The sequence below is a fragment of the Leptospira kmetyi serovar Malaysia str. Bejo-Iso9 genome, from assembly GCF_000243735.2.
GTDB classification, from domain to species: Bacteria; Spirochaetota; Leptospiria; order Leptospirales; family Leptospiraceae; genus Leptospira; species Leptospira kmetyi.
Window position 1 is genome coordinate 2,440,001 of record NZ_AHMP02000003.1, and the last position, 230,686, is coordinate 2,670,686.

Sequence of the window (230,686 nt, forward strand, 5' to 3'; positions counted from 1 at the left end):
CACGCGCTCGGAGAAAAGGTCCAGTAATACCCGTTTACCGTTTGCGGAAACAAAGTTTCGTTGATCGGAATCGTCGAACCGCCGTTAAGCGGACATTCATCCATAGTCCCGCACAACGGACCTTTCGAATAGGAGGGGCATTGAATCAACACGTTCGTATCGTCAAAAGAACCGGGACGCATAACGTTAAACGGAATCCCCGGAGGATTTAAGGTCTGTTGCATCTCGAAGCAGGCGTTTTGAAATTCGGCTTTACCGTAAGGTCCGCAAGAACCGTCGTCCACGTCGCAAAACACGACGTCCGTTCTGGCTCCGTAGTTGTCTGCCTCGCTTCCCTTACCTTGACAATCGTTGAAACCCGGTCTCCAAACTTGTCCATAAGAACATTTCGTCCAAAGATTCGGACCGAGCAATATGGTTCCGTTGACCCAATCTTGAGATAACGCGGGTTTTACGGTAACCGTATAATTCTGAGAATTTCCATTCTCATCCGTAAACTTATACACGACCGGATTCGTGAAATCCTGAACCGATATTCCCGAACTCTGAGCGGTTCCGTTCACTTCCAATTTGGAATTTTCGGGAATCAGAAACGTAGGTTTTAAACTGGTAACGTCGGTCGCACTGGGAACCGCGATCGTAACCGTTGAATTCGGTTGATTCTCCGTAATTCCTCCGGCGCAGATTCCGGACTTACAATAAAGCGAAAACGAAGCGGAAAAATCGAAACCGAACGCTTTGATTCCGTTTGCGCGAGGTTGAAACACGGCGGCCAATGCGATGGCGCGTTGTTGATCGCAGTCCTTACAATTCTCCTGCGTGGGAAAAATCGTTTCAGTGACGAGTTGGGAAAGAGGATTTAAAAAACAGTTCGAAGCGAATCCGCAAACGATGAATAAGAGCGAAGTACAAAGGATCCTTTTCATATTATAATTTTCCAATAGGAGCAGTGTATACCGATTGGAAATAACTTTCAGCTAAAAAAGGGATTTCAACAAGCGCATAACGAAAAAAAGTTCGCCGAATCCGTTAAAGCGACATGATCGAGGTTCGTTTAGAGTTTTTGAATGCTCGAATTCGATCAAAAATCCCTCGTTCGAGTAGCGATTCGTTTTAATCCGTGGCTTCGAAACTGAAATTCTCGAAAACGTCCACGGCAGTTTTTCTGTAGATCAACGCGTCCGAGCCGTCTTCGTAATAATGTTTTCTAGTATGAATTCTTTGAAAACCGCAGGATTCGTATAATGCGATCGCGGATGAATTGTGAGAACTCACTTCGAGGAAAAAAGTTTTCTCCTTTTCTAAAGCGAAAAGACGTTCCATCAGTTCCTTTGCTTTTCCTTGTCTTCTCAAGCGGGAATGAACCGCGACCCGATAAATCTCGATCTCGCCGATCGATCGTTTGTAAAGAATGTAACATTGATCAGTCGAACCGATCCCGGAACATTCCTTAAGGTGGGAATATAACATTTCCCTTGTCCAGGCCGCGCTTCCGAAACAATTTTCTTCCAAAGCGACGAGCCAATCCAGATCGTTTTTATCGAGAATTCTTATATCCAAAATTGAAAACCATTTTCGTTTTTCGGTCAAATTCTAGTTGCCGAAGTCCAATATTCAATCAGGATTCAGCACCTGAATCAAGGAGTAACCATGAAAAAAATAGGTAAAATCGTATATGCGGTCCCTTTTGCGATCTTCGGATTGTTTCACTTTATCTCGGGTCCGGCCATGTCGGGAATCGTTCCTTCTTATATCCCCTTCCCGATCGTTTGGGTTTATTTAATCGGACTCGCATTGATCGCCGCCGCAGTTTCGATCATTACGGGAATTAAAACGCATCTCGCGACCATTCTTCTTGCGGTTTTATTGGGAATTTTCGTGGTCTTAGTTCACCTTCCCGGCGCGGCCGCAGGAAACCAAGCTTCCACGGTGGCGCTTTTAAAAGACGTTGCCCTTTTAGGCGCCGCTCTTTTGATCGCGGGCACTACAAAAGACTAATCGATTCCCTAAAAAAAGGCGGGGTTGTCCCGCTTTTTTTCTTTTTTTCCGAAAATTCATTCCGCCGATTCAATTTCCAAAACCGCATCATTTAGGGGAGAAGGGATTTTTTCTTCGAGCCGATACTCATTACGAAAGGTCGATGCCGACCGGGAAGTTCTTATGATGCAAAACATTCTCCGTTCTTTTTTTCCGTTCTTACTCTTCTTAACCCTTTTTGTTTCCTGCGAACGATCCAAAAATTTCGGCTTTCAAAATCGAGGAGATCGACCGCCCACCGTTGAGGATCTCGAGGCTTGGAAGGAAAGACTCGCGATGGAAGAAGCGGAGATCATCGAGTTGGAAAAGAAAATTTCGGCGATGGCTCAGAAGACAAGATCCGCGGGCGCTCTGAGTTGGAAGATCGCTCAGGGTTATATGAAAATCGGCGACTACGATATGGGCGTAAAGTTCTACAACCGCGCTCTGAAGGAAAACAACGAAGGCAAAAAAGTGGAGATCGTAGGCGCGGAACTTCATTTTTTCGAACCCGCGATTCCGTATTTCGAAAAAGCGCTTCTTTTAAAACCGGTCGATCAACAACTTCTTTTTGAAACCGCGCTCGCCTACGCAAACGCTTCCAAGGACCGAGGTTGGGAAACCACAAGAAGACAAATCGCGATCGATCTTTTCACACATCTTGCGATTCAGGATCCGCGCGATTCCAGATTTCCGTTTCAGCTTTCCTTGATCTATTTCGATTCTTCAATGCCGGATTCCTCTTGGGAGGGAGTTTCCGCGGGTTTTCACGATCAGGACAAGGCGTTGAGAATCATCGACGATATTATAAAAAAAGAATATAAGAACGTTCCCGCCCGTTTTGCCAAAGCGAACTTCCTCTATCGACTCGGAAAAGTCGAGGATTCCAAGGAAGAATATCTGAAGGTGAAAAAAACCATCGAGGAACTGAACGACGCGGGACTTGTGAGAGGCGGTTTGGAAAAGAACGATTCTTATCAAAACGTTTTGCAGAACCTGAAAAAAATAGAAGAAAGTTCCTCCAAGGAAGAATGAACCCGCTCGTCCTTTCGGATTCGGTCGTTTCGAAGATATGTTATAAAAATAGAATATTCGAAAATCATAACTCTTGGAACGACTTCGGCGGCGCTCTGGAACGTTCCGTTCCGGCTTCGATTTTAAAAAACGCGGAGCGTGCCGCCGAAAAAATCCGTTCGGATCTTTTCAAAACCGGATTCTCCGTTCTTTGTTTTTTCGATCTGGAATATCCCGCTTTATTAAAACGGATCTACGATCCTCCTTTGATTCTTTTTTACAAAGGCGATCCGAAAATTTTAAAAGAATCCTTAGCGGCCGTGGTCGGCACGAGAAACCCTTCTCCGGTTTCTACGTTTGCGTCCGAGTTGTTTCCTTCTTATCTGAAAAAGAACGGTTTTTCCGGAATCGTATCGGGCCTTGCCAAAGGGATCGACGCGATCACGATGAATTCCGCGTTAGACGAAACCTTGTCCGTAATCGGAGTGATGGGAACCGGACCCGAAACGGAATATCCTCGCGAAAACAAATCGCTCTATCAAAGAATGAAATCCTCCGAAAGGACCTTGATCTTAACCGAATATCCTCCGGGTCATAAGGTGTTGAAGTATTCCTTTCCGAAACGAAATCGAATCGTGACCGGTCTCGCGGAATCCGTTTTTATCGTGGAAGCTCCCGAAAAATCGGGCGCGATTTCCTCGGCGCACAACGCTCTCGAACAAAACCGCAGAATTTTTATCTTTTCCGATCCGCTTCAAACGAAGAATCAAGGCGGAGAAATTCTGATTCAAGACGGCGCCGAAGGATTGAGTTTACACGATGTCTCTTTGGGGATGCGAGAAGTGTTTCACGTAAACGATCTTTTACCCGATTCTCAATCGAAAATTCCGGGAATGCTTGCAGAACTTTCTAAGAAGCGCTTTTCTGGCGAGTGGAAACCGATCGGTTCCGGTTACTATGCGAGAAAAACTTCTTTTCAACCTATTCTCCCGGGCTTCGAACCCGGTCCCCGCTTGGTCCCTGGGCCTTTATAGAATCGTCCTAGGATTTCTTCTTTTTATATTAGCATTTCGTTATTTTGCAAACGGATGGATCGCGAGATACTTTCTCGATCCGGTTTTTCACTTTAAGTTCTACGGACTTTCGTGGATTGGAGTTCTTCCCGCTTGGATTCTGTATCCTCTTTTCGTTTCCCTTCTTTTTTTCGCGGTTTGCATCTCACTCGGAGTTTTTTACCGGATCAGCGTCCTTTGTTTTTTTCTGATATTCACGTATATCAACCTTCTCGAAGTAGCGGTGTATCTCAATCACTACTATCTCATCTGTCTGATTCTTTTTCTTTTGATCTGGATTCCGGCCGACAGAGCCTTGAATCTATTTCATATTTTTAGAATATTCAAAAACAGAGCGATTCAGGAGATCGAACCGATCCCCGCTTGGAATCTTTATATTCTCCGGTTTCAAATCGGAGTGGTTTATTTTTTCGGAGGAATCGGCAAACTCGTTCCGGATTGGCTGTTCGACGCGCAACCCGTTCGGATTTGGCTTTTGAGAAACTCGGATATGCCGATTTTCGGATCGACTCTTTCGATGTCCGCGACGGGATATTTTTTCAGCTACGCGGGTTTGATCTTCGATCTTACGGTTCCGTTTCTTCTTTTAAACAAGAATACCAGAGCGTTCGGATATTCATTAGTTCTAATATTTCATTTTTTGACCTGGAAGCTTTTTCCGATCGGAATGTTTCCCTGGGTGATGATCGTAAACGCGACTTTGTTTTTTTCGCCGACTTGGCCCGTGGATCTGTTTCAATTCCTCAAATCCAGAAGAATGCTTCCCGATCGCGAGAATATTCTACATTTCTTATGGACCCGTTTTCCGATTCATTTTAGAAAATCGGTATTCTCCTTTATCGAATCTTTTTTGGCGTATTTGGAATCCAAGTCCGCGATTTCGGAGAATCTTCTTCTTTCCAAGGTCGAAGTTCTGAAAAACAAATCCGGTTTTCTTTTATCCGATCGGATGTTGCGTTACTTCTGGATTTTTTACATTCTTTTCCAAAGTCTTTTTCCTCTCCGACATTTTCTTTATCCGGGAAATCATCTTTGGACCGAACAAGGTTTTCGTTTTTCCTGGCAGATCATGTTGGTTCAGAAAAACGGAATCGCTTCGTTTCGAGTCGTGAATCAACAAACCGGCGAAACCAACGTGGTTCTTCCCGAATCTCATTTGAACGAAATCCAAAGGATCATGATGAGTTATCAACCGGACCTAATTCTTCAGTTCGCGCATTGGGCGGGGAAGAATGAAAAGGAAAGAACCGGCCAGGAAGTTTCCGTTTACGCGGACGTTATGGTTTCGTTAAACGGAAGAAAGAGTCAGGTTCTGATCGACCCGGAGAGAGATCTGATGAAGGTTTCCAATTCCCTCGCCAACAAGGAATGGATTCTCTCCGGCGACGAAGAATGATTTTTTTAAACCGAAGTGAAGGAACGCATCGAAACCGATCGGTTTTGAAAACTCTGATGAATGAACTTCACCTTCTCTTCCGGTTTCATAGCTCCTAAAACGTAAAAGATCGGTTCGAAATGTTCCGTGGTCGGCTGGGATAGTTTCGCGATTTCTCCCTTCTTTTGAAAATCCAAAATCGCCTTATCGTTTCTGGATTCCAGCGCTTGTCTTACGAACTCGTCGAACTCGATCGCCCAATCGGAAGGGGTCGCGTTCATATTGTGAAAATCCGCTTTGTGAAGATTGTGAACGATGTTTCCGCTTCCAATGATCAGGGTTCCTTCCTCTCTCAAAGGTTGTAATTCTTTTCCGATCTCGTATTGTTTTTCAGGACTTAGGTTCGCGTCGATGCTCAACTGAACTACGGGAAGATTCGCTTTTTGAAAAAGAAAGTAAAGAACTCCCCAACTTCCGTGATCGATCCCCCATTCTTCCGTAGTCTGCACGTTTACGGTTTTGATCAGATTCTTCACTCGGTTTGCGAGCTCGGGCGATCCGGAAGGTCGATATTGCACTTCGTATAATTGCTGCGGAAATCCGTAAAAATCGTAGATCTGTTCCGGCGGATCGGAAAGACTCACGTAAGTTCCTCTCGTTTTCCAATGCGCGGAAACGACGAGTATGTTTTTTACATCCTTTAAGGTGGATCCGAATTCTTCCAAATTGCGCGTGAAGTCGGACGGGATGACTAGATTCATCGGCGATCCGTGGCCGAAAAATAAAACTGGATTCATACTGTTATTTAGACACAACCCCTCTCAAAAAGAAACATAGTTTTGACCGATTTCCGGAAATATCCTTCCTCGGTTTCCTCTTTTTTCAATTTATTTCCAACGCCTCTCATGTTTGGTTTTTGAAATCCGAGACTTTATTTACGGACCCGTTTCCGATTCGGAAGCGAATCACATTAATATTTTTGAATATACAATTTTTAGAATGGAATTTCGGAGAAAGGAAGCGTTATCTGCTCTTTCCGTTCGGGACATAGATCCGAAAAAAGGACCAAGACATGAACTCTCATTCAAAGTTATGGCAAATTAACTCAATTTTGCGTTCTTTGCACGGCGAAGACAAAGACTTAGTCTCTTATCCTTTGCACAATAATCCGTGCGGATTAAAAAATTAGACCGATTGCCGGATTTACGCATATGGAACCGTCGAAAAACACAGTAATAAAACAAGCCGATTTGATGAAGAGCCGATTTTTCGTTTTTATATTTCTATCCATTTTTTTACAGAGTTGTATGGCTTGGCCTCTGCTCACCGGCACGATCGGTTTGGCGGCGGGTAAAAAAGGCGGAGGTTCCTTATTTCTTCTTCCTCCGGGAAGTTCGGCTTCCGTTCTTTCCCGCATCGAACTTAACGCCAAAGATTCTTCCATCGCTCAAGGCACGAGCACGACCGTTCAAGTGACCGCGATTTACGATAACGGTACGAACGAAGACATTACCAATTCCGCTTCCATCGTTTCGCTTTCCCAATCCGTCGCGACGGTTCAAGGAAGCAGCGTGAGAGGATTTTCTTCCGGCGCTTCCCAAATCCAAGCGGAATATAAGGGTTTAACTTCGGAGATCCAAATCGTCGTGACCTCGGCTTCTTTAAATTCGATTCAGGTTACGACTTCCGCTTCCGGTTCTTTGCCGAAAGGTACAAATCGAAGTTTTAGCGCGGTGGGAATTTTTTCGGACGGTTCCAATCAGGATCTTACAAACGACCCGATGACCGTTTGGTCCTCAAGCGATTCTTCGGTGGCGACCGTAAATTCATCCGGTTCGGCCAAAGGAATTAATTTAGGAATTTCTAATATTCGAGCGACCTTCGGTTCCAAACAAGGTTCCGCTTCGCTTGCGGTAAGCGCGGCGATACTTTCTTCGATCGAGGTTACGCCTTCAAACCCGAGCATTCCCCTCGGCGCGAATCAACAATTAACCGCGATCGGTGTTTATTCGGACAATTCAACCCAGGACATCACGTCCTCGGTCGCTTGGGCGGTTTTGGACGCGGACGTCGCGTCCATTCGGACAAACGGTCTATTAGAAACTTCGAATACTGGGTCGACCACGATTTTTGCTTCGATCGGCTCCGTAATCGGATCGGCCGCGTTAACCGTAACATCTGCGTCCTTGGTCGGAATTTCGGTTTCTCCGGTAAATTCTTCCCGAGCAAAAGGATTGAATCAATCGTTTACCGCGATCGGAATTCTTTCCGATAACACGAGCTTGGATATTACGGATCAGGTTTCTTGGAGCTCTTCGGACACGAACGTTCTTACGATTTCCAACGCTTCGGGTAGTCACGGCTTGGGAACAACCTTCAACCAGGGCAACGTTACGGTTTCCGCGACCATCGGCGGCATAGAGGGTTTTACGGATTTTACGGTGACTCAAGCGACCTTGGTTTCCATCGGAGTATCTCCGAGTTTACCTTCGAAAGCGAAAGGTCTTACGCAACAATTTACAGCAACAGGAACGTATACGGACAACTCCACGCAGGACATCACTTCTTCCGTAACTTGGACTTCCTCTTCGAGCATCGTAAGCGTGTCTAACGTTTCCGGTTCGGAGGGTTTAGCGCAGACTTTGACGACCGGAAACACGATCATCACCGCGACGCTAGGTTCCGTTTCCGGAAACACAACGTTTACCGTGACTTCCACTATTCTTACTTCGATCCAAATCGGACCGATCCATCCTTCTCTTGCCAAAGGTTTGGTGAGAATTTTTACGGCGATCGGAATCTATTCGGATTTTTCGAACGCGGATATCAGCTCCTCGGTGACTTGGTCCTCTTCGAATCCCACCGTCGCTTCGATTTCCAACGCTTCGGGAAGCGAAGGCTCCGCGTTCGGAAACACAACCGGAACCACAAATATTAAAGCGACATTGGGAAGCGTCAACAGCCCGGATTCAACGTTATCCGTAACCGCGGCGGAACTCGTTTCGATTGGAATCACACCCGCGTCTTCTTCCAAAGCGAAAGGTCTTACGGAGAATTTTTCCGCCACGGGAGTTTTTACCGATAACTCCACGCAGGATCTCACCGAACAAGTGACTTGGAACTCCTCCGATACGACGATCGCACAAATCGAAAACGTTTCCGGCAATAAAGGGTTTACGTACGCTTTAATTGCCGGGTCGAGCGACATCTCCGCTACGTTAGGCGGAATTACGAGTCCGAGCGTTTCTTTTTCGGTAACTCCGGCTTCGCTCGTTTCGATTTCCGTTACGCCGAACAGTTCTTCCGTTGCAAAAGGTTTAACCCAACAATTCTACGCGACCGGAACGTATACGGATCATTCCACCGAGGATCTTACAACTTCCGTTTCTTGGTCCTCTTCCCTTCCTTCCAAGGCGGTGGTCAGCAACGCTTCCGGTTCGGAAGGTCTGACCAACACCTTGACTACGGGCGCTACTACGATCACAGCGACGATCGGCTCGATTTCGGGTAACGCTATATTGAACGTGACTTCGGCGATTCTCACCTCGATTTCCGTTACACCGAGCCTTCCTTCGGTGGCGAAAGGTCTTACCAAACAATTCTACGCAACCGGAATCTTTTCGGACAATTCGACTCAGGATTTGACCTCCGTTTCGACTTGGGTTTCTTCGGATTCTTCGAAGGTGAACATCGCGAATGGCGCAGGCTCGGAAGGTTTGGCGCTCGCATTCGCATTAGGAAGTTCGAATATTAGAGCAATCTACAATTCGATTCAGAGCATGCCGGTCACGATGACGGTCACCGCGGCGGAACTCGTAAACATCGTAGTCAGTCCGCCTTCTCCCTCGAAAGCGAAAGGTTTGACTCAGCAGTTCATCGCAACGGGAATTTATACGGACAGCTCCAGTCAGGATCTTACCAATCTTGTCACCTGGTATTCTTCCGATACGAGCGTCGCTCCGATCGGCAACGCGATCGGCTTTGTCGGTTTAGCAACCGGGCTTTCCACCGGTTCTTCGAACGTTTCCGCGATTTATAATTCATTGAGCAGTAACTCCGTAAATTTTACGGTCAATCCGGCCGCGTTAGTCTCCATTCAAGTCAGTCCGGTCAACGGAAGCGCGGCCAAAGGTTTAAACCGTCAGTTCACCGCTTTGGGAGTTTATTCGGACGCTTCCACTCAAGACATTACGAATTCGGTTTCTTGGTCTTCCTCCAACCCGGTTTTCGTTTCGGTTTCCAATTCGATCGGAACCGTGGGAAGAGCGAGCGCGCTTCAAATCGGAACGTCTACGATTACGGCGACATCCGGTTCCATATCGGGAACCACGGATTTAACCGTGAGCGCGGCGATTCTTACCTCGATCGCAGTGTCTCCGACCAATCCTACGATCAATGCGACTGCGACCAGACAATTCTCCGCTGTGGGAACCTATTCGGACGGAAGCACTACGGATTTGACTTCGACCGCGACTTGGTCCAGCTCTAACAATTCTTCGGCAACGGTGAGTAACGCGTCCGGCACGCAGGGATTGGCGACGGGAATTCTCGCGGGAACTCCCGCAATCACCGCGACCTACGGATCTGTTTCCGGAAACACAACCCTTACCGTAAACGCGATCGACACGACCCCTCCCACGGTGACTTCGATCGTTTCCTTATCCCCGACGACGGTTCGAGTCGTATATTCAGAATCCGTAAACAATACCGAAGCTCTTACCTTATCCAATTACAAAGTCGTCAATAGTTCTTCGTTTACCGGAAACTGTTCGGACAATACGGACTTTAACGGAAATTCTCAAACGGGAGATTTTTCGTTGAGCGGAATCAGTGGAAGCGGCAACACGTTTACGATCACACTTTCGAGTTCTCAAATCGCGGGAAAAACATATACGCTTGTTGTAAACAAAGCGGGAGTTCACGATCTTTCCTTTGCGCCGAATCTTTTGGGTTGTCCGAATAACGCCGATTTTACGGGACAAGAACAATTAAAAATTTCGGGAGCGGTTTGTAACACCGTCGGTCGCGTAATCGTTTCCTTTTCGAAACCTTTGTTCTCGGGAGCGGACGTCGCAAAATCGGCGGAATGTTCCAATCAATCACAATGCGCTTTGCGATATAAGTTCACCGGCGTTTCTTCTTTAGGGAACGTAACGAGCGCGAAAATTTTGGATGGAACGGTTTGCGGCGGCGCGCTCGCGGATTCCTCCAAAGTGTGCCTAACGCATTCTCTTTCTCAATCGGGCGGTCAATACACTGTGATCGCCGCGAACAACTTGGACGGGGACGGCTTCGACAACGTGTCCTGGGGTGCCATTCGAAATTCTTCCGATACGGAGAATCTACAATCTTCTCCGAAAGATAGAACCAGCTTTATCGGATGCGGTAGTTCTCCCGTAAACTTTGCGGACGGTCCGATCGCTACCAATCCTTTCGGAGACGATTCTTCGTTCGGTTATCTGACGGGTTATAACAATCAGATTTATATCGGGCCGAACTCGAACGGAAACCAAGCGGTTCGTTTTAATTACAACGGAACTTCCCCCGAATCCGTTTCCTTTTCCTTTACGAAGGACACAACCTCGTCTTCGGGAACGTCCAACGTTTCGTCTAACAGCGCTTCGTCGAGAGACGGAGGAATCGGCGTTCCTCCCTACGTGACGATCGGTCACACAGGTTGCACTTTGAACAACGCGAACCAAGCGACCGGATGCGGACCGGACAACGAAGACGGCAGAGGAGTTTTCGCAACGGGATTGTTAGGCGGAACGGCGCATATACTTATGGCGGGTTCAAGATCTTCCGAAAACTTCAATTATCTCTATTATTCTTCCGATACGGATTCCGGTCTCGACTTCAAGTATATCGACATGGGAACGATCACAGGAACCGTAACCGCTGGAACCTCTTCGATCACCGTTCTCAACGATCGGATCTACGCCGGTTTTGCAAAACGAAATCAAGGTTCTAATTCGCCGGACTTCGGAAAGGTCACGTTCAACACTTCCGATTCCACGAGATGTACTGTGGGAAGTAATTGTAATGCGAACGACGGATCTCGGGGAGATCGTTTTAGAATCGATAGAATGCCATACTTCGGAGGCGGTTCTCAGGAAGGAAACAACTCTTCGATCAACTGGGCTTACTACGTGGGTATCGATTCGCTCTTCGTCTTCAACGGAAGACTGTATGCGGCCAACGGAGGATTTCCGAATTCATCACATAACGGAAGTATAATACGTTCCACGAGCGGAAACCCTATTCCTTGCGACGGAACCGATAGTTGTCCGGGCTGGGCCGATGTCGCGCCGCGCACCGATGCGAAATGGCATAACGGTTCCAATAACAATTGGTTCTCTCTCGAACTTACGAAGTACTACGATATGATTCCGGGAGATAAAGCGTTCTCTCAATTCGCGGAGTTTAACGGAAGAATGTACGTCACCAGAACGGTCTGTTTGACGCCTCAAGACAACTCGGGACTCAGAGGATCGGTTCAAACGATCTCCGGTTGTACGAACGGAACTTATACGAACCGAAGACCGCAACTTTGGAAATGCGATCCCACGATCAGCGGAAACGCGACCCTCTGCGAAGCGGGAGATTGGTCCGTTGTGGGAGACGACGGAAACGGATTTACCAATTTCGGAAACGCATCCAATCACAGTATGACGATGGTTGTCGCAAACGGATCATATCTCTATGTGGGATTCGACAACGAAAGCGGAGTTCAAATCTGGAGAACGAACGTTTCCAATCCGGGAAGCGCGTCTAACGTATGGGAACAAATCGGCGGAAACGGACTGGGAGACACGACCAATCATCAGATCTATTCAGCGATTGCGGGAGCCGACGCGGGAATGAATTATATTTACGTAAGCGTAGGAAAAAACAACCAACCCGTGCGCGTATATAGACAACAGAATAATTGATATGCGAAGTCCGAAAAAAATCAAATCCAACTTGTTCGTCCGTATTACGGAGATCGTTTCGATCGTGTGGATCGTTTTTGCGGGCTCTCTATTCTGCCAAGGAAGCGATAAATCCGAGAAGCTGACCTTTCTCAACAACGAACAAAACGGAATGTTTCGTCTTCAATCTTTCGTTCACGGGAGAATGGAAGCGGCCATCCGGATTCGCGATTACGAGTTTACGATCAAACAAGCCGAGGACGTTCGAGGAGTTTTTCAAATCGATTCGACGAACCCGGACTTAAGAGTTCGTCTCGTCAAAAAAGAATTCCCTTGGGATACAAAGACGGAATGTGCAAATACGAATTCAGGAAACACGTATTCCTGCAAGATTGAAATCGGTTCCCTGGAAAAAGGACGTTATCTTCTTTCCGTTTATCGGGAACATGGAGAGAGCGAATCCAACTTCAATCTTTTTGCGGGAATATTCGGAAAAGGTTATATAGATGTCGAATCGGCAAACGATCGTTAAGATCGTATTTTTATTCTCTATTTTAAACGTTTTCGCAGCTTGTCAAAACGTAAGAGTTCGTTTTCCGCAGGAACCGCCCAAGTCCTGTTCGAATCCGGCGACACAAAGACAATGCAAAAACGCGTTGGAAGATCGCGAAAGATTGAACGCGGAACCTTCTCAGATGCACGTGATCCCTCAGTCATTTTACTTTTGGGGAATGCGTCCGAAGAATTATCCGATCAACGCGTCCGCGTATTGTCCGAACGGAGTCAAGGAAGCGCATCAATATTCCACTTTTTTCGATTCCCTTTACGAACAACTTACTCTCGGAGTTTATTCTCCGAGAACGCTCAACCTAATCTGTTACAATTAAAATGAATATAATAAAATCATTGAATACCATTCTCCCTTGGTTCGCGGTAGCGATCGTAATGACGATCGCGGCGGGTTGTCACAACACGACATTGCAGATCCACGAGAACCAGATCCAACCTTCCTTTTCCGCGGAATCCAAACCGGATCAAACGTTCAAACAGGGAGGATACTTGGTGGGTTTGATCGACGCGTTCGAAACTCCCGAAATCCGTTGCCCAGAAGGAAAACCGCAGATTCTGATTCAAAGAAACGTTTTAGACAACGTGATTCACTGGACGATCGGCGGAATTTACACTCGAAGAACCGTCCAGGTGTTTTGTCAGAAATAAATAATTTCAAAAAGGACTTCCGAACGTTTCAATGAAAGCACGTAAAGGAAAGTTCCGAAAACAGTTTAAACTGTTTTAAACTTCTTTCGGACCGGGATAGAATGCCGGGTTCCAAGCGACTTCCCAATAATAACCTTCCGGGTCCTCGAAATAACTCGAATAACCTCCCCAAAAAACGTCTTGTGGTCGCTTAACAATTTTGGCTCCCGCTTTTTCCGCCTTTGCGATCACTTGATTCACTTCTTCCTTGGATTGTCCGTTGTAAGCCAAAGTAAAACCCCTAAACCCGTTTCCTTGTGCGGGAACGCCCACGTCTTCGGCCAAAGCCTCCCAAGGATACAAAGCGAACCAGGTTCCGTTTAACGTAAAGAAGGCGATGCCGCCTTCGAACTTCATTCTTGGAAATCCGAGTCCTTCTTCGTAAAAACGTACGGCTTTATCGAAGTCTTTTACGCCGAGGGTGATGATGTTGATTCTGGGTTGCATAGGATCGGATGATTCCTTGCGAAAAAATTTTGAAAAGAAGAATTTTTCGGAAATCGAAAGAGATCGTAATTATCTTTTCAAACCGTATCGTGCTTTGACGACTTGAATCTTCTTCTCCATCTCCGCCCAAAGGGATTCTTTGTTCGGATGAAAGGAAGCGAAAACTCCCTGACGAATCAGATCCACGATCTCATCCAAGGAAAAGTCGAGGAATCTCCAAAGTTTATAATATTCGTATGTAAGATTTACGTTAAATATCTCTGGATCGTCCGTGTTGATGCTGAGAGGAAGTCCCTGGTCGTAGTAGTAACGAACCGGATGATTCTGTTCCTTACGTACGTATTTACCGGTAAACACGTTAGACGTCACACAAATCTCGATCGGGATATGATTTTCTCTGAGATACTTTACGAGTTCGGGATCTTGAATCGCGGAAGTTCCGTGGCCGATTCTTTCCGCTTTGAGAAGTTCCACCGCTTCCCAGATCGCCCAAGGTCCGTCGTCTTCTCCGGAGTGAGCGACAACACGAAGTCCCGCTTCTCTCGCTTTTTGAAAAACTTCCTGATAATCGCGGGCGGGTCCCATCAACTCCGCGCCTCCGAGTCCGATCCCGATCACTTCGGGATGCCTGAGTTTTAAAACCCGGTTGAGATTGTTCATCGCATTCTCCGGTCCGAAGGAACGGGAAACGTCGACTAACAAGCGTATGGTGATTCCGTCGTTTTCCTTTTCTTCACGGATTCGATTTACGAGAAAGTCGATCATCTCGTCGAAATCGAGACCGTTCTGAATAAACTTGGAAGGCGCAAAGAACACTTCGGTATAAACGATATTGTTCGCGCGCATGTATTCCGCGAGGCTTCCCACGAAGAAGGAAAAGTCGGCCGGTTCTTTTACGAGGGATTGAATGAAGAAAAATACCTGAATGAATCCGTTGAGATCCTTAAAGTTGAACTTGGCTTCGAACTCTTCTTCGGAAACGCTGATTCCATTCTTCGCCATCAACTGTTTCATCGTGTCCTTGTTGACGCAAGCCTCGAGGTGAAGATGGATTTCCGTTTTGGGAAGTTCCCGCAAGAAATTGATAACGTCCTGATCGTCCGGTTTTTCCTTGGAAAGATCTCCCGACGGAAAAAGTCCTTTGATCGGAACCGGAGTTTCCTGAGGAACTCCGACTGTGGGAACTCCTAAAATCCAAGAAGGAGGATCGAGAACCTCGAGTTCCATCAAACCCACTCTTTCGTTCAAGAGTTCGTTGATCTGTTTGTCGAAGGAAATCTGTAAGGACGAAGAATAAGGACGGTCTGCGGGAAGCCTGGATTTCAGGCGGTTGAGTTCGGTTACATCCCGATCGATGATCCGAATTCTATCTAAAATCTCTCCGAAAGTTAAAGCCACTAAGGCAAAATATATTTCCACGGAAAAGATTTCAATTCTGATTCAGAACCGGAAGTCGGCGTAGGAGTTCCCACGCGTCCGAGTGCGGAACATTCCGGAGAAGTTTTTGTGGTAGTTCCTACATTTTTCCGGATCACAAAACGATTTACAACTCAGGAAAAATCCGAATCTGCCGAAGCTTAAAAGAGCACCGGGGGTTATGTCCGATACTATGATAACAGCACGCAAAACCTTTCTCCCATTCGCCCTTCCTTGCATTTCCGAAAGGGCCATCGAAGAAGTTTCCTCAGTACTTCGTTCCGGCTGGATTACCTCCGGGCCGAAAGTGAAGGAGTTCGAGGAAGAATTTGCGCGTTACACCGGGGCCGAATACGCGCTCGCGCTCAACTCCGCGACGGCGGGACTTCACCTGGCTCTCGAAGCGATCGGAATGAGCCGAGAAGACGCGGCCATCTGTCCGGCGGTGACATTTACCGCGACTGCGGAAGTAATCTGTTACTTCGACGCGGAGCCGATTCTCACGGACGTCGATCCGATCTTCAATCTCATGACTCCCGAAACTCTTCGAGCCACCATCGAAAGAGAATGTATTTATCAAAACGGAACCTTGTTCCATAAAAAAACCGGAAAGACGGTAAGAGCCATTCTTCCCGTACATCTCGCGGGCGTAATCTGCGACATGGAAGGTATATTAGAAATCGCTAAAGAATATCACCTCTACGTGATCGAAGACGCGGCTCACGCGTTTCCGGCGGTTCATAAGGGAAGAAAAATCGGAACCTTCGGAGATTTCACCGTATTCAGTTTTTACGCGACCAAGGGAATTACGACCGGAGAAGGCGGAATGGTGACGACCAAACATTCTCACTTTGCGGATAGAATCAAGTTGATGCGTCTTCACGGAATCAACCGAGAAACCTACGATCGTCCGGGCTGGTATTACGAAGTCGTTTCTCCCGGTTTTAAATACAACATGACGGACGTTGCGGCCGCTCTGGGAATCGTTCAACTTTCCGAAGCGGACGATCTTTGGAAACGAAGAATCGAAATCGCGGAATTGTATAGAAAAGAATTCGCGGATCTTCCGTTTTTACATCTTCCGCTTTCCGCTCCCGACGGAGAACATTCCTGGCATCTGTTCCGCGTCGAAGTGGATCGCGCTTCCGCGAAAATGGATCGGGACATCTTTGCCGCAGAATTAAAAAAACGGAATATAGGTTCGAGCCTTCATTTTATTCCTCTGTACGAACATCCTTTTTACAGTTCCCGTTTCGGATTTAAGAAGGAACATTTTCCGAACGCGAACGCGATGTTCTCGAGATCCCTTTCGATTCCGCTCTTCCCGGGAATGAAAGACGAGGACGTTCAGGACGTCGTCAAAGCAGTGAAGGAAATTTTCGGCGCGCTTTAAGCAGGAAATCTCTTGCGAAACACATTGGAACGTTAATTGCAAGCGTTAAAGAGAAGGGATTTCATTTGTTCCGACAAACTAACGCGTTAAAATTTCGTTTGACTGTATGCGATTTTTCTGATATAAGAAATTTTGCCGAAGAATTCCCACCACCTCTCCTCCTCCACCCAAACACGGGTGGGGCCCATTTCGTATTTCGGAAAAATCGTCGGAACTACGACAAAATTCCAGCAACATCAATCCAGATAACGATTGATTTCCAAAGAAAGTTCCTCCGGTTTTTCCATATGGATCGCATGTTTCGCGCCCGGAATCAAAACCAGTTTGCTTTTTTTCAGATAAGAATGAAGTTTCTTAGTCATCACGGCGTCCGTGATCGGATCCTCTTTGCCGCCTACGATCAACGCTGGAATTTTAATCTCGCCCAATTTTTTTCCGAGAAAAATCTCCTCTTCCCGTTCCAAAGTGTTCACGGTTAAAAACTGATTCGGAAGTTCGTTCCAGGATTGGATCAGGGCCTTTCTTGCGATTCTTCCCGGAAGTTCGGGCGTTTCGTAATACAAGGCTTGGATGAGTTTTACGAGATCGTCTTCGTTTTTGGGGAAGAGAAGTTCCTTCATCTCGTCCCGTTTCGGATGAGGAATTCCCCCCGGAGCGATCAAAACCAATTTGGAAATTCTTTTTTCGCGGTCGCGAAGCGCGATATGCATCGCGATCAACGCTCCCATCGAATGGCCGCCTAACACGAGATTGGTGAGATCCAGTTTTCGAATCGCCTCGTAGATCAGATCGCCGAACACGTCCACTTGATACAAATACTTAAGAGGTGGAAGTTTGCTTTTTCCAAAACCGGGAATATCCGGAATCAACACACGATAATCCTGACGAATTTTGGGAGCGACCTTACGCAGACCCGTCGCCGAATCGAGCAGACCGTGAATCAAAAGGATCGACTTGTTCCTTTCGGAATTCTTTTCCAAAAAATAAACCGAATTGCCTCCGGTTTCCACTTCGAGATCCCGAAACCCGAGAATCTCCTTCATGTATTTTTTCTTTTTCCAGTGATAGTAGTTTAGAAATAACGAGTACAAGGATTTCATAAATGTAGATTCTCTATTCCGTTTTTGTTGTGGGCATGTCCAAGCGAAACCGAGACGTTCGAACCGGCCCGATCCGATTTCAAAAATCCCATCCCTTCTCTTACTGTAAATCTTTCCTCGATACGGAATCGGAATTAGTTCTTGCAAAGAATCGAATACGAGCCGAAATTCTAAATAGGTTTAACTGGAATCAGAATGCCCGACTCCTTACTTTCCGTGCTGAATTCCTTCTTTTATCCGGTTAAGGAAGGCATTCTCGCCTTGGACACGGAAAACGAAACGATCCTTTACGTAAATCCGACTCTCGAAAATCTACTCGGTTATACGAACGAAGAACTGCAAGGCAAAACCTTAAGTTTTATTCTTCCCAGCCCCACACATCCGCGAGAAGCTCTGACGTTCAAACGCAACGAACCTCTCAAAGTCTATTGGCAACTCCGTCATAAAAACGGGGAAAGAAAACTCGTGAACTTTACGGTCAACACTTCCAACTTTTTAGGCAAGGACGTGTTTCTGTTTTATTTTACGGACCGATCCGAAATCCAACAAACGGAACTTAGGCTTTACTATATGCAAAGTATCTTAAGAACCCTTCGGCTCTTGAGACAAAATCTGAGATATCTCACTTCGGAAAGTTCCGTATTTCAAAAACTCTGCGACACGTTGAAGGAGAATCCGCATTACTTCCTGGTCTGGGCATTCTTCTTTAAGGACGGAGAACTTCAAGTGCTCGGACAAAGGGATATGAACCCCGAGCTGAAACAGAAAATTCACGCATTCATTTCTTCTAATATTCCGTTTCCTATGCGAAACCTCATGGACACGAAGGACAACTTCATCATCCACGAATTCGGAAACGGAAATTATCCGGAATGGGAATCCATCTTCGCGGATCATAAATTCCGGAGAAGCCTCGCGATCGGAATCCGCGAAAAGGAAAATCTTCTCGGAGGGATAGAAATTCTTTCCTTGGAGGGAATGGCCTTCGATTCGGGGGAAAATTTTTTATACGAGGAAATCATCTCCGACGTTCACAGTTCCCTTCAAAACGCCAAAACGGAAAGAACCAGAATCGAAAACTCGAAAAAACTCCAGTTTCAAGGAGCGCTTCTCAACTCGATCGAAGTTCCTCTGATTTCCACGGACGACGAAGGTTACATCACATACGGGAACCGAAGCCTCGAAAGAATATTAGGAGTTTATAAAGAAGATTTCATCGATCTTCCGATCGGAGAATTTCTAAACCTGGCTCCGGAAATTTTGGACCGACTTTCCAAGGAAGAATTCAGAACCGAAATCAAGATGAAGGTTTTTCCGGACGTAGAAGCGCCGATGCTCCTCGCATCTTCCAGAATCCGGGACGAATACGGAAACTCGATCGGAACGATTCTTCTTTTGCTCGATATCACCGAACAAAAGAAAAACGAGGAACTGATCCGTTCCTCCGAAATCAAACTCAGAAACCTTTTCTCCGCGATGAACAACGGGATCGTAATTCTCACTCCGGACGGAATCATACTCGAAGTCGCGCCGATCCTTAAATTTCTTTTATTCCAAATTTTGAATGTGAATCCGGGCGAGGATTTCTTTTCGCTTTTCGTCGACCGTGTATCCGACGAGATCCGAGAAGGAATCAAAAACTGTCTTTCTTCCCAACGCGCGGTCTTTTTGGATCTTTCGATCCAGTTCATCGAGGACGAAGAAAGTTTCTTCTCGATCAAAATTCTTCCCTTAAAAAAATACAGGGAAGAAGGCGAAGCGGTTATGCTCATCTTCTCGGACGTAACACAAACGAAACTTTTGGACAAACAACTCTACGAAACCGCGCGCTTCGCTTCCATCGGAGAATTGGCCGCGGGGATCGCGCACGAAGTGAACAATCCTCTGCAAGCGAGTCTTTTGTATCTCGAAGATCTGATCGAAACGGAAGAAACGGATCCAGCGGAAAGATTAAAGATTTATAAACGAATCGAAGCCGCGAGTCTTAGAATCCGCGACTTAATCAAATCGCTTTTGGATTTGGGAAGAACCGTCGCGCGAGAAAAGGAACTCGTGTCGCCTTATTACATTCTTCTCAGAGCCTGCGAGTTGATCGAAGTTTCCTGCAAAAAAAACGGAATCGAATTGAAACGGATCGCGAGTCCCGATCTTCCGAAAATCCGGGTGGCTTGGCAGGAAATCGAACAGGTTCTGATCAATTGTATGGTCAACGCGATCAATGCCATATCCGAAATGGAAACAAAACCGGCGCTTCCTAAAATTTCGATCACGGCTCGGAAAGAATTTCATTTGAATCGGGACTCGATTCTGTTTACGATTTCAGATAACGGACCCGGTATGACCAAAGACGTGCTCGAAAAAGCCTTTCTTCCGCTTTATACGACTCGGAGAGGAAAACAAGGCACCGGTTTGGGTCTTGCGATTTCTCAACGAATTATTTCCGAGCACAACGGAACGATCTCCCTGGATTCTTCTCCGGGAAACGGAACTAGGGTTTTGATTCGCCTTCCTATATAGAAGGGATTTTTTGGTAAAATAGGGTTTCACCGAGGCATTTTAAGCCATGGAATCAAAGTCCACATCAGTACTCGTTATCGACGACGAATCCGAAATTCGCACGGCTTTGGAAAGGGTCATTTCCAAGGAAGGGTATCGCGTATTTTTAGCGAAGGACTACGATTCCGCCATCGAAATCATACGCAGTCAAAAGGTGGACGTGGTCATCTCCGATATCGTGATGAACGGTAAAAACGGAATCGAAGTCACGAAGGAAATCCGCAAGATCAACGAGAACATTCCCGTCATTCTCATGACCGGAAACCCGGATCTTACCACCGCGGAAGAAGCGGTTCGTAACAGAGCCTTCGATTATATCTCCAAACCCATCCGAAGAACGAACATACTCGAAGTCCTCGAAAAGGCGAAAACCGAAAAGGAAACCAGGGACAAACACACCGAAACCCTGATCAAATCGGAAACCGAAAACACGAAACTCGCACAAAGAGCCAAGGATCTTTATTTACAAAATTATAATATTCTCAATGCGACGAGCGATTGTGTGATCACTCTCGATCAGGATATGAAATTCTCCGGTATGAACCAAGCCGCGCTTAACGCGTTCGGTTATTCCGAAGAGGAGATCATCGGAAAACATTTTACCGCGATGATTCCTCCGGGTATGGAAAGTATCTACATGGACAAGGTGGCCCAACTTTTAAAACGAAAGGCCCGGAAACAAATCGCGAGAATCAACCGAGCCGATCTCAAAAGTAAAAACGGGGAAGTGAGAACCTACGACATCTCCGTTTGTTATTACGACATCGAAGGTCAAACCTACTACACCGGAATCGCAAGGGACATCACGAGCAAACTTCTGATCTCCGAAAAACTCATAGATGCGGAACGACGCGCATTTCTTTCCACGCTCGCATCGAGTATAGGACACGAGATCAACAATTCCTTAACCGCGATCCAAGGTCATATCGAAATCGCGAAGATGCCCGATTCCACGGAACAGATCCGTCAAAAGGCGATCTCGATCACTTGGAGTCAGTTGATTAAGTTGAAAACTCTCACGAACAATCTTCTGCAACTCGGAAAGCCGGGAGAAAGTCTGCGCAAATCCTCGGAACCGATCAACCTGAACGACTCCGTGGAAAGTGTGATCGACGTGTTTCAAAAAACGTCCAGACTCAAACACTGCGTCATCCACTTTCAACCCGAATCCACACCCGTGATGATCGAATCCAATCAGGATCAACTTTCTCTTTTACTTTCCAACATCATGTTGAATTCCGCGGACGCGACCGGCAACCGAGGAAATATTAAGATTTCTGTATATATCAGAAATCATCATCCGATCGTCGCGATTCTGGACGACGGAATCGGAATGAACGAAGAAGTGATTCAAAAAATCTATCAACCGTATTTTACCACCAAAGGAATCGGAAAAGGAACCGGACTCGGGATGTTCGTAGCCAAGGAAATCGCGGATCAATACGGAATCAGAATCGAGATCGAATCGGAACCGAACTCGGGAACCGAGTTCCGTTTGGTTTTTCCGGACAAGGTATAAAAATAAACATGAGTTCCAATTCTCCGCTGACAGAACAAGAATTGAAGTTTTTGGAATATTCCGGAAAACTTCCGCAGAAAATCGTACCGATAACGATCGAAGCGTCGGATCGAAAATACTTCCGCGTCTTTTATCCCGACGAAACCTTGATCCTTTGTAAGGACGTTCGTTTTCAACACGACTTCATCGAGATCGCCGACTTTCTCAGTCACGAACAGTTTACGGTTCCCGAAATTCTTAAGAAAGATCTGATACATTTTTTGATTTTGATGAGCGACGGAGGGGACAAGGATCTGACTTCCATAACCGACGACGTGGAATACAGAGAATGGCTCGTAAAATCCGTGGAACTCTTGGTGCGACTTCAAAAAACGAATCCGATTCCGCCGGTGAGTTCGAGGGAATTCGATCTCGAAAAACTCGGGTTTGAAAGCAAATTCACATATACGAATTATCTAAAGTTCCAAAAGGAATTCGGATTAAAAACCCAACTTCGAAGCGAGGTGAAAATCTTCATCGAGGAATGTTCCGGCTTTCTCGCGGAATATCCCGTAAAGGTTTTTTGTCACAGGGACTTTCACGGAAGAAATCTTCTCATCAATTCCGAAAACGAGATCTGTATGATCGATTTTCAGGACGCGAGAATGGGAACTCCGTTCTACGATCTTTCGAGCATTCTATACGACGCGTATCGACCGATTCCTTTCGCGATGAGACAAGGACTCTATCAGCTTTTTCTAAAGTTGAGCGAACAGAATTTTCCAAAGTCCAAGGAATGTTATTACATCCAATGCCTACAACGTTCTTACAAGGCTCTCGGTTCTTATTTTTATCTCGTCGCCGATAAGAAGATGGATAAATATCGGGAAAGCGTGTTAAGCGCCCTCGACAATCTTTTGGAAATCGTACAGGCTGGATTGTTTCCCGATCAACTCTACGTGTTCTTTCATCTATTGAAGGAAGAACTTCTGGAGAATTATACTTTCATGAAGGGAATCAAACGATGAAAGACACAAAGGCGATTCGGTGAAATTTTTTATTCCCGCCGCCGGATTCGGAACGAGGATGAAGGAACTCACCAAGGACCTTCCCAAACCCTTGTTGCCCGTAAACGGAATTCCTCTGATTTATTACGCGCTCTTTCAAGCCTGGAAACAAAACGCCGAAGGCGCCGTGATCAACACGCACTATCTCGGAGAAAAAATTCGAAAAGAACTCGAAACGTTTTCGCTCTTCCCAATAATTTTTTCGGACGAAAACAAAGAAATTCTCGGAACTGCAGGAGGAATCCGAACGGGACTCGAAAGAGCCGGTTGGATGGGAGAAACGATCGGAATCATCAATCCCGATTTTTTATATTTTCCACCCGAGAATTTTTCGCTTCCGACCGCGCTGAAAGAAAACGATTGCCTTTTGTATCTTTTACCGCAACCGGAGTCGGCGGGTTATACGGGATTGGGATTGGATCAAGGGAGAATTCTTTTCGGAAACGGAAACCTATTCTACGTCGGCATTTCCGTATTGAACAGCTCCGTCCTCAAACCGATACCGCCTGAAACATTTTTCGATCTATCCAAAACGTTCCAAGAATTATCCGCAAAACGACGATTAGGCGGAATCCGATTCGAAGGAGAGGCGATCGATCTCGGCGAAAAAGAATATTATCTTTCTCTAAAGAACCAAAACTTTTCCGAAAGACTCGGTACTCGTTGGGGAGAATTTTCGGAGCTCTGTAAACTTCCGATTCAGAGATAAGAGGAAAGACACCAAGCGCAGATTCCGTTGCCAGCGCGGATCGGCTCGGGGATCGACTTAACCGGAATATCGTCCGGGATTTTGGAAAAGAAAATTCGATCGTCCACGGTTCTACCGCAATAACTGCAACGGCTCGTTTTCCACGGAAGTTCCGCAGGAGTTTCGTGCGCTTCTTTCGGAAAAGGAAGAATCTCCTCGTCGTTCAGTATTTTTTTACGAATACTTCTGTATTCTTCCCCGAAAGGAACTTCGAGTCTCGAAGTATGAACCTCTTCCCCCGAACCGATCCGAAGCAGTTCCGGCTTTAAACCCGTTTCCCGAAGCATCAAAATCGAAAACGCAAGACCGATGTCCCTGCCCTCTCGGTCCTCGGGATAGGAATCGTAGTAGTCCATTAGATTTTTATAATCCATCGCGGAGGCCAGATATTTCCGGAGACGTTCCTCCATAAACGGAATCATTTTAGAATTGTGTAATACTTCCGCGGCCAAGCCGGTGTCGTTGTGATGGATGATAACCTTTAAAAACAGACCTTTGGTTTTCAACGCGGAACGGACGAACTTCGTATCCAACGTATTTAAGAATTTTCTAAAGTCTTCCTCGCTCGAATCGAACGCGTTTTGATCGAAGGAATCGATTCCGTTTTCGGAGGAATAATATTCCCGTAGATTGGACATGGCCGCGCGTAGAAGCATTTCCTGAATCACGGAATAAACGACGGGAGCGAGATCGCTTTTGCCGTAGTTTTCGAGACAGAGTTTGACGAACTTTTCCAAATTCAATCGAAAGGAATCGTTTAGAATATAACCGGAAAGTTCGATCCGTGTTCCGGACTCGATCGCCCTGAGAAGACGGGTCCATCTTTTAAATTCTTGGTCCATTTTTGCTTAAGGGAAAATTCCCCGAAAAACCTATCTGAGTTTTCCGAGAAAGAAAACCCATTTTTAGGCCGCTTTTGAAAAAGAGGAAAGTATACGAAAGTCGTTCGAGTTCAGGAGTTCTCGAAAGATTCTCCATCGAAAAACGAAAGACGCAATTACCAAGAGCTAAATCAAGAATCGAACTTACGAGAAAAAAAGTAAGCCAACCCCGCCCTTAAGAACGAGTAAATTCTCAAGACCGGGATTGGCAAAATTTGGAGATCCGTAAGTTGCAAACAGTAATAAGGACGATGCGATAAGATTAGAATACGATAAGGCCGTGGTCCGAAGACTTAAGAACGCCGCATTGAATATCACAAACGCAACTAGAAGCGGATTGTAAGACATATTTCCCCCGTTAAAGGACAAAAGCTAGAAGGCTTAGACTAGTTAAACGAGAGAGGGTGGAGGTAAATTCAGCAGATTTAGAGTTTGGATGTTACAGAAATGGAATTGGAACCTATCCTGGAGGGAAGTTATTTTGCCTTTGAATACGAACAGAATGTTTTTGTGGGTTAAAGAGAGGACGCTAAGAAGGAATTCGGATTCCTCCTCCAACTGAACCGGCTCTTTATATTCGGATTCAACCCCGTCTATTGTTTGTTTGTGGGGATGCAACTTCCCAGGAAGATTGCTGGAAGAGGTTACGGATATGGACAAAAACAGAAACGCCAGAACGCAGGCGGCCAGAACGGAGCTGGTTTTGTTTCCTTTCCTCTTCATCCTTTCATCGGGTTCTTAAATTTAAAAGATGTCAAGCAGGAAAATAAATTTCATCGAAAAGAGAAAGAGCGGGAAATACTTTTATTACAAATTATATAATACAATCTGATTAGGGCAAATAAACTCTTACTCTTAGTTGCCGAGAATTCTTTTGCGAAGAGATTCTCCCTCTTTTTCAAAACCGGTTTTGTTCAAAAGCGCGAACATATTTTTTTTATACGCTTCCACCCCCGGTTGATCGAAAGGATTTACACCCAAGGAATAACCCGAGATCGCGCAGGAATATTCGAAGAAATACATCACCTCGCCCAAGGAAGCGGGCGATATATCGGGGAAGATCAATTCCAAACAAGGAACGCCCCCGTCCGCGTGTGCGAGAAGCGTTCCAAGACGGGCCTGTTCGTTTACGTGAGCCAGAGTGTTCCCCGAAAGAAAATTGAGAGAATCCAGATTGTCCGGCGTGGGTTTTAAGGTCAGGTTAGAATGCGTTCGTTCGGGACTCAGTACGGTTTCAAAGAGGATTCTTTTTCCTTCCTGAACGTATTGTCCGAGAGAATGCAGATCCGTGGTAAAGTCCATGGACGCGGGAAAAATCCCCTTATTCTCCTTTCCTTCGCTTTCCCCGAAAAGTTGTTTCCACCATTCGGAAATGTATCTCAGAGAAGGATTAAAATTCGCTAATATTTCCACACAACGACCTTTCGACAAAAAGTAGTTTCTAAGCGCGGAATAATACGTCGCGGGATTAGCGATCGGATCGGACTCGGCGTGCAGGTCCTTTAGAATATTCTGAAATCCTAATATAAATTCGCGAATCGGAACCCCGGCCACGGCGAGAGGAAACAAACCAACCGGAGTCAAAACGGAATATCTTCCGCCCACGTTGTCGGGGATGGTGAACGTTTCGAATCCTTCCGCGTCCGCAAACGTCTTTAAGGCGCCTTTGGACGCGTCCGTGGTCGCGACGACTCTCGAAGCCGCGGAGGCTCCGTATTTCTTACGAAGAAGTTCCCAGAAAAGTCGGAACGCGATCGCGGGTTCGGTCGTGGTTCCCGATTTTGAAATTACGTTTATGGAAAAGTCGCGGTCTTCCAAATATTCGATCAACTCGGAAAGATATCTGGATTCGAGATGATGTCCCGCAAAGATCACTTCGGGATTTCCTTGGGAAGCTTTTTTGAAAAAAGGAAGGGTCGCTTCGAGAACGGCGCGGGAACCGAGATAAGAACCCCCGATTCCGATCACGACTACAACCTCGGAGGAAGCGCGGAGTTTTTCCGAAACTCGAATGATTCTTTCTATTTCGGAATCGTCGATCTCTTTCGGAAGATTCAACCATCCCAGATATTCCTTTCCCTTTCCTTGGAAAGAATGCAACGTACGTCGAGCCGCTTCGGCTTGCGCTAAAAAGGGTTCGAATTCCCGAGAATCAACAAAAGACGAAGCGAATCTGGTTTCCAATCGAATCATAAATTATTACGAAATCCCTTTTTGAACGTTTCGACTCCGAGAACCCTTTTCGATTCTCCCGAAATACGAGCGCTTGAACAGTTTAGAAAAATGAAATCGACGGGCAAGAAAAAACCAAGTCGTAAGCGCTTAGAAAAAACGGAGAAGGATTGACGGGAATACGAACCTGCATCAATGTTTCCGGGATTTTCAAACGTAAAACATAGAATGAATCGAGAAGACTTAGAGAAAGTCCTGAATACTCAATTTTCCCCAGGCTCGGATCCGATCCGATTTTTTTCGGCCCCGGGAAGAATCAACATCATCGGCGAACACGTGGACTACGCGGGCGGAATCGTTTTGCCCGCGGCGATCGACGTTTCGATTCGGATCGCAATCCGTAAAAACGACGTCGGCAAGTTTAGAATTTATTCCGCGTCCTCGAACGAAAAAATAGAAACCTCGAAGGCTTCGTATGATTCGAAACATTCCTGGGTGAATTACGTTTTCGGAGTCGTGGAAGAATTGAGACAACTCGATTACGTTTCCGATTTTTTCGATCTGGTCGTTTGGGGAAACATTCCGCAAGGCGCCGGGCTTTCTTCTTCGGCGGCCTTCGAGGTCGCGGTCGGGTACGCGCTTTCCGAAATTCACGATTGGAAACTTTCGAGGGAAGATATCGCCCTGCTCTGTCAAAGAGCGGAGAACCGTTTTGTAGGAGTCAACTGCGGAATCATGGATCAATTCGTGATCGCCACCGCAAAAGAAGGTTTTTGTATCGCGTTGAATACGGAAACCCTGGATTACGATTATTATGAAATGCGCTTGGACGGTTACGAATTCTATCTCATCGATTCCAAGGTGAAACATTCCCTCAAGGATAGCGCTTACAACGATCGCAGAAAAGAAGTGGAGTCGGCGTTCTTAAAAATCAAAAAAGCGAAACCGGAGCTTCTCAATCTTTATTCCGCCGAACCGGAAGACGCGGAAAATCCGGCCCTGGGTTTGAACGAAGCCGAAACGAAACGTGCGAGACATGTCACCTCGGAACGATTTAGGACCGAGCGTATGATTCATAACTTGAAAAACGGAAACGCAAAAGAGGCGGGAGAAATTCTTTTCGAATGCCACAATTCCCTTTCGACAGACTACGAAGTTTCGTGTGAAGAGACGGATTTTATAGTCGAAGAACTTAAGAAAGAAGGGGCTCTGGGCGCGAGAATGATCGGCGGCGGTTTCGGCGGCTGTGTTTTGATACTGGACAAAGTCGGTAGAAGAGATATACTGTTCGGGAAAATTAAAGACCGTTATTTTCAAAAATTTAAAAACGAACCGCAGCTTTATACGTTCCGAATTTCGGACGGAGTCGGAGAATTCTAAAAATCGAATCTAAAAATAGAACTGGGAGATAGAAACATGGGAGCAGACGATTCTCTGAACCTGGACGGCGAGGATGTGGATTTTTCGATCAACGAGTTGAACGTGAACCTTCAAAAGGAAGGTCTTCCCGGCAACTTTCCAAAGGACGCGGTCGTTCTCAAGATCAGCGGCGAGATCAATCTTTATTCCGCGCACGCACTCAAGGAAAAAATTTTCGATCTGATCGACAAAGGTTTTATATTCGTTTTTGTGAATATGGAAAACATTCGATATATAGATTCTTCCGGGCTCGCGGTTTTTATGAGCACTCACGCAAGGCTCGTCAAAAACGGAAAGGGAGGGGTCGCGATGTTCTCCCCTTCTTCCCAAGTAAACAAGATTCTGGAACTTACGAAGTTGAAGTCCTTGATCCGAGTCACTGGAACCTTGGAAGACGCGGTCAACATTCTCGTAAATTGATTCTTTCCCTCGAATGAAAAACAGAAAATCAGAATATTCAAATCATCTAAATCATCTTTTAAGTTGTAGAAAATGCCCCAAAATGGAAGGCAACCCGGTTCACGGTTGTGTGCCTTCCTCGAGAATCATCAGCCTCGGACAAGCGCCCGGCGTTCACGAAGAAAGATTCGGCAAACCGTTCGCTTATACGGCGGGCAAAACTCTTTTCGGTTGGTTTAAAAAAATCGGAATCGAAGAGGAAACGTTTCGAAACAAAGTGAACATGTCCGCGGTTTGTCGTTGTTTTCCCGGAAAAGCGAAAAGCGGGGATCGTAAACCCGACGCCGAGGAAGTGGCGAACTGTTCCGAATTTTTAGAGTTCGAGGTTCGTTTTCACAAACCGGAACTTTTGATTCCGATCGGAAAACTCGCGATCGATCAGTTGATCGAAATCAAAAAATACAAACTGGAAGACGTGATCGGTCAAAAATTCTCCAGAGATTTTTACGGAGTCAAACTCGATTGGATTCCTCTTCCGCATCCTTCCGGTCTCAACGTTTGGAATCATACCGAAATCGGAAAAAAATTGATCGTGAAAGCTCTGGAAAAAATCCAAAAACATCCGGTGATTCGGGAAGAATTCTCCCTTTGATCGATTTCGGATAACGTTTTACTTCAAAAGAGCGCGTAACGCGTCTTCCAGGTTCGGATACAGAAAAGAATATCCGTTGTCCTGCAGTTTTTTCGGAACAACCCTTTGGCCTTTTAGAAGAACCTCGGCCCCGTCTTCGAAAAGAATCTTCAGAGCCGTCGCGGGAACACGAAAAAAAGCGGGACGTCTCAAAACCTTTCCAAGGGTTTTCGTGAATTTTTCGTTGTCCACCGGATTCGGAGCGGTCAGATTCACCACGCCGGAAACATTAGAATTTTCTAATGCAAAAAGGATCGCGTTCACCGCGTCGTCGATATGAATCCAACTGAAGATCTGATCTCCGGAACCGATCGGCCCGCCCAAACCCAATCGAAACGAAGGAAGCATACTTTTTAAAGCGCCTCCGTCCTTGCTCAAAACGATTCCGGTTCGAACCCGAATCGATCGAACGGGAAGTTTTGCGATCGCTTCGATCCCGTGTTCCCAGTCGGAACAAAGGCTCGCCAGAAAATCGCTTCCTAAGGGAGAATTCTCCGAAAATTCTTCCGTGTTTTTTTCGTAGGAACCGTAGTAACCCACGGCCGAACCTTGGATAAAAACTTTGGGAGGAGTTCCCACAATTTTCAAAAAGGAAGAAACCAAATTCTCCGTATAATCCACTCGGGAAGAACGAATCTCTTCCTTTACTTTGTCGGTCCAACGCACGCCTGCGATCGGAGATCCGGCGAGATTGACAAGCGCGTCCAGTCCTTCCAGGTCTTTCGTTTTCGGAAAACTTCCTCCGACAACTTCCAAGTTTTTTTGGCCGCGCAAATTCGAAGGAATGTTGGAAGACCTACTGAAAATCCGTACGGAATGTCCGAGTTCCAACAGACGTTTCGCCAGATTGCTTCCGATCAAACCGGTTCCACCGGCAATTCCCACTTTCATCATTCTTTACCTTCGTCTTTTAAATCGTTTCGAGTAGAACCAAGTCGCGCTTCCGGACAGAATCCTGATTGCCCAAAGTAGGAGATCCTACATTTTTGATTCTGTGATTTCCAAAAGTTACCTTTCGAAAATTTTAACCTTAATTTTCCCGATCGCAATCCTTTCCGGGAATCTCTATCTCTACAACACGACAAAGAATAGAATCGAGACGTTTACGGTTCAACCCCCATTTTTGGCTTTTGACTTTACCAATTCCTATCTTGGAGATCGTAACTCGAGAATCTCTCATCTCTTGGATCAAAATCCTACGACAACTTGGACGAAACGACGTCCTTCCACGGCGCCGGAAGATTTTTTAGTGGAGTTACGACAAACACATCATCTTGCCAACGGGAAACCGGCAATCTCGAAATGGAAAACACTTCATGTTGTAGGTTGCAAACAAACCGTCGGAGAAATGAAGCTGGATTTGATTCTCAGAGAATCGATCGACATGGACAAGGAACTTCGATTGCCCAAGGATCAACTTTTGGGAGAAAGAATTCTGAACTTCTCCGAATCAAAACACTTTAGCATTCCTTTAGATTCTTACTACAAACCGGAAGCGACGGAGGAGTTCCCACAAAAGATGTTTATCTGGACGGTCAAAGGAACTTGGCCTAAAGAAAAATCCGACGCGGCAACTTCCAAAACGAATCCCAACGAACCGAACAAAAACGCGCGCGAAGAACTTTGCCTCGAAGACATTTGGTTGAGCGAGAATTGAACTCAGATCGAACGAAGTTGAAACGAAAATAAAAGTATCGAAAAGTACCGAAGCTGAAAAGTAAAATCGAATCGAATTCGAAGAGGGCTTTGAAGTGTAGCTGGAAAATTCTTTTGTAAAAGCGGCGAATGAAGGAGTTCCCACAAAAACTGGGGAGAACGACGGGAATCGAACCCGCGACGGCCAGTACCACAAACTGGAGCTCTACCAACTGAGCTACGTTCTCCGTCTCTGTTATCCTGGTGACCCGAGAGGGATTCGAACCCCCGACCCACTGCTTAGAAGGCAGTTGCTCTATCCAACTGAGCTACCGAGTCTTGGGAGGATTGAAAATCGGGATGATAGGATTTGAACCTACGACCCTCTGCTCCCAAGGCAGATGCGCTACCCCTGCGCTACATCCCGTTTCCGACTCCATGTTTTTAAAAACAGCCGCACTGTCAAGTAGAGTCTTCTACTTTTTCTATATGTCGTAAGATCTCGGGATGTGTAGGAGCTTTCGAGAGAGCTTTTTTAAAAGCCAAAATCGCTTCTTCCTTTTTACCGCTTTTGGAAAGAAGAACGCCGAACGAATCGAGATAAGCCGGATTGTCGGGCTCGTTTTTCAAAACCGTTTTCAGACAATCGGCGGCCAATTTCCATTCTTCCGGGCTCGGCTCCCTTTGGTTCAACAAAAGATAACCGAGAGAATTCAAACTGTTTTTATAATCGGGACGCAATCTGAGAATTCTCTTGTGAATTTCGATCGCATCCTGAATTCGTCCCGACTTTTCCAAAGCGAAAGCCTTCATGGAAAGAATTCTCAGATCGTCCACTTGAACCTTGAGACGCTCCTCGCATTTTTCAAGAGCCTTGGAATATTCCTTATTTTGAATCAAAGAATATACGATCATCAAAATCGAATTTTCTCTTTCACCGAATCTCGGAAATTTTTCCAAAAGTTCTTCGAGAATGGAAACACATTTTTTATGATTGTCCGTTCTCGCGCAACATATCGCAAAATTATAATATAGTTCGGGGTCTTCGTTTCCGGAGGAAATTTCCCGGTCGATCAGAGTGAGAGCGAAAAGAAAATTTTCCTTATTGATTTCCTGGAGAATCCTTTTCTTCGCGGAAGCGGATTTTTTATTCTTATCCTTATCTGCCATTCTTACTCAAAGAATTCGAGAGTTCGTTTAACAAAGAAGAATCCGTTTGATCCAAGGACAAGGGCGTTAAGGAAATTTTTCCCGAAAAGAACGCGGCGAAATCCGTTCCTTCTTCCGCGGAATGACCGAGTTCGGAACCTCCGAGATAAAAATCGGCGATTCCTCCGATAATGTTCTTTTTGGAATACGTGTCTTCGTAAGTTCTTCTGCCGAGTTTTGTGATCTTTAAATTCTCCATCGAAGAAACGAAATCGGAAGGGATGTTCATGTTGTAGACCGTTCCGACTTTCAAAAGAGAAACGTATTCGTTGATGAAGTGACGAACGAATTCAGCTTCTTGAATATAATCATATTCTTTATTTACGTTTCCGGAACTCACCGCCAAGGAAAGTTTGCTGTGAATCGCTCCGTGTCTCGCGGCGCCGACCGTTCCCGAATAATGAACGTCGTGGCCCATGTTCACGCCGCGATTGATTCCCGATAAAACGAGATCGATCTTCGGAAAGATTTCTCCGTGCAAACCGATGTTTACGCAGTCCGCGGGATAACCGTCCACAATATAATGATTGTCGTTGATCCGTTCCACGCGCATCGAATCGTAAATCGACAAGGCCATGGAAGTCGCCGATCGTTCGCGCAAGGGCGCGATCAAAAACGTATTGTGTTCTTTTTGAAGGATCGCTTCCAGGGCTTTGATTCCCGAAGAAGCGATTCCGTCGTCGTTCGTGATAAGAATATTCATAAAATCAAATGAAGAATGGAACCGGAAATGTAAAAATAAAACACGAACGGAAACGCGCCCGAAAGCGCCGCCGCGGTCACCGCGAAACGAACCGCGTCCGAAGTTTTCAAATCGTAGATGTATTGAATTCCTCTGGAAAGAATCATAACGTAATAACCGATCAGAAAAATAAGAATCAGAAAATAACCGATTCCTCCGGTCAAACCGGTTTCTCGAAGCAGAATCGCAAGCGGAGTAAAAAACGTAAAGATCGCCATCCCGAAACGGCAAAGGTTATACGAAAAATGAACGTTACCGGTTCTTTGTTTTTTCTGCGCGTGAAAATCGATCACCGCTCCCAAGATCATGGGAAGAATGGAAATCATGGAAAGGTTCGCAAGAAACGCAAGCCCGATCATTCCCATAGAACCGCTCGTATAAGGAGGGGAAAGATAAGTCGCTCCTACGGAAATGCTGAGCGCGCTCGGAATCAAAACGATCCATGAGAACAGATTCAGATTTTTTTCGGTAAGATTGGCGAGCGCAGCTTCCAAGCGGATCGGTTCGTATAAGGAGGCTTCCAATAACTCGAGAATGGAATTTAATAAATCTTTCAAGTGTTTTACCTGATCGCCTGCGGAAGGATCACAAGCACCGGAGAATTTTTGAATTCCTTAAAGAAGATTCTTTCGCTCGAAAAAGAATTCATCTTCGAACCCAACATCATAAACAATCTGTCGAAAGGAGATTCTTCCTCTTCGTATAACGGAATTTCTCCGTCGTATTGACAAAGTCTGGATAATTCTTCCAAGGCTTCTTTTCTTCCGCCGATCTCGTCCACGAGTTTGTTTCTAAACGCGTCTTGTCCGGAATAGATGCGTCCTTCCGCAAGATTTTGAACCGACTTTACGGTTTGGTTTCTTCCCTTAGCGACGTCTTGAATGAATTCGTTGTACGTATCGGACAACATCTTTTGAATCATCTCGTCTTCTTCCGAAGTCGCGTCGCGGAACAAAGAAAGAGAATCCTTATACTTTCCTTCTTTGTAGACTTTCATCTTCACTCCGTAACGATCCAAAAGTCCTTTGATGTTCGGAGCCATCGCGATCACTCCGATCGAACCCGTGATCGTTCCGGATAACGCGAAGATCTTATCCGCGGAAGCCGCGATATAATATCCGCCCGACGCCGCCATGTCTTTCATCGACACTACGATCTTTCTGGTTTTCCGAAGCCGCATCAATTCGTTGTAAACTTCCTGCGACGCGCCGACGGTTCCGCCGGGAGAATTGATTTCGATTAAGATTCCTTTAATATTCGGATTTGCTTCTATATCTCTCAGCTTCTGAAGAATACTTTCGGAACCGGTGGATTCGAAAGTGGAATGTCCGGAATGAATTTCTCCCTCGATTTTGATCAGAGCCGCGCCGATCGGAGCCGTGCTGAAAAAGGTTCCGCCCGTCGTCCGCGAATATTTGGAGGTGGTCGTCGCGAGTGAGATGTTCACGAGTCCGATCAAAACGGACAAAATGGTTAATACGAATGTAATTGCTAATGCAAGGCGGTTTCTTTCCACTCTTGAGATCAGATTCCTTCCTCTGACGGTGTCAAATGAGATTTTTTGTGGGAGTTCCCACACCGTCCATTCTCCCCAAAACGCAACATTTACGATTTTTAGGAGTTCCTACATTTTCAAGTTTGACAGCAAAACGAACCATTTGAGAAACTGACCAGTCAGTCAGAAATAAAAATCAATATGAGATCACTAATAGAATCCTTTATCCGTAATCGCCTCTTCATGTATTTGGGGATGGTTTTCATCTTTTTATCCGGACTTCTTTCCCTTTTGGGCCTTCGGAGAGACGCGTTCCCGAACGTGGATATGAAACAAATGGTCATTTCCACGAAATTCCCGGGCGCTTCTCCGGCGGACGTGGAACTTCGGGTCACTTATCCGATCGAGGAAAAACTCAAGGAAATCGACGGGATCGACGAAATTCGTTCCTTCTCCCGAAACTCGGTCTCGGACATAGACGTTCGAGTGAGTTTGGAGGAAAAAGACCCCGAAAAGGTTTTAAACGAAATCCGAAGAGCCGTGGACAACGCGATGTCGGAATTCCCGGTTCAGGTCACCGAAAAACCGAAGATGACCGAACGTAAATCCGGTTCGTTTCCGATTCTCGAGTTTTCGGTTTTCGGCGGGAAAGACGAAATCGAACTTCATACGACCGCCGAGTTTATCGAACGAGAACTCGAAAAGATTCCCGGCGTCGCAAGAGTGGACGTCTTCGGAAAACGCGACAGAGAATGGCAAATATTAGTAAATGCTAATAAACTAAAGCAGTATTCCCTCGATCTGAACGATATCACCAATACGATCCGCAACCGGAACATCAATCTTCCCGCGGGTTCGGTGGATTCTGAAACGGCTTTCGACTTGAGAATCGACGGAGAATTCAAAGAACCTTCCGAAATCGGAAGAATTCCGACTCGGACCAACGAGATTTTTTCCACCGTCAAACTGAGCGATATCGCGCGAGTGGAAGACACGTTCGAATATCCCCGTTTTCTCGCGATCGCAAACGGAAAACAAGGTTTGATTCTTTCCGTCATCAAAAAGGAAAGAGCGGACGCGATCGAAGTCGCGGCTAACGTTCATTCCAGGCTGAAGGATCTTTCCCAAACCTTTCCTTCGGGTATGAAAACCTTCGTTCTCAACGACGAAGCGAAAAGAACCAAGAACCGCCTCAACGTGGTTTCGTCTAATGCGTTGATCGGTTTCGCGATCGTGTTCGGAATTCTTTTTCTCTTTCTGGATTTTAGAACGGCGACCCTCACTTCCTTATCCCTTCCGTTTTCGATGTTGATGACGTTTTCGGTTCTTCCGTTTTTCGACGTTTCGTTCAACATGATTTCGATGATGGGTCTCATCATCTCGCTCGGGATGCTCGTCGACAACTCGATCGTGATTTCGGAAAACATCTACACGTATCTCGCGGAAAAAAACGACGCGTTCACCGCTTCGCTGCGCGGAACCGTGGAGATGATCGTTCCGATTTTCGGTTCTTACCTTACTACGGTTACCGCGTTCTTACCGATGTTGTTTATGACCGGGATCATGGGTAAGTTCATCTGGGAAATTCCTTTGGTCGTGATCGTCGCTCTTACCGCGAGTTTGATCGAATCCTTTTTGTTTCTTCCCGCGAGAATCGCTGCGTTCGCAAAAAGTCCCGATCAGATGAAGGTCAAAAGCAGATTCCGCGCCAAAATGGATTCGATCTTTCAATCGATCGAAAGCGGTTTTACGAAATTCGTTTCGTTTAACATCCGTCACAAGAAGGCTTCGTTCGGAGTGATTCTTCTTTTGGTTTTCGGTTCCTGCGGCGCGATGTCGCAGATGGACTTTATTCTTTTTCCGAAAGAGGACATCGAGATCATCATGATCAAAGCGGAGTTTCCCGCGACTTCCAGAATCTTTCAAACCAGAGAGAAGATGAAGTACATGGAAAGTATCGTTCAAAAAATTCCAAAGGAAGAATTGGTCAGTTACTCCACGAAGATCGGAGTTCAACAAACCGATCCGGACGATCCTTTGTCCCGTTTCGGCGAGAACCTCGCGGTGATCCTAATCTATCTTACCCCGGAATCGAAACGAGAACGTAAGGCTTCCGCGATTCTCCGTTCCATCGAACCCGAGTTGAGAAAAACTCCGGGAGTAAACGAAATCTTTTTGGAGGAATTCGGAAACGCTCCTCCGATCGGAGCGCCGATCACGATTTCGATCCAGGGAAAGGATTACGAAACTCTAAAGAAGATTTCGAACGAACTTCAGGCGTTTTTAAAATCGATTCCGGGCGTGTTCTCGGTTCGGGACGATTATCGTTACGGCCGGAAGCAGATGTATATTCAACTCGACGAAGGTCTCGAAAGTTTTACGGGAGTTTCTACCTTGTCCGCCGCGAACAGTCTTCGCGCCGCGTATGACGGGGAAAGAGCGGGAACCGTCCGCAAAGGAAGAACGAAAATTTATCTGAGAGTTCTTTACGATAAGGACTTCCGCAAAAATCCGAACGAGATCAAAACGATTCCTCTTCGAAACAAGGCGGGGAATATTACGAATCTTGCAAAGATTTCCAAGATGGATCTGATCGAATCTCCGGAACTTTTGGCGCATAAGGATTTCGAACGCGCGATCACAATCAACGGAGACGTAAAGTTAGACGAAATCACGGCGCACGACGCGAACCAAAGAGTGGCCAACGAATTCAAACCTTTGATCGAAAGACAATATCCGGGAGTTTCGATCAGTTTCGGCGGGGAAGAAAAGGATACGCAGAGATCCATGGCTTCTCTTGCTAAGGCGGGAATCATCGCGATCTTCGGTATTTTCGGAATTCTCGCGCTTACGATCAAAAGTTTTTGGAAACCCGTTCTGATCTTGAGTACGATTCCTTTGGGAATCATCGGCATCGTGATCGGCTTTCCTCTTTCCGGAAAATCGATCAGCTTCTTGGCGATGATCGGTATCATCGGTCTTGCGGGGGTTCTCGTAAACGCGTCGATCGTTCTCGTGGATTGTATCGATTCCATCAAAAAGGATTCGAAGGCGACCATGGACGAAATTCTGATCGAAGCGAGCCAAAGAAGATTCAGACCGATTCTTTTGACGACTCTTACCACCGTTGCCGGTTTGTTGCCGACTGCGTACAGCCTCGGAGGTTCGGATCCGGTTTTGATTCCTATGACCTTGGCGTTGGGTTGGGGATTGGGTTTCGGTACGCTCGGAAGTCTTCTGTATGTTCCGGTCACCTTATCGGTGTTCAACGATCTTACGATGAAGTTCACCGGCAAATCGAACAAGAAGAAGTGACCCATTGAGCGCAAACGCCAAAGAAGATTATCCATCGGAATCCGGGAAAAAAAATTCCTTTCCCGGTTTCGGGGCTTATTACCCCGCTTCGGGAAAAGAATCCAAAAAATCCCTGGAGACGAGAGATAAACTTTTGGAGGCGACCCTTGCCGTTTTTAGTAGCAAGGGTTTTCACGAAGCGAGAGTGGAAGACATCACCGCGCAAGCGGGTTGTGCAAAAGGAACCTTTTACGAACATTTTAAGAGCAAGGACGATCTGATCTACATTCTGATCGACTACGCGGCTCGAAAGGATTTGGAAGTGACTCAATCCCTGTTCTTAAAATGTAAAAGTTCCGAGGATATCCGGGACAAATATCTCAAACCGATTCTTTTGGACATTCATTCCAAAAAGGAACTCAACCGTGTTTGTTATCAGTTTCTAACGAACGAAATTCTCACCAAAGAAAAACTTCAGAAGAAGATCGATTACTATAACCGATTGTATCGAAGATATCATCTCAAGAACATCAAACAAGCGCAGAATCTGAACTACTTGAAAAAGGATATGGACAGAGAGGAGATTTTCGTTTTGTTTCGATACTTGGTCGACGGTTTTACGATCAACCAAGCCTATTCTTTGTTCTGTTCCCCGAGCGGGAAGGTGGAGATGGGATCGATTCTGAAATTGTTCGATCGATCCCTTCTCGTTTCTTAATTTCGCTTAACGTTAAAATTCTTTTCCGTCTTTTAGGTCCGACTCGGATCAATAATCCTGTCTGTAAATCGCTCCGCCGGAAATGTTTTCCGGAGAGGATGTTCCCGTCCAGAAGTTCGCCTGGAACTGAAGATAAACGGTTCTCGAATCTCGGTTATCCGTGGTGTTCCAAAAAAAATTCTTAGCGTTGTTCGTATGAATGACCTGATAAAAAAGCTGAACCTTATAAAGATGATAATCTCCCATCAGGTTGATTCCGGCCCAGTAGATGTAATACGCTTCTCCGGGGTCGAACATCTGATTCTGATTCCAATCGCCTTTCATAAACTCGGCCTTGAGAACCGGCATGAGGTATTTGGAATCGTATAAATGGAAGTTATAGCCGATCATTCCGTGATAACCCATCGCTTGATTTGCGGCGGAACCGGAAAATTTACTCCAAGCTCCGTTGAGATAAAAACCCTTCCAAGTGAATGTGAAGTCGTACGTATGTCCTACGATACCGAGGTTCGGACGTCCCGGAGTTGTGATCGTTCTATCCGCGAGATAATTGGACTGAAGCCCCGTCGGATCGGTTCCGTTCGTCGGAGTCGTCTGTTGAATCGCGAGTCTCGTGGTCGGGTTCAAATCCTTCAAAAGATATTCCACGGGAACCGGTTGAGAAGTTTTTAATTGGGTCGTCTGAGCCACTGCGGCGCCTAACGAGAGTTTGGCGTCGTCCTGAAAGATCTCGTCTCCTTCCACCCAGCCGATGTCCTTGTCTTTTTTGATCAAACCGCCGAATGCGTTGTATTGAACTCTTCCGTAATAAATCGGAGCGAGCAACTGAGGAAGATTTTGACGCGCCGCGGTGTTGTCCTGTCTTCTACCGTAACCGTAGTCGCCGCCGCCCCCGTGGCCGTTACCGATAAAACCGTGTAAGGATAAGTATCTCGTATATTTTTTGTCGATCGCTTCAAGAGGATGAACCGCGATCATAGCGCCCGTGTCGAACTGAGGAAGCATGTTGGTTACGAGCGATCTTTCCAAAGAAATGAAGTTCGCCGAACTTTGAATGTATTCTCTGTTGAACGGAACGTTGATTTGCCCCAGAGTAACCCGTGAGCTTAAAAAAGGAATGTTCATCCAGATCACCGCCTCGTGGATCAAACCGCGAGAATCGTTGAGAGTCACGTCCTGCACGTCGCCTGTCGCTTTATCCTTGGTCACTCTTAAGAACTGACTGTTGAGCGCGTTTTCCAGACGAAGTTGTGTCGCAAAGCCCCACCACTTCGCGCCTTGATAAAAGAATCCGAGACGAAGTCTTCGGAAGTTCGCGTCCGCGGTATGAAAGTTTTCGTTCCCGGAAAAGGAAGAATTGTGATCCCCGCTCACTCCGCGAAACTGAGTTCTGGCAGCGATCACGAGTTTCTCTTCGTTGATGTTGTCCGGTCTGTGTTTGAAATGATTCGGGAGCTGCATGTCTTTGCGCTCCGGAAAATTATTTTCCTTACCGCCGAGAGAATCGATCTTCGTGCGGTTCGGACCGGGTTTCGAATAAATCAAACCCGTATCGTTGTCTTCGTAAAATTCTTTCTTAGGTTTTTCCGCGGGTTTATCGCCGCCTGCGGGTTTTTCCTGCGCGAACAAACCGGTTTCCGCCAGCAAAACCAAACTGAAGATCTGAAAACCGATTTGTAACTTTCTACTTCTTATATTACGTTTCTCTTTCTTTTCCATTTCAAGATACCGGCCCGAAGCCGTTCCCCTTCTCTACTTGAACTTTTTGTAACTTCATCGAAATCTATATTTCATTTACGTTACAATCAGATGAGAGAAATGTTTCATTTTGATTACAAAATCCCGGATCGGAAAAAACGTATTTTCTCCGCTGCAAAAGACCGTATCGCAAACCGATGCTTCTCAAAAGGAACGCAAGATCCGAAACCTTAGGAAACGGACTTTGTATGTGGACGTTTTTCAAAATTCGAAAAACGATGGGGAGAATTCAAAGGCGAATCTTTCCGAAACGATTCGATGACCCCGAAAGAGCGCCTAAAAATACAATACGATCCGACGAAAAAAGAAAGTCTTTAAAATCGGCAAAGAATGGAATTCGGAAATTTATTTCCATACGAACAAACCTTAAACCGCGTCGCGGTTCGCGCAGTTTTTCGATCGATGTAAACCCCGAGCGAACCGACGAACAACGAGGATTGAAAGTCTAAGAATTATGGCAAATAGGCTCAAAAAGCGCGTCGAAAACCAAGAAGGCAACTTCTATGTGGATTCCACTTGTATCGATTGTGAAACCTGTAGAATTCTCGCGCCCGGCACATTCTCCGAAAAAAACGGCGCTTCTTACGTATGGAAACAGCCTGAAACAGAACTCGAAAAGATAGACGCATTGCGCGCCTCGATCGCTTGTCCCACGACTTCCATCGGAACCGAGGACAGAATGGATCTACAAGCCGCCAAAGAAACCTTTCCGACTCGAATCGAAACAAACGTATATCATAGCGGATATCATTCCAAGGATTCGTTCGGAGCGTTTTCGTATTTCATTCAAAGGGAGAATGGAAACATATTGATCGATTCTCCCCGCTACGTGCCTTCCCTTGCCGACAAGATCGAAACGCTCGGAGGAATCCGTTATCATTTCCTGACTCACCAAGACGATGTGGCCGATCACGAAAAGTTTCACGAACGATTCGGATGCGAAAGAATCATTCACGAAGCCGATCGAAGAGCGGCCCCGAATTCGGAAATCATTCTTACCGGAGAATCGGTCTTCGAGTTGGACGAAGACTTAAAAATCATACCGACGCCCGGACATACAAAAGGGCACGCGGTTCTTTTATACAAGGATCGGTTTTTATTTACGGGAGATCATCTGGCGTACGATCCTCACAAAGAAAGATTGATCGCGTTTCGAAGCGTTTGCTGGTATTCTTGGCCGGAACAGATCCGATCGATGAAACGTTTGCGGGACTATTCTTTTGAATGGGTTTTACCGGGACACGGTTATCCCTTAAACAAGGGAGCCGAGACGATGGGAAAACTTTTGAGCGCTTGTATCGACTGGATGGAAAGACGTTAGTTGCGATTGATTCTAAAAAAGAACGTAGATTTCGTTTTCTTCCTTTCGAATTCGATCTCTGAGTTTTAGGATCAGTGTTTCCGTTTCTTCGCGAAATTCTTTTTCTTCCTTGAGAATGGAAGATGGAAGTAGCCACTTACAATGATATTTCTTAAAATGATTTTTTAGATCGATGGTGCGTGCGATAAAGTCTTCCGCAAGAGTGGACGCGAATTCGTCCTTCATACTTTTGATTTTTGGATACAACAGGTTTTCTTCTATATTCAAATGAAGTCTCAATCGGGCGGAAAAACTCGCCAACTCGTGAAGGAGTTCGTCCATACCTTCCGAAATTTCGCCGAGAAGCCTTTTTTCGATGTCGTTCAGCAGTTTTTGAATTTCTACATACTGAAACTTATAGAACTCTATATTCAAAACCAATATCCTTGCTTTCGGAAAATTTATTTTTAGAACCCGTTCAAAATAAACCGAACGTAAAAACCTGATTCCAGAAAGAGGAAAACCGTTCTGAGGCCAATGATTTATTTGTTTTAACGCAAGATTCCGTATGCGAAAGAGCGAAACCGAACCATCCTCGTCCCTCCGACAAACCGATCGAGTATCACAAAGATATATTTTTTTCGTAAAAACTATCTCAAAATAAAAGCAACTTTGTATGTATACTTATAATAGCGAATATTTTGAATTATAGAACGGATTTCATTATAGCGGTTTGACGTTAGAATTTCATACATGGGAACGCAAATACAGAATCTATCGCCATCCTTGCAGAAATCCTTATTGTATTTTTCGGATCAATCTGCGGAAGGAATCGTCGTTGTCGATCGTGACTGGAAAACCGTATACGCAAATCATAAGTTTCAAAATTTTTGGTCGTTCCCCAATTTCCAAATACTTTACGAAAAGATAATACCTGTTCTCAAATCGAAAGAAAAACAGGATCTCGGAAACGATACGAACATCTCGCATCTTCTGCGGGAAACGGAAGACGCCGAAGATTCTTTCCTGAGCGAAACGAATTTTCAACTGAAACTGAGCATCCACGATTTCGAAGATTCTTATATGATCCGCTTCAAACCGCAACCGAACGCACAACCTCGAAAAGAATACGAGGCGGGGCAATGGGATAAAAGTACCAATCTTCCGAATCAAAAATATTTCTTAAATCATTTCGGAAATCAGATCGCAGAGGAAGAAACCGGGATCGACGGACATTATTCGTTTTTACTTTCGGTCTGCAACCCGGACGCGATCGTATCGAACGAGAACAATTCTTACTTCGAGTTTATCTACGGAAAAGTCACCGATCGACTCAAAAAATACGTGGATCGAAACGATCATCTTTTCCGAATCGAAAATGATAAATTTCTAATATCTTCTTCCCATGTGAATTCGGAAGCGAAAGCGGAATGGTTCGCGGAATGTATTCGTATGCTTTTCGACTTTCCGTTTACGTACGAAGGAAGGGAATTTCATCTCAACGTCAATATCGGTTATACCAAATTCGATTCCAATTCGGGAACGGATATGAACGCGCTTCGAATTCTAAAGGAAGCGCTTCATCATTCCTGTATGATCGGCCCGAATTCTCTTTTTTATTACGATCAAACCGCGATCGAATCGACTTCGGAAAAGGCGAAGATCGAAATCGATCTCCGCAAGGTTCTGCATCGTAACGAACTCGAAATCCATTTTCAACCGATTCTCGACCTAAAGGAAAACAGGATTTTTTCCATGGAAACTTTGGTGCGTTGGAATCATCCCGAAAAGGGAAAACTTCTCCCGGGAAGTTTTATTTCGATCGCGGAAAGTTCCAGTTTCATCAAAACGATCGGGGAATGGATGATCTGGGAAACGTTTCGATATTACCAAAATTCTATATTAAAATCCGAGAATATATCCTTGTCCTTGAACATTTCTCCGAAACAACTTTCGGATAAGAATATTTTTCCTCTCTTAAAGGAAGCGAGCGACTACTATAAGATTCAACCTTGTTCGATCATTTTGGAAATCGTGGAGGATTCTTTCGATTCGAGAGAATCTCAGATCAGCAAAGTGGTCGGAAAGTTGAGAGATTACGGATTTAAGTTTGCGATCGACGACTTCGGAAAGGGTTATTCTTCCCTGGGAAGATTGATTCATCTTCCGATCGATTACATCAAACTCGATAAGATGTTTCTTTTTAATTACTTTCAGACTTCGACGCGGGCCGTGATTACTTCCATGGTCAACCTGGTCCAAGCGATGGGAAAGGCGATCATCGTAGAAGGTGTGGAAAACGAAACGCAACACAAGCTCCTTCGCGAACTGAATTGCGATTTCGGTCAGGGTTATTTTTATTCTCATCCAGTGGAAATCGAACTCGCCGAAAAGTTAGTTCGGGAGAAATCGATTTCCTTTGCGATGGCTTCTACTTCGACAACTACATCCGCGGCCACGTCGATAGAATGATAGAACGAATCGGGCTTGTCGATCTTGTCAATCGCCGATCAGAAGTGAATCACGGATTTCAGACGTTCGCTGTTTCCCGAAAAGTCCCCTCGTTTTGAAAACGTATGGGAAGAATTGACCAAGTCCAAATATCCGTCCCGGAATACGCCAAGATCCTTTTGTGCGTTTGGCGCATTCTTTCCGGAAACGTCGGAAAGAGCGGCTAACGCGAACGTTTCAAAGGCCAGGTCCGAGATGTAAATCCGGTTCAGTTCCAATTCTTCCTGACTCGAATCGTTCAAAAGTCCCTGCAGAAGTTCGGATTTTTTCCGAATTGTTTCCGCCGCTTCCGAACTCGAATCCGTGATCTCTTCCACGTATTTAAAGAACGCCTTTGCGACCTTTTCCCGTTTGAACCCGCGTAAAACGTGTTCGCTTAACAAAAGATGCGTTCCTTCCCAGGTTTCGTTGATGATGGAATCGTTATGCAATCTCGGGATTGCGGAGAAGTCGCCTACGATTCCGTTTCCGCCCAACACGAGAATGGAGTTGTACGTGATTTCGGTGGAAGTCGCGGAACATTTGTATTTCAACAAAGGAGCCAAAACTTCTCCCGCGAGTTTTAAAGGTTCGGGCGTATGAAAATGCCGGAAGATCGAAGCGAGCATCGCGGTATGTTTAAGTCTTTGATCGCTGAGCTGTTTTAGCAAAGAAGAAAATTCTAATATTTTACTTCCGTATGCGGTTCTGAACTTCGCGTATTCGTACGCTTCCATCCAAGCCCTTCTTGAAATTCCAGAAGCCGCTATGGAAACGTGAAGTCTTGAAATTCCGATCACGTATTTGATTAGGTTTGCGATTCCGTGCGCGGGTCTTCCGAGCGCCTCGGCTTCCACTCCGTCGTAGATGATTTCGACGGTGAGTTTTCCCCTCGATCCGATGATGTCCTTTTTACGGAGAATATGATGTCCGTTTAACGTACCGTCGTCCTTGATGCGCGGAACCAAAAACATTCCGATCGTGTTCGTGTCTTCCACTCTCGCCGTGGTCACCCAAAGATCGCCGGGATTGGAACAGAACCATTTCTCTCCGGTGAGAATCCATTTGCCGTTCGCCTGTTTTCTCGCGATCGTTCTGTTCGCGCTTACGTTGGAACCGCCCACTCTTTCTGTGACATATTGACCCGCCATAAAATGCGATTCGCTTCCTTCCCCTGCGACAAGACGAAGATACTTTTCTTTTTGTTCGGGAGTTCCCAAGGCTTCGAGAACCTTAATCATTCCTTCGGTCATCGCGAGAGGACAAGTGACTCCGCCTTCTCCGTTTTGATTGGCGAGATACGCGAGCGAATAACGATGCAGATCGGTAAAAGGATGTTTCCAGGAAGAATGATAGTTGAGATTTACGATTCCGTAATCATAGGAGATTTTTCTGGATAGTTTTTGTTCGTTGGAATAAACGACCGCGTCGATTCTGTTTCCGGTTCGATCGTATTTTACGACCTCTCCGTATTTTCCTTCCTTGTGACAAGCTTCTGTGAGTTCGTCGAGAACCCCTCCGACCAAAGCTCCGTAACCGAGAAGATGTTCTATCATCGCCTTCTTATGAGCCGCATCGTAACCTTTGGAATATTTTTCCACGAGAGTCTGCAGAACCCGATCTTCTTCGTAAAAATTCTTTCCGCGATTGCCGCGATAATCGGAAATATCGAAGGGCGCGAGCGCCGGGTTTGCGGCTTGATTTAAAGGATACTGCATCGTTCTCTCCTAGTTCGTAAAACTTTTCCGAAACTTTACGTTCTATCTTTGGTTTTCGGAAAAGATATCTTTGGAAAGTATAAGTCCACCCGCATTTTCAAGCGAGCGAAAAAAGGAATCGAAGACGCATGTAAAACAAACTAACGTGAACGCGGATTCATAAAACGACTTCGTTTCAATTCGATCAGAACGAAATTTCTTCGAGGATCTGTTCGCCGAATTGTATGGTGAGAATTTTTTCCCTCAACTTAAAAAGAAGATCCGCGTCCTCGAGTTTGTTTCCGTCCGACGTTTGAATGTAAAAAGAATCATACGCATAATCGGCGCTTGTCGAAACTCTCAAGTAACGAACCTTCAAATCCAGATGAAGAATGATTTGTAAGATTCGATAAACCAAACCGACGACGTCCGGCATTCTCACTTCCATGATCGTCATATCGGGCAAATCGCCGTTGTAAAACATAACGGATCGATTGACGATACTTTCGGGCGTGGGTTTTCTCGGATTCCAATCGGTTCTTTGAAACGCGATACTTTCCCGTTTTAAATTTCCGGAAGAGATGGACTTCAGCTTCGCTTCGATACGATCCAGTTTTTCTTGGGAAAGATTTCCGCCGCCGGTCGTATCGGTCAACTGAACCGTGGTGATCCAATACTCGTTCAACGTATAACTTTTCATTCCCAAAAGACTTAAGCCCTCGGAAGAAACGGCGCAGGACAAATCCAAAAGAATTTCGGGTTGGTTCGCGGTAATCACGTCGATCGTTACGAAGGCCGGATCCTGTTCCGTTTCAAAGATCATCCCCAAGGAAGAATCCTGTGCAAGCGTTCCGATCGCTTTAAAGTTTCGTAATATTTTACGATTGGAAACCGCGTTGAGATACGAGGACGGAGTGACTTCGTGTGCGAATGCGGCGACCGACTTCGCGATTCCTTCTTCCAAACCTTCTTTGCCGATCAGATAATTCTTAAGATCGTCCAACTGAACGTCTCGGGAAGGTCCGGTTTCTCCGAAGTTATCCTTGGAGTCGCTCACAAGATACGGAATCGTATTCTGATAAAGCGTGTTGAGAATCGCGCTTTTCCAATGGGTAAGAACTCCGGTTCCCACCGACTTCGTATCGATCACGGTAAGAATATAAAGTTTTCTTAATCTTTCTCTGCTTCCCACGATTCTCGCGAAATCGAAGATCAGCTTCGGATCGCCGATGTCCCGTTTGGAACTGAGCTCGGACATCAAGGTATGTTTTTCCACGAGAAAACGGCAAAGATCCGTGTCCTCTTCGCTTAGACCCAATCGATCGCAAACCGAAACGACGAGTTCTCCTCCGTATTCGGAATGATCCCCTTCTTTGACCTTTCCTGCGTCGTGGAGTAAAATCGCAAGAGCCAACAATTCTATCTTGGAACATTCCTTATACGCCTTTTGAACCTCGGCGTCCTGGAATTCTCCCTGATCGAGAAGATCGAGTTCATGCAAAATCAATAATGTATGTTCGTCGACGGTGAATTCGTGATGATAACTAAACAAAGGAAAGTTCGTACAAGCTCCGAACTCGGGAAGAATCGCACCCAAAACCCCGGACTCGTGCATGAGTTTCAAAACCCTTCCTCTTTGAGAAGGGGTTCTTAGGATCTTGAGAAACTCCTCGTTCACTTCGGAAGAATATTTGAAATCGTCGTCCAAAAAGTTGGACGCGAATCTGAATTCGTTTAACAAAGTTCCCGAAATCTGAAGATTCTTTTCCTGGATCATACGAAAAGAACGCATAACGTCCCTGTAGATCGTATGCGGATTGGTGAAAAGAGTTCCGATCACGGGAGGAAACACGGTGTCCCCGATCTTGAAGAAATGAAGATCCTCGTATGGAAAACTTTCCCCTTCCGAACTTTTTCTTTTTTCGATGATGGAATCCAAATACGTGCGGATGATGAAGTAGATATTCTTCTGATGACGATACAAAACGTGCATGAACTTTTCCACCGAGGAAAGTTCCTCTTTTTTTCCGAAACCCAGTGATTCGGCGACGTCCTGTTGAAGATTGAGATCGAGACGATCGGTTTTTCTGGAAGTGATCTTATGCATCGCGATCCGCGTGCGGAGAATAAAATCGTACGCTTCCTGCAAGAGTTGAATCTCTCCTCTTTGAAATACTGGAAGAATGGACAACCCGCCGAGGGAAGGAAGATTCCGAACCGACTTCTCCATCCAAAACATATATTGAATGTCGCGAAGACCGCATAGATCCGTTTTCAGATTCGGTTCGCTTAACAAAATCGGCCTTTCTTCGTTCAAAAACCGGGAGGATAAAATCTCCTCCTTCACTTCGTTATAACGTTTCGTCCATTTGGAAGGAAGTTTTTCGAGAAAATCCGTTTTGAACTTTTCGAACAAGGCCCTCGAACCCGCGAGAAAACGCGCGTCCAAAAAAGCGTGATAAGAAGACATGTCGTCCAGATATTGAAAACATTCCTTGATCGTTCTACAGGAATGTCCGACTTCCTTTCCGGAATCGTAGAGATACGTGTTGATCTTTCCGATGACCGATTCGAGTCTTTGTTCCTTGATCCCGTTGTGTAGATACAATAAATCGATGTCGGAATGGGGAGCCATCTCCATTCTTCCGTAACCGCCCATCGCGATGATACAGAGCTCCTCCCCCGACTTGAATTCCACGCCGGATTCCTCGAATTTGGAAAGAATAAAGGAATCCACGATATGTGTAAGTTGTCTGGATACGAGACGGCCTCCCACGTTCTTACTCTTTTCCAAGAGTCTTTGAAAGCTGTATGTGATATCCAGTTGTAGAGGCATATTACTTTACGAATTTATCATATTCCCGATCGAAACGTTTCTCAAAACGGCTTGTCTACATTTTAATCCGATTTGATAAGCGAAGCGACCGAAAATCACTTCAGTTTATCGCCCGGTTTCGCGTCCTTATGAGGAACGAACAAACTTAAGGACTCCCCTTCTCCCGAAGCGAGCAACATCGCCTCGGAAACGCCGAACTTCATCTTTCTCGGTTTAAGATTGGCGACCACCACAACTTTTAGACCTTTGAGATCCTCCGGTTGATAAGCGACTTTGATTCCGGCGAAAACGTTTTTGATTCCGAGTTCTCCGAGATCGACTTTCACGTTTACGAGTTTGTCCGCGCCTTCGACCGGCCCGGCTTCCACGATCTGACCGACTCGAAGTTCGACCTTTGCAAGATCGTCGATCGAAATCTCCGTTCTTTCTTCTTGGGGAGAATCGTTCGTAATTTTTGCGGGCTCCGCTTTTTTGGAAGCGTCCACGGATTGTTTGTTTTCTTCTAACATAGCGTTGATTGCCTTTTCATCCACACGTTTTGTGATCATTTCGTACGGATTCACTTTCGTTTTTTCTAATACTTTCAATTCTTCCAAATCGTGAAACTTGGGAGTTTCCTTGAGACCGAGCAACGCGTAGATTTTCTCGGAAACTTTCGGAACGACCGGGTACAGATAAACCGCGAGAATTCTGCTCGCATTCAAAACCGTGGTCACGACTTCCCTGGTTTTTTCGGGATTCTCCTTAATCAGCTTCCAAGGAGCGTTGTCGTTTACGTAACGGTTGACCGTATCGCCGAGACGCGTGATTTCCCGCATCACACGAGCGTAGTTCTTTTGTTCGTATGCGATTTTTATAATATCCAAAATCGCGTATTCGCCGGTTCCCTGTTTGATCTTCTGATGGATCAATTCGTTTAACAATTCTTTTCCGTCCGCGGGCAAAACGCCGAGCGTGCGATCGAGCTGATCCAAAATGCTCGTGGAAATTCTGGAGACGAGATTGACCAGGTTTCCCACAAGATCGGAATTTACGCGCGCCGCGTAATCGTCAAAGGAAAGATCGAGATCGTCCATTCCGGGGCTCAACTTTCCGGCGAGATAAAAACGAAGATGTTCCGGATCGAGATGTTTGGCGTATGTGCTCGCGTTGATGAACGTTCCGCGAGACTTGGACATCTTCTCTCCGTTGACGGTGATAAATCCGTGAACGTGAACGTTCTTCGGAGTTTTGTAACCGCTTCCGTGCAACATCGCGGGCCAAAACAAAGCGTGAAAGTATAATATATCCTTACCGATAAAGTGAACGACTTCCGCATCCTCGTTCTTCCAAAAAGAATCGAACTTCTCCCAATCTCCTTTGAAAAAGTTCAAAGAGGAAGCCATGTATCCGATCGGAGCGTCCAACCAAACGTAAAAGTATTTATTCTTCTCACCCGGAATTTCAAAACCGAAGTAAGGCCCGTCTCGCGAGATGTCCCATTGTTGCAGACCGGCTTCGAACCATTCTCTCAGTTTTTTCTGAACCCCTTCCGTTACGTGATCTCCCGTTTCGATCCATTCCTTTAAGAAGGCTTGAAAGTCTTCCAACTTAAAGAAGATATGATCCGAATTCTTCAGAACCGGCGCGGTTCCGCAAAGTGCGCAGTGAGAATCGATCAAATCCTTCGGGCTATACGTTTTACCGCAGACCTCGCAGTTGTCTCCGTATTGATCCTTGGATTTACAATTCGGACAAGTCCCTTTGATAAAACGATCGGGAAGAAACATCTGATCGTGTTCGCAATAGGATTGTTCTATCCCTCTGCGCGCGATATGATCGTTTTTTTTGAGTTGTAAATAAATTTTTTCCGAAATGATTTTGTTTTCTTCGGAATTCGTAGAATAATAATTATCATACTGAACGCCGAACGCGCTCAGGTCCCGATAGTGTTCCTTTTGAACTCTTTCGATCAGTTGTTCGGGAGTGATCCCTTCCTTACGCGCCGCCAACATTACCGGAGTGCCGTGTGTATCGTCCGCGCAGAAGAAGTGACATTCGTTTCCGTTGGCTTTTTGAAAACGAACCCAGATGTCCGTTTGTATTCCTTCCAACACATGTCCTAAGTGAATCGGACCGTTCGCATAGGGAAGCGCCGACGTAACCAGTATCTTTCTTGGGATTCTTTTAAGAGAAGAGTTCACAAAAGTCAGGTTCTTAAAATTTAGGTCAAAATCAACGTCTTTCTTTTCAGATTTTCATTGCAAAATCAATGGTTAGGATAGAATTTTCTGAAAACCTGGAGGAACTCCCGATGCCAATGGAGAATCTTTCATCCCTTGCAAGTAAAGTCCTGCCGGGGCATGAATTCTATGAAAAGTTCAGAGAAGAAATGGACCCCGAACAAGAGATATTCCATCTGAAGATGAACTACGCGAAGGTTCTCGTCAGCATCTGGTCTTATTCCTGCATGGCCGACGGAATCTTTCATCAAAAGGAAGGAAGTCTCGTGGGACAAATGGTCAAAGCTCTTTTCGAAGAAGGTTGTATCTTCTTCGATCATCAAGGAGAAAAGACTTCGATCATCAGCGAGTTATCGGACGTATTCGAAAATCCGCTTCCCGTAAAAACGGTCCGCAATTTTTCGGAGGGCAATCCTATCATGGCCGCCGGATTTTACGAAGACGCTTGTGTCATCGTATCGATGGACGGATCTCTTACGAAAAAGGAAAGGGAGTTTTTGGACGATCTCGCGAAAGAACTCGAAATTTCTTCCATGGATAAGAAGAATATCGAGAACAGAATTCTCGAGAAGAAAAAGTAAACCTATCTTTTGAGAAACAACCGCCTTCTATTCTTTCATTCGCCCCGATTCAGGGAGCCTCGTCCGTGAACTGGGTTTGGGAAACGTTATTCTATCTTCTCATCGTCTACGCCGGTTTTCAGTTTCTGCTTTCCGGCCCGGTCATACAACTTCTCGTTAATTTCTTTTCGTTCCGTCATTTTAAGTTTCGTTGGGTTTCGTCCGGAATTCTCCTTCCGATTTTTTACGTGATCTCCAAAAACTGCACGATCGAGTTTCCCGGAATTCTAAAAACGGATCAGGTTTACGCGAGAATTTCCTCTCTCAACATGAAGATCGATTTTTTATCCCTCTTCAAAGGCAGGTTGAGAATTCCCTCTTCCATATTCAAAAACTTTCATATGGACTACACGAACATCGTGAGTCCTCACAAGAAAATCGGTCTGATGCCCAAACGCGGAAGAATCGTATTCCAAAATATGAAAATAGAAAACGGATCGATCTCCATCGTCGACAAAACGTTGACTCCGACGTATTCGATACAACTGCGCGATATAACGATCGACGGCGGTTATATGGATTCGGGATCGCCGCTGGAGATTCTTTTCAGAACCAAAAGCGGATCGTGCAGACTCGGTAAACGGGGAAATCTCAAGATCGGAGTTTTAGCCGGAGAAACGAGAGGATTCCTATCGTTAAGCGACATCACTTGGTCCGAGCTCGCGGGCCTACAGGTGATTCCTCTTCCGTTCTTAAAAAACCGGGTTCAGATTTACGTGGAGTTCAAACATATCAACGCGGATCAAACCGCGGTGGAAGGAACGTTGATTCACTTCGCTCCGCATTCTCAGGATAAACCCGAACAGAGTTATCCGTTTCATTTTACGATCGATTGGAAGAATTATAATCTTCCGTTCGATCTCGCGCTGAGAGAACTCGTATTGGAATTGTTCTTAAAGATCAAGTTGAAGGGAGTGATGACGAGAGCGCTTCAAACCGTAGCAAAAGGTTTGTATGCGATCATCGGAAGAAACCGCTCGCATCATCATCGATGATTTTTTCTTACTGTTGTTCGATACAAAGTGTGTAACGGTTTCCCGTAGTACACGCAACGTTCGTGGAAGCGTCTCCGGCGAGTCCCGTTCCGCTGGAACCGTTCGTCCAATCGTTGCAGTTATTTGAGTTCACGGTCCAGTTCGTATTAAAACCCGACCAAAAGTTTACGGCTCCGATCGCCGTACTTCCGTATAAAGTCGCGTATGGAATCACACCGTTGGCGTCGGACGTTGCGATCGGATTCAACGTATCGTAGTTATAATATCTCGTGTTCGGCAGAATGGGCCAGTCCGCGTTTCCGGGAACGCGGGAAGCGACCCCGACCAACGCCTTGGAAATAAATCCCGCGTCCGCGCTACACGCAGAATCCGCGCCTTGCACACCCAAAGCGGCGCCGCCGTATTGCATGTTCCCGCCGCTCATTCTTGAGATCTGACGAACCCTGCGATCGTTATCCAGAATTCGAATCGTAAAATCCAAAGAAAGATTGATCGGCGCCGCGGTCACGGTCAGCGTATAACTTTTATTTCCAAAATCTCCGCTGTTTGCCGGAGTCAAATCGGAGGCTCTCACGGAAACCGAATCCGGGTTTGCAAAGTTCGTATCGAATGTTTCGGGTCCGGGACTGAAATGATCGATCGTCGCGCTTGTGGAAAGTCCGATATGAGTCACCGGATCTCCCGGCCCGTGAGGTCCGCTGAGAGCGATGTCGAAGTTGAGAGCGGTTCCGTCTTCTTTGATGTCGATCGTATCGCCCTTGAACTTTCCGTTGATCAGAATCGTCGTGCAATAAACGACCAAATTGGAAACGTCCGCGCTCGCGATACCGGAAGGATTTTCCGTTGAATCGGCAAAAATCTTACAAGAATGTCCGCTCGGAGCGGTTGCGACTGCAAGTTGATAACTTTTGTTTTGGGTTACGGAAGTCGCAAATTGAAAACTTCCGTTTGCGGACATGGGAAGAATCTCATCGTTTAACTTGAGTTCGACGGTTCCCGTTTTGATTCCTTGTACGATTCCGCTGAAACGAAATCCGGGTAAGTTTCCACCCGAACTTGCGATTTCCGAAGTATCCTGCACATAGGCGAGTAACGCGCCGCTTTGCCCATCCAAAGCAAAACGATTTGCTTCCGCACAAGACGCGAGCGCTATCAATGTAAAAAAGAATATGATGTTTTTATAAAAAGAAACCGGCTTCATGGTTTTCGAACATTCGCTTTGTTGGAATCTATCTAAAAGACAAATCATAGACTATTTTTTGAATCAATTTTTAATAAAAACTAATTTCTTTTCGATGGTTTCAAAAGAATTTGATGGGTTGCTTGGAATCGAATTGGAATCAATTTTGAAACGAGAAATAGGGAAACGAAAGGATAGAAAAACGGAAGAATCGATTGTCCGAATTTTTGAAAACGTAGTAGTTCCTACATTTTTCAAAAGTATACGACAAGTCCATGAGCGGCGAACCCGAGAGGCCGCGAAAATAAAACTACCGACTTCCTTTTCCTCGTAAAGCCGCGCGACTAACGCGACAAAACGAGGATTCTTTATCTATTTCTTCGATTCTTAAATAGAATGGGAATATCTGGAATCTAAATCTTCCATTTCATCTTCTTTGCTTTTGTAGTTCGGAAGATTCTCCTCGCGAAACGCCTTCGGAGATTTTTTAGTCTCTTTCAAAAAGGCTCTGTGAAACGCGGATGAAGAACTAAAACCGACGGCCATTCCGATGGAAAGAATGGAACGATCCGGTTCTTCCAACAACATCGACTTGGCTTCTTTGACCCTATGATGATTGATAAAAGAATTGAAGTTCATCCCCATATGTTCGTTGAGGAATGCGGAAAGATGATGCACGGAAAGTCCCATTTCGGAAGCCAACGATGGAAGTCTAAGCTCCTCATCCAAGTGAATCTTCTCGCTTTGCATCAACTCGGTGAGTTTGCTTTCCACTTTTTCGATGTTGAGATCTTCCAACAAGGATCGTTTCTCCTGACTGGAATCCCTTTGCGCGAGATTCTTATCGCCGTCGTCTTCGCTTTCGGAATCGCTCAGAAGAAAATCGTTTTGAGTTCTTTGAAGATCGGAAATCATCGGAACAAATTCGCTCAAGATGATCGGGGAAAGAATCAGAAAGTAATAATTGATCGTGTTGAGCGGTTCGAAAAATTTCGCGCCTTCGAAATAACGAAAAACTTCGGTGAGTTTGATGATCAGAAGAACTCCGACGGAAGGGAGAATTCTCACCATCGCCGCTTTATTTTTAGAGGAACGCAATGGAATTACGATCTGAAACAAAAGATAAGCGAAAAATACAAAGGTTCCCAAGGAAATCATTTCCGAAAGATTCGGAATTTTGAATTCATCCAGCAAATCCCAAGCGACTACGATCGCCGCGGTGACCGCAAAACTTCTCAAAAGTAATTTCCGAAGCGAGGAGAATTCTTCGTAAGCGCATTGGAAAACACCGTTCTTCGCGTTGGCCGCGAGATTCATAAAAAAGAAAGCGATCGTTACCGAAAAATAGGCGTAAAAATATTGGGATAACTTCTTTACGAGAGTATTTTCCGTGATAAAAATCGTGGCCGTAAAAGACCAAAAAACACAAGCCATCAAGAAAAACAGCACCGGGGCGCCGAGATTCTTTTGCTTATTCCTTTTAAAAATCCCGAATGCGGCAATCATAAAGTATAACATTGCCGCTAAAGAATAATATTTAACCTCTTCCACATCCGAATCCTTTTGTCGTTTTGTTTGTATTTTTGCCAGACATACATCTTTTTATTTGGGGACGGAGTGCCTTTGCTGTTCGATCGTGCAAACAATTCTTTCCAAACACTCTTTGCTAAATGTTTTTGCAGATAGCGTTCCCTGCACTTTGGTAACAACGACGTTTCCGAGCATTTGCTCATTTTTTACTTTTTTAGATTTATAATTCGTAAACTCCTGAAAAAAATTTATGACAATCGGGGTTGGAAATTAATTGTTTTTAGCTAAAACAATCAAGCCCTCAAAAACGGGCTCAAAACAGGGGTTTCACGCAAGAATTTTCGACCCTCCTGAATTATAGGAAAGCCGGACTCATCTCAGCGAGTTTTTATATCGAAATCTTTTTGAAAACGGGGAGAATTTCGCAAAAAATAAAGAGCGAGTCACGTTAGCGGATGATCGAATAACGGCTTTTCGTAAAAACGGCAAAGCATTGCATTTTGAGTCGAGTTCAACATACTTTTCTCACATTTTTTGAGCATTCCTTGAAACTATTACAACAATGCGACTAACGTTACAGAGTGGTCCCATTCTTCAAAGAGCACTAAGCTCTAACTTATAATCAAAGAATTCCTTAGTTATATGCGATGAGGTATTCTTGAATAAAAAAGAGTAAATTACCTCCAAGTGAATTCAAATTTTGTGAGTGAGAATGTTGTGGAGGATCTCTTATGATCAAACAAATCAAAAGACAACATGCGAAAATAAAAAAAGAAATTCGCTTATTATATATCCTGAGTTTTTGTTGGGCGATTCTATTCTCGAATTGTTTGGTCGGAGACGGAAAGAACGGATTCAATTTTTTCTTTCTTCCGGGTTCTAACATTTCTTTTCCGGGAGAAATTCCCGGTTCGGACGCTCCGATTATTCCGACAACTCCTGTGGCTCCCGTTGGTACTTTGAACTACACCACTGCGACTACTTTTTATGTGAGTAATAATTCCGGAGCGATTCAATACTACGATATTTCTTGGTCTTCCAGTCTGAACGGTTCTTATGAACTTCGTTTAGGCGCAACGAATTGCACGGACGGCACCGTTCATACAAACTCGACCGTAACTTCTTCCACTTCCACAACCAACAGAATCAACGCAAGCGCGCTGAGCGTAGGAAGCAACGGAATCAAACTTTGTTTGAAAAGTCCGGACGGCACGACCGATTGGGATAATGTTACGATCACGGGAATCAGAGACGATTCCGCGCCTTCGATCGGTTTTTCTCCTGGGGCGGGAACCTTCGGTTCCTCGATTCCGAACATTACCTTAACTTGCAACGACACCGGTTCTTCCGGTTGTCTCGCGATGGCTTATCGCAACGACGGAACCGATCCTACGATCGCCGCGGACGGCACAGTCGGTTCCGGTTCCACCTCTTATTCGTCGGCGTTTGCGGTGGCGAATAACGCGACCACGGACGTTAAAGTGATCGCTGTAGACAGAGCGGGTAATATCAGCGCGGCCAGCACGAGTCAATACATCGTTGCCGTGGGAAATCCTACGATCACGGTTAATTCCGTTTCGAAATCGGATCTTCGCGGCGTGGACAGCAGCGTAATCAAATGGCAATCGGATATCGCCGGAACCTACGAGTTTCGTTTGGGCGGTTCCAATTGTAATTCCGGTACGAACGGAACTTCCTTATCGATTACGGGTTCCGCGGCGGCGGCTACGGAAATTACATCCACGATCAACGGAACCAATTTAAGCGTGGGCGCGAATACCGTCCGCATTTGTTTGACCACTGCGGGAAGCAACGTGGGCTACAATTCCAAAACCTTAAACCGCGACGACACGGCGCCTAACGTGACTTCTGCGACTCCTTCGAGCAACAGCTTGAGTTTGAGCGTGGATCAGAATAACTTCGTTCTTGTTTTCAACGAGGATATGGACACGAACCTAACACCTCTCCCGGAACATCACGACGGAGGCGTTTCCGGAAATCCGATCATTCCTTGGCCTACGATGACGGGAACTTGGACGGACGCGAGAACCTACAAAATATCAACGAACAGTAAATTACCGGAATGGCATACGTTTTACTTTCTGTTCAACGATACCGATTTCACGGACAAGGCGGGAAACAAGGTCGCAGGTGCGTTCGTCGTTTCGAATAAGATCAAACTCAACTATAGAACCGTCGTAGAAACGAAAGTGACTTTGATTTCCGACACGGCGCAAACGACTTGTTACGACGCTTCCGGAAACGCGACCGCTTGCGCTTCTTCCGGTCAGGATTCCGAACTGAGCGTGATGCCTTACGGTTTAGGGCTTCCTACAACGAATCCGGGTTATCCGAACGATAGAATCACAAAAGACACGGTCAACAATACGATTTGGAAAACCTGTCCTCCGACTTACGTTTGGTCCGGTGGAACCTGCGTTCAAGACACGGTCGATCCTTACAACGTCGCATTGATCGCGAGAAACACCGGCTCGGGAGTTTTGGACCTTACTTGGGGAGATTCTCTCGAATATTGTCTGCAACTCAATCTTGCAAACTCCGGCGCGGGTTTTGCGGGAGTGAAAACGTGGAGACTTCCGACCTTGAGCGAACAGATGGGAATTCTCATCTACGAAGGTTCTCTCGGTTATGAAACGGTTCCTGGTTCGAGCTTCCCCGGTTTTATCCGAAACGATTATCAAAGATATTGGACTTCCACAAACGCGGTGAGCGCTTCGACGGCAAACGGAATCGTCGGAACCGATTTAGGAAACGGCGCGAACGCTTGGGGTTCTTGGCAGATCTCCGTGTTCGGCGGTGGAACTCATATCAACAGTAAAGGAAAAGCCACTTCTTGGGATTGGCCGAATCGTTACAACGCACTCGCAATGTGTATCGCGGATTGAGGAAAGGAGAACTTTTATGAAACGGATTAGAACTTTAATTCTTCTTACGATCTTAACCGGAATCGTCGGCGGCTTGGCCGCGATCGGAGGACCATACACCGATCCGAACGACGGAACGATCAATGATACGGGCAATCGACTTCTTTGGAGAAAATGCGGAAGAGGCAGAGGAACCGTCGGTATGAATTATACGAACTGCGGCACCGTATCCGGTCCCGCCGAAACGAGCAACTGGGCGACTGCGGTCGCTTATTGCAAAGGTTTGGGCGCGACCTTGGGAGACGGAAGACAATGGAGATTGCCGAGCGTAAAAGAACTGATCTCCATCGTGGATTACAGCCAAGGCGCGATGCCGATCATCAACTCGGTTTTATTTCCGAATACGGCGACCGATCGTTATTGGACTTCCACAAATTCTTTCGCGGCCGGGAACAGTCCCGTCGTATCGGGAAGTGGAACCGCCGATCCGAAACAATACGTCGCCAGCGCCGAAAATACGATGCAGAACTATAGAATTCCCGAAAACACCGCTTACAGATCCATGGCTTACATCGTGGATTTTAGAATCGGAGGCGTCGTGGAAAAACCGAAAACGGACACGAACGGATACGTTCGTTGCGTTAGCGGACCGTATTAATCCTTCTCCCCTCTCTTTGCGTCCGCAGTGAATCCGAATCTGCGGACGCGCTTATTTCATTCTTTTTGAATATTCCAATCTAAGAATCTATTCCAAAACGAAACAAGCGTTGAGCATGAATTCTATATTCTCCTTGGAGATGGAATCGAGACGTTCGTTCCATTTCGCCAAAGGGAGAACTTTGTCCTCTTTTTCCAGATAACTCAACTGCGGAATCAAAGTATACGTTTTGTTCGCCTCGTGAAGATCGGAATCGGAAAATGAAATCAGATTATGAATGACCGGCACACAATTCGTCTGGGAAGAATCGCAGTATTCGACCTTTTGTTGAATGTGTCTAACGTGGATCTCGCCTTCCTTCCCGATCAACATCTTCTTTTTCGGAAATATTTTTTTGAGAACCAGAACGAGCTCCAAAGCCTTGGTCAGATTCTTTTCCTTGGAAGCGGGAAAATAAACCTTTTTCCAAAGTTCTCGTTGTCTTTTGTGAATGCAAGATTCTTCGTCCGAATCCGCCGCGGAAGGATCGGGCGTTTTCTCGCAGATTTCACGGATCGTCACGGGAGAAAAGGATTCGACCACTACGGTCTTCGCGGTTTGTATCTTTTCAATTTTATTCTGGTTTTCCGGTTCTTGGGTCTGCGCGGAAGCGCAAGTCATCAGCCAAAACGCCGATAAAATATAGGAAACTCTTTTTATCATATAACTCGAAACAACGAATCTCGAATTTTTTTGAATAAAAATTGAAAAACATTCATTTTTTTTTAAATAAAATGTCCGCGAAGAATAAAATAAGAATATAACTAAACCCGCGTTCACTTTCTGTTTATCCTAACTTCGATCGAGGATTCCATATTCAAAAATTATCAAATAGGCAAGCTGTTATAATGTGGGAATCCGTGAGCTTTTTATAATATCAAATATATTCTCCCTATTTGTTTAGAATGCAACAGGAGAAACGAATGAAAATTTTCGGAATGATTTTAAAGAGAACGCTTCTTACGCTTTTGCTCATCGTGATCGGAGCTTTGAGTTTTCTCTTTTTAAAGTTCCCGGACGTGGGCGAAAAACAAGAAATCAAAATCGCGCATACTCCGGAACAAGTGAAACGCGGAGAATATCTCGTAAAACATATGGCCGCGTGTATGGGATGTCATACGGGCGATCGGGACGTAACAAAACTTTATTTTCCGGTGATCAACAATGTGGGCACGGGAAATCTAAGACTCGCAGAAGACAACTTCGGTCTTCCGGGAACCTTCTATTCAAAAAACGTAACACCCGCTTCCACCGGTTTGGGTAACTGGACGGACACGGAAATTTTTTACGCGATCACTTCGGGAGTTTCCAAAGACGGAAGTCCCCTCTTTCCGATTATGCCTTACTTGAATTATTCTCAGATGGATCAGGAAGATATTCATTCGATCATCGCGTATTTGAGAACGTTAACCCCCATTGAAAACAAAGTCGAAAAATCCAGCATCAAGTTTCCGATGAACCTCATCGTAAGAACGATTCCCAAAGCTCCCGAATTTCAAAAAAGACCCGATCCGAAAGATTCCGTCGCGTATGGAAAATACGTTGTGACCTTTGCAGGTTGCGACGACTGTCATTCCCAAAGAGTGGAGGGAAAGATAGTCGAAGGTATGGAATTTGCGGGTGGAACTTCCTTTCCCATTCCGACCGGAGGAATCGTACGAAGCGCGAACCTCACTCCGGATCGTAAAACCGGAATCGGAAATTGGACCAAAGAAACCTTCATCGCAAGATTCAAAGCCAACGAACAAAGAGCTAAAGCAAAACCTAATATTGCTCCCGGAGAATTCAACAGCGTTATGCCTTGGCTGGAGTATTCGGGAATGAACGACCAGGATCTTGGAGCGATTTACGATTATCTTATGAGTTTAAAAGCCGTTTCCAATTCCGTTACGATTTTCGAAAAATAAAAAACGATTCGGGCATTTGCGATTTTGAAACGTACCGGGCCCGAGTCTTTTTATCAAGGAATCATTTAGGAAAGAATTTTCTGTATTAAAACGAAATCAAAGACGTCGATTGCCACAAAAATGAAATAAGTTCTTAACAAGAACCCGTGTGAACACTCGTTTGCGTGGTAGTGTAATTCTTTTATAATTCAAGATCATGAATTCACATTTTTGCAGACTCGTATTCCCCCTATATATTCAGCGATTGTCGTTTTATAATAAACGATGATAATACGAAATAAGTTGAGTATACTCATCTACAACCATGAAACGATCACTGCGACTTCAGATTATCTCGATCTATTCTTTACTGACAGTGATTAACCTTACCTTTGTCGCGGTGATGATTTTTGAAAATCAAACCGATTTGCTTATCGATAACTTCACTTTGGAATCGGATCAAATCGCCCGAAAGATTCTTAAGAAAATCGAAGGTATGGAATCCTTAAACTACGAGGATCCCGAGAAACTTTCCGAGATCGAAAGCAAACTACTCAGCATCGGAATCGAAAACTTTTCCGTGATTTCCGTGGAGGATCGTTCGGTTGAAAAGTTTAAGATCAATCTCGAACACGGAAATAAGATTTCGATCGATTACCTCAAGGGGAAACTCGCAACGATCATCAACGCGAAGGAAGCGATCAACAGTTCTTACGATATCGAACTGGATTCCAAAAACTTCATCGTAAACCTGATCTTCTATCTTACGGAAAAAACTTTTTTAGTTTCTCAGGTTAAGGTCAAGGAAATCCTCGACCGTCTCAATTCCTTATACATTCAGCTCGGACTTCTTCTTCTCTGGGGAGTGGTCTTTCATATTCTTTTCGGAATCTTTCTTTATAGAAAAATTTTCGTTCGTTTATTCATTCTTAAAGAAGTCAGCGAAACGATGTCCACGGGAGATCTGAGCGCGCGCGCTCAGTGGAACTTTTCCTCCAAGGACGAATTGGATCTTCTCGGAAGCACCTTCAACGGAATGGTGGAAAGAATCGCCGAACAGGTGGAAAGCCTCGAATTTAAAAATCAACAGATTCAAACGGAACTCGAGATCGGCAAGAACGTTCAGGAATGTCTTCTTCCGGGACGCAGAAGAAAATTCAATCTGATCACCGCGGACATCTACTATAAACCGATGCGCGAGGTCAGCGGAGACATCTACGATATTCTGGAAATCAACGACGATCGCACCGGATTCTTTCTCGCGGACGCGACCGGTCACGGGGTTTCCGCCGCCTTGATCACTTCCATCATCCACTTCAATATCGAAAACATCATGAAGGAAACGGTGAACCCTTCGTTTATCTTCACTCGACTCAGCGAAAAACTTTTCGACACTCTGCAAGGCTCGTTCTTTGCGACTGGAATTTTTATGTTGTTCGACAAGGAAGGCTACGCTTACTTCTGTAGCGCGGGTCACAACCCGATCTATTATTACCGCAAGAATAAAGGGAAGATCGTAACTCTCAATTCCACGGGTCATATCCTCGGAATCGGAATTCCGGAAGAATACGAAGTCCTTAAAATCAAAACCGAGCCGGGAGATAAGATTCTAATTTATACGGACGGAATTTTGGACGCAACCGCGCCCACAGGAGAACAGTTCGGCGACGATCGTCTTTTAGAAGTGTTTCAAGCCAACGTTCATCAGGAAGCCAAGCAGATCACGACCGAGATCAAAAAAGAAATGGATATTTTTGCCGATCATTTCCCGGACGACGTTACCTTTGGAATCATCGAAATTCAATAATTCTTATGAAGAAGAGCGTTTTCATAGCCGTAGTCGGATTTCTATTGATTCTTCCTCTGGGATTTATCGTACTCGAAACCAAACTTTTCGAATTGAGAATCATATTAGAAAGACGTAAAATTCTAAACTTCTCGTTTTCGAGCGAGATCCTTCGTTCCAAATTCGAAGGAATCATTTCGAACAAGGAAAACATCAAAGCCGAGATGAAACTGAATCATCTTCAGAGTTCCCTGATAGGCAACACGACTTCAGAACTTTCTCTGGAACCGACTTTTGTCCACGAAACCGGCGCGGTTCTCATCAATTCAGTCCGTTCTCTTTCGCTTAAAACAGGAATCAATCTTCATTTGAATTCCTCCAAGATCCGTCTTTTGGAACACGCGTTCGCTCTCGAACGAAATCAATTCTACAAGGAAGCGTATCGCACTTACGAGGAATCCTTCGATCAATTCGGAAAACAATCCGAAGAAGGAGGCTTTATCCAATTGCATCAGGGTTTTTGTCTCGCGGTTCAGGGAGAATTCGATTCCGCGCTTCGTCCTCTTTACGAAGTGATCGCCAATCATCCGAGCACGCTCCTTTCGAGCGACGCGGAGATTTTGATTTCGTTGATTCTCAAAGCGAAGCAGAGCGTTAAAGAAATCGAAAACAATCTCGACGATCCCGAAAAAAGAGCGAGGGCTTTTTTCGCGAAAGGAAATTACGCAAAGGCTCTCGAAGAAATCGAAAAGGCGAAGATCAACAATCCCGAAATGAATTATATCAAAGGTTATTCTCTCGAAAAAACGGGACATCAACCCGAGGCCATCAAAGAATACGCGGCTCTTGCATTTTCGGATAAGAACAAGGACATCGCGATCAAAGCCAATCGAAGACTTTTGATGTTGGGTTATTATTACAACGCCGGTTCCGAGATCGCAAGTCTTTCGGATAAAAACGCGGAACGTTTGGGCGACACATCCGAAGCGAAAGAGATCAAAACCTCTTCCGAAAAATTAAAACAACCGAAGGCTTTGTTCGATAACGGAAACTCGGATCTAAAAAACGAAGCCTTAAATCAGGAACTCTCAAAACAAAACCAAGCGCTTCTCGAAGACGTGATTCAAAAATCGAATCAGTTTTTGAAAAAGGCGGAAGCTCCGCCTCCTCCGAAACCGATGATCAAAATCACGGTCGCGGACGCCGATCCGGTTTACGCGTTCCGCATCGTGATCGAAGGCGACAAGGCGAAACTTTTTTCTTCGCACTTCCCGATCACACTTCCCACTTTTTCCATCGAATCGATCTCGATGGATAAGAACGCGACGAAAACGACGCAGTTGATCATGACAAAGGACTCAATCAAACAATCTTTTATTAAGGCTTCCGTGGATGACGATTCGATTACGCTTACCGACAAGGTTTCCAAAAAGAAGATCCAAATCAATTCTGCGATCAAAATCGAGGTAACCCAGTGAGCAGAATTCTTTTATTACTAACGATCCTTCTTTTTTCGATCGAAGTCGCGGCGCATAGGATCATTCTAAAATCGGGCGAAGAAATTTCGGGCAAGGTAACGGACAACGATCCGACCTTGGAAGAGATCACGATCCAAACCGGAGACGGCGAAAAGAAGATCAAAAAAAGCGACATCTCCGAAATGAGATTCGAAGAAGCGGGCAACCTTCTTTGTCTCGAATTGGATGATGACCCGAAGCGGATCTGCACGCATAAGATTACGAGAATCAACGCACAAACCTTGTTCTACGTCACCGAAGAGGGAGAATATCTGCGCGTCGCGATCGAACGGGTGAAATACGCGAAGATCACGGAACCGTCCGCGAGAATTCTCCAGCAACTTTCCAAAACCGAAATCAAATTCACCGTTTCCTCCGAAACGGACGACGACATTCTTTCCAAACTTTCGATCCTAAACGACGAATCGATCATGTTGACCAAAGGGGAAATCGAAACCCCAATCATAGTAGAAAATAAGAATATTACAAAAATCGTATATAAACCCGAGGAACCGGTCGTCAAAAATCCGGAACGGGGTCTTGTTCTCTGGGATTATCTGATTCCGGGTTATTATCTCAAAAGAAACGAGTACGTAAAATCCGGTTACACGATGATGGCCCTCACCGGTTTATTCGCCTTCGGCGCGGCCTACGAATACTATGCGGGGATGAACGTAAAGGAAAAACAGCCGCTTCTTTTACCGCAGGACAACGGAACCTTTCTTTTGTTCGATCAGGACAATTCCGAATATTCCAGACACAAACAACTCAATCACCTTTTTCTAATATCCTTATCATTGACTTATATTTTCAACACTGCGTTGATTTCGTTTCCGGCAATGTTTTCCATCGTAGCGACCGAAAAACCGGTCCCACAAGCGGTAGTTCCGGTTCCGCAGGCGATGATGAGGGAAAAGAACATCGAATTTAAAATGACGTATAACTTTTAGGGAGAATCAACTTATATGCAAAAAACGACATCAGGCGGACTCGCCTCCAAAGACGAACTTTCCGTTCAGGAAATCACCGATTCGCACGTGCAGGGCGTTCTTAAAAAGAACATGGCGATCCTGAAAACCACGGGAGAAATCAGCTTATTCTCTGCGAAGAAATTCAAAGAAGCGATGACGGAACGGATCGACAACGGAGTGAACATCTTTCTCGTGGACTTATCCGCGACTTCCCATATCGACTCCTCCGGTTTGGCGGCTTTTATCAGCACACAAGCCAGACTTTTTAAGGAAGCTCAGGGAAAGATCATCATCTTCTCCGTTCCGACGCATCTTCAAAAGATTTTCGAACTGACCAAACTCGACAAATTGATAGGAATCACGATCGACCTCGACGCGGCCATCGACAAGGCCATGGCCTAACGTTTAACGTTAGAATTGCGCTCCGAACGGGAACGATCGTTCCCAAAATGAGTTGCAATGGGTTGAATGCTTCCTAAGCTTTCCTGCGATGGCAGGAAAGCTGTTTTTGATCGGCTCGAACGTACTCGTGACCGGAGTTCCGATCAGCAACGAATTGCACGAACACTACAGCGCTTCCCTACTTTTGAGCAAGGGAGAACCGTTTCGTTTTAGAACGGGAGAATCGGATTGGATAGAATCCAAGGCGATCTTCGTACGTCCGAACGTGGAACAACAACTCGAAGCCCCAAACGAGGATATATTCATCATTCACTTCGATCCGGACAGCGTGCGGATCCGGGGAGCCGTGTTCGATTTTAGTCCCGAATATCTGGAATTAAAACCGGAAGTATATGCAAGAATTCTAAAATTCTTAACTCCTCCCTCAAACGGAGAAGAAGCCGTCCAACTCTGGAAAAAAATTCTGAACGAACTCGACCGAAACGAAAACGGTCGCAAGGTCCGAGATTCGAGAATCGAACAAGTCGTCAAAAAAATCGCGCAGTCCATTCCGGACAATCTTCCCTTGGAAGAATTGACCTCGTCCACGGGTTTATCCGAAAGCAGATTGATGCATCTGTTCAAGGAAGAGGTCGGAATTCCGATGAGAAAATACGTTCAATGGCTCCGAATCAAAACCTGTGTGCTTTCCCTTTCCCACGGAAACTCTTTGACGGTCGCGTCGCACGAAGCGGGCTTTGCGGATCAGGCCCATATGAGCCGGACTTTTCGGGAGATGTTCGGTCTGAAACCTTCCCTTTTTTTGAAAAATAGCAGTTCCGTTCAAGTAATCTTCTGCAAAATCGAGGATGATGTGCAGCTCTAAAGAAGCCGAAAATCCAAAGAACGGCTTTAATCTTTGATGAAGGGAGTTGATATGAAAACGATCGAACAATGGCTTACCGAGTACGCGGAAAGTCACCAGAACATAGTCAATAAAAGAATTCACTGGATCGCCGTACCGACCATTATGTTTACACTGCTCGGAATGCTTTGGTCCATCCCGTCCGGAACCATTCAAAGTTTTCTACCCGAATCCTTGGGACAGGCGAGATTGTTTTTAAACTGGGCGACGATCTTCGTTTTAATCACGGGAATTTTTTATCTCAGACTTTCCATTCCTATGTTCCTCGGAATGATGACAATGGTCGCGATCATGTTGACCGGAGTTTATTATATTTCCCTTTCCGGAATTTCCACTTTGATCAGCGTCTCCGTGGGAGTTTTCGTTGTGGCTTGGATCTTCCAGTTTATCGGCCATAAGGTGGAAGGAAAAAAACCGTCCTTCTTCAAGGATCTTCAATTCTTATTGATCGGACCCGCTTGGTGTCTGAGCTATTTCTATAAAAAAGTAGGAATCTCCTACTAAGAATCCGTAAAACGTTTCCGTCTCGATCTTGGGCGCGCTCGAGAATTCGGGACGGTGCATTTCCAAACGTTAAACCGAAGTCGCATTTCGAAACAAAACTCCGCCGAAAACGATTGACTCGCTTTAAAAGCGGAGTTAACATCCTCTTCCACTATGGAGAATCAAAATTGAAAACGATCCAAACGCAATTCTCAAGTTCTAAAAATCCGAACCGTTTATCCAGAAAAGAATTCCTTCGCGTTTCCGCAAAAACCGCAATGATCGCGGGCGTAAGCGGAACGGTTTTATCCTCCGCAACGGCCTGCAATTCCGGACCGAAAGGGATCGTCAACAAAGACCTTCGTTATTCTTCCCTTGCACAAGCGTTGACCGAACTGGAAACATTCAATAAATTGAATGTAATTCGAGGTTATGCGGATTGGGACGCGGGGAAAGTGTTTCTTCACTGCGCTCAGTCGATCGAATATTCGATCCAAGGTTATCCCGAAAACAAAAGCGCGCTCTTTCAAAACACGATCGGAAAACTCGTATTCCTAAAATTCTCCTCTTCCGGAAAAATGTCGCACGATTTGGAAGCTCCGATTCCCGGAGCGACGCCGATCAAAACGGACACGAACTGGAAGGAAAGTCTTTCGATTTTGAAGGAAACCATTCTAAAGTTTCAAGCGTACGGAGGAGAATTAAAACCTCACTTCGCATACGGAAGTTTATCCAAGGAAGAATACGATCAGGCGCATGCGATGCATCTCGCCAATCACTTCAGTTTCCTGACGTTCGAGTCTTGATTCTTTTTTGAGGTTCTGAAAAAAATAGACTTCGGAATTCCGAAGAACTCCGAAGTCCGAGAGCAAGTGTTTCGGATGGATTCGTAAGTGAAAAAAATGGAAAATGATTACAAGGTTACAAGGCCGCCAGACTCGATTCCGCCAAATCGTATCCGCCCATTTGATCGGGATGAAAACCCGGCTTAAAGTATTTTAAACAACCGTAAAATAGCGGAGGCACCGCGGTCCGCATGTGCTTGCGCGCGTAGTCGCGGTCGCTTTTGAATTTCTTCCAGGAAACTTCTGGATCCGCGATCAAAAACCAATACTGAAACAGAATCGCATACGACCAAAGAAGAACGGTTGCGATCGCAAAACCGAAAATTCTCAGGAAATAACTCGGAGCGGACGCTTGAAGCACGTCGTAAACTACGGACTTGTGTTCGATCTCTTCGCAAGCGTGCCAAACGAGAAGTTTTCTCATATCCCCGTGCGCGTCCCGGGCCAGATCGTATTTCAGAGATATTTCGCCTAACGTGGCCGTGTAGTGCTCCAGAGCGGCGGTGATCGCAAGATCGATCTTAGGACCAAAAAGAAAACGGAAAAAAGGAAAGATCACCTTAAAAGCGGTGAAGTGATAAAATCTCGCAATTCTATCCAAAGGAAGTTTGAACTTACGAACGGAATCCCAAACCCGTTCGTGCTCCTTTCCGTGTTGAACCTCCTGACCGATGAACGATTTCACTCGATTCTTCAGAGCCTCGTCCTTGATCTTATCCTGAAACGGTTTTACGCTTCGGATAAAATATCTTTCACCTTCGGGAAAGATCACGTGAAAGCTGTTCAGCGCGTGTGTCATGATTGCGTTATCGTTGAAATAGTGTCTGGGAAGATTTTCCAAACCTTCAAAGTCCATTTTGCGGACCGAAGGAGATTGTCCGTCGATCGTTTTGGTAAACGGTTTTTTCATAGTTGCCCGGCCTCTTTACTATTCGAGAAAATCATTTTTTTATTTCGGATTCGGCGAGTAGGATAACCGATCTCGAACTTTCGTTCTTTCCGAATCTCGAAACGGCTGATGGATTTTGAAATCGGCTAGGATTTTCTCCTTCTTCTTTCGGAAATTCAGGGATGAAATCCTCGGATTCCTTTCCGATCGAGTTCGAAAACGAATTCCTTGAATCAGGAATCTTCTTTACGTATTACGCGGGAGGCAAATTCTGGAAAGCGACCAGGAACGGGGGATTAGCTCAGCTGGTTAGAGCGCTACCTTGACATGGTAGAGGTCACTGGTTCGATCCCAGTATCTCCCACCACTTCCCTTCCCGAGATCCACTTTACTTCAAACGGGCAAAACTCAATCTTGCCGCATGTCGTTTCTCCAAAAGAAAATCATCACGAGAACGATTCTCGTGTTATCCTTTGTCAGTCTTTTAACGGATATCGCATCCGAGATGTTGTATCCGGTTCTTCCCATCTATTTAAAGGAAATCGGATTCTCCATTTTACTGATCGGAATTTTGGAAGGTGTGGCGGAAGCGACCGCCGGATTCAGCAAGGGTTCTTTCGGAAGAATGTCCGATCTCAGCGGCAAACGATTGCCCTTTGTGCGCTGGGGTTATCTTTTGAGTTCGATTTCCAAACCCATGATGACGTTTTTTCTTTCTCCGATTTGGGTTTTCTTTGTAAGAACGACCGATCGTTTGGGAAAGGGAATCCGAACCGCCGCAAGAGACGCGATGCTTTCCGATGAAACCGATTCGGAAAACAAGGGCAAGGTTTTCGGATTTCACAGATCCATGGACACGTTCGGCGCGGTTTTGGGTCCCGTATCCGCACTCGTATTTCTCTACTTCTATCCCGGTTCTTATAAGGAATTGTTTTTACTGGCGTTTATCCCCGGATTCTTGGCGATCGCGTTTACGTTTTTGATTCGTGAAACTCCGAAACCTCGCAAGGTCGGCGCAAGCGGGGAAGAATATTCCATTTTTCTGTTTTTCAAATATTGGAAACTGGCTCCCGCATCTTATAAGAATCTCTGTAAGGGAATTCTATTCTTTACTTTGTTCAACGGCTCGGATATATTCCTTCTTTTACGATTGAAGGAAGCGGGAATGAGCGATTCTCTTTCGATCGGAGCTTATATCTTTTACAATCTTATATACGCGCTCGCCGCTTATCCGCTCGGAGTAATCGGAGATAAGATCGGTCTCAAAAAATTATTTCTTTTCGGTTTAATCGCGTACGCGGTCGCTTATTGGAGTATGGGTTACGGAACGGCTTCTTGGATTCTTTGGGGATCGTTCGGAATCTACGGAATTTACGCCGCTTCGACCGAAGGAGTTTCCAAGGCCTGGATCACGAATCTCGTTCCCAAAACGGAAACGGCGACCGCGCTCGGAACCTTCAACGCGTTTCAAAGCGTTTGTATGATTCTCGCGAGTTCGATCACGGGTTATCTTTGGACGAATTGGAATTCTTCCGTTGCGCTCGGAGTTTCCGGAGTCGCGTCTTTACTCGCGGGATTTTTTCTTTTCTTTTCCGAAGAAGTAGAAACCTCTCGTTGATCCAAAAACGATCCAGTCGATCGATCAACGATCCGAGCGAAACTTCAACGGATCTCGAAACAACTCCGAGGATTCTCGACAAATCAAATACGCAAAAACAAAAAAGCTCCCGTGGCGCGGGAGCTTTCAGTACCGGTTTGGTTTATCTTTTTGATTTAGGAGAGAATATTAGAATTCGATAATGTTTCTTATTCGACGGACAAAACCGAAATCGTGGGAAGTTTAAACCCGAGAACGGTCGCCAAATCCTTGCGGATCTGATCGCGGACGTTTTGTTTATCCTCGACCAAAAGCGCCTGACGCAGATAAAATTCAGCGGCTTTCAAATCCACTTCGCCGAGGGCCATGGAAACTCGATAACGCACCGAAGGATTCTCGCTTTTGAGCATGTCGCAAAGATTATAAAAACTTTTATCCGCAACTCTCATGATATGAACGATCGAGTTTAGGATCGCCGCTTTCGTAAAATCGTTCTTTTCCTTTTCCAAAGTGGAAACGAGAAAGTTCACGGTTTCCTTTCGGTTCATATACTTTAAACCGTCCGCGGCGGAAGCGCGGATGTAAAAATTCGGATGACTGAGCGCGTTGACGAGAACGTCTTCGGATTCCTTCGCATACGGATAACTTCCGATCGTTCTTAAAATTTCACCCGCTGCGATGACCATCGTATAATCGTCCTTAGACGTAAAGTAAGGTTCGTCCTTTTCCTGAATGGTCGGTTCGATCTTTTTGTATTCTTCGATCGTAGGTTTGATCGCGATCTCCTGATCCATCATGGAAAGAGCCTGAGCGACCGTGAACTTTAGATAAGGATGATTTTCAAGCGACTTGGGAGTTTTCGGATTTCCACGAAGCGCGTTTAAAAGAGGGCGAACCGCGAGTTTGTTGCTGACGAATTTGAGATAATCGGCCGCGTCCACTTTCTCTTCGTAAGAACCGGATTCGAGTTTGCGGATCTGTTCGAAATACGCTCTATCCGCGTATTCTACCGCCTTATCGCCACCGGCAAATAAAGGCAAAACACAGATAGAAAACAAAATGATAGAGATCGAAATATTCTTAAACATGGAATTCCCTCTCTTGTAATATCGGTTTTCGGAATCTTCGGCTTAAAGTTTCAGGCTTCCTTTTCTTTTACACTTTCAGCAATTTTGCGGATTTTTTCGGATAGGTCTTCCAATGGTAGATCGGTTTCGGTGGATTCTTCCAGCTCTTTTCCGATTTTTTTGAGGTCTTCTTGGATGCGAAGTTTGTTTTCGGAGGCCCGGCTCGCCATGTGGGTCAAAAGATCGTCCCGGTATTCGGTCGCCATTTCGAGTTTGAGTTCGCCGAGCGAAATCATCGACTGGAGAATTTTTTCCAAACGATCCCTTGTCAGATAACTCGCGCCGATTCCGCCCAAAACCAAACGTCCGAACAAGGAACTGATGTCCTTACCGGTTTCGCGGATCAAAGCGGAAAGCATGAAGTTGGAGAATTCTTCGTTTCTTTGACCGAGAGAAACTTTCAAAAACGTTTGTCCGAGAATTTTCGGAGTGATATCGGAACCGGACATATTATCGATCACGCGGATTTCTTCTCCGTTGATGATCATCTCGGCGACGTCTTCGAGAGTAATCGTTTTACTCGTCTCCGGGTCGTAGAGTCTTCGGTTCGCGTATCGTTTCAGAAGTTTCATTTTAATTGGTTGCGTCTTTTACGCGTCGCACAATTCTAGAATCCGCCGGAAAAGCCTTCGGTCAAGCAAAATACCCATGGCAAGCCTACTGTTCGATTGTCTCTTTCTAAACGGACTTACAAAAAAGGAAGAAAAGCTGTTGTTATCTCTCTTGGATTGGAAAGAAATTTCCGTTCAAGAATGGGCCGGAGCGGGAAGATTTCCCGATGTAAGTCCCGGACAAATCGTAATTCGTAAAACGATCGAGACCGATTCGTTACAAACCGCGTTGGATTGGTCCAAACAACCCTTGCTCTTGGGAAGAATCGAACCTTCCCTTCTCAAAAATTTATTCGAACAAGGTCTGAATTATTTTTTAGACTTACAAACCTCGAACGTCGTGGACGTTCCTCTGGAGAATCTGCCGCAAAGAAAAGGATTGAACGCGCTCGTGATCGGACCCGATCCGCTTTTGTTTCAAAGAATCCGCGCGCACTTGAAAGTGATCGGATGGGAAACCTATCCTTGCAGAGAATTGTCAGCGCTCAAGGAAAAGTTCCGCGAATACGAACCCGGATTGCTCTTCGTGGATTGGGAAAGAATCAGCGTCAAGGACGCCGTGGATCAACTGAAGAATCTGCCGCAAAGGGCGATCTTTCCGCCGGTAGTCGGAATCCGCGACGTAAAAAGGGAGAATCTCTTTCAGGATTTGTCCGCGGGAATCCGCGACTTCTGCCAGGAACTATATTCAGAAAAAGAAATATTAGAAATATTGAATCATTCGATTCCAGATCTCGAAAGGGAGAATTACGGTTCTGAAAATTTCAAACGGATGATTTTCGAATTCAGAACCGACGCAAGACCGACCGCGATTCGAATCGAAAAAACGAAACCGACGCAAGTCTCCGGAACTCATCTCGAAAAGATCAAACTTCAAAAAATTCTAAGCTGGATCGGCGAATTTCTTTGATATGATGGAAACCCATTACATATCCTCTCCCGAAATCGAATCCGTGGGTTACGACGCGGATAACGGGGATTTATCGATCCGATTCCGAGACGGAAGCGCAAAAGAATTCCGGAATATCCCGAAGGAAACCTACGTCGCTCTTATGCAATCCGGTTCTAAGATGGAATTCGTTCAGAAACGGATCGAAACGACGTAACACCGAGCCGATAAACGCGAAACAAATCCGAATCGGACGAAATGGATCGGTACTTTATTGTTATTGAAGCAATGATTGTAAAAGCAACCATGGATCCACGGAGAACGACAATCCATGAACTCATCGAAAGAAACGAAAACCTCCCAACTCATCGATACTGCCTTCGCGTATTATTTTCACAGAACCGATCGTCTTTTACGCCTTCATTTTACGAAACTCATGTCCGACAACAACGAGGACATCACAGTGGAACAATGGATTCTGCTCAACCAACTCAATGCGAACGGAAGCGCGTCCCAAACGGATCTTGTAGACAAAACCTTTAAGGACAGGCCGAACGTTACACGCCTTTTGGACGGTTTGGAAAAAAAAGATCTGGTTCAAAGGGTGGACGATTCCGAGGACAGAAGAAAGTTCAAGATCGTAATGACAAAAAAGGGAAAGGCCCTGTTGGATAGAACGATTCCCATGATGTTGAAGGAACGAAAGCTGATCTACAAAGGACTCAGCTCCAACGATCTGCAAACTCTGAAAAGAATTTCCGAAACGATCGAAACAAACGTTTTGGACGGAAGAATCTAAACTTCAATTCAGATGAGCCTTTAAATCCTCCAAAGAAATATGATCGGTAACCTTCGTGGAAAATTTCGCAATTTCCACTTTTAGATCGGGGCCGATCAGAAACTCCGCAGGCATACGATCCATTTTCATACCCGGAACTTTTTTCATCTCGAATCCGAGATTCTCCGCTTCTTGAATTTCTTTTTTGGAAGTCAGGATCGTTTTAAAAACTCCGAACCAGGAAAACCCCACGTCATACAAACGATAGAGATCGTTGTTCGGATCGGGAATCAGGGAAAACGGAAGTTCGCGATTGCCCACGCTTTTTTCGATGTTTTCCTTTGTGGATTCGAAAACCGCAAGAATCTGAAGACCTTGTTTTTGCAACGCAGGGTATGCGTTTAAAAGTTGAAGCACTCTTAGATTGCACAAGGCGCATTCGGCGTTTCTAAAAAAAGCCAACAGGGTTCGTTTTCCTTTGAGATCGGCGAGACGGATCGTTTTTCCCAAATGATCGGTTACGGTAAATTCTTTAGCAGTATCTCCCGCTTTTAATTTCATAAAAATCTCCTTTATCTGATTCGGAGTTTAGACTCATTTTGTTGCCTAGGCAACAATTATTTAGGTATCATTTTTGAAAAAACGAGAATTTTCTACAAAAACCCGGGATCGTGGAACCTTGAAAACGGCGGAAACTTCTTGCATTTAATTTGGGATAAAACTATTCTTGGACCATGAAACGAATCGTGATTTCCATTCTTTCCCTTTTGGTCGTTATACTCGTCGCCCTTCCCTTTTTGGGAGACGGAGAATCGGAACAACTGAACGCGGAGATTCGTGCCAAAAGCCCCGGCTCGTTTTTGGAAACCCCGGACGGATTTGTTCATTACGAATGGGAAGGCCCGGAAAACGGACAACCGGTCGTATTGGTTCAGGGTTTTTCCAATCCTATTTTTATTTACGAACCACTCTCGAAACGGCTTCAAGAGGAAGGTTATAGGGTTCTTCGTTTCGACTTGTTCGGCCGGGGACTTTCCGATCGCCCGGACACGACTTACAATCCGGACCTGTTCGATCGACAACTGAGCAATTTATTAAATTCTTTGAATATTCAAAAAAAAATATACTTAATCGGAACTTCCATGGGCGGAGTGATCGTAACGAATTTCACACTCAAACATCCGGAACGCGTTCAAAAACTCGTGTTGATCGCTCCCGCCGGTTTTCCGATGGACATTCCTTGGATCGGAAGATTGACCCGTCTTCCTCTGATCGGAGAATATTTAACCAAATCCTTCGGTGATAGGATTCTTCTCAAGGGCGCGCAAAAGAATTTTTTCAAACCGGAACGTTTTCCCAATCTGGAAAAAGAATACGGCGAACAGATGCGTTATATCGGTTTCAAACGTTCCATTCTTTCCAGCTTACGAAACATGCGTCTCGAATCGTTTCAGGAAGAATACGAACAACTCGGTAAGAATCCGATCCCGAAACTTTTGATCTGGGGAAAACAGGATCGAGTCGTTCCTTTTTATCTGAACGAGATCGCGTTGAAAACTCTTCCGGGCATCGAGTTTTTGCCTCTGGACAACGAAGGGCACGTTCCTCACTACGAATCTACGGAAAGAATGACTCCTAAACTTTTGGAATTCTTAAAAAAATAACCGATGAAATCAGAGTCGATGATCCGATTCGACGTTCAATCCAAGGGAAGAAGATACGTCGTTTTGTGCGCGGTAAGCGGTTCATAGATTTCCATCGAAGCCCTTCCGTTTAAATCGCAGCCTTTCTCTTCGCAAGCTCGGAAAAGTTTCGGATAAACCTTATAGATTCCGAGAAAGATAGAAACGAAATTCTTCAGCGGAAATTCCGCGAAAAGATATTTTTTCGCTGGAATGGTTCTCGCTTTCAACTCGATCGAAAGTCCATCAGGAATTTTTGATATAGGTTCGGAAAGAACCACGCCCACTTCGCAGCGGAGTTTTTCTTTGGGAACGTTGTTCGGGTTGTCCAGATAAATCGCGAAAAGTTTAAAATCCCGAATTCCTTTTTCAGGAAGTTCTTTTTGAAGGGTTTCGAAAGTGATTCCCACGTTTCTGTAATCCCCTATCCTTTCGTGGGAAAGAACGGAATAAGGTCCTTTGACTTCTTCCTGAACTTGAACGCGATCGAAGGCTCCCATATAAAACAAAAATGCGAGGACCACCAACGTTAAAACCACAACGCTCAGCGCGAAAATTTTCATAAACACCTCAAAGAATTAGAATCAAAAAGAAGGGAACGATCAGACTCATATTTATATAAAACAGATAGGAATATCTTTTAAAAACGGAACGTTCCGTTTTTAAAAAAATCAAATCCCGCATCAATACGATTCCCGCCGAAACCAAAAGTGCGGGAAGAAAGAATTCCGCGGAACCGTTTCTTTCATACGGAAAATTTCGAAAGAATTTCAACCAGCCCGGTCCTCCGAGAAACAAACTCGCCAAGATTAATATTAAAAACAGATTCCACGGGATCAAAAGAACCAAACCGAGAACGGAGCGCGGTTCGTTTCTCCAGGAAAGACGAAACAATCTGAGTTCGCTCGCGATTCTTTCCTTAAATCCGGAAGCGAGAATATCAAATAAATGGAATATTCTAAAATTACCGTCCAGATAAGAATCTTCCAGATGGATTTGAAGCGCGTCCTTCATTCTTTTCGGAAAAGAGGATGGATAAGCGGTTTTGATCAGAATTTGAAAACAACGGAAGAGCATTTTAGTTTCCCAGCAAATCCAACTTCTTCGCCCGTTTCAACGTGGCCTCGAGTTTTTTCAGTTCGGAGACGAGAATTTCTTTTCCTTCGGACGTGATCTCGTAATACAATCTTCTCGGATCGTCGTTTTCGTTCGCTCTTTTCTTGGAATATCGGATCCACCCGAAACCTCGAATCGATTCCAAGGTGCGATACAAGGTTCCCGGTCCGAGTTTGAAACTTCCTTCCGAGGATTCTTCCACGGATTTTCCGATTCCGTATCCGTGTTGCGATCCTTCCGCCAAGGAAAGAAGAATATGAAACATCGCGGGTGTGATTCCTTTTGTTTCGATCGATTCTTCTTTGAGAACCATATATCCATTATGGATATATTCAGATCGGACTCAAGCCTTTTTTACAAAACGAAACCGGATTCTTCCCAAAACTCGAGAACGAACGGGTCACAAAATTGGAATTATTTTTGAACATGTTCAAATTTTATTCTTGCAAAAGAATCCGCTTCGTTGTATTTTTTGAACATGTTCAAATTTGGAGAAAAATTATGAAACCTATCTTTTTTTGGGCGGTGTTCTTTGGAATCACCGCTTCCGGCTACGCGGACGCGCAATCGGATCTGTTCGAGGAAGTCCGCAAAGGAAACTTGGAAAACGCGGAAAAAATTTATTCCGTTGCTCCCGAGTCCTTTGACAATACGGACAGCAGGGGCCGCTCCGCCGTGTTTTACGCGATCGAAAGCGGAAACCCGAATATGCTCAAGTTCGTCTTGGATCGTAACAACCGAATCGACGTTCCCGATAATTCCGGAGAATATCCGATTCACTTTGCGGCAAAATATCCGGACAGTAAGATCATCGACTTGGTTCTCAATCGAGATTCTTACCTGAACTATCTGACTCGAAACGGGGAGAATGCGCTCGACATCGCCACTTATTACGGAAACCACAGCGTCGTCGCTTATCTCGGTGCGAAAGGTATGAAACAATCCAAACCGGTCTCGGGCCCGTATACGATCGGACTTTACTTCGGTTATTTGATCATCAGCATTTTGATGACCATCTGGGTTGCGAGAACCTTGTTCAACAACGGAAGAATTTTTCTCGTTAAGATGTTCAACGGCGAAGAGAAACTCGCGGACTCGATCAATCATCTTTTGATCGTTGGATTCTATCTGATCAACATCGGTTATATAAGCCTTTCCTTGACCTCCAGCCAGAAACCTTTAGATTTGGCGGAATGTATCGAAGTGCTGACCACAAAGGTCGGAGTGGTTCTTCTGATCTTGGGCGCGATGCATTTTTTCAATCTGTTTCTGTTCGCAAAGTTCAGAAAAAAAATCTCGCATACGTTCGGAGAAGTTGAAGTCCCCGCATGATTCGCAAAAAGGCAAAATCACAAAAAGAGACCGGAAAGTCGCAACCGACCCGGTCTCTTCTTTTTGAAACGGCGATCTCCCTTTTTCAAAAAGACGGCTATGACGAAACGACGATGAGAGCCATCGCCCAGAAGGCGGGTCTCGCACTCGGCGCTTCGTATTATCATTTTAAAACGAAAGAGGATATTGTATTAGAATTTTATAAAGCGACTCAGGAAGTCGCGGACGTTCAAAACGTGGAATTCTGCAAATCCGAATCCGACCTCAAGGAAAGAATCAAAAACATCATTCGATTCAAACTCGGACAGTTTCGAGGTTACGAAAAATTCCTGCACGTTCTTGCGAGAAGCGGCGGCGATCCAAATCATCCTCTTTCCCCTTTCAGCAAAGAAACGCGACAAATCCGCGAGGATGCGATCGCGCTTTTTCAATACGCGATTTCCACCTCCAAAGATTCCATACAAGCCGATCTAAAAGAGGAACTCCCTTATTTGTTTTGGCTTTATCAACTCGGAATCATTTACGTCTGGCTTTTCGACGAATCCCCGGGCAAAAAGAAAACCGAACTGTTGATCGAAAAGGGTTTGGATCTTATATTCCAACTTTTGAAACTATCCTCCCTTCCTTTGTTTCGATCCGTTCGCAAATCGATTCTTTCCATGATCGACTTATTTAAAAAGTAATCCTTATTATTTTCTTAGGAGTTTTATTCCATGCGTCTCAAAGACATAGACACTCTTCCGCCGAAGGATAAAGACAAAGAGGAGATTCTCCAAAAAACGGAGGAATACGTTCGGGATCTTTCCTCGTTGCAGGAAAAATTATACGCGCAAAAAAAGAATTCCGTTTTGATTCTTTTGCAAGGCGTGGACACGGCGGGAAAGGACGGAACGATCAAACACGTTTTCGGGGGAATCAATCCGCAGGGTTGTTGCGTTAAATCTTGGACAAAACCGAACTCGGAAGAGGTTCAGTTCGATTTTTTATGGAGAATCCACAAATACGTTCCGCCCAAAGGAATGATCTACATTCACAATCGTTCGCATTACGAAGACGTGTTGATGCCTAAAATTCTCGGAACCCTTTCGGATAAAAGACTCGAAGAAAGAATGGAATCGATCCGAGATTTCGAAAAACATCTCGAACGAGAAAACGAAACGAGGATCATTAAGTTTTTCTTACATATCTCGAAGGAAGAACAACAGGAAAGAATCAAGGAACGACTTTCCGATCCGGATAAGAATTGGAAATACGATCCTTCCGATCAAACGACCCAAGATCGTTGGGACGATTATCAAGCCGCATACGAAATGATCTTCAAGTACAAGGATCAGGAAAAGGAATGGAATCTGATTCCTTCGGATAAGAAATGGTTCCGCAATTATCAAGTGGCCAAGATTCTCTGTAAGGAACTGGAGAATTTGGTTTAATACGAAGTCGATGTCGCAATAAAAAAGGCCGAGCTTTCGCTCGACCTTCCAACTCTAACTAAGGAGTCCGTTTGGAAACTTCAGTAATCCCGATTCATTCCTTTTTTAGAAGCGAACACGCCGAGAATTTTCAACTGAGCTTCCTTTACCTTTTCGGAACTATCGTAAGAATCGTCCGATCTCATCAGTTCCTTCATCAACCAGCGCGAGGATTCTCTATCAAGAAAATCTAATACTTGGATGACGAGTTTTTCGCGGACGCTTTTCAACGCTTCCGCGAGATCGGGAAGGCTCACCTGTCTCAACAAGTCCTTCAACTCGTTGTATGACAAAGAATGAAACGCTCTGCTCAAAAGGATGTCCGAGTCGATCTGCGGTTTTGAATTGCAGAATTCAGCGTAAAAATCGTTGAGAAGAATCGTATCGATCTCTTTTCTTTTTTGAGTCACGAAGTTCCAGAAGCTTTTCTGATACGATTCTCCGAAATAAGAAGCGACTCTTTCCAAAAAGATGGAGATATGAAGTTCGTTTTGAATGGCTTCCATTCCCTCAAGAATGATAACCCTATCCAAGAGTTCTTTTCCTTCGTAATTTCCGGAAATGATATAACCTTTCAATATATTGCGGACGTTTTCGGCATCCATTCCGATTCCCATCAGATCGAAACCCTTTCTCAACAGAAACGGATGATCTTCGGAATCAAAAGCATCGATCAAAAAATATTTTCCAAAGACGTAACACTTCTCGCTCAGCTCCAACATCATTCCCAATGTTTGTAGACTTTGCTCTCGATCCGTGTCTTTGCAGAAAAGTTGGTCGGGTCGTATATGTGCCAGCATGCTTTGATTTCTCCGAATCTTAAGTATTGATTTTTCCGAACTATCGATCGCGTAAAAACGGAACGTTCGGAATCCACGAATTCTCTTTTGATAAGATGCATCAATAGACGCGAATTTATTTTTTTTTCAAACCCTTTCCGCGCGTTTTCCGAAGCAAAAATGGGAAATCTTTCGTCGATTCTCGGCTTGTTTTCGCCTTTTAATCCTTTCGTGTTACGATGCTTGAACCAAAGGGAAGAGCGCGACCTTGATGGAATCCGAATAGTGGACCAAAGGCTCCGAACTTAAAAGCGGAATCTTATGACTTTCTAAAATCGTATTTTGACGAACGGCGTATTCCGCTTTTTGAAGCGGCCATGGTAAGTGATGCACCTCACCTCGATAGATTCTCCCTTGCGAATCGTTACTATAAAGACAATATCTTTCGGTGAGCCAATGCTCCAAGGTTCCCGGGGAAGAATGATAGACCTCCGATGCGGGTTCGTATGTCGCGTTAAATTCTCCCGGATTCGCGCGCCGATCTTTGCGAAGACATAAAAATTCCTTTCGGGTTTTGTTTGTTTTGAGTTTTATATCCGCGTTCAGATAGGGCAGATGAAAGAAATTTCTTGCGATCTCTACGACCAAACGATTGTCCGCATCCAAGCTGAAAAAATAAACTCCCGGTTTTGAATCCTTGCCTCGGCTTTTGACATAGGTACGAACGTTCAACTCGGGAAAGGTTGAGATCCACGGCAAAGGCGGAAGATACATCGGCCGAACCCCTTTCATTCGGAATGGCACCAATCCGATATAAGCTTTTCCTTGATATGTGTCGGCTTCCAATCCTTTCGGAAGAATTTCTTCCAAGAATTTTTGCGGGATCTCCCAATGTAAAAATGCCAATTCTTCCCAGTACTGGATCATAAACGGCTTTGTCGTCGGTAAAGGCCAAGGTCGATGCGCGGTTTGGCTCAAAATGTACGAGAGAGAAGCGGAATTCATGGAGTGTTAGTTTCTCTTTTGGATTCGTTTGAGGCAATTTTGTTTTGATGCTTTCGGACGGTTTTGTGGGAACTCCTATGAGTTTTGGAGAAGGTCGTGCGTATCAAGAGTTGTTTCCGGATTTTGCAGGAGTTCCTACATTTGTTTGTAAAACGAAAAAGACAGGGAGTTCTCAAAGAATACACTTTGAACCGGCCTTTGGATTCTAAGAATTCTCCAAACCGAGAATTGGATCCTTCTCAGTTGAAAAAGTAATCGCTTCCGAATTCGAAGGAGTTCCTACATTCGTTTGTAAAACGAAAAAACGTAGGAACTCCCACCAAAATTGGTGTAGATCAAATACCAAAGTTCAGAAATCTGTGCTCATGAGCCAAATTGAATCCGTTCCAATCGGAACCCTCCCACCCTTGGGGCAGGTTCCTAAAAAAATGTATGCACAGGTCGTTCGTCCCGAGCGTTACGGCGATCCGATCAAAGCAATTCAGGAAGAACTCATCGATGTTCCAGAAATAGCTCCGGACGAAGTGCTCGTCGCGGTAATGGCAGCCGGTGTAAATTATAACAACGTTTGGGCCGCACTCGGCTTTCCCGTAGACGTCATCGGCGCAAGAAACAAAAAAGGCGAACCCGAGAAGTTTCACATCGGCGGGTCCGATGCATCCGGTATCGTTTATAAAGTCGGTGCCGAAGTTAAGAACGTAAAAGTCGGCGACGAAGTCGTTCTTCACTGCGGAATCTGGGATAAAAACGATCCTTGGGTGAAAGCAGGAAAAGATCCTATGTTCGCACCTTCTCAGTTGATCTGGGCGTATGAAACCAACTGGGGATCCTTCGCGCAATTCTGCAAGGTTCAAGATCACCAATGTCTTCCAAAGCCGAAACATCTCACTTGGGAAGAAGCGGCCGCCTATATGCTCGTAGGAGCTACCGCATATAGAATGCTCCACCACTGGAAACCGAACGACGTACAAAAAGACGACGTGGTTCTGATCTGGGGAGGCGCAGGCGGACTCGGCGCGATGGCGATTCAGATCGTAAAAGCCGCGGGTGGAATTCCAATCGCCGTAGTTTCCGAAGACGATAAAATCGACTTCTGTATGAAACTCGGCGCGGCGGGCGTGATCAACCGTAAAAAGTTCAACCACTGGGGAGCTTTGACTTCCGAAATCAACAAGACGGAAAAATTCGTAGAATGGACGAAAGCCGCTCGCGAATTCGGAAAGGCGATCTGGGACATTGCCGGAAAAGGAAACAATCCTAAGATCGTTTTCGAACATCCGGGTGAAACCACTATTCCTACTTCCATGTTCGTTTGTGAAACGGGCGGGATGGTCGTTATCTGCGCGGGAACCACAGGTTACAACGCAACCGTGGATCTTCGTTATCTTTGGATGAGACAAAAACGTCTGCAAGGTTCTCACTTTGCGAACGACGAAAACTCAAAGGGATTGAACGACCTGGTCATCGACAAAAAAGTCGATCCTTGTCTTTCCAAAACCTTCACTTGGAACGAGACCGCACATTCTCACCAATTGATGAAAGAAAACAAACACCCGGCCGGAAACATGTCGATTCTCGTCGGAGCCGATAAACTGGGATTAGGAAGAAAATAATTTCTTACCGAACTCTCCGATTCTTCGGATAAAAAAAACCCCGGAAGCGAAAGCCTTCGGGGTTTTTTATTTTGATTGCGATCATCGATTCGGGATCGCGCATGGAACGGTCCTTAAACCAAAACGGGCAGTTTATTAGAAGGATGAATCCGATTCAGTTTTTGTTTCAAGAGAGAATAGGTTTTCCCCTTAATCGCATAGGAACCTATGTCCGAGGAAGAATCTCCCGAATAAAAAACCTGCGCTTGTTGCGTGTCGATCTGAACGTTGGTCAAACCCAAGTTAAGAAGCTGTTCCACTTCTTCCCTATATTCGAACGAACGATCCCCTCTTCTTCTTACGTCCGTGATCTTTCCGTTTTTGCAAAATACGTCGTCTCCCATATCGTAGAACTTTCCGATCGGAAACAAAAGATCGGGGAAATTATCTTGAACGATCAAAGGATGCCATCCGTCGACTTCCATAGGAATCTGAAACGCAAACCTTTCCTTCTGCAAAACGTAAAAGGATTCGTCCTCCGCGTTTTTAAACGTTCTTAACGCAACGGCGGGCATTTCGGTGGAACCGTATTGTTCGATCAGAAAGATACCCGGAAATCTCTGAAAGATTTTCTTAATATCTGAGAAATAAATTCTTTCCCCGCCGAGTTTGATCCCTTTCAGATTGGAAAGGGAAACGGATGAATCGTCGATCAACTCTCGAATCACGCTCGGATAACAGGAGATGACGTGCGGATTAAAACCGTCTAACTGATTCACTTCGTCGAGTTGAAACGATCTCATCGAAATCGCTCCCATCTGCAGTTTCACCGCCGCTTCCGTATGAGAAATCCCGCCGAACAAAGCGATTCTTTCGGGATACGCCTGATAGAATTCGACATAAGGTCGAATGACCCTCTTTGCTATGTCCGCAACGTCCGATTTCGACCTTGGAATCAACAAAGGTTCCGATGTGCTTCCGCTCGAAGCCTGAATGATTACGTCCTCTCCGATCGGTTTCTTTTGAAGAAACAAGTCGATCTCTTGTTCCGTAAGTTTTCCCTTCTTAAGAATTTCCAAATATTCTTTTTTTAGATAATCCTTTCCTACATACTCGTTCATTTTCACCTTCTTTTATCAAATGACATTGTTTAATTTTTGCGGCGCATTAAAATTACGATATTAGCTTATACGATATTCCTAATTTCCAATATAAAAGACTGATAAACTAATGATCGCTATGCGCATCGGCTTCTTTTCATTTCGTCCGTTCTATAATAATCAAATTTCAACGGGGAAATTAATTTACCGTTTGACTCTATTATTTCAACTCCATTTAATATCCCTTCAGAATTTTTCACGCTTTTGATTCGAAAAGGGATTTACAATGACGAATTTTCTCCAGCTCAATTATTACTCGATCGGTTACATCTCCGGAACGATTTTCTCCGCGTTCCTCTTGGTTTACCTCTTGAGCTTAAAGGGAAAGTCGAAACAAACCTGGTTGTTAGTCGGTTACTTCCTTTTTGCATTGATCCTCAACGTTGGCTTCGTAATGAGAACGTCTCTTTTTACTCAGGACGTTGCAAAACCCGCCAGCTTTCTTATCGCTCTTTATACTTGTTTCTCGAATTTGGTTCTTCTTTCGTTTATCTATTCATTTCCTAAGAATAGAAACAGAAAGGAATCCTACGTTTTCTTTTTTATTTTGGCGGCGTTGGGAATCTACGGATATCTCTATTATATATTACAAAATCTTAATTCGGAAGTTTTTTACAACTTCGACACGCAACTTTTCGAATTTCAAACGCCGCAGTCCACGGCGCCGATGGGTTTGATCCACTTCCTCACCTTTCTTTGGATTCTTACCGTTATCATCCGTAAGACGATCAGCGAAGAAAGAGAATTCAGAAGAACGGAAAACAACTCGGATACGAAATTCCTTCATCTGTTAAGTCCGAACGCGAGAATGCTCCGTTCCTTCGGTTGGGCAGTCGTTTTACACACTTGTTTTTCCGCGGTCTACGTTTTGTACGCGGCCAATAAGATTTCCTTCGCCGATTTTCAGCTCATTCTTACTTCTGCTACGAGCCTTCAGCTCTTCATCTATACGGTCATTTATCTGAACAATTCTCCCCAACCTTCCTCGTTTATGGTTAAGATCGTGGGGGTCACGTTAGTCACCACTTTGACGATTCTCAGCGTTGTTTCAAGAATCACGTTCAGAATCAACGAAACCTATTTTGACGAAGCGCGAAACATAGAAATCGAAACCATCATCAAGAACATTAGCAAATTAGATAAATCTGTTATTCCGGACAATGTTTTATACGTTTCTTCCAGGCCGAAAAGCGACGGTTTGTTCGCCACCGGCTTTCGAGTGGAACATAAAAAACTCAACGCGATCCAATCCAAACTTCTGTTTCAAAGCGAAGCGGCGGAAATGGGGAAATATCTTAAAAAGATTCAAAACAAGGTTTTGTCCTCGAAAAACGAATGGAAGGACTACTACGGGATCGAGGAGAATTCTTCCGTATCCGTTTCCAATCGCATGTACCGCTCCTTAAAACTCGCAAACGGAGAAACGATCCTTCTCGTTCGTTATCTGTTTAAAAGCGGGGATTCCATCTACGAAGTCGCTTATCCGTATTCTTCCTATATGGAAATGGTTCACTCCATCGTTTTGAAGATGGCGACATTGATCGTATTCACCGCGTTGTTGATTCTATTATTATTTCCTTATCTATTCCACGGAGGATTGATCCGTCCTTTGATGTCTCTTTTGAGCGGAGTAAAGGAAGTCAACGAAGGTCAATACGAGGTTTCGGTTCCTGTGCAAGCCGAGGATGAGATCGGTTTCTTATCCAGATCCTTCAATCACATGGTGGCTTCGATTCGTTCCGCTCAGGAAAAACTGAAGGACTACGCTGAAACCTTGGAAGAGAAAGTCGTGGAAAGAACGCACGAACTCCAACAAAGTTTGGAGAAGGTTCAGGAACTCAAAACAAAACAGGACGCGGATTATTATCTCACTTCTCTTTTGATTCAACCTCTCGGTCAGAACAAATCCACTTCGGAAAACGTGTTCGTCGAATTCTTAACCGAACAAAAAAAGAAATTCCAATTCAAACGTTGGGCTTCCGAAATCGGAGGGGATCTTTGTGTTTCGAGTAAGATCACTCTCAAAGGAAAAAGTTATTCAGTCATTCTCAACGGAGACGCGATGGGTAAGTCCATGCAAGGAGCGGGCGGCGCGTTGGTTCTCGGCTCCGTGTTCGAAGCGATCTTGGAACGTTCCAGAAATTCCTTCGACGTGATGAATCTTTTTCCCGAACGCTGGTTAAAGAACACTTTTATAGAACTTCATAATATATTCACGAGCTTTGACGGAACGATGCTCGTTTCCGTTTTCGTCTGTCTTCTCGACGAAGAATCCGGTCTTCTATATTATATGAACGCGGAACATCCGCTTCCCGCCTATTACAGAGACGGGGTCGCGAACTTTCTTCCTCATCGTTTCTTTTACAGAAAACTCGGAATGCCGATCAATATGGAAACGAGTCTTCACATCAACACGTTTCAGTTTCAACCGAACGACGTGTTATTGATCGGTTCTGACGGAAGGGACGATATTCTCATCCAAGACGAATCCGGTACGAACATGAACGAAAACGAGGAACTCTTTTTGAAATGTGTGGAAAGAGCGAACGGAAATCTTCAAGAGATCGTAAAGCAGATCAAAAACGCGGGGGAAGTGACGGACGATATTTCCCTGATCCGAGTCGAATACAGATTGAACAAAGCGGCCGAACTCGTAGAGTCCGAAGAAATCAACAAGGCTTACAAAAAAGCGCATCAGGAATTCAAACAGAAAAACTACGACGATACGATTCCCCTTCTCGAGGAGATTCTCGCAAAAGATCCGATCTATCAAAGAAGCAGAAAAATTCTCAAACTTCTCACCAACGCCTATATTCAAAAAAAGCAATATCAAAAAGCGGCGGAAATCGCCCTTCATTACAGCAACACGAGTCCGGAGGATTCAGATTGTCTCTTTATTCTTTCCAAGTGTTATAAGAATTCGGGAAACATCAAGAACGCCACAGACTTCGGAGAAAGACTCAGACTCAGAAACCCGGAACATAAGCAAAATCTAATACATTTATCCGAAATATATCAGACCGCGGGCGACGTCAGCCGCGCTACGATGTTGATCAACGAGGCCAAATATTATGAGAATAACGGAAACCACAGTGAACAGTGAAGACACCTTAATTTCGAATATTAAAAAAGTAAAACAATACGCCCCTTCCACCGAAAGAAGGGAACACGGCCGTATCGACGTTCGTATGGGCGGGGATATCATTCTTTTCGCTTCGCATCCGAACTGGAAGGAAACGAAAGAATTTAAGGTCTTGGATTATTCTTCCCTGGGTCTCGGAATCGAAAGTCTGGATCAAGATTTGAATCTTTCGAACGAAGAACTGAAGGAAAACATTTCGATCCAGGTGGACTTCAGACTTTCGCCCAAGGACACGAACCCGTATAACTTCATCTGTCGGGTCGCAAACAAATCGCAAAAGGATACCCAACCGGTTCGATTGGGATTGCATCGGATCTTAGGTTCCGAGGATATGTTCGGCGATAAGGCTGAAAGTCTTATGGAAATTTCGGATCAGATCCCGCTCTTCGGATTGATGGATCATCCGTTTCTATACGATCAGACTTCTCTGATCAAAGTAAAAAGAATCTCCAAAAAACAATTCCTGATCGAAAACTACGATCAATCTCTGGCGATCTTTCCATCCATGGAAATCGTTTTCAGCTTGAATCTATTCACGGGCAACGAACCGATCCACGCCAAAGTCGAAGCGGTTCGTCCGATCGCGGGGGGAATCAGCTTTTTGGCGAACATCGATTTTCTTTCGGAGAACACCGAAAAGGCGATCGTGCGCTATTTTCTTCGATTGATCGACATCGGTCCGTTCGCTCTTAGAAAAATCGGATTCAATACCGCTAATATAAAAAACATCATGACGTATCGCTTCGTCAAGTCCCAGCAGGAATACGTGGAAGTTTTGAAGTTAAGAAAACTTGCATATTCCGCGGTTAAAAAATTGAGCAAGGAAGCGGATCTATCGGACGTTTCCCACTGGTATGATCCGAACTGCAGAATCATCACCGCTTGGCATCACAATCGTCTGATCGGAAGCGCAAACGTATTCTTTGCGAACGGAGAAGACATTCCTTTCGAACTGCAAAGACATATCAAACCGGAAGAATTCAAAAAACTTCCCAACCCGAAGGACATGATCGAAGTCGTGGGTTTGTGTATGCACCACGATTATCGTAAAAGCGATATTCTCATGGGAATTTTCGAAAGAATCTTTCACGTTTTGATCACCACGAACAAATCGTATATCATTGCGGCTTCCGATCCTTATCTATGGAAAGTGTACGAACCATTGGGTTTCGAAAAAACGGGAATCAAATATACTCTTCATAAAACGAGAGAATTGGTTTTGGACGTAATCATGGTTCATAGAAGAGTGGGAACGTACGGAGGTCTGAAACTGGATCCGATGCGTTGGAACGAACTCTATCGAGACATGTCGCGTTATTTGGACGGTCAAGGGGCGTTGCCGAAGACGATGGGTTATAAGATTCTTTCTCCGATCTATAAAACCTATATCGAATACGCGAAGTTCTTGGACAATTCTCATCAGATGATTAAACAAACCCAACAGGGAATCATCCAATCCGGGATCGTTCAAAAAGTATTGGATTACGAAATCATAAAACGATTTATCGACAACTATCAGAGCCAACAATCCGAAAACGGAAAAAACAATTCGGATTCGGATCGGAACTCTTAACGTTCGATCAGATTGTAAAAAGGCGCGATCCTGTAACGAATGATGAAGGAGCGAATGATCCGTTCGTATTCTTTCGGATTTCTGTTCCAATTTTCGCTGTGTTTCGCATTCCACGTTGTTAGGTGAATTTCCTTTTCCTTTACGGACAACTTGGAGAAGATCCGTTCCGAATGAGAAGGCAAGGTCGCAACGTCCGCAGCCGAGTGCATCAACAAGGTCGGAGTTTTTATATCTTCCGCAAAATATTCCGGAGAAGAATCCTTTAGATCCGCACCCGATCGAACCGACGCGAGCCATATCGCGGAAGGCAACATCGTTAAGATCAAAGAAGAATATTGAACGACCGCCCTTTCTCGAAACACGACGGTGGCTTTGCTGTAAGAGGAATCCGCAAGAAGAAAGGAGAATCTTTCCCCGGACTTCGCAAGAGCAAGCAATGAAATCGCCGCTCCCATGGATTGCCCCGCAATCGCGATCTCCGAGGATTTCAATCCGGTTCTGTTTTTAAACCACTGTATGATTTCGAGAAGATCGTCCTTTTCGTAATAACCGTATGTCGAAGATTCTCCCGTACTCAAACCGTGATATCGTACGTCGTAAACCAACGACGAACATCCCAAACGATAAAAGAACTGCGCGTATTTGAGAACGGCGTAACGAGTTACCGTATAACCGTGCGTAATCACGGAGCCGCAACGGTTCTTATGTTTCGGTTCGAACAACCAAGCTTTGATCGTAACTTGTTTTAAAGGAATGGTTACTTCGGTCGGATTGTCGTATAAACCGAATTTGGCGAGAGAAGCGATGTTCTGTTCTTTTTTATCCTCTTCTAAGGTTTTCTTCTTAAAATGAATGATCTGATCCGAGAAATAAAACACTGCAAGTGCATAAGAAACGGAAATTAAACTTAAAATTAGAACAAATCGTTTCATAGATAGGCTACCATTCGAAAAATGTAATCTAAGGAAATCGAGTCGTCAGTCAATCTATTATTGCTTATGAAATGAACAAAATGACAAAAAAAAGTTTTTTATCTAACAAACGGACTAAAAAAACATATTTAAGTAGGAATCGTTAATTTGAATATTATTCTATTTTGATACGTTTTCTTTTTCAAAAGAGGAACGAACATCCGATAAAACGGATTGCTTTTTTCGTTTTTTAGATACCGTTTTTTACCCGATCTATCGATTGTTTTTAAAAACTCATGCATCTTCCCAAAGCGATTCTTTTCACCCAATGTCTTCAAAACGATTTTACCGCTCTCATTGAAAAATACGATCCGCTTCCGAACGCACTGCACGTAGGTTATCAGGAAGCCAAACGTCTTTTAGGCGAGATGGTCGAGTACGGTCCGATTCATTCTTTGATAGAATGGGCTTATTCGGTGGATAAAAAAGATCTTTGGATCGTTCATATACGAGACTGGCACGATCTTTCCGATTCTTCCCAAAAGGAACATCTCGCTCAGTTCGGTTCTCATTGTATCAAAAACACGAAAGGCGCCGAGTTTGTTTTCGAATCGTGGATCGGAAATCAAAAGGACAGACACGAAATCGTAAACGCTTCCGGTTTGAACGATTTCGTGGACACTTCCTTGGAGGAAATCCTAAAACCGTTAAAAGGACATACGATCAAGGTCGGACTTACGGGTGTTTGGACCGAAGCGAAGATTCAATTTCTTGCATACGATCTGAGAACCCGTTATCCCGAATGGGAGTTGGCGATCTGCCCCGCCCTCACCGCTTCCTCGTCGATCGGAATGCACTTTATCGCATTGGATCAGATGCGCGAAATCTTAGGAGTGAAAATTTTTCCTTCCATAGGAGCGTTCACTTCCTTTTTGAGCGGGACCGTTCCCAACTTGGAAAAAAGAATCACACATTCTAGAATTTCGACGGATCATTTTCGTTACGACGATTCATACAAGATCGGAGATACGGACGAAAAACTTCTTCTGTATCTTTTCCGCGATTGTAAAGACGTGGAGTTCCGTTGTTTGGACGGAGGATTTTCGGGCAACGTCGTATTAAAATCCAAGTCCGTGGATCATATCGGTCACAATCAGGTTCCTTCCGTGATTAAGATCGGACCGAGGGATTTGATCGCCAAAGAAAGGATCTCCTTTGAAAGAATCGAAGAAGTTTTAGGAAACAACGCGCCTTCCATCGTGGACTTCGCCGAACTGGAAGCGAGGGGCGCGATCAAATACCGCTACGCCGCGATGCTCGAAGGAAACGTAAGAACGTTTCAAAAAACGTTCGAGAACTCGGAGAACGTCTCCGAACTCAACTCCATATCGGATGTGGTATTCTTAAAACAACTCGGAAAATTATACGAAGCCGCCTCCCAAGAGAAGTTAAACTTATTAGAATATTATGATTTTCAATCAAAGTATGCGCCGGGCGTCCGCAGAAGAACCGAAGCCATTCTCGGGAAACCGGCCGAAGGCGACACGATCGAAATCGAACCCGGCGTTGTTGTCCGAAACGTCTGTAAGTTTTACGAAGAGGATTTAATCTCTCTCAAAGAATACGCGGCCGTGGCTCATTATACTTCCTATGTTCACGGGGATTTAAACGGAGCCAACATCATACTGGACGCGCAGAACAACGTATGGTTGATCGATTTTTTCCACACTCACAAAGGACATATTCTCAGGGATCTGATCAAACTCGAAAACGATATCCTGTTCATCTTCACGAAAATCCAAAACGCGGAAGAATGGAGAGAAGCGATTCTACTCAGCGACGAACTGATGAAAGTCCCCGACTTAGGAGTTCCCCTTCCCGAAACTTCCAAAAGAATTTGGAAACATCCAAAGATCGCAAAAGCGTATTCCGTGATCGCACATCTTCGTTCTTTTTATCCTTCCTTGATAAGAATGGATCGCGATCCGTATCAGTTACACGCGGGCGCGCTTCGGTACGCCATGCATACTCTTTCTTTCGACGAATCGAACGAGTGGCAAAAAAAATGGGCCTTGTATCACGGAAGTCTTTGTATAGAAGGAATCCGGGAATACATTCAAAGATCGAAAACGCTTCGGATCGATTATCTCAAAACGGAACAACACAATCGGGAACTTTCCAGGATCGGTCTCACCATTCTTCCGGGAAGAAAGGATCGGGATCGAAACTTGGAAGAGGATATAACCACGATTCAAAAAGAAGGAATCACTCATATACTTTGTCTGTTGACCGAAAACGAATTTTCGGAATACGGAGTTAAGGATCTCAAACATCAATACGAAAGACACGGATTGAACGTCTATCATTGTCCGGTCTTGGATCAAACCGCGCCCGTGTTCGATCAGGCGATCCCCGCTTTGCAATGGATGGACAAAGCCATCTCACAAAACGGAAAGGTACTCATACACTGCGTGGGAGGTTTGGGAAGATCGGGAACGCTGGCGGCCGCGTATACGATCTGGAAGGAAAAACTCGACGCAAAGGAAGCGATTTCCTTAGTGCGGGAATCCCGAAGCGAACGAGCGATCGAATCCAGGATTCAGGAAGAATTTCTGGCGGACTTCGAAATCAAAGTAAAAAATTAGAATATTCTAATTTTAGAATATTCAATCAATCGCCGAGGACCGTCACTCCCTGCCAGTTTTCGGGAACCCCGAATCTGCAGTTGTGAACGGATTTTTCCAGATAAACTCGCGCGGCTTGATCGGCACGGTTTTTTTCCAAGATCCTGTTGAAAACGACGCAGGCTTCTTCGAAATGTTTTTCCCGGAACAAAAGAATTCCTCTTTCGAATTCCTCGCGTGTGTTCATGTAAGAATCGATCAAAGATTCGGAAAGTCCGTTGAACACTTCCAAAACCGTATAAACGCTTCTTTGATCACGGATCTGAACCCGGTCCACGACGCGATAATAGTATTTCGAAGAATTTGTTAAGCGAAATAGAGTGGAGTCCGTTATCAGCAGGGAAGAATCGTACATTCTCGATAACTGACCGATCTTAAACGCGACGTTCACCGAAGAGGAGATGACCGTACTTTCCATTCTTTCCGCTTCGCCGATCGTTCCGAGTAGAATCGGCCCTGTATGAATTCCGCTTCCGGAACGAACCGGATCTTTTCCTTTTGCGATTCTTTCCCGATTGAACTCTCTCAGAATTCTTTGGATTTCAACTGCGCTTTCCAAAGCCTTTTCCGGCTCGGGCGGAAACAACGCAAGAAACGCTTCCCCGAAATACTTGTCGATAAACCCGTCGCGCTCCCGAATCGTGGGCCCGACTTTTCCGAGAAAGGAATTGATGAACTCGAAATTCTCCTTTCCGTCCATCTGTTCCGCGAATTCGGAAAAGGTGCGGATCTCGTTGTAGAGAAGACTCATCTCCTCTTCCGCGATGTCCCCGAGTTTAATATCGAGAATATCATGTTTATTTAATATTTTAAGAAGTTCCCTCGGAACGAAAAGTCCGTAAGAAGAATTCACCTTTTTTAAACTTTCTGACATATCCTCGACCGCGTCGAAGGCCAAAGAATATCGTTTCGCCAAAAGAAACGCTTCGGAAAAGATAAGCGCGATCAGACCGAACGGGGCGAGAATGAACGTCGGAATGATTCTTTTGTTGTAGAAGATGTCCTGACTGTACGCGAGAAAAATCGCTGACATACCGATCATAATAGCGATCGCACCCGGCTTTTTTCGGATTAACGCAAGCATTAATACGAAGAAACCGACGGCAAAACAAAGGAACGTAAAAACGTAATAGTATTCGATCGTTCCCGTAAATAAAACCGGATCCTGCGAAACCACGACCAAGGAAAAGATCGAAGCGATAAAAACGACCGCGTAGTGAAGTTCCTTTCTCATTTCGTCCGGGAACAAAGCGCGCAAAAACGCGGTGGTGATCGGAGGAATCAGATAAAAACTCAAATACACGATTCTCATATGAACGTGATAGGAAACGTCCGGGAAAATCACCTGAATCAGATTCTGCCCCGTGCTGATCTCCCTAAAACAAAAAACGAAACAAAGAGTTCCGAAGTATAAAAGAGCCGCGTCCTTCTTTCTCAAAAAATAAAGAGTGAAATGATACAAGGCCATCGCGACCAAGAACCCGAGAAGAAAAACGTCCACCGTCATTCTTTTTTCCCGAAGACGAATGATCTGATCTTCGTTTCCCAAAATCAATCGCGCGGTCAAACCCCCGCGTGCGTGATAAAAATTGGAGATCGGAATTCGTATTAAAAATTCTTTTTTTTGAATTTGAAACGGAAGAATCTTCACGTTCCATTCCGGAGTCGATGTGTCTGCGGTTTTTCCCGGAGCTCCGTGCGCGCCGATTTTATTTCCGTCGATCCAAACTTCGTATGCGGTTTCCGAAGTCTCCGCTAAGATCGCAAGACTCTGCGGCTTTTTATTTTCGGGAAGAATCACTTTCAAAAAATACGTTGCGATTCCGGTTCCCGGATAATTCTTTCCTTCCGATTCTTGAATTCGCGTCCAAGCCTTGGGAACGGGCATGATCCTGTTTTTTTCGGGTTCGATATCCGGGCTTTCAACAAATTCTTGCCAACGAAAAGTCCAATCGCCTTGTAAAGCGACCGGGCCGTATTCTTCGAAATTCCAAGAGGAAAGATCGATCACGCCGGAAGACGCGGAGATATGAGGACGCTCCGATTCCGACGCGCAATGATTTAAAACAAAAAAGAGTCCGAGAAGAACAAACACTCGTCTTTGAAAAAAACTTTCTGAAGTCATGGAGTCTTTCTCGATTCTCTTCCTCGAACTTCGAGTCGGTCAAGTTGAATATTCGACCCGATGAGGGGCGGGATTTTTTCTAAACGTCCAAAACCGTAATGCCGTCCCAATTATTCGGAGAACCGAATCGACAATAATGAATCGACTTTTCAAGATACCAGCGCGCGGGTTGATCCATTTTGTTTCTTTCCAAAACCCGATTGAAGATCACGCAGGCTTCCTCGAAATTTCTTTGTCTGAAGTTCGCGATCCCGCGTTCAAACTCTTCTTTCGTGTCCATAAACTGATCGAGAAGCGATTCGGATTGTCCATTAAAAACTTCTAAAATCGTTACGACCGAGTTATGACCTTTCAGTTGAATCCGATCGACGACTCGCATGGAATATTTTTCCGGATTCTCCAGACCGAATAAAACGTGATCCGTAATCAGAATGGAAGAATCGAACAATCTGCAGAGTTGTCCGACTCGAGTCGCTAAAGTAACGGACGGTGAAATCACCGCGCCTTCCATACGTTCCTTTTCTCCGATCGTCCCGAGAAGAATCGGTCCTTTGTGAAGACCCGTGCCGACTCGAACGGCTTCCTTACCTTTGCCGATCCGATTCATATTAATTTCTTTTAATATGTTTTGGATTTCGACCGCGCTTTCCAACGCGTCCTCCGCTTTTTGGGAGAATAGTGACAAAAACGCGTCTCCGAAATATTTATCGATAAATCCGTTCTTATCGCGGATCAAAGGCCCGACCTTGCCCAGATAAGAATTGATGAATTCGAAATTCTCCTTTGCGGAAGCCTGATCTCCGAGGAACTGCGCGGTCCGAATCTCGTTGTAAAGAATGGTCATTTCCTCTTCGGCGACGTCTCCGAGTTTCACGTCGATAAAACTATGTTCGTTCAGGATTTTCAAAAATTCTCTCGGAACAAAAAGCCCGTAAGAAGTGTTCGTTTTGTTAAGCGACTTCGTGAGATCCACGATCGCGCCGAACGCCTGAGAATAGCGGTTTGCAAGAAGATAAGCCTGTGAAAAGACCATCGCCAACAAACCGATGGGGGAAAAATAACCCGTGTTGACGATTCTTTTGTTGTAAAGAGTGTCTTGAAGAACGACCGCGAAGAACACGAGCAAACCGCTCAACAGAAGGACCGCGCCGCTTCTTTTTTTAAGAATGGCAGTTACAAGAATATAAAACCCGTAAAAGAAAACCACAAACGTAAAGAGATAATACGCGTCGATCGTTCCCGTAAAAAACGCGGGCGGAGTTATCGCCACGATCGCTGAGGACAAACCTCCAATCATTAGAATTCCGTAATATAAATAAGAATTGAATTCCGCGGGAAATAAAGAACGGAAAAACGCGGCAAAAACCGGAACCGTCAAGTAGAACGAAAGATAAACGATCTTAGAATGAACGGAATAATCCAGACCCGGAACCAGGATCTGAACCAGATTCTCCCCCGTACTCATGGCCCTAAAACAATAAATAAAACATAATATACCGAAATAGAGAACCGACTTCTCCTCTTGTCTCAGAAAAAACAAAGTCAGGTGATACAAGGCCATGATCGCAAGACTTCCGAAAACGAAAACCTCCAAGGTCAGTCTTTTTTCACGGATGGACTGGATCGAAGAACTTTTACCGATGAAAAATTTTCCGGTAAGACCTCCGCGTGCATGATGAAAATTGGATATTAGAATTTTAAGAACCGGTTCTTTGTCCGTATTGTAGAACGAAAAAATCTTTTTGTTCCACTCCGGTCTGGAAGTTTCCGCGTTGATTCCCACGTTTCCGACTTCGCCGAGTTTTTTCGAATTCAGATAAATTTCGTATGCGGTTTCGGAAATATCGGTTTGAAGCGCGAGCTCCTGATTCAAATAAGAATCGGGCAAACGGATCTTTAAAAAGTAAGTCGCATAACCCGTTGAAGTGTATTTTTTTTCCAGAGAATCGGGAAGTTTGATCCAAGCTTTCGGTACGGTTGCAAAGTCCGAATCGGAAGGCCAGGCTTCGGAGGAAAAATTCTTCCATAAGAATTTGAATTCTCCTTCGAGAAGAGCGGGTCCGTTTTTTTCAAAATCCCATTCGGTTAAATCCAAAACTCCGCGTTCGGCTTTCGGAAACAGAGTCGGCGACAGCCAATCGCAGGATAAAAAAAGTAAACAACATAGGCAGACGGAAAATCGCACAAAGCTCATAATCGGATACCGAAAAAGTTCTTTCGAGTTATACGAAATTATGCTTTGTTAAACGAATAGGTCAATGAATATTCAAATTTCCTTTCGCAATCCGTTCCGTCCCGTTTCCACATTCGCTTCGTTATTCGGAATCGCAGCGTTCCTCTTTTTTTCTTACGCAAATCTCGTTTTAGCCGGAGAGGAAAACGACGAACTTCTTCAGGTAAAAAAGATATTCTCGGGAGAATGGAAAAAAAGAAATATTCCGTTTTCGTTCGAGTTCGGTTCCGGTGAAGAATCCTGCAAAAACGATTTCAACTTGGACGGAATCGAAGACATAGCTCTTACGATGCGGATCAAATCCGAAGATTCGTCCAACGAATCCGCAACCGATCAAAACGGATTTTTGGCGATCGCGCTCGGATCTCAAAACGGAAAATACGTTTTCGATTCTATGATTCCGATGATCCCTTGCAATTCCTGCGGAGGAGTTTACGGAAAACCCGATGTCGGATTAAAATGTATTCGAGACAAGATACTCGTATCCTCATACGGAGGCTCCAATTGGAGATGGTCTAACGTGGAAACGATCCGCTGGAAAAAATCGGGATGGCAATGGATCGGAACGGATTCTCACAGTTATCATACGTCTTTCGGCGACGGTTTGAAACATTCCTTCAATCGGATCAACTTGGATTCAACGCGGAGTTACGAGGGAAGAATGGAATCGGAACGGGAAGTCGCATCTCCGAGGGAAGAAGTTCGGTTTAAAAAAATATTCTCCAGTCAATCGCAGAACCGATTCGAAATCGGAGAATCTTGGGATTTTTTACCCTCTCTTCCGTTTGAAATTCAGGATAAGAATCACCTAAGCGAAGGCCAATCTTCTTGGAAAGGTCCGTTGGATCTTTCGTTTCGAGTCAAGTCGGGTTGGAATACCGATTCGATCGCAGTTGCGGTTAACGTTACGGACGATCAAATCCGTTCTTGTGCATCGATGTCCTTCGATTGCGACGGAATCGATATCGTTTTGGATCCGGACTCGAGCATTTTGGATTATGATACAAATGGAGGAGTCCGCAAAAAACTCGGTCCGAAGTCGGTTTCGATTTCCCTACGTCTTCAACCAAACGAAGAAACGATCGTTCTTCTCAATGGTAAAAAAGTTTCGGGTAAGAATGTGGAAGCCCGCTCTAAAAAAACCGCGGACGGTTATACGATCCAAACAAAGATTTCTTGGAATCTTTTCGGAAAAGAAAACGAATCCAGATTTAAGGACGGATTCGAATTCTTAGCGGACGTTTCCGTCGTTGATTTCGACGATTCTTCCCGATCGCAAAAAAGAATGTCGACTTCCGAATTCAAAAACCGAGATCCGTATACTCTCGGGGAATTGAAATTGATTTCGGAAAAATATTCCCTCGGACCTTGGAAAGATTCTCCATAAAAACGGAGCGATCACGCGACCAACAAAGAATCCATCCGAATATATTTAAAAAATTGAATATAAATCATCTAAGAATCTAGGAAACGTTTCTGATTTTTTGAGGATCTTCGTTTCTCGGAGAAAAACCGTGGATTCGTTTAAACGCCTTTGAGAATGCGAACGCGGACGAATAACCCACGATCCGCGCCACCTCTTCCAAGGTCGCGTTCTGATCCTGAATGAGACTTCTTCCCTTTTCGATTCTAAGACGGGCGAGATAATCTATCGGAGTACAACCCAACACTTCTTTAAATCGATTGGCGAGCGACGCGCGGGAAATTCCAACGGTTCGAGCGAGATTCTCCAAGGTCCAAGCGTAGGCCGGTTTTTTATGAACCGCTTCCAACGCCGCCAAAATCTTTTCGTCTTTGAACGCGCTTCTCCAACCCGGTGAAAGAGCGGGATGAGTTTCCAGCCAATGGCGTATAACGTAATACAAAAGAATATCCGTCAATCTCTGAAGAATCAAATCCGAACCCAAACCGGAATCGACTTCCTGAGAAATCAAAATCAAAGTCGTGTGCAGAGGATGATGCGAAGGAATTTCTCCGGCGCGGATAAGAATATGATCGGGCAATTCGTAAAAGAAAGGATGTTGTGTCGTCTCGGGAACCTCGTAACGAACCGAAACGAACGTGGTGATCGGAGTTCCCGACTGTTCCGATTCTTGGGGAAGAATTTCCCGAAACCTTCCGATATCCATCGCCTTTTCTTTGGGAGAAGATACGAGGTCGTGATTGAATCCTCTCGCGATGAATAAGATATCCCCTTTTTCAAGCGGGATCGATTCTCCCTTGAATCTTGCAAAACAAGAACCTTGGGAAAGAATATGAAAGCCTCCGCTTCGTTCGCAGGGAAATTTTAAACCCCAGGATTTATACATCGAGGTTCTCGCGAGAATATCACTTTTCCAAGCGGCTGCGGTTAATATTTCAGAAAGAAGATCCATATTCTCATCTTACCCCGAACATATCCGAAAGTCGAGTAAATTATACGATTGGATATGCTTTTTAGATCATTGGACATAGCCAGATTTTCCGTTCCGGGTTACTCTATTTTTAGGAGAATCAATTATGAAAATTTTCGTTTATGCGGCTTCCGGTCTGGTTTCGGGGTTCGTTGTGGATAATTTATTGGCAAAAGGTCACGAGGTCTACGCGGCTTCCCGTAAGCCGGAATCGGGCAAAAAAGCGCCCAATCTTCATTGGGTGAAAGCGGACGCTTCCCAACCGACTTTGGGATTGGAAGTGTTGGATCAAGTGGACAGGGCTTTTTTTCTTTCCCCACCGGGTTATACGGATCAGTACAGCATTCTTAATCCTTGGATCGAAAAGGCGAAGTCTAAAAAATTACAAAAAATTGTACTCATGACGGCAATCGGAGTGGAACATTCTCCCGAAGATCTTCCTTTTAGAAAACTGGAAAGAGCCGTTGAAAACTCCGGGCTTGCTTACAATATCATTCGCCCGAATTGGTTTATGCAGAACTTTCAAACTTTTTGGATTTCGGGAATCTTAAAGGACAAAAAAATCTACTTCCCCGCCGGTAACGCAAAGACCAGTTTTATAGACGCGAGAGATATCGCGGCAAGCGCGACGACTTTGCTTTTGGATGATTCTCAAAACGGAAAAGAATTCACTCTTACCGGAAAAGAATCCATCACACACGACGAGGTCGCTCAAAAATTATCCAAAGCAACCGGACTTTCCATCGCATTCGCGGACATCACTCCTGAAGACTTTAAGAAAGGTTTGGTGGGCGCGGGCGTTCCCGAAGACTACGCGAACGTTCTCGTGTATATCGCGGGTAACTTAAAAGAAGGACATTCGGCTCCGATCTCGGATACGGTAAAACAAATCACCGGAAAAGATCCGATCAGTTTCGATCAGTATGCAAGCGACAACCGCAAGGTCTGGTTGAACTAAAGATTCTTCCCTTACGAAAAGCGAGCCCGAGTTCGGGCTCCTTTCGTTTTTATATTCAAAATCTCTCAATTTCCTCTTCGAATCCGCTCAGATTTTATCGTTCATTCCTATTTTTTACGAAATCTTCAAAACTAATCTTGCAATTCGTCTAAGTTGCTGATGAATTATAAATTCTAAGATTAGATAGGAGTATTTCGTTTTATGAAAATCAAAGGACTTGCAGTCGTGTTGTTTCTCAGTGCGACCTTGCTTCAAGCGGAACCGTTTCAATTGAAAAGCCCCGAGCTTACCGCGGGAAAATTAATCGCCAACGAACAAGTGTTTAACGGATTCGGTTGTTCCGGCGGAAACATTTCTCCCTCGTTGTCTTGGAGCGGATTACCCAAAGATACGAAAAGTATCGCGTTGACCGTTTATGATCCGGATGCTCCCACCGGAAGCGGATGGTGGCACTGGGTGGTTTTTAATCTTCCTGCAACGACCACTTCCCTTCCTGCAAACGCGGGTAACGTGGAAAAGAATCTTCTTCCCAAAGAAGCGGTTCAGAGCAGAACGGATTTCGGCGCTCCCGGTTACGGCGGCCCTTGTCCTCCACAAGGTCACAAACCCCATCGTTACTACTTTACCGTTTACGCTTTGAAAGATAAGATTCCTGCGGATCAGAATTCTTCCGGAGCTTTGATCGGTTTTTACATCAATTCACTGAAAATAGGCGAAGCTACTCTTCTCGCAAAATACGGAAGATAATCGATCGTCTTGCATCCGTCGAAAACACCGCGTCTTCGACGGATGCGTCTAACGTTTCAACTTACCTCGTTCGGAATCACTTCGAAAAGGCTCAAAGGTTTTTCCTTCCCTTTCACCTTTACTTCTCCCATCGAAACCGTTTTAAATCCCTGTACGAGTTCGGTTCGTTTTAACACTTCTTCGGAGATCAGAAATTCGGAATTCAATTCTTTGCAAGCGGATTCGATTCGGGACGCCGCGTTGACCGCGTCTCCGATGACGGTGAATTCCAAACGTTCTTCCGTGCCTATGTTTCCGCATACGGCGTCTCCGAAATGGATTCCGATTCCCTGTTTTAAAGGAGCTTCCCCCTTTTGAATCCTAAGTTCATTCAATTTTTTTAATGCTTTTTTCATTTCGATTCCGGCGACGATCGCGTTTCTGCAATCCGAGTCTGTGGATTCCGGAATTCCGAACGTCACCAAAATTCCGTCCCCGATGAATTTATCCACGGAACCGCCGTTTTCAAAAACGACACGAACCATCTCTCGATGATATTCCGTAAGCAGCGAAATCACTTCCGGAGGAGAAAGTTTTTCGGAGATCGAAGTGAAGTCTCGGATATCGCAGAACAATACCGCGATTTTCTGCAATCTTCCTCCTGGAGAAAAAAGATTATCCTCGGCCGTGATTCTTTGGATCACACCGGGTGAAAAATATCTTCCCAACTGAGAACTCTTTCGTTCCGAACGAACCGATTCTTTCAACAAAGAACGGGCCGTATATGCGATAAACGAAGTGACTCCTCCGTAAAGGATCAAAAGCGCAACGATCGTAAAGTAATATTGCGGATTCGCTTTGGCGGTTAAGAATGCCTCCGATAAACTTTCGGTCCATACGGTTCTCGGATCCTCGCTGACGTATTGAAAAATATAAAACGAAATCGAAAACGCGGCTAGGGCGACTAACACCGGATAGACGGGCTTCAAAGAAAGGCCGTTCAAAAGAATAAAAACGGCGGTCATCGGTATAAAGGCCGTCTTCAACAGATACGTTCTGGGAATCGAATCTCCCCCCACGGAATCATACCAGGTCCAGGGAAGAATGGAGAGAATCAAAATGTCCAAAAGAACTCCGAGCCATCCCGCGATCCGATTGTCGTCCTTGAGACAAAAACGTTCTTTGGAAAGAAACCAAAGCATCAAACACGAAACGGATATCGCGCCGACGTATAAAACCAAAATCCAAAGTCGTTCGGCGCCGCTTTGAGAAATGGAAAGACTGGGCGGTATGAAGGAAAGAGCCAAGATCGCTCTTAAAATATATCCGATTCGAAAGGCGCTTTTTTCCTTTTGTCCAAGAATGTCTTCGGTGGGTTTCATTTCGATTCACCTATATCATAAATTTATTGATTCATTAAGAATTTAGAACGTATTCTCAAACGAAACGATCCGTCCGCTTTGTAAAGAGCGAATTCCAATCAAAGTCGTTTCGATTATAATTCGAAAACCCGCAAGATCCGAAAATAAAATAATTTCTTTACAAGATCGAACGAGACGATGAAATTCCGATCCCACGAGGAATTCCATAATGAAACCGTTTCATCCGATCCTTCTTACCCTTTTCCTTTTAACGGGAAGCGTTTCAATCTTCTCTCAAACCGCCTCTCCTTCCCTTTGGCAGATCGTTTTCGGCGGAGAACAATTCAACGGACTCAAACCGAACGAATGTCCCGAAGAACTTCCTTCCGGTTTAACGCGATTGAAAGACGGAACGTATGTCGTAGTCGGTTCTTCGAACGACTGCGCGAGACAGGACACGAATTCGAAAGTGGAACAAAAACAATACGGAGCCGCTTGGTCCGCGAAGATCGACGCAAACGGAAATCCGGTCTATATCTTTTTACGAGTAAACCCGTGGATATGGAAGGTTATACGGTCAACGTTCATAACCACGACAGCGTTCGAGGGGAGAATTTGATCGCGACTCAAGACGGCGGGTTTGTCACCGCGGGTTCTATCGGAAGCGGAACCTACAATCGTAAAATCGTTTTTTCAAAATACGACACACAAGGAAATCTTACGGTCGATCAAGTCATTCAAGCCAAAGAGATTTGCGACGGCTTTTGCGGTTCCGAAGATCCGCATATCTATCATTTGCAAGAACTTTCCAATGAAAGATTCAGAGGTCTTGTTTCGGTCACCTATAAGGCGGAAATCACCGAAAAACAAGGAAACACAACCACCGTTTCAAACGTAATCAAAACGAGTTTCTTATATACTCTTTTCGGAAAGGACGGTTCCGTAAAAAGCTCCAAGTATATTCCGGATTTGGAATTTGCTCCGAGTGCGACCGTCGCTTACGAAGAAGGAATCGTATTCGCGGTAAGCACGGATAACGTGTCCGGCAAAGAGTCGCAACGTGATTTGATCGTACAACGATACGATGAAGACGGAAAACAACTTTGGAAGAAAAAATTCGGAACCCCCGGAGTGGAAGATATGGCGATTTCCATTCTGAAACTTTCGGACGGCAATCTGCTCCTTTCGGGAGGGATTTCCGGAGGCGGAAAAGACGCGGTCTGGCTTTTGAAACTTTCTCCGAAAGGCGACACGATCTGGGAAACCAAACAACGATTAGGCGGGCATAACTTTATGGGTCCGATCGTCGAATCCGACGATCAGGGATTTTTCGGAGTCCTTTCCGACGGAGAAGGTCCGATGACCTTGATTCGGTTCGACGCGACCGGCAAAAAAATCTCCGAGAAAAAACATTCTCAACGATTGTATATGGCGAACAAAATTCTGAAAAACGATAAGGGCTACGTTATTCTTTCTTATACGAAGAAAAAACCCGCGTTGTATATCGATTCGCTTTTGATTCAAACGGACCGGGACGGAAACGTTTCAAAGGAAGCAATTCGAAAAAATTTCCCGTAGCTTGTCGGAGCTACGACGGAACGGCGCGAGGATTTTACTTTACAAAAGTTGAATTTTCTGTTAGTGGAAAACTCGCCGAAGTTTTAAAACTCAGCGCCTCGCTCTCTACGGATCGCTCGTCACCTCTCCACCTCCACCCTGTGTTGCGACCCATAGGGAGCAACACATTGAGTTAGAGGGCCACCAACCTTTTACAAAAAAGTCGTCGGACGTACGACAGAGTTCTTCACTTCGGTTTTTTGACGAAACGAAAACAATCCGTCGTATGATCCATGACCATTCCGGTCGCCTGCATAAAAGCGTAACAAATCGTGGAACCCACGAATTTAAAACCTCTCTTTTTGAGAGCCTTGCTCATCGCGTCCGATTGCGAAGTGCTACTCGGCACTTCCTTTTTCGTTTTCCAAACGTTGTAAACGGTTTTATGATTCGTAAAACCCCAGATATAACGGTCGAAAGAACCGTATTCTTTTTGAATATTCAAAATTTCTTGTGCGTTTTTGACCGCGGAACGGATCTTTAACTCATTTCGAACGATTCCTTCGTCCTTTAAAAGAGCCTGAATTTTCTTTTCTTTGTAAGAAGCGACCTGATCGAGGTCGAAGTTATCGAATGCTTTTCGATAGCCGTCGCGCTTTTTAAGAATGGTGATCCAAGAAAGTCCGGCCTGCGCTCCTTCCAAAATCAAAAACTCGAACAAGGTTCGATCGTCGTGAACCGGAGTCCCCCATTCTTCGTCGTGATACTGAATGTAATTCGGATCGTCCGTCGCCCAAGCACAACGTATGATTTCTTTTTTCATCTCCGCCAAGCGCTCCTTAGAAAGAAAAACCGTTTCCATAAACATTCTTTTCAATTTTGCAAATCATTTTTCTTAAATTGGTCCGACAAACGATCGAACAAAAAAAGAATTGAATTTCAAAAATAGAACATCCGATTCCGAAACGGATTCAATCCAAAAATGAAAAGCGAAACCTTCCGTTTTCGTCGGGAGAAATTTCCAAAACTTTTTCGATCGCGTCCACGTTCAAAGGTCCGTAAATATGAGGAAATATATTCTTTCCATCCTCTTTGGAAAACTTGGAAGAACTCGAAGCCTCGAACTTCAACGGGGATTTCAATCGATCCGTGTTCACGAACAAAAGAACCAAATCCTTTCTCGCGGCGAAAATCCGATTGGCCGTGTCCTCGACCTGATTTTTTTTGGAACTGTGGATAAAACCTTCGGAACTTAATGAATCCGTAATATAGAATCCCTTTTCCAAAGCCTCTTCGTAGTCCTTTTTGGAGGCGATGTTATAGATGATGTTTTCGGAAGAACTTACCATCTCGCAATATGATCTTCGGCCCAACCCTGACCGTTGGAGATTTTATATTCGTTCTTACCGAGACGAATCACACCTTCGAACTTTCCGATCATCTGATGAACCGAAGAAACGAGAATCCCCGTATTGGTCGCGGCCTTTCTGTGAAACTCCGGAACGAACTGAAGATCGATCGCCTGAGAATCCTTCGTATAAAGTCTCCAAGGTTTCATCCAGTTTTCACGATCGATTTCAAAAACCGCGTCGGAAGGAATTTTATAAATTCTTCCGTTGATCAAGATCGCGTTTTCGGTCGTGCCCGTATCGTCCGTCCAACCCGCGCCCAAGTTCATCGCGATCCGATCCCCCGCGTTAGGCGCCACCATCGAAGCCCAATTCCATTTCGTGGAATAAGGCCAAACCCCTCTTCCATAATCCAAACAAGCAAAGGAAGAATCGGGACTGAATTTATATTCCATCGCTCCGTAACGAACGGTTCCTTCCGCGCCCACTCCGAACAATTTTTCGGTGAACTGAAATCTTCGTTTGGACCAAGGGACAACGACGTTTAACGTTTCCCAATTCTCGGGAACGGGAACAAAAATCTCCGCTTGAACGGGGATCTTATTCTTAGGTGAAAAATTGATCGAAAGACGGTAACCTTCTTCCTCTCTGAAGAATTGAAGACGCGCGTTGTTTCCGATGTACGTCGCGTTGCTTCCCACTAATTGTCCGAGACTGACTCCGGAACCGAACGGAGTGAGAATGGTTCCTTCCTCGAAGTCTCCCGTTTTTCGATTGAGCCAATATACGAAGATAACTCCGGCATAATCGACGTCCGAGATCGTAAACGAGGCCAGAAAATTCTCGTCGTAGATACACCAGTAATTCCATTTTTTCTTTCTTAGATAATGTCCGCTCAGATTACATCTGTGTAACGGCTTTTTCGCCCAGCCGACCGCGTTCAAATTTAAGTTTCCGGATTTATCGCAAAGATTCGTTTCTTGTCTGATTTCAGTCTCTAGGTTCATCTGAAGAAAAACTCTTTTTAGGGGTTCAGTACGGATACCACGGCCCACCTTGAGAAGTCGACTTCTTTACGAAACATCGCCGTAAGTTGTCGCGGGATTTCGATTTTCGAGCGAAGAATCCATAGGATAGAATCCCCTATAACGTGTTAATTTCTTTCCAAATAACGGAACTTATGCTACGAGTAACGGATAAGAAAATGAAACCTCGTCTGCGCCATACGATCTTTCCGATTCTTCTGATCTTTTTATCCGCGTGCGATCCGGCGAATCATATGAACCCGGCCAACCCCAGTACGAACGAGTATTGGTTGGCTCAAATTCTTTCCAGAATTCATCCGCCTATCTTTCGGGAAAACACAGGAAGTTTAGAATGGACCTTGTTAGTCGGAAAGTCCAGTAGCCTTGTAAACGCAAAGGGTGTGGTTCTGGATCCGTTCTTAAATCCGGTACTTTTCGGAGATACGAACACTGCGTTGTTCAACGGAACCTTATTCGGAACGCAGGACATGTTCATCGCAAAATACGATCCTCAAAAAAATCAGATCTGGGCCAAACAATTAGGCGCGCCGGGCGCATCGCTTACCGCAGTCAAAGCCGCATCGGATTCGATCGGGAACACATACGTTCTCGGTTTTACGAGTGCGGCTTTTACCGGACCTATGTCCAGCGGACAGGATATGTTTGTCGTAAAGTTCGCTCTGGACGGAACCGTGGTTTGGGCCAAACAAGCCGGACCGACGGGCGGTAGTTATTTCGTAAATCCGATAGCGATCTGCTTGGACGAGGTGGGAAATTCTTACTCTGTGGGGGATTCGAACGGACCGTTTGGAGGACCGGTTGCGACCGGGGGCAACGGGTTCGTCCTTCGTTTTGACGTCGATGGAAACCAAAGTTGGGTGAAACAGTATTCGATTTCGGGCGCAAATATCACTTCGGGAGGTTGCGTCTGGGATAAGTTTTCGGGAACTGTTTTAGTCTCCGGTTGGGGAGGAGCCGATTTTCGAAACGATACGGCTCCCGGCGTCGGTGGAAACGATACGTTTGTCATGCGATACGATCCGGATGGAACCAGACATTTTTTAATCTACGAAGCGGAAACGGCTAGAGAAATTTTATCCGGCCCGATGCTATTGGATTCTTTCGGAGACATTTACGTGACCGCAACAAGCAATGCGTCCTTCGGCTCAGGCTCAAGCGGAACCGCTTACCCGAGTACGATCTTAAAATACAATTCCGGCGGAACCAGACTTTGGGTTCGACAGGATGGAGACGGATATCCTACCGGACAAACTTCTTCCTTGGGAATCGTCTCGGATATAGTCGGTAACGTTTTTATAGCCGGATATACGAATACGAATCTGACGACCAACAACTCGGCTTCGGTCGGAACTACGGACGTATTCTTTATAAAATACAATCGACAAGGCGAAAGACAGTGGCTTCGACAGATCGGAGCCTCCGGGAAAGCGATTCAAGGAACCGGAATTGCTATCGATCGGGAAGGAACGATGTACGGAACCGGAACCACGAACTCGGATTTTAACGGCATCCCTCTTACGGGAACTCAGGATTCGTTTCTCGTTCAATATCGATAATCCCGAACCACTCGCTACGCGTTTTTCTTCGGATTTCTTTTCTGTTCAAAAAAGATCGGTTTGAGACAAAGGACTCAGGCGACATCCTCATGAATCGAAATCGAAACATCATCCACGTGGGACTCAGCGATTTGTTTTTACCGATCGTGGTTCGATCCAAATCGGAGATCTTTCAGTTCCAATCCAAATTGGAAGAACTGGGAATCGAAATCACGGGAACCAACTACGGACCGAATCAAAACGTATTAACAAGACAACTTTCCCAATCGGTTCTGACGATACAGATCATCAACGCCGGACAGAATATTACACAACTCTTAATCATATCCGAAAACCCGGACGGCACGTTGGAATCCATCGAAGAGGATTTTGAAAGGGTTCTCGAAGCGTTCGACAAAGTTTGGCAGATTCAAGGGAAGAACGTTGTAAAAAGCGATCTTACCGTTCGTCTCTTGACGGATTCTTCCACCGAACACGCGTTCGGCGAAATCTGGGAAAAAAGATTGAAACAAAGCAGAGACAGTCTGCAACAACTCGGAAGACCGATCTTAGGCGGAGGACTTCGATTCGTATTGCCTCCGCTCAATCCGCAGGACCCGGAGGATCACGGAATCGAAGTGAAAATCGAATCCTTCTTCCCCGATCCGCGTAAGGTTTTTATCGAAGCCATCTTTTTATGGGGCGCGCCTCGTATGATATCCGAAAAATGGAATGCGTCCGATCGGATACAAAAAGTCATTCAATACGCGGAACAACATCTGATCGGATTTTTGGATCAGAATTAAACTTCGTTTCACAACGAAAAAAAACGGAATTTTTTCTAAGTTTCAGAGATAGCGGAGAATTTTGTCCGGGGACAAGGATAAACTTTGACGGCAGGAAGCAGATCATGATCCGATTTTTACACACAGCAGACCTTCATCTCAGCCAAAAGGAAAAGGAATATTCCCTTTCCGTTCTTCAGGAAATCGTCTCCGCCGCGCGCGAGGAAGAATGTACGCATATTCTTTTTTGCGGGGATCTATTCGATCGCAACGGCGACATAGCCGCGCTCAAAGAGGACGTCAAAACGATTCTCAAGAAGTTTCCGGGAAAAATTCTTTATATCCCGGGAAACCACGAAGAGCTCGGACTTCCCGAAGGAATGTATCCCATTTCGGCGGATCTTTCACCGATGTCGTATCCGCAAAAGGGAGAATCCTACAAACTTTGGACCGAGGAAATCGGCGGGGTCGACGCGGAATTTTTCGGATTTCCGTTTAACAGAAATTTAGATTATTCTAATATTCAATTCAACGAAAAGAAGGTTCAATATAGGATCGCGCTTCTCCACGGAACCGAAACCAAACTCGTGGAATATCTCGGTCCCTCCCCCGAAGAAGCCGATTCGATTTTGGATTCGAAGCCGTTTCTCGAAGCGAAGTTCGACTATCTCGCGTTAGGTCATATTCATTCGGAACGTTCCGAAAGATCCGGTTCGCTTTTAAAAGCGTATCCCGGTTCACCGCGCGTAGTTTCCTCCGGAGAATTCGGTCCTCGAACGGTCAACATCGTAAGCCTCGGTAAAAACGGAGCGCCCGTAATCGCAAAAAGAATTCTTTCTTCCGCGGGAGAATACAAAGAATTCTCCCTTTCCGCGACTCTAACGGGCGAGGTCCCCGATCTTTCCAAAATCCAAGCCCTCGTTTCCGAAAAAGATTCGGTTCGAATCAAAGTCGGGGGAATCGTAGAAGACGAACATACGGTCGTCGAAATTTTGGAACGATTTTCGAAGTCCCTCGTTTGCAGAAAAGTGGAAACGAAAACGAACGACCTCCGAACCTCGTCAGCATTGATCGACAATCCGATCGCGAAGATATTTTACGAAAAGCTAATGTTCAAAAAAGAACATTGGAATTCCCCGGACGTCCCCGACTGGAACGAAATTCTGGTTTTGGGTTTGGAACAAATCGAAGAAAACGCGGGGAAGAATTAAGATGATCTCCAAAATTCTACTCGGTAAGTTCGGCAAATTCGAAAACAAGGAATTCGATCTTTCGGATTCCGTTACCGTTTTTCAGGGAAAAAACGAATCGGGAAAAACGACGATCTTCGACGCGCTTCGTCTTGCGATCGGAAGCAAATTTCTCACGGCGAGTCAGGAACCGAAAAAAAGTATTCTCGCTCGTTACGGCGAAAAAAGTCCCGAAGGTTATCGCATCGTGGGAGAAGTTCCCGATCTTTCCAAGGACGCGGCTCCACAATACGTTCATTGTATCTCTCTTCGGGAAGGAGAACTCGAATTCGCGTTTAACAACGATAAGTTTATCAAACCCGATTTTCTTCGGAGTAAACTTTTAAACAACGGAGTCAATCTCGAAGGCATCGGCGGTTCGTTTAAGAAAATCCATTCTCCCAAAACGGGGAGCAAGGACGCGAACGCGTTCGAAACCCTGAAGAAAGATATTTCGGAATATAAAATCAAACGAGTCACTCTGATCGGCGAAATCGAAAACCTTCATTCGAGAAACAAAACGAACGTCGCCAAAGAGGAAAAACATCTCAAGGATCAAAACAAGGAACTCGAGATCAAAAACAAACTCGCACAGATCGAAAAGGATTCCGCGTTCGACGCGAAGATCCGAAAGAAAATTCAACTTTTGGAATCCCTTTCCGAAATCCAAAGATTGAAGTCTTTGGAAGAATGGATCAAAAAAAACTTTCTGTATTCCAAGGACGAATCTTCCGCCTTCGAAAGTTTTCAAAAGGAAATCGACAAATCTCAAAATGTGATTTCTTCTTCCGAAACTCTGCTCAAAGACAAACAGGCCGCGATCGAATCCAAAAAAAAGGAAACGGAAGGACATCAAAATCAACTTTCGATTCTTCAAAAGATGAAACAAAAAGCGGAGGAATGGAACGAGAAAATCGACAAAACCCTTCGAGAAGAGGGCTTTAACGAGGAAGTCAGAACCGCGCAAGCGGATTCTTCCAAAAAACTTTTGGGTTATATTCTGATCGGATTCGGCTTTTTGATCCTGCTCGGAACGTTCGTAACCTTTCTTTTTTCGAAAACGTCCGCCTTAACCTTGTTAAGCGGCGCTTTGATCGGAACAGCCTTAATTATTTTCGGAATTCTCCTTTTACTTCAAAAAAAGGAATCGGTCAGCCTGCGTTACAGCTCCGAAAAGGAAAAGGATTTTGTTTCCAAAATTTCGGGCCAATGGAACTTAACGTTTCCTGAATATTTGATTCCTCTTATGGAGAAAACGGAAAACCTACGTCAATTTTTCTCGCAAAAGATCAACGGCTACGAAGTGAAAACGCATCAGATCGAAAACCTGGAAAAGGAAATTCGAAATCTCAATGGCGAACTCGATCCGATCCGCAATACGCTCAAACTCGAAAACGAAAAGATCGCCGGACTTCAATCCAAACGGAATTCTTGGCTGAACGATCGAAGAGCCGTCACGATTCAGGATTATCATAAATACGTCGCGGAGTTTCAGGCTCAAAACAAAAACTTGAAGGACGGGCTTACGAAAATTCTCACGGATCATTCCGCAAAAACCTTGGAGGAATTGGAAGTCCGTTGTAAAACCGCGATCTCCACGATGGAGGACGTTCCGACTGAGCTTCCGGTCGATCCGGAAAGACAATTCCGAGACGGTAAAAAAAAGGAACTCGAAAAGGAACTTCAATCCTTGGGCGAAGAATTAAAAAACTTGAATACTGCGATCCGTGTCGAAGACGCTCGCATCCAGGATTCTCTTCCCGAAAAGGAAAAGGATCTCATTCGTACGATTCAGGTTCTTTCGGAAAAAGAATTAGAATTTTCTAAAGCGGAATCCAGAAGAAAATCCGCGAAGATCGCCCAGGAACTGATCGAGGAGATCTCCAAAGACCAATCGATGCAGTTCGCATTTGTCGCTTCGGAAATCGGAAAGGAAATCAATCTTCTGCTTCCGAAACGGGAAGTTTCGTTCGAAGGAATCGACAAAAAAGAATCGATCAAAATGAAAGACCAAGCGGGAACCTTCCGATCGATCGATCATCTTTCCGGCGGAACCCTCGCGACGTTCTATCTGATTTTTAAATTGTTCTTAGCGCGCAAGACCGTTCCCGAAAACGGAATTCTATTACTCGACGAACCGTTCGTTCATCTCGATCAGGGAAGAATCGAATCCGCGCTCGGATATTTAAAACGATTTCAGGAAGAAACCCGTTATCAAATCTGTTTTTTTACGAAACAAGAGGAACTCGCAGAGATCATCGGAAAGTATTTTAAGAACTCGAAGAAGATCGCTCTATAAGCGTTTTCGAATTGACTCGATGAATTCCCTTTTTAAGGTTTTGTAAAATCAAAGATAGAGGTTCGTTTTGAAAAAACATATTCATAAAATCCTAATCGTTTTTCTGTTACTGCAAGTTTACAATTGTTTAATTTTCGATACGCTCGGAGTGACTCCGGGAAGAATCAAAGGTTCCGAAGCTTCGAACAATATCCGCGACGCGGCGATCGTAACCGATCTCATCAACTCCACCATTTTAACGGGACGCTCCAGCGTTTCCATCCTGAGTCTTTTGGCGGATCAACTCGCGGGAATCAAGTCCGACGGAACCTACGTAAAATCGGAAGTGGACGATTGTGTCGCGGAAATCAAGGGTTTAAGCGGTTATTTGATCGGTTCGGCTCTTACCATCGTCCTTCAATCCAAATGTTCGTTGAAAGCCGATAAGGTATTCTTGGATTCTCCGTTCCCGGAAATCTAATTCTTGAAAAACGTGCGGAACCGAAAAAAGGTTCCGCGCGATCGGATCACGCTCTCCTTTTTTCCCCGTTTTTGTTAAACGAATTGATTTAAATCGAACTCGATCGACTTAAAACCTCTTATCGCGAAAAAACGGAAACGCTTTCCAAGTGACTCGTATGCGGAAACAAATCCACCGGGGTCAACTTTTGATACTTAAAGATTTTTGAAAGTTCGATCGCATCCCTTCTCAAAGTTTCGGGATTGCAGGAAACGTAAAGAATCCGATTCACTTTAGAATTCAATAATATCTTTTTCGTTTCCGGGTCCAGACCTTCCCGTGGTGGATCGACAACGACCACGTCCGGTTTTTCGTTCAATGCGTTTTGCAAAGAATGCAGAACCTTTCCTTTGACGAAGACGGCGTTTTCGATTCCGTTCGCCTTTGCGGCTCCGATCGCGGAACGGATCGAATTCGGATTCTCCTCCAATCCGATGACCTTTTGGGATTTACGCGCGACATACAAAGAAATCGTTCCGATCCCGCAATACGCGTCGATCACCGTCGAATTTTGTGGAAGATCGTCCACGACGAGATCGTAAAGATTTTCGATCTGAAACGGGTTCACTTGAAAGAACGTGGAAAGACCGATTTGAAAATCCAGATCGCCGATCTTCTCTTTTACGAAATGTCTTCCGTACCAAGTCGTTTCCTTTTCGCCGAGAACCACCTTCGTATTTCTTTGGTTTACGTTTTGTATGATTCCGACGACTTCCGCTTCTGATTTTTCTTTACTTAAGAATTGTTTAATATACGAATGTAAACTGTTGGTCAGATTTTTTCTTCCCGGAATTTCGCTCGCGTTCGTAACGATTCCCACGAGAATTTCTTTGGACGCGTGCGCCTTTCTGAGAACGATATGTCTTAAAAGTCCGCTTCCGTTTTTTTCGTAATAAGGAGTTATGTTTTCGGTCCGCGCCCAATGTCGTATCGCGGCGGCCACGGTAGTCAGATCGGCGTCCTGAATTCTACATTCTTTCTGATCGATGATAAAAGTGTTTTCCTTGTTGTGAAGCCCCAAAGTTAGAACGGATTTTTTTCCGATCTTACGATGTCCGAACGGAAGTTGAACCTTATGACGATACATCTGATCCTTCGGACTTTTTACGATCGGACGAATCTCTAATCCTTTAAAACCGCCGAACTGCTTTTCGATTTCTTCCTGTTTGTGTTGAAGTTGTTTTTCGTAACCGATGTGCAATCGATCACAACCGGCGCATTCCGGGTAGTGTTGGCAGGATTGACTCGCGGGAGGTTTCATTCTCCTTTCAGGCTTTCGTTCCTCCGCGAACTGTCAATTGAATTCGGTTTTGGAATCCGATCACATGAGATAGATTTTTCCGTGTTTGTCCTGGATCATCGGATCGGCTCCGTGTTTTAAAAGAAGCTCCGCGAACTCGGACATTCCGTGCGAAGACTTCGCGAGATTCATACAAGTGACTCCGTCGAAATCCTGAACGTTCGGATCGGCTCCGTTCTCCAAAAGAAAACGAAACGGTTCCAGCTTTCCTTCGTTGACGCAGTGATGTAAGGGACTCATTCCGATCGAATCCTTTTGATTGAGATCCGCGCCGCCCTCGATCAAAGCGGTCGTCAATTCCAAGGGAGAATCGTCCAAAAGACAATGAATCAAAGGAGTCAAGCCGGTCGTATCGTCCGCGAGATTCACGTTTGTGTGATATTGTAAAAGAACGCGAACGACTTCCAAACGTTCGTATTTTACGGCGAGCGACAACGGAGTCACTCCGTGATAACGGTTGTAGTTCGGATCGAACCCGTTCCGCAAAAAAGATTCAATTCGTTTAACATTTCCGTTTCGAATCGCTCCGAAAAAAAGAAAACGTTTCCAGAACGAAGCGCTTCGTTTTTTTTCGAATGTTTCATTCGGAGCGGAATTCTTTTCTCGTTTCTTATCCACCGAATTGATTTTTTTATCTTCGACCATTCTTATTCTCCACGTCCTTCGAATTTCCCGTTACGGTTTCGATTCGATTGTACTAGAAAGAATCGGGTCTTGTATTGTAAAAAAGGGACAAAATGGAGTCTCTTTTTCCGTACCAAGTCAAGGGAGAATATCCAGAAAGAGACGAGAATTCGCGGGTCAAATGCGGTTGATCGTAAAATCCCGCGTCCAGGGAAAGTTCGGAAAGATTTCGTTTTCCCAACCGCATCCAGGCGGCGTTTTGAAATCGGACCAAACGGGAGAATTCTTTCGGATTACGACCGATCCGTTCCAGAAATTTTCGTTCCAGAGTTTTTTTGACCACGCCCAGGTTTTTCGCGAGTTCGGAAATCCGGATTCTCCCCTTGGAACGCGTGATTTCGACGAGGGCCTCGTTTACAAGCGGAGAATTTTGTATTTTAGAATTCAATAATTTACTAAAGTATTGATCCGCGACGGCCGCACGTTCCGTAAAACTTCCCGCGTCCCGGATTCGATCGATAAAATCGTAATATTCGAGGCGGTTTCCGATCAGTTCCAAATCGGTTACGGGAGAATCGGCCTCGTCCGCGGAAACTCCGAACAATTCGTAAAAGGCTCCCGGCAAAAGACGAACGTTAAAAAAACCCACGTTACCCGTCGTTTGGATTCGAAACGGACGAAGATGATTTCCTACGATATGTCCTTGTGAGGAAATCCATTCTTCCCCTTGTTCGCTTAACAATCCGATTCGAATCGGATCTCCGTAGGAAATATGAATCTCGTTTTCCACTGAGGGAAATACGTTCGGCAATTCTCCGAATTCCTTCGCTTGTTTCGAGGAGACTTCCCAACCCCAATAGCAGGAAATCAAACCTGCGAGAGCCGAGTTCGGTTTAGCAAAAGCGGGTTTCATTTCGATTCCCGGATCTTACGTAAAAGTTCGCGGTTGGATTCCTGACGAAGAAGCGCGTTTTTATAGCGCCGAATTTCCGCTTCGCTTTCCGGTTTGATCTGCGGAACCGGAGAAGGAACCTTGTTTTCGTCCAAAGCGACAAACGTCAAATAGGCGGTCGTCGCTCTGACGGTCGTTCCCTCGTACGGATTTTCTTTGGAAACTTGAACGCCAATCTCCAAAGAGGTTTTTCCGGTATAATTCACGCTCGCTTTTAATAGGACATGATCTCCCACCGAGATCGGCGCAATAAAATTCAATCGATCCACGCTTGCGGTCACAGCTTCCTTTCCGCAATGTCTTTGTGCGACCATCACGGCGATCATATCGATCCAACTCATCAACGTTCCGCCGAACAAGGTTCCGTAGTGATTGGCGTGATCGGGCATTACGATATGCCTGGTTTCCGCCGCGCTTTGTGAAGGAGTTTTTTCCAACATCGTCAACGTAAAGAAGCCGCTTCCATTTCCATATAATAATGATCCGGAATTTTTCCGGGCGGTCCGTTGAATTTTCTGGATTCGATCGTTTGAAACCCGAGTCCTTTGTAGAGCGCAATCGCGGCTTCGTTCTTTTGCGAAACGTCCAAAGAAAGTGTTTTGAGTTCCGGAAATTTTTTGGCCATAAAGCGGATCAATTCTTTGCCGATTCCTTTTCCTCTGTGTTTTTCGGAAACCGCGATATGTCCGAGATACAATCTTCCCGGTCTCGGAGGTTTGATCATTCCTTCGGTGGTCAATCCTCTTCCCATCACCTTGGGCGCGGAAAATCCATACACGGAAACGATTCGAAGCGCGGTGCCTCCGTTCAATAAGAGAAAAGAAGGTTGTCTATAACTCATGATCGCTCCGACGACTTCGCCGTTCGACTCCGCTACGAAATGATTGGTATAAGAGATCGTGTTCCCTTTTTTGATAAACGAAGTCCTTAAAAAATCGAAAGGGGTTTTACCGCTTTGTGTGAAAACGAAATCCCAAGCCGCGGGACCGGAAGAATAGATCAAGGGAACGATCGCTTCCACGTCTTTTGGTTCCGCGGGACGAATCTGAATCGAAGTTTTCAAAGGTTGCCTCACTCGAAGTTTTCGCTCCAGTTGAATCCGATCGCGATTCTTCTCAAGCGAGAAATTCCCTTTCGTTCACTCTGAGAATCGCCCTTAAAACGTCGCTTCGGGTGAGAATTCCGATCACTTGAAACGTTTCGTTTACGACGGGAAGACATCCGATTCTTTCCTCGAAAAGAACCTTGGAAATTTCTCCGATGCCCGCGTGAATCTGCACCGAAAGAACTCTTTCTTTCATGATTTGTCCGATCGTTTTGCCGAGTTCGTTTTCGGAAAGATGATCGAGTTTCCATCGCATCCAATCCCGATCGGAAAGAATGCCGCATAACGCGTCGTTCGTATCGAGAACCGGAACATGTCTGAATCTTTTACGGACGAAAATCTCTTCCGCTCGATCGATGGAATCGTTCTCTTCGAAACAAACCACGGAAGAAGTCATCAAGTCTTTGGCCGTAAGTGAAGAGATGGATTCTCCCTGATTGGATCGGATCCGATTTAAGGAAGAAACGTTTTTATATTCAGAGTCGATTCCTTGTCCGGTTTTTTTGGCCCGGTTTTTCGTTTCAAGATCCTGTTCCGATTCGATTTTTTTTACGGAGGAAGAAGGTGTGATCGAATGCAGAGGACGTATGATTTCGGGTTGAACCGGAGGAATATACGTTTCCGAAACTCCTCTCGTAACCCAGAAAAACAAATTAACTCATCCTCATGATCAAAAAGTTATACGAGGCTATGATTCTTTGAGTCATCTCGAGTCCGTCCTTGTTGACGTCGGGATGATATTTTTTGATCAATTCCTTGAAACGTTTTTTCAATTCTTCCAAGGTGCAAGGCGCGTCGAATCCGAGAACGTCCAAATGTCTTTGTGTTTCCGGATCCATCTCCTGAAATACGGAAACCGGTTTTTTCTTTTTCGGTTTTTTGCGGAAGGTTCCGAACAATTCGTAGTAAGCGCGGTCTCTGTATTCTCTAGTGATTTCCCGGAGATGAAAGACTTTCGTATTCAAAATCGAGAATATATGATTTTTTAGAAATACGTCGGCTCCGTAATCGTTTTGAATCGACTTCAACTCGATAAAATCCGAAATTCCGTTTTCTACGATTCTTTCGAAGTTGAATTTATCGTCGAAGTAAGAATCGAACGCGTCGTCGAAGTCCAAGGTCGCGGAGGATAAAAGCAGAAGAAGTTCTCGGTCGAGTTCGTGTCTTTCCAATCGCGTTTGGATCGTTTCCTTCAAACCGATCTGAAGTTCGGCGAGATGGTTATCGTCGAAGTATATTCCGTTTTTTGCAAATTCGTCGCCGATTCCTTCTATCTTCAGAATTTTGGACAGAAGTTGAACGAGGGAATCCGCGTGTGTTTCGTTAAAACCGGCGGCGGCTCTGGAGGAAAAATGAACGTCGTTTCTCAGATCGTAAAAAATTCTATAGTAATCTTCCTTACGAATGTTCAACGCGGATATGATCTTTTCCACGGGGATATACCACTCGCAGTTCGTACATACGGATTGGATCTCGAAAATAATATCCTCTAAAGAGGACCGAATCTGATCAAAACTTCGAGTCTGCATACTCTTCTACTTCCAGATTTTCAACCCTTGCAAATCCGTTCATCAATTCTTTTTCCGATTAGACTTCCGGATTCGAATCGGAAATCTTCCCGAGCGTAGAAAAAAGGTTTGCTCGGATCGTTTCCTAAGCCCATCCATCCTTATTATGCTTCCTTTAATCGCCGTTCTTGCTTGTTTTCTGGTTTATTTTCTCGGTTATAAATTCTACTCGGGTTATATCTCCAAATCCATCTTCGAACTGAAGGACAATCAGGAAGATACTCCGGCCCACAAGCTGAACGACGGAGTGGATTACCTTCCCACAAAACCTATCGTTTTATTTGGTCATCATTACGCGTCCATTGCGGGACTTGCTCCGGTTTTAGGACCTGCGGTCGCGGTCATCTGGGGCTGGCTTCCCGCGATGGTCTGGGTCGTATTCGGAAGCATCTTCATGGGTTGTGTGCACGACTTCGGAGCGCTCGTAGTTTCCGTCCGCAATCAGGGAAAAAGTATCGGACAAGTCGCGGAGGATCTGTTGGGTCATCGCGCGAGAAGTTTGTTTCACGCGATCATATTCTTTCTGGTCGCATTAGCAATGGGAGTGTTCGTTCTTGTTCTTGCGGAAATGTTTTCCGCGGACCCGAAGGCGCACGTAACGCCGACCGCAACCACAACAAACGCGCCGGTAGAAGAAAAGAAGATTCCTTCGACCGCGACGCCGACTTCGAAAACGTCGGACAAGGACGTTCATGATCATCCGAGCGAAATCAGAACCTCGGAAAAACCTTCCATCAAATTGAGAAGTCATTTCCCGGAAGCGGTGATCCCTTCGGCGGCGATCATGATTCTCGCGGTGATGATGGGTTATCTACATTACAAAAAAGGAATGAACCTTACTCCGCTTACGGTATTCAGCGTTCTTGCGACCCTCGCTTCGATGGTCTTGGGAATGCAGGAAAACGTTCTGACTTGGACCGGACTGAGTCACATTGAAACTTCTCCGTCCACGGGCACTTGGAAATATATCCTTCTTTTTTACGCGTTTTTGGCTTCGGTGACTCCGATCTGGTTGTTGTTACAAAGCCGGGATTATATCAATTCCTTTCTTTTGTATCTGGGAATCATTCTGATCTACGTAGGATTTTTTGCGGGCGCAGTTCTTCAGAGTTTTCCGTCCTTCAACGCGGAAGCGATCCGAACCGAATCGATCGGACTCGATCTCGTTCCGTTCGTGTTCATCACGATCGCTTGCGGCGCGGTTTCCGGATTTCACGCGTTAGTCAGCTCGGGAACCACTGCGAAACAATTGGATAAGGAAGTGGACGCGAGACCGATCGGTTACGGAGGAATGATCGGCGAATCGCTGTTAGGTTTATCGGCGGTCATCGCGTGTACGATCGGATTCGCTTCTTCGGAAGAATGGAGCGGATTCTATCGTTCCTGGTCGGGCATACAAGGATTGGCTCCGCAGGTCGGGGCTTATATCTACGGAACGGGAAGATTCTTATCTCAGATCGGAATCCCGGAGTCCTTCGGACAAGGTTTTATCGCATTGATCGTAATCAGCTTTGCGTTGACTTCTCTGGATTCCGCGACAAGACTTCTTCGTTACAACATCGAAGAGATCGCGGAATCGACCCGAATCTCCTGGATTCAAACGTTAGTTGGCAATCGTTACGTTTCCAGTCTCATCGCGTGCGCGGCGATCGGATTCTTTGCGTTTATGGAAATCGAACAGGACGGAAAGAAAAAACCGGCCGGACTCGCGCTTTGGAAACTTTTCGGAACGACGAACCAGCTTTTAGCGGGGCTTGCGCTTTTGGTCGTCACCGTTTTTCTTTTAAAATCCAAGAAAAGAATCAAAGTGTCCTTTATACCGATGTTGTTCGTTTTATCCGTGACTCTTTGGGCGATGATTCGAAACTTTTTCGATTTTTTAACCGGACCTTCTCCGAATCTTCTTCTTGCGGGAGTGGGCGGAACCTTGATCGTCCTCACCGTTTGGCTTTTGATTGAAGCGACCTTAACCTGGAATCGTATTAGAAAAGTATGAAATTCTGTAGTTCCTGCGGATCGTCCGTCACATATAAAATACCGGAAGGAGACAATCGTTCCAGACATATCTGCGACAACTGCGGAACGATCCACTATCAAAACCCGAAGGTGGTCGTGGGAAGTATTCCCGTATGGGAAGAACGCATTCTTCTTTGTAAACGTGCGATCGAACCGAGAAAAGGATATTGGACCTTACCCGCGGGATTTTTGGAAAACAGGGAAACCGTGGAAGAAGGCGCGGCCCGCGAAACCCTCGAAGAAGCGAACGCGGAAATCAAGATCGTCGGACTTCAGAGCGTCTACAGCATTCCTCATATCAGTCAGATTTATATGTTCTTTTTGGCCGATCTCGTGGACGGAAAATTCTCCGTAAGCTCCGAATCGGAAGAAGTAAAACTCTTTGCTATAAACGAAATTCCTTGGGAAGAATTGGCCTTTACCTCGGTCTACTTCGCTTTAAAGGAATACAAGGATTCTCCCGTTAAAAACTCGCTTCACATGGGAAGTACGAGAAACCGCAACTATCCTCCGAAAGAATCCTGATCGACAAGGGTTCTCCCGCATTTAAAAAAATATGGGAAAAAAAACGTACCAAATAAGAATGTACTGTATGCGGAGCGGAATTCGTTTAACAAGTACGTCCTTTTTTCTTCTTATCTTTCTGTCCGTTCCTCTCTTCGCGGATTCATTTTTAAAAACGAACACGGATACTTTTTCTCCGAACTGGGACGGAAAAAACGACGTGCTCGAATTTAAGATTTCCAAAACCGCGCTTCCCCGTCTCGCGGATTGGGAACTCGTGATTAAAAACTCGAACGACGATATCGTAAAAACTTTCCGAGCCGATCATAGACGCAAAAAGGGATTCTCTCTCGTCCCGTTTTTACAGGACGATACGAAATTATCTCCTTTGGAAATCGTAATCCCCGAATCGATCCTCTGGTCCGGAGACGATTCCAAGGGATTCTTACTTCCCGACGGAGAATACAAATACAGACTGAGGTTCGTCACCGAGAATAAGGAGAATCTTTTGTCCGAGGAGAAGAGCGTCTTCTTGGATTCAAGACCTCCGAGTTCCGAAATCGGCGCAAAGACAAGAGTTCTGTTCTCGAACGGAGATAGAAACTCTTCGAGGATCAACGTTTCCCAAAAGGTTTCGGGAGAATCTTCGGATCTATTTACCGGAGAATTCGTGGACGCAGAAGGAAGAATCGTTAAGTCCTATTCCTGGAAACTCAAGGACGTTCCTTACGTTTTGAGTTGGGATGGAACAGATTTTTCTAATAAACCTTTGTCTAATGGACTTTACACCTATCGTTTGATCGGAATCGATAAGGGAAAAAACGAATCGATCTCCGTATTAAACGATCTTACCGTTCGCAACGAAACGATCGGAGTGGATCTTTTTTCTGATTCTAAACTTTATTCTTATTCGGCGGGAAGCCTGCGAAACTTTGCGCGGTTTTCTCCGTATATTTCCCCTAAGATCAAAACCGATTCTTACGAAATCGAAATCTTTCAGAAAAAAGGCGCGGAAGAAAAAAGCGTCTATCGTTTGCGGGATACGGGAGAACCGAACGCGGAATGGAAATGGGATTTGAGAAATCAAACCGGAGATTTCGTTTCCGAAGGAATCTACTTCTATCGCCTAACGGTGCATAGTCGATACGAACGATATCAGTCCGTTCCTTCCTCGTTCGAAATCACGAAAGAATCCTTCGGTCTCGATTTGTCAGTTTCCACAAAGGAATTTTCTCCGGACAACGACGGCAAAAACGATCTATTAAAAATCTACCTGGATCATAGCGGAATTCCGCTCCAATCCTGGGAAGTAACGTTATACGAAATTCCTCCTTACACTTCGATCAAACGAAAAATCAAAACGTGGTCGGGCGAAGGCCAACCTTGTCCGGAAATTCTTTGGGAGGGTTTGGACGAGTCCGGCGTTCGAGTGGGTTCCTTGAGCGAATTTTACTTTGAATGGAAATACGCCGATACGTTCGGAAGAGAGTCTAACGGAAAAGGAGCCGAATTCAAAACCGGAATCCTAATTGTGGAGGAGGACAACTCTTTGAGAATTTCCATTCCCGAATCGCAGGTCGAAGCGAGATGGTGGAGTCTTCCCGGAAAGATCCGCTCCGTGTTAAACGAATTCCCCGGATATAAGATCGAATTACAATCTCATTCGTCCCACCAAGGGGACGAGGAAGTCAATCAGGTCGGAACCGAAGACAGGGCCAGAACCGCGTTCGAATATTTTTTTTCCAAGACTGCCCCCTTCGGAAGAATGCGTTTCCGAGGTTACGGAGAAACACTCCCTCTGGTTCCGGGTTCGGGTAAATACGAGGCGGATAAAAATCAAAGAATCGATTTTTATCTTTCTCCTTGATACGTTATGTGCACCGCAATCATCTACAGAGACCCGAGCAGAAAGATCGTAGGTTTGGGATTCAATCGGGACGAATCCGTTAAAAGAAAACCGGCGGTTTCCCCGGTGAAAATCGGAAACGGACCTACGTTCGCAATTGCCCCGTTAGACGGCGATTACGGCGGAACCTGGATCGGCGCCAATTCTTCCGGTGAAATTTTTTGCCTTTTGAATTTCTACGAGGCCACTCTGAAACTTTTAAGAAATCCCACGAGCAGAGGGCTTCTCGTACGTTCCTGTTTGTTAAGCGAAGTCAAACCGCAAGAACTGGAAGCCAAGGATCTGGAGAATTTTTATCCGTTCAAACTCGTAAAAATCACCTTGGACAAAACGGACATCTTCGTCTGGGACGGAAAAGAACTCTCCACAACTTCCTACGCAGATACGTTTCAAATTCTCGGAAGCTCGTTTACGCAAGGTCCGAAGGCTCAGGTTTCCAGAGAACAGGTCTTTCAAGCGGAGTATCTTCCGAAAATTCTTCCGGACTCGAAGGAATTTCTGGCCTTGTCCAAAAATTTTCTAACCTCTCATCTTCCCGAAAAAGGCGCACTCTCGCCTTGTATGCACAGAAGGGACGCACATACGGTTTCCAAAACGGAGATCGTTCTCCAAGAGAATGAGTTGACTCTCACATACCAGGAAGGACAACCTTGTGAATCTCCGGATCCGAAGGTTTTCAATTTGACTTTGACGGAATTTTCGGTATTCGAATAGTATAACTTATGGCTGACACGAAGTCCTTATTCAACGATTCATTTGAGTACAGAGATCCCGCTCTTCAAAAAAGAAAAAATGCTCGGGTGAAAGTGACTTTGGACGCGGAGATGTCGATCAAAGGAAAACAGGAAAGACATCCAGTCACCATTCTCGACATAGGAACTGGCGGCGTTGCGTTGGATTCAAGAATGACGATGTTCGAAGGGGACCGTATTCATCTTCACGCGAGAATCAACGGAAAGGAACTGACCCTCGAAGCGGAAATCATTCGTTCCTCCGGAAAAAAAATGAACAGCATCTTCGTAAACATCGCGGACGAACACAAGAACGAAATCCAAGAACTCATTCATAAAAAGTTTTTCGAAAAAGATAAAAAACTGAGCTGAGTCTATGGAACCGATTCGATGATTTGATAGGTAGCATTCGCGCTTCTACAAAAACTCGGCATACATACAAACTTAATTCCGGCTGGATAACCCGTCAATGTCTCCGGATACGTCTTCGTCAAATACGAACTAGCGACAGCCCCGAGCATTCTTCCTGACGCGGCCGTTGTGTCGCTGTAGACATACCAAGAGAATCCATCGACAATCTCGCGATCCGAGCATTTACAGCGTAGATCGGTCCCTACGCTTACGGTAGTTGTATTGATCAAGGCATTGGCGTTCACGTCAAAAATTTGATTTCCGGTCCCGGGAACATAACAGGTCGCAAACGAGGATTGCAATTCTCCGTTGCCGGTGCAACGAAACGGTGTAGTGGTGCGAGAATTGGAAGCAGAGCCCAACACGAGAAAAATTAAGCTGTCTTTAAGATCAAGGTCCGGTTTCGGAGGTTGAGAATACGGATTTTGAAGAGGAATATTTTCGCAATCCATCATCAACAAACAAAATATTACACAGACGATTCCGCTTTTAAATTCCATATCTCCTCCCGGTAGAAATCATATTTTAATTTTAGAATATACAATATTCATGGAATCGAATCGATCTTTTGAAACCCTCGAAAACTATATGACGCTTCAGGTACACACGCATAAGATCTTCCGGCAGGATAGTTTATCAAACGAATCGGAAAATAACTGAGAAAATCCGAAGTCACAGCCGACAAAGCTTGTTTAAGTTCGACCTTGTTTGGATCGTAATCATACCAAGATCCTGGGCCTTCGTCTTCGGAGACACATTTTAAAGGTGTACCTGCGGTGATCGTAGAATTGGAAACGGGGACCCCGCTATTACCATTCAGGATCATCTTAGTTCCCACCGGATGAAAACATTCGAGATTTCCACCGATTCGAATCGCTCCCGGAGTGTCACAAAAAGCTTGGCGTTGAATCGTATTCGCAAGCACAACAAGACTATCCGAGTCGCTTGAATCTGTTTTTGGTACACAAACTAGAACAAACCAAACCGAGATGAAAATTACAAGCGAATGGACCCTATTCATTTTTTGGATCATATCCGAACGGAGTTCGAAAGCAAACTAAAACTGAAAAATTTGAAATAAAAACGAAAAACCGAGAAAAAATTTTTTCGATTTTCTGCAGAAAATGAAACACAATGGAACTTTAATATACCAATTCTGGTCTCGGCATATCCAAACCAAAAGCAAAACCGCTTACGGAACCTCGTTTCCTTCCACAACGACCGCTTCTCCTCCAAAACACAAGATCGGAAACAAAGGAATCAAACAAAAAGGCGCTCTCATCCGAACGTCCGCGTTTCTTAAAATCGGACTTCCACTTTCCGCCTCCGCTTGTTTTAGATAAGAATGGAGCCCGACGGGTTTAAGATAAAAAATTCCGAATCTGATTTTCCAAAAGTTCGTCGGCTTGGAGATCGTCGTATCGATTTTGTCCTTCGGCTTCTCCAAAGATAGATACGAAATTTTTTTCGGCGGAGAAGAACAGCCGATCAACGTCCACACGCACAAAAAAAGTATAATGAGCGGTTTTGATTTCATTTTTCCTCCTCGGTTTTGATTTGATCGCTGTTCCAGGCGAATCCTTTGATCTTGATACAATTCAAAGGAGGAAACATTCCGGTCGTATGGGTCACTTCCGCGTTTAAGATCGTATCGTATTTCCGTTCCGTTTGAATCAAAGCGTTTTCAAACGCCTTGGCAAGACTGAAGGAGATTCCGCAATCCTTCCCTTCCGAAATTTCCCCTCTCAACGTTCGGATATCTTCCGGAATTTTCTTTCCTTTCAGATTTCCGTAAGAAAGAAGATAAACGTTTTCGGTCGTGGAACAGGCCGTGATCCACATCGATATAAGAATGAATCCGAAAAATTCTTTCGTAAAAGAATTTCGGCGATCCGTATTTTTCATCGTTCCTCGCAGTTCGTCTTTTTAAACTACAAAAAGAACGCCCGAATTTGCAAATGCATTCCGGATTTCAGGAACAATTCTTACTAAAACATTCAATTTTTAGAATATATTAAAATTCTGTTTTTATATCGGAGGCGGTCGCAAATTCGCGTTAAAAAGAATTCCGATTATAATTCCAAGAACACCGCAAACGACCTTTCAGAAATCCGCCGCGAAGGACTCTCTTCAATTTGTAAGATGACTTGCGGACATAATTTCAAAAAAAGGGAACTTTCTATTATTTCCGATCCGATTGAATTCCGAACTTGGATTTCCCGAAAATAAAGTATGAGAGCCGTGTTCGGAACCGTAATCCTTTTTGTTTTAACGATTCCATTCTCCGTTTTTGCGGATTATGCGAGCAACGGCGCCACGCACCTCGTTCGAGTCGAAAGAGGATTAAAGACGAACGAGTTTCTCATCAAGGCCTTGAACAGTTCGATTTCGAACATAGGTTCCGAAGTGGACAAGGCTCTTTATAAAAGAATCATCCAACATCACGTGGAAACCAATCAGCTGTATTTTCAGTTCGATCTCGAAAAATCCTATTCCGAACTCAAACGCACTCAGGATCTGCTCGTGATTCTTTATTCCAGTTTGATCGAAGCGAGCAAAAAAACCATTCGAGGAGAATTGAATTCCCTCGGCTACAAAGCAATTCGAGGAACGGACGCAAGACCGAAAAAACATCTCGAGATGGGCTATCGGGAATTGGCTTCCGCCGAACAAAAAAAAGTGATCGCGGACAATTCAAGACCGTATCTTCAACCGATCAAATTGGAACTGCTTTACGAATCCTTAAAGTTGCTCAAACAATCCCGTAAGTACGTCATTCTTCTTTCCATGGAATATCTTTCCGATTTTCCGCCCGATCCGGAAAGCGAGGATTTTTTCGGAATATTAAGCGAAATCAATCGGGCCATGTTCTCCCGTAAGGACGAGTTCGCGAGAATCCATTTCGACAATCATTTCCATACCTATTCCGGAGAAAATCTCTACGACACGTATTGGCAAGACCCGGCCTTGGAAGAATTGGAAAAACCGCTCGGCGACATCGACGCGGCGTATCTCCGCGCGAGAAGACAAGCCAAACGTTGAACCGAAATCCTTTTTTCGAAAATCGATTTCGAAATTCAGGTGACAAAGAATTCTTCCCTAGATACAACCGATCCTTGTGTTAGAACTGAGTTGTCCCAACTGCGGAGCGCCCGTACCGTTTCAGAGTAAGGCTTCGATTTACGGAGTCTGCCCGAATTGTAAAACTCTGACCCTCCAAAAAAATCAATCCCTCGAAAGTTTAGGCAAGGCCGGAGAGCTTGTTCCCGATCTTTCTCCGATTCAAATCGGAACCTCCGGTAAAACCAAGGACGGGATTCAGTTTCAAGTCGTGGGAAGAATTCAACAGCAGTACAGCCTCGGAACTTGGAACGAATGGCACGCGATTTCCCAAGACGGAAATTCCATTTGGCTCGCGGAAGCTCAAGGACAATTTATGATCACACAACTTCGTCCCACTTCTCAAAACGAAGTTTTTCCGGAACACGATTCGATTCAGAATACGGAAACTCCTCCGGACGTTTATTTTATCACTTCCAAAACCTCCAAACAACTCCTCCATGCGGGAGACACTCTCAAACTCGACAACGAACTCTGGATGATCCGGGAAATCGGTCTCGCGACCTGCGTCGGCGGCGAGGGAGAATTGCCCGTGGGATTTCAAACGGGAACCACTTCCGTTCTTTTGGATTTGGCGACCGATCAGGGCTGGTTTGCTACATTAGATTATTCTCATACGCCTCCCTTGTATTTCAAGGGAATGATTTACAACTTCGATCAGATCGACTTCATCAATCTGAGAGATCCGAAGGCATTTACGGGTTTTCAAAAACTGAAAGAAGCGAAGGCGATCCAGTGTTTGGGATGCGGCGCATCTTTGAGTCAAAGAAGTCCGGACTTTTCGAAGTCGATCGCCTGCGAATATTGCGGAACCGTGATGGACACGAGCAAGGACGAACTCACCATTCTTTCCAAGTTCGAAGAAGTCATGAAAGACAACGTGTATCTACAACCGGGAACCAAACTCACTCTCAAAGGAAAAGAATGCGAGGTTCTTGGAGTGGTTAAAAAATCCGTTCACGCGGATGGACAAATTTTTCCTTGGACCGAATACCTTCTTCATTTCACCGGCGGTTACTATTGGTTGAACGAAACGAACGGACATTGGACCGTTTTCGAACCGGTTCCGTTTATTCCGAGAACGGTCATCGGTTCTTATCCGCCGAAAAAGAACTTTCAAAAAGAAGAATACAAACTATTCAATTCTTCGAATGCGGGAACCGACTTCGCGTACGGAGAATTCTATTATAAGATCCACGCAGGCGACACTGCGGAACTCGCGGATTTTATCGCTCCTCCTAAAATGCTTTCTTCGGAAAAAACTCCGAACGAACTTTTTTGGTCCGTGGGAGAATACGTTCCCGTCGACGAACTCAAGAAATCCATCCAAGGCGAAGTGGAACTTCCGACTCCCGAAGGAATCGGAGCCGCACAACCGAATCCTTTTACGAAGATCCGAAAACGAAACGTAAGAATCGCGACTTGGTTATCGGCTATCATGCTCTTCGTTCAAATCGGTTTTTGTTGGACCGCGCAAGACAAGGAAGTATTCACGAAAGAATTCTCCTATGTGAGAGATCCCGCTCCGGGCGGAACGACGGATTCTTCTTTCGTAACGGAAACGTTTCTTTTGGACGGTGGAGACAGACAGAACGTTCAGATCAAAATAACCGTTCCGGATCTTTCCAATCATTACATCTATTATTCTTTGGCGTTGATCAACACGAAGACGGACATCGCATACGATACCGGTTTGGAAATCAGTTATTACCAAGGTTACGAAGACGGTGAAAGTTGGTCCGAAGGGGACAAATCCGCGGACGTCATCATCGGCGAGGTTCCCGCAGGAGAATATTATCTCAGACTCGAATCCGAATCCGATTTTCCTCAAGGAAGTGGAGCGAACGTTTCCTTGTCGATCAAAAGGGACGTGGATCAGTCCGTTTATTATTTTCTTTTTTTACTCGCGATTTGGCTGCCTGTTCCTTATTCCCTTTTTAGAAGTTATTCCTTCGAGGCTTCGAGAAACGAAAACAGCGATTTCGCTCCGACGAGTTCGAGCGACGACTCGGATTACGACGACGATTCTTCGTATAACGACGATTAAAATTAGGAGATTAGAATGAACTATATTAAACAATTATTATATCCCGCGTATGTTCTCTGGCTTACGGGTTATCTTACCTACAACAACTTTTACGGCGGAGGTTCGAGCAACGTGGACGAGATCGAAAACGTTCCTAAAACCGTCCGCGAAAACCCGGGAGTTTATCGGGCGCACTACACGAACTTTATGAGATATTCCGGGGGAAAATAAAACCGTTTGCAGACCGCGCTTTATATATCCGTTCTCATCATCTCTTCCTGCGGCCTTGTTTACGAACTTTTGGCCGGAACCATCGCCTCCTATCTTCTTGGAGAAACCGTAACTCAGTTTTCCCTCATCATCGGAACGTATCTGTTTTCGATGGGAGTCGGTTCGTGGTTGTCCAAGTACGTGGAAAAGGATCTCGTTCCCAAGTTTTTGGAAATCGAATTGGCGATCGGACTTGTGGGCGGTTTTAGCTCCGCGATTTTATATCTGAGCTTCGGGCAGATTCGGTATTTTCAAATTCCTTTGTTTTTACTCGTGGTTCTGATCGGAATATTGGTCGGTCTTGAAATTCCGGTTCTGCTTCGGATTTTAAAGAAGGAACTTCAATTCAAGGAATTGGTTTCCAGAGTGTTGAGTCTGGATTACGTGGGCGCTCTTCTCGCTTCCATTCTGTTTCCGATTTTTTTCGCTCCTAAGTTGGGTTTGATTCGGACTGGATTTATATTCGGAATTTTGAATGCGGGAGTCGCGCTTTGGGGAACCTGGGCTTTGCCTTTAAAACATTCGAGAATGATTTTGCTCCGCGCTCAATCCGTGATCGTGTTAACTTTTTTGATCTTGGGTTTTTCGTTTTCGGATCTGATCACGTATTACAGCGAAGAATCCTTATACACGGACGAGATCATTCTTTCCAAACAATCCCAGTTTCAAAGGATCATCGTAACCCGATGGAAGAACGAGATTCGTCTTTTTTTAAACGGACATCTTCAATTCTCCTCAAGGGACGAATATCGTTATCATGAAACGCTGGTGCATCCCGCATTGCTCGCGCATCCGGCTCCGAAACGAGTGTTGGTATTGGGCGGAGGAGACGGACTTGCCGTTCGCGAAATTTTAAAACACAAAGGGGTCGAATCGATCACATTGGTCGACCTCGATCCGGCGATCACGAATTTATTTACCGATCACGGAATGTTGAAGGAACTCAACGACGAAAGTTTAAAAAATTCTAAAGTGAAGGTGATCAACACGGACGCTTTTGTTTGGCTTGAGAATTCCGAGGAAGTTTTCGACGCGGTCATCATAGACTTTCCCGATCCGAGCAACTTTTCATTAGGAAAACTTTATACAACCGCGTTTTTTCAAGTCCTAAAAAGAAGAATGAACGAAACTTCCGTTTTGGAAATTCAATCCACTTCGCCTTTGTTCGCACGTTCTTCGTATTGGTGTATCGAAAGAACGATCGCTTCGCTGGGGTTACAGACGCTTCCGATTCACGTTTACGTTCCTTCCTTTGGAGAATGGGGTTTTGTTTTAGCGGGACAAAAGCCGATTCGATTCAAAAAAGAATTTCCGGATCATCTTCGTTTTTTGAATCAACAGGAGCTCGAATCGATCCAAGTTTTTCCACAGGACATGTCGAGGATTCCCGTGGAAATCAATCGCTTGGACAATCAGGCGCTGGTTCGGTATTACGACCGAGAATGGAATCGAATTTTGGATTGAGGAAATTGTAGGAGCTCCTACAGTCCGCCGTAATACGAAAAGGCGCCCCGCCCTCGTTTTGGGTGGCGGGGTGAGGAGCGATCCATAGAGAGCGACTCACTGAGTTTGGTGGTGGGAAAGTTCGGAAATTTTTCATTAACATGGAAATCGTATTCCTTCAAGGACAATTTCTCATGTTCAAGCTTGTAGGAGTTCCTACAATTCTTTCGTAAAACGTTCTTGCAAAAAGAATTCTTGAAAAAGTGGAACCATAAATGCGAAACGAAAGTCTTATAAAGGATTCTATATCTACAAACGTTATCGAAGAAACTTTTCAAGAGCCGTGTCAAAAATCGAATTCAAACAAATACTTCAAAAATTTTCACAGAGGATTTCCATGAAAAAAACAATTTCCCTTTTTGCGATCGCAGCCGTCGCGTTCGCCGTTCTTATCAGCCTTTCCGTTTCCGCACAACCGGAGCGAAAAATCGAATCTACGGTTCACGACTTTATGGAAGACTATGCAAAAGCGGCGATGAAAGCGGCAAAAAAAGGAAAACCGGAATACATCGAAAAGATATTAACCGAACTTCCGAACTTCGCACTCGACGAACAAAAAGCGAAGTGGACCGAAATCTCTCAAGAAGCGTTGAAGACGAAGGACTACGAACAATCCTGCAAATCCTGTCATAAGGAATTTAAGAAAGAATACAAAAAGACTTACAGAAAAAGACCGATCCAGGTTTCACCCGAGTTGATTGCGTATCTAAAGGATCTTAAAAAATAAGGATCTACCGGATTCAACTACCAGTTTTAGAAATTTCTTGATAGGGAGGAACGATCGTTTCTCCCAAATCCTTTTCCGTCTTACCGTTCAAATCCAAAATCAAAAGAGTGATATCGTCCTCGAACTGATCCCCTCTTCCCGACCAATTTCTCACCGTATCGAAAACGATCTGATTCAAAACCCCGCCCTGAATTTCGGAATGCGACTTTAAAAGATCGTAAAACTTCTGATAACCGAACATCTGACCGAATTTGTTTCGAGCCTCGGTGACGCCGTCCGTAAACAGAACGACCCGATCGTTCCTCTTAATCGGAATGATCAACTGACCGTTTTTAAGATTTCCGTCCAAGCCCATGATCCAACCGGGCAAAAAGATCTCTCTAAATTCTCCCTTGGTATGATTGAGAATGGCTATCGGCGGATGTCCCGCGTTCGAATACGTTATGATACCTTTGTTGATGTCGATGATCAGATAAGCGGCCGTGATAAAATGTTTTCCGTATTTTCCCATCAATGCGCGGTTAACGTTCTTTAGCAGATCCGCCGGCTCGACCGCTTTTCGAACCTCGATCGAAAACGCGAGTTTGACCATGGACGCGATGATCGCCGCGGGAATCCCGTGACCGGAAACGTCGCTGATAAAAACGCCGAGTCTTCCGTCTCCGTAATCGTGGAAATCGTAAAAGTCTCCGCCCACCGAACTAGCGCATTCCATCTTAACCGAAAGTTCGATTCCTTCCAGTTTCGGAAGTTTATCGGGGAGAATGGATTCTTGAAGTTCCCTCGCGATCTTGAGTTCCTGTTCGAGTTCGGAAAGTTTGATCTGATTTTCGTACGCGTCGATGCTCGTCCGTAAACTTTCTGCTTGTAAGGATTTGAACCGATCCGCAAGCGCAAACGACAACAAAGTCATCTCCAACAAGGAACCGATCAAAGACCCCCAGTTGGTGAAAAGATTACTCGGAAGAATCGAAAGGTTCCGCAAAACCGTGACCATGATAAAAATAACGAGTACCGACCAAGCCATTAAAAAGAATCGAGCCGGTCTATAACCCTGGCGATAACGATCGATTCCCGCGTAGATAACGATCACGGATGCGAGAATCGGAAAGTATGTCAAAGCCTGCATATTCCAAAAATAGAATATTGGAAAAAAAGAAAGAACGATTCCCACGACGCCCGGAATCATAAACAAAACGAGAATCCGATCCAGAATCTTGGTCTTCCGGTCCGTATGGAGAAAGGACCTGGTAAACTGGATCGAAAAAACGATCGCGAGATACGCAAACGAAACCAAAAAATCGTTCCAGGTTTTCAAAGCGTCCGAAAAGAGATATTGGTTTCCGACTCCGGTTACGGATAACTGCCATAAGGTGAAGGACAAAAGATAAAGGACGTAAAAAAGATAACCGGCTTCCTTAACGGTGGACAAAACGAAACCGTTGTACACGAGCATCACGAGAATCGCGCCGAAAAACAATCCGAACAATATGTTCTGAATCTGAACGTTGATTATGAATTCGTAAACGCTCCAAGCCTTGAAGTTTAGGATCAAGGATCGTCTTGTTGCGACGCGGATCAGATATTCGTCCGTCGCCGAGTTTTTGGAAACGAGACGATAAACCGGATGAAAATAACGAACGCTCTGATCTTTTTTGATTTCTTCGTAGCGGATCGGAAACCCGGAGATTTTTTTATAAACGGTAAATTCTTCCGAAGCGGGATTGGCCAATTCCAAAAACCAAGGATGAGAACCGAACTCGTGGTTTTGATAACGGGTTTTAAAACGAACCCAAAACACGGAACGGGTATAACCTTTGGAAAGACTGTCCTTTCCGAATTTTTGCCAATCCGGATTGAAATTCAGATCGGAAAAATTCTCGATCCGAATTTGAGCATTCGAATCTTCTAATATTTGAAGATTCTTCCCCAAATATTTTCCTTTCATGTCTCCCGAAAGGGAAAATACGAATTCTTCCGTTAAAGAAGGAGAAGAAGCGGAGACGGAGGGCGAAGAGGAAGCCGACGAAGAAGACGTTTTGGTATTTGTCTGGGTTTGGGTCTGCGAAAATACGTTAGTCGAAACCGAGAAGGCGATTCCGAACGTCAAAAGAAAGGTAAAAAGCGAAACTCTAAACTTCAAAGTTTCACACCCGCAAGTCCCAGAATGTACTGAAACTCTGCGGGAGAAACCGGCTGAATCGAAAGACGCGAACCTTTCTGTAAAAGAACCATATTCTTCAGCGCTTTATGTGTTTTCATTTCTTCCATCGTGACAGGTTCTGGGAATTTCTTTTTAAATTTAATATCTACCATATACCACGTAGGATTCTCAGTCTTACTCTTCGGATCGAAGTATTTGTGAGAAGGATCGAACGCAAAATGATCCGGATAACCCGGTTTGACCACTTCCGCAATTCCAACGATGGAAAGAGGGTTCGCCCTACTGTGGTAGAAGAGAACTAAATCCCCTTTTTTAATACTGTCACGCAAGAAATTGCGGGCTTGATAATTTCTTACTCCTTCCCAAGGAGCGATGTGGGAAGGAGCCTTGTGTAAGTCGTCTATGGAGAAGACGTCGGGTTCGGTCTTAAAGAGCCAGTAATTCATTCCATTCCGGCGTTGTACGCTGGGTTCGTTTTAATACCGTTTTGCTTTTTAGACTTCACGGACTTTTCCGACTTTTTTTTTGCGCCTTCCTCGTTGGCCGGATGAACGATCGTCATCAGTTCCTCGTGAGAAATGGTTTCCTTAGCCAGAAGAGCCTTTGCAAGACCTTCGAACTTGGATGCGTTCTTACGAACCAGATCGCGTCCTTTGTTCAGACAGGTTAGAATGATTTCACGGACTTCCTTGTCGATCATCGCCGCGAATTCTTCGGAATAATATTTACTACTATGACCCATATCTCTTCCGATAAACACGTTCGCTTGATCGCCGCTGTAATTTACGGTTCCGAGTTTTTCGGACATTCCCCATTCGCAGACCATCTTACGAGCGATGTTGGACGCTTGTTGAATGTCGTTGCTGGAACCGGTGGAAGTAACTCCGAACTTAAATTCTTCCGCGATAAATCCGCCCATCGCCACTACGATTTGATCGAGCCAATAGGTTTTAGGGAGAATGTGTTTGTCCTCTTTAGGAAGGGATTGTGTAAGTCCGAGCGCGCGTCCTCTCGGAATGATCGTAACCTTGTGAACAGGTTCGGTATAAGGAAGAAGGGTTCCTAAGATCGCATGACCCGCTTCGTGATACGCGATGACTTCTTTTTCCTTTTCGGAAATGAAGAATGATTTTCTTTCAGGACCCATCATCACTTTGTCGCGCGCTTCTTCGAGTTCCTCTTGAGTCACTCTTTTCTTATTCTTACGAGCGGCAAGTAACGCACCTTCGTTGATGAGGTTCGCCAAATCCGCTCCGGTAAAACCGGGGGTTCCTCTTGCGATCGAGTGAAGAGAAATATCGCTGGTCATCGGAACTTTGCGAGAATGCACTTTGAGAATTTCTTCGCGGCCTTTGATATCCGGAAGATCCACCATTACTTGGCGATCGAAACGTCCCGGTCTGAGCAATGCAGGATCCAAAACGTCTGCGCGGTTCGTAGCCGCCATCACGATCACACCTTCGTTCTTTTCGAAGCCGTCCATCTCGACGAGCATTTGGTTGAGAGTTTGTTCTCTTTCGTCGTGTCCACCGCCGAGTCCGGCTCCTCTCAAACGACCGACCGCGTCGATCTCGTCGATAAAGATGATACAAGGAGAATTCTTCTTACCTTGATCGAAGAGGTCGCGTACTCGGGAAGCTCCCACCCCTACGAACATTTCCACGAAGTCCGATCCGGAAATGGAAAAGAATGGAACTCCCGCTTCTCCCGCAACCGCTCTTGCGAGCAAGGTCTTACCGGTTCCCGGAGGACCGACTAACAGAACACCGGTGGGAATTCTCGCGCCGATCGCATGAAACTTTTTAGGATCTTTTAAGAACTCGATTATCTCGACCAATTCTTCCTTGGCTTCCTCGCAACCAGCGACGTCTTCGAAAGTGATTTTTACTTTCGGATCGACGGTCATTTTTGCTTTGGATTTACCGAAGGAGAACGCTTTGTTTCCGGTCGATTGAATTTGCCTCATCATGATGAACCAGAAGAGACCGATTAAAATAACGATAAGAAGAATGTTGCTTCCGATGACGCTCCAGAATTTTCCTTCCTCGGCGGAGCGAGCGTCGAAGGACACGTTAGCTCTTCTTAAGGAAGCGATCAGATCCTTGTCGAGAGGAGCGACCGTGGTTCTGAATTTCACCGGCTTTGCGGTTTTGGATTCGGCGTATTCGGAGGGAATATAAAAACCTTCGATCACGTCTTTTTCGATTTGGATCTTATTGTATTTGTCGACGCTGCCCTTATACAATTTACCGAGAGGTTTTTTACCTTCCACCGGTTCGAGCATATTCAAAAAATCGGAATAGGAGATATCCTTGGTCGCGCCTGCGTTGTTTTCGTAATTGTAGGCGATGATCAAAACGACCATCATAATAATCAGGACAAAGAATACGTTTTTCAAGTTCTTGTTCATGGAGTTCTCCTGTAACTTAGACGCCTGTAAGAAACAATCAACAGGCAAGAGGTTCCTTCAGATAGGATTTCACGTTTCTTCAAAAAGGCAAGGAAGAATTGGCCGATACGGCCAAAACGAAATCGTACGAAAACGGAAATCGCGAAGATTTTTTACTTCAAAGATGATATTTTTCGATCACGTCGTCGATATCTCCGAGAGAAATCGAACGAATCGCCGCTTCCGCGTCGTTGATGATCTGAATCAGACTCAGGTTTTCCATCGGTTCGAAATCTTCCTTTAAGAAAGAATCCCGAGCCTTCAAATCGAAACCGTCGTTCCAGATTCCGATCCGAATTCGGATAAAATTCGGAGAACGAAGAGATTGGATGATGGACTTCACTCCGGGGTGATCCGTTTCTTGCGTTCCCTTATCGACTACGATTCTTCCGAGAGGAAGAGACCAGTCTTCTTGAATGACCAGAATCTCTCCCACTTGGATTTTTAGAAACGAAGCGATGTATAAAACGGATTCGCCGGATAAGTCGCTGAAAGTCTGAGGCTTTAAGAGTACAACTTCTTCCCCCTCAAAATCACCGCGACCAATCAGAGATTTCTTCTTCTTGGTCTTAATTTCAACATTGATGTTATTGGCGATAACATCTAAAATTTTGAAACCGATGTTTGAACGGTTGTTGTTGTATCTGTCCCCTGGATTCCCGAGTCCGACGATCAGCTTCATGAATACCTATCTGTTTTTATCAGATTAGACCTGATTGAAGTTCCGTTTTTATTTTTTTCCTTTCTTGCCTTTAGCGTCGTCAGCGCCTTTAGCTTCCGCTCTTTCAGCGGCAAGGAGAGCTTTCGTTTTATTCACGGAAGTCACGATCGGATCTCCGTTGATCAAAATTTCCCAGCTCGCAGGAACTTTCAACTGACTGATCTTGATCGCGTCGCCCACGTCGAGATCGGTAACGTCGATCGTAAGGTTTTCGATCAAATCTTCCGGGATCGTTTTAACGCGAATCTCGTGAATGATATGTTCGAATTGACCGCCGGTCTTGGAACCTTTCGCGATTCCGGTCGTTTCGATACCGATTTTAGTAACGATTTTTTGACCCGGAACGACTTTGTAAAAGTCCACGTGACGGATTCTATCGATCTCAGGAAATCTTTGGATTTCTTTTACGAAAACTTTTTGCGCGCCTTGGCCTTCCACGTCGAGTTCGATCAGAGTGGACTGACGGATTCCGGAATGAACCATCTTTTCAAGTTCTTTCTCGTTTACCGCGCCGGAAGTCGCAACGCCTGCGCCGATGATATTCACGGGAACCATTCCGGAGGAACGAAGACGGTTGTTTTCGTTTTTACCGGTTTCCGTTCTTTTTTTAACCGCGATTTTGTGAATTGTGCTCTGGCTCATTCTTATTACCTAACCTTAATCGAATAAAGTGCTGACTGATTGATTTGTATGAATCCTCTTGATCGCGTTGGCGAAAAGAGGAGCTACGGACAATGATTTCAATTTATGAATCTTTTTGGATTCGGGAATCGCGATCGTGTTCGCGAGAACGACTTCGGTGAAGTTAGTCGCGTTGATACGATCCACAGCCTCGCCGGAAAGAACTCCGTGAGTCGCCGCGCAATAAACCGACTTTGCTCCGTGTTTTAAAAGAGCGTCCGCGGCCTTGCAGATCGTTCCCGCAGTGTCGATCATGTCGTCGAGAAGAATACAATTCTTCCCTTCGATCTCGCCGATCACGTTCATGACTTCGGAGACGTTCGCTTTCGGTCTTCGTTTATCAATAATTGCTAATGAACCGTTTACTTTTTTACCGAAGGCTCTCGCTCTTTCCGCTCCACCCGAATCGGGAGAAACGATCACGAGGTCTTCGATCTTTTTGGTGTTGATATAATCCGCTAAAACCGGAGCGAAGTGAAGATTGTCCACGGGAACACGGAAGAATCCCTGAATCTGATCCGCATGCAAGTCCATGGTAAGAATTCTGTTCAGGCCAACGACTTCGAGCAGATCCGCGACGATTCTCGCGGAAATCGGAACGCGAGGTTCCACTTTGCGATCCTGACGTCCGTAACCGTAATAAGGAATCACTACGCTGATGCTCGAAACGGAAGCTCTACGAAGCGCGTCCATGATCAGAAGCAATTCCATCAAATGATCGTTAGCCGGAGCGGAAGTGGATTGAACGATAAACACTTCTCTTCCGCGAACGTTATCTTCCACCTTAACCGAAATTTCTCCATCGGAGAATTTCTTCAGGTTAATCTTGCCGGGTTGAATGTTGAGATGAGTACAAATTTCTTCGGCGATTTGTTTATTGGAACTTCCGGCAAATACCGCGATGTCTCCGTTCATGGATGGACGGCCTCCCCTTTGATCATTGCGGAAAGCATCTGCAGGTCTTCGGGAGAATTCACTCCGTGACTTTCGAGATGATTTTTCAGTTTCATAGCGCCGAGTTTCTTTCCTGAGTTTCTGTATAATTTCACGAGATCGGGAAGATAGTATTCTCCCTGAGCGTTGGAGTTACCGATTTGTCTGAGAGAATCGAAAAGTCCATCACCGTCGAACACATAGGTTCCGGTGTTGATTTCGTTGATGAGTTTTTCTTCCGCGTTGGAATCTTTTTCTTCCACGATAGCCGTAACGTCGCCCGAAGTGTTACGGATGATTCTTCCGTAACCGGTGGGTTTTTCCACAACTGCGGAAAGAATGGTAGCGGAGAATTCGTTTTGTTTATGTTCTTTAACTATGTTTGCGAAGGTTTCGGAAGTGATCATCGGAACGTCGCCGCAAGCAACGATTACGGAACCCTGAAAACCTTTGAGTTCCGGTTCCGCACAAAGAAGAGCGTGTGCTGTTCCGAGTTGTTCGGTTTGTTCCGCGAAGCTGATTCCGGGAATTCCGGAACAAAGCGCTTGGACTAATTCTTTTTTGTAGCCTACAACGACTACGATCCGTTCCACGCCGGATCCTTTCAGGTGATCGAGTACATGGAGAAGTAGCGGCTTGCCATTCAGCTCTACCGCAACCTTAGGCTGATCCGTCTTCATACGGGTGCCCTTCCCTGCGGCTAGTACCACAGCGACCTTATCCTGAGTAGGTTTCATCGTTTAATAAATGTCAGTAATTCACTGGCTGGGCTGCTAGGATTCGAACCTAGGAAATGGCGATACCAAAAACCGCTGCCTTACCACTTGGCGACAGCCCAGTTTCTAAAAGTTGAATCGTACGAATGTGAGATTTGGGAATTCCTGCCTCAGCCTGTGCAACAGTTCTTCTTGGATCTCAAGCCCTTGAACCAGCCCGTACATACTCGAACCCGAACCGGTCAAAGAACAATAACTGGATCCAAACTCCAGGAATCTGTCCTTGAGAACTCCCAATTCCGGATGAAGTTGGAAGGCAACCGGCTCAAAATCATTCAAGAGCCTACCCTGCAGAGCGCTCCAATCTCCGTTTTTTAGGACAGAAATCAGATTTTCCGACAGCGTATTCCCATTTTTCTGGGAGCCCCCCTCTTGTAAAGGTTTTTTCAGTAAGGAGTACATTTCCGCCGTATTCATCACCTGAGGAGTTAACGCGAGAATTCCTTGCCCCGGATGAACTTCGATTTCTTCCGAAATTTCTCCGCGTCCGGTGACGAAGGCATGACCTTCTCCTAAAAAGAACGGAACATCGGATCCGATCTGAGCCGCGAGATCGTGCATCTCATCGGAAGTAAAAAAGGAAAGCCAAGAAAAAAGAAAACTTAAGAGAGAAGCCGCGTTGGTACTCCCGCCTCCGAGTCCGCCCGCGGGAGAAATTCTTTTCTTAAGATGAATCCTGACTCCCGGAAGTTCCGGAAAAAGAGAACGCGCTTTTGTAAACGTCTTATAAAGAATATTTTTCTTGAGATCTCCGATTTCCGAAACCTGATCGTATAGTTTCCGTTTTTCTAATATGATTTCGTTTTCGGAAATCAGTTCAAAAACTCCGTTGTCGGCAGGTTCGATTTCGATATCGTCGCCCCAGGAGATTCTTAGGAAGACGCTTCGGATTTCGTGAAAACCGTCCGGTCGTTTGAACGGAATTTCGAGACCGAGATTGATCTTAGCGGGAGAAAGCAATGGATTTTTCCTATCGATTCCTTGACGGTTATTTAGACCTTAAAGCGCGTTTAACGCAGTATGGATTCCATCTCGCCTACGATTCTTTTAACGAGATGTTCCGGGCTTTTTAGTATTACGTTTTTTCCGAAAGGGAGAATCGTTTCCAAAAACCAAACCTCTTCCCGGATTTTCGCCTTTGACAAATGATAAACGACATCGTGGATCGTTTTTGTTTGAGCCGTTCTTTCAAGGCCGAGCTTTCGGTTTAAGTTGTAGAAAACTTCCTTCGTATGCCAGAGTTCGGCGACGCCGGAAGAATTCTCCTGAGACTTCCGAAATTCCTCGAATTCGGAGATATAAGTCGATTTCTTTCGGCCTGCGGGTTCGGTGATCGGTTCGTCTCCGATCTTTAGGGAAAGAATATGATCGAGTCGAAAGTTCCGGGGAGCCTTTCGTTCATGACAATATCCTAATAAATAATCTTCTAATGAATGAAACAGAAACCAGGGATCCACTTTTCTTCGAGTCGTCTTTTCACCGTTTCTGGATTGATATTCGAGTTGGACGGATTTTCCGTTTCGAATGGCGTTTTGTATGTCGGTTTTATAGGTTGAGAGCGCGTCTTGTCCGGCGACAGGAACGATCGACGTGATTTTCTGAAGAATCTTTTGGATGGTTGTATCGGCCTTTGTAGGATTGTCCGTCTTGACGCGATTGTCCGTTTTCGTCTTGGGATTGACGTCGGCGCCGGGCGTGAACGACGGGTTCAATTCTTGGATATGGCTTTCCGCCGCTTCCTCTAAAATTTTTCTCAACGTGAGCCACTCTCGGATGCTGAGACGAAGGCTGGAATCAAATCGAAACGGAAGAATCAATCCGAACGTATCGGTTTCCGAATCGTAATCGACTTGAATCAAATCGGCGACGTGAGGAGTTGCGCCGAGAAAAAAAAGTTCTCCGAGCTGTTCTTTGAGATCCTTTTGATTGGAAACGCCGGTTACGCTCGAAAGTTCTTCCAGGGTCATTCTTTTTCCGTCGCGCAAATGACGAATCAGATTCAGTTTGAAATTCAGTCGGACCGTACTTGGATTCATGAAAACCTACGCCTCAAGAGTAAAAACGGCGCGCATTCTGTAAACCGGAAATGTTAGATTCTTCCCTGCGTTTGTCGCTTGTGGTGCGATTTGTAATCCAAGATCGGAAATTTTCAACGATTTGGAATCCGTTTGCAAAAGTTTTTTTGCATTCTTATCAGCATGAACTCGGAAAAGAAAATTCTTAGAAGTATTTATTATCCCCGGAAATTCTATTTGGAATTGATGGACGCGAACGGAGTTTTTATCGGAACTCCTTTGAAGTTGATCGACAATCGTATTCAACTTTCCGTCGATCGGAAATTTTCTTCGGTGGAAGGAGATAGGATTCACGGCGCGATCTACGGGGTGAAAAGCAGAGAATCTTGTACGTTTGTCGGCCGCGTCGTTTCGCGTTTGGATTCTTTGGATTCGATCGTTCATTCTCGCATGTTTGATCATTCTTGCGTTTTGGAATTGGAAACGGAAGAATTTCTTCCGCCTGGAATTCGGATGATCGAGGATTCGTTTTGATCGGTCTTGATTGATTTTGATCTGCTTGGCGGCGTAGTTCTGGTCTCGTTCCAATGTTGCTGTGTGTTGCTCGCAATCAGAGTTGAGAATGAAGTAACCTCCGTTGACGCTGATGAATTACTTCGGCCTTGTCTTGTTGTTTTATCTTTTGATGCGTTTTTAGATTTTTAGGACGTTTGATATTTTTGATACCAAGGAAAACTTGTGTCGTAGTATGTTCGGAGCGGGTTCGGTGAGAATTCTAAATGTCGACTGATCTTGTTGCTTGTTAGGTCTAGTTGCCAGATATACTTGTAATTCTCATGAAATGTGGGAACTCCTGCGTTCAAAATATCCACGATAGAATCTCGACCCTCTACCTCATCCAACGACAACAAAAAATTAAAAAGATAACACCGAGAAACCCCGTGCGCATGAGCAAGTGCGCCTAACAAAGCCCAATGTCCGGTATTCACCCTAAAATTAATCTTTTTCATTCTACCCGGACTTTGATACAAAGTCGCCCCGGCATTCTCATTCAAACGACTTCTCGCGGCCATAAACTTCGAAAATCTTCTCAAAAGATAAGGAAGTTTTTTTCCCAACTTCTTTTGATCAACCAGCGACAAACGATCGAAAGAACTTTCCGGAACAAGCAACGTAACGACCTTATCCGTTCTTTCCACCAAGGAAGAATCGATCCTTTGATCCATATTTAAAAGAATATATTCCATACCCGAAGCGGTTCCCAAAAAGGACCGCACGGATCCAAGAACGATTGAGAAAGAATAAAAAATTCTTCCCAAGTTCAAAATTCTCATCAAAACGAACAGCGACGACAACTGCTCCCTAACGGACCCCCGATCGAACTTCAAAGAACCGACAAACTAACTCCTAAGCTCAGCACCGACCCGACCACATCGCAAATTTACAAAGCGGCCGATCCTCACTTCGAACAGAACCGCCGACGTCGTGATTGACAAACCCAAAGGAAAAAAGATTCTTCCTGAGATGCGAAAAATTTCCATCATTCTGATTCTTTGTTTACCCGTGCTTTATTTCGTCGGGACGATTTTAAGCTGGGATAAAAAAAAGAAACTACCGATCACGGGCGACGAACCCCACTATCTGATGATCGCCGAAAGTATCCGAAGCGACGGGGACTTCGATCTCAAAAACAATTACGAACAAGATTACCTTTCCAAAAAAATCATAGGACCCGTCGACGTTGAAAATCACACAACGGCAAAGAATGGAAAACTCCAGAGCATCCATTCCGTCGGGGTCGCTGTCCTCGCGTTACCGGGATACATTCTTTCCGGAATCAAAGGAGCGCGAATCGATCTCGCGCTATTCGCGGGAATTCTCCCTTTTCTTTTTTATGCATTGGGGAGAATCTTTCATCTTTCCCGAAAAGCCGCCGCCATGCTTGCAATTCTTTACTCGATCAGCCTGCCGTTTCCGATGGCGGCGGGGCAAATCTTCCCAGACCTACCGACCGGAATTCTACTTCTATTTACGATAACAAGCCTGTTATTTCTCGAAACAAACAAAACATTCAAAAATAAGAATATTCTACTTTTTATATGCGCCGTTGTCGTCGGAATCCTGCCCTGGTTTCACGCGAAAAATATTCCCGTCGCCGCCGTTCTCCTTGCCTGGGGTCTGATCCAAAAAGAATGGAATCTCCGCTCCAAAACGATCTATGTAGGAACTATTACTGCCCTCGTAATCGGCCTCTTGATTTGCAATCTGATCTGGTTCGAATCCGCGTTCGGACCTTACGGCAACAGCAATGGCGACGGAATGAGTTCAAAACCCGGTTCTCCGCCGATCTTTACCTTGGATCTATCACATTGGATTACGGTTTTCTCCGGATTATTTATGGATCGCAACCAAGGACTATTTTTCCAGAACCCGTGGATCTGGATTCCGGGAAGTTTAGGATGGATTCTCCTTTTTCAAGATCGGAATTTAAGGAAAATCGGAATTCTTCTTTTGCTAATATTGATTCTGCAGTTGGGCCTCAACGCGGGACATCCTTGTTCTTACGGCTGCCTTTCCTTGCCCGGAAGATTTCAGTGGAGTTCGGCGCCGATCTTCTTTCTTCCTTTTATAGCGGGTTGGAAAATCCTCCAATCCCTATCGAAGAAGGGCGCCGGGGCCATCGCCGGACTTTGTGTCGCTTATCAAATCTGGATCGGAAAATTTTGGTTCGATCATACCGCATCGCTTTATCACACAATGGAGAAGAATCCCCTAAAAAGACCGGGCTTTTTTCCGGAAACCATTCTCCCTTATTTGCCATCTTGGACCGATCCTGATTTATCTTGGAAAGCTCCGATCAATTTGGCTTGGATCGCGATCTTTTTAACGCCGATTTTGATTTTGAGTTATCTGACGATTCGGAACAATCCAAAAGGAAAGAATGGTCTGAATCCTTTAGTTGACAGAGAAACGAAATGAGAAAGCAATATTCTAAAGCAAAAGGAAACGTAGAACCGGAATGAACGCAATCCAACTGAATCCAAAAATGAACCTTTCGAAACTGATTTTTCCTTTTTTGGGAATCTTGATTCTTTCCTTGAACGTCGGAATCGGAGCGCAAGACGCAAACCAAACCGTAAAGGAGAAAATGGTCTGTCAGAAGATAGAACTCATCGTAAACGGACAAACCTACGACGACGGTCATAAATGCGTTTCTCCGGATGCGATTTGTTATCTTGTGGAAGGACTTTCCCTGAGCTGTTTTCCGAATCCGAACCGCGATAACTCCACTTCTTACAATAAATCGAAAACGAACTAATTCAGAATTTTTCGAACGCGCAACATCGGCGACGTCGCTCATGCATTCGCGCAAACCCGTCTTCGTATAATAAAAAAGGCGCCTAACGGCGCCCTTTTTATTCAACCTAAGAAAGACAGGTTGAATGAAGAATTAAAGACTTCCAAGAACGGATTGATATCTTTGAGCTTCTTTTTCAAGCGCTTGCGCTTGTTTCAGATATTTTTGAGATTGAACGTTGCTTGCGAGGAATTTTCCACCGGTGGATCTTCTTGCAAGCTCGCGAAGCTCTTCGGCTCTCGTAGCTTTTTGTTGTGCAACGGCTTTCAGATAATTTCCAACGGCGGTTTTTTGTTCTTTAGTTACCGCGCTTTCTACGATCGCTTTTTCCAGGAGTTGATCTTCAACTTCTTCGGATACCGCGAATACGGAACTTGTTGCCAAAAGGCCAAGAAGGGAAATTACAGAAATCAGTTTGTTTGTTTTCATGATTGAAACCTCAGATGAGTTTTTATTTTCGAAGAACGAATCTTCAATACCAATCTGACTAACCACTTTAAAGAAATAAATCAAAAAATTTATTTCGGCCTTCTTTTGGCTAAAAAATCCGTTCATAACTTTATGTTTTTTGCATATTCTATTTTTATTAAATACTTTTATCTATTATTGATTCCAAAGAATGCAAACTCTGTTTGAACAGCTTAGTATTTGCAATTTTTCTTATGGACTTGATCGCAAGAAACGCAAACTCAAAGAAGATGCTTAATCGAAACGCGATTGCCTTTGTTGAGCGCAAACGTTTTCATTTTTCGAACAGTTCTATTTAAAAATGCTCGAGTCATTGGAGAATTTGTATTCAATTCAATCGACTCAGGCGGTATTTTGAGAGAAATCAGGACAAATGCTAAGTAGACTTACTTTGCTTATTAATTGAGCAGTTCGTTTTTCGAAAATCTGAAAGTATTTTAAGCAGTCTTTCCTAAAAATTAGGAAATCCAGTTACAATGAGATCAGGTTATCCAAAAAGAGATCAGTTTCGTTTTCAGCACAGAGCCTGGATTTACCGTAAATCTCCCGGAAAACGAAGGAGTTCCTACATTTTCCCGAAGAAGTACGGAGCATTTCCAAATTCTTACCAACTTTATGAGACATAATCATAAACAAAACAACATCAAACCCAGAATCGGAATTCCGACCAAATCCCCCAAAACATAGGAGTTCCTACTTTTTCAGCATTCAACCCTCAAAAACCGGAAAATAAAAACGCGAAAAAAAATTCTCCCCAAGCCGTCCGAAAAGAGGTAAAACCGGATTTCACCGTCGAAAAACTCCGAAGGAGTTCCTACAAATTTTCAAATTTTACGAATTGTCGCCCTTGAAATCGTCAGAAACCTGGAACGGGAGAAAACGGAAGAAACCATGAAATATCTTCACACCATGATACGAGTTTTGGATTTGGAAAAGGCCCTCGATTTCTTTTGCATGACCCTGGAACTTGTCGTCGTAAGAAAGAAAGAACATCCCGAAGGAAAATACACTCTCGTCTTTTTATCGACGGGAGAAACCGACGCCCCCGAAATCGAACTCACCTACAACTGGGGACAAAAAGAAGCTTATACGAGCGGAAGAAACTTCGGCCATTTAGCCTTTGAAGTCGATAACATCTACGAAACCTGCGCCAGAATCGCATCCAGAGGAATCACGATCAATCGCCCTCCCCGCGACGGAAGAATGGCGTTTATCCGTTCTCCGGATCTGATATCGGTAGAATTACTGCAAAAAGGCCACGCGCTTCCACCCGAAGAACCTTGGCTTTCTATGCCCAACACGGGAGAATGGTGAATCCCATTCTCTCCTAAATCGAACGAAGAATGAAGAGCAAAAAAACGTTCCAAGAACCGCTTGACTTTATATAGTGTATATGCACTATATAAAAAGACCCAATTCTCGCAAGAACAAGGAGAAATAAACCTATGGAAGAAGAATTTAGATTCGAATCCAGAATCCCGGTTCGATTCAGCGATACGGACGAAAACGGACACGTAAACAATCGGAACTACAATTCTTATTGCGACGAAGCGAAGATGAAAGCCTTCGTCACCTCCGGAGTCGATCTTGAAAAGATGAAACAGGAAGGAATCGGTCCCATCGTTTATAAAGCCGAATACGAATATCTAGGAGATTTAAAATATCCCGATACGGTGATCGTAAAAACCAAAGTCGAATTCATCAAAAAAACGAGAGCGATCTTTCATCAGGAACTTTACCGCGAATCGGACGAAAAACTCGTTTGCCGAGTTCGTTCTTACGGAATGTGGATCAACTTCAATACGAAAAAACCCGCGTTCTTACCGGCTCAAGTATTGGAACAAATGGGAGAATTCGTTCGCCCCTTATCAAAAAAGGAAACCGTTTCCGTTTAGGATCGTTGAAATTTTATCCGAGAACCACAATCTGGTTTTATAAACGAGGTATCGATCGTGAAACTTTCCAATCAAAATCTGAAAGTCATCGGGTTATCCTGCTTAAACGTAAGTTTAAGAAGAACCGCTCGAAAGATCACATCGTATTACGATTTTATTCTAAAGCCAGCAGGACTTAGAATCACACAATTCACGATCTTAGTAAGCGTCGCCCACGAGGAAGAATGTAGTATCACCGACCTTTCCAAACTCACGGACATCGACAGAACGACTCTTCAAAGAAGTTTGGAAATTCTGAAACGAGACGGGCTCGTTAAAATCGAAAAGAAAGAATCCGGAAACGTAAGATCCGTTTTTCTAACGAAAAAGGGAGAATCCAAACTGGAAGAAGCGGCCGAACTTTGGAAACAAGCACAATCCTCGATTACGGATTCGCTCGGAAAAACGAAATTCAAAGAAACACTTTCGATTCTTTCCGATGTACGAAAACTTCCGATCCTACAAAACGATTTCGAGGAATCCCTGTAATTTAAAAAATTCTCAATCGGAAACTCGTCTAAGAATTAGATTTATATAGTGTATATACACTAACAAAAAGGAGAAACGCAATGGTTTATTTAGTCGACGGGGCGAGAACGCCTTTCGGAAAATTCGGAGGAGGATTGAAGGATTTCAGTTCTTCCGATCTCGGAGTGATCACCGCAAAAGAAACGATTCGCAAAACAGGAGTCGATCCGAACGAAATCGAAGAGGCGATTTACGGAAACGTAATTCAAGACGATAAGGACTCCGCGTATCTCGCAAGACATATCGCCCTTAGATCGGGGCTTTCTCAAAGTTCAAGTGCGCTTACCGTCAACCGACTTTGCGGCTCGGGTTTGGAAAGCGTTTTGATCGGAGCGAGGAAAATTCTTTCCAAAGAAAACGAACTGATTCTTGCGGGAGGAACCGAATCGATGAGCAACGCCCCTTTCGTTTTAAAAAACGCGAGATGGGGAAACAAATACGGAGATACGACCGCGGAAGACAGACTCGCTCAAAGTCTTACAGATTGTTTCGTCGATCTTACGATGGGTTTAACGGCGGAAAACATCGCGAAAGAATATAAGATTTCCAGAATGGACCAGGACGAATGGGCCGGCGTTTCTCAGGTCAGAGCCGAAAAGGCTTCGAACAACGGAATTTTTTCCGATGAGATGATTCCCGTTCAGACCAAGGGAAAAAAATCGTTTCTCTTAAACAGGGACGAACAGATCCGAGGAGAAGAATGTGTTCCTCAGTTAAAGAATCTTCCCACCGCGTTCTTAAAAGACGGAACCGTAACGGCGGGAAACGCTTCGGGAATCAACGACGGTGCGGCTTCGATTCTTTTGGCTTCCGAGTCTTGGGTTAAGAATTCTCAAGCTAAACCTTTGGCGAAAATTCTCGGTTATGCGAACATTGGATGCGATCCGAAGATGATGGGATTGGGCCCGATATTCGCGGTTCCCAAGGCTCTTAAAAACGCGGGCGTTGCGATCGAAGACGTGGATCTTTTTGAGATCAACGAAGCGTATTCGTCCCAGGTTTTGGCGGTTATGAGAGAATTAAAATTGAATCCCGATAAAACGAACGTGAACGGAGGTGCGATCGCGATCGGACATCCGCTCGGCGCGAGCGGCGCAAGAGTTACGCTCGCCTTAGCTTACGAACTCAAACGAAAAAACCTGAGAATCGGCGTTGCCTCTCTTTGTATCGGCGGAGGTCAAGGAATCGCAATCGTATTAGAAAATTCTAATCTTTAGAACTCAAGAATGAGAAGCGCGGTAGTTCGAAAGGATCTGTTCCACGTTCTTCCGGAAAGAAAGAGCCAACGATTCCGGAAGAATGTTTCGGATCGAATCCCGCGCTTCGAACAACAACGGGAAAAGCCCTTCCTGATTCGTGATTTTAAACCGAAATGAGTCGCGGGAAAATTCTTCATAAGGAATTTCCGATATGGAATTTCGAACCTTGTATGAGAATTCTGGATCGCAGATCAGTTCCACTTCGATCGGTTCGTGAACCTGGAAAAGAGTGGGATGTAAAACCCAATCCTGAGAATTCTCCCTCTTTTGTCCCTGCGGTTGATAAAGGGAATTTTCCGCGATCGTTTCCACTCTCGACATTTTTGGAATGATGAATCTTCTTCTTTCTTTTTTCTTTCGATCGTATGCGAGAAGATAATAATCCTCCGAATTCTTTCGGATCAATCGGATCGGATCCACTTCAACTCGATACGTTTCTTCGGGAAAGGTTTTGTAATACAAAAACTGAACCGGCGATTTCGTTTTTAAGGATTCCAATAATTTTTTCAGAAGTTCTTCGGATTCGCTCGTTGCGGTTTGGCTCAACGTTTTTTGGGTTTTTAAATCCATTTCCAATTCGGGATAAACGTCCAACTTTCCTTCGAACAACTTTTGCGATAAGGAATACAATTCCAAAGACGGAGATTCCTGATAGGATTTCAGAATCGTTTCTGCAAGCACCTGCAATTCTTCCTTTTCGAGTTTCAATTCTCGGTTGGATACGTTTCGATCGAGAACGTAACCTTCTTGCGTGGAACGAACCAAAAATCCGAGTTCGCCCAATTCTTCCACGTCTCTGGAAAGTTTTTTCCGATCGGAATCGGGATTCTCCAGATTTTGATAATGATCCGGCAATAAGGATCGAATTTTCGTAAAACTCAAGGGAGAATGGTGACTCAATAAATTGAATAATAACGCGGAAAGTCTGGATTCCGTTTTTCCGGCTTCCTTTACGGGGATCGGAAAATCTTCTTCGTCTTCGTTCCAGTTTTCTGTTTCGAGCATAGCAGAAACTTTCCGAGAATCGAATTTCCGATCAACTCGAAAACCACTTGAATCCTTTGACTTTTCCGGCAAAATCTCCCCATTCGTAGATTTTACTTTAAGGAATAAAAATGAATACGATTTTGAATTTTGTAATTCCTCACACGGTCGGTCTCATTCTCATCGGGATCGGTTGGTATGTCAGTATTTTGAACGTGGGTCTGACTCGTTTTACGGAGAATGTTCTGATTACGAAATGGACCTTCGGCGGTTTGGTTTTGATCGTGATCGGGGCTTATCTTCCCGAAATTTGGATCGGAACGAGAAATCTTTTTAAGAAGAATTAAAATTACGAAAACCGTAAGGCCGGACGACGAGAATCCGGTTTTACGGTTTTGATCGGCTTTTACCCGTTTTTATTCGATCCTCTTGTTTGATCCGAACATTTAACCGGTCGCGCAATTCCGAAATAAATATTTAGTATATTATAATATTCAAATGTAAATCAAATCCAAAAGCCGCTTAAAAAGCCGGTGCTATGATTCTTAAAAATTCTTTTCCATAAAAAGGCAATAGTTCGTTCTTTCTGCCCTTTTGACTTCCATGGAAGGAAACAAAAACAGAATCGCGGCTTCCGTCAGCGCCGTATCTTGACAACCAAGGAATCGCGAATTTAAGCGCCTACATCGGAACTGCTTGTGTCGGAACTTCGATCTTCAGCGAGAACGAAGTTTCGGCGGCAACACCTAAAACGTTTATTCTTACCGATGTTAGAACGCGTTCGGTGAAGCAAAGCGCCGGAGAGAGCGCAGTGTGTTCGGTCCCTGTCATCGTTCTTTCCGAAAACAAAAGGTCCAGCGCTTGTTCCGTAAATTTGACAACTGCGGATTGTCTCTAAAACTTTTTGTGGTAGTTCCTACATTTGCGTTTTGATCGAACCGATTGGTGTGAAATCGCAGGAGTTCCTACAATTCTTTCCACAACAAATCATCCGGCTCTGGCAAACGAAGGAGTTCCTACATTTCCCCGAAATTACGAGAAAATCCATCCTTCCAGGATCTTCCCGAAGGAGTTCCCACAAAATTCCCTACTTGAACCGGATTTTTCTTGTACTTTTTTGAACCCTCTAGCAATCTGCGTCTAGCCATAGCCGGAAAAGGTCTTTACGGGACCGAATTCTCGTGCATAATGCGACATAATAAAATTATAAGAACCCGAGTTGGATTGGACATGAGCAACACCGAAACCGAAATTCTAGAAAAGAATCCTAAGAAAAAAACGGACATTGAATTTCACAAACCCACTCTCTCCAGAGAGGATTTAAAAACGGTTCTCGAATGCCTCGTAGAAGACCACCTCACCACCGGAAATGTAACTACACGTTTTGAAAAAGCGTTCTCCTCCACATTCCGATACAAACAAGTGATTTCCAGCAATCATCTCACATCCGCGTATCACCTTGCTTTGCTCGCACTCGACATTCAAGCGGGAGATAAGATCGCACTTTCCACGTTCGCACCCGTTTCCGCACTCGACGCGATCTTTCTTTTAAAGGCGATTCCGGTCGTAGTCGATTTGGATAAGAATTCTTTTCATATCAGCCCGGAAGGACTTACGAAGGCGCTGGAAGATTCTTCCATAAAAGCGGTGATCCTGGATCATTCTTTCGGATCGATCGCCGACGCAAAACGATACGACTTCAAAGGAATTCCGGTCATCGAAGATATTTCCGAGGTTTTAGGAGCGCAAAGCGAAACCTTCACTCCGGGTAAACAAGGAAACATCGCGGTTTGCGGACTTTCCGTAGATCAAATGATTACGACCGGAAACGGAGCGATGATCATCACCGATCAAGAACCTCTCGCAAAAAAAATCCGCGCGATGAAGGCCGGAAAAGAACCGTATCAAAGAAAAGAAGGACAGCCGAAGTTAGATTACAATCTCATCGACTATCAAGCCGCGCTCGGAATCGAACAGCTTTCCAAAATCGGAATCATCTTAGAAAGAAAAAGAAAAATCGCACAAGTTTATCTTCAATCCATCTCGGGAACTTCCGTACACACTTGGTATGGAGATCCGAACTTGGATACTTTCAATCGTTTTATAATTCTGGCACCCGGAAGTTACGAACAAGTAGAAAGATATTTCCGTTCCCTTCAAATCGGAACCCAAAAAGTGATGGAAGAACCGATTCATCATATCCTCGAACTTCCCAACACAGATTTTCCGAACGGAGAACGACTGTTTCAAAGAGGACATTGTATTCCGATCTACCCGAACCTGACGAAAGACAATATCCAAAGAATTTCCCAAGCGATTCGTAGAATCTATTGATGCGACCTAGTTCCGACCAATAAAAAATTTCCGGTCGCGAGAACGTTCTCCATCGCAGAAAGAATTAAATTCTTTCCTACGATTTCAAATAGATTGACCTTCAAACTATCCGAAGGTTGAACAAATTCTAATGGAGAATTTCAAAATTTCTTCACGGAAATTTGATATTGATTTCTTTTTTACGAAGCTCGGCGCTCACTGGTAGTTACCACTGAGGTAATCCATGAATATCGCCCAGCTTTCGATCAAACGACCTATTTTTATTTGCAGTATCGTTCTCCTGATGCTTCTCACCGGTTGGGTAGCGTTGGGAAGAATGGGAGTGGATCTTTTTCCCGACGTAAACATTCCGGTCGTTTCCGTAACGACCATTTATCCCGGAGCGGGACCGGAAGAAATCGAGGAACTCGTTTCCAAACCTCTTGAAGAAGAACTTTCTTCCATCTCCGGTTTGAAAAAAATTTCTTCCAGAAACCAGGAAGGTGTCTCCGTTGTTTTCGGTGAGTTCACACTCGACACAGACATTAAATACGCGGAACAACAATTCAGAGACAAGGTCGGTCTTGTAAAACCGAAACTTCCCACCGGAATCAAAGAACCGAAAGTGGTTCGTTTCGATCCGGCCGATCAACCGATCGTTCGTCTCGCACTCTTCGCGGAATTGGATCAGGCAAAACTCTACGACCTCGCGAAAGAAACCGTAAAAGCAAGATTGGAACAGGTGCAAGGCGTCGGTTCGGTTAAGATTGTCGGTGGAACAAGAAGAGAAATCCAAATCGAATTGGATCGAAACAAACTGATTTCCTACCAAATGCCTACGGTCGTAATTGCGAACCGATTGAAAACCGCGGGCTTAAACGTTCCCGTCGGAAAGTTCGAAGCCGGTTCCAAAGAAACTTCTTATAGAACCCTGGGTAGATACGAAACTCTTTCTCAGATCGAAAACACGATCGTTTCCTTCAGCGGAGAAGTGGGCAACGCGATTCTCATCAAACAACTCGGAACCGTAAGAGACGGAACCGAAGACGAAGAAACCATCGGTTATCTCTGGGCTTCTAAAGACGAAGGAATCGAGGAAAAAGTTTCCGTCTTCACAAAGATCGGAAATCTTTTCAAAGGCAAAAATACGAAGTCGGCGGAAGTTCTCAAAGAAACCAAACCCGCTCTTTTTATCGACGTTTACAAACAATCGGGTGCGAACACGGTTGCGGTCGCCGACGAGGTTCTGAAAAGAATCGGAAAACTCAACGAAGGAATTCAAGGCCTTGACGGTAAACCGAAAATCCGTCTGATCCGCGACGGATCAAAATGGATTCGATACAACGTCGAAGACGTAACCGAAGCGATCGTGATCGGTATGCTTCTCGCGGTTGTTACGGTTTATTTCTTTTTAGGAAACTTCCGTTCCACGGTGATCACCGGACTTGCGCTTCCGAACTCGATGCTCGGCGCGTTCGTTCTTATGTGGGCGATGGGTTTTACCATCAACGTTATGACACTCTTGGCTCTTTCCTTGGCGGTGGGATTGCTCGTCGACGACGCGATCGTGGTTCGAGAAAACATCTTCCGAAAACTCGAGGAAGGAAAAGGAGTCATCGAAGCCGCGGAAACGGGAACCACCGAGGTTGCGTTAGCCGTAATCGGAACTTCCTTAACGGTGATCGCGGTATTCTTACCCGTGGGATTTCTTTCCGGGATCGTCGGTCAGTTCTTTAAACAGTTCGGATTGACCGTCGTATTCGCGATGCTCATTTCCTTGTTCGACGGTCTTGCGGTCGCTCCTATGCTTTCCGCGTATTTCGCCGGTAAGATCGATCACAATAAAAAACCGAACAAGGCGATCCAACTTTTCGATAAATTCCAAACTTGGTTGGAAAGACAATACGGAAGAATCATGAAAGTCGCGCTCAAAAGACCGGGTATGGTTCTTTTGGCTTCTTTGGGAATTTTCATTCTCTCCATTCTTTCTTTGAAACTCGTAAAGAGTACGTTCTTACCCGCAAACGATCAGGGAGAATTTTTGGTCACCTTGGATCTTCCGCCCGGAACGAGTTTACAAGGAACCAAACAAGTTGCGGATCAAGTCCTCGACGTTTTGAAAAAAATTCCAGAGATGGACATGATCGCGGTTACGATCGGTAAACCGGACGGAGGAGAACCGAACGCCGGAACTCTCGCGGTTGCATTAGTAAATTCTAAAAAACGAAAACGTACTACGACTCAGGTCAAGGACGAGATTCGGGATCTTTTAAAACCGTTCGCGTATGCAAGACCGGCGGTATCCGATTATAGCGCGGTCGGAGGCGGGATTCAATATCCGTTCCAGCTCGTAATCAAAGGGGAAAATCTCGCCGAGATGGACGTGTATTCCAAAAAGGTCGTGGCACGATTGAAAAATCTTTCCGACCTCGCGGACATCGACACGGATTACAGAGCGGGTAAACCGGAATATCAAATTCATCTCGATAATCTGAAGATGCAACTCGTGGGAGTTCTTCCCGGTGTCGCCGGTTCGGAACTTCGTTATCAAATCGCGGGGGACGAGGTCAGTAAGTTTTACGATAAGGGAATTGAATACGAAGTGAAGATGAGACTTCGTCCGGATCAAAGAAACTTAAGAATGGCCTACGGACAAACCAAGGTTCCGAACCTCGCGAACAAACTCATTCCGTTGTCCGCGATCAGCGTGGGCAAGGAAACCGCCGGACCTTCTCGGATCAACCGGATCGACCGCGCGAGAACCATCGTAATTAATGCGAACTTGGCTCCGGGAGGAGCGGTTCAAGACGCGACTCGAATCACGGATGAAATTCTCAAAAAGGAACTTCCTCCGCCGCCGGGAATCCGTTACAATTTCCAAGGACAATCCGAGGACTTCAAAGAACTGCTCGCGAACATCGTTCTTGCGTTCGGATTGGCGTTGGTGTTTATTTATCTCGTTCTCGCTTCGTTGTATGAATCCTTCATCACGCCGGTTACGATTCTTTTCGCGATTCCTCCGGCGATTTCCGGAGCGTTCTTCGCACTCGCTCTTACCAACGAGATGCTCAACCTCTTTTCGATGATCGGTTTGATTCTTCTCATGGGCCTTGTCGCAAAGAACTCGATTCTTCTTGTGGACTACGCGATGCAGGCGATGCGTGAAAAGGGTCTTTCTCGAAACGACGCGATCTTCGAAGCGGGACTCGTCCGACTTCGACCGATTTTGATGACTTCTCTCGCGATGATTATGGGAACGGTTCCGATCGCTCTCGGACTCGGAGAAGCGGCAAAATCAAGAACCGCGATGGGAATCGCGATCATCGGAGGATTGATTCTTTCCACGGTCGTAACGCTCGTCGTAGTTCCGTCCATCTTCGGGTTTATCGATCGATTCAGAGAATGGATCGAAGCGAAATTCCGTCCCGAATACGACATGAACGCTTCCTTGGTGGAACCGAGTCATTCGTCCAACGGACAGGCCAACTACGAAAAAGAATGGGCCTTCGCACAGGAAAAAGCGGAAGTGGAACTTCCAAAAAAATCAGGTTCTAAAAAAACCAAAAAAGAACATTAAGATTTTTGAATGGAGAATTCGTTTAAAAACGGATTCTCCATTGAACTTCCCACCGATTCAAACCGTTTCCGGGCAATCCGGACTGAGGCAACATAGGAACCGATCGATCCGGCGATTCCGGTTGAGAGGGATTCGCGGGTGTTTGTTGAGAATCCGGAGTCACGTTGAGTTCTATGGATTCTTTCTTTTCCTCGGGTTGTTTTGAAAAAAAATTCCAAGGTCTTCCGAACAACCAAGCGTCGACGAGGTTGAACGTATAAATCGTAACGAATAAAATCAACGCGGAAGAAGCTTTGATACCGGCTTGATATCTTTGATTTCGAATTTCGTTCGCGTGAAAAAATGCTCCCGCGATCATTCCCGGATCGCCGGTCGCGCCCGCGACCATCGAAAGTCGGTTCGCATCCTCTAAATTCTTCCCTTCTTTTTGATATTGTTGATCGGATCGAAACCAAAGTAAAAAAGAAAGACCTGCGGCGATCGAAAAGAAATAACCTCTTTCCTTATCCTCTCTATAAAATTGTCCCCAACCCGGAAGCAGCGCGCTTCTCCAAAGAGCGCCTTTTGCAAGATCGTGACTTTTAACCGTTTCCTCTTTTTTCTTCGATTCCAAGGCTTCTTTTTCGGAAAGGGATTTTCTCAAAGAATCGATTTCTGCGTTCATCCGTTCCTTTTCCTTCAACTGAGTACGAACGTAGATTTCCTCGTCTTCGTTGAACGAAACTCTCGAGATTTTTTTCTTTTCGATATCCCAGGTTTCGCGATCGTTCGAAACGCTGATCTTATCCATGTCTTGATTGAGAACCTTGACGAAGATAACCCTTCCGTCCTTTAGATAAACTATGTCCGCAAGAATCGATTGATTCCAAAAAAGGAATATGATGGAAATGGAAATAATTTTTTTCAGCATGGACCGATCCGATCACAAAAAGAGATTCCGTTAAACCGAATTTTCAAGAAATTTCTCGATTTTCAATTTCCGAACTCGGATAAAATCTCGATGTCGCTTAATAATCAATTCCCCGGTAAATAATAGACAAAAAGATATATTTTGGAATCAAGTGTGACAAAGTCCTGGTCGGATATGTTTTTTCCTTTTAAGCGCATTTCTTCGTTACGGGCGAATTCTTGAAGATCGAACCGTTCTTCTTCGTCCAATGAACAAAGGCCTTTTAAAGGGAATTAGAATTTGAATCCGAAAATTCCAGCCATCACGGGGAACGTGTTCTCCCCGGAATCGTCCGAAATACTGGACCATCTCCCCATATTGATCTGCAAATTTCTGCCCGATACCACTTTAACTTATATCAATCAAACCTGCTGTAACACGTTCGGAAAAACGAAACAGGAACTCTACGCAGTACAATGGATTCACTTTCTTCCGGAAACACTTAAGAATTCCGTAATGGACATTCTCAAGAACGTAAAAAACACGCTGGTTCCAGAAACTAATTCTTACGAAATGAAGAATCGATCCGGCGAACCTATGATCGTCGAATGGAAGATCTATCCCGTCTTGGATACTCAAAATCAGTTCCAAGGATTTCTCGGAGTGGGAACTGATAAAACCAAGGAAGCCCAAGCGGCCCACGAGGTTAAGAAGAAGGACGAACTTCTCCGCAACGTTTTAGCCACACTGGACGACGTGATCTGGAGCGTGGACGCCAAAGAGATGAAACTTTTGTACGTCAGCGAAGGCGCCAAAAAAATCTACGGAGTCGAACCGGAGAAATTCTACGCGGACAATCATCTTTGGATCGATATGATCCATTCCGAAGACAGACATTTCGCGGATCGAAAAGTAGAAGACCTTTTTCAACTGGGAAAACCCTATTCGGAAGTCGAATACAGAATCGTTCGGCCCGACGGAGAAGTCCGGTATATTAGCGATCGCTCATGGACCGTATTCGACGAAGCCGGAAAGCCTGATCGAATCGAGGGAATCACGAGAGATATCAGCGTCGAAACCCGTTTTAAAAACGAAGTGGAAAATATAAAATCCACGATCCATTCCATCATCAACAACACGAACGACATGATCTGGTCCGTGGATAAGAATTTCAAGCTCACCTACTTCAACGAACCGATGCGTAAAAGTTACGAATTATATACGGGAAAAATCCTGAAAAACGGAATGAGTTTGGAAGAAGTGATTTCGGATTCCGAAATCAGAAAACAGTTTGAGACGGTTTATACGAAAGCCCTTCAAAACGAACATTTCACGCACTACTACAACCTTTATGGAAAAACGTACGAATTTTCTTTGAATCCGATTACGGATAATAAGGAGATAACAGGCGTCGCAATCTTTTCCCGAGACATCAGCGATAGAGTCGTATTGTCCGAAAAGTTGGAAAAATCGGAGGAGAATCTGAGAGCATTGATAGAAAACACGCAGGATTCGATCTGGTCCGTGGATAAAAGTTATAAGATCCTGACCATGAATCACCTGTTTCACGAAGCCATATTCAATATCTATAAAATAGATCTGAAGATCGGAAGCAATATTTTGGAACAATTCGAAGCCGACATATCGTCGACTTGGAAGGAAATATACGATTCTACGTTCGCAGGAAACTCCATCCGAAAGGAATGGGAAATTCCGAATCAGGACGGTACTTCCAATTATTATGAAATTCTAACGTCCCCTATTTATAGTTTTACGGAAAACATGCAGATACCGTTTCCCAAGGATCGTTCCTTCTTTTTATCGGAGAATTTATACGATCAAAAATCGAAAAACGAACAGTCGATCTCCGGCGCGACGATCTACATTCGGGATATAACCGAAAGAAAACTCTACGAACAAAAATCGATCGGAGTCATCAAAAGTAAGGATCGTCTTTTGGCCGCGGTCGCGCACGATCTCAAAAATCCGATCAGCGGTATTTTAAGTCTTACCGAATTGTTAAAGGAACAAGCGAGCGATCCGAACAACGTGGAGCTTCTCAACATGATGTCCCAAGCCGCAAACAAGTCGCTTAACATTATTCAGGATCTTCTTCAAATCGCGGAGATGGAAAACGAAAGTTATAAACTCAAATTCGAAAAGACGAATTTAAACCACCTCATTCAATCGCTCGTAAAACAGAATCTTCCCGAAGCCGAAAGCAAGAAGATCAAACTCTACGCGAGAATGGAAACGGATCCGATTCCGGTTCAAGTCGAACTTTTGAAATTTCAAAGGGTCTTGGAAAATCTAATTTCAAATTCCTTGAAGTTCACAAAAGAAGGCGGAGAGATTTCGATCCATTCTTACTCTCAAAATAAAAAAGCGATAATCATCGTTGAAGATACGGGAATCGGAATTCCTTTCGGACTTCAATCGGCGATCTTCGATCAGTTTACAAGAGCCAAACGTCAGGGTTTAAAAGGGGAACAAACGACCGGACTCGGGATGTCGATCGTAAAAGTCATCGTGGAACTTCACAAAGGTAAGATCAGTTTGGAAAGCGAAGAGGGAATCGGGACCAAATTCATCATTGAAATTCCACTGGATCTCTGAATCATTAGTTCCAAATTCAAACCAATAAATTCCTCCGTCGGAGGAAATAAGTTTGATCCAAAACTATCAAAAATCGACTTTGGAATGGAAACTATCCAAATAGACGTAAAGAAGAAGTAAAGAGTTCAGAGACACAAAGAGGAATCGAATGAAACTTTCAAAAGAAATTATCACGGCTAAAGATTCAAAAATCGGAGTTATGAAATTGGTTCCGGACGGACCGATGACGTTGACTCTTCCCTTAATGCACGAAATGGATTCTATTCTTAAAGAATTCACCGTAGACCAGGATATAAGAGCGGGGATTATCGCGGGACCCGACGGCGACTTTTGCGTCGGCCTTGATCCCGATGCGATCCTAAGTTCTTCCAAAGAGGAAATCGGAAAGATCATGGCGGGAATTTTCTCGATGTTCGGATCTTTGATGAGCTTTCCGAAACCTTTGATCGCGGAAGTCGGCGGTAACGCGGTCGGAGGCGGAGCGATCATCGCTTACACTTGCGATTATAGGTATATGGTGGAAGGCAAGGGAAGAATCGGCTTTGCGGAACCGTTAGTAGGCTTGCCGATCACAAACGCTTTGATTCTTAGAATGAGACAGGTTATGCTTCCTTCCGCGGTTTCCGAGGCCGCTATGGAAGGAACCCTTTACAAACCTGTGGAAGCGGTTCAAAACGGATTGTTAACCGAAGTGGGAGCGTCGCTTGAAGAACTGAGAAAAAAATCCATCAGCAAGATCAACGTTCTCAATCGGATTCCCGCGTCCGCAACCGTGGAAACCAAAAGATCCTTGAATAAGGCGGCGATCGAAGCGGCCAAGGCGGCTCCGGTGGAACTGGGACATCTTTTTCAATCTCAACCGAGTATGATTCCGAATCTTTTGGAAGCGATGACCGCAAACAAGGAAAGAAGAAGACCCGCGTTGACACACACGGCTAACTACGCTTAAACGAAGAATTCCCGTTTTTCGGGCGGCGTCGATCGGATCGTTTTCGTTCGCCGCCCGGTTTCAAACCAGTCTTTCCAACTTTAGAATATTATACTTTTCTTCTATAAAATTTCAAACCGGACCAGACGTCCGAGACGGCGCATACTTTTACGTCCACGATTCCGAGTTTTAATCCGATTTCACGAACGAGATTTTCGTTGATGTCCGTGGGAACCTTGGAAGAACCCTTCGGCCAGGAAATCCAAATCATTCCCTTTTCGGCCAGATGTTCCACGAGTTTCGGAAATTGTTTTTGAAGATCCTTCGATTCTTTCGTAAACACATGCAAATAATCGAATGAACCTTTGAGCGTTTCGGAAACTTCCGCGTCCTTGAGATGATCCTTAAGTTCCTTTTGAACGTCTTCGGGAAGACCTTTAAAATACGTTTTCATTCCCGATTTTAAACCGAGTTTATCGCCCAAAACCTTTCCGGAATATCCCGCCATTCTTATCGCCCTTCCCTTCTCTGAACTTCCTTTTCCATAAAATCCAAATACGTTTGCATCGTTGCGGTATGACCGAAAACGAATTTGGAAAAGAATCGAAACACGGGTGAAAACACCTTTCCGTTTTCGGTGATTTTCAATTTGGTTCCGCCTTCGACCGAAGCGATCTCGAAGGTCCAAGAGCCGCCGAAAGGTTTGTCCTCGTCCATGATTTTGGATTCGATCAACGCGTCTTTTTGATCGCGTATAAAAGAATATGTCATGATCTCTTTGTGCGAATCGGTTTCTTTCCAAGAAGCGGGAGAAATTTCGTCGATGTGTTTTAAGTTCGGTCTCCAAGTCGGATATTGTTTAAAATCCCGGATCATCGAGTAAATCGTATTCGGTGATGTTTTGAAAACCCTTTCCAAAGAGGACGAATGTTCCACGGGAAGGGACGCCCCTAGGCCGTAGACGCCGAACCCTAAAAGAATTAAAAAGCCGAGCGCATACAATAAAATCGAACCAATCATTTTTAACCTCCGATCACTTTCAAAAAATAGAATATTCCAAAAACTGCCTTTATTTTCCGCGGGACCAGGACCGAGAAAGACTTTTGTTTTTCATCTCCATCTCGGCGGCGAACGCGAGCAATCCGAGTCCCTTTACGGCGGCTTCCTGTTCTTCCTTGTTCAATCGTTTTAAAAGATTCTTTACGAGATTGGGATCCAGAACCGACTTTTTGCTTTTGATCCGTTCTCCCGATTTTGTTAAACGAATTAAGGTTCCTCGTCCGTCCTTTGGATTTTTTTCTTTTACGATATAACCCAAAACTTCCAAACGGGAAACCGTGATGGACATCGTGGAAGGCGTAACCCCCATATGCAAGGCAAGGTCGTAAAGACTTACGGGTTCGTCTCCGTCCAGATGATCCAGTACGCTTGCCTGATTCGCGGTCAAAACCTGTTTCGTTTTCGGATCTTCCACATGTCTCGTATGACAGGCGAAAAAGATTCTCGGATAAAATTCAAGGATCTGACTTACTAAATCGGCGCTCACGGAACCATTCTAAAGTAAAATACTTTGATTAGTCAAATCAAATTATCGAACAAAAAACAAAGTCGCGATCATTGGTGAATGTATCCCCAACTTTCCAAAATCTTACGGACTTCCTTGCCCATTGCGGCTTCTTCCTCGCTTTCCCTTCCGCCGGAAAAACCGGCATGGTAGTATAAAAACGGAACTTCGGAAGAAGCGTATCGATACGGCTCGCGTCCGAGAGAAACGTAATCCGGTTCGATTCTTAAAATTTCCGAAGCCGGACGGGAAAGAATTCCCCATTTTCCCAAACGATACTCTTCGGGTTTTCCGTTTTTTAAAATTTGAAGCCGAAACTCCGGCGAAGAATCCACCGTTTTCAAAACCAGAATCTGATCGGATCGATCGGAAGAATTCAACATTTTGAATGTAATGTTTTTTGAATCCTCTTGCAGAACGATCGCGTTTCCGGTAAAATCGTAGCGATAAATTCCGCCTTTGACGAACAGACGAACCTCCCGTTCACAAGCGGTTTCACATCCGGGAAGACGCAGATAAAACGAGTTTTTATCGAGTTGATTTTGTTTGAGCACGGAGCGCGCTTCGTTTAACAAAGGGGATTCCGAACCGGAAAGATTCTCCAGTTCCTTAGGATCTTTTTTCAGATCGTAGAGCTCCTCGGACATTTTATGAGAAACCCCTTCTCTGGTTCTTCGAACCGAATCGTATCCGGGGTATCTTCTTACGTATTTGAATTCGGGAGTTAGAATGGATTCAGAATAACGTCCTTCGGTGAAGATGACCGGCTCCGACTCGGGACCTTTTTTGCCGAAAACCGCAAAAGAATAATCGTTTCCCTTTAACTTTCCCTGCGGATACGAGATTCCGTTCAAACCCAACAAGGTAGGCATCAAGGACAAAAGAGAAACCTGATCTTCGAATTCTTTTTTTTGAATGCGTTTTTGATAGGACTTAGGCGGATGAACGATCCAAGGAACCCGTATTTCTTTTTCGTAATGTGTTTCCCCGTGCGCGTAAACCGTCTCGGTAATAAAATGATGATGATAGTAATGCGATTTTTCGAGAAGCTCGCCGTGATCGCTCGTCACCACGATCCAAGATTCCTCGTAAAGTCCCCGCTTTTTGAGTTCTTCGAAAATTCTTCCCAAAAGAGCGTCCGTATAACGAACCTCTCCCAAATACTTTTGTTGATATTCGTCCAATTCTTTCCAAAGCGAAGGATCGGATTTTTCCTTTAACTCCTGAAAGTATTTTGCGGGCGGCCTATATCCCCAATGCGGAGTGTTTAAGTTGAGATGTAAAAAGAATAAATCGGTTTCATGTTCCCGAAAAAAACGTTCGGCCCTCGAGACCAATTCTTCCGTATCGAGAGTATCCTTTCCCACTTGTTGGATTTTGTGAAACCCCAAGTCGACTCCAACGGAAGTGTAGTCCATTAGAAAAACGTTATTCATGATGCTTTCGGTAAAGTAGCCTTCGTCCCGAAACGCGTTGGGCATCGTAAGAGGTTTTTTGGAATAGAATATCTTTCTTTGTTGTCCGCTCGTATAAAACCACGCGTTTCCAAGTCCGAGATTGGATGCGATTTCGGATGTAAAAAAAGACAACATGGACGGCTTGGTCCAATTTCCGTTTGCGACCGTATTCTTAAATACGATCGACTCTTTGGAAAAAGAATCCAACACCGGAGTCGTTGGAAACGGAGAACCGGCGGAAGACAAAGCATCCTGACGCAGAGCGTCGATCACGATCAAAATCACATTCTTTTTTTGTGTATTTTGTTTTTCTAATAGAATCGGCGCGCCCAGAAACAAACCGGAACCGTTCTTCGAATTCCATCGGATCTTTAAAGCGGAAGAAGCCTTTTCATTTTTCGTTTTAAGATCTAAGGGAAGGGAATATTTTTTCCATTCTTCCTTTTGCGCTTTGAGTTCTTGTTCGAAGATTTTTTGTTCGTCTTGATAAATCTGCAAATCTCCGGAAGCCGCGCCTCCGTTCGACAAAACGGACGCGTAGAATTGAAACGTAGAGGCGGAAATGGGATCGTCTACAAACACATTCTTCGTCTTTAAAATACATTCTTGGTCGGATGGAATGAATAAGGAATCCTGCGATTCGTTGATATACAAAGATTCGTCCGTATACAAGGTCATCTGAACGTTCTTCCATCGATCCTTCGGACTCAGATTGGAATAACGGCCCGGATTTTTTTTCCAGTGAAATCGAAACCGATCGATTTCCCGATTCGTATCGCCCGTACATTCAAAGTCGCCGTTTTTGAGAAGACGGGTGAGATCCGCCTTCAACACATTCTTATCCGAAGTCGAAACACGATCACATCCTTGGAAAAAGGAAGTCGAAAGTACGAAGATCATTAGAATCCCGTAATCGAAAGACGTTCGGTATAAAGACATGAATCCAGGAAAATCGCTCGGCTTCATGAGACAACAGAAAAGAACCTTCTTCCCCCGGTGAATTTTTCCTAAACGAAATTTTTTTCTCTTTTCAAAGGATCGTTCGCGTTTATAACACGTTCCGCTATGTCATGGAGTAATTCTTACAATCTACAAGACGATACGTTCGTCGGAAGCGGAGGATCCAAGATCTTCTATCGCACCTACCAACCTAAGGAAGGTAGAAAAGGAAACCGGGTTCTCGTGGTTCAACACGGAATCGGAGAACACAGCGGACGTTACGAATTTTTAGTCGAAGCTCTCGCCGGAACCGGAACCGCTCTTTATCTCATCGATTCGAGAGGACACGGTCGTTCGGAAGGTAAAAGAGGGACCGTGGATTCTTTTTCGGATTTTCTTTCCGATCTGGACAAGTTGATCTCGATCGCAAAAGAGAAAGAAAAAGTTTCCACAGTGACTCTCTTAGGTCATTCGATGGGCGCCGCGATTTCGACCCTTTATGCGGAAGAAGGAACCAATCAGGGAAATCTCAATTCGCTTATCATTTCGGCGCTTCCGATCCGGGTAAAATTGGATCTGGTGATGAAAATCAAAAAAGGAATCGCTCCTGTGATCGCGGATCTTTTACCGAATCTGACGATGCCGACCGGTTTAAACATCAATCATCTCAGCCACGATAAATCGGTTGTGGAAGCGTATAGAACCGATCCACTCGTTCACGGAATGGCCTCCGCTTACCTTGGAAATATGCTTTTGAACAGCGAAGGACCGATTCTCGGAAACGCCGGAAAAATCAAGGTTCCGATTTACATCTTTCACGGAAAAGAGGATTACATCGCGGATTTCACAGGAAGCGAAGCCTTCTTCGAAGTTGTGGGCTCTTCCGATAAATCGATGAAGATCTACGAAGGTCTTTATCACGAAACGATGAACGAGCGTATAGAAGATAGAACCAAGGTTTTAACCGATCTCAAAAAATGGTTTGAGTCACATACTAATTGACAGACAGAACGTTTGTTCTGTTTGTATCTAAAAAAATCATCGACCGGATTCTTCTTTTTTGGTAAGATTGGATTCGGTCGAAAGCCCTTTTTCAAAACAAATCTCAGGAACTTTATATGTCAGCAAAAGGAATATCCAAAGACATGATCGGAACCAAACTGGATCGCTACGAATTCGACGTAGAAAGAGGAAAGATCCGCGAGTTCTGTCAGGCAATCGGGGAAACCAACCCGATCTATTTCGATGTGGAAGCCGCTAAAAAAGCCGGTTACGAAGACACCCCCGCTCCCCCGACTTATCCTACCGTGATTCAGTTTTGGGGTTATCCGAAAATCTGGCAAGATATGGAAAACATGGGAGTGGACACTTCCAGAATTCTCCACTTAAAGGAAAAATACACATACTTAAAACCGATCTATCCCGGAAGAGTTTCTTCTCAGGGAGAATGTATCAACGTTACGGTCGGCAAAATGGATACGATGACTTTCAAAACTACGGTTAAAAACGCCAAAGGCGAAGCGATCGTAGAACAAGAAATGTCTATCTTCATCAGAAAACCGGAGGCATAAGATGAGCAAAATCGAATATGATAAAGTCGAAGTAGGACACGAACTTCCTCCCTTAAAAACCGAAGTGATCACGCACGCGAATCTGGTTCGTTACGCGGGAGCTTCCGGAGATTTTAATCCGATTCACAACGATCCGGACTTTGCCCGCAAGACCGGTCTCGACGGAACGATCGCACACGGTATGTATGTGATGGCTCAAGTCGGAAGACTTTGCACTTCTTGGGCGGATCAACAACAGATCAAGGAATTCGGCGTCACGTTTAAGAACATGACCAAACCGGGTCAAAAACTTACCTGCACCGGAAAGGTAAAACGTAAGAAGGAAGAAAACGGAGAAAAACTGATTACCGTCTCCGTCGAAGCCGCGGACGATTCCGGCGAAGTAAAATGTTCCGGTGAAATGTTGGTAATCGGCTAACACCGATTAGACTTTTTTCGTAGAATAAGATTCCACTGCTATGACGGTGATATCGTCATAGCGTGGATTCTCCCCTCTGGTCAATTCCTCGATCTTAATGATCTCCTGAATCAACGCGATCAATCCGAGTTCCCTTCCTTCGTGAAGGGTTTTAGTAATCAGTTCCATATTGTATTGTTTCGTATTTAAGGAATCCTTCATACGATTTTCGATCAACCCGTCCGAGAACAGCAGAAGTCTGGAACCGGTAGGAAACGCGACCGTCTTCGATGCGATTTCCAAGGATTCGAACAAGCCGAGAATCGGTCCCGTCTTTTGCAATAAGGAAGGAAATTCTCCCGGCAACTGAAGAATCTGATCGGGATGTCCCGCCGATGCGTATGTGAATTCTTCCCTTTCCACGTCTATGTCGCCGATCATACACGGGAAAATACTTTCCAAAGAATCGAATTTTTTCAAGAACCGAAAGTTCAATTCCTTGAGAATCTGCGCGGGGTTTTCCAGATTCTTCAGTTCTTCGTATTCCGTCTTTAAGGCCATCGTCATCAAAGAAGCCTGAACCCCGTGACCGACCGCGTCCGCGATCACAACTCTCACCTTTCCGGGAAGAATTTCGGAAACGTCCAAAAAGTCGCCTCCCACTTTTTCAAGTGGCATGTATTCGTAATGAAAGCGGATGCCGGATATACTTCGATCCAGAGGCGTAAGAATTTTTCTCTGCACGTTCTGCGCGATTTCCAACTCGCGGTTGATCTGGATAATGTTATCGTTCAACACGCGGGTTCGATCTTCGATCTTTTGAACGAGTTGTTCCTTCATCTCGAAAAGTTCGAGATTGGAAGTTCTTAAGTTCAAAGCAAGCTCGCGGGTCTCCGCGAATTTTCTGGATCGTTCGGATGCGAGAAGAAGCGATTGTAGAAATACGAAAAACACGAGCGCGTAATGGGAAGTCTGAATACTTCCGGTTTTCAAAACGCGCGCATAGAATAAATCCACGAGCACCGCGATAAAAAGAATTCCCGAGCCGTAGAGAATGTAAGTGTAATTTCTTTCCTTATCGAAATCGATCTTTAGAATCGTGTAGAACAGATAAAAAATCGTCGCGAGAATAAAGTAGTGATAGATCGATATGTTCTGGTTGTTGAACTGCATATCCCCGAACAAAGTCACGATGGAGAAAAGAATCGAAAAGATCACACCCGCGTTGATGAACTTCCGATTCACGTAAGGCGCAAAAACGGAACTGAAAAACAGAAGAAAAAACGGTACGCTTATGGACAAGGTAAGATGATTGATCTTATTGATCCACGACCAGGGGATCTGCGGAAAAAATAACATTACGATTTTTGAATTTATAATCGAAGTTCTAAGACAGATTACGAGGCTGTACATTCCGAAATAAAGCGGAGAAACGCTGCTTCTTAGATAAAGATATTGGAATATATGATAGATTCCCATAATCAGAAGACTGCTGAAGGAGAATATATCGAAGAACAAAGTGATCGCTCTGGAAACTCCCGCGGAATCGGAAGGACCGATCGAAATCGGAAGAAGAACTCCGGGCATCGTGGATGAGTAATTGGAAACGAAAATTTCGACTTGGATCTCGTCCTCGTCCGCAAAGAATAAAAAATCCCTCGGTTCGATTCTCGGGATCGTCGTATCCGCGCTGATTCCGGGGATTCCGCATTCTCCGATCAATTGCCCGTTGATCTTTACTCGATACGCGGAAGCGACCGCGCCCAAGGAGACGGAAAGAATTTTCTTTTTCCAAACATCCGGAAGAAAGACCTTCAGACGATAGGTCGCGTAACCGAACTTCGGATAAGCTTGGTGGCTTTTGGATTCGTTCGTCCAAGAACCTGGAACTCCGATAAAACCTTTGGAATGATTTTCGACTCCGTCGTCCGGTTCTTGCAACCAGTTGAATTCCCATTCTCCGTTGAGTTTGGTCATTCCGAAGTCGGGATCTTGAATTCCTCGGAGATCGATTTTGCCTTGATAGGCTCTGAGACCGTCCCCCGCGTTCCAAGGGGAGGAAATCATGACTAAAATGATAAGCGCGAACGGACCGATTAAGAAAAAGAATATTTTTGAAAATTGCATCTCGAATCCGAATCCGTTCTGATTTAAAATCGTAATTCAATTGAGGGTCGTCAATTGCATATAACAACTGACGTAAGATTAAACTTAAAAAAATTACATATGACTGGATCTTTTTGGTTTTTTCAAAGAATCTTACTTAAAAAAAGGATAACGCATTGAAAAAAGATAAAAATTCTTTCCAAACCGATACAAACCGGCCGGAATCCGCGGTTTCTTTGAGGAACGAACTTATTTCCAAACCGGGTCGTAAACAAAAGAGCGTCGGTTTGGCCCTAGGAAGCGGTTCCGCAAGAGGATGGTCGCATATCGGCGTTATTCGTGTTTTGGAATCCTACGGTTGGAAACCGGATATTATCTGCGGAACCTCCATCGGTTCCCTCGTCGGTGCGTTTTACGCCGCCGATAAACTGGATCGATTGGAAGAATGGGTTCAGACCTTGGAATGGAAGGACATTCTCGGGTTTATGGACATCTCTTTTGGAGGAGGTCTTCTCGGTGGAAAGAAATTATTCGACTTCTTCGAAAAGGAATTTAAAGATCTTAACTTCGAACACCTAACGAAAAAATACGGAGCGGTTGCTACAGACATAGACAACGGTTCCGAAATCTGGCTTCGCGAAGGTTCCGTTCCGGAAGCGGTTCGCGCTTCGATTTCTTTGCCGGGAATTTTTTCTCCCGTCAAACGGGACGATCGTTGGCTCGTCGACGGAGGCCTTGTCAATCCCGTGCCTGTTTCTCTTTGTAAGGCGATGGGAGCCGAGTTCGTAATCGCCGTCGATTTAAACCAAGACTTGTTGGATCGAAAAGAATCGAACGAAGAATCCAATCCGAAAGAAAACAGTCGCAAGTCCTTTCTCTCTCATTTTTGGGGAAAGGATTTGGAGGAGAATCTCCGCAAAGAAAAGGATGAAAAACCGGGAATGATCGAAGTCATGTCCAAGAGCATCAACGTTATGCAGATTCGGATCACTCGAAGTAGAATGGCCGGCGATCCGCCGGATGTGATGATCGCTCCGAGACTGAGAAACATCGGTCTTATGGAATTTCATCGCGCCAAAGAATGTATCGAAGAAGGAAAAAGAGCGACGGAACTGATCTCCGGATATTTGGAAAAACCGTATTGAACCTTTTTCTGGATTGCGCTTATCAAAACGATTCCGGATTCTTTTCCGCATGGGGAAAATCGAATCGTCGACGATTGTCGATCTTCGCAAAGTTCCGAACCGCTCGAAAAAGAAAAACAGGACTCGAGATAAAAACATGAACAGATCCAAACGTTTCGGCATAATTCCGTTTTCTTCGCTTTTTTTGATTACGATTTCATTCTTTTTTTCGATCGCAAACTGCACGAAGAAAGAATCGATATCGATCTTGGAAATCCGGGATCTTACCGAAAAAGAAAATCTCGTGGAAGCGCTTCAAAAGGCGGAAGCCGATCTGAAACTCAAAGGAGATTCCGCCGAACTTCTTTATGTTCGAGGTTGGATTCGTTATCTTCAAAAAAATCAAAACGCGGCGATGAACGATTTCAAAAAATGTATTTCACTCGATTCCAAATCCCTGGATTGCAAAAGAGGACTCGGTCTCGTTTACGAATCGAACAAGGAATACAAAGAAGCCGAAACCACGTATCAGGAAGCGCTTCAAATCGCAAAGGAAAAGGGCCCGGATTTCGAAGCCCTTCTTCATGAAAATCTCGGAAGTCTTTATCTCAGACAAAATCTGAGAAAGGAAAGTTTAAGCGAGTTTCAAAACGCGATCACCTTATCGGACAAAGGCGACGCGTATTACGGATTCAGTTTGTGTTTGATTATGGAGGGAAATTCAGAAGGGGCGATCGCTTCGTTGGAAAAGGGAATTTCAAAACCGTTCCGAGCCAAGGCGTTTCAATCCGAATCCCATTTCTTATTATCCAAATTCTATTTTGAAAAACGAAAAGATCCCGTCAAAGCGGAAGCCGAAATCAAAAAGTCGATCTCCATATTTCCTCTTCACAAAGAATATCTGGACGCATTACAAACCTACACAAAGGAAAGAATCAAATCCGGTCTTTGATTTCACATGATAAAAGCATTTTATAGACTCGTTCATCAGCAGATCATCGTTCCGTTTCAACAATCCCACGCGCCCGTAAAAGAGGTTTGTTTGGGAACTTCCATCGGACTTTTCTGGTCCTTAACGCCTTTGATCGGAATCCAAATGTATCTGGGATTGATCACCTGGGTTCTTTTACGATTGGTCGGAATCCGTTTTTATATGCCGATCGCGATCGCGATGATCTGGATCACGAACCCGGTCACACTTCCGTTTTTCTATTATATCTTTTACGTCACGGGAATCGCCGCCTACAATCTGTTAGGTTGGGATATGTCCGCGATGAACTTCGCGAGAATTCTCGAAGTGATCGATCATTCCAGTTCTTTGGAACTCTACGAAGGATTGAAATACTGGAGCGCGTTTTTGATAAACGACATGGGCGCTCCGATGTTTTTGGGAGGATTTCTGATCGGAATTCCTTCGGCGATCGCGGGTTATCCCATCACCAAATCCCTGCTCAACGGATTTCGGGAAAGACAAGCAGAAAAAGAAGGACTCAGTCTGCAACAATGGGAAAAAAAATACGTTCGTAAGGAAACGGATAAAAATCGTTCGATTTGGAATATTCTAAAAAACTAATTTAGAGTGATCTTCATTCTTCTTGCGAGTTCCTCGGGACTTAGGTTTAAAATCTCCGGTTTCGACTCGGCCTCTTTGATCAAACGAACGATCTCCCGGTTTAAAGGCGCGGGATGGCCCATCACGTCGGCGAGTTTGATCACTTCTCCGTTCAAGGAATCGATTTCGGTCGGTCTTTTTTGAACCAAATCCTCCCACATCGAAGAACGCGCCTGCGGATCGATCTTAACCATATTCGAAGCGATTTTAAAAAATAAAAAATCGGGAAGATTCAAAATGATCGGCGCCAAACTCGGAATCATCTTTCCCGAACGAACCGGTCTGATTTCTGCGAGTCTTAAAATTTCGAGGGATTCTCTCATCAGTTTGGAAAGAATTTTGCGATAACCCGGTTTCGAAATTTCGGTCTTTAAGGTCAGACCGGAAAGCGCGTTTAAAGAATTGTTCAGGTTGAAGATCAGTTTTCCCCAGAGAATTCCGCCTATGTTCTTGTGCGTGTTGGTCGGAAGTCCGGCGCGATTGAAAATTCCCACCAAATCTTTGGAAGATTTAGAATGTTCGATCACGAGATTCCCGCTGGTTCCGCGATGAAAATGACCGCTTCCCTTGGAAACGACGTTGAACGGAACCATTCCCGCCAAAACTTCCACCGGAAGATCTTTTAAACCTTCCTTTAAAACTTCCGCGTTTCGAACTCCGTTTTGAAAACTGATCACGATCGGAATCGAACGAGAAACCGAATGGAGCTTTTGTCTTTTTTCCAGAATTCCTCTCAGTTCCTGAGCGAGATCCTTTGTGTCCTTGGACTTTACGGTGACTAAAAATACGTCCGCGCTCAAAACGTCGGAAAGCGAAGTGGAAAAAGGAATCGATCCGGGAGCAAGAAGAATCTCCTTGTTCGTAAAATCGGTGATTTTTGCTCCGAAAGTTTTGAGTTCGTTTTGAATTCTTTCCCTTCCGTACAAAAGAACCGGATTGCCTCCGGCCAAAAGCCTGCAACCGATATACGTTCCGATGCTTCCGGAACCCAAAACTGCAAAGGAAAGATTCATGGGATTCGCATCTAACCAGAATTAGAATTTTTGTTCTACAACTATACGCAGTTAGTCGGAAAAAAACAAAAAAAAGGACCCCGCGTGGAACGCGGAATCCTATCTTGCACGGTTACTGGAATTTACTAGGAAACTATATTATTGATTCGCCTTCGCGTTGGAAGCCATAGAAAGGAAGTATCCTTCCACGTCGTACCAAGTTTGGCCGGAAAGAAGAGTGTTGGATGCCTGAAGGTGATCCACACCGGTAGTAAGAATTCCGTAAGAAGGTCCGCCTTTCCAAGTTCCCCATTTTTGAGAAGTTGCAGGAACGAGTCCGTCGTTGTCTCCGCCTTGTCCGTTGAAAACCCCGCCCGCCCAGCATGCAGGATAAAGGATTCCCATCAGAGGGTGTTGAATCAGATCAGGAATGGTGATCGTAGAACCGTAAGAGAAATACTTCACCGCGGAACTGTTCGGAGTGTATCCGTTGAAGGATGCCATTCCGCTTGTAGTTAAGGAATTCAGAGCCTTAATTGCGTCTTGTTGTCCGCCGCCATAAACCAATTGAACCACAACACCCAAAACCGCGGAAACGAAAGGTTTCGCCCAGCTTGGAAGAACCGTGTTCACGATGTCGGCGATCGGAGATCCTCTGTGTGGAGAATTCAAAGAAGTCAGAGTGGAAACTTTACCGGACATTCCGAGGTTGGAAACCATGTAACGACTGTCCAATCCGCCTTGAGAGTGACCGATGATATGAACTTTAGTAAAACCGTTTGCCGCCATATAGACGTTCACTTTATCTCTGAGTTCCGCGCCTCTGGTCTCGTTGGACTGAGCCGCCGTTTTTGTAGGAGCGTAAACGTTCGCGCCTTGATTTCTCAAGTAGGTGTCCATTCCACCCCAGTAGTTTACGATGCTGATAACTCCGCTGGAATCGGTTCCCCATCCGAATAAACCGTGGGAAAGAACGATTGGATACGAACCGGATAAAGGTTTGGAAGAAGATCCTCCGCCGGAAGCCATTAGAGAGCCCGACAATAGGAAACTGATCACGATCAATAAGCTTAATTTGCGCATTTCAAATACCTCAATTCTCTTCACTATTCTTAGTTTATTTTTTTTTATTTTCGAAATTCGCTTCGGTCTTCTTCGCTTGTAGTGTTTGATACACCGAGGTAAGAATTTAAACTTAGATAATTTGCTGTCAAGAGGATTCATAGAAAAAGTTCATCTTTTAAATAACAAACGTTTGTTCATTTATTTTTAAAAATCGGCAGCGTTTTATAAATTTCAAATCCATTCTTCTCTTTCTTAAACTTGCTCAAATCGGAAATTCGAGCGAATTTATCCAAAACAAATGTTTAATAAAAAATATAAGGGACTTGTCTATAGAATGACACAGAATTAGAACGTTTGACTTGTCGCAAAAATCGCCCGAATTCTGCTCCAAACGCACACAACGTAAGTGATATAAATCAATTTCTGCCGGAGAATTTATGATTTAATTTTTTCGTTCTTAGGATGGCCTTTTAAAAATGAATTCAAAGATTCAAATTCATTTCTTGGGAGCCTCCGAAACGGTCACGGGCTCCAAATATCTGATCGATACGGGTAAGAATAAAATCCTAGTCGATTGCGGATTGTTCCAAGGGCTCAAGGAGCTCAGACTTCTTAACTGGTCCCAACTTCCGATCCGCGCATCCGAAATCGACTTCGTTCTTTTAACGCATGGACATCTCGACCACGCGGGTTATATTCCGAGATTGGTAAAACAAGGGTTTCGCGGAAAAATTTTGGGAAGCGCTCCCACTCTGGAAATCACGGAAATCATTCTCAAAGATTCCGGAAAAATTCAGGAAGAAGAAGCCGACCGAGCCAATCGAGGCGGATATTCCAAACACAATCCGGCCGTTCCTCTGTACGATCTCAAGGACGCGACCGAATCTCTTTCGTATCTACATCCGGTGGAACTGGATCAATGGAAGGATCTCGGAGAAAATCTTCGAGTTCGGTTTAAATACAACGGACATATATTAGGAGCTACTTATATAGAATTGGATGTGTTCGGGGAACGTTTCGTTTTTTCGGGGGACATCGGAAGACCGAAGGATATTCTTTTATATCCTCCGGAGCGGCCGGAACAAGCCGATTATCTTTTTGTCGAAAGCACGTATGGAAATAGAATTCACCCTTCCGATCCTGAAAATCAATTGATCGAAATTCTAAACGAAACGTTGAAGAACGACGGGACCGTTATTCTTCCCAGCTTCGCCGTGGAAAGAACACAAAGCCTCATGTATCTTCTTTGGAAATTAAAATCCATGGCGAAGATTCCGAACGTGCCCATGATCCTGGATAGCCCGATGGGTAGAAACGTATTCGAAGTTTTTCAAACTCATACGAAATGGCATAAACTTTCTCCGATGGAATGTTCTCAGATCTGGGATTCTTTTCAAAAAACGGAATCGGTGAAGGAAACATACAAACTCGCCGAAGACCGTTCTCCGAAAATCGTGATCGCGGGAAGCGGTATGGCGACCGGCGGAAGGGTTCTGACGTATCTCCAATATTATTTGGAAGATCCGAATTCAACGATTCTCTTATGCGGTTTTCAAGCGATCGGAACGAGAGGAAGACAACTTCAAGACGGGAATCACGAAATCAAAATTTACGGTAAGTTTTACGAAGTGAAAGCGAAGATTCGTTCGATCGACGGGTTATCTTCTCACGCGGATCAAAGGGAAATTCTTCATTGGCTCGGCGCCTTAAAACAAAAACCGAAAAAAGTTTTCATCGTTCACGGCGAAAAAGGTTCTTCGGACGCGCTTCGGGTCAAACTCAAAGACACTTTACAATTCGATTGTGAGATTCCGAAGTTGTTCGAAATAATCGAGTTGGAAGCGTAAGAATTCATGTCCGAAAAAAAAGAACCTCTGTATCTAAAGAACCTAGGGATCGACACCAATCAGGAATACGTGATCTTTTTAAGAAGGGATTCTCCCGTTTGTAAGTCGGAAGGATTTGTCGCTCTCAACCGAGTTCAAGTGGAAGTGGGCAACAAAAAGATCATCGCTTCGTTGAACATTTTCGAAAACGAAATTCTTCAGATGGGACAAGCCGGTTTGTCCGAAAGCGCTTGGAAGGCGGTTCACGCACAGGAAGGAGATCCGGTGTTTCTTTCGCATCTGCAACCGGTTTTATCGATGCACGACGTTCGTTCCAAAATTTACGAAAACAGACTCGGGGAAGAATCCTTTCAAAGAATCATACAAGACATTAAGGATGAGAAATATTCGAATATTGAGATATCGTCGTTTATCACAGCTTGTTCCGGGGATCACCTCAACTTAGAGGAAATCAAGGCTCTTACCAAGGCGATGATTAGAACCGGTTCCGTCTTAAAATGGAACAAACATACGGTCGTCGACAAACACTGCGTAGGCGGTCTTCCGGGAAACAGAACGACTCCGATCGTCGTTTCCATCGTCGCTTCGGCCGGTTTGATCGTTCCGAAAACCTCTTCCAGGGCCATCACTTCTCCGGCGGGAACCGCGGATACGATGGAAGCCGTTACGAAAGTAAATCTCGATCTTTCCAAAATGAAATCCGTAGTCGAACAAGAAGGCGGTTGTATCGTCTGGGGCGGTTCGATCGGTTTGAGTCCAGTGGATGATATTCTGATTCGTGTGGAACGAGCGTTGGAAGTGGACAGTGTGGGACAGATGATCGCATCGGTATTATCGAAAAAAGCGGCGGCAGGCTCTTCTCATGTTGTGATCGACATTCCGATCGGAAAGACCGCAAAGATAAGAACAGAAGAAGATGCAGAAAAGCTAAAATACTATTTTACCGTGGTCGGAAAGTCCGTGGGTTTAAAAGTTAAGGTCTTGATCTCGGACGGCTTGCAACCGATCGGAAGAGGAATCGGTCCTTCTCTTGAAATTAAGGATTGTATCGAAGTATTGAAAAACGATCCGAAAGCTCCTCAAGATTTAAAACAAAGAGCTTTGACGATCGCAGGTATGATGCTCGAGTTCGCGGAACCGCATCGATATAAGAACGGAAACGGTTTCGAAGCCGCGCTCGAAATTTTAGAATCGGGTCGCGCTTGGGACAAGTTTAAGAATATCTGCAAGGCTCAAGGAGAATGGAAAGAACCTTCCGTTGCGAAATTTCGCTCCGACGTTTTCGCAAAAACTTCCGGAATCGTTACCGAAATCGACAACCGAAAGATCGCCAAGGTCGCTCGATTGGCGGGAGCGCCTCACAGCAGTTCGGCGGGAGTTTATTTTCTCGCCCCTTTGGGCAAACGAATCGAAAGAGGAGAGATTCTTTATACGGTTCATTCGGAATCGGAAGGGGAAATGGAATATTCCTTCGAATATCTGAACTCGGAGAACGGAATCATTACGATTTCATAAAAAACGAATATGAAAAAAATATTATTTTACTTTTCCGAAAACGCATCTTTGGCAAAAACCGTTTCGGAAATTTCCGGAATTCCTTTGGGCAAAGCCGAGTTCGGAAAATTTCCCGATGGAGAATCAAAACTCAGAATCGACGAAGAATTGAAGGATTTCGAGGTTTATCTGCTTTGTTCCTTGGATCGACCGGATTCCAAAATCATTCCCTTGATCTTTTTCTGCGAAACCGCAAAGTCCTTAGGGACTAAAAAAATCCATCTTATATCGCCTTATCTATGTTACATGAGACAGGATAAATCTTTTCACACAGGAGAAGGAGTCAGCGCGAAATACTTCGCGTCCTTGATCTCTCGTTATGTGGACTCGATCGTAACGATCGATCCCCATCTTCATAGAATCAAACGTCTTGAGGAAGTGTTTTCGATTCCCTCCAAGGTTTTGCACGCCACGAGTTTGTTCGCGGAATATATTCAAAAAAACGTAAGTAATCCGGTGCTGATCGGACCGGACGACGAAAGTAGCCAATGGGTCCAGGAAGTCGCGGGAATATCCAAAAGTCCTTACACCGTTTTGGAAAAAAATCGAAAGGGAGATTGGGACGTGGAAGTCAGCGCGCCGAAGATGGAAGAGTATCTCGATCGTACTCCGGTTTTGATAGACGACATCGTTTCCACGGGAAGAACCCTCATTCAAACGATTTCACATCTAAAAAAATTAAAACTGTCCGATTCGATCTGTCTTTGTGTTCACGGAATTTTTTCGGAAAATTCTTTCCAAGAGTTATCACAAAGCGGGGTTCAGACGATCGTTACGACCAATACGATCGCACATTCGAGCAACGAAATCGACGTGGGTAAGTTGATTGCGGAGAATCTTTTTTAATCGATTCTTTTTAGCCGCTTCGATGATCCGGAATCGGAGCATCCAGTTGGATCCGAATTTTTTTCGCGTGAGAATTGCTCGGGTCCAGTTGATCCACCTTCTCCAATAACTTTACGGTCACGTCCTTCTTATGAATAAAAAGATAGGACTCGGCTAAGTGCGCTACGTTGTTTAAAAATTCAGGTTCGCGAAGAAGCACGCGTTCTCCCAATTCCACGGCTTGTCGAAACCGTTTGAATCTTTTATAGATCAAAGAAGCGATAAACATCGTTTCCACGTCTTCGGGAAACTCGGAGATCAAATCTTCGAACAAAGAAAGAGCTTCCTCATACTTTCCGGTTTTATAATATACTTTCGCGAGTTCCTTTTTGAAAACCGGAGACATATTTCCGTCTTCGATTCTACTTTTTAGATTTTCAAGATGATACAAAGCGTGTTCCCAGTTTTCCGCATCCAAATATTTCGAATAGGTTTCGTCCGGAAATTTAAAGGATAAATTCCAAGTAAGAGTTCCCAATCGAACGGGATCTTTTAGATACGTGATTTTGAGAACGCTTAAATCGTCCGTCAATTCTCCGTAATTCCGAAGTCCTTGTATGAGTAGTCCGAGATCGCCTCTGGATTCTTCCACTCGTTTTAAGAATTGGGATTCGTCCTCGTTGATAAGTCTGGTTCCGTCGGGATCGACCCCGAGCAAAAGATCGTCTCTTCCGTCCGATCCGATAAAGATTGAATCCCCTTTTTCGAGGAAAAAAGTTTTCACCTTCATCTTACTTTCCAAACCGGTGATTCCTATTTTACGAAGTTCTAATTTATCTTCGATAAAGGAAGAAACCCCGTCCCGATAAAGAACGGTCCAAGGATGTTCCGCGTTTAAAAAGAATAGAATCCCCGATTCCAAATCCACCAAACCGAGAACGACGGAAATCAACATCGAACCGTCGAAGGATTCGAATATGTTTTGAAGTTCTAAAAAACATTCCTTGAGCCAGAGTTCGGGAGGTTTGGAATGATACGAAGAAGACGTTTTCGTTCTGGACAAGAAAGAACGGAACACGACACCGAGAACCAACGCTCCTCCCGCTCCTTGAATCGACTTTCCCATCGCGTCGCCGTTGACGAATACGAGATACTTCCTATCTTTTAATACGACTTCGTCGGCGATGATGATATCTCCTCCGATTTCCTTCTTCCATTGTTTAAATTCGAAATGTTTCTTTTGACGGCTGAAACCTTCCACGAGAATCGTTTCGTTCTGAACCTTATAACGGTTCAACGGATCCAAAAGAAGCGAGGTCAAAAAATAATCCCCGTCCTGCTGGATCTTGAGTTCCTGAATCTGACTCAGAGTATCTTCCAATTGGCCGGTTCTCTCCTTAACCTTTCGGTCCAAATCCAGGTTCAATTCTTCCACTTCGTTATGAACCCTCAAAAATCGATTCGCGAGAATGAAAACGATCCCGAGTTCGAACGTGAAAAATCCGTATTTTAGCAATCCATAATTTTCTAAATAAGGAACCAACTGCATCGATCCCACGAGATCGGTGATCGCGGAAACCAAAAGAATGATAAAACCCGCGAATAAACGGATGCTGTCCTGATTTTTCCGATACAAGGCCCGAAGCATGATAAAAAGCGAATATGCCGCGAAAACAAAAACGGAGATTTGCCATATCTGCAAAAGAAGGACGCAAATCGCACGACTTGAAAAAGGGATCAAGGACGTAAGAGCCAACGCGAAGAATTGATAGAATCTGGAGATCGAACTGATCTTTGAATCGAAAAAATTATCCAGAAACAAAAGAAAGAACGCGGTAACGTTGAAGACGACCATGTATTCCAACTTCATCTGAAGAAGAGGATCCAAGTTGAGTTCGTAAACGGAGTTGCTTCTAAGATAGATATACGTCGAAAGCGATATAGAAAAAAGACCGAAGAACAGATTGTATTTTTCCTGAGGACGTTTGAAATAAAACAGGAAGTGATAAAAGCCTACGAAGAGATACAAAAAGGAAAGCATCAGAGTCGATCGTTCCGAAAGAATCAAAGCGTTGCGCGATTGAAGATCCACCACGGGCGGGGTCGAATCAAAACTCGCATAAGCGTCCAGTTCCTCTCCTGGATCGGACGAAAGAATCAATCGAATCTCGTTCTTACCGATCTTGATTTTGTTTTCGGGAATCGGAAAGATCACGTGTCTTTTAAAACCGTTCTTTACGATCTTTCCGCCAAGAATCGCGCCGCCTTCACCGATCTTTTCTCCGTTGAAATAAATTTCATAGACGTTGGTCAGCAAGGGAAAATGAATCGAAAGTCCGTCCATCGTGAGACTTTGTATGTCTTGCGAGGAAACGTCGAAGGTTTTGAGTAAGGTAAGCGTCGGGACCGCGTCTTCGGGAAAGGAAAAAGAACGAAGCAAGTCCTTGGGAATCGGAAGGGATTTGAATTCTTTCCAGGAAGAATCTTCGGCGCGAACATCGAGATTTTTTCCGGCCGCGATCCTCCAATCCTTAGTGATCTGAATCGGAAACGAGAGAATCGGCGAGGATAAAAGAAAAACGATCAGACTAAACGATCGAATGGAAATAATTTTTCGAGTTTGTGTCGGGATTTCGCTCATCGTTCGTTCCGCCGAAAAATCTTTGATAAAGGGCGATTCCGATTTTGCAAGAAATATTAAACGAAGTCCGATTTTAAACTACTCCATCACGATCGTTATATCGACGCGACGATTCTTTTGTCTGCCTTGAAGCGTGGAGTTATCCGCGATCGGTTTCGACTTTCCGTATCCTTCGTAGGACATTCTTTTTTCTTCGAGACCTTGTTTGTCGCGAAGTTCCTTTAGAACGCTTAACGCGCGCTCTCTGGAAAGTTTGCGGTTGTATTCTTCGCCGCCCGAGTTGTCCGTGTGGCCGCTGATTCTGATTTCGCGGTCTCCGTATTTTTTCAATACGGACGCGATTCTTTCCAGCTCGAGTTTCGCCTCTTCCTTTAACTCGGAACTATTGTAATCGAACAACACGGAGTTCAACGAGATGGCGATTCCTTCCTCCGTTCTTCGGATTTCAACCGGAGGACCGGACGGTTTTTCCGTTTCCGGTTTGGCTCGATTCTCCTCTTCTTCGGGCCAGGATAAAGTATCACGCGGAGGTTTTTTAGAATTTCGTTTCGGATCAGAGTTCGGTTCGATTCCGGTGGGAAGTTCTCCGCCCAAAATCTTGCGGATCTCTTCGGCGAACTTATCCTTATCGTTATCCGTAAGCTTTACGTTTTTATTATATACTCCATGGATGTCGAAGGACATCTCCTGCGCGCTTCCGTTCGCATATACGAACGTGTACGCGAGTTGAACCCTTTTGTATTGGGGAAGTCCGAGTTCGCGATCGAAAAAAACCATTCCCCGCGCGAAGCCGTAAATTTTAAACGGAACTCCTTCCCGGTTCATTTGAGAATCGTAATATAAGGAATAGTTATATTCGATACGATCGGCCCTACCCGAAAGTTTTTGAAACTCCCAGTTATCAAGACCGTGATACTTATACTTCGCAAGAACGGTGATCATAACCCTTCCGCCGGGAAACTGAAAATTCTCCGTTGCGGGTTGAGTCCATTCTTCCCCGATCGCAACCGGCGTTTCGGAAAAACTCGGAAGAGAACGAAGATTGGGCATCCCGTATTCTTGAGGAACCTTGTATTGTCCTATTTCCGTAATTTGAAATCGGCTCTTATACGTTTTGTCCTTTCTAAACGCGGGATCGACTTCGGGATAACGAGTGTATGTATCGAAAAAACCTTCGAGTAAACAAGCCTTGTTCTCGCAGGAAAGAGTTTGCAGAAGAATCCGATTCTTATCCTCTCTTTTGATTTTTCTTCCCTGACTTATCAATTGAACGCGATGATATTCGTTGAGCTCCACGTTCTCACCCGGAGTCAACTTCCATCGAAAAAGAATTTTTTCAGGTTCTTCCGAAAACAAAGAGTTAAGATGTATAAAACAAAGAATAAAAACGCAGGATAAGATTCCGAGGAAACCTTTACGTATTTTTTTCGAACGGGGATAAACTTTCAAAGACTTCCTCATAGTTTTAGTTTCGTAAGATTTCGTTAAAACATAAGAAAAGAGTAAAAAACTTTCCCAAAAAAACGGAGAATCGGACGAAAATTAAAATCAGAGTCCTGATTGTTTTGAGGAGAATCCAATGGAAGCGAGACTCGTTTACGTAACGACCAAAAATGAAAAGGAAGCCTTAAAGATCGGCAAGGCGATCGTGGAAGAAAGGCTCGCGGCCTGCGCGAATATTCTTCCCAAAATGAAATCGATCTATCATTGGGATAAGAAAGTCGTCACCGACAACGAAGTCGTTCTCATCCTAAAAACGAAAAGCGATCTTATGACGGAACTCACCCTGAGAATCAAATCTTTACACAGTTATTCGGTTCCCTGTGTGGTCAGCCTTCCCTTACTCGAAGGCAACCGGGAATATTTTTCATGGTTGTTCGGAGAACTTCTTACGGAATAGATATATTCAAAAAAGGTTATATTGTGCAAATTCACGTTAAACAAAAATTCACGGCTCTCACTTTCAATTCGGCTTTTTTCGGTTTTTACGCTCACGCGGGTTTTGCGAAAGGTCTTTCAGAAATCGGTTTCCATCCGACCAAGATCACCGGCTGTAGTTCGGGCGCTTTGATCGGTTCTCTCGTAGCCGCGGGCGTTCCGACCGATACGATGACCGACTTGATCTTAAATCTTAAGAAGAAGGATTTTTGGGAAGGAAACCTCATCACCAATTTCGTAAAACCGATCCGCAAAGGTCTTAAGAATTATTCCGGAATTCTTTCTGGTAAGAAGATCAAAGAATTATTAAAACCTCATCTGGGTCATAAAAAAATCGAAGACCTTCCCGTTCCTATGGGTGTTTCCGTTTCGAACATCACGAAACAAATCCGCGAATTAAAAACCAAAGGCGATTTGATCGATCAGATTCTCGCTTCGATGACCTTTCCCTTTCTTTTTGAAATTCAAAAATTGGGAGAAGAGGAATTTATAGACGGAGGAGTCGCCGATCAGGAACCGATCAAGGAATTGATCCTCGACAAATCGATCAAGAAGATCGTAGTTCACAGCGTCCGCACCAAAAAAGGCCATTCGGAAAAGGCGATGATCCGCGCCTTCCATTCTTCCGTTCAGATCATCGAAAACGAAACGAGGGAACTAAAGGAACTGCTCGCAAAACATTATAAAAAGCAAATATTAAGAATCGAAACCGTGACTCCTTATATCGACGCCGATCGACTCAAACACGGAAAGGAAGCGATGGAAGAAGGAAGAAAAAGCGCGCATCATTGGAAGAAAAAAATTCTCGCGTCCGCTTAAACTAGAACGTCCAACATAAGAACGACGAAATCGAGAACGATCTCGAACACGAATCGATTCCACGAACCGAATGCAACCGAAAGTTATAGAAATCACGGAGAATTACGTCAAACTGCATCGAACGCTTTCCGATCTGATGGGAGCGCCGGTCTTCAACTATAAAAGTTTCGATTTCTATTCCAATCCGGATTCACATTGGTTCACGAGAATCATTTTAAAAGGAAGCTTATCGCCTTCCGAACTCGTCAAAGAAGTAGAGGATCTGAGAAAAAAAGGATTTCATCCGGACATTTTAGATTTTTTGAATACAAGAGAACACGAGAATGCGATCCGCGAACTCGGCTACGATTCCTGCAACGAACAAGCGGGAATGTATCTCAAAGGAAACCCCGCCCCCTCGTACAAATCCAACACTTTAAAGAATTTAAATATTCAAAAGAACGCAATTACGGAAAGACTTGAGATCCGAAAAATCGAAACTCCGAACGAACTCAAGGATTGGCTGAAGATCGTAAACGAATCGTTTGAATCCGACGACCGCGAAAATTTATACCTAAAGCTCATCGATCGAAAGGAATTCCGTCTTTATGCGGGTTTTGTAAACGGAAACATGGCGACTACCGGAATGACTTTTTTCGACGGAGAATCCTACGGTTTGTATTCGATCACGACCGACCCGCGACACCGAGGTTTCGGTCATGCGTCCGTTCTCGTCGAACATATCTTAGGCGAGATTCGAAGGGACTTTTCGGGTTTTATCATTCTTCACGCGACGGAAATGGGCAAAGGAATTTACGAAAGATTCGGTTTTGAAAAATCGATTCTTCTGCGCCATTGGAGTCAAAGCAAAGTTTAAAACTTCGAAGTGAAATTTGCAAGCGCGGTTCCGATTGAATCCGGTTCGATTCGTAAAAGTCCGCGGGATCGCAAAGAAATCGATGCGGAAAAAGCGGATTCCGAAGCGAGAAAAATTCTTACTTGAGACGATTTCCGCAAAAGAATACGGCTTCGATCGAACCCGGAAATTCGAAATTTTCAAACGGGGACCAACCCGATTTACTTTTGATTTCCTCTTTGTGAAACGTCTTCGGTTTTTTTAGATTGAGCACCGTGAAGTTCGCGGAATAACCCGGTTCGATTCTTCCGAAACCCTTTCCGTATTTCGGAGGAAGATATTCGTTCACGAAGTCTCCCGGATTTTTCGAACAGATCTTTGCGACGGTTTTTAATTCCACTCCGCCTTTTAGAATCAACCATGTTACAAAAAGTGAATATGTATCGAGTTGCGAAATCCCGCTCGTTCCCTTGTGTTTTTCCTCGATACTGTGAGGAGCGTGATCGGTTGCGAGATAATCGATCCAACCTTCTTTGACTCCTTCGAGCATTCTTTCCCGATCCTCTTTGTCGCGCAACGGAGGATTCATCTGAAACCAATGACGGTTCTCGTCGGTAAGCATGGAACGATCGAAAAACAAATGTGTCGGCGTCACTTCGCAAGTGATTCGAATCCCTTTTTGTTTTGCGGCTTTGATCTTATTCAAACCGTCGCCCGTGGAATAATGACAGAGTTTACCTCGAAGATCGTATTTTTCGATCAGATACAACGCGAAGTCCGTCGCCATCGTTTCCGCTTCGGCGGGTCTTCTGTCTTCGTGCAGTTTTTCGTCCTGATGTTTTTCGAGAATTTCGGGATCTTCGCAGTGAAAGCTGATGTTCTGTCCCGCGTAATTGCGGATCGTATCTTCGAGGGTTTCGTTGTTGTGGAAAAAAAGTTCTCCGATGCTCGGGCCCATAAAAACCTTATACGGAACGGAATGCTCCAAAGGTTTCGTGTTCGGTCCTATTCCGGCGTACAACGTTATGTGGATGGGAGAACGATCGGCTAACTTGCGTTTTTTTGAATATGAATTTTCGTCCACGGGAGGAATCGGATTGTTCGGCATGTCCGCGACGTGGATCACACCTCCGTTGACCGCGGCTTCGCTCGCGGAAATAAAATCTTCCTTATACGTGTGTTTCCCGCTTTCGTCTTCTCTTGCGTGAATGTGAATATCTCCGAAGCCCGGAAAGATTACGGCTTCGTTCGGATCGAACCAGACTTCGTCCTTAGCATCTTCTTCGGAGACGTCGAACTCCAAACCTTCCCGAACGGACGTGATCCATCCGGTGGAAGGATCCCATTCCACCGTTCCGTCGAACTCGCGTTCGTGTGTGACGATTCTACCTGAGATTTTTCGAATCATGAAAGACGCAATTTCACTTAACGCAGATCACGTTAAACTTCATAGTTCCCGGATTGCTGGCTTCGGCTCCGTCCTTAAAATTTACGGAGAAATAATTTCCATTCTCCCCGTCCTGACTGGAAGACCAAAAGATCCCCGCGCTTCTCAGCTTTTGATCCGCTCTTTTGCTGAACGTTTTCAACTGATCCTTACCGGGAAGACGCTTGGCCTTTTCGTCGCAGATATCTTTCGCCTCGGCCCAAGTCGCCGATCTATGAAACGTATCGTCCCAACCGCGTTTGCCGTAAACGGGAGTTTTCGTGTGATAGTTTTCGCAGATAAAGTAACTGAAAATTCCTAAAAGAACAAGACTAAGCGCGAGAATGATCCGCGTTACGAGTTTTCCTCCGCCTTCTCGCGGAACTCTCACCTTGGGGGCAGCGCTTTTCTCCATGGCGAGTTCTTGGCTTTTGCGATGGAACTCTTGATTTCTTTGAAAATTCTTTCCTTGTTGCTGGCGTTGTTGGTGAGAATGTCTTCTGTTTCCTTCTCTTGGTTCGTTTCTCTGTTCGTTTCCGCCGCGGTTGGATTCGGAGTTTTCCCGATTCCTTTCGTTGCCTCCGCCTCCGGAACCTTTTTGATTTGAATTATGTTTCTTCCGGGGAGGCCTTCTTTTGTTTGCCATTTGGACCTGTGTTTTTGAATTTAAAAACTTCTCTTTGATTCGTACCAGAGAAATGATAAGTTGTAAATTAAAATTTCGATCCTTAAAGGAACAACGCTTTTACTTTGAAAATGAAGTGAATCTTCCCCGCAAATTTCGAAGATGGTAAACCATGGAACGCATTCGCATTGGATTGATCGGAGCTGGAACCGTCGGATCGGGCGTCATCGAGATTCTTAAAAAAGAAAGCGCCGCTTATCTCGAAAAATTCGGATTGGAACCGATTCTTTCCTCGGTCTGCACGCGAACTCCCGAAAAAATCAGAAAGGAACTTCAAAATTTTCCGAATTGTAAATTAGAATCCGATTATCAAAAGATCGTTACCGATCCCGAAATCGATATGGTTTTGGAATTGGTCGGAGGTACGGACATCGCGTATTCCATCGTAAAAGACGCGTTGAAGAACGGTAAAACGGTGATCACTGCGAACAAGGCTCTTCTCTCTCAAAGAGGGGACGAACTGTTTTCGCTCGCGCACGAAAGAGGTTTGGAGATCGGAATGGAAGCCTCGGTCGCGGGAGCGATTCCGGTGATCCGTTCCATCAAATCCGGACTCGGAAGCGATTCCTTTCTTTCCTTATACGGAATTCTCAACGGAACCACGAACTTTATTCTTTCCAAGATGGAATTGGAACATCTTAATTATTCGGAGGCACTTCGAATCGCTCAGGACTTGGGCTTTGCGGAGAAGGACCCGACCTTCGACGTGGAAGGAATCGACACCGCTCATAAGATCAGCATTTTGGGAAGTTTGGCTTTCTCCGAAAAAATTCCTTTACAGAGCGTCCAAATCGAAGGTATAACAAAGATTAGCGGATTGGATATCCAATTTGCAAGCGAACTCGGTTATAGAATTAAACTTCTCGGCTTAGTGAGAAAGTTGTCTAATAAGATCGAAGCCCGAGTTCAACCGGTGATGATCCCCGTTAAACATCCGTTTGCAAACATCATGAACGAGATGAACGCGGTGTATTATCAAACCGCTTATGCGGGACCGGGAATGTTTGTCGGAAAGGGAGCGGGATCGTTGCCTACCGCTTCTTCCGTCGTTTCCGACGTTCTCTACTACGGAGCGAGAAGAAACAAAGGAATCGCACCTGAAAAGAATTTATTTCCGCAGGCGTCGATCTCGGAAGCGAACGGTTCCTTGGTGCGTTATTATCTCCGATTTACTACCGTGGATCTGCCCGGAGTTCTTTCTGAGATTTCCAAGGTATTGGGCGATCACGGAATTTCGATCTCGTCCGTGAGACAAAATGAAGCTGAAAAAGAACCCGTTGAAGTTGTTGTAATTACGCATCCCGCAACGGAAGAAAATATAAAAAAGTCATTGAAGATCATAGACGGTTTGTCTTTAATCCGACATGCCTCCGTTGCGATCCGACTCGAGGATAAACTCTGAGAATTCCTTGAATGGAATGGAAGGATTTCACTTTGTCTTTGCATTCGGACGGGAATGAGGAACATCTGGACTTATTCCTGGATCCGGGAGCGGAGGAGAATCTTTCGACTTTCGGGACCTCGGACGGGAATCTGGACGATTTTCTGAAAGGTCGCGTTGTGGAATTTGAAAAAAAACGTTCTCATAGAAGGATATACCTGGAATTTGAAGGTGCGATCCCGGGGAAAGGTACGATCCAAATTGTTTTAAAAGGTCGGTATGATGCCGATCATTTCCAAGAAGGCGAGAAGATCCGGTTGAAATATAAAGAAGGGAAAATTTTCCCGGCGATATAAAAGGAATTTTCATGGCGAGAGTAGAATTCGATTCATTATACATTGAGACGACAAAAACAAGTCTCCCTAACAAGGAAGTTCAACTCGTTGTTTTCAACGGGAAGGTGACTAACTCCAACTCTTTCGAGATTTCACGCAAAATTCATTTCATCTTCGAGGAAGAAGTCTTCAACATCATCTTGGATCTTTCCGCGCTCGAATACATCAACAGTGTGGGAGTCGCTACGATTCTTACTTTGATCAAAACCGTGGATCAACATTCCGGCAAGATCGTGATCGGCGGGTTGAATCACTTTTTGGAAAACGTGATTCGTCTGATGGAACTTCCGAAAAAAGTGGAGATCTATCATTCCGTCGAGGAAGCCAAGAAAGCGTTCGCATAAACGCGCAAACCGAGGTTCGAAACCTTTCCCCAAAAACCGAAATTGTAGGAACTACCACGTTCACAAAGGAACGTAAAAGTCCGGAGCGGTTCAGGATTCAATTTTCTTAAAATTTTTCCACGACGGAATATTTCGATTTGGCCTGATCGTAGATTCTTTCTTCCAAAAGATCCAAAAGAATCTTTAAACCCCAACCTCGATACGCGGAAACCAAAACCGTATCGGTATGTACGTCGATTCCCAAATCCTCTTTTAAGTCCGCGATCGCTTCCAAACCCGGTCCGTGATTGATCGAAGGACGAGAGGATTTTTTGTAACCGTTGGAATCGTCGTTTTCTTTCGCCCAGGTCTTGAACTTTTCGAGATTGTCGATCTTGTTGAACACTTGGATCATCGGTATATGAGAAAGTTCTAATTCTTCCAAAATCTTTTCGACCGCTTCCATCTGAAGTTTGTAGTCGGGATTGGAAACGTCCACGACGTGCACCAAAAGATCCGAATCGCCTAACTCCTCTAAGGTGGCTTTGAACGCGTTGGAAAGTTCGGGAGGAAGATCGTGGATAAATCCTACCGTATCGGAAATGATGATTTCTCTTTCTTCGGGAAAACGGATTCTTCGAGTCGTCGGATCGAGAGTCGCAAACAATTTGTTTTCCGATAAGACTTCGCTGTTGGTCAAAGCGTTTAACAACGTGGATTTTCCGGCGTTCGTATAACCTACGATGCCCACAACGGGAAGTTCGTTTTTCTTTCTTTGTCTTCGATTGACTTCTCTTCGTTTTTTCAGGGATTTGAGTTCGGCTTCGAGTCTGGAAATTCGTTCTTCCACTCTTCGTTTTCCGATTTCCAGTTTTGTTTCCCCCGGTCCTCTTCCGCCGATTCCCCCGGTCAACCTCGACATGTTATCGTCCAACTCGGTGAGCCTTCCTTTCAGATATTTAAGCTGAGCCAACTCGACCTGCAGTTTACCGTCCCGGCTTGTCGCGTTTCTCGCAAAGATATCGAGAATGAGTTGGGTTCGATCGATCACCTTGATATCGGCGATGTCCGAAATTTTCTTCGCTTGAGAAGGAGTCAGTTCCAAATCGAATACGAGAAGTTCGACGTGTTTCTGAATCGCTTTAAGAATGATCTCTTCCAGTTTTCCCTTTCCCAAAACGGTGGAAGGATCGAGACGATTCTTTCTCTGCATAAACGTATCGACTACGTGGACCTCGGCGGTTCTACAGAGTTCCTTCAATTCTTCCATGGATAAGTTCGGATGTCTTCCGACGTTTCTTTCCGGATAAACCCCGACCAAAAAGGCGCGGTTTTCCTTTTGAGCGTCCTTTAGATTTCGTCTGGAACGGGAAAGTCTGGATTCGATGTCCAGGATCTCGTCCAAAATTCCTTCGGTAAGTTGGCCCGGATATTGTTTGGGGAGAACGGTCCAAAGCTCGTCTTCGGATTCGGGATTTACGTGCGCGGAAAAATATCCGTTCGGATTTCCGGAAGAATCCATGATAACGGCGGTTATATAATCCAGACGGAGCAAGGCCAAGTCGGTGAGGTCTTCCTGGTTGAGAGATTCTCCCTTTAAGTGGGTATGAACGAGTCTTAAACCTCGCAATCTCGCTTCGGATGTACGAAGTCGGTCCAAAAACGGAATTTCGATCGAGTTGTCGGTCCCGACTAACACGTGAGTAACGTATCCGGATCGATCGATTAGGATTCCGATTTGTTTGCTGATTTCTAAGGATAATTCGCAGAGAGTGCGTGAAATTTCTTGACTAACGATTACATCTTCCCGGATTCTTTTTTCGGAAATTTTTTTCAGTCTTTGGATTTGATTGGATTTGAGGCCGTTGAGGTTACCGCTGAGCTTGCTAATAAAGAATGTTCTCCCTTTACTAAAACGTAGCAGGTTTCCCGGTTTCCGTCAAGCATTCCGGTTCTCCGAAATCATGCTTGTCATGGAAAAAAACAGGAAAAATCTGAAAAATCGGTCGAACTTATGAATAGCATCCTTGCGAAAAATTTTACCCATCAAAGGTATCCAATGTCCTCTTATTTCAAATTGAGAAAGTTATTTCCTTACGTTATTCTTCTTTGTTCTTTTGTTTGGGTCGGTTTGAACGCGGAGTCGGTTCGATCCGGTTCGAACGATCAAAACGTTTTTACGAAAGTGGACGCGCCCGACGATTCTTCCGAAAATCCGAACTCGGGAGAATCTTCCACGAACGGAAATTCCTCCGGCGGTTTGAACGTAGACGATCCGAGAAATCTTACCGAGGAATCGGACGGGGTTTCCTCTTACGAAAGAAGAAAACGCAAGGACCTGACTCCGAAAGAAAGACAGGAAATCGAATACGATCTTTCGCTCAAGAAAGGGATTCTTACCGTGTTCCGCGCGGAAGCAGAAAAACGTTATAAGGTTTTGGATCGGATCGCTCTTACACATTCGATTCCGCGCGTGAGAGCCGCCGCGGTTTTGGCGATCGGGAGAATGGGTCGAGGCGGAGTCAAAACCCTTCATCACGTGATCGAACGCGACGGAGAAGCAGTAAGACAAGCCGCCTACAAGGCGTTAGCCGATATCGGTTCGCCCTCTTCTCTCGATTATTTTTTTAGAGGAATCAAATCCAACGATCCCGATATTCAATTTTCCTCATGGAGAGGAATGGGTAAAACCAAGGATCCTTCCGCAAGAGACGCGCTGATCCGTCAGGGAATCCGTTCTTCCAGAACCGAAATCGTAAAGGCTTCCTTGTTGGGTCTTGCGGCGTTTCAAGTAAACGACGATCTGAAACTGTTCAAAACGTATTTGGATTCGGACGATCCCGAACTTCAAAAGACCGCGATCGAGGCTTTGGGAATCCACAAAACCCGCGCTTCCTTGAGAATTCTGGAACAAACCCTGGAAACAAAGCCGGAACTCGTAAAGAATATCATCGAAGCGATCGGTCAAAACACGAGCTTATACGGAACGTATTCGTTCATTCGAATCTTGGAAAATTCCGCTTCGGACGAACTCACACAAAGGGTTTTGGCTCAACTCAATCTGAGAAAGGCTTTCTATCAATTCGGAACCGTGATCGTGGAAGGCGGTTCTTCTCAGGAGAATCCGTATCCGACCTCGCGCAAGTTACGCGCGCTTACGACCGGAGAAGTCGGAAAGATTCTCAAAAAAAGCGATCGTAGATTCATTCAAAGAGTCGGCGAGAAGTTCGTGGAAGATCATTATTACCTTCTTCTTTTGGAATCCAAAAATCCGGAAAGTTATTACGAAACCTTTCAGTCCTGGGTGTTCGGACCGTATCTGAAGATCAGAACGATCATCGCTCCTCCGAAAGAGAAAAAGGGAAAACGATACAAAAGAAAACAGAACAAGTTCACTCCGGCTTCCGATATGGAAGAGACCGATCCCGCTTCTCCGTCTAACGAGAATAATGCGGAACCGGGCTCCGAAAACGGACCGCCTCTGGAAAACTAAGAACCGTTAAAACGTAGTTAAACGACCGTTTCGAAACGGATTTTCTTTTTTAAGGAAGTGGGGAGAAATACGACCGTTCCCTGCTTCAAAGGAACCTTAGGAACCATCCAACCGATTCCCGCAAACCAAGGGAGAATGGAAGACGAGAAAAACATCACTCCCGGAAAATCGAATCCGGTGGTAGCGATGATCTTATTGCCTTGATAACCGTCCTTGTGAATCTTACGAATCATCCAAAGACCGGAAGTCTGGGTTTCCATCGTAATATCGGTCACGATGGTATGAAAACGATTCTTATCCTTGCTGTAAATTTCCCAACCTTGAGCGGCGTCGACGGCTCTTACGGTTTCAAAACCCTTCTGTTCGAACCAAACCTTTAGATTGTTCGCGTAGCGGTCGTTGTCGTCCACGATCAGAACGCTTTTCTTCATGGTAATACTCCGTTGTTGGCGGCAAATTGATTGTCCGAAAGTTTTCGATAGATTCCGTTTTGCTCATATAAGGAATTGTGATTTCCCTCTTCCACGATCTTACCGTTGTCCATCACGATGATTCTCGGGATATCCTTGATCGTGGAAAGTCTATGAGCGATTACGAATGTAGTTCTGTTGGCGTATAATCTTCGGAGAGCGTCGCTGACCAATCGCTCCGATTCCACGTCGAGCGCGGAAGTCGCTTCGTCCAAGATCATGATCTCCGGGTCGCGCAACAAAGCGCGGGCGATTACGAGTCTTTGTCTTTGACCGCCGGAAAGATTGAGCCCGCGAACCCCGAGAAGGCTATCGTATCCGTTGTCCATCTTTTTGATAAAGTCGTGCGCGTGTGCGAGTCTCGCGGCGCGGATCACGTCCTTTCGGGTCGCGCCCGGTTTTCCGTACGCGATATTGTCCGCAACCGTTCCGTGAAAAAGAAAAATGTCCTGGGTTACGATTCCGATCTTTTTACGAAGATCTCCGAGGCTGATGTCGCGGATATCGATTCCGTCGAATTCGATCGAACCGGAAGAAGGATCGAAGAATCTCGGAATCAAATCCATCAACGTTGACTTTCCACAACCGCTCGCACCGATGAGAGCGATCGTCTCGCCCTTTTTCACTTTCAGGTTGATGTCTTTTAGAACGGCGGCATTGGTTCCCGGATAAGAAAAGAATAAATTCTTAAATTCGATGCTTTGAGACAGAGGAGCCGCCGCGACCTTACTTTCTTCGCTGTGGTCTTCGGTTTCCAAGTCGATGATTTCGAAAATTCTTTTACCGGAGGCGATCGACTGCGTGATCTTTCCCACCATCTGAGAAAGTTGAGTCAGAGGCCGGAGCAAAAAGAGAAGAGTCAAAAGAAAGGCCATAAACTCGCCTTGCGTGAATCTTCCGTTGTAAATCAGACTCGCGCCCGCAGCAAAAAATCCGAGAACCACAATCGAAGAAGTCAACTCGACGAGAGAAGGAGCGATCTGAAGATAAAACTGTCCTTTGAAGTTTCTTCGATAAACGTTGTGATTGATCTTTCCGAATTTTTCCTGTTCGTATTCTTCCGAATTGAAAACTCGGATCACCTTGATTCCGGAGATCATCTCTTGGATGTTCGCGTTTAGATCGGCCATCTTTTCCTGGGATCTCGCAGTAGACTTGGTGATCTTTCTGGTAAACAAGGTTACGGGAAGAATGATGACAGGAACCGTAAGACAGGCGATCAGCAACAATTCCGTATTCAAATATAATAATACCATTAAGTGTGTCACCACGTAGAAAAAGTTGATCGTGGCGTCCCGAAAGTTGCTCGAAATCACGGCCGCGACCACTTCCACGTCGTTGATGATTCTACTCATCATCAAACCGGTTTTTTCCTTAAAGAAATAGGTCAAAGGCAGAAGCTGATTTTTTTCGAAGAGTTCCTGTCGAATGTCTCTCACGGCTTTGTAACCGGCCGTGGCGATGCAATAAACGGATAATAAATACGTAATCAACTTCAAAAGATATAAGGGCATCACGATGATACAAATCGCCCAAACGACTTCCTTCGGTTCGAGCCCTTTGGTTCTTCCGTTGACCCATTCTTTCGCGTCGATCAAAAGAAGTTTGGTTCTTTCGAGCCCGTCCAAGGATTCTTCCCCGAAAACTTTTTGTTTGAGGAGAATTCTCTGCTCGGGTAAAGTCATCTGAAGCTGAAAGCGGGTTTGTTTATCGTTACCGAGAGAATCGAAAAGAGGAATGAGAGCCGTGAGAGAAACCGCGTTTAAGATCGCGGTCAATAATGCGAATACGATTCCGAGGGAGAATCGATACTTATAACGTACGGAATAGGCGAGAAGCCTGAAAAAAAACTTCATGGTTCCTGAACGATAGAGGAAAAGTTTCTGACCAGATCCAGTCCGGCGCTGGTCATGATGGACTCAGGATGGAATTGAACTCCGTAAAGATGTTTTTTGGTTTTATGACGCACTCCCATAATCACGCCGTCGTGCGTTTTGGAAGCGACTTCCAATTCCTTCGGCATACTTTCTGGTTGAATCACCAAAGAATGATAACGAGTAGCGACGAAAGGAGAAGGAATTCCCTTATAAATATCCTTTCCGTCGTGTTCGATGAGGGAAACTTTTCCGTGCATGATCGAAGGCGCGGAAACGATCTTACCTCCGTGAACGAGACCGATGGCCTGATGTCCCAAACAAACCCCGAAGATCGGAAGTTTACCGCCGAGTTCCCGGATTACGTCCAAACAAACCTTGGAATCTTCGGGACGACCCGGACCCGGAGAAAGAATGATTCCTTTCGGTTTGAGTTCGTTGATTTCGTTTAACGTGATTCTATCGTTGCGATAAACTTCCACGTTGTTTCCGATCTGACAGAAATACTGATAAAGATTGTATGTGAAGGAATCGTAATTATCGATCAGGAGAAGCATTATTTCCATTCTCCTTTGAGCCCGTTTCTGGCGAACTCAACCGCTTTCAAAAGGGCGGCCATTTTGTTTTTTGTCTCTTCGAGTTCGGATTCCGCAACCGAATCGTAAACGACTCCGCCGCCCGCTTGTAAGAATGCCGTATCTCCGTAAAACACGATCGTACGAATGATGATCGCGAGATCGCTTTCTCCCGAAAAGGAAATATAACCCAACGCTCCCGAATAGATCGCGCGTCTTGTGGTTTCGAGTTCGTCGATGATTTCCATCGCGCGGATTTTCGGAGCGCCCGAAACGGTTCCCGCGGGAAGAGTCGCACGAATCAGATCGTAAACGGTTTTTTCCTCGTCGAGTTCGCCGGAACACTGACTTACGATGTGCATAACGTGAGAATATTTTTCGATGACTTTGAAGTCGTTTACGCGGACGCTTCCCGGTTTACAAACCCTTCCGAGATCGTTACGGCCGAGATCGACGAGCATGATATGTTCCGCGATTTCTTTCGGATCCGCCAAAAGATTCTCTTCGAGATATTGATCCTCGCTCGCGTTTTTGCCGCGGGGACGGGTTCCGGCGATCGGACGAAGATACGTCTGATTGCCCGCGTATTTCACCATAATCTCCGGAGAACTTCCGACAATGGTGATTTCTCCGAGACGGAGATAATACATATAAGGACTTGGATTTACGGTTCTTAAACCGCGATAGATCTGAAACGGAGAAACTTCCGGTTTGAACTGTAGCTTGCGGGAAGGAACGACCTGAAAAATGTCTCCGGCCTGGATGTATTCCTTGGCCTTTTCCACGTTTTTCTTATATTCTTCATCCGGAATATTCGGATTTAATTGTAGAGTTCCTTGGACAGCTTTCGGATTTCGGATTTCTTCGGGAATGACGCCGTTTCGGATTTCGTTTTCGATCGAGTTGATTTTGCCGATCACATGCTCGTAACATTCTTTCAGGGAAGAATGTTCGCCGGTTCTCGCATTAACCACGACTCTTAAAACGTGATCGATATGATCGACTACGAGAAGTTCGTCATAAACGGCGAAGTAACAATCGGGTGCGTTCTCGTCTTCCGGTTTCGTATCGGGAATATTTTCGTAATAACGAACCGCGGAAAAGGATAAGAATCCGACCGCGCCGCCCGCAAACGGAGGAAGTCTGTAGTCCTGAACGTAAACGTCGTCTCCGAGAAGATTCTCCAGAAGAACCAAAGGATCGTAAGTGATGATTTCGGTCGCGGGTTCGTTGCCGACCGTGATATAAAAAAGTCCATTCTTCCCTTGCAGAATGCGGGAAGGAGTTTTACCGAGAAAAGAATTTCGTCCGAGTTTTTCCCCGCCCTCTACGGATTCTAAAAGAAAAGAATCTTTTGCGGATTCGCATCCCCATTTTGCAAACAGGGATACCGGAGTCTCCATATCCAGAAAAATCTGTTTGAAGACGGGAATCACGTTTCCGCGCTCGGAGAGCGCGGAAAATTCCTCGAATGTAAGCGAGAATTCTTTCAGAAATTAGGTCCCTCGATTCCCTTTCCGTCCGCGAGGAAACGGGAAACGATCATTCTTTGAATTTGAGAAGTGCCTTCGTAGATTTGGAAAATCTTAGCGTCTCTCATTAATTTTTCAACCGGATATTCGGTGTTGAATCCGTATCCGCCGAGAACTTGAACCGCATCGGTACAAACTCTCATGCACATATCCGCGCAGAACATCTTTGCGATCGAAGCTTGGTACGTGTTTCTAAATCCGTTGTCGATCATCCAAGCCGCTTGGTAACAAAGAAGCCTTCCTGCTTCGATATCGCGGGCCATCTCCGCGATCATAAAGGAAATTCCCTGATTGTCCATGATCGGACGACCGAAGGTATTGCGTGTGTTCGCGTAATTGATGGAATGTTCCATCGCCGCTCTTGCGACTCCGACCGCGCCGATCGCAACGCCGGGACGAGTATGATCGAAGGCGCCCATCGCAACCTTAAATCCTTCTCCCTCGCGTCCTACCATTTGCCACGCCGGAACTTTCACGTCTTCGAATGTGATTCCGCGCGTATCGGAACATTTCTGTCCCATGTTGATTTCTTTCTTTCCCATAATGATCCCGGGAGATTTCGCATCCACGATAAACCCGGTGATTCCTTTATGGCCCGCAGCAGGATCGGTTTTGGTAAGAACAAAAAACCAATCCGCATATCCCGCGTTCGTGATCCACATCTTGGATCCGTTGATGATGTATTCGTCTCCGACTTTTTTCGCAGAAGTACGGATCGCCGCAACGTCCGAACCCGCGCCCGGCTCGGTTACCGCATAGGCGGCGAGTTTAAATTCTTCGGTCATCGGTTGAACGAATTCTTTTTTAATACGATCGTTTGCGCCGAGAAGAACGGGAGCCAACGCGAGATTGTTTGCAAGAATCGCGGTCGCCATCGCGGAACAACCCCAGAAGAGTTCTTCGCCGATGATTACGTCGTCAAGTTCCGCCATCCCCGCCCCGTTGAATTGGGGTTCGATGTGGATGTTCATCAGACCGATTTCCCAGGCCTTCTTGAGAACTTCCATGGGATATTCTCCCGTGTGATCGTGATGTTCGGCGCGAGGACGCATTTCTTCTTTCGCGAATTTCCGGGCGAGATCGCGTAATTCTTTCTGTTCACTGGAAAGGGCAAATTCCATTTTAATAGCACACCTTGTCGAAATTGAACTCTTCCGATGGTTCCGGGCATCCCGCCTGGATCGCCGATAGCCGGTGTCTCATTTCCGGTACGGCCTCGAAATCGGTATTGGAACCTGGATTTACGAGCTCTGTATGCAGGATTCGAAGAGAATCCTTTACCGTCAAGAATGTACGAAATCCAAAACCGAAGGAGACGCTTGAAAGAGGGAATTCACCGGATTCGAATGTATTCTTTCTTTCAAAGAACTGTCTCCTTTTTCCAACAGATTCTTTTGAAAACTCTAACACTTTCCAAGCCGAGAATCCAATCGTTTTTAAGACGGAAACGACTTTCGATTCTTAAAGTAGAACGGAAGATACAGAAGAATGAAAAATCCGACTCCGATCAATTGCATATGAATCAGATAGTAAGGCCATTCTCCCAGATAATCCAATGCGGAACCGGCGCTCGGTTTGGACATCATGTAACCGTAGTTTCCGTCCAAAGCATAGTCCACGGCAAACGCCGTTACGAAAAATATCTGAGAATATAAGAAGGCCCGAAGAACGGCCCAAGGACGAGGTTCCAATTTTAATCCGAAAACGATGTAAAGCGAAGCGATCACAAGACCCGAATGAGCGATAAAGAATATAAAGAAATAAATATGTGGAAACGTATTCTGAAGATCCGGCGTAATCACGCCGTTGATCGAACCGCTCAACACCCAAAAGTAGGAAAGTTCTGCAAAGGTTCGGTTGTGAGTTAAAAGAGCAATCGATGTTACAATCATCGCCCAATTACAAAATTCCATCGGTAGATCGTAACGGATTTCCCAGTGACCGGAATCGATTCGATAGATCACGTAGACGATATAATTTAAGATTAGAATCCATGCGATCCCGAAGCCGATTCGTTTGGAAAGAATTCCCTGCCGATCCTTTCTTGCGATCCAAAGCAAAAGTAAAATCGTAGATACGGTTAAAAACAGAACGAAATAGTGAAGTCCGGAGCCGATTTGAAATCTTTGTTCCATGATTTTAGAATTTTGTAATTCGATCTCCTCTGAGAATGTTTAGCTCCGTTTTAGAAATGTAGGAACTACTACCTTTTTGATTCCGCAGTGAGCCCGAGATTCAAATCGATGTAGGAACTACCACATTTTCGGTCCCACGATGAGTCCGAACTCCAAATCGATGTATGAACTCCAACGTTCAAAGCCTAAAACGGCAATTGCCTGATCGACCTACGAATTTGTAGGAACTCCTTCAACCTTTGGATTCGACCTTCTTTTCTTTGAATTTAAAAACCCAACTGGCGGGAATCAAAAAGAAAAGAATCAAAAACACGAAACCGGCCAAACTCAGCCAAACATTCACAAAAGCCAAAGCCGTCACGATCGCATAAAAAATCGGTCCTTTGATGTAATGTCCGCTGATCGCTCGGATTTCTTCCAAATCGGCATTCGGATCGCGAAGACGCGGATTCCCCACTCCGTATCTCCAAACCAAATTAAACGGAATTCCCCCGAGAGTAATCCAAGCTCCATAGATCAAAGAAGCAAGCGTCGCATTCTCACCGCCTTGCGCCGAATATTCTCCCAAAAGAGCGGAACAAAAAGGAATAAAAGAAATATTGAGCATCAGAAAACTGTTGAGCATGATCAAAGTATGATCCGTCTTTTTAACGTATTTAAAGATCGTATGATGATTGGTCCAAACCACGGAGATGATTAAAAAGCTGATCACAAAGCTCAGATAATCCGGCCATTTTGCGAGCAAAGCCTGAAGCAAACTTCCCGATCCGAGATCGTGAAGATGAGGAATTTTAATCTCCAACGCCATCAACGTCAAGGCGATCGCAAAAACCGCGTCGCTGTAAACGACCATTCTTTCCGCGTCATAGATCGTTCCTTCCTCCGTTTTCGAAGAAGAAGTAGGATGAGAAGAAGAATAAGATTCTTCGATCGACTGCGTTTGCGTTTTTTTCTTTAGGATATTTTTCTTAGCTTTTGCCATACACTCACTCCGTAAAAAAAGCCCGGGACAACCCGGGCTTTTCCAAATCAAACGGAAAGAAAGAATTCTTCCCTTACGTTATGTTCTCTTATGCTTCCGGATTTTCCAGAACGAGAGCGATTCCTTGACCGCCTCCGATACAAAGAGAAGCAACGCCGTATTTCGCCTTTCTTCTTCTGAGCTCGTACGCCAAAGTGATCGTAACTCTCGCGCCGGAAGCTCCGAGCGGATGACCGATCGCAACGGCTCCGCCGTTCACGTTGGTAATCGAAGGATCAAGACCGAGTTCTTTTTGAACCGCAAGATATTGGGCCGCAAAGGCTTCGTTCACTTCCACAAGACTCATATCGGAAAGTTTTAAACCCGCTTTTTTCAAAGCCGCAGGAATCGCGATCGCGGGACCGATTCCCATCTTAGCAGGATCACAACCCGCGTGACCGTAACCGCGAATGATCGCCAAAGGTTTTTTACCGATCTTCTTTGCGTAAGAAGCGGAAGTAACGATCGTTGCCGCCGCGCCGTCGTTCAAACCGGAAGCGTTTCCCGCGGTCACGGTTCCACCGTCGCGGAAAACCGCTTTTAGACTTCCGAGTTTTTCAACACCGGCCGCGCCTTTGATGAATTCATCCTTATCCAACGTGATCGGTTTTTTACCTCCGATCGTTACGGGAAGAATCTCTTCTTTCAGACGACCTTCGTTCGTCGCTTTTTCAGCGCGTGTTTGAGAAGTCGCCGCCCATTCATCCTGTTCTTGCCTTGAGATTTTATATTGGTCCGCGAGATTCTCCGCGGTTTGACCCATGATTAAACCGACATACTGATCGGTAAGACCTTGTTCGAGAGTATCTTCGAATTCCGCGGAACCGTAACGAACTCCCCAACGAGCGTTTCGAACCACGTAAGGAGCGTTGCTCATAGATTCCACTCCGCCCGCGAGAACCGCGTCCGCGTCTCCAAGGTAAATCTTCTTAGCCGCTTGAACGATCGCTTCCATACCGGAACCGCAAAGACGATTCAACGTCAAGGCGGGAACCGCAAGAGGAAGACCGGTTTTTAAACCGATATGACGAGCGAGATAGATCGCTTCTTTTCCGGTCGGAATTACGTTTCCGAAAATGGATTCTCCGATCGCATCGGGAGAAACTCCCGTTTTTTCCAAGATCGCCTTGGAAGCCAAAACCCCCAAATCCACCGCGCTGAGATCCTTAAGGGTTCCTCCAAAATTGCCGAACGGGGTTCTAATACCGTCCAGAATGACCGCTTCTTCCATGATTACTCCTAATAACTCTAATATTCTAAATCTTGAATGCTCTAAATTACGTTTTTATAAAGCCGAATTGAAAAGGATTCGAAACGATCTCTCAATCGATCTTATCCGCGACGGGAAAAACCAATTCGAAAGGATTCGAATGAATCCCCGTTTTAAAAACTCCGCCTTTGATCACGTCCGGGAACACGGCTTCGTCGCTCCAGATCTCTTGGATCTTTGCGATTCTTCCCTTACCTTTTCCGATAAACTGGGTTTGTAGATAACCGTAAGGCGCCTTTTGTAAAAGTGTGTAAGGGAGAATTTTTGTGGAAACCGGAAACGAAAAACCTTTGGTCGCGATTACGACGCGGAAGAATTCTTTTCCGTTTCTATAAGCGGAAATTTTTGTAAGATTTCCTTCTTTCATCCAAGTGAAGTCCGCTCTTTCTTTCGGGATCGCCCAGTTTAGAATTCCCTCTTCCACGGATTTCTGACTGGAAACGAAAATTCTCGTGATTCTTTTGTAGCTCTCGCCTTTGTATTCGAAGTTTCCGGGAATATAAAGAAGTTCGTAATAAGGTCCGACATCGCTCGTCTCGTAATTGACGAGCATGATCGATCCGAGTCCGCCCCTGTATTGTCTGGAATCCTCGTCGGAGAAAAAGCACATCTCGCGATTGTAGTCCTTTTTAGCCCAAAGAGGGAACAGAAAACCTTCTCCTTTTAAGTTCCAAGGCGCTGGAAAGTGTTTTGCGGAAACGCCGGAGTTCCGACCTAAAACGCGATCCGTAGTGAGCGTTTTGCTAAGTTTTCCCGAACTCGAGCGCCCGGTGGTTTTTACGGATTTTGCCGATTTTGACTTTCCGTTTTTGGAAGCCGAAGCCGATTTCTTCGAGGATTTGGAAGTAGGAGATCCTACAGATTTCTTTTTTACAGCCTTCTTTGCCACCACCGATGCCACCTAAAAATAGAAAAAAGCCTTCGAAATCCGGCGATTCTACTCGTTTTGTTTTCTTTCTTCCAAGTCCTCAAAAAAACCCATTTTTGGAAAGTAGGAATTCTTTTCCTTTTTCTCTTTACTTAATTAACGATGTTCGTTTATTTTGGTCATAATGAACAACGTTCACTGAAGAGAAAAAACAAGGAGGCCCGACATGGTCCCCATTTTAATTTTATTTTTTGCACACTGGTTCGGTTCGGTTTTCGCCCAAACCTTCTTCTTACACAGATACGCGGCGCACGCGATGTTTTCGATGAATCGCAGATGGGAAAAATTCTTCCATTTGTCAACGATGCTTATCCAAGGCCCTTCTTATCTGAACCCCTATGGGTATGCGGTTCTGCATAGAATGCACCATTCTTACAGCGATACGGAAGAAGATCCGCATTCTCCCCACTTTTCAAAGAATGCGTTCGATATGATGATTAAAACCAAAAAGATCTACGACGACTTCGCGTATGACCGAGTTCCCGCAAACCCCGAGTTTACGAGAGATTTTATTCCCCGCTGGAAATCCATCGACATGCTCGGTCAGAATTGGTGGTTTCGAATCGGTTTCGGTTCCCTTTATGCGTTTTATTACATGGCTTTCGTTCCCGAAGGACAGTGGGCTTGGTATCTTTTACTGCCGATTCATTGGCTGATGGGACCGATTCACGGCGCGATTGTAAACTGGGGAGGACATAAATACGGTTATAGAAATCACTTTAAAACCCAGGACGAGTCTAAGAATATGTTACCGATCGACTTTTTGACCATGGGAGAATTGTATCAGAACAATCACCACGGGCATCCGACCTCCCCAAACTTCGCATATAAATGGTGGGAAGTGGATTTTTGCTTTCAGATCATGAAGGGGTTGCATAAAGTTGGGATCATAAACATAAAACGAGACGTTTGGACGACCAAAGGGCGGGTCCCAGTTTCCAAAGCGGCTTGATCCAAGTTAAGAATCTAAAGATGACAACTGCAGTTCGACACAAAAGAAGATCCAGAAACAGTCTCAACCGTGAAAACATCGTTCAGGTTGCGATGGAGATCCTACAAGAAGAAGGAATCGACGGCCTTTCGATGAGAAAGATCGCGGAAAAGTTGGACTGCAGCGTAGCAAGCCCCTATTCTCACTTTAAAAGTCAGGAAGAAATCATTCAGGTTCTCATCGCAAAGGGTGAAACTGAACTTACGCAACTTCTCAGAAACGCTCAAAGAAACGGAAAGAATTCCTTTGAAAAACTGGCCGGAATCGCAAGAGCGTATTGGGATTTTTCTTTGAACAACAAGGAACTTCACAAAGTGATGTTCAACACAGTTCACGGTCATATGCACCGCAAGGCATTCCCGAGCCTTCCCACAAGTTACAGGGTATTTTTAGAAACGATCCGAAACGGATGCGCCAGCAAAGAATTCAAACTTCCGAAAGCGGAATATCCCGCGATCGCGAGAATGATGTGGGCATGGATGTACGGTTTGATGGTTTTGGATCTTACGAATATGCTCAAACGTCGCAGAGGCGGAAAAGACGATCCGTTGAGCGAAGGCTTTTTATATTTCCGTAAAATTCTTCTCGGCGAGTGATTGAATCGCAAATATTTCCGACTTGCAGATTCTTACGCAGATCTTTCGAAAAATTTTCACGCAAGTTCCGATTTAAAATTTAAAGTTTAGGATTTTGTTTTAGAATTTTCCAATTCTAAAATTCTCGCGGAAACGCGTAGCGTTTACATCATACCGTAAACGCTACGCGACGTTTTGCGATCTAATTTAGATTTTTTTAATATTTGGCGAGGGAAGAATCCACTTCGTCGGAATAAAGAAGAATCCCGCCCTCCACGTTATGCACCTTTGAAAACCCGGATTGTTTCAGAATTCCGCAGGCCATTCCAGAACGTCCTCCGGAACGACAATAAACGATCACGTCCTTACCGGATTCTTTCCAAGGGTTGATTTCGGAAACTCGGTTCGGAAGTTCGCCAACAGGAATCAAAAGGTCGGTTCCTTCGATGGTGCTGATTTCCACTTCGTTCGGATTTCGAACGTCGAGTAAAAAGAATGAATCCTGTCCCGCTTTTCTCTGATCCAATCTCGCTTTTAGTTCTTTCGGTGTCATACGACGGCGTTCCTCAATTTAATTATAGAATGTAAGATTCGTCCAATGTTTCGGAGTTCCGACTCGTCAGCGCTTAGAGCGGACGTTGAGTTTTGCACGCATCGAGCTCAATCTATCGCTTTCTACCGATCGCGATTTAGGAAGCGCGGCGTTGGATTATCCGAACGGCAACCGTAGATTAGACGGCGCCGGAAAGTTCTTCGAGTTCCAATTGAAGAGATTCCCATTCCGAAGTCAAACGAGTGATTTCGTTTTTTGCCTCGTTTAGATTGTCCAATTCCAATTGATAACTTCGATTCTTAAAAAAACCGGGATCGGCCAACACTTCTTCCAGATTCTTTTTGGACTTTTCCAAAAGTTCTATCTTGGCTTCGATCTGTTCCAGATCTTTTTGAATTTTTTTGATTCGATTCTTATCCGCGTTCTTCTTGGATCTCGTCTGAGTCGAATCCTCTTTTTTCTGAGGAGAATTTCCGTTCTGCGGCTTGGAAGACTCGGTCTCGTCCAGATTGTATTTGAGATAATCCGAAAACGTACAGTTATAATCCCGGATCTGGCCGTTGTCCACGGAGATCGTCCGATTGCAAAGGTCCTTTAGAAACTCCGGATCGTGAGAAATGATAAGAAGAGAACCTTCATATGCCATAAGGGCTCTTCTCAGATTGTCCCGAACGACCAAATCCAAGTGGTTTGTGGGCTCGTCCAAAAAGATCGAGTTGGCGGGAAGACGAACGAGCAACGCGAGACGAAGACGACTTTGTTCCCCCCCGGAAAGCAAACTGGTTTGCTTGTAAACGGAATCGTCCGAAAAAGAAAAGTAACCGAGAAGACTTCGAGCCTGTTGTTCCGTAAGATCCGGATAAGCGCTCATCACGGTCTGCAAAAGATTTTTGGAAGAATCCAGTTCCTCGTGATGGTTCTGAGAAAAATAACCGATCTTCGTTTTCGGTCCGTAATATATTTTACCGGAACTTAATTTATGAATTTCTAATAAACATCGTAAGAAAGTGGATTTTCCCGCGCCGTTCGGACCTACGACCGCAATCTTGTCGCCCGCCGAAATTTCGAGATTCGCGTCGCTAAAAACATAAGGAGGTTTTCCGGAATAGGAAAAGGAGCCTTCTTCGATTCTCGCGGTGATTCTCCCCGAAGAAATAAAATTGAACTTATAATCCGATTTGGAATTCCAAAACGATTCCTGCGGAGCTTCGACCTTATCCCGTTTTTCGAGTTTTTTAAGAGCGGATTGAACCTGTCTCGCTTTGGTCGCTTGCGCGCGGAAACGATCGATCCATTCCATTCTTTTTTTGAGATAAGATTCTTCCTTTTCAAACTGGGCCTGAAGTTTTTCCTGAAGTTCGTTCTTGTGTTCGAAGTATTCTTCGAGAGTTCCCCGAAATTCGATCACTCCAGAAGGAGAAAGTTCGGCGATCGTATCGCATGTGGAATTTAAGAATTCGGGATCGTGTGTTACGAGAACGAAGGATTGTCCCGTTGAATTCAAATAATCCGCAAGCCAATCCTTGGAAGCGTTGTCCAAGTGGTTCGTCGGTTCGTCTAACAAGAGTAAGTTGCCCGGATTTAAAAGCGTGATCGCAAGTCCCAAGCGGTGTTGATAGCCCGGAGAAAATTCTCGGACTTTCATTTCCATTTGAACATTCGAAAAACCTAATCCTCCTAAAACCTTGCGGGCTTTGGATTCCAACTCGTGAACTCCATAAGTAAACGCGTATTCCTCCAGAGAACTTTGTTCGTCCAAAAGCTCCGTAAACTCCTTCGAGTCGTGAGGAATGAGATCGAACTTACGATTGATTTCGTTGAGTCTTTCCGAATATTCTTTATAATGTTTATGTTTTGCTAATGCAGTATCGATCACCTTCGCTTCGGGATCGAAATCGGGGATCTGTTGAAACACGGAGATTTCCGTGTTTTTCGATTTCGCGACGCTTCCGTTGTCGGGAACGAACTTACCTTCCGCGATTCGGAACAACGTTGATTTACCGGAACCGTTCGGTCCGACCAAACAAACGCGCGCGCCCGGTTTGATATGCCAAGAAAATCCGTCGAACAAAACGGCGGAGGCATATTGATGTTTTATGTCGATGAACTGGAGCAAGGATTGAGGAGTTTAGAAAGCCGCAGGCAGGGGCCGGGACCCGTCGAATTTCGACGGACCGGAAAAAAGAATTAAATTATTTCTTACCCTTTGCCGCAAGTTCTTCCAATCGAGCATTCAAATGCAGGATGTATTTGCTAGAACCGCCGTTCATCTTCTCTTTAGAAGTCTGAATCGCCGCATTGATCTCGGCAACGGTCATTTTATTGATCTTTTTGTTTTTCTTTTCTTGTGTTTCTTCAGACATAGCTTTCCCGCCAAATAATCTTATGCCAGATTTTTAGAATTGGGGCGTTTCGACAACTGATTTTAGGTGAGAACGTTCAGATTTCACTGTGAGAGGGAAAGGTCGGAACTACGGCGAAAATTTCAACGATCATCCTTTTGAAAACGACCTAAACAAACAAGGCGCGCTTTGTGAATCGATTTAAAGTGACATAAGTAGTCACATCATCGAACACAAATCGAAAACGTCCCATCAACGAATTCTCCTGAATCAAAACAAATGTAGGAACTACTACTTTTTCAAAGATAAACCAGTAAAGCCCGAACGTCCTTTCCGAGAACCAAAGCACGAACGACAAAACCCTTCCATCCACCGACAAATTTCTTGTTTCCTTCCCCCTTTTCCAAATCCAAAACGGATGAATCCTAAGGATAGAATTCTGCGGAGCCAAACCATGATTCAAAGTTTCTTTTCCACCCGAGAATCCTTCTCCCCACTTTTTCTCAGAATCGGCCTCGCGGTTTGTATTTTCCCGCACGGAGCTCAAAAACTTTTGGGATGGTTCGGAGGAGTCGGTTACGAAGCCTCGATGGATTTTTTGGTAAACACCGTCGAGTTTCCGGCGGCGCTCGCATTCTTAGCTATCGTCTCGGAATTTTTCGGATCGATCGCATTGGTCCTCGGGCTCTTTACAAGACTTTCCGCGTTTGGAATCACGTGCACATTGGCAGTGGCCGGATGGACTCACAGAGAAATCGGATTTTTTATGAACTGGTTCGGCAATCAAGGCGGAGAAGGATTCGAATATCACATTCTCGCGGTTTGTATGGGAATCGCCTTAACGATCTTTGGCGGCGGATCTTGGTCTTTGGACTCTTGGATCGACGAACGCATTCCTTCTTAATTCAAAATTTAGAATATTCAGAATGACGTAAGTATTTACGTCGGTCGATGTGCCAGGGTGCGATGACCGCGACGTTGATGACGGGCAGCTCGCCGAACCGTTTCCCTTTGAGCGGAGCGCAACCGGTCGTCGCGAACTTCGACTTCTGGACTCAACGCACGAACGTTTTTCAGCGGTCAACTGCGCATCCAAATTCTCCCCTTCAAAAATAAAAAAGCCGCTTGAAGAAAACTTCAAACGGCTTTCAAAACCGAAGTTTCGTTTAGAATTCGATCAATATTTAATCTTATCTACCGCGTCTTCATCCAAGATGTAAGATCCTTTCAGGGTTTGAACCACGAGTTTTCCTTTCTTTTGGGAAACCACAACCCCTCTCAATTCTCTTCCGTCTTTCATGATGATATGTTCGATGCTAAGATCGTAGATCTTGCTCAACTCTTCTTCCGTTTTTGCGGTTTTCAAGTTTTGAACATCGGAAAGAAGTTCGCTATCCAGAGTTCCGAGATTCTTCTTCATATCCTTATATTCAGGAAGAGTAGAATTCAACTTGGAAAGATCCACGGATTCAACTTCACCGTCTTTGTTTACTGTGACGAGTTTAGAGGCTTCTAAGATATAAACCTTTTTAGAAGCGTTCAGAGAAGTGACTTCCACCGCACCTTCCGCTACGAAAACCACGGATTCGCTTTCGGATGCGTTCACTTCGAAGGAAGTTCCTCTCACCGCTGCAACCGCAGAAGGAGTTTCTACGTAGAAATTGCTTCCTTTTTTCTCTTTCTCAACCACGTTCAATAATCTACCTGCGGCCAAGTTCATTCTAATTTGAGAACCGTTGTTTTCTCTCAGTTCTTTCAGAATCAAACGGCTGTTTTCTTTTACGCGAATCACGCTCGAGTCGGTCAAACCGATGTCGACCGCGCCGCCCGCTTTTGTAAGAATGATATCGGATTCATTCAGAAGATCGCCTTGGTGTAACTTCGTTTCCACCTCTCTCATTACCGACGCTTCGCCTTTTACGAAAACTACCGCCGCTTTCAAAGGAGTTCCTTGAACGATTTCGGTTTCCGGTTTAGGGGTTCTAAGACTAAACCAAGCTCCTCCGATCGTAAGTAATAGAACGGCCGCCGCCGCTAACCAGGTAGTTTTTGGAAAATGAAGAATTTTTGTATCAGTCGGAACACTCATTATTTTGTCCTCCACGACGAAGCGAGGCTTCTTTCCGATCCAATTAGGATCGAAAGCCGGGAGTTGAGATACAGAGTCCTTTTCTCTAAGGAGCCGCGCGTATCCTTCAAATTCGGGAGTATTTATTTTGTTTTCCATATTCATTCGTCCCGGGTCTGCGATTCAATCCGTCCCGCTTCCTGTTTGTTAAACAAACTAAAGGAGTCAATTTGAGCTTTTTTTTTCATTTCTGAATTTTTTTTATCACCACCAGTCCGAAATCTTTATTTTTCAAAATATAAGACGGTAGGATCTAATACCCTTATATGTAATTTCCGGGTTGAAAACCAATTTTTTTGCCTTCTTGAGCTAAGGCCTTCTCCGCCCTCTCAATCAGCCTCGAAACCCCGGATATGCTCATACCGAGAATCTTCGAAATTTCATCCAATTTAAGGTCCTGCTGATATCTCAACAAGAGAGCTTCTTTATATTCCGGAGAAATCGCCTCTAAAAGAGAATCCATCGTGTTTTTCACATCGGATTGATCGATTTTTTCCATCACCGACGACTCAGGGCTTGGGGATTTAGACGCAAAATTGTTTCCAGTATCCTCACCGACCAAAGACACATTTCTTTGATAATAAGATTTTGCGTGGTTAATAATTAAATTCCTAGCGATTCTGAAAAGAATCATCCTGCAGGATGTAGGATCCGGAATGTCCTTATTTTCATAATACCGAAAAAAGTTTAGGAACGAATCGTGCAGAATATCTTGCGCGGAATTTTCGTCATAGAACGATTTTTTTATATAATGAAACAAATCATCTTTGTTGTGGTTATAGAGCTTTTCTAACTCGGAAGTATGTGCCACAGTAATAGAGGATCGCCGATTCCTACTTGTTTTTTCAAGCAAAAAGATAATTTCTTGTAGAAAAGATTAACCCGAAAATTTCATCTTAAATAACCGGATTTATAATTATATGTCTCGAATATCCACAGTTCTTACTTCTTCAGGAGCCTTCCTTCTGGCTTTTGCAATTTCTTTACCACTTTCCGCGAGTACGATTATTCTTAAGAACGGAAAAACTCTTCAAGGTAAGATTGTAAATCAATCCAGAACCGAAGTTCAAATCGAGATCAACGGGAAAGTTCAAACGATTTCAAAAACGGAAATCTCCGAAATCAATTTGAAGGATCCGAAAAAAGACGATAAGAAAGTCGTCACCAAACAAACCGAAACTCCGAAGACCGAAGAACCTCCTACTCGTTCGGCTTGGAAAGAAACGAAATGGACGATCACCGCAAGATCCGCGATTCTTCCCGGATGGGGTCAATGGAAAGTAGGTCAAAAAAAATGGGCGGCGATCAGCTTAGTGTTGTTCGTCGGCGCTGCGTTATACGCAAACAATTCTCGGGAAAAAGCCGCAACCGAAGAAAATAATTATAAAACAAGTTCGATCGCAATTACCGTTGCCGCGTTCGGAGATCCGAATTTAAACCCGGTCACTTCCGATGAAACAGTCCGCGCAACCGCCTTGGTTACGAGAATTCTTACGACTGCAACTCTTACGAATCCTTATTTCAGCGCGTATGATCGCGCCACAAGTCAATACAACCAAGCGCAATGGCTTTTGGGAGCCGTTTACGGTTTACAATTGATTCATACGTTTTTATTCGCAAGAGATTACGAGAAGATGCAGGCTCTTCTTTCGGATCCGAATCCGGAAGGTTGGAAATTTTCCGCTTCGATCGTAAGAAGTCCGATCAATGGACTTACGGAAATCACTCCGACCGCTGCGTATACGGTTAAATTCTAACTTTAACGCCGGTTCTTTTTACTGACGCACGCAGATCAAACGGGCAAGATTCGTACAACTGAAATAATAACTCGAAATCGCCGATGAACTCGTCGAGTTTTGTACTCCGTCGTAACCGTAACCGGTGGTTCCGTCCGTATAATTCGAACAAGTATATGTTCCCACAAGAGGATAGAATGTACTATTCATTCCCGTCCAAAAACTCAACGCGGAAGCATCGGTCGAATGATTGATCGACGAGTTGAGAGGAAACGAAAAGATCGCGCTTCCCGTTCCGATTCCGTTGCTTACTCCCGTTGCGATCAGCGCACCTTCCGGAGCTTGCGCGCTGTAGGAAAAATAACGAATTCCGACTTTGAGCGGCCAATCCACTTCGGAAGTTCCCGTTTTGGTCGGGTTTCTAAAACCTTCGATTCCCAGAAGCGCTTTGTATTCCGATGCGCTTCCCGGTAAAGCAGACGGTTTTTCCGCCTGACACTTTGCGTCCGCGCCCGCGATTCCTCCCAAATTTGCCGTAAAGCCGGCCCCGGTAACTCCCGGCGTGGAAGAATTGCTCGCGAGAAAAATACAACGATCCCGATCCGTAACCGGAAGTTTTAATGCGAATACTTTGGAATCGGAAATCCGAGTCGCGTTCAAGACGACCGTATCATCCAAACAATCGTTATCAAGCGCGGTCACGTTGACATTGATCGTATTGGAACCGGTGTATGTAATACTGACTTGATCGACGGTTGAACCCGCGGAAGTATCGGCCCAAGTAAGATTGTATTGTTCAACGGAAGCGGCCCTTGTCTTTAGCGTAAGTTTTAAAGAAGTGGATTGTCCTTCTAAGATGGTCGCAGGGAAAGCCGTCGAGTCAAACGGGCTGTCGTCCACCGGTAAAATCGAGGGAAGAATATTTAAAAATGCTCCGATTCCGCCCTTGGAAAGATCCATTTCGATCTTCTCCGCTTGGCTACAAGAAAGAATGAAAAATAAAATGATTCCGAAAGATTGAATCCGACCCGAAGAAAACATTGTACTCACGACCTCGTTTCGGGCGAATGTTACAAAACGCCCTTGCTATTTTACCAACAAGCGTAAGTTCAATCTATCTCAGAAAATTTTAAAAGAAAACTGAATTTTCCTTCAGCTAACAAAAATTAGCCCAAAATATAACTAGAAAAGATTTGGATTAAACGGAAATTTTTTCTTTCCCTTTGACCTTCGTGATTTCTTTGCGAAAGTTTTCATACGGATCTTCGTTGGAGGCGGACGATGCTCCGGCTTTTAAATTCTTATTCGGGACCAAATTTTGATCCGGTTTGGAAGCGAACCAAGAATCCAAATACTTCAGAGTTTTCGTGATTTTCTCCACTTGAAAATCCTCGTCCTTATTTCTCAGTTTGAATTCAAGATTCTTCTTTTTCTCGGACAAAACCTTGTGAATCTCTTTTGCTCTCACGCGAAAGGATTCGTCGTCCGGATAAATTACGATGGAATCCGTTTTATCTCCGGCCGGATCGGCGATGAGCACGAATTTTTCCCGGTCCACGATCTGATGGATCACTTCGGAAGAATAACCCGGTACTTCATAAAGAATGTCCTTTAATACGGGGGGAAGATTCTTCTCAAAATAATATTGATTCAAAGCTTCCGAAAGTTTCGACTTTTGTTCGAGCGCCTTGATTCTTTCCTCTTCTTTGAGTTTTTCCTGAATCTTAGCTTGATCCTGTTTGAGAGCGGCTTCTCTGTTTTTGGATCTGAAAACGGATTGTTCCGACCTGATCTTTTCCTTTGCGGTTTGAAAGAACATGTCCTGAAACAACTTTGCGATTCCGAAAAAATCCAAAATCGCGAAATACCATGGGAAATATTCCACGTAACCTTTGCGTAAAACCTTTCCGTAATTTTTTACGAAATCCGCGTCCTTGAACACGCTTCGAACCGCGTCTTCGTTCAATTCTATCAAATTACGAATGCTCAATACCTTCCAGGCTTCCACGTTAGGCACAACAGCCAAGGATTTGATCACGGATTTGACCGTTTCCACGTCGACTCTCATAAAAGAATGCATCGTAATTCCCTTCGTTTCCCAGGGAGAATAGGCGATATGCAGGTCTTCCGTAAAAAGTTTTTTCAACTCCGCGGGATACGATCTGAATTCTTCGTCGGGAATGAACAACACGAGTTTATCCCAACGTCCGTTTTGTTTGGAAAGATGATCGCTCATCTCGTGATAACGATTTCGAATCTGTTCGTGATACGTGAAGCCCAAGGAACTTTCGATCTCTTCGCTCAGACTTTGGATCAATTCCGTTCCCATCAACTTGCGTTTTATCTTTCGATCGGAATCCGTTTGAACGACTTTTTCGATCGCTTCCGATCTTCTTTTTCCGAATTGAGTCGTGGGCGCCGAAGAAGGATCGCTCGCGTGTAGCCTTTCTTCGTGTGAAATCGCGGTAAACACGTCCGATAAAGCGAATCTGTATTTCGGAAACAATTTCTTAAAATGAAATTCGTCCACAAGCTCGAATAACGTCTGCAATTCTTTGACCTTGACGATCAAATATCCGAACTCGGGAATTTCCCGGATTCTCCCTTTTTTGATCAGTCCGTCCGTGATCTCGAACAACATGTCCTTCACGTAATCCGTATTTAAAGGAATGCTAATATTAGGAGCTTTGAAAAATCCTTCCGGATTGAAAAAGAGTTTTAGTTTTTGTACATTCTCCCCTTTAAAATCGGCTTCGAGATCCTCCCATAAAATCTCTTTTCCTAAAGGCGGCCTGCTTTCCAAATACGATAGGATCGAGTTGATGGAAAGATCGATTAAGGAAAGATAAATACGAGTCAGATCTCCGAGCTCCGCATCGGGATAGGCAACGTAGCACGGTTTGAGTTTGAGTTCGGATGTGGCGGGATCCACATAGAAATACGCGAATTGAAGCGCGACTCCGTCTTCCAACAATCGTTTGATGTGAAAGACAACTTCCGCCGTGGTCAGTTCCGCGGCTTCCGGAACTCTGGATTCTACTTGAAATAGGTTTTGAGATTTTGCGTTTTTATAACTGGTCTGCGCTACGACCGCTTTGTATACGGAATGCGTGAGCCGATCGTTCAGATAATAACTGACAACTTCGTTAATCTTTTTAACTTTTAAAAAGGTTTGCTGCGTTTGGTTTCCCCCACCCAACGCTTGATTTAAGGTCGGCTTACTCATCGCCTCTCCACTGTTAGACTATTGAAATTATTTTCAGATTTTCGGAAGGCTTTTCGTATGAATGATCTTCATTTTTCCATTTGATCCACGAAAGGAAAGCACATTTCCAAGTTTTTTTCATATTTGAATCTCTTGACGTCTCGTATAGCCGACTGGTTCCATGAATCTAACATGAAGCTCTCAAAGAAATATACCTTTCGGTCTAGAAAGGTTTTACTCGTTATATTAGACGGCGTCGGATATTCTCCGAAAGGCCCGGAATTCGGAAATGCGATCGCGGGCGCAAAGCTCCCATTTTTAAATCAGGTATGGAATCAATTTCCTACGCTTCATATACAAGCTCACGGTAAAGCGGTCGGTATGCCTTCCGACGACGACATGGGAAATTCGGAAGTCGGTCACAACGTTCTCGGTTCGGGGAGAATTTTCGACCAGGGAGCCAAGTTGGTTTCCAACTCGATCGCAAGCAAAGATATTTTCCGCGGTCAAGCTTGGAAAGAAGTTATAGAAAACGTCCATAAAAACAATTCCACCTTACACCTGTTAGGTCTTTTTTCGGACGGAAACGTTCACGCGCATATCGATCATACGAAAGCTCTGATCCTCCAAGCGATCGCGGAAAAGGTTTCCAAGATTAGACTTCATATTCTTTTGGACGGAAGGGACGTTCCCGAAAAATCCGCATTAGATTATTTGAATCCTTTTGAAACCTGGCTCGATTCTTTGAGAAAAAACGGAACCGATATTCAAATCGCCTCGGGCGGAGGAAGAATGACGATCACGATGGATCGTTACGAAGCCGATTGGTCGATGGTGGAAAGAGGTTGGGCCGTTCACGTAAAGGGAGAAGGCAGAAAATTCTCCTCCGCAAAAGAAGCGATCGAAACGTTCCGCGCCGAAGATCCGAAAGTGATCGATCAGTATCTTCCTTCTTTCGTGATCGCGGATAACGGAAATCCGGTGGGTAGAATTCAGGACAAGGATTCAGTGATCTTTACGAACTTCCGCGGGGACAGAGCGATCGAAATTTCTTTGGCGTTTACGCAAAAGAATTTCGATAAGTTCGATCGTGGCGCGCTTCCCGAAATTACTTATGCGGGAATCATGCAATACGACGGGGATTTGAAACTACCCGAAAGATTTTTAGTCGCACCTCCGGCCATCGATCGGACGTTAGGCGAATACATGGCGAACTCGGGCGTCGCGCAGTACGCGTTATCCGAAACTCAAAAATACGGACACGTTACGTATTTCTGGAACGGAAACAAAAGCGGTTACTTCGATCAGAGCTCGGAAGAATATCGGGAAATCCAATCCGACGTGATCCCGTTTGATCAAAGCCCCGAAATGAAAGCTCTCTTAATCACCGAAGCCCTAGAGAAAGCGTTGAACGAAAACAAACAGGATTTTTACAGAGTGAACTACGCGAACGGAGATATGGTGGGTCATACCGGAAATTATCCGGCCACGGTTCAGGCCATGGAATTTCTAGACGGTTGTGTGGAACGTCTTTGGAAAGTATGCGAAAAACAGAATATAATTCTGATGATAACCGCCGATCACGGAAACGCGGACGAAATGTATCAATTGGACAAAAAAGGAAACGTGGAAAAGGATTCTCACGGAAAACCGGTTCCTAAAACGAGTCACACTCTGAACTCGGTTCCTTTTTCCGTTTTGGATCCCGAAAAGAAGATTCAGCTGGATTCTAAGATTTCCGATGCGGGTCTTGCAAACGTCGCGGCTACGATTCTGGACGCGATGGGATACGAAACTCCGGAAGGATATCATTCTTCTTTGATCTTAAATTAATGCGAAGTCGACGGTGGCGGTTCGCCGTCGATATTAGGTTTGAAGAACTTCGTGACGAGATCAGTGATCGCGCGCTTTTACAAAAGAGCTACGGTAGTGCGCGCAGTTTCGTAAAGGAAATCGTACAGAAGACCGCCGAAACGAGAATGAAAATTCCTGAAAATCCGATCGACCAAGATTGACCGTAAAGATCGGCGAGTTTCCCGGTAATCAAACCGGCGAGCGCGGGGGTCGTCTGAAAGATCAAACTATAAAAACTCATCACCCTTCCGCGCACGTGGTCGGGTGTGATCATCTGAAGCGTGGAAGGAATGAGCGCACTGATCGCGCCTCCCAAAAATCCGACGATCAACAATAATACGGAAGACAAAATCGGATCGGATAAATTAGAAATCGCTAATACGGTTACTCCGGAAAGAAAAGTCGCGCTCAACATCACGAGTCCTCTGTGAAAACGATCGTGCAACAATCGCACTCCGATTCCTCCCAAAAACAATCCGAGTCCGAGGGTTCCCATATACAAACCTCGTTCCCTTTCATTTAAGAATAGTATGTTTTTCGCAAATTGAGGAAGAACGACCTGCATCGGTCCCACCATAAAGATCGCGAACGCGGTGAGAATCAAAAGTTCCACGGATAATTTTTCCGATTTCAAAAATGCGATTCCCGTCTTTAAACCTTCCCAGATCGTTTCCTTTTCAACGATTACGTTTTCCTGAATTCTTACCAAAAGAAGAAACAGATATCCGATCGAATAAAGCGCGGAGATGGAATAGAACAAAACGTCCCAATTCTGTTTTTGTTTGATTAAGCCCACGAGCATCGGCGCCAATCCGAAACCGACGATGATGAGAATGTTCAACATCATGGTCGCCTTTCCCGCGTCCTTCGGATCGACCAAGTTTCCGAGCAGGGTCAATCGCCCCGGAATCATAAACGTCAACGCAAGTCCGTTGTATACCGCGAGAAAGATGAGAATGATTCGAAGATCGTAACTCATCCAGCCGATTCCGATTAAAATTCCCAAAACAAGTCCGGAAAGAATGTAGTTCGTCTGAAATATATATAAAATTTTCAAACGAGAATATCGATCCAAAATCGCGCCCACAAAAAAACTGAACAGGATCGTAGGCAACACGTTGGCGAAAAAAATCGTTCCCGCAAATGTCTGAGATCCCGTAAGATCCAGAGCATAGATGATCAAAGAATAGTTGAGCATGTTCCCGGCAAGCAAGGTGACTCCGGTATTCGCATAAAAGGACAAAAGACTTCTTTTGGAATAGGTCGCGTCGCTTGAGGATCGACTTTCTCGGATTTGATTCATCGTATTTTTATAATATTCCGTTTTATTGAAACGCTTAAGACTTTCGGCCTTCCACCCATTCTTCGTCGAAATCCTGTTTTTCGAAAGTGGTTCGCGTTTTTAAATTGCGCGCGCCCTTATATCTTCTTTCTTCGGCGTGTTCGCTCCACCAATGATCCGCCTTTTCGGAAAACTTCTCCCTTCTCAAATCCATATGAGGATGTGACTGAAAATATTCGCTGAGGAGTTTCGCTTTTTTAACGCCCGATTCGGGGGAATACTTTTCCAATCTCAAAAAGGCCAAACCTACGCCGTTCGGATCATAGGTCGTATTCAGAATCAGATCGAACGCGTATTCGTCGGCCTCGTCTTCCTGAGTTTTGTTATACGAATGTCTTGTCATCAATTGAAACGCGAAGTCCGCAAGTTTGCCTAACGTTTCCGTTCCGATTTTGGCCGCCAAAAGTTCGAAACGAACTCCGTCCATACAATGCGATTTTTCTATATGACCGATTTCGTGCGCAAGCACCGCCGTCAACTCGTGTTCGGATTTCAGCGTGTACAACAAACCTCTCGTAACGAAAATCACGCCACCCGGCAAAGCGAACGCATTCGGAGATTCCTCCTCCATGATATAAACCGTATAATCGAAAGGTTTTTGTTTATACGCGCTCAAGGTCGTTATCAACTGATTTAGATAAACGTAATCCTTATCCTTTGGGTCCTGCATTTCGGAAAACCGTTCGCGGATCGCGTCCCCGTATTCCTTTTCATCCAAAGAATCCACGGACAAAACCTTCGTCAACGCGCGGTTCATCGTGCGGATCGGCTTTCCCAATATCTGATAAAAGGGAGCTAACGTGGAATTCCTTTCGGTTTGAATCTGTTCTCGATATAACAAAAACATAAGAACGCTTCCAAAACCCAAAATAGCGGCGAAAAATATAAGTCGTTTCATTTAAAACCGATCCCGGTATTTATTATAAATCGTATTCATGATAAGTAATATACTCCCCACTCCCAAAAAGACGACCGCCTTGAGAACGGTTCCCGAGGATGACAAATCGTGGAAGATCAATCTCCCCACGCAAAAAAGCAAAAGCCCCAAGGACAAATATCGGAACCAAGATTCTTTTAGGAATAATCCGAGCAGGAAGATGAGGAACGCAAGCGTAGACCAGAGTAAGGTGAGAATGGCGCTGGAAAAAGACCAATATAAGAACAGAAAAATTCCTATAAAGAAAGGATAATATACGACTCCGTTTAAATACGTTCCCGTTTTATCCGAGATTCTTTTTAAAAATCCGAGACCGGTAGGAAACGGAATCTCTTCCTTTCCATAACCGCGATACGCCCTGAAGACGAAAAGAAACAACAACAGGATCGTAAGAACTCCCGGAATCCATTTCGCTTCGGCCCAATGACCGATCGGATTGTCTTCGGTCGACACGATAAAGGTCAGATAAAAACAAGAGGAAAGATGAAACAAAATTCCATACCATCTAAAACGAGCGAGACTTTCCGTTTTGCGGATTCCAATCTCCAAAACGGCAAGCGCCGCGACGGCGAACGCGACGCTGATCCAGGATTCGTTTACGAGAGAATAGGAAATCAATCCCAAAAACAAAAGACAACCTTCATTTAACAACGGATAAACGATCTGCCAAAAACGAACGTCTTCAGTTTCTCTAATATTCGAAGTCGCCCAATACATCCAAACCGCGATCCCGAGAATCGCCGTCCAGTTCGAAGCGGATAAAAATCCGAGATAGATAAAATATGATTGTAAATCAACGTATATGTAATGAACCGTAAAGGCGATCAAACCGAGCCAGGAAGCGCGTTTTAAAAAGTCGGAAAGAATTCCGATCGACAAGGAATCTTTTTTTCTACCGAAGAATTGTCCGATCTCCAAAAACGAAATCGATAATAAGGCCCAGGCCGGTCCGACGATAAGATTCGAAATCGGATTCAAAACGTCCCTCGTATATACGTAAACGCTGAGTACGATTCCGAAAATTCCGAGATAACCCGGCAACAGATTATAAAATTTTTGAAAGAATCGAAGCGGAGTTTTCCAGATTCCGGTCCATCCGATAAAATAAGTTTCCAAACCTTCGAGGCTCAATCTCGGAAAGATAAAAAAGATGGAACCGAGTTGTACGAAAACCGAAGCGATCTGAAATCCTCTTTCTTTCCACGCGAATTGGTTTTGATTTGCGAAGATAGTCGATTCTCCACCGAGAAAAATCTCCAAGTTCGTCCAGATAAAAAAGAAATAAACATACAACGCGAATCGTTCCGTTTTAAGCGATTTGCTTTTTGATAAAAGGAAAACGATCACGGTTAGGATCGCCATAACGAAGGAAAGAATTCTTTCGGGCGTTTCCGTATAAATTCCGATCACGACGATGAGAATCAACAATTCCCAGAACAAAGGTTGTGCGGATTTCAACCAGGAAACGGAATCGAATTCCTCTTCGGGAAAAAGAATCCAGTATAAAAACAAGGAAGCCGATAGAATCTCGATCCAGAAACGAGCCGGGATTCCCAGAAGAATCGAAGCCGATTGAAACTCGACGGTAAAATGTCGGATTAAAAAGATTCCCGTTAATACGAACGATAAGATATAAAACGAAACGAAAAGATTTCCGCCTTGGGAAGAATTCTTATTCTCCCTTTTGTGCGCCCATTTTCCGAGTTCAAGATAAACCAGGGAAAGTAGAATCGCGAACGGCCCGAACAACAGAGAACCTTTGAGATTCAGATAATAATAAAACGTAAATACGAGATGGGCGGTAAATCCGAAAATTCCCGGCCAATAAACCGCTTCGTCCTTCTTTAGAATATTAGAATTTTTTAAATAAACGAGAAACGGTAAAAGCCAAGGCAAGGACAACGCAAGAATTCTTTCCGGCTCCTCGAATTTTCCGAAAGCGACCGATTTCCAAAGCGTCAAAGTCACCAAAGGGGCGAGCAGAAAAACCGTGAAGGACAATCTTGTGGAGGAAAGTTTTTGCCTTAAAATCAGGATGGCGCTTAACAATATCGAAGGAATCCAAATTCCGTAACTTTCGTTGGAAAAGAAAAGATAAAACGAAAAAAGTCCCCCGCCCGCGAGCAAACTCATCGTTGTAACGAGAAGAGAAGTCAGGGACAATTCTTCCCGAACGATCGGAAACTTTTTTTCCAAAATTCCGATAAAACCCACGAACGCTAATATTAGAATTCCGTAACCTATTTGAGAAGTTAACGCGGACGTTTCCGCGATCCCGGGATTTGCGGATTCGAAAAATTGACGATAGGAAAAAAATATGAGAGTTCCGAAAACGATCGTCGTAAGCGAAAGGGAAATTCTTTCCAAAAAGCGGTTGGCTTCCCGAAAACAAACCCAGGAAAAAATCAGAATCTCAAGCGCCAAGATCGCGAGAATCGCAAGGTTGTCCAGACTCCAAAGCCGAAGCGAAAATATTCCGAGCATCAACAACGACTGAGAAACCAATCGATCCGTTAAGAAAAGCCAGGAAATTTCTTTCCTCTTCGCTCTCGAAGACAAAAACCAAACCAACGCGGCGGACAACAAAAGAACGATCGTGCTGATCTTCGTCTTTTGCGAGTAATGTATTAAACTGATTCCGAGATAAGACCAGTTGAGAAGATGACTCGCCAAAGGAAAAAGTTCGAATTCTCTTTTTCCGTATAAGGTTTCCCTGTAATGAACCAATAAAGCGCCGCAAAATACAGGAAGAATACAAAGAATGGGAAACAAAACCTCGATCCCGACCGGTTTGGCCTCCGCAAAGACCTGACGGTTCCAATACAAATGCGCCGCGAAAAATCCGGTGCTTACTATCAGAAGATGAAGTTGTCTTTTTTCGCGATAATTCCAAATCACTCCGGGCAAACAGATCAAAGCGGTTACGCCTAACGTAAATCCGGTCGCCGGAGGAATCGCGATCGAAACAAGAGCGAGAATCGTATGCAAAGAAGCAAATGTTTCGTTTTTGGATCGATAACCGGTGTAAAGATTCGCGGACAATCCAAAACTCAAAACGGCAAGAGCCAAATACGGATTTTCAATCCACTTTAAGGTTTCCACATATCCGCTTCCCAACGCCGTAAAAAGAAAAACGGCGGCGGAGCTACTTCTCAAAACTAGGGAAACGTTTTTGAATTCCGGCTTTCTCCCGGACCAAAACGAAAGTCCGGCGAGAATAATCGAAAATCCTAATATTAGAAGACAACGATATACCGAGGAAAGAATGAACAGCGCGTAAATTCCCAGAAAGCCGATTCCCGCAACAAGAATGACCGCGCCCAAAATCCCCGTCCAATTTTCGGAAAGAGGTTTTTCCACCTTCTTCCAAAGCTGAACGAGAAATCCGGGTTCCCTCGGTTCTTCAGGTTTCTGAAAGGCAGCAGTTTCGCGTAACGCAGGTTCCGTGGTCGAAACTGGATCGTTTTGTTTTTTCGATTCTTTGGTTACGGACTTAGCCGGGATCGGAGATTTGGATTCCGTTTTGACGACGATCTTTTCGGGTTTCTTTTCTTCTTTGGAAATCGGAGACGAAGTTTCGACGCTCGGAACGACGGGGACGATCGGTTTTTCTTCCGTGTAGATTCCCTTGGCGTCTTTGGATTTTTCTTTCGACTGCGGAGATTCGAGCAAACGAATTCTCAGCTTAAGCTCTTCGATTTCCCGTTTGAATTCCCTGGACTGGAAAAAATTATATAAACCGAATAAAAATAATACGAATAGGAAAAATGTCTCCAAGCGCGACTCCGAAAGAATTACTTTGAATAAACCTTTTTAATTCGATCAATCCGAAATAAAAAAAGGAAGAAGGTTTTTCATCGGAATCGTAGCGTTCGGAAGCCACATCAAAATTCCGATTCCGAAAATAAGAAGGAGTAACACGAGTTTCTTTTTGGAAACCGGAGTTCCGTTTAATTTTTCGGTTCGAACATACCAGAAGATACAACCGAGGCTGAATAATAATTCGATCAAAATCGCGACGTGCGGAAAATAAAAATAAGAATTCAACGATACGACTGCGGACTCGGGACTCAACAACTGATGTTCGAAACCCACGATCAAGTCGCATAATACGTGTAAAACGGTCAAAAATCCGCACCAAAAAGTGAAGGAAACGTTCTTGTAAATCGCGTGAACGACCGCCGCGACGAGTCCGCCTTGGATAAACGCGGGAATCAGATTGTGACTGTACGTCATGTGCACTTGAAGATTCTGAAACGTTGCGTCGAACAGAGAAGCGGGAAAGGCAGGTTCGATTCCTATAAACGCGAGAAAGAGCCAGAGAAATTCGGGAACGTTGGCGCAAAGAAGAAGAATCCAAAACGGATATCGTTTCAGTTTGGTGTAAGGAATCAGAGCGGAAGCGTAATGGCCTAAAATCATATTTCTTTTTTTGTAACCACGTAATGAACGAGATACATTCCTAATGCGTAAAAGAAAACAAGAGTAATCAACAACGAAGACATAACTTAAAATCTTTCCTTGCTTAAGAATTCGAAGCTATCGTATTGATTACGATTTTAGGCGTTTGTCAAGAAATAATTCCCGTTAGATTTTGATGAGAAAGTCGTAACCTATCTCGATTTCTTCCTTCGCCTTGATGAACAAAAGGGAAGGTTTTTCCAGTTTGAAGTCCGAGAATTTAACGTCGACCTTTCCGAAAACGCGGATCTGTCCGGGATCTTTCGCTTCCACTTTGGCCGATGACTGAAAGTCCTGAGTCAAACCGTGAATCGTCAACTTACCTCGAACCGTATAAGTATCGCCGGACGCGGGCGCGACAACGGACTCGATGACCGCAACGATCTCGGGAGTATCCGGATAACCTAAGATTTCCATAATATGAGAATCTCGACTTTCGTCCCCGGAATGAATTTTCAAAATCGGTATCCGAATTTGAAACGGAGAATTCAACTTGTAACCGGAACCGGCCGCCGCGATCTGGGGAGCGTTCACCTGAACTTCCTTACAAACTCCGCGCACTTCCTTCATAGGATGAATCGCCAAAAAAGTGATTTCTTTTTTGAGAACCTCGGAAGAATCAATCCCCGAAGTTAAAAACAAAACGGGAAGAACAAAGGATAAAAAAACGAATCGATTGAAATGTCTCATGTATATTAGAATTCCTTAAAATGTAATTACGAGTAACGAAAGGGAAAGAGCTCCGAAACCGGCCCATCCGACCTGTTGCATATCCCGCGCCGCTTCGGGCCCGTGTTTTTCGATCCGTTGTCCGAGCGCGGGCAACATCAACATAGCCGCCAAGTGAAACGGAATCAACGCCTTATGAGCGAAGATCGGACTGTAGATGTTCACGTCCGAATCCTCGGAATCGACCACTCGTTTCGGAGCGAAAAAAGAAAGCCCGGCCGTCAACGCATACATTCCAAAAGTTGCATACGCTAGTTGTTTATGAAAGTCTCCCGAGTTTTTCGCGTACCATTCTTCATGGGATTTTAAAGCGAGATACAAGGGAAGATTGTTTGCAGGATCCTTCAAAAGAAAATACGAGGCCGCGATGCTGTTCTGATCCAAACCTTGAAAGAGCGCGACCGCATAAAGAGGATCGTTATTCGCGTATTCGGGATGAGAAAGAAGAAGAACCTTCGCGTATTGATCGGAATTCCGATACAAACTGTCTTTCGCTTTTTCGCCTTCCAAGTTCGTGGCAAGCCAAAGACCGAGAGTTATAAAACCCGAAAGTTGATGATACTCCAACATCTTTCTTCGCGTAGTAAGATCGCTCTTTGTCGTTTTGTCCGGAGTGGAAGTCGGAGGCGTTTGAACCTGGGGGGCTACGGGTTGAGCGTTTAACACGGTCCATGTGAAAACGTTCGATAACAACAGAATACAAAACCAGTTTCGAATCATGATCGAATCCTTTTTCTATTTCATTTAGCGGTAAGTATAAGCGAAGAGTTTACAACTTACAACAAGATTCCGATTATTTTATCCGCTTCATGGCGATCATCGCGATGTCGTCCGAAAGTTCGGAAAAACCTTCGCTTCCGACACTCTTGCCCGTATATCCGTCCAAATCGTCCACAATGGATTGAATTACTTGAGTGGGAGATTTTTGAGAATTTGCGACGAGCATCTGGAAAATTCTTTCCTTACCGTACATTACGTTTTGAGGATTTCTCGCTTCGTCCAAACCGTCCGTGTATTGAAAAAACAAATCGCCCGGATCCATCTGAAAGGATTTCGGTTCTATCGTTGTTTCAAAGAAAGAATTCTCATCCATCCCGATCGGTAAACCTCCGCCCGGAAGTTCCCTGAGTTTTTTTTCGGAAGCGTCGTATAACAACGGTTTGACGTGACCCGCCGAAGCGTATCTCATCTTGGAAGTGTTTCGATCGTAGATCGCGATAAAAAAAGTAACGAAGATATGATCGGGCGTATCGGAATAAAGATATTCGTTCAGTTCGAGAAGAATTTTCCGAAGATCCCTTTCCCCTTTGCGGAGAATCGCGCGCACTTGAGAACGGAACAAGGACATCACGATCGCGGGCCCTACTCCATGATTGGAAACGTCTCCCACACAAAGCACGACTTCGTTCGGACTCAATTCGATAAAATCGTAATAATCCCCGCCGACTCCGGCCATCGCTTTGTAAAACGCTCCGAACTCCGCGACGTCGCCTAAGTTGCTCGGAAGTTTTTCGGGAAGAAGTCTTTTTTGAATTTCTTCTGCGGCGAGAAGTTCGCCCTTCATCTCTTCCCTTTCCTTTAAACCGTGCGTCATCCGATTGAGCGACTCGCTTAGAATTCCGATCTCGTCATAACCCGCGGACGGAAATTCCACGTCGAGATTTCCTTTTCCGACCTCCTCGGTTTGAGCGACGATTCGTTTGATTCTTCTCGCGACCATCCAAGCGAGAACATACGCAAGAAGAACCGCAAAACCTCCGATCAATGCCGTATAACGCAGAAGTTCTTCCCGGTTCTGACGGATCTTTCTCAACCCTTCGGTGCGATCCAAAACGATAACGTTATAACCCAAATGATTCTTACGAAGAAGATCGTAACCGAGCCCCTTGGGCTCTTCGCCCATTTCGCTTAACAACGGAGTCGAATCCAAAATCCACATCCATTCTTCCGCTTCGCTTCTACTTCGGATTAATATCCCCGAATCGAGAATCGGAAGTTTGGATTTGGGAAGTTCCGTTTCGGAATTTCCGGCAAGAATCCATTCTCGGAGCAGCGCCCGTTTTTTTTCGGAAAGTTTTCGTTCCTCTTCGTTCTTCCAATATCTTCTCATCTGATTGGAATCGGAGCGATACGGTAAAAACGCGAATTCGTCCAAAGCCGCTTCCCGCAAAACGCCGAAAGAATCCGGCGCTTGATAAAAATTCAGGTCGCTCCAATCCTCTTTGTTTGCGTCCATCTTCTCCAAATTTTCCCGAAGTTCCTCCGCCCTCGCTTCGAGAGAACGGATCGTCTCTTGAATTTCCTCGGGAGAAATTTTCTTTTCGTCCGTTTTAAGCGGCATCACGGCCTTCTTTTGCCAAACGAGAAGTTCTTCGTTCAAAGACTTGACCTGCGCGTTCAGAGAATTCCTTTCCGATCTCCAGTCCTCTTCTCTTTTTTTACGGGCCTTCTTATAAGGATTCAATTCTTCTAATTTAGAATCTCTTGACTTTATAATTTTACGATATTGTAAATAAAGGTTTTTGAATTCTCCGTCGGACGCTGGCTTTGCGGTTCCTGATTTTCTGAGTTCCGCGAGCCGCGCTTTAATCTTTTGGGAAAGCTCCCCCAAACTTAGGGAGAATTTTTTATCCTCTTCCAGAAATTCTTTCCAGTCGTCCGGATTCTCGGCGATTTCGGAGATGATGATACGAGATCTTTCCGCTGTTCCGGGATTTCTAAAAACGGTCCGAAACGAAACCTCGTATTGTCTTCCGCCGACCTCGTAGTTTTCCGGTTCGGAATATTCTCCGTTCGTTTTGAGAACGTCTTCGTTTTTAAACAAACCGGATTTTCTTTCCTCGAACTCTTTCAAGCTTAAAAGTTTTTTACCCGTGCCCGAAGATTGCGGAAACAACAGACCCGTATCCAAGGTTTGTTTGCCCGAAACGTCGTACGCGAGAATCCGAACCTTGTCCGGCGACAAACCGAGCGAAACGATCTTGTCCTTATACGCGCCTTTGAAAAAGTTCTGAAGCGTTTTCGTGAGCGCCGTTTCGCCTAACGCGGATCTGTTTTCCGAATCGGAAATCTCCTTGGAAAGCGATTTGCTTTCTTTGGAAAGTTTTTCCTTTTCGGACAAAAGAGAATTCTTTTTTTTGGAATCGATGCCCACCGCGGAAATCTCGCTTTCGATCGTTTTGATTTCCTCTTCGATCTGTTCGATTCGTACTTGGGAAAATTCGGCGCCGATCCGAGCCAAGGCGGTTTGTTTTGCGAGAATCAGCATTTTATCATATAGTTTCGCATCGATCGGCGCCCCGTTTTCTTTGCGAAGTTCGCTTTTTACTTTCGTTTCGAATTCTCGGATTTCCTTTTCGGAAAGATAACGCGTAAAATAAGTATCCACCGATTTACGATAGTAATTGTGCTTCACGTTCAAACCCAACGAAGCGCCGAAGGATTTCAACGCTCCGAAAAGTCCGCCTTCTTTTTGAAGAACCTTTCGTTTGAATTTGCTGAGTTGTTGTTTTTTTTCCTTAACGCGGATCTTAAACTCTTCGATCAAGATCAGACTGTGACTCAGATTCTCCAGATCGAGAACGGCAGCGTTTACGTATTCGAGCGGAGCTTTCAACTCCGAGTTCATCTTTTCTTCGAGCGCGTTTTTTTGTTGGTTGTAATAGATCGCAGAGGTTAAAGCGAGAATGGAAACGACCAACACCGCCGTAAAAAACGAAAGTTTGGCCCTGATTCCCGGCAAAAGCAGACGAAAAAATTTATTTCGGATCATTTTCGAATCTCGTATGAATGAGCGTTAAGCGATTTCGTTCCGGTTTTTTAAGCCGTTTGTATCGGACCGTCATGATTTTTTTCAGGGATCTCAAACCGAAACCTCCGTCCGCTCCGGTTTCGAAAAGTTCCTTCCAAGTGTCGCTTTTTTTCAGCGTGGGGTCGAATGGAATTCCCTCGTCCGTGATCGTGAATCTCCAAGTGTCCTTATTCTTCCGCATCTTAAGTTCAACGTTAGACGCTCTTTGGTCCGGAAAGCCGTGTTCGATCACGTTCGTAATCGCCTCGTCGACGGCGAACACGAGCCTACCCCGAATCAAATCCCCGCATTCGTTTCCCAAAAAACCGCGAACCGCTTCCCGAATCTTGGAAAGTTCGGAAAGATCGTTCGGAAACGTATGCGTTGTTTCTTTTTTAGAATCCATCGATCGCAGATCGCGCAGATTAAAACGCGGCTAACGCGTCCTTTACGGATTCGAAAATTCTTATCTTCTTCGTGAAATACATGAGATCCATCGTATCCCGTACTTCCTTTTTGATGTTCGAGAACACGAGTTCGCCAGACTTTTCCTTTAAGAACTTGAGAATGGAGTTTAAAACTCCGATTCCCGCGGAAGCGATGTAGGAAACTCCCGAGAAGTCGCAGACGATTTGTGTCACGCCGTTTCCGATCGAGGATTCCAACTTCAGTTTCAGATCGGGCGCGGTCTTCGCGTCAATTTCTCCGTGGACTTGGAGAACCAAAAGATTTCCTTCTTTTTTTTCCTGAATCGTAAGTGTCGCCATTTTAAATTCCCTTCTTAATGTCTTTCATCATGTCTTTTTCACGGATGATCGCGTAGAGTTTTCGTTCCAATCCGTCGATTTCGTAATAATATTTCGCGTTCGGATCGCCTTCGAAGATATGAGCGTATTTGCGGATTCCCTGAATCGCCTTTCTCGGATTCGCCTCCAAAATTCCTTTCGTAATTAGATAATAAAGTTCGATCGCGAGAGAATCCCTTAAATTCTCCTTAAAAAAAGGATCGCGTTTTTCAAGCGCGCCGATCAGATTCTCCACTTCCTGAAGATTGTATTCTTCCGAATCGCTGAATTTTATAATATAAGAAGATAATAATTTTTTGCACTTGGGAAGATCGTTCGATTTGGTCGCGGTGAGAATCATATTGTACAAACGATGAACTTCCGTGTCCAAGTATACTTTTTGTCTGTGTGTGTCGAGTTTGACCGGTTCGAGAACATGTTTCAATTCTTCGGGAGAAAAATTCTTAATCGAATCCTCGAACAACTTTTCGCTCTTGGTACGGTTGAGTTCTCGAAACTCCGCCAAAGGTTTTTCTATGATCGAAAAAAATTCGATCGCTTCCTTACTTTCCGCGACCGTTTCGGACTCTTGGATTTTTTCGAGAAAGAAAATGCAACTATCGCCTACTGCGGATAAATTCTCCCCTAACGAATGGGAAACAAGACGTTTGCAGTTTAATCCGATCGTATGAACATACGCGGGGTCGATCGAGTCGGCTTGAATCTTGTCGATGATCTTAGCCGAGGTTTGTGCGGAATGGGATTTTTCCTTTTCCAGACCCGCGTACATCAACGGATCGATGAGATACTTTCGAAAATTCTTTTTGCCGGACATGGCAAGAAGCCGAATCGTTTTTATGAATTCCTGAGCGAGAGGAGACGGGATTTTGTTTCTCGTATTCGACATCGGAGGTGAAAAGATGCCGACTGATTTAAGGCAGTTCCGCAAATTGTAAAGTAAAAAGAACCTTATTTACGAATTTCGAACGGGGTTGGAGAAGACATATTTCCGATCCTCGATCGCGGATCGAAACTACGCCCTTTTCGCTTTAATATTTAGCAGATCAACTCGACCAAATATCCGTCCGGATCCTTGAAATAAATCGAACGAACCAAACCGTGATCCACGATCTCCGAAACCTCCGCTCCTTGGCGCGATAATTCCTCGGCGGCTCGATCGAAGGAATCCGAGTCCACTCGAAACGCGATATGATCGAGAAGATGTCTCGAGACCGATTCCTCGCCCGTTCTTGAGTCAGATATCACTAGATGAATATTATCTAATTTTAATGTTTTTATCGAACTCGAATCCTCTTCCTCCAATTTCATTCCGAAAAGATTTCTATAAAAAGAGATACTCGCTTTCGGATCTTCGGAAGAGATTCCGATCGAATCTCTGTATTTCAGACTGAACATTTCATTCTTCCTTATTTTCTCTCGCTTCCAATCTGCGGTGAACTCTTTTTTTCCAGCGTCTTCCTCTTCCTCTAAATCCGCCTCCTCTGTGCCAACCGAATCCCGGTTTGATGAGAAGATGGGACAGCAAGAGCAAACCGCAAGCCTGCCAATAATCGATCGTCGTTAATCCGAAGATCGCGGGCATAAGCCAGTTCCAGAGTTGCCAAACCAAAGAGCCGATTCCGAAGATGATGATCGGGATAAAAAGAAGTTTTCCGAAGAAGAACCCTCTTCTATGATGATGTTTTCTACATTCATGTTTCATAATGTGTTTTACCTCTAAAAATTTTCGAGAAATACGGATTTAAGATCTTTGAGTCTTCGGTTTAAAAATTCCTTCGCGTATGTTTTGCGCGCGGAAAGGGTTCCTTCGGGAATTCCGGTTTGGGAAGAAATCTCCTGAAACGTTTTTCCTTGGAAAGAATTTTCAACGAACGCGAATTTCTGATCGGCCGGAAGTTCTTCGATCGCAAGAGCCAATTCCTCCAAAAGAACGGATCGATAGAATTCTTTTTCGGGATTCGGTGCCGCATCGGGTAGAAAAGAATCGAGTTCGAATTCTTCGCCTAACGCGGAAAGGCGATACTGATTCGTCTTTCGTTTCCGATACCAATCCTTTACCTTGTTTCGCAAAACCGAATACGTGTATGCGATCATGTTTTCGATTTCTCCGGCCGCGTTCATTTCACCGAGAGCGGAAACGAAGGATTCCTGTAGAATGTCCTCCGCTTCCTCCGGATCGGCGACGCGATATCGGATCCAAGCGAGAATCTTTCTTCTCTCCCTTCGATAGAATTGTTCCAATGAAGCCAAAGTTCTTTTTTTATTCCTCGAGGTTTAAGTCGTTTGAGAGGAAAAATCCCTGGAATTTTTTTCCGGGATTTTGATTTTTTTTCAAGATTTTAAAGGAAGATACGTGGGAGTTCCTACAAAGATTTAAAGAAAAATTGGAATTGCATAAAACGCGATTTTTTGATAGAGAAAATTTTTGGAAATTTTTCCCGCCGCCTCTCCACCTCCACCCAATTCAGGGTGGGGTCGAGCTTTTCACAGAAGATCGTTTGTCGGAAAAAGAAAATGCCGATTGAATACCGATTCTAAAGAACCGGCATTTCCGAAAGTCCCTGACGAACGCTAAGCAAGGGAGAATAACCCAGATCTTTTTTTGCGTTGTCGATTTTGATCGTACAATCGCGGGACATGATGCTCGCGCTGAATCGTGTTAAAGGCGGTTCGTTTTTGATTCCGAAAAGTTTCCAAACTCCTTCTATGATTCTCGCTAAAAAACGGGCGAGCCAACCGGGAACGGAACGATTCGGTGCGATCACCTTTTGTGTTGCGAGAAGCGATCCGAGAAAATTACGAAAATTGAATATTTCATCGTCCGTAACGAAGTAAGCCTTTCCGCCTTGTCCCTTCGTCAACGCCAATTCTATGGAATGAACCAAGTTATAGATATGAGTCGTATTCGTTAACGCTTTGCCTCCGTCGATCCAAGAAAAATTTCCATCCGCGATCATCTTCAACAGAACGGGAAGAACCGTTTTATCTCCGGGGCCCCAGATCAAACGAGGACGGATCGACAACGTTTGCATTTGGGGAGAATTGGCCTTCAACACAAGCTTTTCGGCTTCAGCCTTTGTCTTGGAATATGGAAACGGAGAATTCTTCGGATATGGATACGATTCGTCTATGTCGATCATCGGTTGTCCGTAAAATAAGGCCGCTTCGGTTCCGATGAAGATAAATCGTTTAACGCCCGCTATTCGAGCGGCTTCGAGAAGTTGCGCGGTTCCTTCTACGTTGATTTTCCAAAAATCTTGAAACGGTCCCCATTGTTCCACATACGCCGCGCCGTGAACGATTACGTCGATTCCCTTTAAAAGATTCGGATCTACGGAATTGAGTTCGGAACGAACCGGTTCTCCTCCCGCTTTGGAAATTACGGAATCGGTTTTTTCGGATCGGGACATCGCCTTAACGTTGTGTTTTTTGGATAGAATTCGGGTGGCCGCTTCTCCGACAAAGCCGGACGCGCCGGTGATAAAAATGTTCATTTTCCATTCTCCTTTTTGGTTTTTGGGGTTTTTCAGGTTTCGGTGAACTAGATAGATCGTTCTACCAAAATATTTACCAAAGTGACTCAGAGTCAATTCTTAATTTTAAATTTATCTTAGGGTCTTAGCTCCTGGTTCGACTCCCCCTCCGTCGGGTGTCGGCCCTTTTTTCCCGCCTAAGCCGGGATCAAAACGCTCAGAATCCCTTCCAACTGGGTTCGGACCGCTTCCAGGGGTTCTATGCTTCTATGGGCGCGACAAAGCACCAACGCGCCTTCCACGGCGGCCAATAGTAGAATCGAGACCGGTTCGACTCGGCTTTCCTCCATTCCCGATTTTTGCAAGAGTGTGCTCAGCAAATTCTGCCATTTGAGGTACGTGACCGAACAGACTTTTTGAATTCGGTCGTTGTCGGCCGCGACTTCCAGTACTACGGTTGCGATTGGACAACCTTTTTGAAAACCGGACGCGATCAGTTCTTGTGCGAGGTGATTGGTGAATTCTTGAAGCGCCCCGTAAAGATGAGGATGATTTTCCACGGCGGCTTGGATTTGTTTTTCGAGTCGTTCTCCGGCATTTTGTATGGCGGCCGCGGTTAATTCTTCCTTTCCGTCCGGGAAATGATGATAGAGGGAACCGCTTGGAGTTTCACTTAACTTAAGAATATCCTTCAGTCCGGTTCCGTGATACCCTTTCTCTTGGAGAAGACGGCCGGTCGTCTGTATCAATCGTTCTCTGGAGCTGAGTTGTTCCATATCATCCACGATGAGCTTTCGTCGTTTTTTCTGTCAAGGGGAGTTCCGCGTGTGAATTATGTTTGTTCATTCGTTTGTCCGTTTGTCCGTTTGTTTAGAATCTTTGTTTGCTTTTTTTGTTTCTTGGTTTCTTTGTTCGTTTGTTTGCGAGCATTCGCGCGTGCTTGTGATTGCTCGTGTAGCCAGTCTGTTCGCTTACTCGCGTGCGTGCTTTTGCTTGTCTTGTCGGTTTAATTCTTTTTTGTCGGATGAATCTGCTTCAATCGGTTTTAAAAATCGAACCAGTCTCGGGGGTCTAAGACGTAAAAGAGATTCGTCGGGTCGCATTCTAATCGTCGGGTGATTTTGTTGTTTAAGAGGTCGAGGTGGAGGATGTATTTGTAATCCCTGTGGAATGTAGGACCTCCTTCATTCATAGTTCTCACGATAGAATCTCCAACCCCTACCTCATCCAACCACAAAAGATAATTGAACAAAAAACAACGCGAAACCCCATGCACTTGGGCCAAGGTCCCCAAAAAGGCCCAACTTCCCGTGCTCAGACGAACATTCATCCGCACCATGTTCCCCCGACCGACACTCGGTTGATAAGAAGTTTTACCCGCTCTCTTACCCAAGCGTTTCGTGGACGTTAAATACTTTCCATATACCCGAAGAAGATGAGGAATTCTCTTCGGTAACGTTTTACGATCCTTTTCGTTATAGCGCGACAATGTATGTTTCGAAATCAGAAGAGTCACCACTTCGTTTTGCGGTTCTTGAAGCCTACAACTCAGTTCCTGATCAAAATTCAACGATAAGATTCCCATACCGAAAACGGTTCCGAAACTCTTCTTCAAAAGAATATAAAAGAATTCTAAATTAAAAAAAGTGAAAC

At 44.9% G+C, this 230,686-nt stretch carries 201 protein-coding genes, 5 tRNA genes and 3 pseudogenes (1 of these 209 only partly in view); 98 read left to right on the plus strand and 111 right to left on the minus strand.

From position 1 onward, the window contains the following. Nucleotides 1–926 carry the 5' portion of a hypothetical protein gene (locus LEP1GSC052_RS13885; RefSeq protein ID WP_010573648.1) on the minus strand. Its footprint begins 115 nt before the window's first position, so only the first 926 of its 1,041 coding nucleotides appear in the window; its start codon is at nucleotides 924–926; the stop codon falls past the left edge of the window. Nucleotides 927–1,113: 187 nt separating this feature from the next. Continuing rightward, entirely contained in the window at nucleotides 1,114–1,560 is a 447-nt protein-coding gene (locus LEP1GSC052_RS13890) for a GNAT family N-acetyltransferase (RefSeq protein WP_040913575.1), read from the minus strand. Nucleotides 1,561–1,650: 90 nt separating this feature from the next. Here LEP1GSC052_RS13890 and LEP1GSC052_RS13895 point away from each other — a divergent pair, with 90 nt between their 5' ends. From LEP1GSC052_RS13895 to LEP1GSC052_RS13910, 4 genes are all read left to right on the plus strand, one after another. Then, nucleotides 1,651–1,998, plus strand: a complete 348-nt coding sequence (locus LEP1GSC052_RS13895; protein ID WP_010573646.1) for a DoxX family protein — start codon at nucleotides 1,651–1,653, stop codon at nucleotides 1,996–1,998. A 162-nt stretch (nucleotides 1,999–2,160) separates the two neighbouring features. Then, a complete protein-coding gene (locus LEP1GSC052_RS13900) occupies nucleotides 2,161–3,051 on the plus strand; it encodes a tetratricopeptide repeat protein (RefSeq protein ID WP_010573645.1) in 891 nt (296 codons plus the stop codon). Next, entirely contained in the window at nucleotides 3,048–4,064 is a 1,017-nt protein-coding gene (gene dprA, locus LEP1GSC052_RS13905; protein ID WP_010573644.1) for a DNA-processing protein DprA, read from the plus strand. The genes LEP1GSC052_RS13900 and dprA overlap by 4 nt, the downstream gene beginning before the upstream one ends. Beyond that, nucleotides 3,988–5,499 (plus strand): HTTM domain-containing protein, encoded by a 1,512-nt coding sequence (locus LEP1GSC052_RS13910; protein WP_010573643.1) that lies wholly within the window; start codon nucleotides 3,988–3,990, stop codon nucleotides 5,497–5,499. Before dprA ends, LEP1GSC052_RS13910 begins: the two co-directional genes overlap by 77 nt. Before the next feature lie 5 nt (nucleotides 5,500–5,504). On the opposite strand, the gene ygiD is transcribed toward LEP1GSC052_RS13910, so the two are convergent. Then, on the minus strand, nucleotides 5,505–6,275 hold the full coding sequence (gene ygiD / locus LEP1GSC052_RS13915; protein ID WP_010573642.1) for a 4,5-DOPA-extradiol-dioxygenase: 771 nt from the start codon (nucleotides 6,273–6,275) through the stop codon (nucleotides 5,505–5,507). Nucleotides 6,276–6,731: 456 nt separating this feature from the next. On the opposite strand from ygiD, the gene LEP1GSC052_RS13925 reads away from it, so the two are divergent. The 4 genes from LEP1GSC052_RS13925 to LEP1GSC052_RS13940 are packed head-to-tail and all read left to right on the plus strand — an operon-like array spanning nucleotide 6,732 to nucleotide 13,607. Continuing rightward, nucleotides 6,732–12,410 carry a beta strand repeat-containing protein gene (locus LEP1GSC052_RS13925; RefSeq protein WP_040913577.1) on the plus strand — a complete coding sequence of 1,893 codons (5,679 nt, stop codon included), beginning with the start codon at nucleotides 6,732–6,734 and terminating at the stop codon, nucleotides 12,408–12,410. A 1-nt stretch (nucleotide 12,411) separates the two neighbouring features. Then, on the plus strand, nucleotides 12,412–12,921 hold the full coding sequence (locus tag LEP1GSC052_RS13930) for an LIC_10463 family lipoprotein (RefSeq protein ID WP_010573639.1): 510 nt from the start codon (nucleotides 12,412–12,414) through the stop codon (nucleotides 12,919–12,921). Next, on the plus strand, nucleotides 12,896–13,276 hold the full coding sequence (locus LEP1GSC052_RS13935) for a Bor/Iss family lipoprotein (protein WP_020985619.1): 381 nt from the start codon (nucleotides 12,896–12,898) through the stop codon (nucleotides 13,274–13,276). Before LEP1GSC052_RS13930 ends, LEP1GSC052_RS13935 begins: the two co-directional genes overlap by 26 nt. A gap of 58 nt (nucleotides 13,277–13,334) precedes the next feature. Further along, complete coding sequence (locus LEP1GSC052_RS13940; RefSeq protein WP_051185411.1) at nucleotides 13,335–13,607, plus strand: LA_3781 family PerA/PerB upregulated protein; 273 nt, start codon at nucleotides 13,335–13,337, stop codon at nucleotides 13,605–13,607. A gap of 75 nt (nucleotides 13,608–13,682) precedes the next feature. On the opposite strand, the gene LEP1GSC052_RS13945 is transcribed toward LEP1GSC052_RS13940, so the two are convergent. Both LEP1GSC052_RS13945 and add read right to left on the minus strand, forming a co-directional pair. Beyond that, nucleotides 13,683–14,093 (minus strand): VOC family protein, encoded by a 411-nt coding sequence (locus LEP1GSC052_RS13945; protein WP_010573636.1) that lies wholly within the window; start codon nucleotides 14,091–14,093, stop codon nucleotides 13,683–13,685. 69 nt (nucleotides 14,094–14,162) lie between these two features. After that, nucleotides 14,163–15,491: an adenosine deaminase gene (gene add / locus LEP1GSC052_RS13950; RefSeq protein ID WP_010573635.1), complete on the minus strand. Its 1,329-nt coding sequence runs from the start codon at nucleotides 15,489–15,491 to the stop codon at nucleotides 14,163–14,165. Nucleotides 15,492–15,690: 199 nt separating this feature from the next. Here add and LEP1GSC052_RS13955 point away from each other — a divergent pair, with 199 nt between their 5' ends. Continuing rightward, entirely contained in the window at nucleotides 15,691–16,902 is a 1,212-nt protein-coding gene (locus tag LEP1GSC052_RS13955) for a DegT/DnrJ/EryC1/StrS family aminotransferase (RefSeq protein WP_010573634.1), read from the plus strand. 236 nt (nucleotides 16,903–17,138) lie between these two features. On the opposite strand, the gene LEP1GSC052_RS13960 is transcribed toward LEP1GSC052_RS13955, so the two are convergent. Then, the gene (locus tag LEP1GSC052_RS13960; RefSeq protein WP_010573633.1) at nucleotides 17,139–18,002 is read right to left on the minus strand and encodes an alpha/beta fold hydrolase; all 864 of its coding nucleotides are present in this window, start codon (nucleotides 18,000–18,002) and stop codon (nucleotides 17,139–17,141) included. A gap of 195 nt (nucleotides 18,003–18,197) precedes the next feature. On the opposite strand from LEP1GSC052_RS13960, the gene LEP1GSC052_RS13965 reads away from it, so the two are divergent. Genes LEP1GSC052_RS13965 through LEP1GSC052_RS13980 form a run of 4 tightly spaced genes read left to right on the plus strand, consistent with a single transcriptional unit; the run spans nucleotide 18,198 to nucleotide 23,832 of the window. After that, nucleotides 18,198–20,519, plus strand: coding sequence for a PAS domain S-box protein (locus LEP1GSC052_RS13965; protein ID WP_020986530.1), 2,322 nt, complete (start codon nucleotides 18,198–18,200; stop codon nucleotides 20,517–20,519). Nucleotides 20,520–20,565: 46 nt separating this feature from the next. Further along, entirely contained in the window at nucleotides 20,566–22,077 is a 1,512-nt protein-coding gene (locus tag LEP1GSC052_RS13970; RefSeq protein WP_010573630.1) for a hybrid sensor histidine kinase/response regulator, read from the plus strand. Nucleotides 22,078–22,085: 8 nt separating this feature from the next. Then, nucleotides 22,086–23,084: an aminoglycoside phosphotransferase family protein gene (locus LEP1GSC052_RS13975; protein WP_010573629.1), complete on the plus strand. Its 999-nt coding sequence runs from the start codon at nucleotides 22,086–22,088 to the stop codon at nucleotides 23,082–23,084. 19 nt (nucleotides 23,085–23,103) lie between these two features. Then, nucleotides 23,104–23,832, plus strand: coding sequence for a nucleotidyltransferase family protein (locus LEP1GSC052_RS13980; RefSeq protein ID WP_010573628.1), 729 nt, complete (start codon nucleotides 23,104–23,106; stop codon nucleotides 23,830–23,832). Here LEP1GSC052_RS13980 and LEP1GSC052_RS13985 read toward each other — a convergent pair. The 3 genes from LEP1GSC052_RS13985 to LEP1GSC052_RS13995 all read right to left on the minus strand — a co-directional run bounded on the left by LEP1GSC052_RS13985 (nucleotide 23,823) and on the right by LEP1GSC052_RS13995 (nucleotide 26,945). After that, complete coding sequence (locus LEP1GSC052_RS13985; protein ID WP_010573627.1) at nucleotides 23,823–24,713, minus strand: hypothetical protein; 891 nt, start codon at nucleotides 24,711–24,713, stop codon at nucleotides 23,823–23,825. The two genes, LEP1GSC052_RS13980 and LEP1GSC052_RS13985, sit on opposite strands and share 10 nt — an antisense overlap. Nucleotides 24,714–25,142: 429 nt before the next feature. Beyond that, nucleotides 25,143–25,475 (minus strand): hypothetical protein, encoded by a 333-nt coding sequence (locus LEP1GSC052_RS13990; protein ID WP_040913040.1) that lies wholly within the window; start codon nucleotides 25,473–25,475, stop codon nucleotides 25,143–25,145. A gap of 132 nt (nucleotides 25,476–25,607) precedes the next feature. Beyond that, nucleotides 25,608–26,945 (minus strand): glucose-6-phosphate isomerase, encoded by a 1,338-nt coding sequence (locus LEP1GSC052_RS13995; protein ID WP_020986635.1) that lies wholly within the window; start codon nucleotides 26,943–26,945, stop codon nucleotides 25,608–25,610. 207 nt (nucleotides 26,946–27,152) lie between these two features. On the opposite strand from LEP1GSC052_RS13995, the gene galK reads away from it, so the two are divergent. The 3 genes from galK to LEP1GSC052_RS14010 are packed head-to-tail and all read left to right on the plus strand — an operon-like array spanning nucleotide 27,153 to nucleotide 29,394. Continuing rightward, nucleotides 27,153–28,304: a galactokinase gene (gene galK / locus LEP1GSC052_RS14000; protein ID WP_040913583.1), complete on the plus strand. Its 1,152-nt coding sequence runs from the start codon at nucleotides 27,153–27,155 to the stop codon at nucleotides 28,302–28,304. Nucleotides 28,305–28,340: 36 nt separating this feature from the next. Beyond that, nucleotides 28,341–28,763 (plus strand): STAS domain-containing protein, encoded by a 423-nt coding sequence (locus LEP1GSC052_RS14005; protein ID WP_010573623.1) that lies wholly within the window; start codon nucleotides 28,341–28,343, stop codon nucleotides 28,761–28,763. Nucleotides 28,764–28,776: 13 nt separating this feature from the next. Continuing rightward, the gene (locus tag LEP1GSC052_RS14010) at nucleotides 28,777–29,394 is read left to right on the plus strand and encodes a uracil-DNA glycosylase family protein (RefSeq protein WP_084492235.1); all 618 of its coding nucleotides are present in this window, start codon (nucleotides 28,777–28,779) and stop codon (nucleotides 29,392–29,394) included. A gap of 18 nt (nucleotides 29,395–29,412) precedes the next feature. Here LEP1GSC052_RS14010 and LEP1GSC052_RS14015 read toward each other — a convergent pair whose 3' ends face one another. Continuing rightward, nucleotides 29,413–30,324, minus strand: a complete 912-nt coding sequence (locus LEP1GSC052_RS14015) for a TIGR01777 family oxidoreductase (RefSeq protein ID WP_020985973.1) — start codon at nucleotides 30,322–30,324, stop codon at nucleotides 29,413–29,415. A 103-nt stretch (nucleotides 30,325–30,427) separates the two neighbouring features. Between LEP1GSC052_RS14015 and LEP1GSC052_RS14020 the strand changes: the two genes are divergently transcribed. Next, on the plus strand, nucleotides 30,428–31,090 hold the full coding sequence (locus LEP1GSC052_RS14020; protein WP_010573620.1) for a hypothetical protein: 663 nt from the start codon (nucleotides 30,428–30,430) through the stop codon (nucleotides 31,088–31,090). Nucleotides 31,091–31,240: 150 nt separating this feature from the next. Here the strand turns inward: LEP1GSC052_RS14020 and LEP1GSC052_RS14025 are convergent. The 7 genes from LEP1GSC052_RS14025 to sppA form a co-directional block, all read right to left on the minus strand. After that, nucleotides 31,241–31,316, minus strand: a tRNA-His gene (locus LEP1GSC052_RS14025). A 14-nt stretch (nucleotides 31,317–31,330) separates the two neighbouring features. Then, nucleotides 31,331–31,407, minus strand: a tRNA-Arg gene (locus LEP1GSC052_RS14030). A 16-nt stretch (nucleotides 31,408–31,423) separates the two neighbouring features. Beyond that, nucleotides 31,424–31,495, minus strand: a tRNA-Pro gene (locus LEP1GSC052_RS14035). Nucleotides 31,496–31,530: 35 nt separating this feature from the next. Continuing rightward, nucleotides 31,531–32,238 carry a tetratricopeptide repeat protein gene (locus LEP1GSC052_RS14040; protein WP_010573619.1) on the minus strand — a complete coding sequence of 236 codons (708 nt, stop codon included), beginning with the start codon at nucleotides 32,236–32,238 and terminating at the stop codon, nucleotides 31,531–31,533. After that, nucleotides 32,228–32,980 (minus strand): 5'/3'-nucleotidase SurE, encoded by a 753-nt coding sequence (gene surE, locus LEP1GSC052_RS14045; protein ID WP_010573618.1) that lies wholly within the window; start codon nucleotides 32,978–32,980, stop codon nucleotides 32,228–32,230. The genes LEP1GSC052_RS14040 and surE overlap by 11 nt, the downstream gene beginning before the upstream one ends. Then, a complete protein-coding gene (locus LEP1GSC052_RS14050; RefSeq protein ID WP_010573617.1) occupies nucleotides 32,977–33,576 on the minus strand; it encodes a hypothetical protein in 600 nt (199 codons plus the stop codon). The genes surE and LEP1GSC052_RS14050 overlap by 4 nt, the downstream gene beginning before the upstream one ends. Nucleotides 33,577–33,581: 5 nt before the next feature. Continuing rightward, nucleotides 33,582–34,535, minus strand: a complete 954-nt coding sequence (gene sppA, locus LEP1GSC052_RS14055; RefSeq protein WP_020986454.1) for a signal peptide peptidase SppA — start codon at nucleotides 34,533–34,535, stop codon at nucleotides 33,582–33,584. Nucleotides 34,536–34,715: 180 nt separating this feature from the next. Here sppA and LEP1GSC052_RS14060 point away from each other — a divergent pair, with 180 nt between their 5' ends. Together LEP1GSC052_RS14060 and LEP1GSC052_RS14065 are read left to right on the plus strand one after the other, a co-directional pair. Beyond that, complete coding sequence (locus tag LEP1GSC052_RS14060) at nucleotides 34,716–37,829, plus strand: efflux RND transporter permease subunit (RefSeq protein ID WP_040913042.1); 3,114 nt, start codon at nucleotides 34,716–34,718, stop codon at nucleotides 37,827–37,829. A gap of 4 nt (nucleotides 37,830–37,833) precedes the next feature. Continuing rightward, nucleotides 37,834–38,526 (plus strand): TetR/AcrR family transcriptional regulator, encoded by a 693-nt coding sequence (locus tag LEP1GSC052_RS14065; protein WP_010573614.1) that lies wholly within the window; start codon nucleotides 37,834–37,836, stop codon nucleotides 38,524–38,526. Between the two features lie 48 nt (nucleotides 38,527–38,574). Here LEP1GSC052_RS14065 and LEP1GSC052_RS14070 read toward each other — a convergent pair whose 3' ends face one another. Further along, the gene (locus LEP1GSC052_RS14070; RefSeq protein WP_010573613.1) at nucleotides 38,575–40,245 is read right to left on the minus strand and encodes a porin; all 1,671 of its coding nucleotides are present in this window, start codon (nucleotides 40,243–40,245) and stop codon (nucleotides 38,575–38,577) included. Nucleotides 40,246–40,738: 493 nt separating this feature from the next. On the opposite strand from LEP1GSC052_RS14070, the gene LEP1GSC052_RS14080 reads away from it, so the two are divergent. Next, a complete protein-coding gene (locus LEP1GSC052_RS14080) occupies nucleotides 40,739–41,605 on the plus strand; it encodes an MBL fold metallo-hydrolase (protein WP_010573611.1) in 867 nt (288 codons plus the stop codon). 12 nt (nucleotides 41,606–41,617) lie between these two features. Here LEP1GSC052_RS14080 and LEP1GSC052_RS14085 read toward each other — a convergent pair whose 3' ends face one another. After that, nucleotides 41,618–42,019, minus strand: a complete 402-nt coding sequence (locus tag LEP1GSC052_RS14085; RefSeq protein ID WP_020986535.1) for a hemerythrin domain-containing protein — start codon at nucleotides 42,017–42,019, stop codon at nucleotides 41,618–41,620. A 318-nt stretch (nucleotides 42,020–42,337) separates the two neighbouring features. Here LEP1GSC052_RS14085 and LEP1GSC052_RS14090 point away from each other — a divergent pair, with 318 nt between their 5' ends. Next, nucleotides 42,338–44,056, plus strand: a complete 1,719-nt coding sequence (locus tag LEP1GSC052_RS14090) for a GGDEF domain-containing phosphodiesterase (RefSeq protein ID WP_051185369.1) — start codon at nucleotides 42,338–42,340, stop codon at nucleotides 44,054–44,056. A 38-nt stretch (nucleotides 44,057–44,094) separates the two neighbouring features. Here LEP1GSC052_RS14090 and LEP1GSC052_RS14095 read toward each other — a convergent pair whose 3' ends face one another. The 3 genes from LEP1GSC052_RS14095 to metG form a co-directional block, all read right to left on the minus strand. Beyond that, a complete protein-coding gene (locus LEP1GSC052_RS14095) occupies nucleotides 44,095–45,792 on the minus strand; it encodes an acyl-CoA dehydrogenase family protein (RefSeq protein WP_010573608.1) in 1,698 nt (565 codons plus the stop codon). A gap of 184 nt (nucleotides 45,793–45,976) precedes the next feature. After that, on the minus strand, nucleotides 45,977–48,607 hold the full coding sequence (locus LEP1GSC052_RS14100; RefSeq protein ID WP_010573607.1) for a [protein-PII] uridylyltransferase family protein: 2,631 nt from the start codon (nucleotides 48,605–48,607) through the stop codon (nucleotides 45,977–45,979). Nucleotides 48,608–48,702: 95 nt separating this feature from the next. Next, nucleotides 48,703–50,790, minus strand: a complete 2,088-nt coding sequence (gene metG, locus LEP1GSC052_RS14105) for a methionine--tRNA ligase (RefSeq protein ID WP_040913043.1) — start codon at nucleotides 50,788–50,790, stop codon at nucleotides 48,703–48,705. Nucleotides 50,791–50,906: 116 nt separating this feature from the next. Between metG and LEP1GSC052_RS14110 the strand changes: the two genes are divergently transcribed. After that, nucleotides 50,907–51,410, plus strand: coding sequence for a tellurite resistance TerB family protein (locus LEP1GSC052_RS14110; RefSeq protein ID WP_020986261.1), 504 nt, complete (start codon nucleotides 50,907–50,909; stop codon nucleotides 51,408–51,410). Nucleotides 51,411–51,475: 65 nt separating this feature from the next. Further along, a complete protein-coding gene (locus LEP1GSC052_RS14115) occupies nucleotides 51,476–52,444 on the plus strand; it encodes an AsmA family protein (protein ID WP_010573605.1) in 969 nt (322 codons plus the stop codon). Nucleotides 52,445–52,451: 7 nt separating this feature from the next. Here the strand turns inward: LEP1GSC052_RS14115 and LEP1GSC052_RS20735 are convergent, their stop codons facing one another. Both LEP1GSC052_RS20735 and LEP1GSC052_RS14130 read right to left on the minus strand, forming a co-directional pair. After that, a complete protein-coding gene (locus tag LEP1GSC052_RS20735; protein WP_010573604.1) occupies nucleotides 52,452–53,645 on the minus strand; it encodes a DUF1554 domain-containing protein in 1,194 nt (397 codons plus the stop codon). Nucleotides 53,646–54,011: 366 nt separating this feature from the next. Then, nucleotides 54,012–55,175, minus strand: coding sequence for a helix-turn-helix domain-containing protein (locus LEP1GSC052_RS14130; RefSeq protein ID WP_020986416.1), 1,164 nt, complete (start codon nucleotides 55,173–55,175; stop codon nucleotides 54,012–54,014). 710 nt (nucleotides 55,176–55,885) lie between these two features. On the opposite strand from LEP1GSC052_RS14130, the gene LEP1GSC052_RS14135 reads away from it, so the two are divergent. Together LEP1GSC052_RS14135 and LEP1GSC052_RS20740 are read left to right on the plus strand one after the other, a co-directional pair. Next, nucleotides 55,886–58,060: an Lcl domain-containing protein gene (locus LEP1GSC052_RS14135; protein ID WP_020986130.1), complete on the plus strand. Its 2,175-nt coding sequence runs from the start codon at nucleotides 55,886–55,888 to the stop codon at nucleotides 58,058–58,060. Between the two features lie 16 nt (nucleotides 58,061–58,076). Continuing rightward, nucleotides 58,077–58,697, plus strand: coding sequence for an Lcl C-terminal domain-containing protein (locus LEP1GSC052_RS20740; protein ID WP_010573599.1), 621 nt, complete (start codon nucleotides 58,077–58,079; stop codon nucleotides 58,695–58,697). Nucleotides 58,698–58,784: 87 nt separating this feature from the next. Here LEP1GSC052_RS20740 and LEP1GSC052_RS14145 read toward each other — a convergent pair whose 3' ends face one another. Next, nucleotides 58,785–59,399, minus strand: coding sequence for a hypothetical protein (locus tag LEP1GSC052_RS14145; RefSeq protein WP_156892125.1), 615 nt, complete (start codon nucleotides 59,397–59,399; stop codon nucleotides 58,785–58,787). A 260-nt stretch (nucleotides 59,400–59,659) separates the two neighbouring features. Here LEP1GSC052_RS14145 and LEP1GSC052_RS14150 point away from each other — a divergent pair, with 260 nt between their 5' ends. The 8 genes from LEP1GSC052_RS14150 to LEP1GSC052_RS14185 all read left to right on the plus strand — a co-directional run bounded on the left by LEP1GSC052_RS14150 (nucleotide 59,660) and on the right by LEP1GSC052_RS14185 (nucleotide 67,491). Continuing rightward, complete coding sequence (locus tag LEP1GSC052_RS14150; protein ID WP_010573596.1) at nucleotides 59,660–60,643, plus strand: c-type cytochrome; 984 nt, start codon at nucleotides 59,660–59,662, stop codon at nucleotides 60,641–60,643. Nucleotides 60,644–60,947: 304 nt separating this feature from the next. Continuing rightward, complete coding sequence (locus tag LEP1GSC052_RS14155) at nucleotides 60,948–62,429, plus strand: SpoIIE family protein phosphatase (protein ID WP_040913046.1); 1,482 nt, start codon at nucleotides 60,948–60,950, stop codon at nucleotides 62,427–62,429. 5 nt (nucleotides 62,430–62,434) lie between these two features. Beyond that, nucleotides 62,435–63,886, plus strand: a complete 1,452-nt coding sequence (locus tag LEP1GSC052_RS14160; RefSeq protein WP_010573595.1) for a tetratricopeptide repeat protein — start codon at nucleotides 62,435–62,437, stop codon at nucleotides 63,884–63,886. After that, a complete protein-coding gene (locus LEP1GSC052_RS14165) occupies nucleotides 63,883–64,875 on the plus strand; it encodes an LB_137 family protein (protein ID WP_010573594.1) in 993 nt (330 codons plus the stop codon). Before LEP1GSC052_RS14160 ends, LEP1GSC052_RS14165 begins: the two co-directional genes overlap by 4 nt. 15 nt (nucleotides 64,876–64,890) lie before the next feature. Then, complete coding sequence (locus LEP1GSC052_RS14170) at nucleotides 64,891–65,298, plus strand: STAS domain-containing protein (RefSeq protein WP_010573593.1); 408 nt, start codon at nucleotides 64,891–64,893, stop codon at nucleotides 65,296–65,298. An 88-nt stretch (nucleotides 65,299–65,386) separates the two neighbouring features. Further along, nucleotides 65,387–66,163, plus strand: a complete 777-nt coding sequence (locus tag LEP1GSC052_RS14175) for a helix-turn-helix transcriptional regulator (RefSeq protein WP_244265284.1) — start codon at nucleotides 65,387–65,389, stop codon at nucleotides 66,161–66,163. Nucleotides 66,164–66,214: 51 nt separating this feature from the next. Further along, nucleotides 66,215–66,706, plus strand: coding sequence for an Mpo1 family 2-hydroxy fatty acid dioxygenase (locus LEP1GSC052_RS14180; RefSeq protein WP_020985857.1), 492 nt, complete (start codon nucleotides 66,215–66,217; stop codon nucleotides 66,704–66,706). 257 nt (nucleotides 66,707–66,963) lie between these two features. Further along, nucleotides 66,964–67,491, plus strand: a complete 528-nt coding sequence (locus LEP1GSC052_RS14185) for a DUF1569 domain-containing protein (RefSeq protein ID WP_051185412.1) — start codon at nucleotides 66,964–66,966, stop codon at nucleotides 67,489–67,491. A 115-nt stretch (nucleotides 67,492–67,606) separates the two neighbouring features. On the opposite strand, the gene LEP1GSC052_RS14190 is transcribed toward LEP1GSC052_RS14185, so the two are convergent. Next, the gene (locus LEP1GSC052_RS14190) at nucleotides 67,607–68,440 is read right to left on the minus strand and encodes a metal-dependent hydrolase (protein ID WP_010573589.1); all 834 of its coding nucleotides are present in this window, start codon (nucleotides 68,438–68,440) and stop codon (nucleotides 67,607–67,609) included. 269 nt (nucleotides 68,441–68,709) lie between these two features. On the opposite strand from LEP1GSC052_RS14190, the gene LEP1GSC052_RS14195 reads away from it, so the two are divergent. Both LEP1GSC052_RS14195 and LEP1GSC052_RS14200 read left to right on the plus strand, forming a co-directional pair. After that, nucleotides 68,710–68,786 (plus strand) — tRNA-Val (locus LEP1GSC052_RS14195). A gap of 54 nt (nucleotides 68,787–68,840) precedes the next feature. Next, a complete protein-coding gene (locus tag LEP1GSC052_RS14200) occupies nucleotides 68,841–70,037 on the plus strand; it encodes an MFS transporter (protein ID WP_010573588.1) in 1,197 nt (398 codons plus the stop codon). Between the two features lie 188 nt (nucleotides 70,038–70,225). Here LEP1GSC052_RS14200 and LEP1GSC052_RS14210 read toward each other — a convergent pair whose 3' ends face one another. Both LEP1GSC052_RS14210 and LEP1GSC052_RS14215 read right to left on the minus strand, forming a co-directional pair. Beyond that, nucleotides 70,226–71,104 (minus strand): HEAT repeat domain-containing protein, encoded by an 879-nt coding sequence (locus LEP1GSC052_RS14210; protein ID WP_010573586.1) that lies wholly within the window; start codon nucleotides 71,102–71,104, stop codon nucleotides 70,226–70,228. A 50-nt stretch (nucleotides 71,105–71,154) separates the two neighbouring features. Continuing rightward, the gene (locus LEP1GSC052_RS14215) at nucleotides 71,155–71,715 is read right to left on the minus strand and encodes a polyhydroxyalkanoate synthesis regulator DNA-binding domain-containing protein (protein WP_010573585.1); all 561 of its coding nucleotides are present in this window, start codon (nucleotides 71,713–71,715) and stop codon (nucleotides 71,155–71,157) included. 76 nt (nucleotides 71,716–71,791) lie between these two features. On the opposite strand from LEP1GSC052_RS14215, the gene LEP1GSC052_RS14220 reads away from it, so the two are divergent. The 3 genes from LEP1GSC052_RS14220 to LEP1GSC052_RS14230 all read left to right on the plus strand — a co-directional run bounded on the left by LEP1GSC052_RS14220 (nucleotide 71,792) and on the right by LEP1GSC052_RS14230 (nucleotide 73,442). Next, on the plus strand, nucleotides 71,792–72,664 hold the full coding sequence (locus LEP1GSC052_RS14220) for a hypothetical protein (RefSeq protein ID WP_010573584.1): 873 nt from the start codon (nucleotides 71,792–71,794) through the stop codon (nucleotides 72,662–72,664). A gap of 1 nt (nucleotide 72,665) precedes the next feature. After that, the gene (locus tag LEP1GSC052_RS14225; protein ID WP_020985585.1) at nucleotides 72,666–72,860 is read left to right on the plus strand and encodes a KTSC domain-containing protein; all 195 of its coding nucleotides are present in this window, start codon (nucleotides 72,666–72,668) and stop codon (nucleotides 72,858–72,860) included. A 114-nt stretch (nucleotides 72,861–72,974) separates the two neighbouring features. After that, the gene (locus LEP1GSC052_RS14230) at nucleotides 72,975–73,442 is read left to right on the plus strand and encodes a MarR family winged helix-turn-helix transcriptional regulator (protein ID WP_020986583.1); all 468 of its coding nucleotides are present in this window, start codon (nucleotides 72,975–72,977) and stop codon (nucleotides 73,440–73,442) included. Nucleotides 73,443–73,445: 3 nt separating this feature from the next. On the opposite strand, the gene LEP1GSC052_RS14235 is transcribed toward LEP1GSC052_RS14230, so the two are convergent. Continuing rightward, complete coding sequence (locus LEP1GSC052_RS14235; RefSeq protein WP_010573581.1) at nucleotides 73,446–73,982, minus strand: redoxin domain-containing protein; 537 nt, start codon at nucleotides 73,980–73,982, stop codon at nucleotides 73,446–73,448. 173 nt (nucleotides 73,983–74,155) lie between these two features. On the opposite strand from LEP1GSC052_RS14235, the gene LEP1GSC052_RS14240 reads away from it, so the two are divergent. Further along, nucleotides 74,156–75,085: an alpha/beta fold hydrolase gene (locus LEP1GSC052_RS14240; protein WP_020986551.1), complete on the plus strand. Its 930-nt coding sequence runs from the start codon at nucleotides 74,156–74,158 to the stop codon at nucleotides 75,083–75,085. 35 nt (nucleotides 75,086–75,120) lie between these two features. On the opposite strand, the gene LEP1GSC052_RS14245 is transcribed toward LEP1GSC052_RS14240, so the two are convergent. Genes LEP1GSC052_RS14245 through LEP1GSC052_RS14255 form a run of 3 tightly spaced genes read right to left on the minus strand, consistent with a single transcriptional unit; the run spans nucleotide 75,121 to nucleotide 76,532 of the window. Beyond that, entirely contained in the window at nucleotides 75,121–75,666 is a 546-nt protein-coding gene (locus LEP1GSC052_RS14245; RefSeq protein WP_010573580.1) for a GyrI-like domain-containing protein, read from the minus strand. 7 nt (nucleotides 75,667–75,673) lie between these two features. After that, nucleotides 75,674–76,180 carry a hypothetical protein gene (locus LEP1GSC052_RS14250; protein ID WP_020985555.1) on the minus strand — a complete coding sequence of 169 codons (507 nt, stop codon included), beginning with the start codon at nucleotides 76,178–76,180 and terminating at the stop codon, nucleotides 75,674–75,676. Nucleotide 76,181: 1 nt separating this feature from the next. After that, nucleotides 76,182–76,532 (minus strand): PadR family transcriptional regulator, encoded by a 351-nt coding sequence (locus tag LEP1GSC052_RS14255; protein WP_010573578.1) that lies wholly within the window; start codon nucleotides 76,530–76,532, stop codon nucleotides 76,182–76,184. Between the two features lie 188 nt (nucleotides 76,533–76,720). Between LEP1GSC052_RS14255 and LEP1GSC052_RS14260 the strand changes: the two genes are divergently transcribed. Genes LEP1GSC052_RS14260 through LEP1GSC052_RS14270 form a run of 3 tightly spaced genes read left to right on the plus strand, consistent with a single transcriptional unit; the run spans nucleotide 76,721 to nucleotide 78,981 of the window. Beyond that, nucleotides 76,721–77,551 carry an ankyrin repeat domain-containing protein gene (locus tag LEP1GSC052_RS14260; RefSeq protein ID WP_020985693.1) on the plus strand — a complete coding sequence of 277 codons (831 nt, stop codon included), beginning with the start codon at nucleotides 76,721–76,723 and terminating at the stop codon, nucleotides 77,549–77,551. Further along, a complete protein-coding gene (locus LEP1GSC052_RS14265) occupies nucleotides 77,548–78,234 on the plus strand; it encodes a TetR/AcrR family transcriptional regulator (RefSeq protein WP_010573576.1) in 687 nt (228 codons plus the stop codon). Before LEP1GSC052_RS14260 ends, LEP1GSC052_RS14265 begins: the two co-directional genes overlap by 4 nt. A 30-nt stretch (nucleotides 78,235–78,264) precedes the next feature. Then, complete coding sequence (locus LEP1GSC052_RS14270; RefSeq protein WP_010573575.1) at nucleotides 78,265–78,981, plus strand: PPK2 family polyphosphate kinase; 717 nt, start codon at nucleotides 78,265–78,267, stop codon at nucleotides 78,979–78,981. An 80-nt stretch (nucleotides 78,982–79,061) separates the two neighbouring features. Here LEP1GSC052_RS14270 and LEP1GSC052_RS14275 read toward each other — a convergent pair whose 3' ends face one another. Both LEP1GSC052_RS14275 and LEP1GSC052_RS14280 read right to left on the minus strand, forming a co-directional pair. Continuing rightward, nucleotides 79,062–79,820 (minus strand): LIC10244 family PerRA/PerRB upregulated protein, encoded by a 759-nt coding sequence (locus LEP1GSC052_RS14275; protein ID WP_040913047.1) that lies wholly within the window; start codon nucleotides 79,818–79,820, stop codon nucleotides 79,062–79,064. 213 nt (nucleotides 79,821–80,033) lie between these two features. Then, on the minus strand, nucleotides 80,034–80,804 hold the full coding sequence (locus LEP1GSC052_RS14280; RefSeq protein ID WP_010573573.1) for a YqjF family protein: 771 nt from the start codon (nucleotides 80,802–80,804) through the stop codon (nucleotides 80,034–80,036). Nucleotides 80,805–81,169: 365 nt separating this feature from the next. On the opposite strand from LEP1GSC052_RS14280, the gene ccrA reads away from it, so the two are divergent. Continuing rightward, the gene (ccrA, locus tag LEP1GSC052_RS14285) at nucleotides 81,170–82,417 is read left to right on the plus strand and encodes a crotonyl-CoA carboxylase/reductase (RefSeq protein WP_010573572.1); all 1,248 of its coding nucleotides are present in this window, start codon (nucleotides 81,170–81,172) and stop codon (nucleotides 82,415–82,417) included. Nucleotides 82,418–82,530: 113 nt separating this feature from the next. On the opposite strand, the gene LEP1GSC052_RS14290 is transcribed toward ccrA, so the two are convergent. After that, nucleotides 82,531–83,517 (minus strand): phenylacetate--CoA ligase family protein, encoded by a 987-nt coding sequence (locus LEP1GSC052_RS14290; protein WP_010573571.1) that lies wholly within the window; start codon nucleotides 83,515–83,517, stop codon nucleotides 82,531–82,533. Between the two features lie 265 nt (nucleotides 83,518–83,782). Here LEP1GSC052_RS14290 and LEP1GSC052_RS20745 point away from each other — a divergent pair, with 265 nt between their 5' ends. Next, entirely contained in the window at nucleotides 83,783–86,659 is a 2,877-nt protein-coding gene (locus tag LEP1GSC052_RS20745; RefSeq protein ID WP_010573570.1) for a SpoIIE family protein phosphatase, read from the plus strand. Next, a complete protein-coding gene (locus tag LEP1GSC052_RS14300; RefSeq protein ID WP_010573569.1) occupies nucleotides 86,649–88,271 on the plus strand; it encodes an N-acyl amino acid synthase FeeM domain-containing protein in 1,623 nt (540 codons plus the stop codon). Before LEP1GSC052_RS20745 ends, LEP1GSC052_RS14300 begins: the two co-directional genes overlap by 11 nt. Here the strand turns inward: LEP1GSC052_RS14300 and LEP1GSC052_RS14305 are convergent. Next, nucleotides 88,268–89,203: an alpha/beta hydrolase gene (locus LEP1GSC052_RS14305; RefSeq protein ID WP_020986174.1), complete on the minus strand. Its 936-nt coding sequence runs from the start codon at nucleotides 89,201–89,203 to the stop codon at nucleotides 88,268–88,270. The two genes, LEP1GSC052_RS14300 and LEP1GSC052_RS14305, sit on opposite strands and share 4 nt — an antisense overlap. Nucleotides 89,204–89,478: 275 nt before the next feature. On the opposite strand from LEP1GSC052_RS14305, the gene LEP1GSC052_RS21010 reads away from it, so the two are divergent. Beyond that, nucleotides 89,479–91,827: a dual specificity protein phosphatase family protein gene (locus LEP1GSC052_RS21010; protein WP_020985615.1), complete on the plus strand. Its 2,349-nt coding sequence runs from the start codon at nucleotides 89,479–89,481 to the stop codon at nucleotides 91,825–91,827. A 25-nt stretch (nucleotides 91,828–91,852) separates the two neighbouring features. Here LEP1GSC052_RS21010 and LEP1GSC052_RS14320 read toward each other — a convergent pair whose 3' ends face one another. Both LEP1GSC052_RS14320 and LEP1GSC052_RS14325 read right to left on the minus strand, forming a co-directional pair. Continuing rightward, on the minus strand, nucleotides 91,853–93,991 hold the full coding sequence (locus tag LEP1GSC052_RS14320) for an adenylate/guanylate cyclase domain-containing protein (RefSeq protein ID WP_020986000.1): 2,139 nt from the start codon (nucleotides 93,989–93,991) through the stop codon (nucleotides 91,853–91,855). A 79-nt stretch (nucleotides 93,992–94,070) separates the two neighbouring features. Next, complete coding sequence (locus LEP1GSC052_RS14325; protein WP_010573565.1) at nucleotides 94,071–96,185, minus strand: adenylate/guanylate cyclase domain-containing protein; 2,115 nt, start codon at nucleotides 96,183–96,185, stop codon at nucleotides 94,071–94,073. 64 nt (nucleotides 96,186–96,249) lie between these two features. On the opposite strand from LEP1GSC052_RS14325, the gene LEP1GSC052_RS14330 reads away from it, so the two are divergent. Continuing rightward, complete coding sequence (locus LEP1GSC052_RS14330; protein ID WP_010573564.1) at nucleotides 96,250–97,611, plus strand: sugar-binding protein; 1,362 nt, start codon at nucleotides 96,250–96,252, stop codon at nucleotides 97,609–97,611. 76 nt (nucleotides 97,612–97,687) lie between these two features. Here the strand turns inward: LEP1GSC052_RS14330 and LEP1GSC052_RS14335 are convergent, their stop codons facing one another. After that, nucleotides 97,688–98,599 (minus strand): AraC family transcriptional regulator, encoded by a 912-nt coding sequence (locus LEP1GSC052_RS14335; RefSeq protein WP_010573563.1) that lies wholly within the window; start codon nucleotides 98,597–98,599, stop codon nucleotides 97,688–97,690. 124 nt (nucleotides 98,600–98,723) lie between these two features. Here LEP1GSC052_RS14335 and LEP1GSC052_RS14340 point away from each other — a divergent pair, with 124 nt between their 5' ends. Both LEP1GSC052_RS14340 and LEP1GSC052_RS14345 read left to right on the plus strand, forming a co-directional pair. Further along, nucleotides 98,724–99,575, plus strand: coding sequence for an NmrA family NAD(P)-binding protein (locus LEP1GSC052_RS14340; protein ID WP_020986522.1), 852 nt, complete (start codon nucleotides 98,724–98,726; stop codon nucleotides 99,573–99,575). Nucleotides 99,576–99,776: 201 nt separating this feature from the next. Beyond that, complete coding sequence (locus LEP1GSC052_RS14345) at nucleotides 99,777–100,322, plus strand: YbhB/YbcL family Raf kinase inhibitor-like protein (protein WP_010573562.1); 546 nt, start codon at nucleotides 99,777–99,779, stop codon at nucleotides 100,320–100,322. 56 nt (nucleotides 100,323–100,378) lie between these two features. Here the strand turns inward: LEP1GSC052_RS14345 and LEP1GSC052_RS20750 are convergent, their stop codons facing one another. Then, complete coding sequence (locus LEP1GSC052_RS20750) at nucleotides 100,379–101,683, minus strand: adenylate/guanylate cyclase domain-containing protein (RefSeq protein ID WP_010573561.1); 1,305 nt, start codon at nucleotides 101,681–101,683, stop codon at nucleotides 100,379–100,381. Nucleotides 101,684–101,891: 208 nt separating this feature from the next. Between LEP1GSC052_RS20750 and LEP1GSC052_RS14355 the strand changes: the two are divergent. After that, a pseudogene (locus LEP1GSC052_RS14355) lies at nucleotides 101,892–103,240 on the plus strand (hypothetical protein). Between the two features lie 226 nt (nucleotides 103,241–103,466). Here the strand turns inward: LEP1GSC052_RS14355 and LEP1GSC052_RS14360 are convergent. From LEP1GSC052_RS14360 to LEP1GSC052_RS14370, 3 genes are all read right to left on the minus strand, one after another. Further along, complete coding sequence (locus tag LEP1GSC052_RS14360; protein WP_040913601.1) at nucleotides 103,467–104,042, minus strand: DNA-3-methyladenine glycosylase I; 576 nt, start codon at nucleotides 104,040–104,042, stop codon at nucleotides 103,467–103,469. Between the two features lie 148 nt (nucleotides 104,043–104,190). Next, entirely contained in the window at nucleotides 104,191–104,568 is a 378-nt protein-coding gene (locus LEP1GSC052_RS14365; RefSeq protein ID WP_010573559.1) for a DUF952 domain-containing protein, read from the minus strand. Next, nucleotides 104,562–105,575: a DUF2804 domain-containing protein gene (locus tag LEP1GSC052_RS14370; protein WP_010573558.1), complete on the minus strand. Its 1,014-nt coding sequence runs from the start codon at nucleotides 105,573–105,575 to the stop codon at nucleotides 104,562–104,564. Before LEP1GSC052_RS14370 ends, LEP1GSC052_RS14365 begins: the two co-directional genes overlap by 7 nt. A gap of 197 nt (nucleotides 105,576–105,772) precedes the next feature. On the opposite strand from LEP1GSC052_RS14370, the gene LEP1GSC052_RS14375 reads away from it, so the two are divergent. From LEP1GSC052_RS14375 to LEP1GSC052_RS14395, 5 genes are all read left to right on the plus strand, one after another. Continuing rightward, nucleotides 105,773–107,170 carry an SBBP repeat beta-propeller lipoprotein, LipL53 family gene (locus LEP1GSC052_RS14375; protein ID WP_010573557.1) on the plus strand — a complete coding sequence of 466 codons (1,398 nt, stop codon included), beginning with the start codon at nucleotides 105,773–105,775 and terminating at the stop codon, nucleotides 107,168–107,170. A gap of 89 nt (nucleotides 107,171–107,259) precedes the next feature. Beyond that, nucleotides 107,260–107,955, plus strand: a complete 696-nt coding sequence (locus LEP1GSC052_RS14380) for a hypothetical protein (protein WP_010573556.1) — start codon at nucleotides 107,260–107,262, stop codon at nucleotides 107,953–107,955. A gap of 104 nt (nucleotides 107,956–108,059) precedes the next feature. Continuing rightward, the gene (locus LEP1GSC052_RS14385) at nucleotides 108,060–109,145 is read left to right on the plus strand and encodes a metallophosphoesterase family protein (RefSeq protein WP_010573555.1); all 1,086 of its coding nucleotides are present in this window, start codon (nucleotides 108,060–108,062) and stop codon (nucleotides 109,143–109,145) included. Between the two features lies 1 nt (nucleotide 109,146). After that, complete coding sequence (locus tag LEP1GSC052_RS14390; protein WP_020986483.1) at nucleotides 109,147–111,462, plus strand: ATP-binding protein; 2,316 nt, start codon at nucleotides 109,147–109,149, stop codon at nucleotides 111,460–111,462. 67 nt (nucleotides 111,463–111,529) lie between these two features. After that, nucleotides 111,530–111,922, plus strand: a complete 393-nt coding sequence (locus LEP1GSC052_RS14395; protein WP_010573554.1) for a TIGR04452 family lipoprotein — start codon at nucleotides 111,530–111,532, stop codon at nucleotides 111,920–111,922. A 118-nt stretch (nucleotides 111,923–112,040) separates the two neighbouring features. On the opposite strand, the gene rlmD is transcribed toward LEP1GSC052_RS14395, so the two are convergent. Genes rlmD through LEP1GSC052_RS14430 form a run of 7 tightly spaced genes read right to left on the minus strand, consistent with a single transcriptional unit; the run spans nucleotide 112,041 to nucleotide 117,471 of the window. After that, nucleotides 112,041–113,222 carry a 23S rRNA (uracil(1939)-C(5))-methyltransferase RlmD gene (gene rlmD, locus LEP1GSC052_RS14400; RefSeq protein ID WP_010573553.1) on the minus strand — a complete coding sequence of 394 codons (1,182 nt, stop codon included), beginning with the start codon at nucleotides 113,220–113,222 and terminating at the stop codon, nucleotides 112,041–112,043. A 60-nt stretch (nucleotides 113,223–113,282) separates the two neighbouring features. Continuing rightward, on the minus strand, nucleotides 113,283–113,906 hold the full coding sequence (locus LEP1GSC052_RS14405) for an ankyrin repeat domain-containing protein (RefSeq protein WP_020986154.1): 624 nt from the start codon (nucleotides 113,904–113,906) through the stop codon (nucleotides 113,283–113,285). Between the two features lie 52 nt (nucleotides 113,907–113,958). Then, entirely contained in the window at nucleotides 113,959–114,798 is an 840-nt protein-coding gene (locus LEP1GSC052_RS14410; RefSeq protein WP_010573551.1) for a helix-turn-helix domain-containing protein, read from the minus strand. Continuing rightward, complete coding sequence (locus tag LEP1GSC052_RS14415) at nucleotides 114,795–115,277, minus strand: acyl-CoA thioesterase (RefSeq protein ID WP_020985837.1); 483 nt, start codon at nucleotides 115,275–115,277, stop codon at nucleotides 114,795–114,797. The genes LEP1GSC052_RS14410 and LEP1GSC052_RS14415 overlap by 4 nt, the downstream gene beginning before the upstream one ends. 2 nt (nucleotides 115,278–115,279) lie before the next feature. Next, a complete protein-coding gene (locus LEP1GSC052_RS14420; protein ID WP_010573549.1) occupies nucleotides 115,280–115,912 on the minus strand; it encodes a GNAT family N-acetyltransferase in 633 nt (210 codons plus the stop codon). A gap of 40 nt (nucleotides 115,913–115,952) precedes the next feature. After that, nucleotides 115,953–116,594 (minus strand): CBS domain-containing protein, encoded by a 642-nt coding sequence (locus tag LEP1GSC052_RS14425; protein ID WP_020986249.1) that lies wholly within the window; start codon nucleotides 116,592–116,594, stop codon nucleotides 115,953–115,955. A gap of 1 nt (nucleotide 116,595) precedes the next feature. Continuing rightward, a complete protein-coding gene (locus LEP1GSC052_RS14430) occupies nucleotides 116,596–117,471 on the minus strand; it encodes a J domain-containing protein (protein WP_010573548.1) in 876 nt (291 codons plus the stop codon). Nucleotides 117,472–117,616: 145 nt separating this feature from the next. On the opposite strand from LEP1GSC052_RS14430, the gene LEP1GSC052_RS14435 reads away from it, so the two are divergent. The 5 genes from LEP1GSC052_RS14435 to LEP1GSC052_RS14455 all read left to right on the plus strand — a co-directional run bounded on the left by LEP1GSC052_RS14435 (nucleotide 117,617) and on the right by LEP1GSC052_RS14455 (nucleotide 123,039). Continuing rightward, nucleotides 117,617–119,506 (plus strand): carbon starvation CstA family protein, encoded by a 1,890-nt coding sequence (locus LEP1GSC052_RS14435; protein WP_010573547.1) that lies wholly within the window; start codon nucleotides 117,617–117,619, stop codon nucleotides 119,504–119,506. Next, entirely contained in the window at nucleotides 119,503–120,051 is a 549-nt protein-coding gene (locus LEP1GSC052_RS14440; protein WP_010573546.1) for an NUDIX hydrolase, read from the plus strand. The genes LEP1GSC052_RS14435 and LEP1GSC052_RS14440 overlap by 4 nt, the downstream gene beginning before the upstream one ends. Before the next feature lie 67 nt (nucleotides 120,052–120,118). Then, on the plus strand, nucleotides 120,119–121,897 hold the full coding sequence (gene lsa66, locus LEP1GSC052_RS14445) for a fibronectin-binding adhesin Lsa66 (protein WP_020985957.1): 1,779 nt from the start codon (nucleotides 120,119–120,121) through the stop codon (nucleotides 121,895–121,897). Between the two features lie 6 nt (nucleotides 121,898–121,903). Beyond that, on the plus strand, nucleotides 121,904–122,650 hold the full coding sequence (locus LEP1GSC052_RS14450) for an NRDE family protein (protein ID WP_020986742.1): 747 nt from the start codon (nucleotides 121,904–121,906) through the stop codon (nucleotides 122,648–122,650). A gap of 8 nt (nucleotides 122,651–122,658) precedes the next feature. Further along, complete coding sequence (locus LEP1GSC052_RS14455; protein WP_010573543.1) at nucleotides 122,659–123,039, plus strand: PilZ domain-containing protein; 381 nt, start codon at nucleotides 122,659–122,661, stop codon at nucleotides 123,037–123,039. A gap of 2 nt (nucleotides 123,040–123,041) precedes the next feature. Here the strand turns inward: LEP1GSC052_RS14455 and LEP1GSC052_RS14460 are convergent, their stop codons facing one another. From LEP1GSC052_RS14460 to LEP1GSC052_RS14475, 3 genes are all read right to left on the minus strand, one after another. Next, nucleotides 123,042–123,578, minus strand: a complete 537-nt coding sequence (locus LEP1GSC052_RS14460) for a hypothetical protein (RefSeq protein WP_010573542.1) — start codon at nucleotides 123,576–123,578, stop codon at nucleotides 123,042–123,044. 692 nt (nucleotides 123,579–124,270) lie between these two features. Beyond that, nucleotides 124,271–124,615 (minus strand): LIC10260 family lipoprotein, encoded by a 345-nt coding sequence (locus LEP1GSC052_RS14470; RefSeq protein WP_040913050.1) that lies wholly within the window; start codon nucleotides 124,613–124,615, stop codon nucleotides 124,271–124,273. Beyond that, nucleotides 124,612–124,920: a hypothetical protein gene (locus LEP1GSC052_RS14475; RefSeq protein WP_040913605.1), complete on the minus strand. Its 309-nt coding sequence runs from the start codon at nucleotides 124,918–124,920 to the stop codon at nucleotides 124,612–124,614. The genes LEP1GSC052_RS14470 and LEP1GSC052_RS14475 overlap by 4 nt, the downstream gene beginning before the upstream one ends. Before the next feature lie 390 nt (nucleotides 124,921–125,310). Here LEP1GSC052_RS14475 and LEP1GSC052_RS14480 point away from each other — a divergent pair, with 390 nt between their 5' ends. The 5 genes from LEP1GSC052_RS14480 (at nucleotide 125,311) to LEP1GSC052_RS14500 (ending at nucleotide 130,724) form a co-directional block, all read left to right on the plus strand. Next, a complete protein-coding gene (locus tag LEP1GSC052_RS14480; RefSeq protein ID WP_020985977.1) occupies nucleotides 125,311–126,120 on the plus strand; it encodes an adhesin OmpL37 family surface protein in 810 nt (269 codons plus the stop codon). A 76-nt stretch (nucleotides 126,121–126,196) separates the two neighbouring features. Further along, on the plus strand, nucleotides 126,197–128,245 hold the full coding sequence (locus LEP1GSC052_RS14485) for a DUF4178 domain-containing protein (RefSeq protein ID WP_010573538.1): 2,049 nt from the start codon (nucleotides 126,197–126,199) through the stop codon (nucleotides 128,243–128,245). A gap of 15 nt (nucleotides 128,246–128,260) precedes the next feature. Next, nucleotides 128,261–128,455 (plus strand): DUF4806 domain-containing protein, encoded by a 195-nt coding sequence (locus LEP1GSC052_RS14490; RefSeq protein ID WP_010573537.1) that lies wholly within the window; start codon nucleotides 128,261–128,263, stop codon nucleotides 128,453–128,455. Nucleotides 128,456–128,461: 6 nt separating this feature from the next. Continuing rightward, nucleotides 128,462–129,958: a polyamine aminopropyltransferase gene (locus LEP1GSC052_RS14495; RefSeq protein ID WP_010573536.1), complete on the plus strand. Its 1,497-nt coding sequence runs from the start codon at nucleotides 128,462–128,464 to the stop codon at nucleotides 129,956–129,958. 376 nt (nucleotides 129,959–130,334) lie between these two features. After that, nucleotides 130,335–130,724 (plus strand): hypothetical protein, encoded by a 390-nt coding sequence (locus LEP1GSC052_RS14500; protein WP_040913606.1) that lies wholly within the window; start codon nucleotides 130,335–130,337, stop codon nucleotides 130,722–130,724. A 13-nt stretch (nucleotides 130,725–130,737) separates the two neighbouring features. On the opposite strand, the gene LEP1GSC052_RS14505 is transcribed toward LEP1GSC052_RS14500, so the two are convergent. From LEP1GSC052_RS14505 to LEP1GSC052_RS14550, 10 genes are all read right to left on the minus strand, one after another. Then, nucleotides 130,738–132,867: a 7TM diverse intracellular signaling domain-containing protein gene (locus tag LEP1GSC052_RS14505; RefSeq protein ID WP_010573534.1), complete on the minus strand. Its 2,130-nt coding sequence runs from the start codon at nucleotides 132,865–132,867 to the stop codon at nucleotides 130,738–130,740. Further along, nucleotides 132,864–133,334 (minus strand): EVE domain-containing protein, encoded by a 471-nt coding sequence (locus LEP1GSC052_RS14510; RefSeq protein WP_010573533.1) that lies wholly within the window; start codon nucleotides 133,332–133,334, stop codon nucleotides 132,864–132,866. Before LEP1GSC052_RS14510 ends, LEP1GSC052_RS14505 begins: the two co-directional genes overlap by 4 nt. Further along, nucleotides 133,331–135,298: an ATP-dependent zinc metalloprotease FtsH gene (gene ftsH / locus LEP1GSC052_RS14515; RefSeq protein WP_010573532.1), complete on the minus strand. Its 1,968-nt coding sequence runs from the start codon at nucleotides 135,296–135,298 to the stop codon at nucleotides 133,331–133,333. The genes LEP1GSC052_RS14510 and ftsH overlap by 4 nt, the downstream gene beginning before the upstream one ends. A gap of 157 nt (nucleotides 135,299–135,455) precedes the next feature. Beyond that, a complete protein-coding gene (pth, locus tag LEP1GSC052_RS14520) occupies nucleotides 135,456–136,019 on the minus strand; it encodes an aminoacyl-tRNA hydrolase (protein ID WP_010573531.1) in 564 nt (187 codons plus the stop codon). Between the two features lie 48 nt (nucleotides 136,020–136,067). Further along, nucleotides 136,068–136,700, minus strand: coding sequence for a 50S ribosomal protein L25/general stress protein Ctc (locus tag LEP1GSC052_RS14525; RefSeq protein ID WP_010573530.1), 633 nt, complete (start codon nucleotides 136,698–136,700; stop codon nucleotides 136,068–136,070). Between the two features lie 15 nt (nucleotides 136,701–136,715). Further along, the gene (locus LEP1GSC052_RS14530) at nucleotides 136,716–137,654 is read right to left on the minus strand and encodes a ribose-phosphate diphosphokinase (RefSeq protein ID WP_010573529.1); all 939 of its coding nucleotides are present in this window, start codon (nucleotides 137,652–137,654) and stop codon (nucleotides 136,716–136,718) included. Next, the gene (locus LEP1GSC052_RS14535) at nucleotides 137,651–138,409 is read right to left on the minus strand and encodes a sugar phosphate nucleotidyltransferase (protein WP_084492239.1); all 759 of its coding nucleotides are present in this window, start codon (nucleotides 138,407–138,409) and stop codon (nucleotides 137,651–137,653) included. The genes LEP1GSC052_RS14530 and LEP1GSC052_RS14535 overlap by 4 nt, the downstream gene beginning before the upstream one ends. Nucleotides 138,410–138,434: 25 nt before the next feature. Continuing rightward, nucleotides 138,435–138,510, minus strand: a tRNA-Gln gene (locus tag LEP1GSC052_RS14540). Between the two features lie 4 nt (nucleotides 138,511–138,514). After that, nucleotides 138,515–139,408: a 4-(cytidine 5'-diphospho)-2-C-methyl-D-erythritol kinase gene (locus tag LEP1GSC052_RS14545; RefSeq protein WP_010573527.1), complete on the minus strand. Its 894-nt coding sequence runs from the start codon at nucleotides 139,406–139,408 to the stop codon at nucleotides 138,515–138,517. A 50-nt stretch (nucleotides 139,409–139,458) separates the two neighbouring features. Beyond that, nucleotides 139,459–140,484, minus strand: a complete 1,026-nt coding sequence (locus LEP1GSC052_RS14550; RefSeq protein ID WP_010573526.1) for a helix-turn-helix transcriptional regulator — start codon at nucleotides 140,482–140,484, stop codon at nucleotides 139,459–139,461. A gap of 132 nt (nucleotides 140,485–140,616) precedes the next feature. Between LEP1GSC052_RS14550 and LEP1GSC052_RS14555 the strand changes: the two genes are divergently transcribed. After that, complete coding sequence (locus LEP1GSC052_RS14555; protein ID WP_010573525.1) at nucleotides 140,617–140,997, plus strand: hypothetical protein; 381 nt, start codon at nucleotides 140,617–140,619, stop codon at nucleotides 140,995–140,997. 167 nt (nucleotides 140,998–141,164) lie between these two features. On the opposite strand, the gene LEP1GSC052_RS14560 is transcribed toward LEP1GSC052_RS14555, so the two are convergent. Then, nucleotides 141,165–141,710 (minus strand): DUF1564 domain-containing protein, encoded by a 546-nt coding sequence (locus LEP1GSC052_RS14560; protein WP_040913607.1) that lies wholly within the window; start codon nucleotides 141,708–141,710, stop codon nucleotides 141,165–141,167. Between the two features lie 277 nt (nucleotides 141,711–141,987). Here LEP1GSC052_RS14560 and LEP1GSC052_RS14565 point away from each other — a divergent pair, with 277 nt between their 5' ends. Together LEP1GSC052_RS14565 and LEP1GSC052_RS14570 are read left to right on the plus strand one after the other, a co-directional pair. Then, nucleotides 141,988–143,442, plus strand: coding sequence for a hypothetical protein (locus tag LEP1GSC052_RS14565; RefSeq protein WP_051185370.1), 1,455 nt, complete (start codon nucleotides 141,988–141,990; stop codon nucleotides 143,440–143,442). 40 nt (nucleotides 143,443–143,482) lie between these two features. Then, a complete protein-coding gene (locus LEP1GSC052_RS14570) occupies nucleotides 143,483–143,782 on the plus strand; it encodes a hypothetical protein (RefSeq protein ID WP_010573522.1) in 300 nt (99 codons plus the stop codon). 132 nt (nucleotides 143,783–143,914) lie between these two features. On the opposite strand, the gene LEP1GSC052_RS14575 is transcribed toward LEP1GSC052_RS14570, so the two are convergent. Next, the gene (locus tag LEP1GSC052_RS14575; protein ID WP_020986424.1) at nucleotides 143,915–144,250 is read right to left on the minus strand and encodes an LIC10421/LIC12816 family protein; all 336 of its coding nucleotides are present in this window, start codon (nucleotides 144,248–144,250) and stop codon (nucleotides 143,915–143,917) included. Between the two features lie 930 nt (nucleotides 144,251–145,180). Here LEP1GSC052_RS14575 and LEP1GSC052_RS14580 point away from each other — a divergent pair. From LEP1GSC052_RS14580 to LEP1GSC052_RS14595, 4 genes are all read left to right on the plus strand, one after another. Further along, nucleotides 145,181–145,603 carry a VOC family protein gene (locus LEP1GSC052_RS14580; RefSeq protein WP_010573520.1) on the plus strand — a complete coding sequence of 141 codons (423 nt, stop codon included), beginning with the start codon at nucleotides 145,181–145,183 and terminating at the stop codon, nucleotides 145,601–145,603. A 131-nt stretch (nucleotides 145,604–145,734) separates the two neighbouring features. Continuing rightward, complete coding sequence (locus LEP1GSC052_RS14585; RefSeq protein ID WP_010573519.1) at nucleotides 145,735–146,184, plus strand: acyl-CoA thioesterase; 450 nt, start codon at nucleotides 145,735–145,737, stop codon at nucleotides 146,182–146,184. 57 nt (nucleotides 146,185–146,241) lie between these two features. After that, nucleotides 146,242–146,712: a MarR family winged helix-turn-helix transcriptional regulator gene (locus tag LEP1GSC052_RS14590; RefSeq protein WP_010573518.1), complete on the plus strand. Its 471-nt coding sequence runs from the start codon at nucleotides 146,242–146,244 to the stop codon at nucleotides 146,710–146,712. A gap of 80 nt (nucleotides 146,713–146,792) precedes the next feature. Beyond that, on the plus strand, nucleotides 146,793–147,968 hold the full coding sequence (locus LEP1GSC052_RS14595) for a thiolase family protein (RefSeq protein ID WP_020986011.1): 1,176 nt from the start codon (nucleotides 146,793–146,795) through the stop codon (nucleotides 147,966–147,968). A 3-nt stretch (nucleotides 147,969–147,971) separates the two neighbouring features. Here the strand turns inward: LEP1GSC052_RS14595 and LEP1GSC052_RS14600 are convergent, their stop codons facing one another. Further along, complete coding sequence (locus LEP1GSC052_RS14600) at nucleotides 147,972–149,015, minus strand: helix-turn-helix transcriptional regulator (RefSeq protein WP_010573516.1); 1,044 nt, start codon at nucleotides 149,013–149,015, stop codon at nucleotides 147,972–147,974. Nucleotides 149,016–149,125: 110 nt separating this feature from the next. Here LEP1GSC052_RS14600 and LEP1GSC052_RS14605 point away from each other — a divergent pair, with 110 nt between their 5' ends. From LEP1GSC052_RS14605 to LEP1GSC052_RS14615, 3 genes are all read left to right on the plus strand, one after another. After that, complete coding sequence (locus tag LEP1GSC052_RS14605) at nucleotides 149,126–149,341, plus strand: hypothetical protein (RefSeq protein ID WP_010573515.1); 216 nt, start codon at nucleotides 149,126–149,128, stop codon at nucleotides 149,339–149,341. Nucleotides 149,342–150,224: 883 nt separating this feature from the next. Beyond that, nucleotides 150,225–151,328 carry a DegT/DnrJ/EryC1/StrS family aminotransferase gene (locus LEP1GSC052_RS14610; RefSeq protein ID WP_040913053.1) on the plus strand — a complete coding sequence of 368 codons (1,104 nt, stop codon included), beginning with the start codon at nucleotides 150,225–150,227 and terminating at the stop codon, nucleotides 151,326–151,328. 223 nt (nucleotides 151,329–151,551) lie between these two features. Beyond that, the gene (locus LEP1GSC052_RS14615; RefSeq protein ID WP_010573514.1) at nucleotides 151,552–154,884 is read left to right on the plus strand and encodes an efflux RND transporter permease subunit; all 3,333 of its coding nucleotides are present in this window, start codon (nucleotides 151,552–151,554) and stop codon (nucleotides 154,882–154,884) included. 22 nt (nucleotides 154,885–154,906) lie between these two features. On the opposite strand, the gene LEP1GSC052_RS14620 is transcribed toward LEP1GSC052_RS14615, so the two are convergent. Further along, nucleotides 154,907–155,794, minus strand: a complete 888-nt coding sequence (locus LEP1GSC052_RS14620; RefSeq protein ID WP_020985678.1) for an LA_0442/LA_0875 N-terminal domain-containing protein — start codon at nucleotides 155,792–155,794, stop codon at nucleotides 154,907–154,909. Between the two features lie 312 nt (nucleotides 155,795–156,106). Between LEP1GSC052_RS14620 and LEP1GSC052_RS21690 the strand changes: the two are divergent. The 3 genes and pseudogenes from LEP1GSC052_RS21690 to LEP1GSC052_RS14630 all read left to right on the plus strand — a co-directional run. Continuing rightward, nucleotides 156,107–157,225 (plus strand): annotated as a pseudogene (locus tag LEP1GSC052_RS21690) (PAS domain-containing protein); the annotation flags it as partial. A 9-nt stretch (nucleotides 157,226–157,234) separates the two neighbouring features. After that, entirely contained in the window at nucleotides 157,235–158,389 is a 1,155-nt protein-coding gene (locus LEP1GSC052_RS21695) for a PAS domain-containing sensor histidine kinase (RefSeq protein WP_279305821.1), read from the plus strand. Between the two features lie 148 nt (nucleotides 158,390–158,537). After that, on the plus strand, nucleotides 158,538–159,338 hold the full coding sequence (locus LEP1GSC052_RS14630; protein ID WP_010573510.1) for an enoyl-CoA hydratase/isomerase family protein: 801 nt from the start codon (nucleotides 158,538–158,540) through the stop codon (nucleotides 159,336–159,338). 88 nt (nucleotides 159,339–159,426) lie between these two features. On the opposite strand, the gene LEP1GSC052_RS14635 is transcribed toward LEP1GSC052_RS14630, so the two are convergent. From LEP1GSC052_RS14635 to LEP1GSC052_RS14650, 4 genes are all read right to left on the minus strand, one after another. Then, a complete protein-coding gene (locus LEP1GSC052_RS14635; protein WP_010573509.1) occupies nucleotides 159,427–159,825 on the minus strand; it encodes a DUF3052 family protein in 399 nt (132 codons plus the stop codon). A 2-nt stretch (nucleotides 159,826–159,827) separates the two neighbouring features. Further along, nucleotides 159,828–160,337, minus strand: coding sequence for an LIC10604 family protein (locus LEP1GSC052_RS14640; RefSeq protein ID WP_010573508.1), 510 nt, complete (start codon nucleotides 160,335–160,337; stop codon nucleotides 159,828–159,830). A 49-nt stretch (nucleotides 160,338–160,386) separates the two neighbouring features. Further along, the gene (locus LEP1GSC052_RS14645) at nucleotides 160,387–160,863 is read right to left on the minus strand and encodes a MarR family winged helix-turn-helix transcriptional regulator (RefSeq protein WP_010573507.1); all 477 of its coding nucleotides are present in this window, start codon (nucleotides 160,861–160,863) and stop codon (nucleotides 160,387–160,389) included. 68 nt (nucleotides 160,864–160,931) lie between these two features. Continuing rightward, a complete protein-coding gene (locus tag LEP1GSC052_RS14650; protein ID WP_020985791.1) occupies nucleotides 160,932–163,304 on the minus strand; it encodes a sulfatase family protein in 2,373 nt (790 codons plus the stop codon). 99 nt (nucleotides 163,305–163,403) lie between these two features. On the opposite strand from LEP1GSC052_RS14650, the gene LEP1GSC052_RS14655 reads away from it, so the two are divergent. From LEP1GSC052_RS14655 to LEP1GSC052_RS14665, 3 genes are all read left to right on the plus strand, one after another. Beyond that, the gene (locus tag LEP1GSC052_RS14655; protein ID WP_010573506.1) at nucleotides 163,404–164,279 is read left to right on the plus strand and encodes an alpha/beta hydrolase; all 876 of its coding nucleotides are present in this window, start codon (nucleotides 163,404–163,406) and stop codon (nucleotides 164,277–164,279) included. 116 nt (nucleotides 164,280–164,395) lie between these two features. Further along, the gene (locus LEP1GSC052_RS14660; protein WP_040913054.1) at nucleotides 164,396–164,848 is read left to right on the plus strand and encodes an FAS1-like dehydratase domain-containing protein; all 453 of its coding nucleotides are present in this window, start codon (nucleotides 164,396–164,398) and stop codon (nucleotides 164,846–164,848) included. A 1-nt stretch (nucleotide 164,849) separates the two neighbouring features. Beyond that, complete coding sequence (locus LEP1GSC052_RS14665; protein ID WP_010573504.1) at nucleotides 164,850–165,266, plus strand: MaoC family dehydratase; 417 nt, start codon at nucleotides 164,850–164,852, stop codon at nucleotides 165,264–165,266. A 6-nt stretch (nucleotides 165,267–165,272) separates the two neighbouring features. On the opposite strand, the gene LEP1GSC052_RS14670 is transcribed toward LEP1GSC052_RS14665, so the two are convergent. Further along, nucleotides 165,273–167,372, minus strand: coding sequence for a SpoIIE family protein phosphatase (locus tag LEP1GSC052_RS14670; protein ID WP_010573503.1), 2,100 nt, complete (start codon nucleotides 167,370–167,372; stop codon nucleotides 165,273–165,275). Nucleotides 167,373–167,527: 155 nt separating this feature from the next. Between LEP1GSC052_RS14670 and rssA the strand changes: the two genes are divergently transcribed. The 3 genes from rssA (at nucleotide 167,528) to LEP1GSC052_RS14685 (ending at nucleotide 170,048) form a co-directional block, all read left to right on the plus strand. Further along, complete coding sequence (gene rssA, locus LEP1GSC052_RS14675; RefSeq protein WP_010573502.1) at nucleotides 167,528–168,496, plus strand: patatin-like phospholipase RssA; 969 nt, start codon at nucleotides 167,528–167,530, stop codon at nucleotides 168,494–168,496. 136 nt (nucleotides 168,497–168,632) lie between these two features. Further along, nucleotides 168,633–169,427, plus strand: a complete 795-nt coding sequence (locus LEP1GSC052_RS14680) for a tetratricopeptide repeat protein (protein WP_040913055.1) — start codon at nucleotides 168,633–168,635, stop codon at nucleotides 169,425–169,427. A 6-nt stretch (nucleotides 169,428–169,433) separates the two neighbouring features. Next, nucleotides 169,434–170,048, plus strand: coding sequence for a DUF2062 domain-containing protein (locus LEP1GSC052_RS14685; protein ID WP_010573499.1), 615 nt, complete (start codon nucleotides 169,434–169,436; stop codon nucleotides 170,046–170,048). Here the strand turns inward: LEP1GSC052_RS14685 and LEP1GSC052_RS14690 are convergent. Continuing rightward, nucleotides 170,045–171,100 carry a 2-dehydropantoate 2-reductase gene (locus LEP1GSC052_RS14690; protein ID WP_020986311.1) on the minus strand — a complete coding sequence of 352 codons (1,056 nt, stop codon included), beginning with the start codon at nucleotides 171,098–171,100 and terminating at the stop codon, nucleotides 170,045–170,047. The two genes, LEP1GSC052_RS14685 and LEP1GSC052_RS14690, sit on opposite strands and share 4 nt — an antisense overlap. A gap of 138 nt (nucleotides 171,101–171,238) precedes the next feature. Beyond that, entirely contained in the window at nucleotides 171,239–172,162 is a 924-nt protein-coding gene (locus tag LEP1GSC052_RS14695) for a lipase family alpha/beta hydrolase (protein WP_040913057.1), read from the minus strand. Nucleotides 172,163–172,620: 458 nt separating this feature from the next. Here LEP1GSC052_RS14695 and LEP1GSC052_RS14700 point away from each other — a divergent pair, with 458 nt between their 5' ends. From LEP1GSC052_RS14700 to LEP1GSC052_RS14710, 3 genes are read left to right on the plus strand one after another with little or no spacing between them, the layout of a single operon-like run. Continuing rightward, nucleotides 172,621–173,991, plus strand: a complete 1,371-nt coding sequence (locus tag LEP1GSC052_RS14700; RefSeq protein ID WP_020986733.1) for an MBL fold metallo-hydrolase RNA specificity domain-containing protein — start codon at nucleotides 172,621–172,623, stop codon at nucleotides 173,989–173,991. A 6-nt stretch (nucleotides 173,992–173,997) separates the two neighbouring features. Then, entirely contained in the window at nucleotides 173,998–175,506 is a 1,509-nt protein-coding gene (locus LEP1GSC052_RS14705; protein ID WP_020986431.1) for a thymidine phosphorylase family protein, read from the plus strand. A 9-nt stretch (nucleotides 175,507–175,515) separates the two neighbouring features. After that, the gene (locus LEP1GSC052_RS14710; RefSeq protein ID WP_010573495.1) at nucleotides 175,516–176,391 is read left to right on the plus strand and encodes a ribose-phosphate diphosphokinase; all 876 of its coding nucleotides are present in this window, start codon (nucleotides 175,516–175,518) and stop codon (nucleotides 176,389–176,391) included. Nucleotides 176,392–176,401: 10 nt separating this feature from the next. Here LEP1GSC052_RS14710 and LEP1GSC052_RS14715 read toward each other — a convergent pair whose 3' ends face one another. Together LEP1GSC052_RS14715 and LEP1GSC052_RS14720 are read right to left on the minus strand one after the other, a co-directional pair. Further along, entirely contained in the window at nucleotides 176,402–179,011 is a 2,610-nt protein-coding gene (locus LEP1GSC052_RS14715) for a SpoIIE family protein phosphatase (protein ID WP_010573494.1), read from the minus strand. A gap of 78 nt (nucleotides 179,012–179,089) precedes the next feature. Continuing rightward, nucleotides 179,090–180,472, minus strand: a complete 1,383-nt coding sequence (locus LEP1GSC052_RS14720; protein WP_010573493.1) for an OmpA family protein — start codon at nucleotides 180,470–180,472, stop codon at nucleotides 179,090–179,092. Nucleotides 180,473–180,590: 118 nt separating this feature from the next. Here LEP1GSC052_RS14720 and cutA point away from each other — a divergent pair, with 118 nt between their 5' ends. The 3 genes from cutA (at nucleotide 180,591) to LEP1GSC052_RS14735 (ending at nucleotide 182,624) form a co-directional block, all read left to right on the plus strand. Continuing rightward, nucleotides 180,591–180,911: a divalent-cation tolerance protein CutA gene (gene cutA, locus LEP1GSC052_RS14725; RefSeq protein WP_010573492.1), complete on the plus strand. Its 321-nt coding sequence runs from the start codon at nucleotides 180,591–180,593 to the stop codon at nucleotides 180,909–180,911. Between the two features lie 23 nt (nucleotides 180,912–180,934). Then, on the plus strand, nucleotides 180,935–181,768 hold the full coding sequence (locus LEP1GSC052_RS14730) for a patatin-like phospholipase family protein (protein WP_020985741.1): 834 nt from the start codon (nucleotides 180,935–180,937) through the stop codon (nucleotides 181,766–181,768). Nucleotides 181,769–181,838: 70 nt separating this feature from the next. Beyond that, on the plus strand, nucleotides 181,839–182,624 hold the full coding sequence (locus LEP1GSC052_RS14735) for a GNAT family N-acetyltransferase (protein ID WP_010573490.1): 786 nt from the start codon (nucleotides 181,839–181,841) through the stop codon (nucleotides 182,622–182,624). 118 nt (nucleotides 182,625–182,742) lie between these two features. Here LEP1GSC052_RS14735 and LEP1GSC052_RS14740 read toward each other — a convergent pair whose 3' ends face one another. Together LEP1GSC052_RS14740 and LEP1GSC052_RS14745 are read right to left on the minus strand one after the other, a co-directional pair. Next, entirely contained in the window at nucleotides 182,743–184,011 is a 1,269-nt protein-coding gene (locus LEP1GSC052_RS14740; protein ID WP_010573489.1) for an amidohydrolase family protein, read from the minus strand. Between the two features lie 13 nt (nucleotides 184,012–184,024). Then, on the minus strand, nucleotides 184,025–184,675 hold the full coding sequence (locus LEP1GSC052_RS14745) for an LIC_10572 family protein (RefSeq protein WP_010573488.1): 651 nt from the start codon (nucleotides 184,673–184,675) through the stop codon (nucleotides 184,025–184,027). Nucleotides 184,676–184,826: 151 nt separating this feature from the next. Between LEP1GSC052_RS14745 and LEP1GSC052_RS14750 the strand changes: the two genes are divergently transcribed. Beyond that, complete coding sequence (locus LEP1GSC052_RS14750) at nucleotides 184,827–186,116, plus strand: homoserine dehydrogenase (RefSeq protein ID WP_010573487.1); 1,290 nt, start codon at nucleotides 184,827–184,829, stop codon at nucleotides 186,114–186,116. Between the two features lie 346 nt (nucleotides 186,117–186,462). Next, nucleotides 186,463–186,834: an STAS domain-containing protein gene (locus LEP1GSC052_RS14760; protein WP_010573485.1), complete on the plus strand. Its 372-nt coding sequence runs from the start codon at nucleotides 186,463–186,465 to the stop codon at nucleotides 186,832–186,834. 106 nt (nucleotides 186,835–186,940) lie between these two features. Here the strand turns inward: LEP1GSC052_RS14760 and hflX are convergent. Further along, nucleotides 186,941–188,788: pseudogene (gene hflX, locus LEP1GSC052_RS14765) on the minus strand (GTPase HflX). Between the two features lie 84 nt (nucleotides 188,789–188,872). On the opposite strand from hflX, the gene LEP1GSC052_RS14770 reads away from it, so the two are divergent. Further along, nucleotides 188,873–190,306, plus strand: coding sequence for a HEAT repeat domain-containing protein (locus LEP1GSC052_RS14770; protein ID WP_010573483.1), 1,434 nt, complete (start codon nucleotides 188,873–188,875; stop codon nucleotides 190,304–190,306). Between the two features lie 17 nt (nucleotides 190,307–190,323). Here the strand turns inward: LEP1GSC052_RS14770 and LEP1GSC052_RS14775 are convergent, their stop codons facing one another. The 9 genes from LEP1GSC052_RS14775 to LEP1GSC052_RS14815 form a co-directional block, all read right to left on the minus strand. Further along, complete coding sequence (locus tag LEP1GSC052_RS14775; protein ID WP_010573482.1) at nucleotides 190,324–190,737, minus strand: response regulator; 414 nt, start codon at nucleotides 190,735–190,737, stop codon at nucleotides 190,324–190,326. Continuing rightward, nucleotides 190,734–192,632 carry an ABC transporter ATP-binding protein gene (locus tag LEP1GSC052_RS14780; RefSeq protein ID WP_010573481.1) on the minus strand — a complete coding sequence of 633 codons (1,899 nt, stop codon included), beginning with the start codon at nucleotides 192,630–192,632 and terminating at the stop codon, nucleotides 190,734–190,736. Before LEP1GSC052_RS14780 ends, LEP1GSC052_RS14775 begins: the two co-directional genes overlap by 4 nt. Next, a complete protein-coding gene (locus LEP1GSC052_RS14785) occupies nucleotides 192,629–193,207 on the minus strand; it encodes an anthranilate synthase component II (protein WP_010573480.1) in 579 nt (192 codons plus the stop codon). Before LEP1GSC052_RS14785 ends, LEP1GSC052_RS14780 begins: the two co-directional genes overlap by 4 nt. Next, entirely contained in the window at nucleotides 193,207–194,628 is a 1,422-nt protein-coding gene (gene trpE / locus LEP1GSC052_RS14790; protein ID WP_040913614.1) for an anthranilate synthase component I, read from the minus strand. Before trpE ends, LEP1GSC052_RS14785 begins: the two co-directional genes overlap by 1 nt. 86 nt (nucleotides 194,629–194,714) lie before the next feature. Next, nucleotides 194,715–195,878 (minus strand): acyl-CoA dehydrogenase family protein, encoded by a 1,164-nt coding sequence (locus LEP1GSC052_RS14795; RefSeq protein ID WP_010573478.1) that lies wholly within the window; start codon nucleotides 195,876–195,878, stop codon nucleotides 194,715–194,717. 315 nt (nucleotides 195,879–196,193) lie between these two features. Continuing rightward, nucleotides 196,194–196,892, minus strand: coding sequence for a YwaF family protein (locus LEP1GSC052_RS14800; protein WP_010573477.1), 699 nt, complete (start codon nucleotides 196,890–196,892; stop codon nucleotides 196,194–196,196). Nucleotides 196,893–197,124: 232 nt separating this feature from the next. Continuing rightward, nucleotides 197,125–197,874 (minus strand): TMEM175 family protein, encoded by a 750-nt coding sequence (locus LEP1GSC052_RS14805; RefSeq protein ID WP_010573476.1) that lies wholly within the window; start codon nucleotides 197,872–197,874, stop codon nucleotides 197,125–197,127. 88 nt (nucleotides 197,875–197,962) lie between these two features. Then, complete coding sequence (locus LEP1GSC052_RS14810) at nucleotides 197,963–199,144, minus strand: acetyl-CoA C-acetyltransferase (RefSeq protein ID WP_010573475.1); 1,182 nt, start codon at nucleotides 199,142–199,144, stop codon at nucleotides 197,963–197,965. Between the two features lie 91 nt (nucleotides 199,145–199,235). Next, nucleotides 199,236–200,072 carry an acetoacetate decarboxylase family protein gene (locus LEP1GSC052_RS14815; RefSeq protein WP_020985775.1) on the minus strand — a complete coding sequence of 279 codons (837 nt, stop codon included), beginning with the start codon at nucleotides 200,070–200,072 and terminating at the stop codon, nucleotides 199,236–199,238. A 205-nt stretch (nucleotides 200,073–200,277) separates the two neighbouring features. Between LEP1GSC052_RS14815 and LEP1GSC052_RS14820 the strand changes: the two genes are divergently transcribed. Together LEP1GSC052_RS14820 and LEP1GSC052_RS14825 are read left to right on the plus strand one after the other, a co-directional pair. Then, the gene (locus LEP1GSC052_RS14820) at nucleotides 200,278–201,063 is read left to right on the plus strand and encodes an acyl-CoA desaturase (RefSeq protein WP_010573473.1); all 786 of its coding nucleotides are present in this window, start codon (nucleotides 200,278–200,280) and stop codon (nucleotides 201,061–201,063) included. A gap of 20 nt (nucleotides 201,064–201,083) precedes the next feature. Continuing rightward, entirely contained in the window at nucleotides 201,084–201,698 is a 615-nt protein-coding gene (locus tag LEP1GSC052_RS14825) for a TetR/AcrR family transcriptional regulator (protein WP_020986502.1), read from the plus strand. Between the two features lie 196 nt (nucleotides 201,699–201,894). Here the strand turns inward: LEP1GSC052_RS14825 and LEP1GSC052_RS14830 are convergent, their stop codons facing one another. From LEP1GSC052_RS14830 to LEP1GSC052_RS21310, 3 genes are all read right to left on the minus strand, one after another. Beyond that, nucleotides 201,895–202,230 carry a rhodanese-like domain-containing protein gene (locus LEP1GSC052_RS14830; RefSeq protein ID WP_010573472.1) on the minus strand — a complete coding sequence of 112 codons (336 nt, stop codon included), beginning with the start codon at nucleotides 202,228–202,230 and terminating at the stop codon, nucleotides 201,895–201,897. 178 nt (nucleotides 202,231–202,408) lie between these two features. Next, nucleotides 202,409–204,346 (minus strand): ribosomal protection-like ABC-F family protein, encoded by a 1,938-nt coding sequence (abc-f, locus tag LEP1GSC052_RS14835; RefSeq protein ID WP_010573471.1) that lies wholly within the window; start codon nucleotides 204,344–204,346, stop codon nucleotides 202,409–202,411. Between the two features lie 76 nt (nucleotides 204,347–204,422). After that, nucleotides 204,423–204,593 (minus strand): hypothetical protein, encoded by a 171-nt coding sequence (locus LEP1GSC052_RS21310; protein ID WP_010573470.1) that lies wholly within the window; start codon nucleotides 204,591–204,593, stop codon nucleotides 204,423–204,425. A gap of 433 nt (nucleotides 204,594–205,026) precedes the next feature. Between LEP1GSC052_RS21310 and LEP1GSC052_RS14840 the strand changes: the two genes are divergently transcribed. Next, nucleotides 205,027–205,476 (plus strand): DoxX family protein, encoded by a 450-nt coding sequence (locus LEP1GSC052_RS14840; RefSeq protein ID WP_010573469.1) that lies wholly within the window; start codon nucleotides 205,027–205,029, stop codon nucleotides 205,474–205,476. 273 nt (nucleotides 205,477–205,749) lie between these two features. On the opposite strand, the gene LEP1GSC052_RS14845 is transcribed toward LEP1GSC052_RS14840, so the two are convergent. Then, on the minus strand, nucleotides 205,750–206,799 hold the full coding sequence (locus LEP1GSC052_RS14845) for a FecR family protein (protein ID WP_040913616.1): 1,050 nt from the start codon (nucleotides 206,797–206,799) through the stop codon (nucleotides 205,750–205,752). A 163-nt stretch (nucleotides 206,800–206,962) separates the two neighbouring features. Further along, on the minus strand, nucleotides 206,963–207,511 hold the full coding sequence (locus tag LEP1GSC052_RS14850; protein ID WP_010573467.1) for an RNA polymerase sigma factor: 549 nt from the start codon (nucleotides 207,509–207,511) through the stop codon (nucleotides 206,963–206,965). Between the two features lie 109 nt (nucleotides 207,512–207,620). On the opposite strand from LEP1GSC052_RS14850, the gene LEP1GSC052_RS14855 reads away from it, so the two are divergent. Next, complete coding sequence (locus LEP1GSC052_RS14855; protein WP_010573466.1) at nucleotides 207,621–208,457, plus strand: LA_0442/LA_0875 N-terminal domain-containing protein; 837 nt, start codon at nucleotides 207,621–207,623, stop codon at nucleotides 208,455–208,457. Between the two features lie 18 nt (nucleotides 208,458–208,475). Here the strand turns inward: LEP1GSC052_RS14855 and LEP1GSC052_RS14860 are convergent, their stop codons facing one another. After that, nucleotides 208,476–209,477 carry a DUF1554 domain-containing protein gene (locus LEP1GSC052_RS14860; RefSeq protein WP_010573465.1) on the minus strand — a complete coding sequence of 334 codons (1,002 nt, stop codon included), beginning with the start codon at nucleotides 209,475–209,477 and terminating at the stop codon, nucleotides 208,476–208,478. A gap of 157 nt (nucleotides 209,478–209,634) precedes the next feature. Beyond that, on the minus strand, nucleotides 209,635–211,662 hold the full coding sequence (locus LEP1GSC052_RS14865) for a hypothetical protein (protein ID WP_010573464.1): 2,028 nt from the start codon (nucleotides 211,660–211,662) through the stop codon (nucleotides 209,635–209,637). 171 nt (nucleotides 211,663–211,833) lie between these two features. Here LEP1GSC052_RS14865 and gpmI point away from each other — a divergent pair, with 171 nt between their 5' ends. Continuing rightward, nucleotides 211,834–213,474 (plus strand): 2,3-bisphosphoglycerate-independent phosphoglycerate mutase, encoded by a 1,641-nt coding sequence (gene gpmI, locus LEP1GSC052_RS14870; RefSeq protein WP_010573463.1) that lies wholly within the window; start codon nucleotides 211,834–211,836, stop codon nucleotides 213,472–213,474. 88 nt (nucleotides 213,475–213,562) lie between these two features. Here the strand turns inward: gpmI and LEP1GSC052_RS14875 are convergent, their stop codons facing one another. From LEP1GSC052_RS14875 to LEP1GSC052_RS14950, 16 genes are all read right to left on the minus strand, one after another. Further along, nucleotides 213,563–214,798: an MFS transporter gene (locus LEP1GSC052_RS14875; RefSeq protein ID WP_020985941.1), complete on the minus strand. Its 1,236-nt coding sequence runs from the start codon at nucleotides 214,796–214,798 to the stop codon at nucleotides 213,563–213,565. Between the two features lie 34 nt (nucleotides 214,799–214,832). Next, entirely contained in the window at nucleotides 214,833–215,735 is a 903-nt protein-coding gene (locus LEP1GSC052_RS14880; protein WP_020986490.1) for a M48 family metallopeptidase, read from the minus strand. Continuing rightward, nucleotides 215,736–219,551: a DUF2339 domain-containing protein gene (locus LEP1GSC052_RS14885; protein ID WP_020986374.1), complete on the minus strand. Its 3,816-nt coding sequence runs from the start codon at nucleotides 219,549–219,551 to the stop codon at nucleotides 215,736–215,738. Nucleotides 219,552–219,596: 45 nt separating this feature from the next. Beyond that, nucleotides 219,597–220,196: a hypothetical protein gene (locus LEP1GSC052_RS14890; RefSeq protein WP_010573460.1), complete on the minus strand. Its 600-nt coding sequence runs from the start codon at nucleotides 220,194–220,196 to the stop codon at nucleotides 219,597–219,599. Nucleotides 220,197–220,361: 165 nt separating this feature from the next. Next, nucleotides 220,362–220,925 carry a YceI family protein gene (locus LEP1GSC052_RS14895; RefSeq protein ID WP_010573459.1) on the minus strand — a complete coding sequence of 188 codons (564 nt, stop codon included), beginning with the start codon at nucleotides 220,923–220,925 and terminating at the stop codon, nucleotides 220,362–220,364. A gap of 15 nt (nucleotides 220,926–220,940) precedes the next feature. Then, nucleotides 220,941–221,684: a hypothetical protein gene (locus LEP1GSC052_RS14900; protein WP_010573458.1), complete on the minus strand. Its 744-nt coding sequence runs from the start codon at nucleotides 221,682–221,684 to the stop codon at nucleotides 220,941–220,943. A 73-nt stretch (nucleotides 221,685–221,757) separates the two neighbouring features. Next, nucleotides 221,758–224,736 (minus strand): PP2C family protein-serine/threonine phosphatase, encoded by a 2,979-nt coding sequence (locus LEP1GSC052_RS14905; RefSeq protein ID WP_020986238.1) that lies wholly within the window; start codon nucleotides 224,734–224,736, stop codon nucleotides 221,758–221,760. Further along, on the minus strand, nucleotides 224,723–225,160 hold the full coding sequence (locus tag LEP1GSC052_RS14910; RefSeq protein ID WP_010573456.1) for an ATP-binding protein: 438 nt from the start codon (nucleotides 225,158–225,160) through the stop codon (nucleotides 224,723–224,725). The genes LEP1GSC052_RS14905 and LEP1GSC052_RS14910 overlap by 14 nt, the downstream gene beginning before the upstream one ends. 19 nt (nucleotides 225,161–225,179) lie before the next feature. Continuing rightward, entirely contained in the window at nucleotides 225,180–225,521 is a 342-nt protein-coding gene (locus tag LEP1GSC052_RS14915; RefSeq protein ID WP_010573455.1) for an STAS domain-containing protein, read from the minus strand. A 1-nt stretch (nucleotide 225,522) separates the two neighbouring features. Continuing rightward, nucleotides 225,523–226,446 carry a hypothetical protein gene (locus LEP1GSC052_RS14920; RefSeq protein WP_010573454.1) on the minus strand — a complete coding sequence of 308 codons (924 nt, stop codon included), beginning with the start codon at nucleotides 226,444–226,446 and terminating at the stop codon, nucleotides 225,523–225,525. A 149-nt stretch (nucleotides 226,447–226,595) separates the two neighbouring features. Then, complete coding sequence (locus LEP1GSC052_RS14925; RefSeq protein ID WP_010573453.1) at nucleotides 226,596–226,955, minus strand: VOC family protein; 360 nt, start codon at nucleotides 226,953–226,955, stop codon at nucleotides 226,596–226,598. A 1-nt stretch (nucleotide 226,956) separates the two neighbouring features. Next, a complete protein-coding gene (locus LEP1GSC052_RS14930; protein ID WP_010573452.1) occupies nucleotides 226,957–227,262 on the minus strand; it encodes a hypothetical protein in 306 nt (101 codons plus the stop codon). A 14-nt stretch (nucleotides 227,263–227,276) separates the two neighbouring features. After that, nucleotides 227,277–227,810 (minus strand): RNA polymerase sigma factor, encoded by a 534-nt coding sequence (locus LEP1GSC052_RS14935; protein ID WP_020986383.1) that lies wholly within the window; start codon nucleotides 227,808–227,810, stop codon nucleotides 227,277–227,279. A gap of 284 nt (nucleotides 227,811–228,094) precedes the next feature. After that, nucleotides 228,095–229,054, minus strand: coding sequence for an NAD-dependent epimerase/dehydratase family protein (locus LEP1GSC052_RS14940; RefSeq protein ID WP_010573450.1), 960 nt, complete (start codon nucleotides 229,052–229,054; stop codon nucleotides 228,095–228,097). A gap of 176 nt (nucleotides 229,055–229,230) precedes the next feature. Continuing rightward, complete coding sequence (locus tag LEP1GSC052_RS14945) at nucleotides 229,231–229,809, minus strand: TetR/AcrR family transcriptional regulator (protein WP_010573449.1); 579 nt, start codon at nucleotides 229,807–229,809, stop codon at nucleotides 229,231–229,233. A 269-nt stretch (nucleotides 229,810–230,078) separates the two neighbouring features. Further along, a complete protein-coding gene (locus LEP1GSC052_RS14950) occupies nucleotides 230,079–230,618 on the minus strand; it encodes a DUF1564 domain-containing protein (protein ID WP_040913617.1) in 540 nt (179 codons plus the stop codon). Between the last annotated feature and the right edge of the window lie 68 nt (nucleotides 230,619–230,686).

Coding starts and splice junctions, on each gene's coding strand:
- LEP1GSC052_RS13975 (WP_010573629.1), top strand. CDS start 22,086: ATGAGTTCCAATTCTCCGCTGACAGAACAAGAATTGAAGTTTTTGGAA.
- LEP1GSC052_RS14680 (WP_040913055.1), top strand. CDS start 168,633: ATGAACAGATCCAAACGTTTCGGCATAATTCCGTTTTCTTCGCTTTTT.
- LEP1GSC052_RS14410 (WP_010573551.1), bottom strand. CDS start 114,798: ATGAAACCCGCTTTTGCTAAACCGAACTCGGCTCTCGCAGGTTTGATT.
- LEP1GSC052_RS14345 (WP_010573562.1), top strand. CDS start 99,777: ATGAAAATCAAAGGACTTGCAGTCGTGTTGTTTCTCAGTGCGACCTTG.
- LEP1GSC052_RS14785 (WP_010573480.1), bottom strand. CDS start 193,207: ATGCTTCTCCTGATCGATAATTACGATTCCTTCACATACAATCTTTAT.
- LEP1GSC052_RS14430 (WP_010573548.1), bottom strand. CDS start 117,471: ATGCAGACTCGAAGTTTTGATCAGATTCGGTCCTCTTTAGAGGATATT.
- LEP1GSC052_RS14855 (WP_010573466.1), top strand. CDS start 207,621: ATGTCTCGAATATCCACAGTTCTTACTTCTTCAGGAGCCTTCCTTCTG.
- LEP1GSC052_RS14710 (WP_010573495.1), top strand. CDS start 175,516: ATGAAAAAAATATTATTTTACTTTTCCGAAAACGCATCTTTGGCAAAA.
- LEP1GSC052_RS14605 (WP_010573515.1), top strand. CDS start 149,126: ATGAATACGATTTTGAATTTTGTAATTCCTCACACGGTCGGTCTCATT.
- LEP1GSC052_RS14040 (WP_010573619.1), bottom strand. CDS start 32,238: ATGGCAGATAAGGATAAGAATAAAAAATCCGCTTCCGCGAAGAAAAGG.
- LEP1GSC052_RS14385 (WP_010573555.1), top strand. CDS start 108,060: ATGATCCGATTTTTACACACAGCAGACCTTCATCTCAGCCAAAAGGAA.
- LEP1GSC052_RS14565 (WP_051185370.1), top strand. CDS start 141,988: ATGCGAAAAATTTCCATCATTCTGATTCTTTGTTTACCCGTGCTTTAT.
- gpmI (WP_010573463.1), top strand. CDS start 211,834: ATGAAGCTCTCAAAGAAATATACCTTTCGGTCTAGAAAGGTTTTACTC.
- LEP1GSC052_RS20735 (WP_010573604.1), bottom strand. CDS start 53,645: ATGAAGCCGGTTTCTTTTTATAAAAACATCATATTCTTTTTTACATTG.
- LEP1GSC052_RS14220 (WP_010573584.1), top strand. CDS start 71,792: ATGGCAAGCCTACTGTTCGATTGTCTCTTTCTAAACGGACTTACAAAA.
- LEP1GSC052_RS13965 (WP_020986530.1), top strand. CDS start 18,198: ATGCCCGACTCCTTACTTTCCGTGCTGAATTCCTTCTTTTATCCGGTT.
- pth (WP_010573531.1), bottom strand. CDS start 136,019: ATGAAGCTGATCGTCGGACTCGGGAATCCAGGGGACAGATACAACAAC.
- LEP1GSC052_RS13955 (WP_010573634.1), top strand. CDS start 15,691: ATGTCCGATACTATGATAACAGCACGCAAAACCTTTCTCCCATTCGCC.
- LEP1GSC052_RS14215 (WP_010573585.1), bottom strand. CDS start 71,715: ATGAAACTTCTGAAACGATACGCGAACCGAAGACTCTACGACCCGGAG.
- LEP1GSC052_RS14005 (WP_010573623.1), top strand. CDS start 28,341: ATGGGAGCAGACGATTCTCTGAACCTGGACGGCGAGGATGTGGATTTT.
- LEP1GSC052_RS20745 (WP_010573570.1), top strand. CDS start 83,783: ATGACGAATTTTCTCCAGCTCAATTATTACTCGATCGGTTACATCTCC.
- LEP1GSC052_RS14475 (WP_040913605.1), bottom strand. CDS start 124,920: ATGTGGATCACGGCCTGTTCCACGACCGAAAACGTTTATCTTCTTTCT.
- LEP1GSC052_RS13945 (WP_010573636.1), bottom strand. CDS start 14,093: ATGCAACCCAGAATCAACATCATCACCCTCGGCGTAAAAGACTTCGAT.
- LEP1GSC052_RS14175 (WP_244265284.1), top strand. CDS start 65,387: ATGGCAGGAAAGCTGTTTTTGATCGGCTCGAACGTACTCGTGACCGGA.
- LEP1GSC052_RS14370 (WP_010573558.1), bottom strand. CDS start 105,575: ATGAACCTAGAGACTGAAATCAGACAAGAAACGAATCTTTGCGATAAA.
- LEP1GSC052_RS13900 (WP_010573645.1), top strand. CDS start 2,161: ATGATGCAAAACATTCTCCGTTCTTTTTTTCCGTTCTTACTCTTCTTA.
- LEP1GSC052_RS14840 (WP_010573469.1), top strand. CDS start 205,027: ATGATTCAAAGTTTCTTTTCCACCCGAGAATCCTTCTCCCCACTTTTT.
- LEP1GSC052_RS14380 (WP_010573556.1), top strand. CDS start 107,260: ATGAATCGAAATCGAAACATCATCCACGTGGGACTCAGCGATTTGTTT.
- LEP1GSC052_RS13940 (WP_051185411.1), top strand. CDS start 13,335: ATGACGATCGCGGCGGGTTGTCACAACACGACATTGCAGATCCACGAG.
- LEP1GSC052_RS14320 (WP_020986000.1), bottom strand. CDS start 93,991: ATGACTTCAGAAAGTTTTTTTCAAAGACGAGTGTTTGTTCTTCTCGGA.
- LEP1GSC052_RS14600 (WP_010573516.1), bottom strand. CDS start 149,015: ATGCTCGAAACAGAAAACTGGAACGAAGACGAAGAAGATTTTCCGATC.
- ccrA (WP_010573572.1), top strand. CDS start 81,170: ATGAGCCAAATTGAATCCGTTCCAATCGGAACCCTCCCACCCTTGGGG.
- LEP1GSC052_RS14365 (WP_010573559.1), bottom strand. CDS start 104,568: ATGGTAAGTTCTTCCGAAAACATCATCTATAACATCGCCTCCAAAAAG.
- LEP1GSC052_RS14480 (WP_020985977.1), top strand. CDS start 125,311: ATGAGAGCCGTGTTCGGAACCGTAATCCTTTTTGTTTTAACGATTCCA.
- LEP1GSC052_RS14070 (WP_010573613.1), bottom strand. CDS start 40,245: ATGGAAAAGAAAGAGAAACGTAATATAAGAAGTAGAAAGTTACAAATC.
- LEP1GSC052_RS14775 (WP_010573482.1), bottom strand. CDS start 190,737: ATGAAGAAAAGCGTTCTGATCGTGGACGACAACGACCGCTACGCGAAC.
- LEP1GSC052_RS14895 (WP_010573459.1), bottom strand. CDS start 220,925: ATGAGACATTTCAATCGATTCGTTTTTTTATCCTTTGTTCTTCCCGTT.
- LEP1GSC052_RS14740 (WP_010573489.1), bottom strand. CDS start 184,011: ATGATTCGAAAAATCTCAGGTAGAATCGTCACACACGAACGCGAGTTC.
- LEP1GSC052_RS14575 (WP_020986424.1), bottom strand. CDS start 144,250: ATGAAAACAAACAAACTGATTTCTGTAATTTCCCTTCTTGGCCTTTTG.
- LEP1GSC052_RS14810 (WP_010573475.1), bottom strand. CDS start 199,144: ATGGAAGAAGCGGTCATTCTGGACGGTATTAGAACCCCGTTCGGCAAT.
- LEP1GSC052_RS14585 (WP_010573519.1), top strand. CDS start 145,735: ATGGAAGAAGAATTTAGATTCGAATCCAGAATCCCGGTTCGATTCAGC.
- LEP1GSC052_RS14210 (WP_010573586.1), bottom strand. CDS start 71,104: ATGTTTAAGAATATTTCGATCTCTATCATTTTGTTTTCTATCTGTGTT.
- LEP1GSC052_RS14910 (WP_010573456.1), bottom strand. CDS start 225,160: ATGGATTCTAAAAAAGAAACAACGCATACGTTTCCGAACGATCTTTCC.
- LEP1GSC052_RS14405 (WP_020986154.1), bottom strand. CDS start 113,906: ATGGTCGAAGATAAAAAAATCAATTCGGTGGATAAGAAACGAGAAAAG.
- LEP1GSC052_RS14635 (WP_010573509.1), bottom strand. CDS start 159,825: ATGGCGGGATATTCCGGAAAGGTTTTGGGCGATAAACTCGGTTTAAAA.
- LEP1GSC052_RS14510 (WP_010573533.1), bottom strand. CDS start 133,334: ATGAATTACTGGCTCTTTAAGACCGAACCCGACGTCTTCTCCATAGAC.
- LEP1GSC052_RS14760 (WP_010573485.1), top strand. CDS start 186,463: ATGGCGAGAGTAGAATTCGATTCATTATACATTGAGACGACAAAAACA.
- LEP1GSC052_RS14335 (WP_010573563.1), bottom strand. CDS start 98,599: ATGGATCTTCTTTCTGAAATATTAACCGCAGCCGCTTGGAAAAGTGAT.
- LEP1GSC052_RS14340 (WP_020986522.1), top strand. CDS start 98,724: ATGAAAATTTTCGTTTATGCGGCTTCCGGTCTGGTTTCGGGGTTCGTT.
- LEP1GSC052_RS21010 (WP_020985615.1), top strand. CDS start 89,479: ATGCATCTTCCCAAAGCGATTCTTTTCACCCAATGTCTTCAAAACGAT.
- LEP1GSC052_RS14735 (WP_010573490.1), top strand. CDS start 181,839: ATGCAACCGAAAGTTATAGAAATCACGGAGAATTACGTCAAACTGCAT.
- LEP1GSC052_RS14685 (WP_010573499.1), top strand. CDS start 169,434: ATGATAAAAGCATTTTATAGACTCGTTCATCAGCAGATCATCGTTCCG.
- LEP1GSC052_RS14940 (WP_010573450.1), bottom strand. CDS start 229,054: ATGAACATTTTTATCACCGGCGCGTCCGGCTTTGTCGGAGAAGCGGCC.
- LEP1GSC052_RS14560 (WP_040913607.1), bottom strand. CDS start 141,710: ATGGAATATATTCTTTTAAATATGGATCAAAGGATCGATTCTTCCTTG.
- dprA (WP_010573644.1), top strand. CDS start 3,048: ATGAACCCGCTCGTCCTTTCGGATTCGGTCGTTTCGAAGATATGTTAT.
- LEP1GSC052_RS14570 (WP_010573522.1), top strand. CDS start 143,483: ATGAACGCAATCCAACTGAATCCAAAAATGAACCTTTCGAAACTGATT.
- LEP1GSC052_RS14670 (WP_010573503.1), bottom strand. CDS start 167,372: ATGCAATTTTCAAAAATATTCTTTTTCTTAATCGGTCCGTTCGCGCTT.
- LEP1GSC052_RS14525 (WP_010573530.1), bottom strand. CDS start 136,700: ATGAGCCAGAGCACAATTCACAAAATCGCGGTTAAAAAAAGAACGGAA.
- LEP1GSC052_RS14135 (WP_020986130.1), top strand. CDS start 55,886: ATGATCAAACAAATCAAAAGACAACATGCGAAAATAAAAAAAGAAATT.
- LEP1GSC052_RS14705 (WP_020986431.1), top strand. CDS start 173,998: ATGTCCGAAAAAAAAGAACCTCTGTATCTAAAGAACCTAGGGATCGAC.
- LEP1GSC052_RS14720 (WP_010573493.1), bottom strand. CDS start 180,472: ATGAGGAAGTCTTTGAAAGTTTATCCCCGTTCGAAAAAAATACGTAAA.
- LEP1GSC052_RS14690 (WP_020986311.1), bottom strand. CDS start 171,100: ATGAATCTTTCCTTTGCAGTTTTGGGTTCCGGAAGCATCGGAACGTAT.
- LEP1GSC052_RS14860 (WP_010573465.1), bottom strand. CDS start 209,477: ATGTTTTCTTCGGGTCGGATTCAATCTTTCGGAATCATTTTATTTTTC.
- LEP1GSC052_RS14770 (WP_010573483.1), top strand. CDS start 188,873: ATGTCCTCTTATTTCAAATTGAGAAAGTTATTTCCTTACGTTATTCTT.
- LEP1GSC052_RS14795 (WP_010573478.1), bottom strand. CDS start 195,878: ATGGAATTTGCCCTTTCCAGTGAACAGAAAGAATTACGCGATCTCGCC.
- LEP1GSC052_RS14610 (WP_040913053.1), top strand. CDS start 150,225: ATGAGCAACACCGAAACCGAAATTCTAGAAAAGAATCCTAAGAAAAAA.
- LEP1GSC052_RS14185 (WP_051185412.1), top strand. CDS start 66,964: ATGATCGCGGGCGTAAGCGGAACGGTTTTATCCTCCGCAACGGCCTGC.
- LEP1GSC052_RS14640 (WP_010573508.1), bottom strand. CDS start 160,337: ATGATTGGTTCGATTTTATTGTATGCGCTCGGCTTTTTAATTCTTTTA.
- LEP1GSC052_RS14805 (WP_010573476.1), bottom strand. CDS start 197,874: ATGGCAAAAGCTAAGAAAAATATCCTAAAGAAAAAAACGCAAACGCAG.
- LEP1GSC052_RS14900 (WP_010573458.1), bottom strand. CDS start 221,684: ATGATTCGAAACTGGTTTTGTATTCTGTTGTTATCGAACGTTTTCACA.
- LEP1GSC052_RS14530 (WP_010573529.1), bottom strand. CDS start 137,654: ATGAACGGAGACATCGCGGTATTTGCCGGAAGTTCCAATAAACAAATC.
- LEP1GSC052_RS14925 (WP_010573453.1), bottom strand. CDS start 226,955: ATGTTCAGTCTGAAATACAGAGATTCGATCGGAATCTCTTCCGAAGAT.
- LEP1GSC052_RS14715 (WP_010573494.1), bottom strand. CDS start 179,011: ATGAGCGAAATCCCGACACAAACTCGAAAAATTATTTCCATTCGATCG.
- galK (WP_040913583.1), top strand. CDS start 27,153: ATGAATCGAGAAGACTTAGAGAAAGTCCTGAATACTCAATTTTCCCCA.
- LEP1GSC052_RS14825 (WP_020986502.1), top strand. CDS start 201,084: ATGACAACTGCAGTTCGACACAAAAGAAGATCCAGAAACAGTCTCAAC.
- rlmD (WP_010573553.1), bottom strand. CDS start 113,222: ATGAAACCTCCCGCGAGTCAATCCTGCCAACACTACCCGGAATGCGCC.
- LEP1GSC052_RS13910 (WP_010573643.1), top strand. CDS start 3,988: ATGCGAGAAAAACTTCTTTTCAACCTATTCTCCCGGGCTTCGAACCCG.
- LEP1GSC052_RS14255 (WP_010573578.1), bottom strand. CDS start 76,532: ATGGTTCTCAAAGAAGAATCGATCGAAACAAAAGGAATCACACCCGCG.
- LEP1GSC052_RS14440 (WP_010573546.1), top strand. CDS start 119,503: ATGAAATTCTGTAGTTCCTGCGGATCGTCCGTCACATATAAAATACCG.
- LEP1GSC052_RS14265 (WP_010573576.1), top strand. CDS start 77,548: ATGATTCGCAAAAAGGCAAAATCACAAAAAGAGACCGGAAAGTCGCAA.
- LEP1GSC052_RS13930 (WP_010573639.1), top strand. CDS start 12,412: ATGCGAAGTCCGAAAAAAATCAAATCCAACTTGTTCGTCCGTATTACG.
- LEP1GSC052_RS13960 (WP_010573633.1), bottom strand. CDS start 18,002: ATGAAATCCTTGTACTCGTTATTTCTAAACTACTATCACTGGAAAAAG.
- LEP1GSC052_RS14090 (WP_051185369.1), top strand. CDS start 42,338: ATGGGAACGCAAATACAGAATCTATCGCCATCCTTGCAGAAATCCTTA.
- LEP1GSC052_RS20750 (WP_010573561.1), bottom strand. CDS start 101,683: ATGAAACCCACCGAAGACATTCTTGGACAAAAGGAAAAAAGCGCCTTT.
- ygiD (WP_010573642.1), bottom strand. CDS start 6,275: ATGAATCCAGTTTTATTTTTCGGCCACGGATCGCCGATGAATCTAGTC.
- LEP1GSC052_RS14665 (WP_010573504.1), top strand. CDS start 164,850: ATGAGCAAAATCGAATATGATAAAGTCGAAGTAGGACACGAACTTCCT.
- LEP1GSC052_RS14780 (WP_010573481.1), bottom strand. CDS start 192,632: ATGAAGTTTTTTTTCAGGCTTCTCGCCTATTCCGTACGTTATAAGTAT.
- lsa66 (WP_020985957.1), top strand. CDS start 120,119: ATGCGGAGCGGAATTCGTTTAACAAGTACGTCCTTTTTTCTTCTTATC.
- LEP1GSC052_RS14080 (WP_010573611.1), top strand. CDS start 40,739: ATGGCAAATAGGCTCAAAAAGCGCGTCGAAAACCAAGAAGGCAACTTC.
- LEP1GSC052_RS14490 (WP_010573537.1), top strand. CDS start 128,261: ATGAACTATATTAAACAATTATTATATCCCGCGTATGTTCTCTGGCTT.
- LEP1GSC052_RS14655 (WP_010573506.1), top strand. CDS start 163,404: ATGTCATGGAGTAATTCTTACAATCTACAAGACGATACGTTCGTCGGA.
- LEP1GSC052_RS14945 (WP_010573449.1), bottom strand. CDS start 229,809: ATGGAACAACTCAGCTCCAGAGAACGATTGATACAGACGACCGGCCGT.
- LEP1GSC052_RS13990 (WP_040913040.1), bottom strand. CDS start 25,475: ATGAAGAGGAAAGGAAACAAAACCAGCTCCGTTCTGGCCGCCTGCGTT.
- LEP1GSC052_RS14830 (WP_010573472.1), bottom strand. CDS start 202,230: ATGACACCGAAAGAACTAAAAGCGAGATTGGATCAGAGAAAAGCGGGA.
- LEP1GSC052_RS14305 (WP_020986174.1), bottom strand. CDS start 89,203: ATGAAACGATTTGTTCTAATTTTAAGTTTAATTTCCGTTTCTTATGCA.
- LEP1GSC052_RS13970 (WP_010573630.1), top strand. CDS start 20,566: ATGGAATCAAAGTCCACATCAGTACTCGTTATCGACGACGAATCCGAA.
- LEP1GSC052_RS14875 (WP_020985941.1), bottom strand. CDS start 214,798: ATGAATCAAATCCGAGAAAGTCGATCCTCAAGCGACGCGACCTATTCC.
- LEP1GSC052_RS14375 (WP_010573557.1), top strand. CDS start 105,773: ATGAAACCTCGTCTGCGCCATACGATCTTTCCGATTCTTCTGATCTTT.
- trpE (WP_040913614.1), bottom strand. CDS start 194,628: ATGGAGACTCCGGTATCCCTGTTTGCAAAATGGGGATGCGAATCCGCA.
- LEP1GSC052_RS14170 (WP_010573593.1), top strand. CDS start 64,891: ATGCAAAAAACGACATCAGGCGGACTCGCCTCCAAAGACGAACTTTCC.
- LEP1GSC052_RS14615 (WP_010573514.1), top strand. CDS start 151,552: ATGAATATCGCCCAGCTTTCGATCAAACGACCTATTTTTATTTGCAGT.
- LEP1GSC052_RS14390 (WP_020986483.1), top strand. CDS start 109,147: ATGATCTCCAAAATTCTACTCGGTAAGTTCGGCAAATTCGAAAACAAG.
- LEP1GSC052_RS14820 (WP_010573473.1), top strand. CDS start 200,278: ATGGTCCCCATTTTAATTTTATTTTTTGCACACTGGTTCGGTTCGGTT.
- LEP1GSC052_RS14325 (WP_010573565.1), bottom strand. CDS start 96,185: ATGAGCTTTGTGCGATTTTCCGTCTGCCTATGTTGTTTACTTTTTTTA.
- LEP1GSC052_RS14145 (WP_156892125.1), bottom strand. CDS start 59,399: ATGATAAAAAGAGTTTCCTATATTTTATCGGCGTTTTGGCTGATGACT.
- LEP1GSC052_RS14010 (WP_084492235.1), top strand. CDS start 28,777: ATGAAAAACAGAAAATCAGAATATTCAAATCATCTAAATCATCTTTTA.
- LEP1GSC052_RS14015 (WP_020985973.1), bottom strand. CDS start 30,324: ATGAAAGTGGGAATTGCCGGTGGAACCGGTTTGATCGGAAGCAATCTG.
- LEP1GSC052_RS14360 (WP_040913601.1), bottom strand. CDS start 104,042: ATGAAAAAAGAAATCATACGTTGTGCTTGGGCGACGGACGATCCGAAT.
- LEP1GSC052_RS14190 (WP_010573589.1), bottom strand. CDS start 68,440: ATGAAAAAACCGTTTACCAAAACGATCGACGGACAATCTCCTTCGGTC.
- LEP1GSC052_RS14250 (WP_020985555.1), bottom strand. CDS start 76,180: ATGCTCTTCCGTTGTTTTCAAATTCTGATCAAAACCGCTTATCCATCC.
- LEP1GSC052_RS14660 (WP_040913054.1), top strand. CDS start 164,396: ATGTCAGCAAAAGGAATATCCAAAGACATGATCGGAACCAAACTGGAT.
- LEP1GSC052_RS14245 (WP_010573580.1), bottom strand. CDS start 75,666: ATGAAAATTTTCGCGCTGAGCGTTGTGGTTTTAACGTTGGTGGTCCTC.
- LEP1GSC052_RS14620 (WP_020985678.1), bottom strand. CDS start 155,794: ATGCTGAAAAAAATTATTTCCATTTCCATCATATTCCTTTTTTGGAAT.
- LEP1GSC052_RS14750 (WP_010573487.1), top strand. CDS start 184,827: ATGGAACGCATTCGCATTGGATTGATCGGAGCTGGAACCGTCGGATCG.
- LEP1GSC052_RS14450 (WP_020986742.1), top strand. CDS start 121,904: ATGTGCACCGCAATCATCTACAGAGACCCGAGCAGAAAGATCGTAGGT.
- LEP1GSC052_RS14800 (WP_010573477.1), bottom strand. CDS start 196,892: ATGGAACAAAGATTTCAAATCGGCTCCGGACTTCACTATTTCGTTCTG.
- LEP1GSC052_RS14415 (WP_020985837.1), bottom strand. CDS start 115,277: ATGTTGGAAAAAACTCCTTCACAAAGCGCGGCGGAAACCAGGCATATC.
- LEP1GSC052_RS14470 (WP_040913050.1), bottom strand. CDS start 124,615: ATGAAATCAAAACCGCTCATTATACTTTTTTTGTGCGTGTGGACGTTG.
- LEP1GSC052_RS14905 (WP_020986238.1), bottom strand. CDS start 224,736: ATGATCCGAAATAAATTTTTTCGTCTGCTTTTGCCGGGAATCAGGGCC.
- LEP1GSC052_RS20740 (WP_010573599.1), top strand. CDS start 58,077: ATGAAACGGATTAGAACTTTAATTCTTCTTACGATCTTAACCGGAATC.
- LEP1GSC052_RS14280 (WP_010573573.1), bottom strand. CDS start 80,804: ATGAATTCCGCTTCTCTCTCGTACATTTTGAGCCAAACCGCGCATCGA.
- LEP1GSC052_RS14695 (WP_040913057.1), bottom strand. CDS start 172,162: ATGCGCAAATTAAGCTTATTGATCGTGATCAGTTTCCTATTGTCGGGC.
- LEP1GSC052_RS14435 (WP_010573547.1), top strand. CDS start 117,617: ATGCTTCCTTTAATCGCCGTTCTTGCTTGTTTTCTGGTTTATTTTCTC.
- LEP1GSC052_RS14700 (WP_020986733.1), top strand. CDS start 172,621: ATGAATTCAAAGATTCAAATTCATTTCTTGGGAGCCTCCGAAACGGTC.
- LEP1GSC052_RS14225 (WP_020985585.1), top strand. CDS start 72,666: ATGATGGAAACCCATTACATATCCTCTCCCGAAATCGAATCCGTGGGT.
- LEP1GSC052_RS14535 (WP_084492239.1), bottom strand. CDS start 138,409: ATGAAACCTACTCAGGATAAGGTCGCTGTGGTACTAGCCGCAGGGAAG.
- LEP1GSC052_RS13985 (WP_010573627.1), bottom strand. CDS start 24,713: ATGGACCAAGAATTTAAAAGATGGACCCGTCTTCTCAGGGCGATCGAG.
- LEP1GSC052_RS14275 (WP_040913047.1), bottom strand. CDS start 79,820: ATGCTGGCACATATACGACCCGACCAACTTTTCTGCAAAGACACGGAT.
- LEP1GSC052_RS14880 (WP_020986490.1), bottom strand. CDS start 215,735: ATGAAACGACTTATATTTTTCGCCGCTATTTTGGGTTTTGGAAGCGTT.
- LEP1GSC052_RS13935 (WP_020985619.1), top strand. CDS start 12,896: ATGTCGAATCGGCAAACGATCGTTAAGATCGTATTTTTATTCTCTATT.
- LEP1GSC052_RS14930 (WP_010573452.1), bottom strand. CDS start 227,262: ATGAAACATGAATGTAGAAAACATCATCATAGAAGAGGGTTCTTCTTC.
- LEP1GSC052_RS14550 (WP_010573526.1), bottom strand. CDS start 140,484: ATGAATCCAAGTACGGTCCGACTGAATTTCAAACTGAATCTGATTCGT.
- LEP1GSC052_RS21310 (WP_010573470.1), bottom strand. CDS start 204,593: ATGTCTGAAGAAACACAAGAAAAGAAAAACAAAAAGATCAATAAAATG.
- LEP1GSC052_RS13895 (WP_010573646.1), top strand. CDS start 1,651: ATGAAAAAAATAGGTAAAATCGTATATGCGGTCCCTTTTGCGATCTTC.
- LEP1GSC052_RS14460 (WP_010573542.1), bottom strand. CDS start 123,578: ATGGAATTTAAAAGCGGAATCGTCTGTGTAATATTTTGTTTGTTGATG.
- LEP1GSC052_RS14270 (WP_010573575.1), top strand. CDS start 78,265: ATGCGTCTCAAAGACATAGACACTCTTCCGCCGAAGGATAAAGACAAA.
- LEP1GSC052_RS14455 (WP_010573543.1), top strand. CDS start 122,659: ATGGCTGACACGAAGTCCTTATTCAACGATTCATTTGAGTACAGAGAT.
- LEP1GSC052_RS14100 (WP_010573607.1), bottom strand. CDS start 48,607: ATGCCTCTACAACTGGATATCACATACAGCTTTCAAAGACTCTTGGAA.
- LEP1GSC052_RS14630 (WP_010573510.1), top strand. CDS start 158,538: ATGAAACTTTCAAAAGAAATTATCACGGCTAAAGATTCAAAAATCGGA.
- LEP1GSC052_RS14260 (WP_020985693.1), top strand. CDS start 76,721: ATGAAACCTATCTTTTTTTGGGCGGTGTTCTTTGGAATCACCGCTTCC.
- LEP1GSC052_RS14745 (WP_010573488.1), bottom strand. CDS start 184,675: ATGGCAAACAAAAGAAGGCCTCCCCGGAAGAAACATAATTCAAATCAA.
- LEP1GSC052_RS14920 (WP_010573454.1), bottom strand. CDS start 226,446: ATGTCGAATACGAGAAACAAAATCCCGTCTCCTCTCGCTCAGGAATTC.
- ftsH (WP_010573532.1), bottom strand. CDS start 135,298: ATGAACAAGAACTTGAAAAACGTATTCTTTGTCCTGATTATTATGATG.
- LEP1GSC052_RS14230 (WP_020986583.1), top strand. CDS start 72,975: ATGAACTCATCGAAAGAAACGAAAACCTCCCAACTCATCGATACTGCC.
- surE (WP_010573618.1), bottom strand. CDS start 32,980: ATGAATATTCTTATCACGAACGACGACGGAATCGCTTCTTCGGGAATC.
- LEP1GSC052_RS14330 (WP_010573564.1), top strand. CDS start 96,250: ATGAATATTCAAATTTCCTTTCGCAATCCGTTCCGTCCCGTTTCCACA.
- LEP1GSC052_RS14150 (WP_010573596.1), top strand. CDS start 59,660: ATGAAAATTTTCGGAATGATTTTAAAGAGAACGCTTCTTACGCTTTTG.
- LEP1GSC052_RS14200 (WP_010573588.1), top strand. CDS start 68,841: ATGTCGTTTCTCCAAAAGAAAATCATCACGAGAACGATTCTCGTGTTA.
- cutA (WP_010573492.1), top strand. CDS start 180,591: ATGGAAGCGAGACTCGTTTACGTAACGACCAAAAATGAAAAGGAAGCC.
- LEP1GSC052_RS13995 (WP_020986635.1), bottom strand. CDS start 26,945: ATGATTCGATTGGAAACCAGATTCGCTTCGTCTTTTGTTGATTCTCGG.
- LEP1GSC052_RS14915 (WP_010573455.1), bottom strand. CDS start 225,521: ATGGCGACACTTACGATTCAGGAAAAAAAAGAAGGAAATCTTTTGGTT.
- LEP1GSC052_RS14160 (WP_010573595.1), top strand. CDS start 62,435: ATGAAGAAGAGCGTTTTCATAGCCGTAGTCGGATTTCTATTGATTCTT.
- LEP1GSC052_RS14595 (WP_020986011.1), top strand. CDS start 146,793: ATGGTTTATTTAGTCGACGGGGCGAGAACGCCTTTCGGAAAATTCGGA.
- LEP1GSC052_RS14235 (WP_010573581.1), bottom strand. CDS start 73,982: ATGAAATTAAAAGCGGGAGATACTGCTAAAGAATTTACCGTAACCGAT.
- LEP1GSC052_RS14110 (WP_020986261.1), top strand. CDS start 50,907: ATGGAGAATCTTTCATCCCTTGCAAGTAAAGTCCTGCCGGGGCATGAA.
- LEP1GSC052_RS14095 (WP_010573608.1), bottom strand. CDS start 45,792: ATGCAGTATCCTTTAAATCAAGCCGCAAACCCGGCGCTCGCGCCCTTC.
- LEP1GSC052_RS14580 (WP_010573520.1), top strand. CDS start 145,181: ATGAAATATCTTCACACCATGATACGAGTTTTGGATTTGGAAAAGGCC.
- LEP1GSC052_RS14240 (WP_020986551.1), top strand. CDS start 74,156: ATGAAACGAATCGTGATTTCCATTCTTTCCCTTTTGGTCGTTATACTC.
- LEP1GSC052_RS14950 (WP_040913617.1), bottom strand. CDS start 230,618: ATGGGAATCTTATCGTTGAATTTTGATCAGGAACTGAGTTGTAGGCTT.
- LEP1GSC052_RS14650 (WP_020985791.1), bottom strand. CDS start 163,304: ATGAAGCCGAGCGATTTTCCTGGATTCATGTCTTTATACCGAACGTCT.
- LEP1GSC052_RS14865 (WP_010573464.1), bottom strand. CDS start 211,662: ATGAGTAAGCCGACCTTAAATCAAGCGTTGGGTGGGGGAAACCAAACG.
- LEP1GSC052_RS14290 (WP_010573571.1), bottom strand. CDS start 83,517: ATGAACGAGTATGTAGGAAAGGATTATCTAAAAAAAGAATATTTGGAA.
- LEP1GSC052_RS14060 (WP_040913042.1), top strand. CDS start 34,716: ATGAGATCACTAATAGAATCCTTTATCCGTAATCGCCTCTTCATGTAT.
- LEP1GSC052_RS14155 (WP_040913046.1), top strand. CDS start 60,948: ATGAAACGATCACTGCGACTTCAGATTATCTCGATCTATTCTTTACTG.
- LEP1GSC052_RS14890 (WP_010573460.1), bottom strand. CDS start 220,196: ATGATTTTAGGCCATTACGCTTCCGCTCTGATTCCTTACACCAAACTG.
- LEP1GSC052_RS14500 (WP_040913606.1), top strand. CDS start 130,335: ATGAAAAAAACAATTTCCCTTTTTGCGATCGCAGCCGTCGCGTTCGCC.
- LEP1GSC052_RS13925 (WP_040913577.1), top strand. CDS start 6,732: ATGAAGAGCCGATTTTTCGTTTTTATATTTCTATCCATTTTTTTACAG.
- LEP1GSC052_RS14180 (WP_020985857.1), top strand. CDS start 66,215: ATGAAAACGATCGAACAATGGCTTACCGAGTACGCGGAAAGTCACCAG.
- LEP1GSC052_RS14845 (WP_040913616.1), bottom strand. CDS start 206,799: ATGGAAAACAAAATAAATACTCCCGAATTTGAAGGATACGCGCGGCTC.